The following is a 228,135-nucleotide window of genomic DNA, read 5'->3' on the forward strand; positions in this document are numbered from 1 at the left end:
CAAGCTGGCTGGCGATGCGATCGACCCGGGCCGGGTCGCCGCACAGTACCACCCGCTCGGCAATCTGGTCGGGGCGGCACTGGAGATGGGGTAACAGACTCATGGCTTACAGACCTTGTGGCTGGCGCTTGGCGGCAATCACCCAGAGGCGGGTGCCGTTGGCGGCGATAAACAGCAGGATCAGGTACTCCAGCGACATGGCGTAGACGCCCTGCGCCGCATAGACACCGATGCTGATGATGTTGATGACGACCCAGAGGATCCAGTTCTCCACGTATTTGCGGGTCATCAGGATCTGGGCGACCACCGAGAGCACCGTCATGCTGGCATCCCAGAACGGGAAGGCATCGGGTGAAGGCTCGGGGGTAGCAAGGTTGGCACCAAACAGGTTGAGCAGGGAGACCGAGGTGCGCGCCAGGGTGGCGAAGACCGGGTCGATATAGCGGGTCAGCAGAGCGATGGCCAGCACGCTCACGGCGGCGGTCACCATCAGTTTGGATTTGCTGAGCCAGCGGATCTGCAGGGTATCCCCCTGATCGTTGGCCGGGCGGGTCCAGGCGTACCAGCCGTAGACGTTGGCGCAGAAGAAGAACAGCTGCAGCATCAACAGTCCGTAGAGCTGGATCTGGAAGAAGATGATGGCAAACAGGCTGACGTTGATCAGGCCAAACAGGTAGTTGATGGTTTTCTCCTGACTGGCGAACCAGATACAGGCCAGCCCGAACAGGGTACCGATGGCTTCAATCCATGACATGGCATAGCCGCCACCCAGCGGTATGGTCACTAGCGTGTTATTGATGCTGAACAGCTCGAATATGCTCATTTTCTGATCCTTGGACATGAGGGTTAGTATGCGAGGGCGCCATTCTAAGGGGTGAGGGGGAGGAGGGGCAGGACTTTTGTCCGCCCCGTACTTGGCCCATATCAAAGAAATCGCCGCTGCTGCCCGGTTATTCCAGCAGTGATGGGTTATGGGGTCCCGATGGGCCGGACTTTATTGATATGTAGCAAGATGATAGCGCCATGGCTGTGGTCTGATAGAGTCCACTCTCCGGGAGGAGAATCACGTGATAAAAGGAGGTTGCATTGAATTCCGAGCTTGTCTGGGTGCTCTGTCTGCTGGCTGGCGCCATCTATCTCTTTATGACCAACAAGGTGCGCATGGACGTGGTCGCTCTGTTGATCATTATCCTCTTTGTGCTGAGCGGCACCCTCACCCTGCCGGAGGCGCTGGCGGGCTTTAGCGATCCCAACGTCATTCTGATTGCCGCCCTGTTTGTGGTGGGGGAGGGACTGGTGCGCACCGGCATCGCCTATCAGGTGGGGGATGCGCTGGTGAAGGTGGCGGGCAGCAGCGAGACCAAGCTGCTGGTGTTGCTGATGGTGGCGGTGGCAAGTCTGGGGGCTGTGATGAGCAGCACTGGGGTGGTGGCCATCTTTATCCCGGTGGTGCTGAGTGTGGCGAACCGGATGGGGATCCCGGCCGGTCGCCTGATGATGCCCCTCGGTTTTGCCGGGCTGATCAGCGGCATGATGACGCTGGTGGCCACGCCCCCCAACATGGTGGTCAACAGCGAGCTGATGCGCCACGGCATACATGGTTTCGGGTTCTTCGATTTCACCCCCATGGGCGTGCTGATCCTGGGGCTGGGCATCCTCTACATGCTGCTGGTGCGCGGCTCCTTGGTGGGCGAGGGAGAAGAGGGCAAGGGCAAGCCGACCGGGCGCCGCACCCTGCGCGATCTGATCCGAGACTATCGCCTTACCGGTCGGGCCCGTCGTCTGGCGCTGCGCCCGGACTCCCCGCTGATTGGTCACACCCTGGACGAGCTGCAACTGCGTGCCCGTTATGGTGCCCACGTCATCGGGGTGGAGCGCTGGCGCAAGTTTCGCCGGGTGATGGTGCCGGTGTCGGGGATCAGTGAATTTCAGGCCAAGGATGTGCTGCTGATCGACATGTCAGACCCCGAGGTGGATGTGCGGGCGTTTTGCACCGAGGCGCGGCTCGAACCCATGATCCTGCGCGGGGAGTACTTCTCCGATCAGGCGCGGGAGGTGGGGATGGCCGAGGTGTCGCTGATCCCTGAGTCCAAGCTGCTGGGTAAAAGCGTGCGTGAGGTGACCTTCCGCTCCAGCTATGGTCTGAGCGTGGTGGGGCTGCGCCGCGACGGTGAGGCACTGGCAGGCAAGCTGGTGGACGAGCCGCTGCAGATGGGGGATACACTGCTGGTGGTAGGAAACTGGAGCCACATCAGACAGTTGCAGACCCATAGCCGCGACTTTCTGCTGATGGGGTTGCCCGCAGAAGTGGACGAGATGGCCCCCGCCCGCAGCCAGGCGATCCATGCCCTCTTCTGTCTTGGAGTGATGATCCTGCTGATGGTGACCGATCCGGTGCCCAACGTGATTGCCGCGCTGATCGCCTGTCTGCTGATGGGCAAGTTTCGCTGCATCGATATGGAGAGTGCCTACAAGTCGATCCACTGGCCGACCCTGATCCTCATCGTCGGCATGCTCCCCTTTGCGCTGGCGCTGCAAAAAACCGGCGGGGTGGATCTGATCGTCGGTGGTCTGATCAATGCGGTAGGGGAGATGGGGCCGCGGGTCATGCTGGCCAGCCTGTTTGCCCTCTGCGCGGTGATCGGGCTCTTTATCTCCAACACCGCGACTGCTGTGCTGATGGCACCCATTGCGCTGGGCACGGCCCAGCAGATGGGGGTATCGCCCTATCCGTTTGCCATGACCATTGCCATCGCCGCCTCGGCTGCCTTTATGACGCCGGTCTCGTCACCGGTCAATACCCTGGTGCTGGGGCCGGGCAACTACAAGTTTGCCGATTTTATCCGTATCGGGGTGCCATTCACCCTGTTGGTGATGGCGGTCAGCGTGGTAGCGATCCCCTGGTTCTTCCCGTTCTGATCACCGGGATGATGAATGTGTGCACCAGCGGCCTGCGGGCCGCTTTTTTATGGCCGGGAGACAAGAGTGGCAAGGCGTGCTCGGAATCAGTGAAGAGTGATGTGGACGGGAATTAACGTGGAGCTGGGTTAATAGAGGAGCGAGAGAAAAACTGGGGAGAGGCAAATTTCAGATACAAAAAAACCAGCGTGAGCTGGTCTGTTTGGTACTGCTATTAATGGTGCGGAAGGAGAGACTCGAACTCTCACGCCTAGGGCGCCAGAACCTAAATCTGGTGCGTCTACCAATTTCGCCACTTCCGCAATATTAATGGTGGCTATGACGGGATTCGAACCTGTGACCCCCGCATTATGAGTGCGATGCTCTAACCAACTGAGCTACATAGCCGTTTGTTATCGACCACTGATGTGGAAGAGAACAGAAAAATGGCTGGGGTACTAGGATTCGAACCTAGGGATGGCGAGATCAAAACCCGCTGCCTTACCGCTTGGCGATACCCCAACAGAAATAATGGTGGCTATGACGGGATTCGAACCTGTGACCCCCGCATTATGAGTGCGATGCTCTAACCAACTGAGCTACATAGCCGTTTGTTATCGACCACTGATGTGGAAGAGAACAGAAAAATGGCTGGGGTACTAGGATTCGAACCTAGGGATGGCGAGATCAAAACCCGCTGCCTTACCGCTTGGCGATACCCCAACAGCGCTCCTCAACAGTCATGAGACTGGCAAAGAACTTTTAAAAATGGCTGGGGTACTAGGATTCGAACCTAGGGATGGCGAGATCAAAACCCGCTGCCTTACCGCTTGGCGATACCCCAACAGCGTTCCTCAACAGTCGCGAGACTGGCAAAGAACTTTTAAAAATGGCTGGGGTACTAGGATTCGAACCTAGGGATGGCGAGATCAAAACCCGCTGCCTTACCGCTTGGCGATACCCCAACAGAAATAATGGTGGCTATGACGGGATTCGAACCTGTGACCCCCGCATTATGAGTGCGATGCTCTAACCAACTGAGCTACATAGCCAACCTTGCTTCCGGTGAGTCGTTACCTCGTCACCGTGCGGGCCGAATTATGCGTATCTGGCTCTGGGGCGTCAACCCTTTTTTTGCCAGAAAAACGCAATTTGAGTGCGTTTGACCAGTTATTGGTCTCTGTTGCGCAAAAGCCCAACAATCTGCTTTTTTTTAAGACATTGCCATGATTGCCCGGGCAATGGCAGATAAAAAACAGGCCAGCAAATGCTGGCCTGTCATGGGATTAGACGTTGAACAGGAAGTTGGTCTTGAGTGAGTCTCCATGGATGTCATGAAGTCTCATCTTTTAATTCAATCTCTTTATTATCAATAAATTAAAGAGTTTTTGGTCTCACGACGTTTCAGGTGGAATCACTGGTAGCCAAGTAGTTTGTGTACGCAGTTGCGTACTCAAAATGCTATTGTGTACACAGCTTGAACAAAGGGGGCTAGGGTGGCGCTTAAGACAGATCGGGAAATCGCCAATTTGAAGGCGGAGGATGGCCAACGACAGGTGGTTGCTGTTGCTAGTGGGGCTGGTGGTGGGTTGTGTATCGAGGTTCGCAGTGGTGGGCGTTCTAAAACATGGCTTTACCGTTATCGTATCAATAATAAGGCCCGAAAATTCACATTGGGCTCTTACCCAGCAATGAGCTTGGCGGCTGCGCGAGTTGAGCACGGTAAGGCTGTTGCTTTGGTTAAGGCAGGAGAAGATCCTGCTGCTGTTGCCAAAGCATCCAAAGTGAAGCGGTCGGCTATGCCGACATTTGATGCGTTTTTTGAAGAGTGGTTGGAGTGGAAGCAAGTTGCCAGGCCTGCCCGAGCATCTACCGTTGAAGCCTATCGTCACACACACCGACTATATATAAGCAAAGCCATTGGTAGTCTGTTACTGAAAGATGTGACGCGAGCAGTGTTGTTTGCTCACTTATCTAAGGTTCGAGGGCGCAGCATACAGGCTGCGCGAAAGGCACTGACTATCTGTGCTCAGATGCTAGATCATGCTGTGAACCTAGAATTGCTCGAACTGAATCCAGCTCGAACCATTAAGCCATCAACAATTGGGGCTGAGGCGCCACCTCCTCGTCAACGTTGGCTTTGTCGTGAGGAAGTCGCTTCTTTTTGGCAAGGGCTATCAGAAGGAGGGTTCCATCCATCTCAGTCAAATTGTTTACGTTTGATTTTGTTAACTGGTGTTCGCCGTGGAGAAGCTACGGGCATGACCTGGGAGCAAGTTATTGGCAACAAATGGATCATTCCTGCCAGTAATACCAAGAATGGTAAAGAGCATACGGTCACGCTTCATAAGATGTCTCTAGAGATCCTTGCTCATCAACGAGCTATTAGCAGTGGCAGTCCTTGGGTTTTTGAGGCAATAAGAGAACACGAAGCTGGACAAGGTCATATTGATGGCAATGCCCTTCGTTGGGTGATAAATAAGGTAAGGTCTATTTCTATGGCCCAAAGTGAGCAATTCACCGTCCATGATTTACGGCGTAGCTTTGCTAGCTGTTGTGCAGAGTATTTGGATGCAAATGAAAGTGTGATTGAACTTGCTCTTAATCACAGCAAGCGAGATCGTCTCGTTGCAGGGCGGGAGCGCACTTTGCTTGATTTTCAACCAAAGAATAACTGTGCCCGATAATCATCGTCCCAGCCCGCTCTTTTCAACTTGTTTCGCTGGCTTGGCGCGCCACATTGACTCTGAGTGAGAATGTTCATCACGAATCGTCGAAACAGGGCCATATTCTCCACGGCATCCTCCATGGCTATCCGGGACGCATCCTCACCAAACACCACGTCCAGAATGTAGTGCTGACTGTTTTCTATCCGCCAATGCTGCCGGATATAGTGACCCAGCAGCTTATGTTTGTGAGACAGTGAACTGACATAGTAGGACGTATCCACCGTGCCTTTCCCGTTGATAGTCCGGTGCCGTTCAACGGCGATAATGCTGCGAATCGTCGGCCATTTTGCGGCCAGCTCAGGCGGTAACTTGGCCTTCAACTGAAACACATAGCGCGCTTCTTCCCGGCCATGGCCGCACTCTTTGTGCTCGACCACGACCTTCTCTTTTCCCGCATCGAACAGCGCCTGAAATTGGGACTGCACCGCCTGACGCAGCAAGGGCTGATTGTGTTTCACCTGCACCACCACATGGGCATTTTTCTCACTGATTTTCTCCAGTGTCTCGCGCTGGCAATGCAGTGCATCCAGGGTGACTACCGCCCCTTTCAAGTTGAGGACATCCAGCATCGCCTTGACGGTGCCGAGTTCGCCACGCTTGGAGGGGGTGACTTTTTGGCTAAGCACCAGCCCATTTTCGGTGTCATAAGCGGTGACGAGTTGCAGCGCCTGCTTGGCATCATTGCGATAGGCCCCGCGCAACACTTTGCCATCGAATGCGATGAGGGGCTTGCCGCTGTGGGTGCGGCGCTCATTGACCCAACCGAGTAAGGCTTCGAGCAAGGACTCGACGACGATGGTCCGTAGGATGCGAGCGATGGTATGACGACGCGGAATGCCATGAGTAAAGGGGCGATATAAGCGCAACCAATCGACTTTCGACTCGCCGAAGGTCTGGATATCACGCCAGCCCTCAGCTCCGGCCATGATGGCGCTGATGACGAGGAACATCACGTCCACCAAATCATGCTTGCGGTTGATATCTGAACGGGTTTCTTCAACGAGAGTGAGATGTTCAATGAGTGTCATGGCTTGAGCTCCTCTGGACTAGGGGAGCGATTAGATCACAGACGATCTGCCAGTTCAAAGTTTGTTAACAAAGTGCGATCCCGCCCTGCGTCTCGTTGCTACTTATCAAGCGGGTAAACGTGCGGAACAGGTAGCTCGGCTTTTTGAAAAATGGGGTGAGTATATTGAAAAGCTCACTACAACAGAAAATACAATTCCAGACAATGTTGTTACTATAAACTTCAGGAAATAGATACCAATGATAAATCACATCAATTATATTTGAGACTATTATGGTTCATGATTAATGTGAGAAAAGTTAGTTGCCAACACCGGAACTATGGCTAAATACGGCAAGGAAATGCCAAGTGATTTCCTTGTCGTATTGTTGTAGAAAGCTCAAGGTCTCGTTATCTTCTCATACTCAGCCCTGATCAGGGCCTCAACTATTGCATTTTTATTTTCATTTCTAGCTAAGCTAAGTTTATCAAGAATATCGCCAATGTCTTGGCTCATGTTTATACTGTATTGTTTCTTTTCTTTGTTTTTATCTCGGTATTTTCTCTGGCTCCATGTTTTTTTCATGGTGAGTGCAATAAGTTTTGAGCTATCCTCATTTAATGTGCGCGTCACATCAAAAAATGAAATAATATCATCTCGAACTCCAATTGAACCAGGAAGTACTAGTGGTATATATCTTGGTTTGATATTAAGTAAGTAGTCAAATACCCACGTTGTTTTTTGATGTTCATCCTTGCTTAGCCAGTTAGTTATTTCTTTATTTTTTAGAGTGTATGAAGCTGCCTGTTTTATGTGGTCTAGTATTTGTAATTTAGTGGCCTTGCTAACTCTCAATCTATTTATACAGCAAGCGATTAAGAATGTGCTTATTTTTTCGTTGGTAATATCATCCATTCTCGCCATTTTTTTGCTGTTGTTTGGCTGCATTGTGTGTAAAAAATCATATTTAAGATCGAAACCGAACATCCTATTAGAGGTGTTCTCTAATATTAAATGACTTAATGTTCGCCATATATAAAAAATCAATCTGGTATTTTTGTCATCTATCCAATGTAGGTCACCCTTGGAAATACAAACTTGGGTATATTCGTTATGAATTACTTTGATAAATCGGTCGAGGTTAAGTGTTGAATTGTCTCTAACATCATTATCAGACATGAATCTTTGGGCGTTAGGATCTAAGCTGGCTCTTAATAATTCGTTTTCAAGATTTTCAGCTGCAGGAATTATACATACTGAGTACAAATTTATTTCACATGTTCTATACCAAAGATAATCAACGAAGTATCTGTCGAATAACTGTGTTCTGACAACTTTTCCATCCGCCCAGACCGCCATGCTTTTACCCCAATAACTTAAAACTACATTGTAGTTTTTATTGCGTCTTTCATGAGTGGTTTTTGTTGATTTTCGTGATGCATTTCACGTGTTTTTTATGTCTAGCCTGGTGCAGGCTATGTCAACCAGTGTCTGTGGTATCTGGTTTTAAGCTATCTATGTATATGGTGGTTTGGTTCCTGATATTGTTTGGTGTGCTATGAATTACTGTGTGTCAGTAAAGTTATTTCTTCATGAATTTATCGCAAAGTTCAGTGGAGGCCGGGCTTTATTATTCAGTTGTGGGAGGTAGTGAATTTACTCTACGAATTAATGAGATTGAGATTAGATCGGCTAGATAGTGGTTTTCTTCGGATGGTAATTTTTCACATGAGGTCCTTCGTTATGAAGAAATAACGGAGAGAGAACATGAAGTTGATTAAGCTAAAAGAAGTCATCGAAATGACTACCTTATCCAAAGCGACAATTTATCGCTTGATGAGCAAGGGGGCATTTCCTAGAGCCGCTCCTTTAGGGGCTCGTGCAGTCGCTTGGAAGCAGAGTGACGTAATAGAATGGATTGATTCGAAGGTATCCGCTAGAGAGGAGGTATCGAGCTAAGTTCAGAGTAACTTCTTTGTCCTAATGCTCGGTATTATCGAGAACTTATAGAAAATAACTGCGATTTTCTCGGTGATTTAGTCGGCTACTTAGTTTGGTAATAGTATTACTATACACGCGAAGTGTATAACAAGGTAAATGCGGCGTAGAGGATATACACACCAAGGTGTATAACAAGGTAGAGGGGGTAGGAGATATATCGAGGGTGAGAGTGATACACCATCAGAGGTAACTGTTCACCCAGATGGCATTGACAGGAAAAAGTGAGACGATCATCCCTTGATCCACTGTTGCCCCTTGCCTGATCCCGCCAGCTTGGCACCATCACGTCATGAGCAAACCCATTACGCCACCACCCGGCCTGCCGCTGACCCTCGAGCAAGCCAACGAGCTGATTTACAAGCTGATGGCGCGCATCGCCGAGCTTGAAGACCGCCTCAACCAAAACAGCAATAACTCCTCCAAGCCCCCCTCCACTGATGGCTCGGGGACCCCGCCTGCGCGCAAGCGCCCCGCTTCCGGCAAGGCTCGTGGTGCCCAGCCTGGCCACAAGGGGCAGCGGCGTGAACGTCATCCTGAGGACGACCGACTGACGGCAATACCACACTATCCTGCCCGGCAGTGCGCCTGCTGTGGTGAGCAGGTGGTGTCCCATGACAAGCCCTACCGGGTTCATCAGGTGTTTGACCTGCCCGAGGTCAGCTATGTGGTGACAGAGCATCAGCTGTATCGGGGCACCTGCCGTGGGTGCGTCACCACCAGTGAAGCAGCCCTGCCCGATACGGTGAGCCACAGCCAGATGGGGGCTAATCTGCTGAGCTATATCGCTTTGCAGAGTGGTCAGTTCCACCAGAGCATCAGCAAGATACAGCAGCAGCTCAAGCAGCACTTCGGTTTGAGCTTTAGCCGAGGCGCCATCAGTGAAGCGCAAGGCCGGGTCAGCGCCATGCTCACCCCGACCCACCAAGCCATCAAACAGCAAGTGCAGTCTGCCGCCATCATCCATGCCGATGAAACCCGGCACCAGCGGGGCGGTGAGCGACGCTGGATGTGGCTGGCCCTGAGCAAGGTCGCGGTCTGCTTCATGACGGCGTTTGGCCGCGGTCAGGAGGCAGCGAAGCGGTTGCTGGGCAGTGAGCTTGATGGGGTGCTGGTGACCGACCAGTATGCGGGATACCGCTTCATCGACAGCGCCCAGCGCCAACTGTGCTGGGCGCATGTGCTGCGCAACGTGGCGGCGATTGCCGAGAGTAGCGACGCCGTCAACCAGCCTATCGGAGCCCGGCTGGTACTGCTGGCTGACACGGTGTTCAGAACCCGGCATGGCTATGAACAAGGCTGCTTAAGCCGGGAGCAGTACCAGCGAAGGTTGCAGCGATGTCGGCAAAGCTGGCGAAGGCAGCTGGAGCGGGGCAGTGTACTGTGTTCCAAGCGCTACCGTGGGCGCTGCCAGTTACTGCTCAAGGACGATGAGATGCTATGGCGTTTTATGGAAAACGACGAGATAGCGCTGACCAACAATGAAGCGGAGCGGGCGCTGCGTGGCTATGTGCTGTGGCGCAAGGGAAGCTATGGCGTCTGGTCGCATCGAGGCGAGCAGTTCAGGCAGCGTATCCTATCGTTGGTGGAGACGGCCAAGCGATTGGGCCGCTGCCCGCAGGAGTGGCTGAGGGCAGTTGTCAGGTCCTGCATCGAGAAAACCGACTACCCGTTCCCGGAGGAGTTGGTGCTGTCAACACCGTCCCGGTGAACGGTTACCATCAGAGTGTATCACAGGGTATGTGAACGAGAATATGTGATATATACACTTCGTGTATACCAATCAGATGCACATCAGGCTTGTACATCAGAGACAAGCCATTAGCCGTATACATCTGCATAGCGAAGCATATGTAAAACACAGGGTGCTAAATGTTGGTTGATATATAAACCTAGTGGTTTGATAAGAGAGCAAGGTATCAGTTGTCCGTAAAGTTTTACGTAGCAATCCTCATTAATTACGATAAGTGAAGTCACCTGAGTATCTAACCCCAAGGCATGGATATTCCATGCGAACAATAGGTCTGTATATGAAGTCAATTGTTGGGTATCATTTAATAGCCGACGAGCTAGAAAACTTGCGAATTGATGCAGAAGCCAAGTATGGCGAAATATCACATGAACAATTGGAAACGTCATTAGGTGTGATCATGAACTTCTTGCATCGCTACCCACGAGTGTTTGCAGTGCGCGTTGATCTACGCTTTCCCCAGATACCAGTTATGGATGATCCGGACATGCCGACAAGCTTTCCACCGGAGGTAGAGGAGGAAAGGGTGATTAAGCGCTTTATAGCTTCACTAAAAAGCCAAATACAGGCGGCACGTCACCGTAAGGGGAAGACCGGTAAACCATTCTTCTTGGGTTATATCTGGGTGAAGGAGCAAGTAGCAAGCCAACATCCTCATTACCACGTGGTGCTACTGTTTAACCGAGATGACTACGGTCATCTTGGTGATTACTCTAATTTTGATGCGGATAACATGGCTACACGCATCCGTAAAGCTTGGTGTAGTGCATTGAGGCTCGCATACCCTGATTATGCGTCTTTGGTGCATTTCCCTGATGATGCAGAGTATCGATTTGATCGCCGAGATGCTGACCTACACAATGAGAAATTTTATAAATTCTTGGAGAGGACTGCGTATTTATTTAAATTACGTTCGAAAGTACGAGGTGAGCGTAATTTCGGGCGTAGTCAACTGATAAGGTAATGTTTACACTTAATTCATGGGCTCTAAATAACTGATCCTAATAGTGCTACACCTTCGCTGTGCCATAGCCATTCCCGGCGAAAGGAGACACGGTATCCATGAAGTGTTTCACTCGGGCCAGCAGGCTGGCCATTCCTCTACATTGATGATTGCGCGTGATGGTTTCATGTAACTTGTGCCACAGCCGTTCTATGTGATTAACCCAAGGGCTGTAAACTGGCTGGAACACCAAGCAGAACTTGGGGTTCTTCTTCAACCATCGCTCGGTCTGCTTGCTTTTGTGGGTGATGCATCCGATCGGTTGAGTTGATATGATGAACTCTTTTGAGACCGACAGCTTCATGGCATCCATCCCCGTTCACTGTCCTCGTTGCAACTCTGACCACGTATATCGCCATGGTAAGACCCCTGCTGGCCATGTTCGCTATCGTTGCCCCGTCTGTCCGCACGTGTTTCAGCTCACCTACACCTATGAAGCCCGAAGCCTGGCGTCAAAGACAAGATTGTTGATATGGCGTTCAACGGCTCAGGTGTTCGTGATACTGCTCGCGTCCTCAAGATTGGCATCAACACCGTCATACGCACCCTAAAAAACTCACCCCAAGGCAAGTAACCTCCGAAAAGGGGGGGCTCGATGACGTGGCGCTTATCTGTGAACTTGATGAGCAATGGGCCTATGTTGGCAACAAACTGCATCGACATTGGCTTTGGTATGCCTTTGATACCAAGAGAAAACGAGTCGTGGCATATACCTTTGGCCCACGCAACGATGAGACATGCCGTCGGTTGCTGAGCCTGCTTTCTCCGTTCCAGATAGGCTTTATCACCAGTGATGACTGGGGAAGCTATGCCAGAGAGGTGCCGAGCGAGATGCATCTGACCGGGAAGATATTCACCCAGCGTATCGAGCGTAACAACCTGACGCTCAGAACGCGCATCAAGCGATTGGCTCGCAAGACCATCTGCTTCTCTCGTTCCGTTGAGCTCCACGAGAAAGTGATTGGTGCCTTTATAGAAAGACACCATTTCAACTGATTGGAGTCATTACCGTGAGCTGATCACCACGATCCTCTTCAAGTCTGCATCATGGGCAAGTCGCTTCACCCCATTACCAACTGGCCTCAATACAACAAGTCTCTGATTAGCCGTGGCTCTCTCACCTTCTGGGTTGATGCAGGCGCCATGGATAACTGGTTTCACCAAAACCAACACGGGCGACGGGGCCGCAACCAGCTCTACACCGACCAGACCATCTGCACCTTCCTGATGCTCAAGGGGATTTTCAACCTCACTCTGCGGGCCACTCAGGGACTACTCGACACCCTGTTCGAGTTGATGAATGTGCCGTTGTGCGCACCGGACTATAGCTAATGGGATGGTCGCCCCTCCCCAAAACGGCATCTGAGTGCCCAAGTGGCGAATGTATGTAGTTGGTTAGCCAGAGCTGTTCGCTGCTCAACTATGAGCTGGCGAGCACTACGTAACGCCTTGATATCTTGTTGTTCTGTAGTTTTAACTGATACGAATTGGATCCCTGGTCGGAAAGCGCCATGAAAAAGGGACTGCCGGAGCAGTCCCTGAGGTAGGTTCATAGAGATAACATATATCTGAGATTTGGTTCAATTGTATTATCCACATGTTAATCAAAGCTGCTTACTGAGAGCGTTGTTTAACTAAACTAAGTCCAATGCTCATCGCTTAGCAATACGGCTATACCATGACCAGTTTGGAAATAGTTGACCACTACAATATTGAGGTGTCAGCGAAGATATCAGAGTAGGCCGGCTCCGGCTGAGGGCTTACAGATATAGATGCTCGGGGCCAGACCGCTTACTTGGGGATAACGAATATTAACCTGTTCGCACAATGCTGCTGTCAGTGACTGTGGAACCAATGCAACCACACAACCACCAAACCCGCCACCTGTCATCCTCACACCACCACGACTGCCGATGATATCTTTGATTATGTCGACCAGGGCATCAATGGCGGGCACTGTGATGGCAAAATCATCACGCATCGAGGCATGAGAGGCTGCCATTAATTCGGCCATCATGACCATGTCTTCATTGGCAAGCGCATCGGCCGCTGCCAGCGTTCGTTCATTCTCGGAGATGACGTGGCGTGCACGGCTCGCGACGACAGGAGCCAGTTCGTTGGCTCGCTCCGTGAACTGGGTCATAGTCAGGTCGCGCAGTGCCTTGACCCCAAAATGCCGTGCGGCCTCTTCACACTGTGCTCTGCGGGTATTGTATTCGCTATCCACCAGGCCCCGGCGTACGTTCGAGTTGATTATGACCACATCAATGTCGGCCGGCATGCTTACAGGACGGGTTTTCAGGCTACGGCAATCGATCAGCAGGGCGATCCTGCTGACCCAGGGCGGAGATGAACTGATCCATGATGCCGCAGTTGCAACCGACGAACCTGTTTTCCGCCAGTTGTCCGTTCAGGGCGATATCTGCCTGGCTGATGTCGAGGTGATTCATCTCTTTGAAGATCTGTCCTACCGCCACTTCCAGAGAGGCGGAAGAGCTCAGACCGGCTCCCTGCGGTACATTGCCACTGAGCACCAGGTCAGCCCCGGTCAGTTGACAGCCTCGCAATAGCAAATATTTGACGACACCTCGCACATAGTTGGCCCACAGGTATTCCGGGCGCGGCTCTATGGGGTGGCGCAAGTCAAATTCATCCAGCTGGTTGTCATAGTCGGCAGCGATCACCCTGATCAGGCTGTCTTGGCGGGGGGCCGCACTGATCACTGTCTGATAGTCAATGGCGCAGGGGAGCACGAAGCCGTCGTTGTAGTCCGTGTGTTCCCCGATGAGGTTGACACGCCCTGGAGCCTGAATGGCGAGGGTAGGGGGATAACCGTACTGGGTGTAAAAGGTGCGTTCAGTCACGCTGCGTGGCGATTCAATACTCATATCTCAACCTCAAACCTGTTCACGAAAATGGATATCACTGACGGAACGCAGGCGTTCGGCCGCCTGTTCTGCCGTCAGGTCACGCTGTGTTTCCGCCAGCATTTCATAGCCCACCATAAATTTGCGTACGCTCGCAGAGCGCAGCAGGGGCGGGTAGAAGTGGGCATGCAACTGCCAGTGGTCATTCTCCTCGCCATTGAAAGGCGCACCATGCCATCCCATCGAATAGGGGAAGGAGCACTGAAACAGGTTGTCATAGCGGCTGGTCAGCTTCTTGAGCGCAAGCGCGAGGTCTTCACGCTGTTGTGTTGTCAGGGCCGGTAGACGTGTTACCGCAAACTTGGGAAGCAACAGGGTTTCGAAGGGCCAGGCCGCCCAATAGGGCACCACTGCCAGCCAGTGCTCCGTTTCCACTACGGTACGGCGGCCGTCAGCCTGTTCGCGCTCCACATAATCGAGCAACATGGCACGACCATTTTTTGCAAAATACTCCCGTTGGGCATCATCTTCCCGCGCGGCTTCGTTGGGCAAGAAGTCGTTGGCCCAGATCTGCCCGTGTGGGTGGGGATTGGAGCAACCCATCATGGTTCCCTTGTTTTCGAATACCTGGATCCAGGGGTAGTCGCACCCCAGCTCTGCAGTTTGCTCGCACCAAGTGTTGACCACGGCGGTGAGGGAGGGGACGGACAACTCGGGTAAGGTCTTGCTGTGATCCGGTGAGAAGCAGATTACCCTGCTGGTGCCGCGCGCACTCTCTAGCTGGAAGAGGGGATCCTCGCTGGTTGGGGCCATCGGAGTATCAACAATCAGGGCTGCAAAGTCGTTGGTAAAGACGAAGGTCGACTGATAATCCGGATTTTTGTCACCAGTGACGCGAGTGTTGCTGGCGCAGAGGAAACAATCCGGATCGTGAGCTGATCGCTGGGTGCGATCGGGTTCATCCTGCTGCCCCTGCCAAGGGCGCTTAGCCCTGTGGGGAGAAACTAGAACCCACTGCTGGATCAATGGGTTGTAACGACGGTGGGGGTGATCGGTCGGTTCAAATTGCATAGGAAGGCCTGTCTCGTTCTGTACATTCATGGAAGGGGGTAACCGTTCGGATTTTGGGATTGCCAGCGCCAGGTATCGGCCGTCATCTCATCAAGCGTGCGATGAGCCTTCCACCCCAGCTCGTTGTAGGCTCGTGTTGGATCGGCCCAACACTGCGCTATGTCCCCGGCGCGGCGCGGCACGATCTCATAAGGCAGTTCGCGGCCACAGGCCTTGGAGAAGGCGGCATGAATGTCTAGGACGCTGTAGCCATGCCCAGAGCCCAGGTTGTAAACATGGACGCCAGCTTGCCCAAGAGTATGTTTCAAGGCTGCAACATGGCCATCGGCTAGATCCATGACATGAATGTAATCCCGCACGCCGGTACCATCCGGTGTCGGGTAGTCATCACCAAATATGGCGAGTTTGGCACGGCGGCCCACTGCCACCTGGGCAATATAAGGCATCAGGTTATTGGGAATGCCCTGGGGATCTTCGCCCATCAGGCCGCTGGGATGGGCTCCTACCGGATTGAAATAGCGCAACAGGGTTAATGACCAGTCGGGAGCTGATCGTGCAAAGTCCTTGATGAGACGCTCCACCATCAGCTTGCTCTGACCATAAGGGTTGGTGGCGCTAAAGGTTGGCGATTCCTCGGTGATGGGCATAGTCTCTGGTTCACCATAAACGGTGGCAGATGAGCTGAATAGCAAGGTCTTGACCCCGGCGCGTCGCATAGCCTGCAATAGCACCAAGGTGCCGCTGACATTGTTGTCATAGTACTCGAGAGGTTTTTGTACTGATTCACCTACAGCCTTGAGGCCAGCGAAGTGGATTACGGCATCTATTTGCTGGTCGGCAAAAACTCGATCAAGCAGGTCGGCATCTCGCACATCACCGTGATAGTGCAGAGGGCGTTGTCCGCTGAGAGTGTGGATACGTTCTAGGACACTTTCTCTGCTGTTAACCAAATTGTCCAACAAAATGGGGGTCATCCCGGCAGCGATAAGCTGCAAGCAGGTATGACTACCTATGTAACCAGTTCCACCCGTGACGAGTATCTTCAACATGAATCTCTCCTTGGCGCTCGTTTTGATTGGGTTTCATTAGTGTAACCGCTTACCCTTATTCTGCGCTTGTGAAAGTATGCCGGGAAGATTCACCTCCATTTTATGTGATTTTTGTCACGTTTTTATTCGCAATACGCATGATGCTGGAGAGCGGTGTATGTAAGATGATTACACGGCGAGGCGCTCGTATTGATAGAATGATCCCGCTTTTGGTATGAAAGCCGTGTCAGGCATTGGAAATGTCGGTAGTATCCTTACCATGTAAAGCACAGGTTTTTATTTATCCCGTTCACCGGAAAAACTAATTCATGGCAACTATCAAAGATGTGGCACTCCTGTCAGGCGTATCCGTCGCCACAGTCTCACGTGTCATCAATAAGTCGCCAAAGGCAAGTCAGGCATCACGCGATGCCGTCTTCAAGGCGATGCATGAACTCAACTACCACCCCAACGCGAACGCGAGAGCATTGGCCCATCAGAACAATGAAACTTTGGGATTGATTGTTGCTGATGTGTCTGACCCGTTCTTTGGCACCATGGTTAAAGTTGTTGAGCAAGTGGCACAGGCCACGGGGAATTTTCTGCTTATCGGAAATGGTTACCACGACGCAGCCAAAGAGAAGCATGTAATAGAGCAGTTGATAGGGCATCGCTGCTCTGGCTTGGTGGTTCATGCCAAAATGCTGCCAGATGAAGAGCTGATCCAGATGATGAGCTATGTTCCAGGCATGGTACTAATCAACCGTATTGTTCCAGGATTCGAGTCCCGTTGTGTTGCGCTAGATGATCGCTATGGTTCCTGGCTTGCGACTCGGCATTTGATTCAGGAAGGCCATAAGAAGATAGGATTTTTATGCTCAAATCATCAGATATCAGACTCTCAGGACCGTCTGCAGGGTTATCTGGATGCTCTGCAAGAGCACAATATTCCGGTTGATGAACGCCTGATCTCCCGCGGTAGTCCTGATGAATTGGGGGGGGAGGCTGCGATGACCGAGTTGCTGGGTCGGGGACCGCAGATGACAGCCGTCGTTTGCTATAACGATTCGATGGCGGCGGGGGCCTTGTCAGTGCTTAGCGATAACGGGATTGATGTTCCTCAAGACCTCTCTTTGGTGGGCTTTGATGATGTGCTGATATCTCGCTACTTGCGTCCGCGTCTCACCACAGTTAAATACCCCGTGGTGGCTATGGCAACGCAAGCTGCTGAGTTGGCTGTGGCTCTGTCGCGTGGTGAGGCCATCAATTCAGCGACCAACTTGTTTAGCCCGACCTTGGTTCGGCGCCATTCAGTCAAAACCTTGTAAATCTGACTCCCGCCTCTCTAAGTGGTCAAGATCCAATGATCTGGCCACTGCTTCTTCTTGACGTTGCCTTTAATGCCCGTCTCGCTATCCGCTCTGTTAGCTAAGACCTCTGCCTAAGTCGTTGGCTTAGGGCCTCTTTCAGTCCGCAGTGTCTGCTTGACAGCCTTGGTTGTGCGAAAACACTTTATTAACAGTGTAATCGATAACACTCCAGTGGTGATTTATTTTTATTGATTATCAATACCTTACATTAAGTCTTGTGTTGATGTAATGTGTTTTCACCATTTCAATGATGCTTGTTTCATGAATGTGTGATGCATGTCATGACAAAAGTTCAATCGTCGCGCATATAATCCGTTCCGTCGGTGAGAGCGTTTTCTTGGATGCTGACGTTCATCGCCATACATATATAGATACAACGGAGGAAGGAACGCACATGAAGACCAAATATTTGACATCATCGATTGCACTCGCTGTTGCCATGATGGCTGCGAATGCTCACGCTGTTGATTTTACTGGTTATTTCCGTTCTGGGGTCGGTGTTTCCCAAGATGGTAAACAGCAGACAGCGAATAAGGATCTATTAGGTCGCCTGGGTAATGAAGATGATACCTATGGCGAAATTGGTCTTGGACAAGAGCTGTTTAAAAAAGATGGCGTCTCGTTCTATGTAGACAGTATGGTCAGCATGGAAAGTGATGGTTCTAATGACGGTGAAAGTACCAAAGATGATGATGCAAAATTTGGTCTTCGTCAGTTTAATGCTAAAGTTAAAGGCCTCATTGCTAGCGATCCAGATGCAATACTGTGGGTTGGTAAGCGTTATTATCAGCGTCATGATCTGCATATTATCGACACCAAGTATTGGAACGTGTCCGGTGCAGGCGCAGGCTTGGAAAATCTGAAAGCAGGGCCAGGAGCATTCTCTTTTGCCTGGATCCGTTCCGACGGCAATGATATTGATAATTCCATTACCAATAATGATCTGAATATCAACTTCCTTGATGTACGCTATGCAGGATTAAAGCCCTGGAGTGGTGCTTGGACTGAGTTTGGTGTTGATTACGCTATGCCCAACCCAACTGATGAGCAAAAATCTGCTGGCTCCAGTTATGATCCAAAGAATGGGGTAATGGTGACTGGTGAAATCAGCCAATATTTTGATGGCTCAGGCATCAATGAAAAGCTGGTACTGCAGTATGCCAATAAAGGTCTGGCTCAGAATATGATCTCGCAAGGTGGTGGTTGGTATGACGTATGGCATACAACCGACGATGCCACTGGCTACCGCGTCATTTTGACTGGTGATATTCCAGTTGGTGAGCGTTTCTCAATCAACCATGTTTTCACTTATGGCAAGGGTGAAAAACTCCAAGCTTGGCACGACAATACTGAACTCTTTAGTGCAGTAGCTCGTGGTTCATATGCTTGGACTGATATTACTAAGACCTTGGTTGAGCTTGGCACTTTCGAGCGCACCAAAACTTGGACCAGTGGTTCTGAAGACAAAGAAAGTGGTCAAAAATATACGTTGGCACAAGCTTGGTCTGCTGGCCCTAGTATGATGGCTCGTCCTGAAATCCGTGTTTATGCAAGTTATCTGACAGATGGTGAAGGTGATTCCTTCAATGGTAACACCGATGACCATGCGTGGAACTTTGGTGTCCAAGCTGAAGCGTGGTGGTAATATCTACTCGGGTTTGTTACATGCTGCCCCCTTTTGGGGGCAGTCTTGTTTGTGTCACCATTTGATAGGGAAATACGATGAAGTTGGCCAATTATCTCCTTGCCGCCGCGGTGGCAGTCGTGTTGTCGGGCTGTTCAAGCATGACGGTTCCCCTGCAGCCGCATGAAGCCGTGTTAAATTCCCCCGATGCAGCTAAACAGGCGCTGCTTTCAGCCCAGAGTTGCTGCGCTTCCCTGTCGGCGCTTAAATATCAGCCTCTGGCGGAAGGCGATACGCTGCTGACCATTGATGGCGCTTCCCAGGTTTATAAATTTCAGGAAGGGTTGAGTTACCTGGCTGCCTACCAGTTGCCCACCAATACCGGTGATATGGTGGTCAAGGTTGCAGCCCAAGTGGGCAAGAGTGTCTTGATGCCGCAGGTATTGATGCTCAACAGCAATTTTGAAGTGACCCGGGTATTGGGCAAATCTCTGTTTAGTTACAAACCGGCACACCTGCTCGATAATGACCGTATTGAGGGCACCATTTACGTAAGCCGTAATGCACTCAAGCCAGAGGCGTATATGGTCATCTATTCACCGGCCACCGAGCTCTCGGGTTCGACCACGATTTTGCACCCCGCTAAGGCGTTTGCCCGAGCGACCTCCACTCAGGAGCCGCCGGTCAATGATCCGGTTATCCCGCACTCCCCGTGGGGATTGGTCAAGATTGAGCTGGTGGATCGCGCCAAGCTGGAAGGGGTCGATAATGTGTTTAAATCAGAATACAGCGACAAACTGGCATTGAGCCAAGGTGTGCAACCCAGTGCCATGGCGCTTGGCGCCGGTGCTGGCGCTGTGGCGGCAACGGCGATAAAGAATCAGCCAGCCGTCGCGACTCCGACCATGTTGGGTGAAACGGAGAACTTCTATCTGACCCAGATTGAGATAGCGGTGCAGGCTGGTGATATCGACAAGGCGATGAAACTGGTGGATGAAGCTGAGCGGGCTGGCTCGACCAAGGCCAAGACCACCTTTGTCGAGGCGGTCAAGCGCAGTCAGAAATAAGACGAGCCACGTTTCTTAAATAACAACGCCTGCTTAAGCAGGCGTTGTTATTTAAGAAACATAATGCCAGCTAATTTTTACGGGTTGGCATTATTTGTCGGTATTATCTGTGCGGCAATATTTAATCTTTACTGACGGTGACGATCACCTTGGCCGGGTCACGACGATCAAGCGTAAATGTGTAACTTCCATCAGCAGCTGGTGTAAATTTCATATCGCCCCACTGGTAACCGGCTTTGACCACCACGGGCTTGCCTGACTCGACTTTGCTGGTGGGATCGACCTGGCCATAGGTCGTGTCACTTTTCCATTTTTCATCAGCAATCTTGAACTTGTAAGCGCCGTGACTGGCTTGCAGTTGCGTCTTTACGCTCAATAGGTCGATCGCCTGAACCGTCATCTTGGCGGCAGCTGACGCTTCCCAGTTGTTCATCTCGCCACGTAAAAACAGAGCACGGGTTTGCGCCGAGTCATCATCGGCAAATGCAGGTTGCAGGCAACTGAGCATAGCCGCGACAAGCAGAGTACGTTTGAGCATGTTAGTAGGTCCTCATGGTCATGGGATATCTCCCGTTTTGGTCAGGTATTTTGCAGAACAAAGCGCTGTACCAGAGATTGCTGCTGTGATGAGAGCTTTTGCAGTTGCCCGCCGGTATGAGCCACATTGCCCAGCACTTTTTGGTTTTCATTGGCAATAGAGCTGATATTGCTGATGTTTCTGGCTATTTCTGTACTGGTTTGGCGCTGCTGTAGGGCCGCTGTAGCGATTCGACTGCTCAGTTCGGCCACTGAGTGAAGACTGTCTGAAAGAGCGCCAAGCATCATTCGGGTTTGTTGACTGTCCTGGCTACATGCCTGCATTACTCCGTGGCAGCGGACAATGGTCTCGACCGCTCCGGTAACCCCTTGCTGCAGGGCCGCAATGTGCGACTGGATCTGGGTTGTTGACTCTGCGGTATGACGGGCTAGCTGGCGTACCTCGTCGGCAACAACCGCGAAGCCACGGCCGTGCTCGCCGGCTCTGGCGGCTTCTATTGCCGCATTGAGCGCGAGCAGGTTAGTTTGCTCTGTGACCCGCTCAATGATCTCAAGAATGCCACCGATATTGACACTCAAGTGATGCACTGACTCAATGGCGTGGCAGGAGTTGGTCAGGTCGTCAGCTAATCGACTCATTCGCTCTGCAGTGTGCTTACTCATCATGCTGGTCTGAGTGGCTTCTTTCGCCACCTGTGCCAGCGTCTGTTCGGCCATTTCAGCACTGGTTGCCACTTCTCGCGCCGAATAATCCATCTCCTCCATCGCGGCGCAGACACTGTTAGTTTCACTTCGCTGCTGCTCAAGCTGGCGGGTGGCGCTTTGTTGTGCGCTCAGGTTGAGCTCGGCCATTTCCCCGAGTGAACGGGCGGCATGTACCACTTGGCTGAGCATATTGCTCATCTCGTGTGCCAAAGAATTGATCCCTTCGCCTACTTGCCCCAGTTCGTCATGACGATCCAGCATGGCTCGCTGTGTCATGTCACCACGACTTAGTGAGAGCAGTGTTGTGAGCAGTTGTTGCATGGGTTTACGAATGGCGCGAATCAGATGCAGTAAAATAAGAGCGCTCAAACACAGTGAAACCAGTAGCCCAACCGAGAGCCCGATTTCCAGTTGCAACAGAATACCCTGGCTTTGTGAAACCCGCGCACTGAGCTGGGCGTCCACGATGTCATCAATGGCAGAGAGTTCTGCGAGCAGTGAGTCAACCATGCGGGTTGCTTGCTCGCTTTGATTGCGCAATTGTTCACTGCGCATAGAAAGTTCCAGGTGTTTTGCCAAGAGTGCTTGGGGGCCGGAGAGCAAGGCAAATACGCTATCTAGGGTGATCCCGGCACTTTGTTCAAGGTCAATATAGTCACCAAAGGCACTTTCCTGCGTGCGTAATTGCACTGAGAGTTGCTTGCGCAGTGCAGCCAGTTTCATCGCTGATGCGGTGAGTTGCTCAACCTTGCTGGCAATCAGCTGGGGATCACGTTGTTTGAGAGAGTCTGTCACACTACTTGTTTGTAGCTCCAACTCTTGTAACAGCTGATTTTTTGTAAGCACGGCAGGATGAGCCCCCAGTGGCGCAACCAATATATCCAGTTGTCCGCGTAATTTTCGAAAAGCACTATTGAGTCTGTTATCGCGGCTGAGCGTCTGCTGATGGGAGAGATTAGTGGCATAGTCAGTTGCAAGTTGCTTTATCAGTGCCCAGTACTGGCTCTGCTGCTCGTCCAGCGTCAAGACCTTCTCTTGTAAATCGGCATCACTGTTGGTCTGCTCTTTTAGACGCTGCGCGTCTTGCTGGTAGCTTTGTTGCCATTGCTGCATGAGGGCTATCGCTTTATCGATATCCTCCACAGAGGGCTGCAATAAGGCGACTCGCAGGCTCTTATCGAGAGAGAAAAGGTCACGCGTCACCGCGCGGCTCTGTACCAACGTCGGGGCAGTGTGTCCGGTAAGCTCATTGACTTGGGCTGCCAATCTCTGTCCGGTATAAAGCGAAAGCCCGACCGAGAGAATCAGCAATAAGATGATGGTAAGAAATCCCAGTGCGATGCGCTGAATAATGGAAAAATGTCGTTTTGATGTCTTCATTGTAATCAATTACACGGATTAAGAGTTATGACACTCGGTTGATTGATGACCGAAGACCTCTTCGGCGACTCGTTGCTGATGCGTCGCAACACGTCTATAGCGCGTCTTTTGATCGCCAGGAACTTCTTGTGTAACGTTTACACAATTAAGTGATTATTTTACACCGCCTAGTTCAGGACGAAATTACAACTCACCGGAGCTGAGAGATAGCTCTCATTTTCCTTTTAATAACAAATGAATAAAAAAAAGCCCCCGGCTCTGCTGGGGGCAAATCTGGCATGGCTTGTGATGAAATCAGTGGTTGATGCGTAATCCTTCTGCATCAAAAACGAGACAATGTTCGGGTGAGAAAAAGACATCCATCTTCTGGTAGGGGCTAAATGCGCTGTCGCCGGCAAGTAACAGTTTGAATCCATCGACGCCGCAGCACTGGCCAAACAGATAGGTACTGTTGCCCAGGCGTTCAACGACTTCACAGGTAAAAGTGAGGTGAATGCCTTGGCCGTTTGGCACAACATGCTCCGGACGCAGGCCCAGTGTCACTTCGCTGCCTTCTGCTACGTGAGAGGTGGCTATGGGCAAAGTCAGGATCTGTTGCTCACTGACTTGTACGGTCAGCTCATTTTCACTCCAAGCAAGCACTTTACCGGGCAGGAAGTTCATCTTGGGGGATCCGATAAAACCGGCGACAAACTTGTTGGTTGGTTTGTAGTAGAGTTCCATCGGAGAGCCCACCTGCTCTACCTTGCCGTAGTTCATGACCACGATCTTGTCTGCGAGGGTCATTGCTTCCACCTGATCGTGTGTAACGTAAATCATGGTGGTCTTGAGTTCCTGATGCAGCTTGGCGATATGTAGACGCATCTCCACACGGAGTTCTGCATCAAGGTTGGATAGTGGCTCGTCAAACAGGAACACCTTGGGGTTACGCACGATAGCTCGGCCGATGGCTACGCGCTGACGCTGCCCGCCGGAAAGTTGCTTGGGTTTACGGTCGAGCAAGTGGGAAAGTTGCAGTGTTTTGGCCACCATGCTGACCTGATGTGCGATCTCCTCTTTCACCACACCATTGACCCGCAGGCCATAGCCCATATTTTCGGCCACAGTCATGTGGGGGTACAGGGCATAGGATTGGAACACCATGGCCACCCCGCGATGAGCTGGGGCTACATCGTTGACCACCTGCTCATCAATCGCAATGTGGCCGTCCGAAATCTCTTCCAGACCGGCGATCATGCGCAGCAGAGTGGATTTACCACAACCGGAAGGACCGACAAAGACGGTGAACTCACCGTCTTCTACATCCAGATTCACATTATGTAGGGTCACATTGCTGCCAAAACGCTTGATCACATTGTTCAGTCTGATACTCGCCATGAGCTTTAACTCCTTGATAATAAATGCATTAGCTGCGAGTGCTGGGGCGGTCATACCCCTTCTGCGGCTTTTTTGCCCTGGGAGGGAGAAGGCGTTTCACACCGTTTCACTCTGTGGCTTTAGAGGGACTATATCAGGCTGGTGTAATCGGTTGCACAAAATGCTGTTTCTTTTGTGCATGAGATCACAGCCTTGATATGTGCTGCTGGCAGGCAGAGCAAGCACCGCTTACCGTAGAGGTATTCGGTGTAATCGTTACTTTTTTGCTGTTCCAGTGCACCCGAAGACCTGTGCCAAGCAAAAATCAAGTGATAGAGCGTATTGCTCCGGATCTGATGTATGGGATTAAACCATTTATTTTTCATTGCATTAGGTGGTGGTTAGGTTGTGTCGTAGAGGCCAGACCAGTCCGGCGTGAAATGTGGCTTTGCTTTGTTTTACACCCGAATTGGTAACAATCTTCAGAAGTTACACCGACTGGATGGAATCGTAACACTCACTTTACCTACGTGGTCTGACAAGACCTGCTTTTACCTGAGTTGGGGACAAGGAAATTATATGAAAATCAACAAATTGACTGCTGCAATGTTGTTGTCTTTGGGCGTTATGGGGTTGGGCCAGTTAGCCCGCGCCGCTGACGGTGAACTTCTGGTGTGGGAAGACATCAAGAAATCAAACGGCATTGAGGAGGCTGTCAAGGCGTTCGAAGCCAAGCACAACGTCAAGGTGAAGATCCTCGAAACCCCGTATGCCCAGCAGATCGAGAAGCTGCGCTTGGACGGTCCGGCCGGTATCGGTCCGGATGTACTGGTACTGCCCCATGATCAGGTTGGTACTGCCGTGGTGCAGGGGCTCATCAGCGAGATCAAGCCGGGGGCCGACTACCTTGCTGGTTTCACCAAACCTGCGGTGGATGCCCAGACTTATGAAGGCAAGCTCTATGGCCTACCCAAGGCGGTCGAGACCATTGTCATGGTCTACAACAAGGACTTGTTACCCAAGGCTCCTGAGAGCTTTGACGAGCTGATCAAGGCTTCCCAGACCCTGCGCGGGGAGGACAAATACGGTCTGCTCGCCAAGTTTGACGAGATTTATTACTCCTATGGTGTAGTTGCAGCCATGGGGGGTTATATCTTCGGCCAGAACCCCAACGGTTCGCCCAACGTCAAGGATGTGGGCCTAGCCAACCAGGGCTCGGTCGATGCAGTGAGTCTCCTCAAGCGTTTCTACAGCGAAGGCCTTTTCCCGGCCGGTATCGTGGGTGAGACCGGTGCTAACGCCATCGATTCCCTGTTCACCGAGAAGAAGGCCGCGGCCGTCATCACTGGACCCTGGTCGTTCCAGCCCTACAAGGATGCGGGAGTGAACTACGGTGTTGCCCCGCTGCCGACATTGCCCAATGGCGAGCATATGCGCTCTTTCCTCGGCGTGAAAGGGTACAGCATCTCTACCTATTCCAAGCAGAAAGAGTTGGCACAGCAGTTCATCGAGTTCATCAACCAGCCTGAGTACGCCAAAGTCCGCTTCGAGAAGACCGGCGAGATCCCGCCCCTCAAGGCGCTGATTGACGATCCGCTCATCAAGAATGACGAGAAATCCCGTGCCGTGGCCATTCAGGCCGGTTTCGCTACTCCGATGCCGAGCGTGCCCGAGATGCAAGAGGTGTGGACCCCTGCCAACAGTGCACTGCAGCTTGGCGTGACTGGCAAGCAGGATGTGAAGGCGGCACTGGAAGGTGCAGTCAAGAACATCAACATGCAGATCGAAGTCAATCACTCGCAGCAATAACACAAGTTGGGCACAGGCCCAATTCGGGCCGGGCGGCGTTCGTGGCCGCCCGGGCTCTCAATGGAAAGGAGGTACATTGTGGTTGTCGATTCCGGATCGCTTACCCAGATCGGTACAAGAACCCATCATGCCAAGGTGGCCGCCCTGCTCTCGCTGATCCCGGGACTCGGTCAGTGGTATAACCGGCAATGGGTCAAGGGCACCCTGTTTTTCATCGTCATGGCCTGTTTCTTCGGCGTATTCCATGATTTTCTATCTCAAGGGTTCTGGGGGCTGTTTACCCTCGGTACCGAGTTGCCCCGGGACAATTCCGTCTTCCTCTTGGCCAAGGGGGTTATCAGCGTACTAGTGGCCATCTTTGGTTGCGCCATCTATTTCTGGAGCGTCCGTGATGCTTATGTTAACGGCGATCGCCGGGATCGTGGCGTAGCGCTGACCAGTGTGCGTAAGCAATACCAATTGTTGCTGAGCGAAGGTTTCCCCTACCTGATGATCACCCCGGGCTTTATATTGTTGGTATTCGTGGTGGTGTTCCCCATCATCTTTGGTTTCTCCATCGCCTTCACCAACTACGATCTCTACCACACTCCGCCTGCCAAGCTGGTGGACTGGGTGGGGATGAAGAACTTCATCAACATCTTCAAGCTCGATCTGTGGCGTTCGACCCTGCTCGATGTGCTGCAGTGGACCGTGATTTGGACGCTGATCGCCACCACGCTGCAATGCACGGTCGGGGTACTGCTGGCTATCCTAGTCAATCAGAAGGATCTGCGCTTCAAGCCGCTCATTCGCACTATCCTGATCCTGCCGTGGGCAGTGCCCGGTTTTGTCACCATTCTGGTCTTTGCCGGCATGTTCAATGAGACATTTGGTGTGATCAACAATGGCATCCTGGCTGCGCTTGGCATTGAGCCCAAGGCATGGATGACAGATCCCTTCTGGACAAAGACGGCCCTAATCCTGATGCAAACCTGGCTTGGTTTCCCGTTCGTCTTTGCCATGACCACCGGGGTACTGCAGGCGATCCCGGATGATCTCTATGAGGCCGCCACTATCGACGGCGCCAGCGCATGGCACAAACTGACTACCATCACACTGCCTCTGGTGTTGTACTCGATCGCCCCGATTCTGATCACTCAGTACACCTTCAACTTCAACAATTTCAACATCATCTACCTGTTTAACAATGGTGGCCCTGCTGTGGCAGGCTCAAACGCGGGTGGGACCGACATCCTGGTCTCCTGGATCTATAAGCTGACCATGTCATCGTCCCAGTATGCGATTGCGGCGAGCATCACCATCCTGCTCTCTATCTTCGTGGTCGGCATCGCCCTGTGGCAGTTCCGTGCGACCAATTCGTTCAAACAAGACGACATGGTGTAAGGAGACCCTGCCATGAGTGTCAAACACAGTCTGAAAAAGCGTAATGCCATTCGCCTGACCCTGAGCTACCTGCTTCTAGCCATGGTCGCGGTTATCATCATCTATCCCCTGATCTGGACGGTTGGAGCCTCTCTCAATCCGGGCAGCAGCCTGCTCAATACGTCGATCATCCCGGAAAACTTCTCCTTTATTCATTATCAGGAGCTGTTTGACGGTCGCATCGACTATGCAGCCTGGTACTGGAACTCGATGAAGATCAGTTTCCTGACCATGGCGTTTACCCTCATCAGTGTCAGCTTTACTGCCTATGCCTTCTCACGCTTTCGTTTCCGTGGGCGGCAAAATGGCCTGATGTTGTTCCTGTTGTTGCAGATGGTGCCCCAGTTCTCGGCCCTCATCGCCATCTTCGTGCTGGCCCAGATGCTGGGTCTGGTCAACAGCCACCTGGCGCTGGTGCTGGTCTATGTGGGCGGCATGATCCCGATGAACACCTATCTGATGAAGGGTTACCTCGATGCCATCCCCAAGGATCTCGACGAGTCGGCGCGCATGGACGGGGCGGGCAACTTCCGCATCTTCATCGAGATCATCATGCCGCTCTCCAAGCCCATCATTGCGGTGGTTGCACTGTTCTCCTTCACCGGCCCGCTTGGCGACTTCATCCTGGCCAGCACCATATTGCGCACCCCGGATCAGTTCACCCTGCCCATTGGTCTCTACAACCTGGTCGCCCAGAAGATGGGGGCCAGCTACACCACCTATGCAGCGGGAGCTGTGCTCATCGCGGTGCCGGTGGCCATCTTGTACCTCTCCTTGCAGAAGTACTTCGTTTCCGGTCTTACCGCAGGTGGGACCAAAGGTTAATCCGTTAAACAGGACGTTCGACATGAAAATCAAGAAGACGCTGGTGATGGCGGCGCTGCTCGCCACCGGCATGTTGGGTATGCAGGCCCACGTCGTGGCTGCCGAAAGTGTGGTGGTGCAACCAGTAGCGGTACCGCAGGAGTTCATCAAGGGGGCCGATGTCTCCATGCTGGCCGAAGTGGAGAAATTTGGTGGCAAGTTCTTCGATGCCAGCGGCAAGCAGCAGGATGCCATGGCCATCCTCAAGGAGAACGGCTTCAACTACATCCGCCTGCGCCTGTGGGTGGACCCCAAGGATGCCGACGGCAAGCCTTACGGCGGCGGCAACAACGATCTGGCCGCAACGATCGAACTGGCCAAGCGTGCCAAGGCGCACGGCATGAAGTTCCTGCTCGATTTCCACTACAGCGACTTCTGGACCGATCCGGGTCGCCAGAACAAGCCCAAGGCGTGGCGCACCATGTCGGTCGAGCAGTTGGCGGATGCGGTCTATGCCCACACCAAGGAGAGCATGGACGCCCTGGCCAAGGCCGGCGTGATGCCTGACATGGTGCAGGTTGGCAACGAGATCAACGGCGGCATGCTGTGGCCGGAGGGTAAGAGCTGGGGCCAGAACGGTGGCGAGTTTGATCGCCTGGCCACCCTGCTCAAGGCCGGTGTGCGTGCGGTGAAAGAGCACGGCAAGGATATCAAGGTGATGCTGCACCTGGCCGAAGGCACCAAGAACGACACCTTCGTCTGGTGGTTTGACGAGATAGCCAAGCGCGAGGTGCCCTTCGATATCATCGGGCTCTCCTTCTACACCTACTGGAATGGCCCCATCAGTGCCCTCAAGGCCAACATGGATGACATCAGCAAGCGCTATGGCAAGGATGTGATCGTGGTCGAGGCCGCCTACGGCTACACCACGGAGAACTGCGACAACGCCGAGAACAACTTTACTGCCAAGGAAGCGAGCGACGGTGGTTACCCGGCCAGCGTACAGGGGCAGGCCGACTTCCTGCGCGATCTGATCAAGAGCGTGGTGGCGGTACCGGACGGGCGTGGCAAGGGAGTTTTCTACTGGGAGCCTGCGTGGCTGCCAACCCCTGGTGCCACTTGGGCTACCAAGGCTGGGATGAAGTACAACAACGACGACTGGAAAGAGGGCAATGCCCGGGAGAACCAGGCGCTGTTTGACTGCTCCGGCCATGTGCTCCCCTCGATCAAGGTATTCAACTGACCCGGTTTCAACCGATAGGGCGACCGGCCATGGCCGGCGCCCCCTCGTTTTAGGAGATGTGTGATGTTCAAGTTTCCCCCGCTCAGTGAACGGGTGCCCGCCCTGCTGCATGGTGCTGATTACAACCCGGATCAGTGGCTGGATGATCCCCAGGTGTTCGAGCGCGATCTCGAGATGATGAAGCAAACCCGCTGCAACGTGATGTCGGTCGGCATCTTCAGTTGGTCTTCCCTGGAGCCACAAGAGGGGCGCTATGAATTCGGCTGGCTCGATACGGTGCTCGATCGCCTGCACGAAAGCGGTGTGTCAGTTTTCCTCGCCACACCAAGTGGTGCTCGTCCGGCTTGGCTTTCCCAGCGTTATCCCGAGGTGTTGCGGGTCAGCAAGGAACGTGTGAAGGCACTGCACGGTGGCCGTCACAATCACTGCATGAGTTCGCCTGTCTATCGTGACAAGGTGCGAGCTATCAACGGTGCCCTGGCCGAACGCTACGGCCATCATCCCGGTGTCATCGCCTGGCACATCTCCAACGAGTACGGTGGCGAGTGCCACTGCGAGCTTTGTCAGGAGCGCTTTCGTGACTGGCTCAAGGCTCGTTATGGCAGCATAGAAGCGCTCAATCACGCCTGGTGGAGCAGCTTCTGGAGCCATACCTACACCGACTGGTCACAGATCGAATCCCCGTCTCCCATCGGCGAGAGCTCGATCCACGGCCTCAACCTCGACTGGAAGCGTTTCAATACCGCCCAGGTGAGCGATTTCTGTGCCGAGGAGATCAAGCCCTTGAAGGCGGCCAACCCGAGCCTGCCGGCCACCACCAACTTCATGGAGTACTTCTACGACTATGACTACTGGCAGTTGGCCAAGGAGATCGATTTCATCTCCTGGGACAGCTACCCCCTCTGGCACAACAGTGGCGATGACTCGACCCTGGCGGCGTACACCGCCATGTATCACGACCTGATGCGCACTCTCAAGGGAGGCAAACCTTTCTTCCTGATGGAGTCGACCCCGAGCCTGACCAACTGGCAGCCCATCAGCAAGCTCAAGAAGCCTGGAATGCATATCCTATCCTCCTTGCAGGCGGTAGCCCACGGCTCCGACTCGGTGCAGTACTTCCAGTGGCGCAAGAGTCGTGGTTCGGTCGAGAAGTTCCACGGCGCCGTGGTCGATCACGTTGGTCACATCGATACCCGGGTGGGCCGCGAGGTACAGGCACTAGGCGAGATCCTGGCCAAGTTGCCAGAGGTCGCGGGCAGCCGCGTCGAGGCCAAAGTGGCCATCATTTTCGACTGGGAGAGCCGCTGGGCCATGGACAATGCTCAGGGGCCGCGCAATGCCGGCCTCTTCTACGAGAAGACGGTAGCCGAGCACTACCGCCCATTCTGGGAGGCAGGGGTGGCGGTGGATGTCATCAATGCCGACTGCGCGCTTGATGGCTATGACCTGGTTATCGCCCCCATGCTCTACATGGTGCGCGATGGCTTTGCCGAACGGGTTGACGCCTTTGTCAAACGAGGCGGGCAGTTCGTTACCACTTACTGGAGCGGCATCGTCAACGAGACCGATCTCTGTCACCTGGGGGGATTCCCAGGGCCGCTGCGCCCGGTCCTTGGGATCTGGGCAGAGGAGATAGACGGTCTCTATGACGAGGAACGTAACGCCGTCTCGGGTTTTGCCGGCAACGAAGCCGGACTCTGCGGCCCTTACGAAGTCACTCACCTTTGCGATCTCATCCACCTGGAAGGCGCGAGGGCCCTGGCCAGCTATGACGGTGACTTTTATGCCGGACATCCGGCGGTGACGGTCAACGAGCACGGGACAGGTCGCGCCTATTACGTCGCCTCGCGAAATGATCTGGCGTTCCAACGCGACTTCTTTGGCCATCTCATCGAGACCCTGGCTCTGCCGCGTGCCTTGCCAGCCTTGCCGGAGGGGGTCACCGCCCAGTGTCGCACCGACGGTGAGCAGGTGTTCGTATTCGTGCAAAACTTCGCCAACGCCGAGCGCCTGGTCACTCTGCCGGGTGGTCACAGTGACATGGTGAGCGGTGAGGCGCTGAGCGATTTACTGGTGCTGCCTCCATTCGGCTGCCGGGTGCTGCGTCGCGCCTGTTGATTGCGGGGCGGAGCCAGTGGCTTCGCCCTCTTTTTTACGTTTAGGAGACTCAAATGGTCAAGATGCAGGACTTCAAGCGGCTGTTCGCCGCGGCCCTCGGCCACAAGGAGGAGAAATCGGCCGAGGCACCGCTCTCCGGGCTGGACGAAGCGGCCATCACCGCGCTCATCGCTGCCTTTGGCGGGCGCGACAACATCGTGGGCTTTGACGCCTGCCTGACCCGGCTGCGGGTCAGGGTCAATGCCTTGCAGCCGGTCGACAGCGAGGCGCTGCAGCGTCTCGGCGCCATAGGCGTCATCATCATCGGCGACGAGGTGCAGGCTATCTTCGGCAAACGCTCGGACAACCTGCGTCGTGATCTCGGTCAGTGGTTCGAACTGCACGAGCCGGAGCAGCACTAGGATGCGCCCCCCGCTGAGCTGGCCACTGTTGGTCATGCTGGGAGCCATCAGTGCAGGGGCTGGTGCCGCTCCTCATAACCTGGCCATCCGAGGGGCGGATGTCTCCACCCTGGCCGAACTCGAGCGCCTGGGCGTTCACTATCAAGACGGAACGCGGCAGGGGGATTTGCTAACCCTGATGCGCAAGCGTGGCCTCAACCTGGTACGCCTGCGGCTGTGGGTCGATCCCCGTTCGGCCAAGGGGGAACCCTTTGGTGGTGGCAACAATGACTTGGAAAAGGTGATTGCACTGGCGCAGCGAAGCCGGTCCCTCAACCTGCCCTGGTTGCTCGATCTTCATTACAGCGACTTCTGGGCCGACCCTGGCAAGCAGCACACGCCACGGACCTGGCGAGGCAAGTCGGATGCAGAGTTGGCGGCAATGCTGCACGATTACAGCGCCGCCGTGATACAACGCCTGCGCGAGGCCGGGGTGCCACCGCAAATGGTGCAGGTCGGCAACGAACTCAATAACGGCATGCTGTGGCCGCAGGGGCAACTACACCGGCAAGAAGAAGAGGAGGGGTTCGATCGATTAGCCCAGTTGCTCAAGGCGGCCATCGCCGGGATCCGTGCTGGCAGCGAGGGGGGTATCACCCCACGACTGATGCTACATCTTGCTGAAGGAGGGGATGAGGCTCAGTGCCTACGCTGGTTCAAGGCGATGCAGGTACGCGATGTGCCGTTCGATCTGGTGGGTATCTCCTTCTACCCATATTGGCACGGATCTCTGGGCGACCTCTCGCGCACCATGAACAGCCTTGCCACCCAAATCAGGCGTCCGCTGCTGGTCGTTGAGACCGCCTATGGGCATGACACCGTCAACCAGGACGAGGTTCGTAACGCCTTCGGTGAGCAGGAGGCCGTACGCGGCGGGTTTGCTGCGACGCCCGAGGGGCAACTAGCGTTTCTCGATGCACTGCGTGCTGCTATTGCCGCAGTGCCGGATCAGCTCGGGCTCGGGTTTGTCTATTGGGAGCCGGGCTGGATCCGGGTCCCCGGCGACAGTTGGGCCAGTCGCGCTGGCATGGCGTTCCTCGGGATAGATGAGCCCCTCGGCAATGGCTGGGAGAACCAGGCCCTGTTTGATCGGGAGGGCAGAGGACTGCCGGCGTTGGCCGCCTTTGTCCTGACCCGCTGACTATTTCACATTGAAGAGATGACAACAGCACAATGAAGATTGACATGAAAAAGACCAAAATTGTCTGCACCATCGGTCCGAAGACCGAATCCAAAGAAATGCTGGCCAAAATGCTGGACGCCGGCATGAACGTCATGCGCCTGAACTTCTCCCACGGTGACTACGCCGAGCACGGCAGCCGCATCAGCAACCTGCGCGCTGTGATGGCCGAGACCGGCAAGCACGCAGCTATCCTGCTGGACACCAAGGGTCCGGAAATCCGTACCATGAAGCTGGAAGGCGGCAACGACGTCGCGCTGGTCGCTGGCCAGACTTTCACCTTCACCACCGACCAGACCGTGGTTGGCAACAAAGACAAAGTGGCCGTGACCTATGCAGGTTTCGCCAACGATCTGCGCGTCGGCAACCGCATCCTGGTTGATGACGGCCTGATCGGTCTGGACGTTATCGAAATCACCGAGCGCGAAGTTATCTGTAAAGTACTGAACAACGGTGACCTGGGCGAGAACAAAGGCGTTAACCTGCCGGGCGTCTCCATCAAGCTGCCGGCCCTGGCCGAGAAAGACAAGCGCGACCTGATCTTTGGTTGCGAGCAAGGCGTTGATTTCGTTGCTGCTTCTTTCATCCGTAAGAAAGAAGACGTTCTGGAAATCCGTGAGCACCTGAAAGCCCACGGTGGCGAGAACATCCAGATCATCTCCAAGATCGAAAACCAGGAAGGCCTGGACAACTTCGACGAGATCCTGGCTGTCTCCGACGGCATCATGGTTGCCCGTGGCGACATGGGTGTCGAGATCCCGGTAGAAGAAGTGATCTTCGCCCAGAAGATGATCATCGAGAAGTGCAACAAAGCCCGCAAAGTGGTCATCACCGCCACCCAGATGCTGGACTCCATGATCAAGAACCCGCGTCCGACCCGTGCCGAAGCTGGCGACGTGGCCAACGCCATCCTGGACGGTACCGACGCAGTGATGCTGTCCGGTGAGTCCGCCAAGGGCAAGTACCCGCTGGAAGCCGTGACCATCATGGCCACCATCTGCGAGCGTACCGATGCCGTGATGCCGTCCAACCTGTCTGCTGCCAACGACAGCAACAAGCTGCGCATCACCGAAGCCGTATGTAAAGGCGCCGTAGAGACCTCCGAGAAGCTGGACGCCCCGCTGATCGTGGTCGCTACCGAAGGCGGCAAGTCTGCCAAGGCCATTCGCAAGTACTTCCCGAAAGCCTGGATCCTGGCTATCACCACCAACAAGAAAACTGCTGCCCAGCTGGTTCTGACCAAGGGTGTAGTTGCTCACGTGGTTGACAGCATCGCCTCTACCGACGATTTCTATCGCATCGGTAAAGAAGCCGCGCTGGAAATCGGCATGGGTCTGAAAGGTGACGTGGTTGTGATGGTCTCCGGTGCTCTGGTACCGAGCGGCACCACTAACACCGCCTCCGCACACATACTCTGAGCTGAAATGGAGTCTTTTAAGTCCCAAGGTGGATTTAACATTCTTATCTAACTTCTAGCTACTCAGAACCTGCGACGCACCATATCGCGGGTTCTGTATTTCAAGGGGGGGGACGCATATGTTATAAGTATGCGCTATCCTACCGTCTTGATCTCACTGCAAAAAGCATGGTTTCCCACCTTTCCCTCTTCTGCGAGGCTCTTTCATTTTACCTATGCTCCTGAAGCGCTCATACATCACAGCCAGTAGTACTTCATCAAATTTGAGCAACTAGTTCAGCACATATGCAATAGCAGATGAAGTGTAGTGGAGAGAGCTGTTGCCATGCTGGTCAAAGAAGGGCGATTACGCTTTGTTGGGCCGCGTAAGAGCGGACGTTGGGAGGTACTGGATCCTGACGTGTAACCACCTAGCCTCGCAGCTAACCGACTCAGGGCTACCTCGCCACCGGCAGGTCCTCCCAGCGTGTGGTGTAACAGGGGCTCAGGTGCTCTTGTCGCATCATCCACTCAGGCGACCCCGTGCCCTGGCTGGCAAAGCCTACGCGCCCCAATCCCTTGGCTTTGATCTGGTCCATCACAGCCATCAGCGCATCTGATTGAGCGGAGGACGGGGCAAACAGGTCAGCCTGTTGCTGCCCCTTGGGGGTGAACTCACTCAGCATGACACCTCCCTTCTGATAGCGGTAACCGTCGCGCCAAATCTGCGGTAGCAACACGTTCACTTGCTGCAGCAGCAACCGGGTATCATCGCTAGGGCAGACCAGCCGGACGCCAGCCTGCTCACTGTAGTAAGGGGCTTGTTCATCAAAGGGGCTGGTTCGCACGAACAGGTGCACCCGCTGGCAACACATCCCCTCGGCCCGCAGCTTCTCGGCTGCGCGAGCCATAAAGCCTGACAACGCTTGGGCCATTTCTCCACGGCCAGTCACGCGCTCACCAAAGGAACGGCTCGAGAGGATCTGCAGCTTCGCAGCCGGTTCAACGGTCAGCTCTGCGCAAGGCAGGCCACGCAGCTCCTGTACGATCCGCTCGACCACCACGCCGTATTGGGCGCGTAACCCTTTGGCATCGCTAGCCACCAGGTCAGCCACGGTGTTGATGCCTTGTGCCACCAACTTGGCCCCCAAGCGCCGTCCTATGCCCCACACCTCGTCCACCGGGGTGATAGCCATCAGCCGGGCACGGCGCAGCTCGTCACGCAAGTCCACGACGCCGCCCGTGGCAGGCCACTTCTTGGCTGCATAGTTGGCCAGCTTGGCGAGGGTCTTGGTGGGGCCGATCCCAACCCCGACAGTTAGTCCGGTCCACTGCCACACTCGCTGCCGGATCTGTTGTCCATAGGCTGTCAGGTCCCCGGCAAACGACTCCGACAACGCCATGAACGCTTCATCGATGGAGTAGACCTCCAGCTCGGGGGCCATGGTCTCCAACGTGCTCATCACCCTGCCAGACATGTCTCCATAGAGCGCGTAGTTGGAGCTGAATGCCACACCGCCATGCGCCTCGAACCGCTCGCGGATCTTGAAGTAGGGCCCGGCCATCTTGATACCCATCGCCTTGGCTTCGGAGCTGCGCGACACCACGCATCCATCGTTGTTGGAGAGCACCACGATCGGGCGGCCACGCAGCTCAGGGCGAAACAGCCGCTCACAGCTGGCGTAGAAGTTGTTTACATCAACGAGCGCTATAGCCATCACGCTGCCTCAGATTGCCAATCACATGGGTGACCACTCCGAACAACTCCAGGGAGAGGCTCATACAAGGGTCGATAGGCGCGAACGCCGGATTGGCTGGCAACAGCCGCAACCTCGGCTTGAGCTGCAAGGTCTTTACCGTGAAGCCGCCATCGAGTAGTGCAATCACCACATCACCATGGCGCGGGGTGAGGCTCTTATCGACCACCAGCAAGTCACCGGGAAAGATGCCGACCCCGGTCATGCTCTCCCCCTCGGCACGCAGATAGAAGGTTGCTGCAGGGTGCGCCACGCAGTGGGTGTTGAGGTCTAACTTCCCTTCCAGATAGTCGCTGGCTGGGCTGGGAAAGCCGCAAGAGGCGCGGTGCAAGAACAGCGGGATGGTCACCTCGGCGGGTGATGGGTCTGGGGTTAACAGCTTCATGGTAATAACACCTGTATTTATATACAGACATTATAGCGCGCCACCTTTGAACCAGCGCAAGTCCCGCATGCCACTGATGGCGTACCATGGCGCCGACAAATAACAAAGAGGTCAGTATGAGTCACAATCCGTGTCTCAGCCTTGATTCCAGTTGGGTGGTTATGTGGATCCCCAGTCAGTTGGAGAGCCGGGGCGATTCATAAAGACACGCTATCTCAAGGTTTCTGATGAGACAGACCAAGTTGAAATCGCTAGAATATGCCAATTTATTTGTGTCATTAAGCAGAGAGCGATGCTCGGGCAACCAATCCATGTAACAAGCGTATCTTCGGCATACGAGCTGCAAGCGGAAGCCAACAAGGCCCTGTTGAGAATGAGTGTCCAATCTAGCGCCTTGGTGCTAGTCATCAACTCACCTACACAAATCATCAGGTCTGCTCGTGAAACAGAAGGGCTGACATATCTTGAGCTTTCAGAACAGTTATGTGAGCGGCTGTTACCGCTATCATGCAATGACCGGTCTCGCCATGTTTCAGACATCATTGCTCAAATGCTGAATGGCATAGCGTCTGATGTTGTATGGCTAGACAGGATCCAAGTTTTGTTTGAGCCAACGTTGGAACTAGACCCACTGCGTCAGCTCCAGGATTTAGCTCGCCTCAAACCTATCGTGGCCATCTGGCCTGGTCAGATTACAGAACGATTTCTAACCTTTTCCGTCCCCGGACGGGACGACTATCAATCTTACTCTGCGAATGATTTGGCCAACGTGCCCATCATTCACGTTACCGAGCAAAGGGGATAAAAATGAAAAAGTACGGGGAGCTCATTCAGTTTGAGCCCGTCACCACCATCATCAAACTCAAAGAGTCGGCAGAACAGTCAAAGGCTCAACAGTTGGTGGCCTCATATGTCATCTCGGACAAAATGTCGCAAAAGCTGGCGGACATCATCATTCCTCAGCTTCAGTTTGACGAATCCGTTGATAACAAATCTCTCTGGGTGGTCGGTAACTACGGTTCCGGTAAATCACATTTGATGTCGGTGATCTCGGCCGTCGCCGAGTTTCCAGAATTGGCCCAATTCATCACTAACGACAAGGTGCGTGTAGCCGCGAACAAGATTGCTGGCAAGTTCAAAGTCATCCGCTTTGAAGTCGGTGCTAGCAAAAAAGCCTTTGCCGATATTGTCACCGACAACTTGACATCAGGCCTGGCTGAGATGGGTATCGACTACCAATTCCCGGCCATGGAGGAAATCTCATCCAATCACAAACCCTACTTTGAAAAGATGATGGCGCTGTTTCACGAGCGCTATCCCGACCAAGGTTTGCTGCTGATCTGTGACGAAATCCTCGATTACCTGCGCTCTCGTAATCAGCAGCAGCTGCCGTTGGATATGGCCATGATGCGTGTGATGGGTGAAGTGATCGATGGTACCCGTTTCCGTTTCATCTGTGGTGTGCAAGAAGCTATCTTTGATAGCACGCAACTTGCATTCGCCACCCAAGAAGTCAAACGCATCCGTGACCGGGCCGAGCAGGTGCTGATTACCCGTGACGATATCAAATATGTCGTCGCCGAGCGTCTGCTCAAAAAAGATGCCCAGCAACTGCATTGGATCCGCGAGTACCTGCAGCAATTCACCCCCTGCTTTGACCGCATGAACGAACGCCTCGATGAGTTTGTGCGCATGTTCCCAGTGCACCCTGACTACATCAATACCTTCGAGCGCGTGCGGGGCGCGGGTATAGAGCAACGCCAGGTACTGCGTAGCCTGTCGCGGCAGATGCAAGCCTTGATGGAGCAGGTGGTGCCTACCGATAAGCCTGGCGTGTTTTCTTACGACACCTACTGGGATGAGCTTAGAGGCGACCCGAGCGCCAAAACCAACCCGGAGATCGGTCAGGTTATTGAGGTCGGTGAAACCCTGTTTACGCGTATCGACCAAGCCTATCCCACCGCTACGGAGATCGATTTTGCCAAGCGCTTGGTCGCCGGACTGGCCATCCATCGTTTGTCCGTCGGCGATGTTTATAACGAGATGGGGGCTACGGCTGCCGAGCTACGTGATTCTCTTTGCCTCTATCTACCCGGTATCGAACAGTTGCCAGGGGAAAAGAGCAAAAACCTGGAAACCCAGATCGTCGCGGTATTGACCAAGATCCGTAAAACCGTCAACGGCCAGTTCTTTTCCAAGAACAAGGCCAACGATCAATTCTTTTTGGATTTGAAAAAGACCGAAGATTTTGATGCCTATATCGAAAACAAGGTGCCCTTGCTGACCGATGACAGCCGTAATGGTGCTTATCGTGAAGCCATGCTGCAGATCCTGGAAGAAACTGATACCCAGCAGCCTAATATTCAGATGTGGCGGCACGAGCTCAAATGGTTGGATCGTAACGTCAACCGCCCCGGCTGGATGTTCCTCGGCTCTCCCAATGAGCGCGAGACAGCCAAACCTCCGCTCGACTATTACATGTACTTTATTCAGCCCTATAACCCGCCCAAGCTGAAAAAAGAGTTTATCCGTAGCGATGAAGTGCTGTTTGTTTTGCAAAACGCCGATGCCGAGTTTGATCGTTGCTTGAACTACTACGCAGCAGCCATCGACTTGCATGCTTCGGCTACCGGTAACGCTAAGAATGTCTACAAACTCAAGGCTGATGGTTATCTCAAAGAGATGCAGACCTGGCTCAAGAGCCACTTCAAAGAGGCTTACATTGCCCAATATAACGGGCAAAACAAGCCGATGATGGACTGGCTAAAAGGCACCTCGGTGCGCAACATCTCCGGACTTGGTGATAGCCAGATCGGCAGTCTCAAAGATATCTTCGAAGCCGTTGCCAGCCATATTTTGGCCAATCACTTTGAAGCGTTGGCACCCGAGTATCCCAGCTTTAGCCAATGGATCACCTACGATAACATCGAAAGCGCAGCCAAGGATGCGTTAAGTGTCGTCTCCGGTGGGGCAGCAACCAAGCGCGCCAATGCCGTGCTCGATGCGTTGGAATTATTGGATGGTGATAAAATCGCTCCGCTGCAATCGCGTTATGCCCAAGCCGTTTTGGCCGTCCTGCAAAGCAAGCAGCAAGGGCAAGTGGTCAATCAAGCCGAATTGCTGGAGGCCATCAACTCCCGCCTCTACTTTAAGCCCGATAGCTTCCGCCTGGAGCCTGAATGGCTGCTAGTGCTGATCGCCTGTTTGGTTTACAGCGGCGAGCTCGAGTTGGTGGTAGTCGGCCACACCCTGACCGCCAGCGATGTGGTCAAGTTCAAGTCCATTGCCTTTGATGTGCTCAGAGACTTTAAACATATCCAGGCGCCCAAGGATTTTAATATCACCGCATTAAAAGCTTTGCTCACCCTGCTGGAGATGAATGATGGCCTAGCCACTTCGATCCAGCAAGGCGATGAAGGCGTGGTGCGGGAAATGTTAAAGCGCACTGAGGCGCTGATTAACGAGCTGGTCAAGGGGCAGCAGAGCGTTAAGGATCGCTTGCCGCTGTGGGGGCAATCAGTACTGGAAGAGAGCGAGGAGCAGACGCTCTCCACCCAGCTGAGCGAGCTGAAGAACTTTTTGGAAACCATTGCGCGCTACGACAAACCGGGCAAGCTGAAAAATCTTAAGGTGACGGCGGCTGACATCGCCACATACCAACAGATGCTGCAGACATGGCACAACTTTGTGCAGCTCAAAACCGTAGTGGGCGATCTAGCCCCCTTCTGCGCCTATCTCAAAGAGGCGCAGCAGGTATTGCCCGAATCTCACGCTTGGCAAGAGCAAGTCAAGCAGGCGCGGGATGCCCTACGCCAAGGTTTGGCCAACCCCTCACTGCGCGGTGATGACAGCTTTAAGGCCGCGCAGCTCAGCACATTGTCGGCGCTGAAAACCGACTATGCCAAATACTATGTTGAGCTCTATATGCGAGCGCGACTCGACGGCAACGAAGAGAAGATCAAAGCCAAGCTGTTGAATGACCAACGCTTGGCTGAGCTGGAGATCTTAAGCGGTATCGCCTTGCTCCCGGCCACACAACTGGCTGAGTGGCGTAAGGAGGCGGCGCAATTGCAAGCCGCCAAGCCTATCGACCCAAAGCTGCTGGCGATGAATGCCAACCCCATGGAGTTTAATGCTCGCCAAGAGAGCGGCAAGGCGCCAGCCAGTGAACAATTAAAGAGTCTGGAACAGCGGCTTGACAGCCTGCAAAGCGATTGGCTCAGTAACCTGAGCAGCCTGCTTGATGACCCCTTTATTAATCTGGATCTGCTCAAAGCCGAACAGGCACAGTTAATTCGTGATTTTATTCAGCAAGGGCAGCTACCTGACCCACTGGATTCCGCCTTTGTTCAGGCGGTCAATCTGGTTCTCGCCGGGTTGGAGGAGGTGCGAGTCAGCGCAGCCGAACTCGTGCATGCACTCGGTCAAGGTTTGCCTCAGGGCCGTGACGAAATCGCTGAACGCTTTAACCGCCTGCTCAGCAAACTCTGTCAGGGCAAAGACATCGCGAAAGTTCGCATCATCATCGATTAATCAAGAGTCGCGGGTGCGGTATAAACTGCACCCGCTATAGGAAGCACCATGCAGCAAGACAGCTTATTTTCCAGTGATTGCCCACAACAAGATCAGACGGCAGGCCCGGTGACCTGCTTGGGCAAAACTTTTGCCAACGATCAGGCTCGCCGTGATTATTTTTTAGGTCTGTTAGCAGAAAAGTTGCAAGATCCTGAGTTTCGGAAGATTGAAGGCTTTCCGATAGGTAACGATGAGGACATTTTAAATTTAAGCGATCCCCCCTATTACACGGCTTGCCCTAATCCTTGGATTGGCGATTTGGTGGCGGAATGGGAAACACAAAAACCAAAATGCGATGAGGAATATCATCGTGAGCCATTTGCCGCAGATGTTAGCGAAGGTAAAAATGATCCAATATATAATGCACACACATACCACACTAAAGTTCCACCAAAAGCAATAGCTAAATATATTCTTCATTATACCAATCCAGGAGACATTGTTTTAGATGGTTTTTCTGGTACAGGTATGACAGGCGTGGCATCTAAATTATGCGGAGATGTTTCTTTTATTCGGGAATTAGGATTTAACGTCGATAATGAAGGTTATATCTCGCAAGCTAACAATGAAAAAATTTCAAAAATCGGATTAAGAAATCCGATTTTAAATGATTTATCCCCTATCGCAAGTTTCATAACGCACACCTACGGTAAATTATTCAATATTGAAGGTTTTTATACAGAGGCATTAAATGCAATTTCAATACTTGAGGAAAGTATTGGCTGGATGTATGAAATGGATTCCGAGAGGGTTTTGAATGGCGTTTGGTCTGATGTTTTCCATTGTCCACACTGTACATCTGAAATTATTTATTGGAGTTCAGCTGTGGTCAGCGGGAATATTGAAAAAACGTTCAAATGTCCATCTTGTAAAGGGGTTGTAGGAAAGGCAACATCAAAAAATGATGGTGCTGCCAAATTGGAACGAGCTTTTGAATATATCTTTGATAAATATACAGGGACCACTGTCAAAAAACCAAAACTAGTATTGGTAGAACAGACAGTCAAGTCCGGTACGAAATCACAAGAAATAAAAATAACACAGGAAATATATAATGCGTTAATTAAAAAAATAGATGATTTACCAAAGCTATCCTCCGTTCCAGTTTGTAAGTTTGAAAATGGCCGACAGACTAATAAATTAATTAATGGCAGCGGAATCAGTCATGTCCATTGGATGTATACGCCAAGAGCACTATATGTTTACGGGTCTTTATGGAAGCTGGAATTATCTAACCCTGACTACACATCATTATTTAGATTTTGCCTTACAGGCATAAATAACTATATTTCCCGCAAGCAAGGCTACTTCGGTGGTGGTGGTGGTGTCGCAGGAACTTTATTTACACCATCAATTCATTTAGAAAGAAATGTATTTGATGTATTAAGACGGAAATTGAAAGGAGTCTCGAGTCTAAGTCGGAATATGACTGGTAATAGCTGTGTTTCAACGCAGAGTGCAGGTAAGCTTGGTTATATTAAAACAGATAGTGTTGATTATATTTTTATCGATCCACCATTTGGCGAAAATTTCCAATATGCAGAACTTAACTCTTTTGCTGAAGCGTGGATAAAAGTAAAAACAAACACACCAAATGACTTCGTAATGAATTATGTACATCAAAAAGATCATCTATTTTACATGCACTCTATGAGATCTGCTTTTAAAGAATTTTTCAGAGTGTTAAAAACAGGTCATTGGATGACAGTTGAGTTTTCTAATACACAAGCTAATGTTTGGAATGCCATTCAATCTGGACTTCAAGAGGCGGGTTTTGTTGTCGCAAATGTTGCAGCACTAGATAAACAACAAGGTAGTTTTAATGCGGTAACAAATACGACCTCTGTAAAGCAAGATCTTGTTATATCTGCTTACAAACCTGATAAAAAAATTGAAGAGAAAATTGCTTTAAATTCGGGGGAGGTTAGTATGGTTTGGGATTTTATTCGTTCACATCTAAGCTTTTTACCCGCATCTAAAAATAGTGGGGATCAGCTTCAAAAAATCCCAGAACGAGACCATAGAATTTTGTTTGATCAATTGGTATCCTTTTATGTTAGAAAAGGATACCAATTACCTATTGATAGCAAAGAATTTCAACTTGGCTTATTGGAAAGATTTATTGAACGAGATGGTATGTATTTCCTGCCGGAGCAAGTTGCTGAGTACGATAAGAAAAAGCTGATATCTGGAGAGTTGATGCAAGCTTCGATTTTTGTCAAGGACGAAGCTTCTGCAATTGATTGGCTTCGCCAGCTTCTCAAAAACAAGCCACAGATATCTGCTGATATTAATCCTCAATATATGCAACAACTCAGTGGCTTTAGTAAGCATGAAGTTACCCTAGACCTGCGCGAACTGCTAAGCCAAAACTTTCTCTGTTATGACGGTCAGGATGAGGTACCAGATCAAATACATAGTTATCTATCCAGTAACTGGAAAGAGCTGCGTAACCTGGCGAAAAATGATTCTTCCTTGATAGCCAAAGCCAAAGATCGATGGTATGTCCCTGATCCCAATAAAGCGGGTGACTTGGAAAAGTTGCGAGAAAAATCGCTGCTTAAAGAGTTTGAAGAGTACAAGGCAGCCAAGAAGAAGCTCAAGGTGTTCCGCATTGAAGCAGTGCGCACAGGCTTTAAGACACTCTGGGAACAGCAGGAGTTTGCCGCTTTGATCGCCGTGGCCGAGAAGTTGCCCAGCAATGTGTTGGAAGAGGATCCGGTACTGCTGATGTATTACGACCAGGCCGTGACCCTGAGTCAGGTCGATACCGACGATGAGTGGTAAACCGTCATGTGGCAGGTAGGAGACTGGGCCTGGAGTCAGGCCCATCAACAATATGTCAAAGTGATCGAAACCGCTGGCCTTTGGGGCCAGCAGTTTTATCGCGTCTGGTTGCAGCAACAAGATGTGGTGCTCAAGGTACCGGCTGTCGATCTCACCCCTCGGCCCGCACAGCCAGTGGTGACGGCTGAGGCATTCTGCTATCTAGCCACTGCCGCGAAAATTGCCAACGCTCAGCAAGAAGACACACTGTTAGCCCCGATCGAATCAAATGTGATCCCGCTACCACATCAACTCAAGGCGCTCACCAAGGCGATGAGTAAAAAACAGGTGCGTTATCTGTTTGCCGATGAAGTTGGCCTGGGAAAAACCATCGAAGCTGGGCTGGTGATGCGCGAGTTGAAATTGCGCGGCTTGGCCAAGCGTATTCTGGTCTGTGCGCCGAAAGGGCTGGTTAGTCAGTGGGTCAGCGAAATGCAGACTCACTTTAACGAGTCATTTCAGCTGCTGCTGCCCAGTGAGCAAAAATCGCAACATGATCAGGAGAATATCTGGTCGCGCCATGATCAGGTGGTCTGCCCGGTTGACAGTATCAAGCCCATCGAAAGCCGCAAAGGCTGGACACTTAAACAGCTAAATGAATACAACAAGTTACGGTTTGATGATCTGTTGGCCGCAGGATGGGATCTGATCGTCATTGATGAGGCCCATCGGCTCGGCGGCAGTACCGATCAGGTCGCCCGCTACAAGTTGGGTCAGGGACTGGCCGAAGCCGCCCCCTACCTGTTGCTGCTTTCCGCCACTCCCCATCAAGGCAAAAGCGATGCCTTCCATCGCCTGATGGCGCTTCTGGATGCTGAGGCTTTCCCAGATGTCGGCTCTGTGACCCAAGAGCGGGTTCAACCCTTTGTAGTCCGCACTGAAAAGCGGATCGCCATTGATGGCGAAGGCAAACCGCTGTTTAACCCCCGACAAACCGAACTGGTTGCGGTGGCTTGGCAAGATCAGCATGCCTTGCAGCGTCATCTCTACGAAGAGGTCACCGAGTACATCAAGGAGGGTTACAACCAGGCGCAAGCCAAACAGCAAAATGCCATTGGCTTTTTAATGATCCTGATGCAGCGCTTAGTAAGCTCCAGCAGTGCGGCCATCGCCCGCACCCTTGCTCGCCGACTCAATGTGTTGGAAAACAAGCGGGTTGAAGAGGAGTTGCCCCTTGCCTTTGCCGATGAGTGGGCCGATCTGGATGGTCAAGCCCAGTTAGATGAGTTATTAGCACAATGCCAAGCCTCGCTGGAGAATGAGAAGAATGATGTTCGCCGCCTACTGACGTTAGCGGAGCAGTGCGTCAGTGCCGAAAATGATGCCAAAGCCGAAGCGCTGCTCGAGTGGTTATACCGACTCCAGCAAGAAGAGGGTAACCCACATCTGAAGATGTTGGTGTTTACCGAGTTTGTGCCAACCCAAGAGATGCTAGCCCAGTTTTTTATTGAACGGGGGATCAGTGTGGTCTGTCTCAACGGCTCCATGGATCTGGCAGAGCGCAAAAAAGTGCAAGCCGCCTTTGCTAGTGACATCCGCATTCTGATCTCCACCGATGCCGGTGGTGAAGGTTTGAACCTGCAGTTCTGCCATGTAATTGTGAACTACGATATGCCCTGGAACCCGATGCGCATGGAACAGCGTATTGGCCGCGTCGACCGTATCGGCCAACGGCATATCGTTCGAGCCCTGAATTTCGTGCTTGAAGATACTGTCGAGCACAGGGTTCGTGAAGTTCTCGAGACCAAGTTGCAGATCATCCTGGATGAGTTTGGTGTTGATAAGACCAGCGATGTATTGGACTCCTCCGCCGCCAATCATTTGTTCGATGAATTGTTTATCGCTTCTATCACGGATCCTGCGTTAATGGATCAGGAGCTAGCCAAAGCCTTGGCTACATTAAGAGACGGCGCAGTCGATAAGCGGCAGCAGGATGCGCTGTTTGGCGGTGATGATCCCTTATCTGCCGACGACTATCGCCAAGCCCTGAACCACCCGCTGCCTTATTGGATACAGAGCATGGTTACCAATTACTTGCGTTGGCAACGCAGCATGCAGCAATCCGCGGATTTCATTGAGGATCAGGAAGGTGGACATACCCTAATCTGGCCTGATGGCACAGCATGGAGTGGCGTCACCTTTATGGGTAAAGAGGCCCAGCAACGACCCGAGCTTACCCATCTCACATTGGAAAATCCCAAGATCAGAGGGCTATGTAGCCAATTGCCGGTCTGGAGTGAAGCACAACCGATCCCCTGTGTCAGGGTAAAGTCGTTACCAGCGGGAGCCAATGGTTACTGGGCATTGTGGAGTATCCGCCTGGTGGCAGGCCAAGAGCGTCGCTGCCAATACATGCCTGTCTATATAAAACCGAATGGTCAGTATTATGCTACAGCGTCACAGCGAGTCTGGGATGCGGTCTGTAGTAAAGAGTTCGACATCTTGCCTCATGAGTTGGCCGCCGCACCGGCTGAACATCAGTCAGTCTATGCCCTGCTACATCAGGCAGCGCAACAGGAAGGCAAAGCGATGTTCGAGAGCATGTTGGCAGCCACTCAGGCCGATTTAGATAACCATTATGAGAAAGGCGAATACTCGTTTAACGCACGAAAACGCGCGATAGAGCGCGTTGGATTACCAGAGGTTCGTCAATACCGTTTGCGTCAACTTAATAGTGAATATGCACAGTGGCGTCAGGACCTGGACAAAAAGCGCAACGCGATTCCGGACATGATGCTGCACGCCGTTTTTGAAATTAAAGGATAAATATGACTTGGCAGGATGATGTTATTCAAAAAGTAAACTTGGATGGTTCGTTTGTTTACATCGTTAACGATCCTGATGGACTGCTCTTTGAGCCTAAAATATCCTCTGCCTTGCAAAAAAAAGATGCAATTTTATTTGATGACAAGGATCCTCTCGCACTTCGACTAACGTATGAAGCATGGAGAAAACGGACGAAAAAAACTCCCTCTTAATCCGTCTGGGTCAAGAGGGAGAGCTATTTATCCCTTGTGACATTCAGGTCGAATCAAGTGAAATTAACTTTCACTTATCTGAGTTTTTTCAAGACATTGATTTATCGGCCATCAGATTGCTCCCGGCGTCGTTACTCCAGTCGGCAATGGATGCACTGAAATTATATACGCCTGGCAAACTAAATCTGCAGTCCAGCCTCGACTTCTTACTTCGTCATATTTATCGCATAGCCCCTGAGACGATCCAAACTAATACAGACCTTGTTAGGCTGTTAATCAGAAAACACTATGTTGGTATTGAGATGCCAACGCAGATTGAAGAGCGCCTCATTCGTCTACTCAGTCTTTCGCCGAAATTTAAATATTGGGACTTTAATGCATTAATTCCAAACAAGAGTGCATTTTTTGATTTCTTGCAGCAACAATGGGAAATGTATCTGCATAGTGAGTTACCTAATGCTATTGCAAGTACTGCGTGGCCAAGCGAGAAACTTGTAGTACCATTTGCAGATAGTGATATTCGTGTTTTTATCGACAACTTGTTTGCCGAGGGCATTATCAAACCGGTGAAAACAGACGGCCTGCCCGCAGGACATTGGGCCTGGTTTGGTATAGCCAAAGAGCCTGAGATAACCGAGCGAGAACGGATAAGCCTTTTATTGAAAAATGCCAAGGCTTACTTTGAAAAATGTGAATTAGAAAGTATTAATACTGAATTTTGGTTTGAACAATCCCACTCGCTTGGGATTATGAATGCATTGTTTTATGAAAACAAAAAACAACCTCCTGTTGCTGCTCTTTTCGAAGAAATAAAGAAATTAAACACCACTGCAGATTTTCTATTTCAAAAATGGCTACGTTTAAATTTTATAAAGTTACAAACTACTCCCACGGTTCGCTATCCTGCAATGTTGCATAAAGTCCCTGATTGGCTATCACGGCGCGTGGATAGTGGCAAAAAAATATGTTTATTGGTTTTAGATGGCATGGGAGCTCGACAGTGGCCATTATTGCGTAATCACTTGCAGTTGTGTGCCAATATATCTTTGGAAGAACATGCCTGTTTCTCTTGGGTTCCAACGATTACATCAATATCACGACAGGCCTTATTCTCTGGCAAGAAACCTTTTGCCTTTGCAGAGTCTTTACTGACTACCAGCAAAGAGGAGCAGCTATGGCTGGATTATTGGCAGGGTAAAGGTTTCGCCAAACGAGAAATAAATTATGCCAAAAAAATTGAGTCGTTATCAAATGACGCATGGCAAGAGTTGATAACTCCACCAAGCGTTAAAGTAGCCGGGTTCGTCATAAATTTTATTGATGAGCAAATGCACGGTATAAAAAATGGAATGTCTGCTTTGAATATGGTCGTAGATGGCTGGCTAACCGACTGGAATTTCAAAGAGAAAATTGCAGAATTATTAGACAAAGGCTTTGAAATTATCATTACTTCAGATCATGGCAGCCAGGAAGCGACGGGAATCGGATATATCAATGAGGGAGTGAAAGCTGATACCAGAGGCGAACGAGTACGGATCTACCACGATCCTGCATTACGTGACAGTACTGCTCAAGCCTGCCATGGATCTGTGATAGCATGGCCTGGTCCTGAACTAGGGCTTCCCAAAGCGACCTACCCACTACTCGCCAATGCTGATTGTGCTTTTAAAGGCAAAGGTGATGTCGTTGTGGGGCACGGGGGGATCAGTCTCCACGAGGTTATCGTTCCATTAATAATAGTTAATAGAAAACAATAAGTTATGGTTAAAACTCCCGGTTTCTGTCGCCATGTTGAAAAAGAGTGGCTTGAACAATCTCTTCGTTGGGTAGCAAACGGGGCTGAATATGCACAACTTAATGATAATCTTGATAACTTTTTAAGCGCGTATATTGTTTCCAAAGAAAACCGCCGTAAAGCGCGGAATTTGCTCACCTCGGTGTGGAGTCAGCCAGTAGACCATTACACAAAGAATTTTTTTGATAAAGGTATTGTATTACATAAAGAGGCTGAATCATTTTCCTTACCTATTCATTGGGGCATGTTAATTGCGAGAAAGCCGTTCTTTGCCGAAGTCGCTCGCTTTATCGGCCGACAATCAAGGCTGAATAATACTTTTACTTATGCCCAAGCGCTTCGGCGTATGAGTATGCTTTATGGTGAAACTGAAGCCACCAGCAGAGCATTAAGTGCCGTATTAAGAACCATAATGGAATTAGGCATATTAAAGCGAAATATGAGTCCGGCCTCTTACTCCATTGTTAGTCAACGAGTCAGCATAAATAGTCATCTAGCAAATTGGCTGCTTGATGCTTTGCTCATTTCATCAAGCAAAGAGAGTATTGCTCTTGATGATGCCTTGAATGATCAGGCTCTCTTTCCCTTCCATCTTGATATTAACCTATCCAATCTTGATATGTCGGCATTTGAATGTCTGCAACAAGGAAACTCAATTGTAATTTTTAAAAAGGAATATTGAGTTATGAAACCAGCTATTGGATTTAATCGGCATTTAGAGATGGACTGGCTAGTTCAAACCGCATCTTGGTCAGCAAATGGGGTTCACGGCCAAGCATTAAAAAATAAAATTGATGTATTACTTGCGCCCAGCTTTGATAGCAAAGTTGCCCAAGATAAGACTAGAAACCTGCTCTTTGGAATTTGGGATTCAGAATCAAATTCCGTACCCAAAGCATTTCATGCCGATGCTTGTAGACTGCTTATTGAATACAGTGAGGTAAATATTGCGATTCATTGGGGAATGATGCTGGTTAAGTATCCATTTTTTTATAATGTTACGGCACAAATTGGAAAAATGGCTAAGCATGAAGGCTTATTTATCTACAAGCAGCTGGAGCAGCGTATAACCGAAGTCTATGGCGATACATCAACTATTAAGCGTTGTATTCAATTTGTTGTTAGGACATTGATCAATTTGGAGTTATTGTCTAATCCCAAGCAAGGTGTATATCAGTTACGAAAGCCCATTTCAATCGCTCATGATGATGTAAAGTCTTGGTTGGCGGAAGTGTCTGTGAGAGCAGAAGGAAACTCAAGTAAAAGTCTTTCTGCTATTAGTAATGACCCGGCTTGGTTTCCTTTTTATATTAACTTCAATGAGAATCGCTTAACATCAAATTTTCGCCTAGATGTCCATCATCAGGCTAATGATGCGATTATTTTCATATAAGTGAAACGATTAATAGCAACATCTATTTAAAGTGGGCTATAAATTAACGCCGGATATTCCGGCGTTAATTTATAGCCAATGAGCGGGAAGCGTGATATCAAAAGACTTCGCTGCATAGCGTAGCATACTCAAAATTTCGCTGTGCCGGGCTTGATCAATAACATGCCCAGATTTGCGCTGCTCCAACATCGTCTGTAGCTCCGGCAAATTGAACATGCCAAGACGATGGAAGTTGCCCCAGGTAGGCTCGCCAAATAGGTTATAGACCACCACGGTGCTATCTCGTTCACTGGCTAGGCGTTTTTCACCAAGGAGTTTGGTCAGCGCTTCTTCGGCTTCATCTTTGTCATCGTAGGTGTTTAAGAGTTTCATCATCGGATTTTTTGGAGAAAATTAAAGTGCAGAGTCTAGCAAAAATGGTGATTGAACCACAGCGGGAGTGCTCAACCCAAGTACCCTCTCTCGGCTAGCGATACAATCCCCTCTGTGGCAACCACCAGATGATCCAGGAGCCGGATATCGACCAGCTCTAGCGCGGTCTGCAATCGGTGGGTTATTTCGATATCTGCCCGGCTGGGTTCTGGGTATCCCGACGGGTGGTTATGCACCAGCATCAGGGCAGCAGCATTAAGCGCCAACGCACGTTTCACTACTTCCCGTGGGTAGACGGAGGCACTGCTTAGCGTACCGCGAAACAGCTCCTCATATGCCAAGATCCGATGCTGGTTATCCAAGAACAGCATGGCAAATACTTCGTGCTCTCTGCTCTGCAACAGGGTTTGTAGTGCATGCTGTGCCAAGTGTTTGTCGGTAATAGCTTCTCCCTTGGCCAGTTTCTGACGGGCGATCTGGTTGGCGATAGTCAACAGCTCCTCTTCGTTAATCAACTCAGTGACGAGATAGGTGCCGGGGATCTCCCCGGCGATCAGTTTGTGATGCAGCATGATGGTACTCCATACGCCATCGCCCCACCGCGTCAGACGCAGCAGGGTTGGCGAGGTGGTTGGTTAATGGGTTACTGAATGGAATGTGAGCGCTGACTTGGCTGGAAGTGTTCAGGCCACCAGTGTGTGCTGGGTGTAGTCGTGTAGCGGAACGTGGTAACTGGTGGAGAGCAAGTTACCTACCCGTGTCAGCCAGCAGTGATCCGGGTGGTCGCACAGCCATTGCGCCAGTCTGTCACCCCGTTCGTTTTCATAGCGCAGGTAGAGGGCATAACCGTCTACCTGTGCGCCTCGGTCATGCACCACTTCAATTTGGCCATGGCACTCACGATAAGCCTCCAGCTCAATAGCAAGCACAGCACTAATCATCTTCTGCCTCCTGGTTGGGGATAGGGTCACTCGCCACGGCATAGCCGCGATGGATGCAGATGCGCTGCAGGTCAGCCAAGAAGCTGGCCAGCACGCGGGGTTGCTCGGTGAGTGGCACGGGGCCTGCTTGACTGCGCCAGAAACAGCGACGTTTGGGGTCAATGCAGATCTCATCCACCGTTTGGCTCATTGTGTGCCAGTCCTCGGCATTGCTGAGGGAGAGCAATTGCCACTGCGCCCCAGACCAGCGCACTTGCAGGGTGACTGTGCGGATGTGTGGACTATCCGGGGTCAGATGTAGCAACCAGCGCTGACCACTGCAGGTGGGGGTTAGCTTGGCGCTGGTCGCTACGTGTCCCAACCACTGACGTGAGTAGTGGGAGAGCGCTAATTCTTGGCTCATGGTGTCCTCCTAATCTCCTGTGACGGTGACGCTGAAGCATTCCAACCGGTAGTAGGCAATGAAGTTGCTTTGCCAGATGTTGAACAATTCCCGCGCTTCGGCCAGCCGCAGAGGCCCCCAGCCCAGCATGGTGTGTTCCCCATCGAGGAAGTTGAAATCGAGCTCCTTGCTGAGCTCGGCATCCGAGCCCAGCCCCTGATAACTGAAATCGGTGACGTAATCGAACAGCCAGCCATCGAGCCCACGGATCAGGCGGATCTCGACTGGGTGCACGCCGCCTTGCTCGGCACTGTAGCCGGGGTTACGAAAGTTGAAAGTCAGTTGGGTTAAGCGCTCAAGATTGAGCTCGGTTTTAGCAACTTCTTGGTTAAGCTGAACCAGCAATGCTTGTGCAACGGGCAGGGCAAAGCCGTCCCGGAAAAAGGGAATGGTCATGGTGTACTCCTTGTGGGGGTTAATCTTGGCCGAACAGCTCGCGCATTTTTCTGGCCACACGGGCACGGATCTGTTCATCAATAAAGGCGACAATGCTGGCGAGAGCTGCACTCAGTACCGCGATGTCATCGGCGAGTCCCATCGGCAACACATCCGGGATCGCATCAATGGGCGATATAAAGTAGGCCAGTGCACTGTAGATCAGCAGTTTGGCCCAAAGCGGCAGATCATCCTTCTGGCTGGTGTAGTAGAGCAACAGGCTGGTCTCGATAAAGGGCCGACCGGCACGTTTGGCAAAGGCCCAGAGTTTGTGCCAAAAGCCTGTGTGATCGAACGGCTCGCATTCAGGGGGAATGCAGGGGGGCATAGTGCGTCTCCTTCACGGGTGGGTGAATTGCAGAAATAAAAAGAGGAGGCAAATGCCTCCTCTTGGATGGGAATGAGTGTGACCTATTGGTCCCACATCAAGCAGTCAAACTCGGGGGTATTGGTAGCGGGCAGTACAGAGGCTACCTCTTGGGTCGGCAGTGCCAGCTGCTTGCCGTCAGCCGTCAAAATGCGGATCGACTTGGCCTTGCGCAGCTTGCCCCACATGTCGAAGAAGTTGTTCTCACCGACACGGGACTCGGTCTCATAGGGCGCATCGTATTGGCTGCCATCGACGATGATGGTGAAAGCCTGCCCAGCATAAGAGCCGTACTCCTTGCCCTGTACCGTGGCCGTCATGCTGACTTTGCGGGTGTCATTACAGGCGATATAGAGATGGTTCTGCTCGTTGACCACCGCCGTGTATTCGCTGGTACCCTGACCCCAGCCACTGCTCCAGCGCCCGGCCTCACCATAGGCCAGGGCGTTGCCGCACAGCAGCAGTGCTGTTGAGGTAATGAAGAGTTTGTTCATCCCTGTGACTCCTGAAGGCTCAAGGATTTAGATGAGCCATTAGAATGGTTATTTTTGGTAAAGCACGCTGAGGGAGTTATCCACCAAGTGCTTGACGATTTCATAGTCTGGATTGTAAGTGGCGAGATTATGTGCCGCGATGGTGACGGCTGATGCGATCCCGGCCAGACCGGTAATACCGCCAAAGATGCTGGCTCCTGCAGCGGCGATCCGGCCCTTGGTATAGACCCGACATTTCAACCCGGCAGGTTCGATGGTGTTTTCAAGTTTTGTGACAGCGGCGCTCATTCGCCCCGACAGCCCCACGACTTCGAAAGATTTTCGTGCACGGATCAGTGAGGCCAGCTTGTCAGTATCCAGGTCTTCATAAGTCAGTCTTTCCATGTTTTGTTTCCTTGGTTGTGTAGTGAAAGCGTCTTATGGAGCCCACCTGTTGCGAGTTGGTCACGATGATTTATTGGCCGAGGGCCTCACATCTCTGTCAAATCTGCAAAATTGCTGTTGAGTGGACTCATTGAATCGTTAGTTTATCTTTTGAGTCCTTATCGTCAATGGGTCCATGGTCAACCATGACGTTGACTGGAGGACCCATGACAGATATCAACCTTGAGCTGTTAGCCAAGAGAGTCGGCAAGGCGATTAGCCACAAGCGCACCCAAGCCGGATTCACGCAAGAGCTGGTGGCGGAACACCTCAGTATCGGGATGGAAGCCGTCTCACGAATGGAGCGGGGGATCGTGGTGCCAACCGTGGTGCGGCTGGCGGAGCTCGCTCAACTGTTTGGTTGTGAGCTGGCGGATTTTCTGCGTGAGACCAGTAACCGGCCCACCGAGCAGGGCATTGTGCTGAGCCAGCAACTGGCCCGGCTTGATGCTGCTGACCGGACCCTGTTGCTGGAAACGGTAGAACGGTTGGTGGAGCGGTTGGCGCGTCCCCGCTGAGCATCCACCATTCACTGGGGAGGGAGCGGGTTCCCTTTCCCCAATTTATTGGTGAGCGGGCTCCTTCTTGGTTGCGGCTTCGGTGGCGTTCTGGTTGCTTGGCTTTGAGGGGCGTTAAGGGAGGTAGTCGCCTCCGTACCAGCGTGACTATTCGCCGTCTCGTCGCTGCAGGCTTCGGGATAGAACTCCTCCAGCAGCATCGGCACCTCTTCATCGATATCCTCAAACTGGCCGTTACGCAGCAAATCACGAGCAGCCTGCTCCATCTGGTCGATGGCAAGGCCAGCCTCTTGGTCACGCTGGGCGGCCTCCTGTGCCTGTCTGACTGCCTCGGTCAGGTTGGTCTCTTCCCGCAAGGTCAAATCCACGTAGTAGACCGGTGTGCGGTAGGATTGCGCCGTGCTCTTGGCCCGCAACCGTAGGGTGAGCGGCAGATAGCGGGTATGGCCCCCGCTCAAAGCCTCCAGGTACTTCAGCCGAGCAGCCAGAGTGCGCACCGAGTTGTAGCCGGTGGTGCGGAAGATAAAGCTACCCAACTCATCCCCTTGCCCCTCCACAAACAGGTTCAGTCGTCCGTACAGCTTGCAACCCTGTTGGCCTGCAAAGGCGCAGCGCTCAGGTCCAGGGCAGCTGACCTCCTCCATGCCTTGTGCCCCCACACGTCTTGCCACCTCCCCATTCCCGACACAGAGCGGCCTGCCGGTTTGCCGGTCAAACGCGCTGTATTCCGCCCGTAGATTCAAGTCGCTATCGTTGAACAGCACCCGCACCGGAATGGCGCGGATCTTGGTTTGTTCCTGCCCTTGGCCACTCTTTTGCGATGAGTAGTGTTGATGCAGGGGATGGAGTAACCATCCCCCTTTTTGTTGTACCTGGGTGGTGAGGGTGAAGCTGTCGTCCTTCTCCGGTACCCATTTATCCTGTTTTTGCACCAGCTTGCCGATGCAGATCCGCCCGATCACGGGCGGGGTGATCGCCAGTCCTTTGATCATGGTGTTTGCCTCAAGGGTTGAATGGTGAAACGGCGCACGCCGGGCACCGGTTTGACGTAATGGGTGAGCAGGTCGGGATGATCCTGACCGAGCTTATCCAGATCCGGTGCTAGCCGGTCTTTACTGCGCTTCCAGGTGATCTTGCCGTCGGCAAACAACCCGGCTGTCGCTTCACCCAAAGTGGCTTGCAGCCGCTGCTTGAGTTGTGACTCTTGTTGCTCGACAGCTTCCTTTTGCTGACGTAAGCGCAGTAGCTCCCCAAACAGCTGGTTGAACTCGGGAGAATCCGAGAGATCCAGCGTCTGACCATCATCGCGGGGAAAGAGCCAACTCAGGGCATTGGCGGCATCGCGGGAGCCATCAGGCTCGGGCTGCTGGTCTTGTTGTACCATCTGCCAGAACTGCGCTTCCCGCTCGGTGAGATCCTGGATCTTCTCCTCATCGCGCTCGATGCGATAAATCCGAAAATCCTGGCCGCCGATCAGCACTGCCACTTCGGCCCAGGCATGGCCGGTGACGGCCAGTTGATGGAGTACCTGACACTGGTAAGCCACCGGCACCCCTTCCTCCCACTGGGGGGCGCTGTGATAGCTGGCGGTCTTGATCTCCAGAATGCCCGGCCCATCGGGATGGCCGACCACCTCCCGGTCGAGGTTGGCGAGCATGAAAGGATGCTCGGGGTGTTGCAGTACCGCATTGACCCGTCGCACCTTGTAGCCAGTGCGTTTGGCATAGACCTGCGCCAACACCGGCTCCAGCTCAATGCCCCACAGCACCGCTTCCTTGTGGGAGATATCTTCCGACTCCTTGCGACCGGTTTTTTCCAGCCACAGGCTGAGCGGGCATTTGTAGGGAGATAGCCCCACAGCCACGGCAGCATCGGAGGAGCCAATGCCGAGTTTGCGGATAGCAAGCCACTGCTCGCGGGTTAATTGGGTAGTGGAGGCCAGCCGCAGGGCTTGGCCATATTTGGCTTTTGCTTTCATGACGACTCCTTGTTGACGGCATAAATGGCTACGCCCGGATTGGCTTGCACCAGTCCGGGTGAGGTCGTTATGCGGTTTGAATGGGGAAACGGAATTACTGCAGCAGGGTGAGAGCTTGATTCAAGGCTTGGGATTTGAGTTGGGCGCCCTGACCAAACCAGGCGGAATCGAGCCGGTGATCCTGGCTGCGAGCACGGCGGTGGTGATCCACGTATTCGGTGACCGCATTGACCAGCCCCCAGGCGGTATTGCGGGAACTGGCAAGTTCTGAGCCCATGCCTGCGCCCTGATAGAGCTCATGCAGCCGTTGTACCGGCTTGGTGAGGATGATGTTCTCCTCATCCAGCGGTTGCGCCAACAGGTCGCTGAAAAAGCGCAGTGCCTCTTCGGGGGTGACTGGCCGCTGTGCCAGCGCCTTGGTCTGTGTCTTGAATTCATCCCAATGAGAGAGCCCGAGCCCAAGCGACTCTTTGACGGCAGCTGCATCGAACTGAGTAGAGTGGGGCACCTTGATGGCGCCGGTAGCGCCGCGCAGTGCCATCTGCAGGGTGTTGTTGCATACCACCCGCAGCGAGGTGAACTGCGCCGTGGTGCAGAGCGTGCCGTCGCAGCTAGTCGCCAGCAGCAGATAGGATTTTACCAAGTCATTGCCCTTGAGTTTTAGATCCTGACCGGTTTTGGCCAGTGCCCACAGCTTGCGGCCGCCTTTAAGCGAGCCTGCAGTCTCCAGCTCAAAGCCACCAGCTTGCACCAAGTCTTGATAGAAGTGCAGCACCTCGTGAGGCTGTACCACGTTGTAGCGGCTTGAGACCACCGACAGAGGGGTGAGGGTATCGGAGCGATAAAGTACCTTGCTGTCGCTGTAGGGGCGGATATGTAGTGCATCGGAGGCGACGTTAAACATTACGTCACTCTGCTCGATGGTCCAATCCATCCCGGCTGCCTTCAGCCAGATATCGAGAGATTGTTGCGGGGGCAAGACATTGCCAAGGCCATGCCAAGGGGTTTGGCCGGTGTAGGCCATGGTGTCGATCATGTGAGCCATATCTCCTCCAGGAATAGTGAAATGCAGACATTCAGCCTGCTAACTCATGGGGGTGATATAGGTTTGAAAGTTTATTGAATAGGATTCATTTCGATAGTGTTTCGTATTTGGTATGAAGTGCGTTCTTTTGGGTTCGGAGTATGGAAGAAATTGATAAGGCATTTGGAGGGGGAGCATAGGGATGGAGAAAGGCCCATCTGACAACAGATGGGCCTTTTTATGAGAGCAATGATTTAACCTAGCACTGCGCAGTGTGTACGCAAATGTGTACTCGGTTCATTTATTGCTGCGCCAATAATACACAAGCATTTGATTTGTAAGAAAAAAAATTAATTACACGTTGAATAGGAAGTTCATGATATCGCCATCTTTGACGATGTAATCTTTCCCTTCAGCGCGCATCTTGCCCGCTTCCTTGGCGCCTTGCTCACCCTTGTAGTTGATAAAGTCTTCAAAGGCGATGGTTTGGGCGCGAATAAAGCCTTTTTCAAAGTCAGTGTGGATCTTGCCAGCCGCTTGCGGGGCAGTGGCACCGACCGGAATAGTCCAGGCGCGTACCTCTTTCACACCGGCGGTGAAGTAGGTCTGCAGGTTGAGCAGCTGGTAGCCGGAGCGGATAACGCGGTTCAGGCCCGGCTCTTCGATGCCCAGGTCTGCCATGAACTCGGCGCGATCTTCATCGTCCAGTTCGGCGATGTCGGCTTCGATGGCGCAGCAGACCACGACCACGACCGCGTTCTCGGCGGCGGCGATTTCACGCACCTTGTCCAGATAGGGATTGTTCTCGAAGCCATCTTCCGCCACGTTGGCGATATACATGGTGGGTTTCAGGGTCAGGAAGTTGAGGTAGCTCACGGCGGCCAGCTCTTCTTTATCCAGCTTCATGCCGCGGATCATCTGGCCGTTTTCCAGCGCGACCTTGATCTTCTCCAGGGTTTCCACTTCCAGCTTGGCATCCTTGTCGCCGCCTTTGGCACGCTTGGACTGACGGTGAATGGCGCGCTCGCAGGCGTCCAGATCCGACAGGGCCAGCTCGGTGTTGATCACTTCGATATCGTCAGCCGGGGAGACCTTGCCCGCAACGTGAATGATGTTCTCGTCGTCGAAGCAGCGCACAACGTGGCCGATCGCTTCGGTTTCACGGATGTTGGCCAGGAATTGGTTACCCAGACCTTCACCCTTGGAGGCACCGGCAACCAGACCGGCGATGTCCACAAATTCCATGGTGGTCGGCACAACGCGCTGCGGATTGATGATGGCAGCCAGCTGATCGAGGCGGGGGTCCGGCATCGGCACCACACCTGTGTTCGGCTCGATGGTGCAGAACGGGAAGTTGGCGGCTTCGATACCGGCCTTGGTCAGCGCGTTGAACAGGGTGGATTTGCCTACATTGGGCAGGCCCACGATACCGCATTTAAAACCCATGGATTGTTACCTTACTTGATGGATGCTGTTGGGGGTCGCCCGCAGGCGGCCCATGTCATGCTTGTTCTGGTCGTTGCTCATGTACCGGCACAATGCCCGTACAGGGTCAAACCGACCTAACCCTTTTCTGCCTTGAAGCTGTGCAAGCGATTCATGGCCTTGGTCATATCTTGTTTGAACAGGATGTCGGTGGCGCGCAGAGACTCGTCCAGCGCGGCGTCGATCAGGTTCTGTTCACTGCTGGGAGCCTTGGTCAGGACGAAGCCAGCCACCTGCTCTTTGCTGCCGGGATGGCCGATCCCGAGACGCAGCCGGAAGAAGTTATTGTTGTTGCCCATCTTGGCGATGATGTCCTTGAGGCCGTTATGGCCACCGTGACCACCACCCTGCTTGAACTTGGCGATGCCCGGCGGCAGATCCAGTTCATCATGGGCCACCAGAATCGCTTCCGGCTCAATCTGATAAAAACGCGCCAGTGCGGCCACAGCCTTGCCAGAGAGGTTCATATAGGTGTTCGGGATGAGCAGCCGCACATCCTGCCCCTCGACCAGGATGCGGGCAGTATGGCCGAAGAACTTGGGTTCTTCACGCAGGCTGACATTGTGCCAGCGGGCCAGTTGCTCCACATACCAGGCGCCCGCATTGTGGCGGGTCTTGGCATATTCCGGGCCGGGGTTGCCCAGTCCGACGATCAGTTTGATTTCGCTTGTCACGCTTGATGTCTTCACTCGCAGCTGCCGTGGGCACACTACCCAGGGCAATAGGACGCAATATTCTAGCCGCCGAGTGGCGATCACTCAACCAATGCGCATGTTATGGCGGGATTTGAAGCATTATTGCGGCCAATGGGTGGCTAACTGTGGGCAAACGGGCCTCTTGCAAGAGGCCCGTTTCAGTTTACCGATGGATTGTGCCCGGTTGACTACCGTCGTTATTTGGTACGCAGCAGTGTGACGGTCTCTTCATCCAGTGCGGTCAGGGTGGGACGGGCATCGCGCACATACTCCACGAAAGACGCTGCATCGGTGCCGCAATCCACGCCGCTGGCTTTGCAATCGAGGGCCTGGCCCGGGGCATAGACGGCGCTCAGCAGTTCACCGTTTTGTGCCACCTTCAGCACCGGGAAGGCGGTCAGCTTGCCGTTGATGCTGGCGATGTCGACCCGTTCGCTCCGGTGGCGCTGGGCATTGGCCAGCGCCTGCCAGCCATCGTTGCCGTTGGCGCTGTAGGCGTTCATCACCACTCGATAGCGCTGACTATCCACCAGATCTTGCCACTCGCCGCTTGCGGTCTTGCGCTGCAATTGGGTCAGGGTGCCCGCTTTGCCTGCGTCGGTCTCCTGGAAGGTGTAACGCAGGTGGCCGCCATAGGGGAACTTGCCGGCATGGGCGCTGGCGGGCAGGGTGGCGGTGATGGTCTCGGTCAAAAGAGCGCGTACCTCGGCGCCAGTCAGGGTCAGCACCGAGAGCTGGTTCTTGAACGGCAGCAGGGTGAGGGCACTATCCCCCTCACGCCATTCGCCAGCAGGCAGGTCGGCGCGCACGCCCCCAACCGCCACCAGAGAAAAATCGACCGGGCCACCGGTCAGAGCTTGCACTGCTGGGGTATTGGCCCAGTAGAACTCCCCTTCGGCAACCAGCGGCGCTACATCTGAGCCGTGGCTGTCGCTGCAGTTGTCACCGGGACGACGGGCATTTTGCAGCTGCTCGGGGATGGTGCCGATCACCGGGCCGTAGGCTTGCTCCAGTGCCGGTTTGTAGTGGCTGTCGATGATGCCGCGCAGGCGCGGATCTTCATCCACGGTCACCAGATTGGGCTGGTTGTCGACAAACTGGCTTGCCTCTTTGCTACGGGCGTCGTCGAGCGCCTGCTTGCGCGCCGCATCGGCGAAGAAGTCGCGGCTGGCCAGCAGGCTGTTGTGGCCCTGGCAGTCGGTCACCTGACCCTGGCTGTCAAAGGTCACCTGTGCCAGACCGATGGCCTGGGCGTAGGAGCCCGCCTGCACCACGCAGGTTTTGCCGATGCCATCCGGATTGGTCACCAGCTTGGCGTAATCGCCGGTCTTGCCCCAGCCGATATTGCGAAAATCGCCGAGCAGGCTGTGGGAGTGGCCGCCGACGATGGCATCGAGGCCGTTTACCTTGGCCGCCAGTGCCAGATCCCGCTCGTTGCCGATGTGGGTCAGCGCCACGATCTGGTGGATCCCCTTGGCTTGCAGCATGTCGACCGTGGCCTGAGCCGAGGCGACCTCCTTGCCAAAGCGCAGCTTGCCGACGTTGGGGGCGATATTGCCCATGTCTTCCAGCACCAGACCGATGACAGCGACCAGTTGCTTGCCTTGCGGCAGGTTGTCGAGATCGGTGACCGGACTCTTCTGGTTGCCGTCAAAGGCATAGACCACGAAGGGCTTGAGGTTGTCAGCCTTGCTGAGGGCCGGATCGGCCTTGGTGTCGAGGTTTGCGGCCAGCACCGGGAAGTTGACCCCCTCGATGAAGCGGGCCAGCTTCTGGTTATCCAGATCGAACTCGTGGTTGCCCAGCGCCATGGCATCGAGGCCGAACTGGTTGAGCAACTCGGCGTTGGCCATCCCCTCGTTGAGTTTGAAGTAGCCGCTGCCTTGCCAGGCATCGCCGCCGTGCAGCAGCAGCAAGGGCTGGTTCTTGGCCAGCGCATCGGCCTGATAGGCTTTCGCCATGGTCAGCAGGCGTGGATAACCGCCGAAGCGGGTATAGAGGGTGTCCGTCTCCCCCTGCGGGGCAAAGATCTGCCCTTTGATCTCGGCATTGACCGGATCAAACTGGGAGTGGGTGTCGTTCATGTGCGCCAGGGTCAGCACAAAGGGCGGGTTCTCTTTGACGGGCTGACAGGCGAACAGGGCGGAGGTGAGGGTCGCGAGCAGGAGGGGACGCAAGCAATTCATGGGTAAATCCTTAAGCCTGCCGGGGGCAGGGTCGTACCAGATAGCAGAAAGTTGGAAAGAGAAGGTCCAGAAAGACGAAAACCGCCTGATGGCGGTTTTCGTTATTGCTGAATCTATCAATGCTCAAACATGGCAGAGATGGACTCTTCGTTGCTGATGCGACGAATGGCTTCGGCCAGTACAGTTGACAGAGTCAGCTGCTTGACCTTGCCTACCGCTTTCATCTCCGCAGTGAGCGGGATGGAGTCGGTGATGATCAGTTCATCGATCACGGAGTTCTTGATGTTCTCGACGGCGGAACCGGAGAAGACCGGGTGAGTGGCGTAAGCGAATACACGCTTGGCACCGCGCTCTTTCAGGGCCTCTGCGGCTTTGCACAGGGTGCCGCCGGTGTCGATCATGTCATCAACGATGATGCAGTCGCGGCCGGCAACGTCACCGATCAGGTGCATGACCTGGGAGACGTTCGGGCGGGGACGGCGCTTGTCGATGATGGCGATGTCGGTGTCATCCAGCAGCTTGGCGATGGCGCGGGCACGCACGACGCCACCGATGTCCGGGGAGACAACGACAGGAGACTCGAGGTTCTTGGACTTCATGTCTTCCAGCAGCACCGGGCTACCGAACACGTTGTCTACCGGAACGTCGAAGAAACCTTGAATTTGCTCGGCATGCAGGTCAACGGTCAGCACGCGATCCACACCGACGCTGGAGAGGAAGTCAGCGACAACCTTGGCGGTGATGGGTACACGGGCGGAGCGGACTCGGCGGTCCTGACGGGCATAACCAAAGTAGGGGATAACGGCAGTGATACGGCCAGCTGAAGCACGACGCAGAGCATCCACCATGACGATCAATTCCATCAAATTGTCGTTGGTCGGGGCACAGGTGGATTGAATGATGAAGATATCGCCACCACGTACATTCTCATTGATCTGTACGCTGATCTCGCCGTCGCTAAAGCGACCTACGGCAGCATTGCCGAGTTTGATAAACAGGCGATCTGCGATCTTCTGGGCTAGTTCCGGCGTTGCGTTACCAGCAAACAGCTTCATGTCAGGCACGGTTTGAAACCTCGGGGTTGCATCCAGTATGTGGGGGAGTCTGAAATCAGACCCTATCGTTTTGGGGCAAACGATTTATCAAGATAACGTACAAGGTGTCTGCTGCCCAATGAATGTGATGATACCGGTAACCCGAATCCGTGGCCGAGTGCAAAACCGGCCACGTTAATCATCATCAATACCGTTCGGTAAAATTGGCTGGGGTACTAGGATTCGAACCTAGGAATGGCGAGATCAAAACCCGCTGCCTTACCGCTTGGCGATACCCCAATCATTTGAACTGTTGCAATGTGGAGAAGAGAGGTGATATGTTCTCGCCCTTGGCGACAAACCCATCAAGTCCCTTCGGCACGCAGGCCAACACTTCCCGAGCAGTCACTTCGTCTTCAAATTGAGCAAAGACGCAGGCTCCTGTGCCCGTCATTCTTGACGGCGCGTATTCTAGCAACCAGCCGAGCGCATTGGCAACCTCGGGGTGGCGCTTTTTCACCAGTGATTCGCAATCGTTTTTCCACTCGCCTTCCAGCAGGTTGTCCAGCGACATTTTCGGCGTGGCTCTCGGCAGCTCCGGATCCTGGAATACGGCCGCGGTCGCCACATGGCAATCGGGCTTGAGCACCAGATACCAGGCATCGGGCAGTTCGACCGGTTGCAGCCGCTCACCCACTCCTTCGGCAAAGGCCGCCTTGCCACGGACAAACACCGGCACATCGGCCCCCAGCTGGACGCCAAGCGCTGCCAGTTCATCTTCACTCAAACCCGCTTGCCAGAGGTGGTTAAGCGCTACCAGCGTGGTCGCTGCATCGGACGAACCGCCGCCAATGCCGCCGCCCATGGGCAGCACCTTCTCCAGCCGGATATGGGCACCTTGCGGGCTCGGCAGGGTTGTTTGCAGCAGCCGTGCCGCCCGAATAATCAGATTCTGCTCATCCGGCACCCCGGGAATGGCCGGGCTCAGGGTGAGTGTGTCGCTATTCGGTATCACCTCGAACTCGAGCCAGTCGCTGTGGTTGAGGAAGATAAACAGGGTCTGCAGCTCGTGATAGCCATCGGGACGACGGCCATTGACGTGTAGAAACAGGTTGAGTTTGGCCGGTGCCGGCCAGCGTGTGGAAGCCATTAACGTGCAAGAGTCCATTGGTTGATCTGAAGCTTGAGGCGGCTGTTCTGGCCGGTCATGGTCAGCTGGTGCGGCAGGCGGTAGCCATCCTGATCCCGATAATCGCCATAGACGATCTGCCACTGGCCGTCGCGCACGCTGGCCAGACTGCTGTCGGGGTTGAGTTCAAACTCCGCCTGACCCGGCAGCCCCTTGATCCACTCTGGCAACCCAGCAACCGGAATATTCCAGCCGGTCAGTTGATAGATGAGTGCTTCGGCATCCTGGCTCTGGTGGCGATTGCCGTCGCTGTCGAGCAGGGTGATCTCCCCCTTGCTGCGGGAGAGCTCCAGAATGCTGGTGCCAATCAGGCTGGTGAGGTTGAGGCGATAATCCTCCCCATCTTGCTGCCAGTTGAGACGGGCGCTGCCCTTTTGCTGTGGCGTGATGATGGCCATCTTGCCGGATAGCTGCCAGTGGGTCAGCTGCTCGAGACGGGTCCGCTCCTGGTTCCAGTTCACCTGGTCACGCTGGGGCTGGGTGGTGGCACAACCGGCCAGCAACAGCAGGCAGGTGAGGGTAAAAATACGTAGCAGCAAGAGACGGCTCCAGAGAGAGGAATTTGCCACAGTATACGGGGCGGCCGTATTGCTTTTAAAGACTTACCCTTTCTCGTACAATTGGCAGCCTTTGCACCCAGCGTATGAAATGATCGTCGCCCACTCATGAGTTTGCTTGCCCTCGGAATCAACCACAACACCGCCAGTGTCGCCTTGCGGGAACGGGTCGCCTTTGGCCCGGACTGCATCGATCGCGCCTTGCGTGAGCTGGTGAGCCAACCCGGTGTCAGCGAGGCGGTGATCGTCTCTACCTGCAACCGGACCGAACTCTATTGCAATCTGGAGGAGCAGCGGCAGGAGCAAGTGCTTCGCTGGTTGCAGCAGTTCCACGGGCTGGACGCGGCCGAACTGGTCACCGCCATCTATCAGCATCACGATGAAGAGGCGGTGCGCCACCTGATGCGGGTGGCGTGCGGGCTCGACTCGCTGGTGTTGGGGGAGCCGCAGATCCTGGGGCAGATCAAGCAATCCTATGCCCACGCCCAGCAGGCGGAGTCGTTGAAGGGGGCGCTGGAGCGGTTGTTCCAGAAATCCTTCTCGGTGGCGAAAAGAGTGCGCACAGATACCGAGATTGGCGCCAGTGCCGTGTCGGTGGCCTTTGCCGCCGTCAGCCTGGGTCGGCGGATCTTCTCCGATCTCTCCCAGACCAAGGTATTGCTGGTCGGGGCGGGGGAGACCATCGAACTGGTGGCCCGTCATCTGCGCGAGCAGAACGTCACCAAGATGATGGTGGCCAACCGCACCCTGCAGCGCGCCCAGACTCTGGCAGCCGAATTCGGCGCCCAGGTGATGACGCTCGAAGAGATCCCCGACTATCTGCACGAGGCGGATATTGTCATCAGCTCGACCGCCAGCCCACTGCCCATCATCGGCAAGGGGATGGTGGAGCGCGCGCTGAAGGCCCGCCGCTTCAAACCCATGTTTCTGGTGGATATTGCCGTGCCGCGCGACATCGAAGCCGAAGTCGATGAGCTCTCCGATGCCTATCTCTACACGGTGGATGATTTGCAGGGGATCATCGAGCAGAACCTCGAAACCCGTAAACGGGCTGCCGCCCAGGCGGAAGTGATCGTGCAGGAGGAGCGCGACGAGTTTATGGGCTGGTATCGCGGCCAGAGCTCGGTCGACCTCATTCGCGATTACCGCCATCAGTCCCAGCAAGTGGCTGATGAAGAGTTGCAACGGGCCCTGCTGGCATTGGCGCAGGGCGAGAGTGCCGAACAGGCGCTCAAGGCGATGGCCCATCGCCTCACCAACAAATTGATCCACGCGCCGACCCAGGCGTTGCGCCAGGCTGCCTCCCAGGGGGATCAGAGCGAGCTCTCCCGCTTGCGGCAGGCGCTGGGGTTGTCACAAGAGCCATAATTTTCGGGCAACCTGCCGGTTGTCCCGTCCTCCATTGAGAATGCAAGAGTTATGAATCCGTCACTGATCAGAAAGCTGGAAGGCCTCATCGAGCGCCACGAAGAAGTACAGGCCATGCTCGGCGAGCCGGATGTGGTCTCGGATCAGGATCGCTACCGCGCCCTGACCCGCGAATATGCCCAGCTGGAAGATATCGTTCACGCCTTTCAGCGTTACCGTCAGGCTCAGGATGATCTGGAGACCACCCAGATGATGCTGGAGGAGGAGGATGCCGACCTGCGCGAGATGGCGCAGGAGGAGCTGCCGCTCGCCAAGGCCAATCTGGAGGCGCTGGAGCAGGAGCTGCAACTGATGTTGCTGCCCAAGGATCCCAAGGATGACAACAACTGCTATCTGGAGATCCGTGCCGGTGCCGGTGGCGACGAAGCGGCCATCTTTGCCGGTGACCTGTTCCGTATGTATTCACGGTTTGCCGAGCGTCAGGGCTGGCGCGTCTCCATCGTCAGCTGCAACGACGGTGAATACGGTGGCTACAAGGAGGTGATCGCCAAGATCGACGGCGAGCGCGTCTATGGCCGCCTCAAGTTTGAATCCGGTGGTCACCGGGTACAGCGGGTGCCGGAGACCGAATCTCAGGGCCGCGTGCACACCTCCGCCTGTACCGTCGCCGTGCTGCCGGAAGTGCCGGAAGCCGAGCAGATCGAGATCAACCCTTCCGACTTGAAGATCGACACCTTCCGCGCCTCCGGTGCCGGTGGTCAGCACGTCAACAAGACCGACTCGGCCATCCGCATCACCCACCTGCCGACCGGTCTGGTGGTGGAGTGTCAGGACGAGCGCTCCCAGCACAAGAACCGCGCCAAGGCGATGTCGGTGCTCTCCGCCCGCCTGCAAGCGGCCGAGGATGAGCGTCACCGCGCCGCCGAGCAGAGCACCCGCCGCAATCTGGTGGGCTCCGGCGATCGCTCCGAGCGCATCCGTACCTACAACTACCCGCAGGGCCGCCTCTCCGAGCACCGCATCAACCTGACCCTCTATCGCCTCTCCGAAATTTTGGAAGGGGATCTGGGCTGCGTTATCACTCCGCTGGTGCAGGAGTATCAGGCCGATCAGCTCGCCTCGCTGGCCGAGAACAACTGATGCAAATGGTGATCTGGCAAGCTCGCATTAAGTGTTCTGCCCATAAGGTGGAGTGGCACTGATGCAGATCCAGCAGGCCCGCGCCCATATCATGACTGTGTTGGCTGAGGGGGAGTCCCCCCGCGCCGATGCCGATGTACTGCTCTGTCATCTGCTCGGGTGTCGTCGCAGCTATCTGATGACCTGGCCCGAGCGTGAGCTGGATGCCGCCCAGCAGGCCACCCTGCAGGGGTGGCTGGCTCGTCGTCTCAACGGCGAACCCATCGCCCATCTGGTGGGCGAGCGGGAGTTCTGGTCGCTGCCCCTCAAGGTAAGTCCGGCGACCCTGATCCCGCGCCCCGATACCGAGGTGCTGGTCGAGCAGGCGTTGACCAAAATCCCGCAGGGGCCGTGCGCCGTGCTGGATCTGGGCACCGGCACCGGCGCCATCGCGCTGGCGCTCAAGTCCGAGCGGCCCGAAATCGATGTGTGGGCGGTGGATCGGATGGCGGATGCTGCGGCGCTGGCCCGCGAGAACAGCGCCGCGCTGGGATTGCCCATCGAGGTGCGCGACGGCAGCTGGTTCGAGCCCCTTGGCGAGCCGGATCGCGACAATACGCCATGTTTTGCGGTGATTGTCTCCAATCCCCCCTATATTGATGGCGCCGATCCCCATCTCGAGCAGGGTGACGTGCGCTTTGAACCCCGCTCGGCGCTGGTTGCCGATGACGCCGGGCTGGCCGATATCCGCCACATCGTGGCCCATGCTCCCGCTTATCTGCTGCTTGACGGCTGGTTGCTGCTGGAGCATGGCTGGGATCAAGGGGAGGCGGTGCGTCAGTTGCTGCGTGATGGCGGCTACCGCGAGGTAGCCACGGTGCGCGATTACGGGGATAACGACAGGGTGACGCTGGGCCTCTGCCCGCTGCGCTGACAGCCCCTTACTGTTACACGGCGGGTTGCCTGTGCGCCCCCATGCAAGGATTGAATATGGTTTTTGTGCTCAAACACCTGCACCTCACCCTGATTGCCGGGGCCGTGCTGATGTTTATGCTCCGCTTCTACTGGGTACAGACCGCTACTGACCGTGCCTACAGCGCGCCGGTGATGAAGGTCAGCGGCTGGCTCAACGGTCTGGTGGTGCTCTCCGGCGTATTGCTCTGCATGGTGCTGGATCTCAACCCGTTCAATAACGGAACGCCCTGGCTCAGCGAGAAGCTGATGGCCATTCTGGTGCTGGTATTTCTGGCGGCGATGGCGCTGCGGTTGGCCAAAAGCAATCTGGTGCGCTGGTGCTCCTTTCTGGGGGCGCTCGGCTGGATCTACTTTATTGCCAAGTTGGCAGTGCTCAAACAGACGAGTGTGTTCGGCTAAGGCATGAAGAGAATGTTACACATAGACGAATGGACCGATTTCGAAGCCCACGACATCACCGAGCTGGCGTTGTCAGTCAGTGACGAAATTTATGGCTCGGTCGAGGAGGGGATCCGCGAGTTGAACCTGCTGGACGAGTGGCTGGATGAGCAGATCGAAGAGGGCACCTGCGACGAGGTGCGCCAGCAGTTGCTGCAAGGCTTCTACCACAGCCTCGGTTTTCATGGCGACTGGCAGGATTATTTCTCTGCCAACAACTGCGATCTCAATCAGGTGCTGGTTCAGCGCAAAGGGATCCCGGTCAGCCTCGGCATTCTCATCATCCAGCTGGGGCGCAAGCTTGGGCTCGATGTGGAGGGGATCTGCTTCCCCGGCCACTTCCTGGTGAGCTTTGCCGGTGGCGAGGGGGAGGTCTATGTCGACCCCTTTACCGGCGACGAGCTGAGCCTGGCCCGCATCGAGCTGCTGCTGCGCGGTGCGTTGGGGGACTTGGCGACCCTGACCCCCGACTACCTGCAGCCCTCCGGCCAGTGGGAGATCATCGAACGGCTGCTCAACGTCAGCAAGGGGGCCCTGCTGCGGGAAGATCGTATGCCCGAGGCGCTGCGTTGCAGCGAGCTGTTGCTGCGGATGAAGCCCGGCGATCCGCTGGAGACGCGGGATCGCGGCTTTATCTACGAGCAGCTCGACTGCCCGCATCAGGCCGCCGACGATTTTGAATATTTTATTGAACAATGCCCGGACGATCCGGTGGCCGATGTGCTGAAAGTGCAGCTGGCCGCGCTGGATCTGAGCCCCAAGCCCCTCCATTAAGAGCGGCTTGAAACTGAAACAGAAGAATATCAAGGCCGCTGCGTCCGGTCGCAACGGATTAACTAGGGAAGGTGCGAATAAGTCACCAAGTACAAAAATACGCCTTTGTAAGCATTTGAATTAAATCGACTAAAATTTTCAGTTTTGTTGTGGAGGGTACTTGTTCTCACCCTCCCTAGGCTTCAGGCCCTTTTATTAAGGATGTCTTAGATGGAACAGAAGAATATCAAGATCAACCAGATCGACGTTGCCAACGACAAACCGTTCGTGCTGTTTGGCGGCATGAACGTGCTGGAATCCCGCGACATGGCGATGGCGGTGTGCGAGAAGTACGTGGAAGTGACCAGCAAGCTGGGCATCCCGTTTGTCTTCAAGGCGAGCTGGGACAAGGCCAACCGCTCCTCCATCCACTCCTACCGCGGTCCGGGTCTGGAAGAGGGGATGAAGATTTTCCAGGAGCTGAAAGCGACCTTCGGCATGCCGGTCATCTCCGATCTGCATGAACCCCATCAGGCCAAGCCGGTCGCCGAGGTGGTTGACGTTATCCAGCTGCCCGCGTTCCTGGCACGCCAGACCGATCTGGTGGAAGCCATGGCCCGCACCGGCAACGTTATCAACATCAAGAAGCCACAGTTCCTCAGCCCAAGTCAGATGAAGAACATCACCGACAAGTTCGAGGAGTGCGGCAACGATCAGCTGATCCTCTGCGAGCGCGGTGCCAATTTCGGCTACGACAACCTGGTGGTGGACATGCTGGGTCTGGGGGTGATGAAGAAGAGCACCGGTGGCTATCCGGTGATCTTTGACGTGACCCACTCCCTGCAGTGCCGTGATCCGCTGGGTGCCGCCTCCGGTGGCCGTCGCGAGCAGGTGACCGAGCTGGCGCGCGCCGGCATGGCGGTCGGTCTGGCCGGTCTCTTTATCGAATCCCACCCGGATCCGAAAATTGCCCGCTGCGATGGCCCGAGCGCCCTGCCGCTGGAGAAGCTGGAAGGCTTCCTCAAACAGATGAAGGCCATCGATGACCTGATCAAGGGCTTCGAACCCCTCGATACCTCGGCCTGATCCCGACGCTGTCATGCCTGATGAAAATGCCCCGCAATGCGGGGTATTTTTATATCTGCCATATTTAGTTGAAGACTCAAATTAATCTACGAGCAAACAATTGTCGGTTGCCGTGGTGTTAATGGTGTTAATTTTGTTGTGTGATTAATGTCTCTTAATTGTTTTTCATTACATGTAAAGTGGTCACCGTAGTAATGCAGAAACAGCATGGATCGGGTGAGGTACGCAGATATCTCGTCCGGCTATCTGCATGTTTATTGCTGCCATAACAATGTGCAATTAAATTAACAGGACGTTAATAATGCGAAAGAAACTATTTAGCAGCCTCTATTTTCAAGTATTGCTCGCGATTACCCTCGGGGTATTTCTGGGGCATGTCTATCCGGAACTGGGCGCCGATATGAAGCCCCTCGGTGATGGCTTCGTCAAATTGATCAAGATGATCATCGCCCCCGTTATTTTCTGTACCGTGGTTACCGGCATTGCCGGGATGGAGAGCATGAAGGCGGTCGGCAAGACCGGCGCCATTGCTCTGCTCTACTTCGAGGTGGTCAGCACCATCGCCTTGATCATCGGGCTGTGTGTGGTCAACCTGCTGCAACCGGGGGCCGGTATGAACGTCGATCCGGCTGCGCTGGATGCCAGCGCCATCTCCGCCTATGCGGAGCAGGCCAAGTCCCAGGGCATTATCGCCTTTTTGCTGGATATTATTCCGGGCAGTGTGATCGGTGCCTTTGCCAGCGGGAATATCTTGCAGGTGTTACTGTTTGCGGTGCTGTTCGGCTTCTCCCTGCATCATATCGGTGAAAAGGGACAACCCTTTTTGGCGTCATCGACAGTTTCTCCAAAGTCATATTTGGCATTATCAATATGATAATGAGACTGGCGCCGGTCGGTGCATTCGGGGCAATGGCATTTACCATCGGCAAATATGGAGTAGGTTCACTGGTACAGCTGGGCCAGCTTATTGCCTGCTTCTATCTCACCTGCCTCTTCTTTATCTTCATTGTGCTGGGCAGCATCGCTAAAGCCTCAGGCTTCAGCATCCTGCGTTTCATCTCCTACATTCGCGAGGAGCTGCTGATCGTGCTGGGGACCTCCTCTTCCGAGTCGGTACTGCCGCGGATGCTGGACAAGATGGAGAAGCTGGGTTGCCAGAAATCGGTGGTGGGGCTGGTCATTCCGACCGGGTACTCCTTTAACCTGGATGGCACCTCCATCTATCTGACCATGGCGGCGATTTTTATCGCCCAGGCTACCAATACGCCGCTGGATCTGTTCCAACAGATCACCCTGCTGGTGGTACTGCTGATCTCCTCGAAAGGGGCGGCGGGGGTGACTGGTAGTGGCTTTATCGTGCTGGCAGCGACCATTTCGGCGGTGGGCCATCTGCCACTGGCTGGTTTGGCGCTGATCCTGGGGATCGACCGCTTTATGTCCGAAGCGCGGGCGTTGACCAACCTGATCGGTAACGGGGTTGCCACCGTGGTGGTCGCCAAATACTGCAAGCAGCTGGACGAGAAGAAATTGGATGCAGTGCTCGGCGGCAAGGTCGGGCAACTGGAAGCGGACAGGGCGTAAGCGCTGTTTCCCCCGCACGGCCGCGTTGGCTGGTGCGGGGGCAATAAAAAAACGGCCGATTGGCCGTTTTTTTGTGCCGATACAGCGAGTATCAGCTCTTCACTGCAGGGCGCTGATTACAGGCTCTGGGTGAAAGTACGGGTAACCACGTCACGCTGCTGTTCCGGGGTCAGGGCGTTGAAACGCACTGCGTAGCCAGATACACGGATGGTCAGCTGCGGGTACTTCTCCGGGTTTTCGATAGCATCTTCCAGAGTTTCGCGACGCAGCACGTTGACGTTCAGGTGCTGGCCACCTTCAACAGCAGGCTCAGCCTGAACCGGCAGTTCGCGGTATTCGAACTGACCCAGGTCAGCCAGTTGCACTTCTTGATCGGCAGCGAAAGCATCGCCTTTGACGCAGATGCAGCGAGCTTGTTGCTTCTCTTCATCCAGCAGCCAGAAAGAGTTCAGCAGAGCGGTGTTGGCGGCCTGGGTGATTTGAATGCCTTTGATCATGGTATGACTCCTCAATGGGAACGCGAATCCAACTGTAAGGAAATTACCCTGATGTATTTAAGCTACCGTCGATGGCGATGACTTAAAGGGCCCTTGCCTTACACCTTTTCTTTGATGGGGTCATATATACCACGGTGGTAATATTACCAAAATTGATCTAGATCAAGAAAATCCGACAAAGCGCCATTTCAATGGGATTAAATTCTTGAGTTGAATCAAAAATAGGTCATTTTTCTGATTTTGTAAGATATCCAAATTATGCATCTTTTATCTCGCTAATCTAGTAATTTAACTACATGTTTTCGGCTTTTTTCTGAGGTTAATTGAGGGGTTGGCTACACTCAGCAAAAAAAGCGAGGAGAGTGCCGGGTGAATAATGGGTGGCGAAAGTGGGCATGGCTGGCCCTGTTCTGTTGCTGGGCAAGCAGTGTTGCGGTACGGGCCGAGACGGTGCGTATTGCCGTGGGCGAGTGGCCGCCCTATATCAGTGAGTCGTTGCCCAATCAGGGCTTTCTCTGTGAGGTGGTGCGCCAGGCCTTTGCCGAAGAGGGGCTCGATGTCAGCTTTCACTTCTATTCCTGGGCCGAGGCTTACCGACTGACTCTGGAGGGGCGCTATGTGGTCACCATGCCCTGGTTTCGCTCCCGTGAGCGGGAGCAGCTTTTCTATCTCTCCGCCTCGCTCGGCCATTTCACCACTCGCCTGATGACGCTGACCGGTACGCCCGCGGTCAATCTGGGTGAGCTGAAACACGAGCCGGTCGGGGTGACCCGTGGCTACTTCTATGGCGATGGTTTTGCCGCTCGCCAAGCCGGGCTCACCCTCGAGTGGTCAGATTCCGATGAGGAGAGCATGGGCAAGCTGCTCGACGGGCGGATCCACTATCTGGTGATGGATGAGCAGGTGGCACAGACTCTGTTCCAGCAGGCACTCGTTCGTCATCCCCAATCGCTGTCACTGACCGGTGCCGCCGACCCCATCTGGTCGCAACCGGGATACTTGCTGATGCGCAAGGCCGATCCCGAGGCGCGCCGTCTGATGCTGCTGTTCAATAGCGGGCTGCGCAAGCTGGAGCGCTCGGGGCGCCTCGCCAGGCTCTGGAAAGCGTGAGCCACGGTTGCGTCTTGCGGGCTGGCCCCCTATCCTGAGCCCTTCGCCGTATCAAGTGAGGAGGCCGGGGTGCTGACCTGGAGTGATGTGATTGGCTCTGAGAAAGAGCAGGACTATTTCAAGAGTACGCTGGCAACTGTCAGAGCCGAGCGGGAAGCGGGCAAGGTGATCTACCCGCCAGCTACCGATGTGTTCAATGCCTTCAAGCTGACCGAGCTGGATCAGGTCAAGGTGGTGATCCTGGGCCAGGACCCCTACCACGGCCCCAATCAGGCGCACGGTCTCTGCTTCTCCGTTCTGCCCGGCGTGCGTACGCCTCCCTCACTGGTCAACATCTATAAAGAGATGCAGCGTGACCTGCCAGGTTTCGTCACACCCAATCACGGCTTTCTCGAATCCTGGGCCAAACAGGGTGTCTTGCTGCTCAACACTGTGCTGACGGTGCAAGCCGGTCAGGCCCATTCCCACGCCCATCTGGGATGGGAGACCTTTACCGATCGGGTCATCGAGCAGATCAATGCTAGCTGTCAGGGCGTGGTGTTTCTGCTGTGGGGCGCCCACGCCCAGAAGAAGGGGCGTTTCATCGATCGCCAGCGCCACTATGTGCTGACCGCGCCGCACCCGAGCCCTCTCTCTGCCCACCGCGGTTTCATCGGTTGCGGTCACTTTAGCGAGACCAATCGCTTGCTGGAACAACAGGGCAAGAGTCCGATAGAGTGGAAATCTGTCTGCATCCCACTTGATTGAGTGCAAAGTTCGGGCGACAAATGACCGTATACTCAGGGACATAAGATTAATTCAGAGCCAAGGAGTGCCCATGTTATCCAGTCTGCACAAGGATCATCTCAACATCGCCCGACTTTTGGAGCTGCTCAAGCACAAGCTGGCAGCCATTCGTGCCGAAGAGCCCATCAGCTATTTTCTGGTGCGCGATGTCATCGACTACCTGCGGGAGGTCTCTGACAAGTACCACCATCCCAAGGAAGACCTCATCTATGACTACTACCTGAAATATCGGGTGGTGGAGGGTGAGGTCGCCAACCGCCTGCAGGAGGAGCACGTCAAGCTGCTGGAGGCCGGGGCCGATCTCAAGGAGATGGTGGAGATGATCCTGATGGATGCGGTGATCCCCCTCGATCAGTTTACCACCAAGCTGGAGCGCTTCGTGGAGCTGCAAGAGGCACACATGAACTATGAAGAGGGGGTGATCTTCCCCCATCTGCGTGACTCCCTGACCGAGGATGACTGGCGTCATCTGGAGCAAAACTGGCAGAACCGCGCCATTGGCGACCCCCTGTTCGGGGCTGAGGTGAGCCAGCACTTCCAGGCACTGGCCAAACGGCTCTCTTTGCCGCTCACGACCGGCTAAGACGAGCCCGTACCCGCCGCGTGGCGGGTATTGTGTAAGTGCAACTTGAGTTAAAACAGAAAGGCCTCCATCTGGAGGCCTTTTGCATTATGGATGTTGCCATTCATTGCGCAGCCCAAGGATATACAACTGCTGGCAGCAACTCTCTGCGGAGAAGTTACATATCGACTATCTGGCGTGACTGAGCAGGGTGGATGGACAGGTGTGCAGGTATTGGTGGGGCGTCAGGCCGAACTCCTGTTTGAAGCGGGCGGCAAAGCGGCTGGGGGAGTCATAACCGCAGGCGAGGGCGACCTCCAGCGGGGTTAGGCCCTGTTGCAACAGGTTGAGGGCGTGGCTCATGCGCACCTGAGCCAGCAGCTGGCGAAAGCTGCGACCTTCGGTGGCCAGCTTGCGCACCATGGAGGCGCGACTCATGGAGAAGTGGGGGGCCACCGCCTCCAGGGTGTGGTCGATGCCGGGTTCCACCGCCAGGTAGCGTGCCAACCGCTCTGCGAGGGTCATGGTGCTGGCGGGAAAAAGTAACCCGAGGGCGTTGGCGGCCCGCAGCTCGGCATAGAAGCCGCGCAGCAGTTCGGCCTGTGTCGCCTCGCTCAGGCCCCGTTCGGCCATGGTGCTGATGAGTTCAAAGCAGAAGGCGAGCCCGGGGGTGACCTTGACGGCGGGTTCCTCCAGATCGGCGTGGGAAGAGGATGACTCGGCCAGCCATTCTGGCGGCGGCGGGGTGAGCAGTGTGATGGCGTGGGAGCGAAACTTGCCCTGCTCCGGCTGATTGACGAAGGTGAGCTGGTGGCCTGCCGAGATCAGCAGCCAGCGCTCCCTGTCAAACGACAGACGTCGCTCGCGCCACCACAGTTGTTTGCTCCCCTGGGTGACCCAGATGAGGGTTGGGGCATAGATGAGCACCCGATGCAGGGGCTGCTGGCGGATCCCGAGATAGTGGCTCTGTTGCAGCAGGGGAGTGCTCATCCGGTTGGCTCCTAGGGGGTGACGAAGGTGGCGGTCAGGGTGGCCTTGCCGAGCGCCATGCTATTGAGCATGTAGCCTACCATAGCGGGCGGGGTATCAGCCTTTACCTCGAGATCATGGGGCAGGGCCCAGGCGGTGAACTGATAGCGGTGCATGCCGTGACCAGCAGGCGGGCAGGGGCCGCCGTAACCCTGGCTGCCAAAGTCGGTGCGGATCTCCAATCCCTGCTTGAGCTTGCCGGAGGCATTGCTGGCCAGTTCGCTCTGGGTGGCAGGCAGGTTAACCACCAGCCAGTGCCACCAACCGCTGCCGGTGGGGGCATCTGGGTCATAGGCGGTGATGGCAACACTCTTGGTGCCTGCCGGCAGATCCTGCCAACTCAGCTGGGGCGAGTGGTTGTCGCCGCTGCAGCCAAAGCCGTTGAAGCTGAACTGTTTGTCCATCAGCTGGCCTTCGTGAATGTCCGTGCTCTTCAGGGTCATGGCAAAGGCTGGCATGGCCGTCAGGCAGAGCAGTGGCAACAGGGCACTCTGTTTGAGCAATTTCATCGGGTGACTCCTTGTGTGGTAACGGGTTCACTTTAGCGAGAGCAGGGCAGAATAATATTGCAGAACGGCTCAATGTGAGGTCGATTGTTGAGTTAATTGAGCCTTTGGGTGGTTTTTATGGCGATAAGGTAAATAGCAGCCATAAAAAAAACCGGCATCAGGGATGCCGGTTTTTTGTTTGACGATAAGAGGTGCGGCTTAGCGCAGGATCATCTCGTCACGGCCCGGGCCGACGGAAACCATCGGAACCGGTACGCCGAGCAGCTCTTCGATACGCAGCACGTACTGCTGGGCCGCTTTGGGCAGCTCTTCGAAGGTGCGGCAGCCGGTGATGTCTTCGCTCCAGCTTTCCATCTGCTCGTAAACCGGCTTCAGGGCAGCGGTTTGCGGCCAAATCGGGTTCTCGGTGTGGGCACCTTCGTAAGCCACGCAGATCTTCAGATCCGGCAGACCGGTCAGGCAGTCCAGCTTGGTCAGTGCCACTTCGGTGGCGGCTTGCAGCTCGACACCGTTCTTGGTGGCGACGGCATCGAAGTAACCGACATCACGGGGACGGCCGGTGGTAGCGCCGAACTCGTTGGTGATCTTGCGGAACTCGTCCTGGTTCTCCATGGCGGTCAGCAGGGTGCCGGTACCGACAGAGGAGCTGAATGCCTTGGCCACAGCGATGACGCGCTCCGGGCGCAGACCCGGCAGACCGCCACCGATACCGGCGTAGGCGCCAGATACGTGGGAGGAGGTCACCCAGGGGTATTCGCCGTAGATCAGGTCACGGCCAGCGCCCAGCTGCGCTTCGAACAGCAGGGTCTTGCCTTCCGCCTGCAGCGCTTTGAGCGGCATGCTGACGTTGCACACTGCGTCGATCCAGGGTGCAGAGACTTCCAGCAGCCAGTCGGCCATCTCTTGGGCAGTCTGGGTGAATTCGAAGGAGGGGTAGATAGCCTTCATCTGCGGCAGTTTCCAGTCCAGCATGAACTGGATGCGCTCGACCAGCACGTCCGGCTGTTTCAGCCAGCCAACCAGGATCGCTTTCTTCATGACGCGATCGCCGTAGGCAGGAGCGATGCCCTGACGGGTGGAGCCATAGGCGCCGTCACCCAGACGCTGCTCTTCCAGGGTATCTTCCAGCGCGTGCAGCGGCAGGCACAGGGTCGCGCGGTCAGAGATGGCCAGCTTCGGAGTCACGCCGGAGGCTTTGACTTCCTCGAGCTCGACGGTCAGTTTCTCGGGGCTGATCACCATGCCCGGGCCGAGGACAACCAGGCAATCCGGGTTGAATACGCCACTCGGAACCTGGTGCAGCTTGAAGGTGCCAAGGTCGTTGACCACGGTGTGGCCAGCGTTGTTGCCGCCCTGGAAGCGAATGCTGGCGCCAGCTTGACCTGCCAGATAATCCACGATGCGGCCTTTGCCTTCATCACCCCAGTTAGCACCCACGACTACGATAGACGACATGACTCTTTCTCCTAAGACGTTAGGCGTCCATCCTAGGAGCCTGATGCGGATTAGAAAAATTAATTATCTTTATAATTCCGATAAGAGAACCATATAATTATGGCCAATTAAGCGGCAAACCGTCCGATTTTGCCTGGCAAGCCCCGCGCATCGCGGGTTGAGGGACTCTTATGCTGGATATTCACTGGCTGCAAACCTTTGTCACCCTGGCCCGATTGCAACATTTTGGTCAGACCGCCACCGAACTGCACATGACTCAGCCCAATGTCAGCCTGCATATCAAACGGCTGGAGCAGGCGACCCGGGTGCGACTGATCGAGCGCAGTCCGTTTCGCCTGACGCAGGCGGGGGAGCGGCTGCTGCAAAGCGCCGAGCGCACCATCGCCGAGTTGCAGCTCTGCCAGTCCGATCTCAATGCCCTCAACCAGCTGAGTCAGGGGACGCTGGCCATCGCCGCCAGTGACATCATCTCCCGCCTGCTGCTAATCCAGCCGTTCCAGCGCTTCAAGCGGGAGTTCCCCGGCATCGACCTCACCCTGTTCAACACCACTTCGGATCAGGCGGCCGAGCTGGTCAAGGCGGGCAAGGCGGATCTGGGCTTCGTGATGGCGCAAAAGCGCAGCGAGCCACTCTTCTATACCGAGCTGCAACAGGTGACCTGGTGCGCGCTGGGTCACGGCCTTGCCCGCTGGCAGGCACGGGCGGTGGCGGGGGAGAGCGACCCCCTCGACGAGCCGACCCTGATCCTGCTCGGTCACGACACCCGCACCCGGGCGCTGATCGACCCGTCCCTGCCGTTGCTGGCCTTGCCCCCCTGCCGCATCATGGAGGTGGGCAGCGTGGACGCCCAGCTCGATTGGGCCGAGGCGGGCTTTGGTGTCGCCATCGTGCCGGATTTCTCCCTGCATCCGCGCCTCAACCTCACCGCGCCGGTCACCAGCCTCGGCGACTTTCCCGGTACCAGTCTGGGCTACGTGGTGCGCCAGAATCAGGTGTTGTCGCGGGCCATCAAGCAGTTGCTGCACTGGGTGGAGGAGGAGATCCAGAAGCCCAACCCCTATCTGACTAGGGGGATGGAGCCTTAGCGGACGGCAAGGTGAGCAGGCCTATCGGGGTGACTAAGCCGCCATCAATTGTCACTATCGAACGCGCGTAAACAATCAGGGCAGCCGAGGCTGCCCTGATGCATTTGTGGGCGCTGACCATTCAGGGTTGCAGCGGTGTGGCTGCGCTGGTGGATGGGGAGGGAAGTGTATCGGTTTTATTCTGCGGTGGGGTTTCGCCACTCACCGCGCTATTAGCAGGCTGGATTGCCTGCTCTTGCGGCGCAGTGGCCGCAGAGGCGCTTTGCGGCAACTGAGTCGAAACGGCAGCTGATGGTGCTGGCGCAGTTGACGCTGCGGCCGAAGGGGCCACGCTCTCACCCTCGGTGGTTGGTGCAGTGAGCTCGGGGGCGACCTCAAGCGCCTCTTCGGGTAAGGGATTAACCTCTGTGGCTTCTGTCGTCACTGCGGCACTGCTGGTGGCGGTCGCGTCAGAGGGCGTAGTCGCCCCGCTGGTGGCACTCACCGGCTCTGTCGTGGGCGCCGCCTCCGAGGCCGATGGCGCTGGTGTTAACGGCTCCGGCATCAGCTGTTCTGCGGTTAACTGCTCGGGGGTCAGTGGCAAGGTGGCTGGCGGTTGATCCGACATCCCCGCATGGAGGGGCAGCTCGGTTTGCGCCTGCAACTGCTCGGGGGTCACCTTGCTCAGGGCCGGATGCAGCCGGCTGAACTGTTTGACCCGGGCCAGCAGGGTATCTCGCACGGTACGGACGATGGGGTCCGGCAGGCTGGCCAGCGCCACCAGTTCGGCGCTCATCCCGATATTGTTGATGGCGGTGGTCTGCCCCGGATAGAGGTTGGCGGCGATGCGGCTGCGCTGGTAGTAGGGGTGTTGTTTGAGCAGCGTGTCTATCTGCTCCCCTTCGATGGGGATGAGGCGCACCTTGCAGCGGCTGATCAGATCGCCGACCGCCAGACTGGGGTGACCGGCAACCACAAACGCGGCATCCAGCGAGCCATCGCAGAGTCCTTCCAGCGGTTCGCTGTCCGATTTGAGCTGATAGGCAGCAAACTGCCCGGGTTGCCATCCCATGGCTGCCATCAGGGCCTGGCTGGTGATCTGCTCACCGGCGCCCTTGTTGCCCGGATAGACCCGCTTCCCTTCGATATCTGCCAGGGTGGTGATGCCGCTATTGGGGGCGGCCAGCAGGGCCAACGACTCCTGATAGAGGCGAAACAGGCTGCGCAGCTCATTGTTGGCCCCCTGCCCGCTGAAGGGGCCGGTGCCGTGCAGGACGTGGTGCAACACATCGGACTGCACCAGTGCCAGCTGTACGTCCCCCTTGTCGAGTGCCTTGAGGTTGGCCATCGAGCCACGGGTGCTCTGCACGGTGCAGCTGTCCCCATGCAGGGCATGGCCGGCATTGAGCACTCGGCAGATGGCGCCACCGGTCGGGTAGTAGACCCCATTGAGCGGGCCCGTTCCGATAGTCAGCGCCTGGCTGCCAAAGGGGAGCAGCGCAGAGAGTGCACAGAGTGGGAGCAGAAGGTGATGCAAGATCCGTAGAGACATAATTGACCGTTGACTGAGTTGACCGCTGGCTGATGACACAGGGAAAAAGGGATGGGGCTTGCCCATCCCGTTGCTGGCTGATCAGGGCTTGTTGTGGTTGAGGATTGCCCGCTCAATCCGCGCCAGCGCGTCGGTCAGCCGTGCTCTGGTGCAGCCGAAGTTGAGCCGCACGAACTGACCGTCGCCAAACTGAGCGCCGGGGGAGAGACCAACCCCGGCCTGCTCGAAGAAGGCGATGGGATCGGCAAGGCCAAGGGCGCTCACATCGATCCAGGCCAGATACGTCGCCTGATGGTTGGCCAGCTTGACGCCGGGCCAGCGGGCAACCGCCTGCTGGATCAGGGCCAGATTGGCCGCCAGATAGTCGAGTTGCTCGGTCAGCCACTGTTCGCCACCCTCATAGGCCGCTTCGGCGGCGACAAAGCCCAGCAGGTTGACGTCGGCGCTGATGCCGCGCATCGCCTGTTGCAGCCTGAAGCGCAGACGGGCGTTGGGGATAATGGCGAAGGAGCAACAGAGACCGGCGATATTGAAGGTCTTGCTCGGGGCCATCATCACCGCGCAGCGCTCGGCCGCTTGCGCACTGATGGCGCCGTAGGGAATGTGGCGGGCGTTTTTATCCAGCAGCAGATCGCAGTGGATTTCATCGGAGCAGATCACCAGATTGTGGCGCGCGGCGATGGCATCGATGGCCAGCAGCTCGTCACGGGTGAAGATGGTGCCGCCCGGGTTGTGGGGGTTGCAGAGCAGCAGCAGATCTGCGGCGGGAGCCTGACGCTCCAGCTCTGCCAGATCCAGCACCCAGCGACCCGCCTCTTCAATCATCGGCACGGTAAGCAAGGGACGATCATTGAAGCCCGGTGCCTGCAGGAAGGGGTAGTAGACCGGCTTGGGAGTGATGATACCGCGGCCATGCTGGCTCCACGCCTTGCAGGCGAGGTTGAGCCCCGGCACCACGCCGGGCAGGAATACCAGCCATTCGGGCTCGATTGCCCAGCCATAGCGGGTCGCCATCCGTTCGATAATGAGTTCGATCAGGCGCGGCGAGGGGCGTGAATAGCCGAAAATGCCGTGGGCGACCCGTTTGGTTAACGCCTCAATCACGGACGGGGGGAGACAAAGTCGGTATCGGCAACCCACATGGGCAGCACATCCTGACCCTTGTACTTGTCCCATTTCAGGCTCATGGTGCCACTGCGGTCTACTTCCTGATCAAAATCAAACATGCGAACTCCTTGTGCTGGCAGGATGGGCTTTCACTCTACGGGGTCGCGGCCTCCCTCGCAAGGCGCACACCTGCTTATGCATCCTTGAGCCCGCTCTTGATAGTGACATAAGATAGGCGCCGAATTTTCATACGGCTGCCGCCCGTTAGCCCGTATCGTCCCTCCAACCAGTGGTAACCCTATGAGCTTGTCGATAGCGGCGGTCAAACGCCCGGATCCCGTCTCTCTTTCATTTCTTGCCGTGACCTTTATGACCGGCGTTGCGGTGGCATTGCAGGTGCCTACCTTAAGTCTGTTTCTGGCCGAAGAGGTGCAGGTGCGCCCCTTTCTGGTCGGGCTCTTCTATACCATCAATGCTGTGGTGGGCATTCTGGTCAGTCAGTGGCTGGGCCACCGCTCCGATAACAAGGGGGATCGCAAGCGACTGATCCTGCGCTGCTGTTTTGCCGGGGTGGCGCTCTCCTTGCTGTTTGCCTGGAACCGCAACTACTGGTTGCTGGCGAGTCTGGGGGTGATGCTGGCGGCGCTGGCGGCCACGGCCAGTCCCCAGCTGTTTGCGCTGGCGCGGGAGTACTCCGACAGCCGCAACCGGCGGGCTGACATGTTCAGCTCGGTGATGCGGGCCCAGTTTTCGCTGGCCTGGGTCATAGGCCCACCCATCGCCTTCGCGCTGGCCATCGGCTACGGTTTCGAGCTGATGTACCTGGCTTCGGCACTGGCCTATCTGCTCTGTGCCCTGGTGGTGTGGCGCTGGCTCCCCTCTCTCCCTTTGCCCAAGATGGCTGAAGAGAGCGAGCGGGTCAGCAGCTGGCGGGATCCGGCGGTGCGGGCACTCTTTATCGCCTCAACCCTGATGTGGACCTGCAACAGCATGTACCTCATCAATATGCCGCTCTACATCACCCGGGAGCTCGGGATGGATGAGAAGCTTGCCGGTATCCTGATGGGCACGGCAGCGGCGCTGGAGATCCCCTTCATGCTGCTGGCGGGTTATTACACTGCCCGTTTTGGCAAGCGCCCCATGATGTTGCTGGCGGTGCTGGCTGGCGCGGCCTTTTACACAGGTCTGGTGACCCTCACCGACCAATACGCCCTGATCGCCTTGCAGCTGTTCAACGCCATCTTCATCGGTATCGTGGCGGGGATCGGCATGTCCTACTTTCAGGATCTGATGCCGGGGCGAGCCGGGGTGGCGACTACCCTGTTTGCCAACAGCATCCGCACCGGCTCCATCATGGCTGGGGCCATCGCCGGTGTGGTGGCGGAGGTGTGGAGTTTCCACGGGGTCTTTATGGTGGCGCTGGGATTGGCGCTGGTGGCACTGGCCGCCAGCTGGCGGGTGCCCAACGTCTGACAGGGGGGCTGGCTGTTAATTTGTCGTGTTGGGGCTAGGCGTGCGGAAGCGGCGCTGATTCGCCCTGATATTCGTTGCGCAGGCAGCGCAGCAGCAGCTCGGTCGCAGGACCGAGAGATTCGGGGGATAGGGTCAGCAGATAGGTGTAGAGGTGGCGCTCGTTGCCGCTCTCCAGATTCAGCTGTATGAGTGAACCTTCCGCCAGCTCCCGCTCTACCAGATGGCGCGGCAGCCAGGCATAGCCGAGGCCGAGGCGCAGCATGGCGAGCACTTCGTGGTAGTGGGTCGCCTTCCAGCCGGTGTCATCTGCATCGTTCCAGTCCACCGAGCGGTGAATGGGGGGATGAAGGCTGATCTGGTTGTGGCTGGTCAATACGTCGCTGCGGATGGGCCTCTCCTCTTGCGCCAGCGGATGGCTGGCGGCGCAGAGGGGCAGCAGGCACACCTCGTCCAGTAGCAGACCGGTGCGATCGCCGGGCAGGTGCTCTGAGAGCATCAGATCCCCCGGTTGCAGGGCGTTGAAGTGGCAGTGAATGCGTTCGTGCAGGTTGACTCGGCAACCCCGGCTGCGGGGATAGAAGCTGGCCAGCGCACGATAGAGGCGATCCCTTGGTTGCAGCGCCGAGACATAGAGGTTGATCTGCGGCTCCCACTGCCGCTCCAGGTTGTTGGCCAGATTCTCAAGCTCCTCCACCTGCTGGCTCAGCTGACGGGCCCGCTTGAGGAAGATCTCGCCCGCCGGCGTCAGCACCGCTTTGCGGCCGCGCACCTCCAGCAAGGGCACTCCCAGACTCTGCTGCAACTTTGCAACCGCATGATTGAGGGAAGACTGGCTCTTGTTCAGCGCCTCGGCCGCCTGGGCGTAGCCGCCGCAGTCGACCACCGCCTGAAAGATCCGCCATTGCTCAAACGTGCTCTTGGGACGAAACATAGTTCAACCTGATTGGAGATAGGATGGTCAGTGGTTCGAACAGGGAGCCTGTGCCCCCTATTCAATTTAACCCCTGCCGCACAACACTCTGGGTATTTTATTGATTTATTTGGGCTGGGCCACGCAACTTGTTTATTTTGGCTGAGCCACAAAGGTCTGGCCGGTTTTGCCGCGGCTGTCCGACCCCATCAGGTAGAGGTAGAGCGGCATCAGGTCGGCCGGGGTCTTGAGGTTCATGGGATCTTCCGCCGGGAAGGCGCTGGCGCGCATCTTGGTACGGGTACCGCCCGGATTGAGGGTATTGACCCGCACACCGGTGTTCTCAAGCTCGTCGGCCAGCACTTCCATCATCCCCTCGATGGCAAATTTGGAGATGGCATAGGTGCCCCAGTAGGCGCGCCCCTTGCGCCCCACGCTGGAGGAGGTGTAGACGATGGATGCATCGCCCTGCGTCTTGGCAGTCTGGCGCAGCAGCGGCAGCAGCGCCTGGGTCAGCAGGAATTCCGATTTGACGTTGACCTGCATCACCTCGTCCCACTCCTTCTCCTGAATATGTTCAAACGGAGATAGGGTACCGAGCAGACCGGCGTTGAACAGCACGCCGTCGAGGCGGCCAAACTGCTGGGCGAAGGTTTCGGCCATGCCGCGGTAGTGGGCGGCGGTGGCCCCTTTCAGATCCACCGGCACGATGGCGGGCAGCGGATAACCGGCCGCTTCAATCTGGTCATACACGGCTTCGAGTTTGGCGCTGGTGCGGCCGAGCAGGATCACGGTGGCACCGTGGGCGGCGTAGGTGAGGGCGGCTTCACGGCCGATCCCGTCGCCGGCACCGGTGACCAGAATGACTTTATCCTTGAGCAGATCGCGGGGTGCCTGATAATCGAGCATGACAACTCCTGTTAACAAATTCCGGCCATAAGTGCATGGCAATCGGCGCCAAGTGTACTGATCCGCGCGCCTGTTTGACCAGCCAGCGGCAAGAAAAATGTGAAGAAAATAGAGAGGTTGTGATGCTCGGGTTGGTTTTTCCGGGCACTGGCTGCGATTTTTTGCGCGCCTCCATCAAACTCCCTAGAATGTGACGAAAACCGATCCATTCTGGAGTCCATCGTGACATTTCTGACCGAATATGGCCTGTTTTTGGCCAAGACAGTGACCTTCCTGCTGGCCATCGGCGCCATCATCCTGATGATCGTTAGCACTCGCCAGCCGAAAGCCCGCAAGGGGGAGCTGGTGGTGACCGATCTCTCGAGCGAGCTGGAGCAGGGGCAGTTTGCGCTCAAGAGCGCGCTTGCCAGCAAGGCCGAGCGCAAGGTGATGGAAAAGCAGCAGAAAGAGGAGCAGAAAAAGCGCGCCAAGGCGGGGGATGAGCGCAGTCGCCTGTTTGTGCTCGATTTTAACGGCAGCATGGATGCCAAAGAGGTGGCCTCCCTGCGCGAGGAGGTGAGCGCAGTGATTGGCGTCGCCCAGCCCGGCGACGAGGTGCTGCTGCGGCTCGAATCCGGTGGCGGCGTGGTGCATGGCTACGGCTTGGCCGCCTCCCAGCTGCAGCGGCTGCGCGATCGTGACATCAAGCTCACCGTGGCTATCGACAAGGTGGCGGCGAGCGGTGGCTACATGATGGCCTGCGTGGCAGACAAGATCCTGGCTGCCCCCTTTGCCATCGTCGGCTCCATCGGGGTGATCGCCCAGATGCCGAACTTCAACAAGTTGTTGAAAAAGCACGATATCGAATTCGAGATGCACACTGCCGGTCAGTACAAGCGCACCATCACCATGTTCGGCGAGAACGACGATCTGGGGCGCGAGAAGTTTCGCGAGGAGCTGGCGGCGATCCACGAGCGCTTCAAGGCCTTTGTGGCCGAACACCGCCCGCAACTCGATATCGATCAGGTCACGACCGGCGAGCACTGGCTGGCGAGTCAGGCCAAGGGGTTGGGGTTGGTAGATACCCTCTGCACCAGCGATGACTATCTGCTGGCGCAGGCCAGCCACCACAAGGTGATCGGCATCAGCTATCGCAAGCCAAAAAGCCTGACCCAGAAGCTGGGACAGCAGGGAGCTCAGGCGCTGGAAGCCGGACTGGGGCGTCTGTGGCAGCAGAGCCCCTGGCGCTAGCCCGAGGGAAATCCCGCGATAAAAAGGCCAGCCGATGCCCATCGGCTGGCCTTTTTGCATCCGGTTGCACCTTGTCGGTGAGCGAGGGTTGTTTCTATTGAGGCCCTCTGTTACAACTGAATGCTTTCCCCGTTTATGACAGGATCTTGTGGTAAGAGCTGCGGGGCATGGAGCATAGCGATGTCATGGAGCACCTTCAGGCAATTTACCCCGCTGGTCTGGATCGTCATTCTGGGTACCTTCATGGTGCGTACCAGCTACTACATGGTGTGGCCCTTCCTCTCCATTCTGCTCTATCGGGAGTATGACCTTTCGGCCACCTTCATCGGCCTGTTGCTGGGTGGCTCGATGGCCCTCTCTACCCTGGTCAGTTTTTACGGCGGCTGGCTCTCTGATCGCTTCGGGCGGCGCAGCATACTGCTGGCCGGTTGTCTGGTGGCGATGAGCTGTTTCGGCCTGCTCGGCTTCTCCCATGCGGTGTTCTGGCTTGGGGTCGGGGTGATGGGCAGCGGCCTCTCGTCGGGGCTCATCGATGCCCCCGGCAAGGCGTTGATGGCCGACAGTCTGGCCTCGGCCAAGGCGCGGGAGCTGGCACTGCACCTGCGCTATTTTCTGCTCAACCTGGGGGCGGCGTTGGGGCCGCTGCTGGGGGTGACCCTCGGGATCAACGCCCAGCAGGAGACCTTCCTGTTTCTGGTGGTGAGCTATTTGCTGCTGGCGCTGGCCTTTGGCTGGGGATTTCGCCGGGCTGGCAACACAGGCAAGCCGGGGACTGCCGGGCCCGGCTTACGGGATGCCATCAAGGTGTTGCTGGCGGATCGCGCCTTCCTGCTGCTGGTGATGGCCAATCTCCTGATGGTGCTGGTTTACTCCCAGTTTCACTCGCCGCTGGTGCAATACCTGACCCGAGCCGGTATGCCGCAGGTGGCCGAGCTGGTTGCTCTGCTGGTGGCGACCAACGCCCTGACCGTGGTGCTGCTGCAGTTTCCGCTGCTGCGGTTGTTGTCACGCTGGCCGGTGCGGGTGCGTCTTCATATCGGCATGGCGCTCTTTCTGGCTGCCCAATTGCTCTTCGCGCTGGGGGATCCGATGGTGCGCAGCCACTGGTTTGGCGCCGTGCTGCTGCTCAGCATCGGCGAGACCATCCTCTTCCCCCTGCTCAACGTGCTGATCGACCAGATGGCTCCCGCTCATCTCAAGGGGAGCTACTTTGGTGCCAGCGCACTGGCCGGGTTGGGAGGAGCCGCCGGCGCCCTGCTGGGAGGCTGGATCCTCGAGCAGTGGAGCGGGCAGTTGCTCTATGTGCTGATGGCGCTGCTTTGTGTGGCGATTTTTGCGCTCTATGAGTGGGGTGCCAGAGTACAGCGTCCCACTGCGGCCACGTCTGTGGTTGAGCGGAGCTGACCCGGTTAATGCGGGGATCTGTGATGCTGAATGTTCAGTGCGTGCTACCCGGCGTCTTCTCTTTGAGCGCCTTCTTGGCTGCGTACATCCTCTCGTCGGCGAGCCGGATCAGGTTTAGCCCGTCGTCGTAGTGCTCCGGCCCGGTCTGCACTATGCCGATACTGAGGGTGAGATCGCCCAGCTGCTCCTTGACGGTGTTGACCAATCGTTTGAGATAGATATCCCGCGCCTGACTCTCGTTGCAGTTGGGCAGGATCAGGCAGAACTCATCTCCGCCATAACGAAAGCAGCTGTCTTCGGCGCGAAAGACCTGACGGATGCAGTGGCCGACGATGCGCAGGATCTCGTCTCCGCGCTGGTGACCTTCGGTATCGTTGATTTGCTTGAAGTTGTCGATATCGAGATAGGCGATGGCCATGGGTTCGGCGCGGCGCTGACAGGTGCGCAGGCTCAGCAGCAACAGTTCGTTGAGGTGGCGAACGTTGAGCAATCCGGTCAGGGCATCGGTGCGGTTCAGCTCCTCCAGTTGCTTGGTACGCTCGCGAACTTTCTGCTCCAGACTCTTGGCATAGTTCTCCGACTTCTCTCTGGATGACTCTATTTCCGACACCAGACTGCGAATGTAGGTTTCGAAGACCAGAGTGATGTCGAACAGAAAGAGTTTGTCCAGGGCGGCCAGCATGACGAGGCGCTCCGGTTCATCGCGGATCTGCTCGAACATATCCTCGATCAGCAGGGCTTTGAGGGTGTTGATGGCGGCCAGATAGAGCTTGGGTTCGACCCCGATCCGCTTGTGAACCAACCCGATCCGCAGCCGGTTGTTGACGTACTCCAGATCGTAATGGCCGCTGAAGAGATCGAGCACATAGCGCCGTTGCGCGGTGCGCAACCGTATGAGGGTATCGGCATCCCCGATCAACAGGGCGATTTCGGTGATGGCCGTCTGCTGCTGGTAGAAGCGATCCACCAGGGCGTCGATCCGTGGTTCTATCTTGCTGCAATAACTTGCCAGCCGCGCCACATCCTGTTCATTGAGCAGCAATAACTCCTTGCGATGGGCAATTTCAAAGTCGGTGATCCTCATCTGCTCAAGCAGGGTCTGTTCGGTCGGATTCATCGTCGTCCTCGGTTTATTACTGGGCGTTACGCTGTCCGTGAGGTGGGACAAACAAGCAGGTGTGGCAATTGATAGTGTAGTCAGTGAGGCTGGGGCGCGCGCAATGCCCCCGCGTGGCGGGGGCTATGGAGGGTCAGGTGAAGGCTAAAGGGGCAAGAGATCCGGAGGGGGAGATCAGAAGGTCAGCACCTTGTCGGCAGCCAGGGTCCATTGGGCCAGCATCGGCAGGGTGCCGACCTCAATGCCCTCGATCAGCGGCAGGGCGGTGATGCCACGGGCATCGGTGCAGGTCTTGCACAGGCGAATGGTGACGCCCTGGGCCAGCAGGATCTCCAGCATCTGGCGCAGGTTGTATCCCTCGGCCGGTGCCTGACCGGCCAGCGCCGCGCTCACCGCATCGGACATCAGGAACAGCTTCAGGCTGGCACCACCCTGTTCGTTGAGGGCGATAGCGAGACGCAGGGCGTTGAACAGGGATTCGCTGCCATAGGGGGCACCGTTGGCAATGACCACAATTTGTTGATTCATAACAGACTCCCGAATGGAAAGAGCGCCATTGTAGAACCAACAGGGTGGCAATTGCGTGATGTTGCACAACTTCTGTCGCACCTTTTTCCCGCTTGCTTGACCCTGCTGCCGATCGAGGTTTTTATGGTCAGCTCGCAAACAAGACCGGATGAATCGAGATGTGGAAAGTATTGGGAGCCGGCTTGCTGCTGTTGGCGGGTCAGGCCTTTGGCAGTGAGGCGGTCGGTTGTAAGGCCCGTCTGCAGGCCGTCAACGACCAGCTGGTGTTTGCCAAAGCACACAACAATGCCGGGCAGATTGCCGGGCTGGAACAGGCCGCGCGCAATATCAAGGCCAACTGTACCGATGAAGGTCTGCTTAAGGAGCAGAAAGAGCGGGTTAACAAACTGCGTGGCGAGGTGGATGAGCGTCTGCTCGAGCTGCAGGAGGCGAGAGTCAGTGGCAAACCGGAGAAGATTGCCAAGCGGCAGGCCAGGCTGGAGGAGTCCCAGACCCGGATGCTGGAGGCCCAGCGGGAGCTGGACAAACTGATCCGGCTGGTCGGCAAGTGATGGCCAGCCGCTGCACGCAGGATCAAAAAAGGCCGATTGCTCGGCCTTTTTTCGTTTTATTGCCTGTGCATCCGCACAAACTTCTCCATCAGCTGATCTTCGGTTTCCACATGAGCTGGATCCCAGATGATGCAGTCGATAGGGCAGACACTGATGCAGGTCGGCTTCTCATAGTGACCGACGCACTCGGTGCAGCGACTGGGGTCGATCTCGTAGATCTCCTCACCCAGGCTGATAGCCTGGTTGGGGCACTCGGGATCGCACATGTCACAGTTGATGCACTTGTCGGTGATGAGCAGCGCCATCTCAGGCCGCCGTGTGCGGGTTGCGGGTATCCTGGCTGTCGCCCAGATTGCGCAGCAAAATGCCGTAGTTCACATCCAGATCTTTCGGGACTGGCACATAGACCACGTGACCGTTGCCCGGCGCGGTATCGATAAGCTCGCCCTTGCGGTTCTCCATCTGCTCCAAATTGAAACGGACGTTGCCCTGCGGGGTCATCAGCTCCAGGTTGTTGCCCACCAGGAACTTGTTCTTTACCTCGACCTCGACCATGTCACCTTTGCGACCGGTGATCTCGCCGACAAACTGCTGGGTGTCGGAGACAGAGTAGCCGTAGTCGTAGTTCTGGTATTCGCTGTGGTTGTGACGGCGCAGGAAGCCCTCGGTGTAGCCGCGGTGGGCCAGATTTTCGAGGGTGCCCATCAGGCTGCGGTCGAACGGACGACCTGCCACTGCATCGTCGATGGCCTTGCGGTAAACCTGAGCGGTACGGGCGCAGTAATAGAAAGACTTGGTGCGCCCTTCGATTTTCAGGGAGTGAACGCCCATCTTGGTCAGTCGCTCGACGTGCTCGACGGCGCGCAAGTCCTTGGAGTTCATGATGTAGGTGCCGTGTTCGTCCTCGAACGCGCTCATGTACTCGCCCGGGCGGTTGGACTCCTCCAGCAGCACAAGGGCATCAGTCGGCTTGCCAAGGCCCAGGGTGTTGTCCGGACGCACTGCGATGGGCTCCTGACGGTGGACGATCTGGCCCACGTCATCTTCTTTACCTTCGTGCACCTTGTACTCCCAGCGGCAAGAGTTGGTGCAGGTGCCCTGGTTGGGGTCACGCTTGTTGATGTAGCCGGAGAGCAGGCAGCGGCCGGAGTAGGCCATGCACAGCGCGCCGTGAACGAACACTTCCAGCTCCATCTCCGGCACCTGCATGCGGATCTCCTCGATCTCGTCGAGGGACAATTCGCGGGAGAGGATGGCGCGGGTCAGGCCCATCTGATGCCAGAACTTCACCGTGGCCCAGTTGACCGCGTTGGCCTGCACCGAGAGGTGAATGGGCATATCCGGGAAGGCTTCACGCATCATCATGATAAGGCCGGGGTCGGACATGATCAGCGCATCCGGCTTCATCTCCACCACTGGGCGCATATCGCGGATAAAGGTCTTGAGCTTGGAGTTGTGGGGCTGGATGTTGGCCACCACATAGAACTGCTTGCCCAGCGCATGGGCTTCGTTGATGCCCAGTTGCAGGTTTTCGTGATCGAATTCGTTGTTGCGCACCCGCAGGCTGTAGCGAGGCTGACCGGCATAGACGGCATCGGCGCCATAGGCGTAGGCGTAACGCATGTTCTTGAGGGAACCTGCGGGGGAGAGCAATTCTGGTTTAAACATGGCGGACTCTTTATATCTGATTGCAAATCAGGACGATGCCACCTGATGGCATCGTAGTGGTTGAGTTGCGGTGCAAGATGCCCTCCGAGAGGATGCTCAATGCAGCGCGACCCGATGACGGCATATCCGGGGTTATCTAAAGAAGATGCGCCGGATATTCGGGGTGCGAGATTGTACTCGCCCCCACGTCATCATGCAATTTGGCAGGACATTGTTGGCTGCGCGAGCCGACAGGATGCCGAAATGAAAACTCCGCTCAGGCCCAACGGGAGAGGGGGGAGGGCATGGCGTAGAGGTAACCCTGTTGATAGTCACAGCCGAGCTGATCGGCAATCTCGATATGGGTCTGGTTTTCCACCCCTTCGCACACCACCTTCATGCCGAGTCGCTGCAGGTACTCCACCAGTCCGGTCAGCATGCGCAAGGCATGGCTACTCTTGGTCGCTTGCAGCAGCAGGGAGCGATCCAGCTTGATGATCTCGTAGGGGAGCGTCATCACTCGCTGAAAATTGCACTCCTGGGTGCCAAAGTCATCGCAGGCGATATGGGCACCGTGGCTGCGCAGTACCTCGATCAGGGCCAGCTCCTTGCGCTCTAGCGGGGCGTACTCCACCACCTCGAACCAGATTGCGATATCCAACTTGCGGGCCTGCAAGAGAGTGAGTAACAGCAGGTTCTTATATGTAGGGCTCTCAAAAGCGGGGTTGAGGTTTATCGAGAGGGAGCAAGGAGCATGGCGTGCCAGCACGGGCAGATCACGCCAAATGGCTCTGAGCATAACGATATCCACATGCAGGGACTCTTCATCGCTGAGAGAGGGAAAGTCTATTCCCTGATAGCGCTGCTGGCGGGGTTCCCAGCGTCTGGCCAGCGCCTCAAAGCCGATGATCTGGCGATCCCGGGTAACGATTGGCTGATAAAATGGCACGGCAATGTCCGCTGTCGTCAGGGATGCCACGTCACCGACCGGAAACTCTTCTTTAAACGCAAACATGTCACTTCCCTGCTGACTGAGATGATTTCGGATAATAGGGGAGGATGTTGAAAGCTGGCTGTAGGAATTGTCTGATTGTTTGCAGGAAAAATACTTTGGCAGTATCAGATTATTCCGATTAAGTTCGGTGCATGGATTATCTAGACTGGCCTCAATGACGAATCGCTGAGCCAAATATGATCATCTGGCGATCTGCATATATGGAACTCGTATATTTTTCGGAGCCTTCAATGAATGAAGGCACCACTCTCTATCGTTTTTACAGTGTGATAATTATTCATGAATAAGATTTTTACCGTATTGCTGCTTATATTCAGCAGCAATGCCTTGGCATCGCCGGATATTAGCGTTGGCACCTTATATGACTATATGTCGGCAGAAAAAACTACGCTGCTCAAGCGGGTTAGAAATATTGGTGATGAGACGGCATTTGTAAAAATAACGCTGGCCGAAATTATATATGGTGCCGATGGCGTGCCGAAGGAGCGGGAGTTACCGGAGGAGGGCGTTCGTCAGCTGGTGACAAGTCCATCACGGTTGATTATTCCGGCAGGTGGTATGCAGGCTACCCGTTTTATCTATATGGGAGTGCGGGAGCGAGAACGTTATTTTCGGGTGCGTTTTGTGCCGGTCAAACCACAGGGTGATGAAATAACCGAATTGCCACCACAGCAACAAATTAGCGCCGGGGTCAGCATCATGACCGGTTTTGGCACCATTCTCTTTGTGGCCCCCAAAGAGACTCGTTATGACACCCGTATTGACCGTAAAAACGGTGTTCTCTATGTGGAGAACCGGGGCAATGCCACCGTTATTCTCGATTATCTGGAACTGTGTGACCAAAAAGAGAGCTCATGCAGTCAACCGGAGAAGCTGCATCTGCTGCCCGGCGTTAAAAAGCGGGTCAGTCAAGAGGCAACCCGGACGGTTCGTTTTGAACTGATCGAAGGGAAAAAATCGGTATTCAGGGAGTTCAAGCTCTGATCCCGATATATCACAAGAACGACAATCACACCTGAAGGAGTGGCTATGAAGATGTTATCGCTTTTTCCCGCCCTGTTGCTGGCGAGCGGATCGCTGATGGCGGCCGAGCGCATCGAGCATACGGTGACGGTAACGGCGCAGATCCCGACCGAACACTTTTATGTGCAACCCGTGGGTGACTGGATGAGTACCCCACAGAAACTGACCTTCAACCCCTTTAGCCAAAAGCTGGATCCCTTGGCCAAGCAGCTGGAGATGAAGAGCACCATTGGTCCCATCAAGGGTTATCTGGTTTATCCCGCCACCATGGCCAGCGGCAAGGAGAGTATCGGCTTGACGGTCAAGGTGGCAGGCGTTGCGCTGACCACTACATCCGCCGACTTGCTGAACCAAGCGGATGCCAATACTGGCAAACAGGTAGGGCTGGAGATTATTCCGGCCGCGGCGCCAACCGGTGGCTACAAACCCGGCAACTATCAGGGGATTGTCAGCATGATGTTTGAATCGGAGGCACCGTCTGCTCAAGGCAGCTGACATGAGTATGTGGGGGTCATCAGGCCCCCTTTAATTGATATTCCAGGCATTCAGGTTGCACTTCATGGTTCGTTCTCTTCTTCTCTTGCTCGGGTCGTTGCTCTTTGCCTCACTGGCGGCGGCAGACCCGGCACTGTTGCTGCAACAGGCGCGGCAGTTGCCAGAAGGGTTTGAAGCGCACTTTTTTGGTGTTCCCCTGATGGTGCGGGTGACCGTCGACGGTCGCCTGCTGGGGGATGGGGAAGTGCTGCTCGGGCGGGATAACTCGGTACAGCTGCTTTCACTGGTGGATGTGCAGGAGAGCGAGTTTGACGAGGGGGCGCGTGAACGCTGGCTGACCAGGTTGGGATCGCACCTGCCGCTCGGCGAGTGCGGCCGGACCTGTCCTGAAGGCATAGTGGGGTTGCAATACAGCCTGGAGGAGTCCCAGCTCTCGGTGCTGACCGATGAGGTAGAACAGGAGGCGCGGGGTCAGCGCTTTATGGCATTGCCTCAAGAGAGCAAGGGGTTGCTGGTCCAGAACCAGCTGAACCTGGTGCAGGGCACCCAGCGCAATGGACACTACAACCTGCAGCTGGAGGGCAGTTGGGGGCAGTGGACCCCCTTTATGGAGGGGGATGCCACTTGGCAGGAGGGGCAATCGAGTGAAGTGGGCCTGGCTCAGCTTTATGGCGAGCGACTCCATGAGGCCAATTTTTATCGCCTTGGTTTCTTCTTTCCCTCAGCGCAGGGGTTGGTACGTCAGCCGAACTACTACAGTGGCGCGACCCCCACCGTGCTCGGGATGATGTGGGGCAGTTCGGATCTGCTGCGCCGGGAGCGCGGTGTACCCAGTCTGGCGCCGATCCGGGTGGCACCGGCACGACCGGGCATGGTGGAGATCTATCGTGACGGCAACCTGATCCAGTCCCAGCCGGTCGTATCGGGTTTGCAGGCGCTCGATACCCGCTCGCTGCCCGGTGGTATCTACGAGGTAGAGCTGCGGCTGCTGGAGGATGGTCAGGAGACCCGACGTTGGCACGAGATGATCTACAAACCCTCCAACTGGCAGACGCCGGAGGAGCCGTGGCGCTTCAACCTCTTTGCCGGGCGTCAGACCCGCTGGCTGGTGCGGCAGGGAGATAGCGATCTGGAAGGCGCCAGTGGTGGTATTGCCGTTAACCATCTGCTGCTCCCTTCGCTGGTTGTGGGGGCGGGTAGCCAGTATGTGGACAAGCGTGCCCAGCACTCACTCTCGCTCGACTGGGAGGCGACCAGTCAGCTTCACGGCTTTGCCTCTCTCAACCAGAGTGTTGGCATGGGGTGGGGCTACGATCTGCAGGGGATCTACTGGCATGGCAACAGCAGTCTGGTGGCCAGCCATTCGCGCAATCTGCGCAAGCAGGTTGAAGCAACTGCGGTGTCCAGTCTGTCACTGCAGCAGTCGCTGGAAAAGTGGGGCTCCCTCAGTCTCTATGTTTCTCACCAGTCTGGTCGTGGCAATGGTGCTGATGTGGGGTGGCACTATAGCGATCGGTTGTGGGGGCGCTGGGTGACCTGGGGGGTGACCCTGTTCGATCGTCCCGGCAGCGAGAGCACGGCGCAGCAGCGGGATCGCGGTAGCACGCTGAGTCTCACTATCAACTTGGGGGGAGATGATCGCCAGTTGTCGCTGGGGCTGGGCAGCAATACTTCCCGCTCGGGCGGTGCCCAGCGCAGCGCCTATCTCAACTACCAGCAGGAGGTGGATTGGGGGCCGCTGCGTCAGGTCAGCGTGGGCAGCACCCATGACAGCTATGGTACCGGTCTATCCGGCTATGGTCGTTTCGCGTCGTCCTGGTTGGGTGGCGACCTGTTTGCCCAGCACTCCTCCTATAACGCAGAGGTGACCGGCGGCGTCAACCTGGAGAGTGTGCTGGCGCTGGGGCATGAAGGGGATCTGGCGCTCGGTTCCCGCGATATGGGCGGTATGGGCAATGAGGCGGCGATGATCCTCGATATTGCGGCCGATGATGAGGCAGCGCGGATCCGGGTCAGCGACGATCTGGGCAGCGTACAGACCCTTGGGCCCGGTCGTCATCTGGTCTCAGTGCCAGCCTTGCAAAGTGGCGCCTTGCAACTGGAGATGGCCGACCACGAGGGGATGCCACTCACCATCAAGCCCACCGTGCTCCCCTACCACCTTAATCGCGGCGGGGTGGGTTATGGCCAGGTGAATGCTGTGAGCACCGTTACTGTGATTGGTCGCCTGCTGGACGAGCAAAGCCAGCCGCTGCGTGGTGCCATGGTCAGTAACCCTATAGGGCGGGCATTTACCGAAAATGATGGCTTCTTTGCGCTGGAAGCGAGCCGACGACAGCCGCAATTTAGCGTGGAACACAATGGTACCCTCCATTGCAACAACTCATCAGGAGTGCAGAGTCGTACGGAGGCATCGGAGATTATTATGTTGGGAGAGTTAATATGTTCACCTGGTGTGACTGTAAAAAATGAAAACTATTAAAATATTAGTTCTACTGATGTTTAGTCACTCTTCTTTGGCTGATGTGATTGATATTACTGCAGACTATAAACCTGAGAGCTATGAAGTGAGTGGTGGGCGTTTTATCAACACCACTCCGTGCGATGTCGGTCAACCGATTTCTTATTGTGACCCACAGAATCCGCTAGAGTCATCGGTTATAGTAAAACTCCCAGTGTCGATAGCAAAAACAATAAATTCGGCGAAGGGTAAACAGAACTACCTAAGTTACTATCGACTTTCTGGTCCTAAAAAAGTGACGTTGACGAACAGCAACAATGGAGAACGCCATGAATTGGCATTTATTCCAACCAATATAGGTGCCAAGGTAATAAAAATGGAGTATCCAATTGTCAATAATAATAGATGGCCCATGCATACTATTGGTGGTGATTGCTATCAAAGCTTTAGTACTTGGGGGTGGTCAGGGTCTGTAGTAACTGGGCAACTTTTTTTATACTCTATTAATGATCTAGCTCAAAATGGTGCGTCTGAGTGCTATCACAATAGCCAACTTGGTGATGGAACATCATACTCTGTCGATTGGCTGAATTATGGCTTTCGTATAAAAGCACCTAATCCATTGACTATGTCAAATGGAAAGTATACCGGTAGTTTAAAAATAATGGTGGGTCGTAATAAGGATATTGACCTAGGTGATGCAACCTATTCTGGGGGAACAGAGCATGAACTTAAATTTACACTGACAGTCCGTCATCAATTGAAAGTTGATTTTCCCAAAGGAGATAGCGATGGCCATAGCCAAGTAACCTTATTGCCACCAGGTGGGTCAGGGCGGGAGCGCACTTTGCTTGATTTTCAACCAAAGAATAACTGTGCCCGATAATCATCGTCCCAGCCCGCTCTTTTCAACTTGTTTCGCTGGCTTGGCGCGCCACATTGACTCTGAGTGAGAATGTTCATCACGAATCGTCGAAACAGGGCCATATTCTCCACGGCATCCTCCATGGCTATCCGGGACGCATCCTCACCAAACACCACGTCCAGAATGTAGTGCTGACTGTTTTCTATCCGCCAATGCTGCCGGATATAGTGACCCAGCAGCTTATGTTTGTGAGACAGTGAACTGACATAGTAGGACGTATCCACCGTGCCTTTCCCGTTGATAGTCCGGTGCCGTTCAACGGCGATAATGCTGCGAATCGTCGGCCATTTTGCGGCCAGCTCAGGCGGTAACTTGGCCTTCAACTGAAACACATAGCGCGCTTCTTCCCGGCCATGGCCGCACTCTTTGTGCTCGACCACGACCTTCTCTTTTCCCGCATCGAACAGCGCCTGAAATTGGGACTGCACCGCCTGACGCAGCAAGGGCTGATTGTGTTTCACCTGCACCACCACATGGGCATTTTTCTCACTGATTTTCTCCAGTGTCTCGCGCTGGCAATGCAGTGCATCCAGGGTGACTACCGCCCCTTTCAAGTTGAGGACATCCAGCATCGCCTTGACGGTGCCGAGTTCGCCACGCTTGGAGGGGGTGACTTTTTGGCTAAGCACCAGCCCATTTTCGGTGTCATAAGCGGTGACGAGTTGCAGCGCCTGCTTGGCATCATTGCGATAGGCCCCGCGCAACACTTTGCCATCGAATGCGATGAGGGGCTTGCCGCTGTGGGTGCGGCGCTCATTGACCCAACCGAGTAAGGCTTCGAGCAAGGACTCGACGACGATGGTCCGTAGGATGCGAGCGATGGTATGACGACGCGGAATGCCATGAGTAAAGGGGCGATATAAGCGCAACCAATCGACTTTCGACTCGCCGAAGGTCTGGATATCACGCCAGCCCTCAGCTCCGGCCATGATGGCGCTGATGACGAGGAACATCACGTCCACCAAATCATGCTTGCGGTTGATATCTGAACGGGTTTCTTCAACGAGAGTGAGATGTTCAATGAGTGTCATGGCTTGAGCTCCTCTGGACTAGGGGAGCGATTAGATCACAGACGATCTGCCAGTTCAAAGTTTGTTAACAAAGTGCGATCCCGCCCTGCCAGGTGGGTGGAGTAATTGGATTCATAGTGGAAAGCGAGAGCCAAATTTCTTGCAGCAAGACCTTCCTTTTCGGATATGGTTTAGTGCCCCATTTACAGTCGCACTACGTTGCCAATATCAATGGTCTACTAGTGGTGAGTGCGCATTAAAAGATAGCAAGGGCCGAACAGTACCATTAAAAACATACTATGTGAACAGATTCAATGAAACGACTTTATTGACTACAAATAAATCCAAATTTGTACTTCCTGTACAGGGGATTCCTGTTATCAATGCAGCCAGAGCAATTCGATTTCAGATAGTGGGTGGGACGGTCGCCGAAATGATGAAATATCCTGGTTCCTCCTTTAAAGGCGATGTCACCTTGATATTTGATGCGGCTATCGATTAGCAGAGTCCGTTGCTTTTGGCATAGTCAAAGAGTGCGCTATCGCTGCTAATGCCCAGCCGAGTCATGGCACTCTTTTTCTGAGTGCTGATGGTTTTGACACTGCGATGAAGGTAGTTGGCAACTTGGGTGACCGACATGCCGCTGGCCAGCAGACGCACTACTTCACTCTCCTTGGGCGTAAGCAGGTTGTTGTTGCTTTGCCCGGAAATACCGGCACTGGCCAGCAGCATTTGTACTGCCGGGCCAATATAGCGATGGCCGAGCAATATCTGGCGAATGGCATCAGCCAATTCATTAATAACCGATTTCTTTAGTATCAGACCCTTTACTCCAACCTGAATAAGGGATTGCAAGATGGCACTATTCTGGATTTGGGTCAGCACAATAATGGGCAGATTGGGATAATCCCGGCGCAACTGCTGGATCATGACCATGCCATCACTACGGGTATCTCCGGGCATGCTGAAATCAGTGATCAACAGATCACAATCATGTTGCTGTAATAAATTCAGCAAGTCAGATACCTGATATGCCTCGGCGATCACTTCACAATGGGGGGTTATCTGGTCAATCAGGCTGCGGATCCCGGTCAGAATCAAGGGGTGGTCATCGGCAAGAATAATCTTGAAGGACATGGATGAGCCTCTTATAAAACGGTGAATAATATTCAGGCTATCAAAACTAACATTTCTATACTACCGTGCGCACCCCATTTTTTCAGGTGCATATATCTTTTGATAAATATATTTGAATTGTTATGCCTATATATTGTTCGCTTATGTCATTAATCAAACGATTTATAATTATTATCTCTGTTTTTTTCTTGACGCCTGCCGTATTGGCGAAATCTGGTCCCTCTGTCCCAACGATTGAAGTCGGAATATTGGCCGGAGGTTGGGGTCCTTTTCAGCAGTGGGATGACAAGGTTGCTGCCGGATTCAGCGTTGAATTGATGGAACAATTAGCCCAAAAGCTGGACTACCGGATTGCCTGGCAGATCTACCCAGACTGGGAAGCCATGTATGCCGATGCATGCCGTGGCAAACTTGATATTTTGCTCGATGCTTTTAACTCTGAGGTACGCCAGTGCATCACCTATAGCCTGCCTTACTACACCTCGCCGACTGTGGTGGTGGTGCGCCAGGACAGCGCCCTGTTTCGGGATGTGAGCCGGTTACAGTCCGCAAGCATTGCCATCGAAAAAGGTTTTCTGACCGAGAAGCTGGTCAAGCTGCACTATCCCAATGTTACGCCCCGGCTCTTTGTTGATACACGCCGTGCATTGCAGGCGGTTGAACAAGGTCGGGCAGATGCCTATATCGGCAATCTCCATGTGGCCAATCTGTTTATCGAGCGCCACCCGGCGTTGGCAGTGGTCGCCCAGTCCCCCTTGTTGATGGAAACCCTTCATCTGGGTGTGAGCAGCCAGAAGCGCAGCCTGGCCATCAGGCTGGATACCGCCATTCAGGCGCTGACGGTCGAGGCGCGCAGTGAACTGGAGAAACGCTGGCTGGGGGAGAGTCTGGAGCCTAATTTCATGGGGCACAGCAATTTTTTACTGCGTCCTGATGAGCGAGGCTGGCTCTCGACGTTGCCGCCACTCAAGCTGGGGTTGATCCCCGGCTGGGTGCCCTTCTCTTATCACGATGAGGATGGTAATTCGGTCGGCTTGATAGCGGATTATCTGAAGGTGTTGCAAGAGAAGCTGGGATTGGCATACAGCAGCGAGCTTGTACAGAGCTGGCCCGAATTGCAACAACTGCTGCTGCATCACGATGTGGATCTGGCAGTACTGCCCACACGGATCATCGAGCGGTTGGTGGGGTGGCATGCCAGCGAGCCCTTCGCATCATTCCCGTTGGTACTGGTGACGGCACGCGGTAGCCTCCCTATCGGGGATCTCTCCGATCTGGCCGGCAAACAGTTGCTGCTGACCGATGGCATGTTGATCCCGCAGCTCAGGGCACTGGTGCCCGACCTTAAACTGACCACGACCCGTGATGCCAGCGACGGGCTCGCCCGTGTTGCCGCGGGGCTGGGGGATGCCTATATCGGCAATCTGGTGGTGGTCTCCCGTCTTGTCACCGAGCAGTTTGATGACCGACTCCATATCGCCGCGCCAACCCCCTTCAAGGATGAGCTGGCTGTGGCGGTACGTGAGCCTTACAGCCCCTTGCTGCCCCTGGTCAACCGGGTGCTTGCCAGCATGAGCGACAAGGAGAAGCGCCAGATACGCAACAGCTGGTTGGCGCTCAATTACAGCGAAGGGATCCCCAGAGCGAAACTGGTGCGTACCCTGCTGCCCGCCGGGGTGGCGATTACGCTCTTTATTCTGGTGCTGTCGGTGGCTTACTGGCGGCTGCGTCAGGAGATAGTTCGTCGTCATCAGGTTGAGGCTGCACTTGCCAGAGCCAAGGCCAAGGCGGAGTCTGCCGCCACCCAGAAAGGGGAGTTTCTGGCCACCATGAGCCACGAGATTCGCACGCCCATGAATGGCATTGTCGGCATGGCGGAACAGCTCACCTTTACCGAGTTGACCCAGGATCAGCGCCAGATGGTGGAGGTTATCAACCGCGGTGCCCAGGGGTTGCATGCGCTGATCGACAACGTGCTCGACTTCGCCAAGCTGGAGGCGGGCAAGATGCAGCTCGAAGAGGCCCCTTTTCTCATCCGTGAATTGATCGACAGCGTGTTGACCATGACGGTGAGTGAGGTGCATCGCAAGGGGTTGCGCGTCTATCTCTGGGCGGATGCCGGTGTGGCGGCTCGTGTAAGTGGTGATGCGCTGCGTTTGCGCCAGATCCTTTTCAACTTTGTCAGCAATGCCATCAAATTTACCGAGCGGGGCTTTCTCGAAATCTCGGTGCAACTACTGGTACAGGAGGAGGGGCAACAGCAATTGCGCTTCGGCGTGCGCGACAGTGGCATCGGTATGAGTCCAGAGGCGCTTGGCCGGATCTTCAATGCCTTTGAACAGGCAGAGAGCTCCACCACCCGCAGTTATGGTGGTACCGGCTTGGGGCTGAGTATCTGCCAGACCCTGGCCACCTTGATGGGTGGCGAGATCCGGCTGGAGAGTGCACCTGGGCTAGGCACTTTCATCAGCCTGACGGTTACGTTGCCAGTGCTGGCACAGCGAGAGCCGGATCTCCGTCTCAATGGCGTGCAAGCCCACATCGATCTCCATAACGATAAGCTGTGCCACACCCTGTTGTTGCATCTTGATGCCTTGGGGGTAACACGAACGTTGGAGTCTGTTGATGCTCAGTTGCGTTTCACAGACCATGAGCTGGCAGGCAATGGGCTCATCCGGGTGCTGCCGTTGGCAACCCCCCTCGGCTATCGTTGTGATGAGGGGGGTTACATTCTCAACAGCAATCCCATGACCTGGCATGCGGTGCGAGAAGTTTGCTATCGCCAGCTTGGTTTGAGCGACGGGACGGCAACGAAAGCGATGCGAAAAAGCGCACCCATGCAGCCCTGTCGGGTATTGCTGGTGGAGGATAATCCCCTCAACCAGTCGCTGGTAATACGCCAGCTCAGGCAACTTGGGATGAACTGCGATGTGGCAGAGCATGGCCAGCAAGCCCTCGAGATGGTCGCGCAGCATCCCTATGAGCTGGTGCTCTGTGACTGTCAGATGCCGGTGATGGATGGTTATGAGTTCACCCGCAGGATACGGGCTGCAGAGAAAGGCGAGCGGCAGCTGATCATCGCCATGACGGCCAATGTGTTACCAGAACAGGCTGAAAACTGTTTTGCCGCGGGCATGGACGATCTGTTGGGCAAACCGGTGCTGCTGGATACTCTGCGCCAGATGTTGCAGAAGTGGCAGATCTTACCCGCGCCTACCTTGATTGATATTGCAGCCATGGAGGCATTTTTTGGTCATGGTGAGAAGTTGCGGCAGATGTTTCCGCTTTTTCGCCAGGAGCTTGAACAGTCGATGACACAGGCGCCACCTGATGACAATGCATTGGCCAATTGGGTGCATCGTCAGGCGGGGACCATCAGCATGATGATGGCGCCGGAATTGGCGGAACAGGCATGGCGATTGGAAGAAAAAATCCGTCAATTTGGATCGCCAGCTTGTACAGATGAGCTGACACGCTTTCGTGCCCAATTACAGCAAATCATCGATGAATTGACGTTATTGAGCGAGAAAGGGCACTCAGTTATCGAGGGAGAGCTGGAGTAAGGGGAACTGTTCACTCATAAAATTGCGGGGGCTGTGGCCATTGCCTGCGCTGGCCAGCCACTCCCAATCCAGTTTTGGCGAGCCCGCTTTGAAGCGTTGATAGGCAACGCCCTGATGAATGGTCAGAAAGAGGGTCGTGGGGAGTCCCAGCTTGTTGCTGTAGCGCACCATCAGATCACCCTGATAGTCGTTGCTGATTCTGACTTTGAGCGCCTGCAATGTCAGACCGGTGGCGTGACCATGCTCGTCCCAGACTTCAAACATGATGTGAACACTCTGATGTCGATGATGCCACGATGAGCAAGATGGGATGCAATTGCAACTGTCAGATCTGACAATGCCGAAAAAGTGTGAGGGGGATAGCAGAAAGCGAAAACCCGGCGCGAGGCCGGGTTTTCTTGAATGATGGTGGAGGGAGAAGGATTCGAACCTTCGAAGGCAGAGCCGTCAGATTTACAGTCTGATCCCTTTGGCCGCTCGGGAACCCCTCCACAGGGGCAAAGCAAATTGTATTCAGCCATTGCAATCGGGGAAATGGTGGAGGGAGAAGGATTCGAACCTTCGAAGGCAGAGCCGTCAGATTTACAGTCTGATCCCTTTGGCCGCTCGGGAACCCCTCCACGGGGTATTTCCTGATTGTCACTACTTTTGCACTTGAATGGTGGAGGGAGAAGGATTCGAACCTTCGAAGGCAGAGCCGTCAGATTTACAGTCTGATCCCTTTGGCCGCTCGGGAACCCCTCCCCAAGTGCGAGGCGCATACTATCAGATCCAGAGGCTTTGTGAACCCCTTGATGAGGCATCTGGCAGTAAAAAATGACTGTTCGTCGATTTTTTGATACATCCAGCTCAAAATTCAAGCTTATCAGCAAGTTGTACGCTGCTTTTCTGCACAAAACAGCATCCGTGCAATTTGGCGATCGCGCTAAAGAGAAGGCAGATAGCAGAAGACCGCCAGTGTCGGCGGTCTTGCCGGGCATCACATCTAGCGCTGGAACGGGTAGACCGAACCCAGTTTCAGGATCTGGGTCAGCTCGTCCAGTGCGCTGCGGGACTCCTGCACCAGTGCCGGATCCCGCAGGTCATCGAGGGTCAGGCGGTCGCGGTAGTGACGATCGACCCAGCCATCGAGGCGGGCAAACTGGCTGTCTTTGATAAGGCAGGCCGGATTGACCGCAGCGAGTTCCTGATCGTTCATGGCAACCCGCAGTCGCAGGCAGGCCGGGCCGCCACCATTACGCATGCTCTGTTTCACATCCATATAGTGGACCGCCTTGATCGGAGTCTCCTGCGTCAGCAGCTTGCCAAGATAGGCCGACACCGCCGGATTATCGCGGCACTCGGTGGGGGCGATAATGGCCATCTCGCCACTCGGCAGGGTGAGGATCTGGGTGTTGAACAGGTAGGATTTCACCGCATCCAGCACGGATACCTCGGCGGTTGGCACTTCGATAAAGTGCAAATTCCCCTCGCCAAACTTGCCGCTGATCTCGGTCAGTACCGCTTCGGTGTTGAGGAACGCTTGCTGGTGGAAGAAGAGCACGTTCTGGTTGCCCACCGCGATCACGTCGTTATGGAATACCCCCTGATCGATCACCTCCGGGTTTTGCTGAATAAACACCACGCTCTCCTCGCCAAGGCCATGCAGGCGGGCGATGGCCTGGCTTGCTTCCAGAGTCTGGCGGGCCGGGTAGCGCTTCGGCGCCGGGCGGGAGTAGTCAAAGGCGCTGCGGCCATAGACAAACAGCTCGACCCCCGCCTCGCCATAGGCGCGGCAGAGGCGGGTGTGGTTGGCCGCCCCCTCGTCGCCGAAGTGCTCATTCTCCGGCAGATGGAGGTGGTGGCTGAAGTGGCGATCGTTGTTGAACACGGCTCGCAGGATACGGCCCGTGACGTCGGGCTCCAGAGAGCGGTGAAACTTGTTGGTCAGGTTGGCGGGGGTGAAGTGAATGCGGCCATCCTGGGTATCGGCACTGGGGGAGACGGTGGCGGCGTTGGCAGTCCACATGCTGGAAGCCGAATAGCAGGCAGCCAGTACGGCGGGAGCCTGCTTGGCTGCCTGTTCCAGCACCCGGGCATCGTTGCCGGTGAAGCCTAGGCGGCGCAGGGTAGCGAGATCGGGACGCTCTTGCGGCGCCAGCACCCCCTGGGTCATGCCAAGCTCGGTCAGCGCCTTCATCTTGCGCAGCCCCTGTTTGGCGGCCTCTTTCGGATTGGAAGCCTCCTGGGCATTGCTCTGGGAGGCAACATTGCCGTAGGAGAGGCCGGCATAGTTATGAGTCGGGCCGACCAGACCGTCGAAATTGACCTCGAAGTGCTTCATTGAGTACATCCTTTCGATTTTTATGATGGGTAGCGGTTCCTTCCGCGCACAATGCGTCGGGGTTGGGCCATTATAAAGAGATTTTATGTTTTTGTAACAAGCCGGTAACCAGCAGACGTTTTTATGTCGTTTCAGATATAAAAAGAGGGGCGGTATGGCAGAAAATTGAAAAAGCGGTTGCGTCCGGCCTGCTGCCTTCGCATTAATAAATAAAGAAGCAATAAAAGAAGCCGTGTGGTTCGGGCTGGTCAGGCAAATTTGCTCACAAGATTGCTTTTTCGCGCCAAATCTCTTATACAGCCCCACAAAACCGCACACCAACCCCGTCGGGTGCAATGAGGATAATAGTTACAGCATGGGCAAATCACTGGTCATAGTGGAGTCTCCGGCCAAGGCCAAGACGATCAACAAATATCTGGGCAAGGACTACGTGGTGAAATCCAGCGTTGGTCATGTTCGCGATCTGCCCACCAGCGGCAGCGCCAGCACTGAGCCCAAGAAACCTGTCATTCGCGGCATCAAGTTGAGCGAATCCGAGAAGGCTGCCAAGGATCGCAAGGCCCTGTTTGCCCGGATGGGTATCAATCCGACCGCTGGCTGGCAGGCTAACTACCAGATTTTGCCCGGCAAGGAGAAGGTGGTCAGCGAGTTGCAAAGTCTGGCCGAGAAAGCCGACACCATCTATCTCGCAACCGACTTGGATAGAGAAGGAGAGGCGATCGCCTGGCACCTGCGCGAGATCATCGGTGGCGACGACAGCCGCTACAAGCGCGTGGTGTTCAACGAGATCACCAAGAGCGCCATCAAGGAGGCGTTTGCCCAGCCGTCCGAACTCAATATTGACCGCGTCAATGCCCAGCAGGCCCGTCGTTTCCTCGACCGCGTGGTGGGTTACATGGTTTCCCCGCTGCTGTGGAAAAAGCTGGCCCGCGGTCTCTCCGCCGGTCGGGTGCAATCCGTTGCGGTGCGTCTCATCGTCGATAAAGAGCGCGAAATCAAGGCGTTCGTACCGGTCGAGTTCTGGGATCTCAATGCCGACCTGCTGACCGCCGATAAGAGCGATCTGCGGATGGAAGTGGTCAGCCGCAACGGGGCCGACTTCAAGCCGGTGACCCAGGCCGAGACCTTTGCCGCCGTGGCGGCCCTGGAAGGGGTCGACTACAAGGTGGTGAACCGGGAAGACAAGCCGACCGGCTCCAAGCCGTCCGCGCCGTTTATCACCTCTACCCTGCAGCAGGCGGCCTCTACCCGGCTGAGCTTCGGGGTCAAGAAGACCATGATGATGGCCCAGCGTCTCTATGAAGCGGGTTACATCACCTATATGCGTACCGACTCCACCAACCTCAGCAAAGAGGCGGTTGAGGCGGTGCGTGAATATATCGGCGAGCAGTATGGCGCGGCCTATCTGCCAGCCGAGCCGAATCTGTATGGCGCCAAGGCCAATGCTCAGGAAGCGCACGAAGCGATCCGTCCCTCCAACGTACAGGTGACTGCCGAGATGCTGGAAGGGATGGAGCCGGATGCCATGCGTCTGTACGACCTCATCTGGCGTCAGTTCGTTGCCTGCCAGATGACCCCGGCTCAGTACGACTCCTCCACCCTGACTGTCAAGGCGGGTGAGTTCGAGCTCAAGGCCCGTGGCCGTACCCTGCGCTTCGCCGGTTGGACCAAGGCTCTGCCGCCGATGGGTCGCAAGGGTGAAGATAGTCAGCTGCCGGCGGTGACCGTTGGCGAGGTGCTGAAACTGGTCAAGCTGGATCCGCGCCAGCACTTCACCAAGCCGCCTGCCCGTTTCACTGAAGCTGCGCTGGTGCGCGAGCTGGAAAAACGCGGCATCGGCCGTCCGTCAACCTACGCCTCCATCATCTCCACCATCGTTGATCGCGGATATGTGCGGGTCGAGAGCCGCCGTTTCTTCGCCGAGAAGATGGGCGAGATTGTCACCGATCGTCTGGTGGAGAACTTCGTCGAGCTGATGAACTACGAGTTCACCGCCAAGATGGAAGACAAGCTCGATGGCATCGCCGAAGGGAGCCTGGAGTGGAAGAAGGTGCTGGACGCCTTCTACGCCGAGTTTACCCAGGAGCTGGAGAAGGCTGACAAGGCGCCCGAAGAGGGCGGCATGCGTGCCAACCAGATGGTGATGACCGACATCGACTGCCCGGATTGCGGCCGCAAGATGGGTATTCGTACCGCCACCACCGGCGTGTTCCTCGGCTGCTCCGGCTATGCCTTGCCGCCGAAAGAGCGCTGCAAGAAGACCATCAACCTGGTCTCTGCCGACGAGTTTGTCTCCGCCACTGACGGCGAAGAGGCGGAAACCGAAGCGCTGCGCGCCAAGCACCGCTGCGGTGTCTGTGGTACAGCGATGGATGCCTACATTATCGATGACAGCCGCAAGCTGCACGTCTGTGGTCGCAACCCGGATTGCGATGGCTACGAGATCGAGAAGGGCCAGTTCAAGCTCAAGGGCTACGAAGGGCCGAGCATCGAGTGCGACCGTTGCGGAGCCGAGATGCAGCTCAAGAACGGCCGTTTCGGCAAGTACATGGGCTGCACCAACGAGACCTGCAAGAACACCCGCAAGATCCTGAAAAACGGCGACATCGCGCCGCCGAAGGAGGATCCGGTGCCGCTGCCGGAGCTCAAGTGCACCCAGTCCGATGCTCACTTTGTACTGCGTGACGGTGCTGCCGGTCTGTTCCTGGCGGCCAGCAACTTCCCCAAATCCCGCGAGACCCGCGCGCCGCTGGTGGAAGAGCTCAAGCGCTTCAAGGATCGCATCTCCGCCAAGCACAAGTATCTGGCCGGTGCCCCGCTCACCGATCCGGACGGCAACCCCGCCATCGTGCGCTTCAGTCGCAAGACCAAGGAGCAGTACGTGATGAGCGAGGTGAACGGCAAGGCGACTGGTTGGACCGCTCACTACGACAACGGAACCTGGCAAGAGAGTTTGCCAAAGGCTAAAAAAGCCTGATGAAAAGAGGCCCCGACAAGGGGCCTCTTTGCTTATGGATAGCGGTATACTGAGACAGCTGCAAGGAGTGCAGCTGTCGTCAATCGCGAAGTAGACAAGGAGGTTGAGATGGAGATTAACGAGATCCGGCCGGGCATGAGCTGCATGACCCGTGAAGGGGCGGCCTATGTGCTGGAGGTTGACCGGCAGAGCCTGCTGGTGCTGCTGCAGCGTGCGGATGAGACCATACCGGTGCAGGTGCGCAGCGACGAGATCCTGGCGCCGCTGGAGTGATCCGGCTGTGCCCCCTCAAAACGGCAGTAGAAAAAGCAGCTCGGCCAGATCGGGCTGCCATTGCCACTCCTTCATTCTGACCCGCCCACCGATCACTGGCACCCCCTCTTGTTGCAATCGTCCCATCTGCTCGGCAAAGCCTGGCGATCCTTTCGGTAACGAGATGGTGCCCGCCGCGCCCAGCACCCGATGCCACGGCAGTACCTTGTCGGTTTCCCGCAGCACCTTGCCTACCAGTCTTGCCCGTCCGGGCAGCCCCGCCAGATCGGCCACCTGACCATAGCTGACCACCCGGCCTGCCGGGATCAAGGCGATGATCGCTTCGATACGGGCAGCTTTGTTCAATGGGGATGGACTTGATTCAATGCTCATAGACCCGATTCGTCAAAAACAACAGAAGCGCCATTGTGGCGCTTCTGTCATGAGGCTGGCAATGATTCAGCCGAAGGTCTGGCTAAGCCCCTTCAGTTGCTTGGCCCGTTCCAGCAGAGCCTGACTGGAGTGATCGACATCCAGCATCTTCTGACTGTTGGCGTGGGAGTACTCGGAGATCTGGTGGATGCTGCGGCTGATCTCCTCCACGACCGCTTGTTGCTGCTCTGCAGCGGTGGCGATCTGGGTGGAGTGTTCGGTGACCAGCTCTATCTCTGCCAGCACGGTATGGAGGCTGCTGGCGCCCTGGCGGGTCATCTCGGCACATGCGCGGGTCTGTTGCAGGTTCTCCTGCATCATCCCCTTCCAACGCCCCAGCGTGTGCTGGATCTGCTTGATGCTGCCCTGGATCTGCTCGGTCGCCTTGTGGGTGCGGGTCGATAGAGTACGCACCTCGTCTGCGACCACCGCAAAACCACGGCCCTGCTCCCCGGCGCGAGCGGCTTCGATGGCAGCGTTGAGGGCCAGCAGGTTAGTCTGCTCGGCGATGCCCTGGATCTCGCCCATGACACTGCCAATCCGTTCGGATTCACTGGCGAGCTCTACCGCCGAGTTGAACGCCAGCTCTGCCTGTTTGGCGAGCTGTTCGATCTGTTGCTCGGTCTGGTTCAACTGCTGGTTGGTTTGTTCACAACGATTGCGAGCTTCGTTGACCTGACCGTTGGAGTCTTGAATGTTGCGGGCGATCTCGTGAGCTGTGTTGGCCATTTGAGTCATAGCCGTAGCCATCTGCTGGGTCTGGGCATCTTGCTCGTTGATATCGAGACAGGCCTGATGAGAGGCCTGCTTCAGATTGATGGCCAAGGTTTGCAGAGGTGCCGTGGCATCGTTGATCCGCCCCAACACGGTTCGGATGCGAGCCTGCAGCATCTTGATATGAAAATCGGCAATGGCGCCGGGGTTGTCACCGGAGTAGACCAGCCGGGTCAGACTGTCATATTCGCGGCCCAGCTGCTGTAGATAGTGGGGCAGGGCAAAAAGCTCGCGCCAGTAGGCTCCGCCAAGAAGCAACAGGGGCAGCAGCATCAGCAGGACGGTCATGGCCCCTTGGCTGGCGAAGGTCCAGCCCATCATGCCGAGCAGCAGCAGGGTAATGGCCGGGGTGCGCACTCTGACAAGAGAGGGTAGGTTGCTGCTGTTGCCACGCTCGGCCTTGAGCAGAGCTTGGTAGGTCTGAGCAGCGATGCGCTTGAATTGGGGCTCGGGCTTGCAGCGTACCGACTGGTAGCCGCTGATCCTGTTGCCTTCATAGATGGGGGTCACATAGGCATCTACCCAGTAGTAACGACCATCCTTGCAGCGATTCTTGACGATGCCGCGCCAGGGTTTGCCCTCCTTGAGGCGGGCCCAGAGATCGGCGAAGGCGGCCTTGGGCATGTCGGGGTGGCGTACCAGATTGTGGTTGTGACCGACCAGCTCGTCGGCGCTATAGCCGGCGATGGTGCAAAAAGCCGGATTGGCATAAGTGATCACCCCGCGCAGGTCAGTGGTGGAGACCAGTTGTACGTCGGCAGGAAACTCCACTTCGCTATCCAGGGTATGGACATCTCTGCGGGCCATAGGAATACGCTCCGATGTTCTTGTTGATAATGTTGTCGTTGTTATTGTGGCAGATCTGGAGGTGGCCGCAGGCTCGCGCCAGCAGGAGGCAGACCAGCTTCATTGGGGGCTGGATTTTGCCAATAATGGCGGATGAATGGTAGGGGGAAGTTGATGTTTTGTTGGCTAATCGTAAAAAAGGCGGCCGATTGGCCGCCAAAGTAGAGACAACATTACCTCTGTGGCATCCGGTAGCGCACCTGCAACTGATCGAGGATCTGCAGCTGACCCGGCAGGCGGGCGGCGAAGTGCTCCCAGCCCTTGTGGGCGGGATCGCTCCAGGCCACCTCGGCCGTGGCCAGCATGCGCGGGAACAACATGTAGTCGAGACGATCACGGCTGGTGATCAATTCTGACCACAAGGGGCTCAGCACCCCGAGGATGTTATCGTTGGCATGGAAATCGGCTGGGGCAGGATCGCAAGCATAAACCTGCTCCAGATTGAGGGTCCCCGCCCAGTAGAGGCCGGGTTCATGAATATCGGCGCTCCAGGCCAGATCCAGATAGAGGAACTGGGCGGGCGCCATCACCACCGGATAACCGGCTGCGGCAGCGTCCAGCCCCGCCTGAAAGCTGGTCCAGGCACAGATGGCCGCTTTGCGGCTCACTTTGTCGCCATGCAGTATTTCCTCCCAGCCAATCATCTGTTTGCCTCTGGCGGCCAGATAGCGCTGGCAGTGGCGCAGCAGATGGCCCTGCAGCTCGCGGCAGTCGGCGTAGCCCTGTTCGGTCATCAGCTGCTGGCAGGCGGGGCTGTCGGTCCAGACCCCGGTCGGCACCTCGTCACCCCCCATGTGGATCTGCGGGCCGGGGAAGAGTTCGCACACCTCGTCCAGCACCGCCTCCAGAAAGCGGTAGGTGCCGGGCAGGGCGGGGTTGAGCACGTTGTCATCGAAATGCTGGACCGAGCGGTAGCGGGAGTGATCCGCCGTTTCGATCAGCAACTCGGGCAGCGCCTTGATGGCGGCGTGGCAGTGGCCCGGGATGTCGATCTCGGGAATGACGGTGATGCCGAGCTCAATGGCATAGCTCACCAGCTCCTTCACCTCGCTCTGGGTGTAGTAGCCGCCATAGGGTTCGGCACCGCCGCTGAGCTGGGGGTCGATCGCCAGATCGTGGCCGCGCCAGGCACCCACGTCGGTCAATGCCGGGAAGGCCTTGATCTCGAGTCGCCACCCCTCGTCATCGGTCAGGTGCCAGTGGAAGCGGTTGAACTTGTAGAGGCTCATCAGCTTGAGCAGGCGCTTGATGGTTGCCGGAGTGTGGAAGTGGCGGGCGCAGTCGAGAAAAATGCCGCGAAAGCCAAAGCGCGGGGCATCCTCCAGCGTGACGCAGGGCAGGCTCTCCCCATGTTGCAGATACCACTGGGCCAGCGTGACCAGCCCATAACGCCAGCCCGCTTCGTCGGCGGCGGCAATCACCACCTCCTGCGGCGTGATGGTGAGTTGATAGGCTTCGGGGGCCAGTTTGGCCTCGGTCAGCCGGATTTCAGCGTCGTGATCCTGCTCCAGCGCCAGCGACGTCAGCTCGTTGAAGTGGGCCAGCAATTTCGGTACATCGCGGGGAGCGCGACATGAGCCCGCTCGGCCAGCCGGAAGTTCCCCTCCAGCAGTACCAGATGGGCCGGTTGTGGCACTATGCCGGGCTGGGGCTCGACATCAGGCAGGTCGGAGCGGGTTACCGGCGGGTTCTCCAGTCCGAGATCCTGCGCCGCCAGCGTCACCGGCAGCAGCTGGGCACCCGTGGTCGCCTCCGGCAGGCTGAGAAAGAAGCCCTGCGGCATGTCGGAGAGCTTCTTGATGGGCGTCTGGCGGCAGCAAAAGCGCAGCTCGCAGCTGCCAGCGTTCGGGACAATCACCTTGTAGCTGCCGCTTTGGCGCTCCAGCTCCCCCCCTTGCAAGGAGTCGGGGTCGATATGGCGAGCCAGACAGAAGTGCAGTTTCCACTTGGTATCAGGCATGAGTGAGAGGGTGAAGGTGAACCAGACATCCTCGCCGTCACGTCGGGCGACCTGGGTGTGGATCAGGGGTGTAGACATGGAAAATCCTCTGATTGGGCAAACAGGATGGCGCCATCGAGCGCATCTGCCTGGGGGGGGATCAGGTTGAGCTGGCCGAGACGGGGAGCGAGGCGGGTGCCAATCCCCCCCAGCAGGGCGATCTGTCTGGCACCGAGCTGGGTCATTCCCTCCAGCAGGATCTGCAGTTGTTCGCAAGTTTCGTCCAGCAGCTGATTGGCGAGCTCGTCGCCATCGCTGGCTGCATCAAATACCCAGGGGGCAAAGTGGCCATAGTCCGCCGGAATGGCGCGGGCGGCCCAGCGTACCACCTCGGCCTGATCCCGCTTGAAGCGGTCCATCAGGCGGATTGCTAGGGTGCTGGGGGGCAGAATGCCGTCGTGGCAGAGCAGGGATTGCTGGATGGCGCGCAGCCCCAGCCAGGCGCCGCTACCTATGTCTGAAATGGGGAAGCCGCGGCCGGAGCAGGTGCGGATCTGCCCCTCCTGATAGACCAGCCCCACCGAGCCGGTACCGGCGATGAGGATGGCCCCCTCACGGCCGCCAAAGGCGCCAAGGCAGGCACCGCAGGCATCGGAGGTGAGCCTGACGCTGGCAAAGGGGAAGGGCATCTCGAGCAGGGCGTGATAGCAGTCGGCCAGCTCGGCGGAGGCGAGCGCCAGCCCGACCCCCATCTGTTGTTCGTACTCGATTCCGAGTCCGGCCGTAAGGCGGGCGCTGGCGATGGCGGCCAGTATATTGGCGTGAGCGTGAGGGATACCCAGCTCCAGATTGGATCCGGCGGCTCGCCCTTCACCGAGCAGCTTGCCTGCCCGATCCCGGATGCGGGCGCGGGTGTGGGTGCCACCGCCATCGACGCCGACCCAGAACTCAATCATGGCGACCTCCATTTCCCTGCGCACTCTGCCAAGTGATGGCCAGAGCAAACCAGGCAGCGTGGGGGATCCACTGCTCGCCCCAGCGCCAGTTCTGATCCAGCCTATCCTTGTACTCCTCCGGAATAAAAGCCACGTCGTTTTCGTCATCGAACCCGGCGGTGATGCCGTTGCAGATACCCCCCTGCGCATTGGGATACCCAGCGGTATAGGCGGGGTTGTTGATGCCGTGGCCCGCCAGCATGCAGGCGTTGAAGGGGTTTTGCCCGAGGATCCAGTCGAGTTGGCGCTGGCCGTAAGTGATGAGCGGCTGGCTCTGGCGGGGGAAGTGGCGGGCGCCAGCAAAGGCCATGGTCGCCAGCGATGCGAGGCGGGCGTTCTCCCCCTGCCACCAGTAACCGGATTCGTTGTGGTGGGGCATAAAGAAGCTGACGCGCGGCGCTTCATCCACCCCTTTCACATATTGGCGGGCGAGGGAGAAGGGGTTGCCTGCGCGGGCGCAGAGCGCCAGCTCGGCGGCCAGCGCCTGCTCCACCACGGTTTGTACCCGGGCCTGGTGCCCCTGATCCGGCTCTACGCCCAGATATTCCAGCAGCGCCAGAACCGGCAGACCCGCCTCGGCGGCGTGGTAGTAGGGGCGCGAGCCATCCTCGTTGGCCGACCAGTAGTGACCCAGCTCAGGATGAGGGCGCTGGCGGGCACAGAGCTTGCTGGCGCGGGCTCTCGCCTCATTCAGCCACTCGGCGCCGAAAGTGCGGGTCAGCTCCACCGCCGCGAGCAGAGCGCAGTAGTCGTCGATGATGTTCTCGACCCCGTTGTCCAGATAGGCAAGGTTGTGTTCGCACAGATGCAGGTAGCCGCGTTTGGCTGCCTCGGCGTAGCGGCTGGCATCGAAGTCGCCACTGACGCTCTCGCGGGCGGCGCGGGCCAGCGCGGCAATGGCCATGCCGCCCCCCTGGCGGAAACCCGCCTGCCAGTTGGCGGATTTGAGCCCCTGCTGGGTGGCATAGGCGCACAGCTCGCGCTGGGCGGGATCCTTGCTCCACTTGTCGAACAGGGTCATGAAGAAGAAGCCCGACTCATCCTGCATCCGGCAGAGGAAATCGGCGCCGTGCAGCGCCTCGTCATTGAGCCGCTTGCAGAGGTTCACCCCGTCGATATCGCGGCGCGGGGCCAAGAGTTCCCGGCACTTGAGCAGAGCCCACACCACCATGGGGGTCTGCTGGGGGTTGAGGTAGTTGGCGTAGGAGAGGTGGCTCAGGTACTTGCTCATGTCGCCGCTGGCATCGAACCAGCCGCCGTGCACATCTTTGTGCTGGTCGGAGCCAAACAGGCGGGCGCTGCGGTCGGCCCGATCAAAGGTGCCGCTGGCGCGCTGCCCCTTGAAGTAGTGAATGACATCGGAGAGGCAGCGGCTGGCCAGCAGATCCTGGCCGATGGCAAAACGGGTGGAGCGGACTATGCGTTGCTCTGTGGCGGCTGCGCCTATGGGGGCAATGATCGCCTCCAGCCGATAGTGGCCGGGCTCCTTGAAGGCGGAGAAGTCGGCACGCCAGTAAGCGCGGCCCTGCCAGCCGGGGACGCTGCCAGCTGGTTGCAGTGGGGTTTCAAACAGGATCTGGCCATCGTCGAGGCGTTGCAGCCTGACATAGCCGCCGAGATCAGGGGCGGGGGAGGTTTGCAACAGGGCGACCTTGTGTCCGTCGCACTCGTAGCCCACCTGATTGATCAAGAGTTCCATCAAGGTATTACTCCTGTGGTTCACCGCCGGGCGGTGAGGCACATCACGGGGCTGTGGCCGCCCCGTATCGAGGCATGGCCGGACAGGGTTGTCCGGCCGGTCTAAGGCTCACCCTCACTCGTAGAGGTAGCAGCGCACGAAGTGGTTGTCGGCAAGCTTGGTGATGGGGGGGAGCGCCTCCTTGCAGCGTGGCATTGCCTGATTGCAACGCCCGGCAAAGGGGCAACCGCAGGATTCCGGCGTCCAGAGCGGGATCTCCCCCTTGCGGCCTCCCTCCAGCTCGGCGTGGATGCTCTTCTCCGGGTCGGGCACCGCCGAGATAAGCAGCTGGGTGTAGGGGTGCTGTGGGTGGTGCAGGATTTCATCCACCTCGCCCCACTCCACCATGTGCCCCACATACATGACCGCCAGGTCTTCCGCCACGTAGCGGGCGGTGGCGATGTCGTGGGTGATGTAGAGCATGGAGACGCCGAGCTCATTCTTCATCTGCTCCATCAGGTTAAGGATACCGATGCGAATGGAGACGTCGAGCATGGAAGTAGGCTCGTCCGCCAGCACCACTTCCGCTTCCACCGCCAGATTGCGGGCGATGTTGACCCGCTGGCGCTGGCCGCCGGAGAGCTGGTGCGGATACTTGGCCGCCGTCGCCTTGGCGGGGGTGAGCCCCACCTTCTCCAGCAGGGCGTAGACCATGTCGGGCAGCTCTTTCTTGTCGATCACCTTGCTGTGCAGCAGCAGGGGGCGGGCGATGTGGTGATAGATGGTGTGGGTCGGGTTGAGCGAACCGAACGGATCTTGCCACACCATCTGCACGCTCTGGCGATAGTCCAGCAGGGCGGTGCCTTTGTTGAACTCCTCCAGATCGTGGCCGCGATAGAGGATGCGCCCGGCACTGAGCTTGTACATCTTGGCGATGATCTTGGCGATGGTGCTCTTGCCGGAGCCGGACTCCCCGACCACCGCCAGGGCGCGGCCCCGGTGCAGGTTGAAGGTGATGTCGGAGAGCGCCCGCATCTTGCCACTCTTGATGGCATTGGAGTTGATGGGGAAGTCCTTGTAGAGGTGCTGGACTTCGATGATGGGTGCATCGGTTTTGGCGATTTGCATGACAGACATCCTTAACAGCCAGCGGCCTTGTCCAGATAGATCACGGAATCTTGTTGCAGTCCCTGCTCCTCATAGAGGTGGCAGGCGGTCTGTTGCCCGGGGCGGATCTCGGCCAATTTGGTGTACTCCTGACGGCAGCGATCGTGCACCTTGCCGCAGCGGGCCTGAAAGCGGCAGCCGACCGGCACCTCCAGCAGGTTGAGCGGGGTGCCCGGGATCCCCTCCAGCACCTTCTTCGGCCCGTGCAGGGGCGGGAAGGAGTTGCCGAGCCCTCTGGTATAGGGATGCAGCGGCGCGGTCAGGATCGCCTTGGAGGGGGCGACCTCCACCAGTTCACCGGCATACATGATGCCGATGCGATCGCAGAACTCCACCATCAGGGAGAGGTCGTGGGTGATGAACAGAATGGAGAAGTTGAACTTCTCTTTCAGGGCATAGACCTTCTGCAGGATCTCCCGCTGTACCACCACATCGAGCGCCGTGGTTGGCTCATCCATGATGAGCAGCTCGGGGTTGAGCGCCATGGCGATGGCAATCACCAGCCGCTGGCGCATGCCGCCGGAGAACTGGTGCGGGTAATCCTTGAGCCGGCTCGGGTGGATATCGACTATGGTGAGCAGCTCCTGGGCGCGCTTGATCGCCTCGTAACGGGTCATGCCTGGGTTGTGGGCCAGCAGCACGTCGCAGAACTGTTCCTCCATCCGCAATACAGGGTTCAGGGCGTTCATGGCGGACTGGAACACCACCGACACCTGTTGCCAGCGGTAGGAGCGCAGCCGCTCGTCGTTGTAGTGGAGGATGTTCTCCCCCTTGAACAGGATCTCGCCACCGCTGATGTAGGCGGGCGGCTTGTGCAGTCGGGCCACCGAGAAGGCGACGGTGGATTTGCCGCAGCCAGACTCACCGGCGAGACCGAAGATCTCGCCCTGTCTGATATCGAAGCTCACCGAGTTGACGGCGCGCACGTCGCCATTTTCGGTGATGTAGTCGACGCAAAGATTGCGTACTGACAGCAGGGGATGCTTGTTCATGCTGTCTTCTCCTGTGCGGCAGAGAGTGGAGTTGCGACCGGGGTGGCAAGTTTCTTCCAGCGGCTCAACCCTTTGTGGGAGCGCAGCTGCGGGTTGGCAATCTCGTCTATGGCGAAGTTGAGCAGAGCCAGACCGGCACCCAGGGTGGCGATGGCAAAGCAGGGAGCCAGGATCTCCCACCAGGCGCCGACCAGAATGGCGCTGGAAGTCTGGGCGTTGTAGAGCATGATGCCCCAGCTCACCACGGTCGGGTCGCCAAGCCCCAGGAACTCCAGGGTCGCTTCGGTGACGATGGCGTAGATGATGGAGCCGATGAAGCTCACTCCGATGATGGAGATGAGGTTGGGCAGGATCTCCACCAGAATGATGCGCCAGGCCGGCTCGCCCAGCACTTCGGCGGCGATGACGAACTCCTTCTCGCGCAGCGCCAGGGTCTGGGCGCGGATGACCCGCGCACCATAGGCCCACGAGGTCAACCCTATTATCACGGCAATCACCGCCGGTGACGCCTCCCCGATAAAGCTCGCCAGCACCAGTAGCAAGGGGAGGTTGGGGATCACCAGCACCACGTTCATCAGGAAGGTGAGGCACTCGTCCACCAGACCGCCGAAGTAACCGGCGGTGATGCCGATGGCGACGGCCAGGGTGCAGACCAGCAGGCCTGCGCTGAAGCCCACCAGCAGCGAGATACGGGCGCCGTTGGTGAACTGGGCCCAGATATCGTGGCCCATGCGGGTTGAACCCATCACGAACTCGGCACTGGGCGGCTGGTGCGGGCGAGCCACCCGTTTGGTCGGCTCGTTGCTGGCCAGAATGGGGGCAAAGAGGGCCATCAGTACGAAGGCAACCACGATGGCGAGGCCACAGGCAGCCTTCTTGTTGCCCAGCAGGATCTTGAGAATGGTCGGCATACGCATCTTATTTGCCTCCTGTACGCAGACGGGGATCCAGGAAGACGTAGAGCACGTCGGCCAGGAAGTTGAAGCTGAGCATGGTGATGGTCATGATGAGCAGCTGCCCCTGAATGAGCGGGTAGTCGCGGGCCAGAATGCCCTGATAGAGGGTCAGGCCCAGGCCGGGATAGTTGAAGATCACTTCGGTGATGAGAGAGCCACCGATGACGAAACCGAGCGCCATGGAGAGGGCGGTGACGCTGGGCAGAATGGCGTTGCGGGCGCCGTAGTTGAAGATCACCCGGTTGCTGGAGAGCCCCTTGGCCTTGGCCATGGTGATGTAATCCTCGCCCAGCAGGTTGATCATGTTGTTGCGCATGGTGATGAGGAAGCCCCCCACCTGCACCACGGCCAGGGTCAGCACCGGCATGATGGCGTGAGTCATGATGCTCTTGATGTGCTCCCAGCCCCAGTCAGCCTTGATCTCCGGGCTGTAGGCGTAGCCGATGGGCAGCCACTCGAGGCTGACCCCGAACAGGAACAGGGCGAGCAGAGAGACCACCACCGGCGGAATGGCCTGCATCACCAGGGTGAGCGGGGAGAGAATGCTGTCCATCCGGCCGCCGCGATACCAGGCGGCGAAGATGCCGACGATGGAACCGATGGAGAAGCTCAGGATGGTGGAGGTGCCGACCAGAAACAGGGTCCAGCCGATGGCACGGCCCAGCACGTCAGAGACCTGCTGTGGGTAGAAGCGCACCGAGGTGCCGAGATCCCAGGTGAAGACACTCTTCACATAGGTGAGAAACTGGGTGCCGATGGGGCCGTCGACAAAGCCGAAGGTGGCTTTGAGGGCTTCCAGGGCGGCGGGTTCCATCATGGCGCCAGCGCGGGCAAACATCACGGACAGGATCCCCTGGCATGGCACGGGGTAACAGGAAGTTGATGGTGGCGGCTACCAGAAAGGCAACCAGATAGAAGGAAAAGCGTCTCAGTATGAATCCCATGATAGTACCTTTTACTGCAAGTCTGCCCCGCGTCGGGTATAGCTACCCCAACCCCGGCGGTGCCGGGCAAGAAGGGGATTAACGGGGAAGATGGCCCCCCGCAGGGGGCCGGGATTGTTTAGCTGTTTGGCTTGAGGGACAACACGTGCAGCAGACGCTCAGGGGTGTCCGGGTGGAGCTGAGGTTTGGCTACCGGGTTATCAGCACTGAACCAGCCGTTGAAGCGCTTGGTGCTGTACTCATACCAGGTCGGGTTGTTGAAGACCGGAATGATGGTCTGGTTGGCACCAACACGATCCTGGATGGCGAACATGATCTCCTTCTGCTTGGCCGCATCGGCGGTCTGGGTGAAGTCATCGATCAGCTTGTCGAGCTCGGGGTCCTTGTAACGGGGCGCGGCGAAGCGGTTGCCACGGTCACCCATGTTGCGGGAGTGGAACGCGGTCTCGAAGTACTTGTGCGGGTTGGCACCGGCAAAGTAACCCTGCAGGGCGACATCGAAGTCACCGGTGATCAGGTTCTCGGTCCAGACGGTTGCTTCTGGGGTGGCGGTCTTGGCGTTCAGGCCCAGTGCCTGCAGCCCTTCTACACCGATCTGTACTGTGTTGACCCAGTCGGTCCAGCCGTTCGGTACCAGTACCTTGAACTCGATCTTTTTGCAGCTCGGGGTGTCGAGGAACTTGTCGCCGTCACAATCCTTGTAGCCTGCCTCTTTCAGCAGGGCCTTGGCCCCTTCCAAGTCGAACTTGTTGTACTTGCCGTACTTCTTGTCCACTTCCGGGTTGTTCCAGGAGTCAAAGGCTTTGCCCAGACCTGACGGGTACTCGTTGACGGTAGGGTAGCCGTAGCCTGCGATATCCACCATGGACTGGCGGTCCATCGCCATGGAGAAGGCGCGGCGGAAGTTGATATCGTTGAAGGCTTCGTTATTGCCCGGGTTCTTGGTCTGGAAGTTGACGTTGAACGCCACGGTACCGGAGGCCGGGAACCAGTATTTGTTGTTCTTCGGATCGTTGCCGACGTAGAGGCGCTCGATATCCGGCACGAAGGAGCCGAACCAGTCGATGTCACCCTTCATGACAGCCGCCAGCACCTGGTCGTTGGTGGCCATCTGCGGCATGCGGATACAGTCGATGGCGAGGTTGGCGTTATCCCAGTAGTGCGGGTTGCGGCACTGGGTATAGAGCTGGGCGGAGAAGTTGTCCACTTCGGTGAAGGGGCCAGTACCAACCGGCTTGTCGTTGGTGAAGGCAACCGGATCTTTCACCGATTTCCACTGATGCTCCGGCACGATAGGTACCAGCACCAGATCGTTCACCACGTTAGTGTTGACCTCGGTCAGGTCGAATTTGACCTTATTGGGGGCGAGCTTCTCGACGCTCTTGATCTGGGTCCAGATTGAGCGCTCATCCAGCGCCTTGTTGGCCTTGACCAGATTGAAGGAGAAGATGATGTCATCGGCATCAAAGGCTTCGCCGTCAGACCATTTCACGCCGTCACGCAGATCGAAGGTGACGGATTTCAGGTCATCGCTGAACGCATAGTTGGTGGCCAGACGATAGACGGGTTTGCCCCCTTGCATATCGTTGAAGATCACCAGTGGTTCATAGATGAAGTGACGGGTGGTGTGCAGCAAGCCCGCTTGCAGGAAGGGGTTGAAGTTCTTGACCCAGGCGGTTTCCTGCTGTGCGACCATGGTCAGCACGGTTTTGTTTTCTGCGGCCATGGCGTTACCGGCGGCACCGGCAAGCATCATGGTTCCCAGCATTACAGCGGTAGAGATTTTGGATACTTTGGCAAGCATATGTTTTCCTTTCTTATTTTTTGGCATTCCCGAGGGTTCGCCTTGTTTTGTGTGAGCACCGGTTTCGCATGCTGATGAAATCGGCCCTCTGTGTTGGTCAGGTGTCTAACCTTTGTCGTTCTGTTTTCCAACGCCCTAAGCAAACCAGAATTAACAGGAAAACAACAACTATTGATTTCGTTGTTTTCGTAAAAATTGACGGTGTTACGTCAATCTCGTCAAAATGCTTTTTTATCTGTTTAGAATCATTGGTTTGCGTTATTTGCTCTCGCGTAGAAAGTGGATGTGAAAATGGCGTATATGACAAATTTGTGAATTGGATCTGCTCTCGGTTTCGGAGTTGTGCGGGGCTTTGTTTTGTGCAAAAAGAAACCAGATTGCCAATTGTGATCCGGCGCCCGTTTAGGGCGCCGTGTCACGGTTTGCGGTTGGCGAGTTGACGCAGGGTCTGGGCGCTGTGCTGCAACTGGTGGCGCTGGTGGTCATTGAGCGGGCAGTGGCCCAGCACATACTCGGTGGTGGCCACTACCGTCTTCCAGCGTGGCGACTTGGGCAGGGTGTCCAGACTCAGGTATTTGTCGAGGGTGCGGGTCTGCGGGCTGGATCTGTCCATATAGACCCGCCACAGCTTGCTCTTCTCTGCCAGCACGATTTTGCCCTTGCCGGTCCCCTGCTGCCAGGCATCCAGGGTGAGCTGCATGGTCTCTACCAGCGCCCGGCGCAGCGGCTCGTCATCCTGCTGGCGAATAAGGTCGTCGGCCAGTGAACGGAACTCGCCACCCAGGCGGCTCAGCTCGCCCAGCAGCTGTTCATCTTCGATGATGGCTTGCCGTGAGAGGTTCTTGAGGGCGTTCTCCAGCGCCATTACCCGGTTCTCATCCTGACGCAGCTCGGTACTCAGAGTGAGGGCGAAAGCGGCCTGTCCTCCGAGCGCGATGGGCAGGGCGCGGGCGTTGAGTACATCTTTTTGCCCGGCCACCAGAAACTCCAGATTGTGTTCCCGCTCGCTGGCAAGGTCGGGCCACTGCTGTTGCAGCGGGGTGGCGAGCCACTCATTGAGGGGCTGCCCCTCCATGGCTTCCGGCTCCTGTCCCAGCAGGCGCGCCAGTACCCGGGAGGCAAACAGCACTGTGCCCTGCTCGTCGATAAAGATCATGGGGTCGGCCCCTTCGCCGAGCAGGGCCAGCAGGCGCTGCTGATCCTGATGCAGCCGATCCTGCAGGGTGAGGCGATGTTCGATCTCCTGCTTCAATAGCCGGTTCTCTACCAGCGAGGCGCGTCCGGCCTTGGCCTCCAGCAGTGCCTTGACCCGGGCAAACAGCTCTTCCTTGCAGAAGGGTTTGACCAGATAGTCGTTGGCACCGGCCCCGAAGCCCTCCTCGATATCCTTGGGCTGGTTGAGGGCGGTGAGCAGCAGCACCGGCAGCATATCTTTCGGGTGCTGCTGGCGCAGGCGACGGCAGACGTCAAAACCGGAAAGGGTCGGCATCATCACATCGAGCAGGATGAGGTCCACCGGCTCCTCGGCCAGCTTGGCCAGCGCATCGTGGCCGTCACTGCTGGGCAGGATGCGGTAGCCGCAGGGTTGCAACAGATGGCGCAGGATGTGCAGGTTGATGGGCTCGTCATCCACCACCAGAATGAGTGGCGCATCCTCGGGGGAGGGGGCAGATCGTCGCTCTCCCAGTCCGGCAGGATCAGCGGTTGCTGGCGCACCAGCTGATGCTCGATCTGGCGGCTGTCGAGGGTCAGATTGGCCGCTTTGCCGGTGGCAAGAGGCAGGGTAAAGGCGAAGGTAGAGCCGACGCTCGGCTCGCTCTCGACGAACAGCTCGCCCCCCATCAGGTGCACCAGCTGGCGGGTGATGGAGAGGCCAAGGCCGGCCCCCTGCTTGCTTACCTCCGGGCTCATCTGCACCAGTGGCTCGAAGATATGTTCCAGATGATCGGGGGCGATGCCGATGCCGGTGTCGGTGACCTTGATGCGCAGAAAGTTGTTCTCGACGATGGCGCTGAGCACCACCTTGCCCTGCGGCGTGTACTTGATGGCGTTGCCCACCAGGTTGTAGAGCACCTGTTCGAGCCGCTGCTCATCGGCCAGCACCGGCGGCAGTTCGGCCGGGCTGATATCCACCAGAGTGAGGGGTTTGGCCTGCACCAGATGCTGGCAGAGGTCCAGCACCAGCCGGATAACCCCTTTTGATGAGACGGGTTGTGAGTGGATCTCCAGCTGGCCGTAGCGCATCTGGTGGTAGTCCAGCAGATCGTCCACCAGACGGGCCAGACCATCGGCGCTCTTGATGATGAGGCCGAGCTGCTTTTGCTGCCCTTCGGTCAAATCCTGCTGGCTTGCGAGCATCGACTCGGCCATCCCCTTGATGCCGTGAATGGGGGTACGCAGCTCGTGGGAGGTGTTGGCCAGCAGTTCATCCTTGAGCTTGTCTGCCTGCTGTAAGCTGAGGTTCTGCTTGTGGGTCAGCTTGACCTGCTGTTGCAGCTCCTGGGTCTGCTGTTCGATCAGTTCGATCTTGTCCTTCACCGAGCGCTGCATATGGCGAAACGCCTCGGCCAGCCGGTCGATATCATCGCCGGTGCGCTCGATGGCGATGGGGTGATCCAGCGCGCCGTCGGCCACCTGCTCGGCTGCTTCGGTCAGGGATCGCAGCGGCGCCGTGATGGAGTGGGAGAGCCAGCGGGAGAAGAGGATCAGCAGCAGTACCGAGCCCGCACCCAGCACAATCACCAGGGTTTCCAGTTGGCGGATCGGGGCATAGGCTTCCCGGGTGGAGATCTCGGCGATAAAGGCCCACTCGGTATCGAACACCTTCACCTGGGTGTAGGCGGCCAGCACCTCGTCATCCTGATAGGAGTGGAACAGCCCGACCCCCTGCTCGCCGGAGAGCGTCTTGGTGATGAGGGGCGTTTGCAGTGGACGGAAGTTGGGGCTGAAGCTGTTCTCTACGCTGAACTCCGGTGCCAGCCAGGCATCGGCGCGCATCCGCTTGTCAGGGCCGATCAGGATGGTCTCGCCGGTCTCGCCCAGCCCCTCCCGCTCCGCCATGATCTGGTTGAGCTTGTCCGGCAGCAGCTCGAAAATCACCACACCGCGCACATAGTCGTACTGCATCACGGGGGCCGCCATGTAGGCGACCACCTGCCCGGTCAGCTCGTTGCGGCCAAAATCGGTGAATTCGAAGATCTGCTGCGGCTTCTGGCCGCCATCAAGGCGGCGTTTGATCTTGGCAAAGGTCTGGCCCAAGCCACTGCCCTGATAAGGTCCGGAGAGCAGATTGGTGGCAAAGTTAGGGTGCTTGGTGACCGAATAGACCACATCACCGTTGAGGTCCACCAGAAAGATGTCGCTGTAGTTGGACTTGCGCACCATGTCGGCATAGCCGCGATGAAAGCGTTGGTGCACCCGGCCATACATCTCGTCGGCGAGGATAAGCGCCGTGATGGAGGGTTCGATCTCCACCTGACTGTCCGGTTTGCGCAGTTGATCCCAGGATCCGGGCAGATAGCGGGCCTGGGCACGGCTGCGGGCCTCCTGCGGCGTGGTACCCAGCTTCTCGAAGGCGCCGGTAAAGCCATAGAAACGGCCGATACTGTTGCCGGCAAAATCCTGCTGGGAGAAGTTGATGATCTGCTCTTTGAGGTTGTTGAAGTAATCCTCGAGCTGACTCTTCTTGATATTACGGACGGAGACCAGATGGTTGGAGGTCTGGGTGGTGAGATCCTTGCCGTGGCTGTATAGGAAGAAGAGGGTGATGACCAAAAAGGGCACCATGCCCAACATGAAAAAAGCCAGCATTAACTGCGGCCTGAGCCCACGAAGCGTGAAGATCCATTTCATCTTGTGATTTTCAATTGAGAATCCGGTTATTAAGCCGCTCAAGTCTCGAACGAAAGCGTAATCATTTCAACGACTTTATCCCAAATTCGCTTGGTGGGTCACAGCTGGCTGGAGAAAAATGCAGCAAGGCGTTTAAACACTGAGCAAACAGTCTGCATCAGGGCTTAAATTGCGAAAAAGGGGTTGTGCTGGCGCTCGTGGTACGTATAATGCGCCTCGTTGTCAGGCAACTGGCACGAAAGCAGTAACGCGGGAATAGCTCAGTTGGTAGAGCACGACCTTGCCAAGGTCGGGGTCGCGAGTTCGAGTCTCGTTTCCCGCTCCAATTTTCCATCACACCAACGATGGAACTCACTTTCAAGACAATCAGTCTTGTCAGCATGGCGCGTTAGCAAAGCGGTTATGCAGCGGATTGCAAATCCGTTTAGTCCGGTTCGACTCCGGAACGTGCCTCCATCTTTCCTCTGTTTATCTCAATCATCACTTTTCGAGTCTGAGCTTTGGTCAGTATCCTTGCTGTACCAGTAACTGTTCGCAGCCAGCCTGTTTCCACTCGCGCTCGAGATAGTGGCTCACATCCGCCATGTTTTGCCCCCGATATTGAAACTGCACCTCGGCACTGTGCTGGTTGAAATCCGCAATCCGTTGCTTCAGTGTGCCGCATTGCCACAGGCTGACGGTGGGCACGCCCCGTTCGGCCAGCACGATGGCATCTTCCCGATTCAGTTGCCACTCCTCCAGTTGTGCCCGTGTCAGGGCAACCATCAGCACCAGCAGTGCCACTTCCGGCAGTTTCATGCGTGTCTCCCTACTGCATGTTTTTCCCCTGATAACTGTGGCAAAGCGCACGATTTTCGCAAGTTTGTTAACTGTTGGTTAATGACGTAACCCGTTTTCAGTATTTCCCGTTTTTCACCATTTTTTTATAAAAAAATGCGTTGGTGATGTAGTAATCCTACATGGAGTGGGGTAATCTTTGCTCAGTGGTCTTACCAGTAAGGAGTTACATCATGTTTCATCCCTTTTCCCTGACTCAGATTATTCTTCGTCGCATTTATGTATTGCTGGTGGGCATTCTGGCTTTCCCCGTGATGCTGTTTCGCAGCGATCGTGCCCGCTTCTACAGCTATCTGCACCGGATCTGGAATAAAACCAGCACCAAACCGGTGTGGCTCAAAATGAGCGAGCGTGGCGAGCGGATCTTCTACTAAACCCCATTCGCACCATGTGCAAAAAGAGACAGCCAAAGCTGTCTCTTTTTTTATCTGTTTGCCGCAACTCCTGGCTCCCAATACCACTCAGATTGTTTATTTCTTGTTTCTTTAAAGTTGCATCCAGCCCTGCCTGTTGGCGGGGCTTTTTTATGTCTGACGCATCTCTTTTGATGGAAGCAGTGAAGAAGATTAACGGGGTTAAAGCACCATATGGCACTTTTCTCGTTCATTAATGGGTGGTCGTCGAGAAATTTTCAATGATGAAATAGCTGTTTAAAATCAATTGGTTGAGTGTTTTCCTTTGGGTTTTTTAACTCTTTTTGTGTTTTTTTTGAAAGGGAATATCCCGTTTGCCGGTTCTATTGCAGGTACCCGGTTGCGACAAATCGGGGATATCAGCAACATCCAACGACATCAAAAGGAACATGAACATGAATGTTAAAAAAAGCACTGCTATCGCCTCCGCCATGACCGGTCTGCTGGCGCTGGGCGCCCAATTTATCGCGGCGCCAGCCATGGCTGCCGATGAAAAGGAGAAGTGCTACGGCGTGGTCAAGGCCAGCAAAAATGACTGTGCGACCAAGAGCAGCTCCTGCGCCGGTACTGCCAAGGAAGATGCTCAGGGTGATGCCTTTGTGGTGATGCCCAAAGGGCTGTGCGAGAAGCTGGTCGGCGGCTCGCTGCAACCCAAGTAAGAGACATCGGGCAGGGGATGGCCAACGGGCCGCCCCCTGCATCTTCTCTGATTGGTGAAAGTGAGTCTTGCGATGAACCCTTTGATTGGTATCGGATTACGCTCTCCCCATTACGACGAGATCCGGCAAACCCTGCCGGCAGTCGGTTGGCTGGAGGTGCATAGTGAAAATTACTTCGAACGGCACAGCCAGGGTTTTCAGGTGCTAGCCGAACTGGCGCAACACTACCCCGTCAGTCTTCACGGCGTTGGCATGTCCCTCGGTTCTGCCGACCCGCTCGATCCGCACCATCTGCAGCAGTTGTCGACACTGGCCGCGGCGATCAAACCGGTACGGATCTCCGAACATCTCAGCTGGGGCAGCATTGGTGGGCGTTACTTCAACGAGCTGCTGCCGGTGCCCTATACCCGAGCCTCCCTGCGCAACATGAGCGACAAGATCCAGCAGGTACAACAGACCCTGGGTTGCCGCATGTTGATTGAAAATCCCTCCTCCTATCTGCAACTGCCCGGCGAGATGAGCGAGTGGGAATTTCTGGCCGAGCTGCAGCAGCGCAGCGAGTGCGGCATCCTGCTCGACCTCAACAATCTCTATGTCAGTGCCTTCAATCACGGTTTCTCTTGCGATGAGTATCTGGCAGCGATCGATCTCGCCACCGTCGGGGAGATCCATCTGGCCGGTTATACCGAGAAGCAGCTGCCGGAAGGCTCCCTCTATATCGATACCCACAGCGCCCCTGTGGTGGAGCCGGTCTGGGAACTCTATCGCCAGATCTGCCGCAAGCAGGCTATTCCTACCCTGATTGAGTGGGACCTCGAGATCCCGCCGCTGCCGGTCTTGCTGGCAGAGGCGACGCAGGCCGGCGCCATTCTGGATGAGGCGTGTGCCATGAGTGCACCACGGGAGGTGGCCCATGGCTGAACTGGCACAGCTGCAACAGCACTTTGCCGATGGTCTGCTGGGGGCGCCTGACGCCATTTCCCCTTACATCAGCTCCCGGCTCTTTTCTGCCGAGTCTGTGCTGCAGGTCTATCGCAACCACTTCATCCTGAGCCTTGGCGAGGTGCTGGCGAGCAGTTATCCCGCCGTCAAGGCCATGGTCGGGGATGACTTTTTTGCAGCGGCGGCCCGTGGCTTCGTATTGGCAGAGCCGCTCAGGGAAGGGAGCGTCATACACTATGGCGCCGGATTTGGCCAATGGTTGGCCCGCTTGCCGACTACAACCGGACTGCCCTGGCTGGAGGCGCTGGCGCAGTTCGAATGGCAGCTTGAGCGTGCCAGTCTGCTGCCGCTGGAATCACGCTGCTGGCCAGCCGAGCGTCTGGCCGCATTATCGCCGCAACAATGGGAGCAGCTGCGACTCTTGCCAGCTACGGATCTGCTGCTGGTTGCCAGCGATTATCCGGTGCTGGCCCTGTGGCAGATGGCGCTGCACTGTGGTGAAGCGGTGGAGGTGCTTGATGCCCCCGTCTGGTTGGCATTGAAGAAACAGCCGGATTGCCGGGTTGCCCCCTTGCCCCTGACGGCGGGTGAGTGGGCGCTGCTACAGGGTTGTCTCGCTGGTACGGCGCTGGTCGAGCTGCTGGCGGCCGACCCTGCGGCCAGTGCACATCTCACTCGCCTGATAACCCTTGGTCTGCTGGTGGATATGGAGGTCATGCCATGATGGCAAACAAATGGCTGGCGCTGGCCAGCTCGAGTGCTGATTTGCCGCGCTGGAGCAGCGCTGGTGTGCTGTTGCTGGCGCGGCTTTGGGTCGCGTCGGTTTTTATCACTTCAGGCTGGCTCAAGCTGACGGCGTGGGATTCCACTCTCTATCTGTTTGAATCCGAGTATCAGGTGCCCCTGCTGCCCTGGTTGTGGGCTGCTTATCTGGGTACGGCGATCGAGTTGTTGCTGCCGCTCTTCCTGCTGGCGGGGCTTTTTACTCGCCCGGCAGCCTTGCTGCTGTTTGGCTTCAATATCATGGCGGTGATCTCCTACCCGACCCTCTGGGCGGGTGGCTTTTACGATCACCAGTTGTGGGGCTGGATGCTGCTGACCCTGATCATCTGGGGCGGCGGTGTGCTGAGCCTGGATCACTGGCTGACACGTCGCAGCCATTGATTTATCAGTGATTTCCCCAATGACAAAGAGCGCCACAAGGCGCTCTTTGTCATAATGACGACCGGCGAAATTTCCCATGAGAGAAAAGGAGCAACCCATGATCATTCGTCAGGCAAGGGCCGCAGATATTCCCGCACTGGTGGCGTTGCGCATGGAGCTGTTTTGTGAGGTCGGTGAGCTGGTGACGCAGCAGGCAGACCCGGCCTTGTGGCAGGCCACCCTTGACTATTTCACCCGGGCGATGAGTGAAGAGAGTGCTTTATCCTGGCTGGCTGAGGCCGATACGCAGGAGGGCGGCAAACAGATCGTGGCGGCCGGGACGCTGGCATTGTTTGAACGGCCGCCCTATCCCGGCAATCTGGCGGGGGTGGAGGGGTATCTGCTCAATATGTATACGCGGCCACAATGGCGCCAGCAGGGGATCGCCACGGCGCTGCTCGATGCCATTACAGCCTTCGCCAGATCGCGTCAGCTGGGCAAGGTGTGGCTCCATGCCAGCGAGCAGGGGCGCCCTCTCTATGAGCGGATCGGCTTTGTCGCCAATCCGGCCTATCTGGAGTGGGACCTGACTACCTAATTGATGAGGCCCCGCTATCTATCTGGTTTCTCGTCTAAAATTGATGCAGAAAAAATGTGGTCACATCAATGTAACAGCGGAGCGGGGCAGATGTTTAACTTCAAACTCAAAGCGGAATTACAAGCGTGTCAAATGCAGTTGGCCCAGGCCCAGGCATTTATTGATGCAGTAAAAGTCGGTGTCGCTACCATCAGTTTCACACCAGGTGGCGAGATCCTCGAGGCGAACCCGCTGTTTCTGAGTGTGGTGGGCTATTGCGAGCAGGAGGTGATTGGTAAACACCACCGGATTTTTTGTGATGCCCACTACGTCCAGTCATCCTCCTATGCCCAGTTTTGGGAACAGTTGCGTCAGGGGCATTCCCACAGTGGCATCTACCAGCGCATTGATAAACATGGCAGGGAGTTGTGGCTGGAGGCGACCTACTTCCCGGTCAAGGTTGAGGGCAAGGTGGTCAGGGTCGTCAAGATAGCCTCCGATATCACCGAGAGTTATCAGCAGTTGAGTCGTCAGAAAGCGATCATCTCGGCACTCGATCGGGCGCTCGCCATTATCGAGTTCACCCCCAAGGGGGAGATTGTGACGGCCAATCAGAATTTCCTCTCCTGCGTCGGTTACTCCCTTTCTCAGCTCAAGGGGCAGCATCACAGGCTGTTTTGCGATGAGAGCTTCTATCGCGAGCAACCCCACTTCTGGGACGATCTGGCCCACGGCCAGCTCAAGTCGGGGTTGTTCAGTCGCCGTGACAGCCACGGCAACGAGATCTGGCTGGAGGCTACCTACAACCCCATCAAGGATGAGAGCGGCAAGGTGGTCAAGGTGATCAAGTTTGCCAGTGAGGTGACAGAGCGGATCAAGCGCGCCCAGGCCGTGAGTGAGGCGGCCAACATAGCCCAGACCATTTCGCAGGAGACCACCCGCTTTGCCGAAACCGGGTCTGAACTGCTGGCGGCATCGGTTGCCATCTCCAGCGCCATTTCCGAACAGGTGAGTCGCACTTCCGGCCTGATTGGCCAGCTCAATGAGCAGTCGAAAAGCATTGAAGCTATCGTCTCGACCATCAGCAGTATTGCCGAGCAGACCAATCTGCTGGCCCTGAACGCAGCCATCGAGGCCGCCCGGGCCGGCGATCAGGGACGCGGCTTTGCGGTGGTGGCCGACGAGGTACGTCAGCTGGCTGCGCGCACCTCCCTCTCGACCGGCGAGATCGCCAGCGTGGTTCAGAAAAACCGCGAACTGACGGCCCAGATCACCGGCAACATCAACGAAGTGGCCACCAGTGCCCAGCGTGGCAAGGAGCAGATAAGCGAAGTGAGCAGCGTCATGGTGCAGATCGAGCAGGGCGCCATCAATGTGACCGAGACAGTCTCCAATCTGGCCATCGGCTCCTGACGGTTATTGGTTGTTGAACAAGGCACCGATCGGATGACAATCCCATCGGTGCTTATTTATTGCTCACTTGGTACGCCAATCTGAACCCCTCCTGTATCGTCCCGCCATTGTGAATTGTCCTCTTCTGGCCCCTTGATTAGGCTTGCCGCCTCATTCATTTCAGAGCAGGAACAGAACAAGATGGCATTACAACAGAAGGGGCGGGCAATGGCCCTGCTGGTTATGGTCGCGAGCATGGGTCTGGGCGGCTGTATGGGGCAGATGGGGCTTTCCGGCATGGTCACCAAGGGCAACCTGAGTGTGGTGGATAACCGCTACGGTCGTGCCGGGGTCTTTATGCTGCTCTCCCCTGTCTATGGTCTGGCTGCGACCGCTGACCTGTTCGTTTTCAATACCATCGAGTTCTGGTCTGGCAAGAACCCGATCACCGGCAAATCTCCGGCTGTGGTGGACATGAAAGCCGATCCGGTGATCAAGGTGAACCAGCATCTGGATCCGGCCCTCAAGACGGTGCCGTTGGCCATGCTGCCACAAGGGGTGCGCGAGGTGGAGATCAGCTACCCGGACGAGCATACCGCCCAGATGGAAGTGCACTATCTGGATGGCCGTAGCAGCATGATGCGCGGTGAGAAGCGCGGCGAGCTGATGGATATCTATTTCGACGGCCGCTTTGTATCTACCCTGAGCCGGTCAGAGCTGGAGCAGATGAGCGCAAACGCCCGCGCCGCAGCCTGATTATTGCGGCCATGCCGACCGACAACGCCCCGCAACTGCGGGGCGTTTTGCATTGGGCCTAGTCGGGCTGCTTGCGATGGGGCGGGGTGAGGATCAGTCCCAGCAGGCGGCGCAAGTGGGTGAGCTGCTCGGTCAGCTGCACGTTGAGCCAGAGGTAACCATTGATGGCCGCCTCTGCGTTGGGCGGCAGCGATACCTGGGTCGCCACCTCGTGCAGGCGGGCGATGGCGGCATCGGCGCCGCGCCCGTCACCGGTTTGCATCATCAGGGCAAGCTGGTTGATCGCCTCCTCGGTGGCCAGATGGCAGGCGTGCAGTTCGCGGGTACTCTGCATCAGGAAGTGGCTCTCCCGATCGTTCCAGTAGGTGTTGGCCAGCATCTCAAGAGTGCAGAGGGTGTTGCGCATGGTGACCTGCACCGCATCAAACAGGGCGACGCTGTGGCGCGTCTCCTTGGCCGCAGGGGCCAGCAGGGCCCGCAGTTTGCCGGTCTGTGCCAACAGCTGGGAGAGATTGTGCTTGAGGCGCGGGCGCTCCAGCACATTGGGGGAGAGGTGAGTGTGATAGAGCCGCCCCGACTGCTGCAGGATCTGGTGCAGTTGCAGCCGCCAGTGGCTATAGGCCCGCTGGGGATAGATGCTGCAAAACAGCAGCGCCAGCAGGGAGCCCAGTATCACGTCGGCACTGCGCCACAGCGCCGTCTCGATATCCCCCGGCATGGCCCCCATGGTGACCCCCAGGGTGATGCCGATCAGCAGCCCCACATAGGGGCGCTTGCCGAGGGCCAGATAGCCGCAGAGAAACATGATGCAGCCGCACCAGATCAGGGTAAGCGGTAGCGAGTAGATCTCGAGATAGAGCGCCACGACCCCGCAACTGGCGCCGAAGATGGTGCCCACCACCCGCTGCAGGGCGCGCGACAGTACATTGCCCCAAAACGAGATGGGGCCCATCACCACCACCAAGGTTATCAGCGGCCAGGTGCTCTCCGGCAGTTTCAGCTCGCGGGTCAGCAGAAAGGTGAGCATAAAGGCGAGCGCAATGCGCAGGCCATGGACGATCCGGTAGCGGCCGTAGACCAGCAGTTCGAGTCGGGAGAGGGGGGCATCAAGACGCACAGTCTGCCTCCTGTCAGGTGGGTGACGGGGCGCCGTGCATCCGGCCGACGCCCCGTCGGGATTTAGGCCAGTCGTCCCTGCAGGGGGTGGATCCAGACCCGTTCGCCAACGGCGATCCCGGGTTGGTCCGGTACGATTTCAATCAGACAGTTGGCATCGGCCATGGAGCTGAGAATGCCGGAGCCCTGTGGCCCTGTGGTGCGCACCCGCAGCTGGCCGTTACGGTCCTGATGGAAGATGCCGCGCAGAAACTCGGTGCGCCCCGGGCGGCTCTTCATCTTCTCGTCCGCCAGCGCCGAGAGGCGCAGCGGCTGCCACCGCTTGCCTTGCAAGCGGGCGATGGCAGGCTCGACAAATTGCAGGAAGCAGACCATGGCGGCTACCGGATTGCCGGGTAGGCCGAAGAAGGGGGTCTGCCCCAGCTTGCCAAAGGCGAGCGGGCGGCCCGGTCGCATCTGGATGCGCCAGAAATCGATCTGGCCAAGCTCTGCCAGCACCAGCTTGATAAAGTCGGCGTTGCCCACCGAGACCCCGCCGGAGCTCAGCACCAGATCGGCGCTGGCGGCGGCCTGCTCAAGCTGCTGGCGCAGAATGGTCTTGTCATCGGGAATGATGCCAAGGTCCATCACCTCGCAACCGGCGGCGCGGATAAGGGCCATCAGGGTGAAGCGGTTGCTGTCGAAGATATGGCCGGGGGCGAGCTGCTCGCCCGGCGCCTGCACCTCGTCGCCGGTACTGAACAGCGCCACTTTCAGCGGGGTGCGCACCGTGAGACCGGCCTGACCGAGCGATGCCGCCAGCCCCAGCTGGGGGGCGCCCAGCCAGGTCCCGGCCGGGATGGCGACCGCGCCCTTGGCGAGATCTTCGCCGGCCAGGCGCACATTCTGCCCTGCGCGGATCGGTGCGGTGACCGTGACCCACTCACCTTCAATATGCGTCTCTTCCCGCATCACCACGGTATCCACCCCGGGGGGCAGCGGAGCGCCGGTCATGATCTGCACCGCCTGACCGGCCAGCACAGGCTCGTGGCGCTGCTGGCCCGCCAGCACTTCTCCCACCAGTTGCCAGCGACCGGCGGCGAGATCGTCGCTACGAAGGCCAACACCATCCATTGCCGAGTTGGCATGGGGGGGCACATTGATGGGGCTTATCAGATCGGCGGCCAGCACGGCGCCGTGGCATTGGGCCAGCGGTTTGTCGCTGCAGGCCGTGCTCGGGGTGAGGGCCGCCAGAATGGCATTGCGGGCCGCCTCGACCGAGAGAAAGCCCTTGCCCGCCTCCGGCTCCTTGCTCTGGCAGCCGTCAAGCCAACTGCAGACGAAGTCGGCGATAGCCGCCAGATCGTTGATATCGAGGCGGGGCAGGCTTGTCTGCTGTTGTTCGCCACTCTGTTGGGGCTGATCGCTGGCCAGCGCGATGATGTCGCTGTCTTCGGGGAAGAGCAGCGGCTTGCCAATCTCGGCGCGGTGCAGCTCGATTTTCGGGAAGTGTTCGTGCTTGAACCCCTCGACCAAGAGCAGATCGAGCTCTGTCTGATCGAAGCTGGCCAGCAGCTGGCGAAAGTCCGCTTCGGCCAGTTCCGTCTCAATGATACGAGCGTGGCGACAGCGGGAGGCCACCATCATCTGCTGGGCACCCGCCTTGCGCAGGCGATAGCTGTCTTTGCCCGGTTGGTCGATATCAAAGTCGTGGTGGGCGTGCTTGAGCACCCCGATGCGCAGGCCGCGATCCACCAGCAGGGGGATCAACTGCTCCAGCAAGGTGGTCTTGCCGGTGCCGCTCCAGGCGGCAAAGCCGAGCAGGGGAAGAGTGGGGGCCGGGGTCATGAGGTGACTCCTTGTTGGGGGGCGATAGCCGGGGCGAGCAGACGGGCCTCGTAGGCGGCCAGCTCGGCAGGGCTATTGAGATTGATAAAGGCATCCGGCTGATCGGCAAAGCTCACCACCGCCATATTGTGGCGGGCAAACCAGATATCGATTTTGCGCTCACCCTCTGCCAGCGCGGCGGTGAGGGAGGGGAGCAGGGATTTGTGCAGCAGAGCCACCACGGGTTGCAGCCAGTCGCCATCGTGGGCCACTACCAGCTCGGTATCCGGGGTCAGGGCGGCGCGAAAGCGGCTCATCAGATCCAGCGGCAGGGCGGGGCCATCGCAGGGGACAAACAGCACCCAGTCGTGACGGGCGGCGGCAAGGCCCGCCTGCATGCCCGCCAGCGGGCCGAGATAGTCGTTGTTGTCATCGCTGATGACCGGGGCCAGCGTCTGATAGCGGGTCTGACTGCGGTTGGCGTTGATCAGCACCTCATCCACCTGGGGGCGCAGGCGCGCCAACACATGGTCGATAAGGGGGCGTCCCGCCAGTGCTACCCATCCCTTGTCTTCGCCCCCCATCCGGGTGGCGCGGCCTCCTGCCAGGATCACTGCTGATACGGCAACGGGATCAGAGTGGCTGTCGCTTTTTGAAGTCATGTCGCTCGATGATTTTTAAAGGGGTCGTCTCTTGCAGCTGGCCACGGGCGAGGGTCCATTGCCGCTCGCACAGGTCGGTCAGGGCGTTGCTCTGGTGGCTGATGACGACCAAGCCGCTGCCATGTTCCAGCAGATCTTGCGCCAATGCGGCCATCAGGGCAACCGAATGTGTGTCCAGATTGGCGGTGGGCTCATCCATCAGCAGAAAGGCCGGTTGCAGTGCCCAGGCGCGTGCCATCGCCAGCCGTTGCCGTTCGCCACCGGACAAAATGCTGATGTGCTCCCGTGCCAGCCCCTCCAGCTCGACCCGGCGCAGCGCCTCGAACACCCGGATCTCGCTGCCGAGTTGTTTATCCAGCGCCCAGGCCACGTTGTCGTGCACCGTGCGATCGAACAGATAGGGTGTCTGGTGCAGATAGGTGACCCGGCCCGGCCCCAGATCCCGCTTGAGCAGCCGGTTGAGCCGCTGTTGCCAGCGCCCCGGCAGATTGGTGTGGCCGCGGGTGGGGGCCAGCAGCCCCGCTAGGATCTTGAGCAAGGTGGTCTTGCCCACCCCGTTGGCCCCGTGCAGCCAGATGGCATCCCCCGGTGCGATAGCGAGCCGGTCAATCTCGAACAGCTGGCGCTCGCCAAAGCGCATGGTGAGTTGCTGGGCGGTCAGGGCCATGGGGTACTCCTGTTGATACACAGTGGGGGCATGGTCAGTTCTTCAGATAGCTGTGGCCGCGACAGGCCGTCAGCAGCAGGTTGAGCAAGAGGGCGAGGGTGAGCAGCACGATGCCGAGGGCCACCCCCTGAGTGAAGGCCCCTTTCTGGGTCTCCAGCGCGATGGCGGTGGGGATATTGCGGGTGAAGTGCAGGATATTGCCCCCCACCATCATGGAGCAGCCCACCTCGGTGACGATGCGGCTAAAGGCGCCGATGATGGCGGCCAGCAGGCCAAAGCGGCACTCGTGCATCAGGCCGATCAGTGCCTTGGGCCAGGAGACCCCCAGGGTCAGGGCGGTCTCCCAGGCACGCCGGTCGCTCTGGACAAACGCCGCGTGAGCCATGGTGGAGATCACCGGAAAGGCGATCAGCATCTGCCCTACCACCATCGCCTGCTGGGTAAAGAGCAGCTTCCAGTCGCCAAAAGGGCCGGCCCGCGACAGCAGCATGTAGAGCAAGAGGCCAATCACCACGGTCGGCACCGATTGCAGGGTGTTGATGCAGGAGAGCCAGAGCCAGCGGCCGGGCAGCGGCAGATAGGCCAGGGCAAAGCCCAGCAGCAAGGCGGGCAGCAGCACCAGCAGTAGGGCGATGCAGGAGACGGAGAAGGAGACCCCCACCACCTGCCACAGTTCGGTGTCACCACTGAACAGCAGGGCGAGGGCCGCCAGCGTGGTATCGATCAAGGTCCGCATGACGCATCTCTCTCATCGTGCAGGGCGAGGGCCGTCCATACGGTCGTGTCGAGCAGGGTCGGCATCAGGCGCCTCCCTCAGCGAACCGGGGGAGGGCCATCAAGGTCATCGCAGGAGTCAGCGTTGCCATTATTTCCCGTTGGCATCCGCTACGAACAGCGCCTGACCGGCTACCTTGAAGTCGCCGATCAGCTTCTGGCCATGCTCGGAGACCAGCCAGTTCTTCAGGGTGCGTGCCCCTTCGGTGTTGAGATCCGGGTAGCGCTTGGGGTTGACCAGGATCACCTGATAGGGGTTGAACAGGCGCTTGTCACCCTCCAGCAGTACGGCGAGATCCAGCTTGCTCTGGTAGGCGAGCCAGGTGCCGCGGTCGGTCAGGGTGTAGGCACCCAGCTCCGAGGCCATGGTCAGGGTCGGCCCCATCCCCTGGCCGATGGACTTGTAACCGGCAAACTCGGGTTTGACGTCAGCGGCTTGCCACAGGGTCTTCTCTTTGATGTGGGTGCCGGACTCGTCACCGCGGGAGATAAAGGTCTGGCCCTGCTCCTTGATGGCTTGCAGCCCCTTGGCTGCGTCGTGCAGTTTGCCGAGACCCGCCGGATCTTTGACCGGGCCGACGATAACGAAGTCGTTGTACATCAGGTGTACCGGCTCGATGCCAAAGCCTGCGTCGACAAACTTCTTCTCGGCAGAGGGGGCGTGGGTCATCACCAGATCCGCATCGCCATTCTCGCCCATCTTCAGGCTCTGGCCGGTACCGGCCGCCATTACCTGCACCGGATAACCGGTCTCCTTGGTGAACTGGGGCAGCAGCCAGCCCAGCAGACCGGACTGCTCGGTGCTGGTGGTGGTGGCGAGGCGGATCGGCGCTTTTGTGGCATTAGTATCCGCTTCGGCGTGGGCCGCACCGGCGATCAGCAGGCTGGCGGCGAGGGAGAGGGCAAAACGTTTGAGGTTGGTTTTTATCGTCATCGTGATGCAACTTTTTTCAGGGTGGATGAGGAGAGGGCAAGAGTAAGCAAGCAGGGTGCCAAACTGTTCCTTTGCCGCTGCATTCACGGTTTGCCTTTTAAAAACAGAAGCTTATTAGAATCAATTTGGTGAGCTTGTTATCGCTTTTAATAATTGGTGTTGGTGCTTTTGATACGGTAAGGACAAAATGTCCCACTAAGGTTCTGGTTATCGGGACATTCACCGACCGTACGTGCATCCGAGGTACTTTTTTCCATGACACTCCCTCCCAGCCGCTGGTCTGCCCTCTCCCTGCTTATCGTTGACGATGAGCCCGGCATGCGCAGCTTTCTGGCCAAGGCGCTGGCCAAGCGTTTTGCCCAGATTGAGACTGCCGCCAGCGTGGAGGAGGCGGAAGCCCTGCGCTGCCGCCTTCACTTCGACCTTATCATCGCCGACATCCGGCTGCCGGGGCGCTCCGGCATCGAGTGGCACGAGGCCATAGACCCGGCCACCCGCCGCAGCGACATCATCTTCATGACCGGTTTTGGCGATATGGAGACCGCCCTCAAGGCGCTGCGCCTCGGCGCCAGCGACTTTATCCTCAAGCCCTTCAACCTCGATCAGATGGTGCAGGCGGTGGACAGAGTCATCGAGCGCCGCCAGATGGAGCGGGAGAACCTGCTGCTGCGCCGGGAGGTGAGCAAGCTCTTCCCGCCCACCCTGATCGGCGACAGTGCAAAGACCCGCGAGCTCAAGACGCTCATCGCCAGAGTGGCGCCCTCCAACGCCGCCGTGCTGGTGGAGGGGGAGTCCGGCACCGGCAAGGAGTTGGTGGCCCGCGCCCTGCATCAACTCTCCGGCCGGATGGGGGCCTTTGTGCCCCTCAACTGCGCTTCCATCGCCCCGGAGCTGCTGGAAAGCGAGCTATTTGGCCACGTACAGGGGGCCTTTACCGGCGCCCGCAAGGGGCGCGACGGCCTGTTTCGGGTCGCCCATCAGGGCACCCTGTTTCTCGACGAGATCGGCGAAATGCCGCTCGCCATGCAGGCCTCCCTGCTGCGGGCGCTGGAGCAAAAAGCGATCCGGCCGGTGGGGGCTGAGCGCGAATTGGCGGTGGATGTGCGCATCGTCGCCGCCACCAACCGCAACCTCAAGGCCGAGGTGGAGGCGGGCCGCTTTCGCGAAGATCTCTTCTATCGCCTCAACGTGGTGGCGCTGCCGGTAGCCCCGCTGCGGGAGCGGATCGACGATATCCCCGCGCTGGTGCACCACTTTACCCGCCAGCTCACAGCTGAGATGGGGATGGGCTCCTTGAGCTGGACCCACGAGGATGTGGTAGCGATGCAGGCCTACCCCTGGCCCGGCAACGTGCGGGAGCTGCGCAATCTTATCGAGCGCTGCCTGCTGCTGGGCAAGCCCCCGGCGGATTACTGGCAGAGCAGCAAGCCCGCCGAACCGGGCACGAGCGAGGAGGGTTATCCGCTGGCGTGGCCGCTGGCGGAGGTGGAGAAGGCTCACATCCTGCAGGTGGTGGCGAGCCATGATGGCAACAAGTCGGCCGCCTCCCGGGTGCTCGGGGTGGCGCGCAAGACGCTGGACCGCAAATTCAAGGAGTGGGCCATCGAATGAGGAAGGCTGACTGGATGGGGTGGCGATGAAGCTGACCCTGCTCTCCCGCTGCATGCGCGCCCTGTTGCCCCGTTGCGTCCGCACCAAGGTGCGCTGGCGCCTGCTGCTGCTTACTTCGGTGCCCATCATGCTCACCCTGGTGGGCATGATCGCGCTCACCCTCTACTGGACCCTCACCTACAGCTGGCAGAACCTGCTCACCACGGTGCGCAGCGATCTCGGGGTGGCCCACCACGCCATCACGGTGCAGCAGCAGCGCCAGACCGAGCATCTGGAGCATTTGCGCGATGCCTGGGCCTTTCAGCTGCGGCTGCGGGAATCGCCGGATCAGCTGCATGACTGGGTGATGCCGCTGGCGGCCAACTATGGTCTCGATTTTCTGCGCTTGCGCCGTGGCCCCGAGCTGGATCAGCTGACGGCGCAGGAGCGCGCCGCCCTCACGGCCGGGCGCAGCGTCAGCCACTTTGTGGTCTGGTCGCAGCAGGAGATGCTCGCCCTCTCCCCGCAACTGGCCAAGCGGGCTGTGCTGTGGCAGCGGGATGGCACCAGGGTGGTGGAGAATAGGGGGCTGATCAGCTTGTCACTGACCCCTGTGATGGGTCGCGACGGATCGCTCTGGGCGGTGCTGGAGGGGGGCGAGCTTGTCAACGGCAGCACCCGGCTGGTGGATGAGCTCAAGGGGCAGGTGTTTGCCAAAAACACCCTGCCGGATGGCAGTGTCGGCACCGTTACCCTGTTTCTCGACGATTTGCGGGTGAGCACCAACGTACCGGTCAGCAGTAGCCGTCAGGTGGGGCGGGCGGTGGGCACCCGGGTCTCGCCGCCGGTGCGCGAGCAAGTACTGGGGCGGGGGGAGATGTGGGTTGACCGCGCCTTCGTCCACGACGCCTGGTATGTCTCTGGCTACGAGCCGCTGCTGGGAGCCAGGGGCGAGCGGCTCGGCATGCTCTATGTTGGCTTTCTCGAGTGGCCCATCATCCGCACCTACCTCACCAATCTGGTGGAGCTGGGATCCGGCGTGGTGCTGCTGTTGCTGCTCTCCGGCCTGCTGGTCTATCGCGGCGCGCGGGATCTCTTCTCCCCCATCGAGCGGATGCACAAGGTGGTGCGGCAGGTGCAGGCCGGGGAGTCGGCCCGTATCGGCCCGCTGGCCCTCGACCCTGACCACGAGCTGGCCCAGCTCGGTCGCCAGTTTGACGCCATGCTGGACAGGCAGGAGGCGCACCAGCAGCAGATGGCTCGCAGCGCCGATGAGCTGGAGCAGAAGGTGGCCGAGCGTACCCAAAGCCTTGAGCTCAAGACCGCCGAGCTGGAAGATCATATCCATATGCTGACCGAGGCGCGCCAGCAGCTGCTCATCAGCGAGAAGCTGGCAGCCCTTGGCGAGCTCTCGGCCGGTGTGGCCCACGAGATCAATAACCCGCTGGCGGTGATCCTCGGCAATGTGGAGCTGATGAAGCTGGAGCTGGGGGAGGCGGCAGAGCCGGTCAGCGAGGAGCTGACGTTGGTGCTGGCCCAGATCGAGCGCATCCGCGCCATCACACGTAGCCTGCTGCAATATTCGCGCCCCGGCGACTACGAGACGGCGCCTGTGTGGCAGCACCTCAACCCCATCATCGAGGAGAGCCTGACCCTGGTGCGCTCCGCCCTGCGCCAGCAGCAGATTGAGCTGGTAGCCGATCTCAGGGCCCAGCAGCCCATCGAGGCGGATCGCCAGCAGCTGTTGCAGGTGCTGATCAACCTCTTGGTCAACGCCAGCCACGCGCTGGGGGAGCAGGGGGAGATCCGGGTCGAGAGCCGCGACTGGGTCGATGAACTGGGTCAGCTGCGCGGGGCCGAGGTGCGGGTGATCGACAACGGCAGCGGCATCGAGGCGGCCATTATCGACAAGATCTTCGACCCCTTCTTCACCACCCGCGCCACCGGCACCGGTCTGGGGCTGGCCCTGAGCCACCGCATCATCAGCCGCTGGGGTGGGGAGCTCTTGGTGGACTCCACCCCGGGGCAGGGGAGCTGCTTTACCGTGCGGCTGCGCAGCCACGCCCTGCTGCCAAGCGGCAGCGAGCCCGCGAAACTGGAAGGGTGGCGCATCGCCCTCAATGCCGAAGGGCGTGAGACAAGCGATTGATGCTGTTATAAAAAGGCCCGTGACAAAAACAGCCCGTCAACATGGTTGACGGGCTGTTTTGTCGGTGGGTGAGTGGTTATTTACTGCGGACTCCACACCAGCTTGCCGCTCTGGGTCAGGTCATAGCCGCCGAGGCGCGCCGCCAGCTCACGCCCCTCGGGGGATTGCAGCCAGCCGATCAGCTGTTGCAGCAGGGTGCGAAAGAAGACCCCCTGCGGCATCACCAGATCGAAGCACTCCTGCGACAAGGGCATAAAGCCGAGGCCAAACTCGGTGGCGGTGCTCTGGGCGCCGGGCCCGACATCCGCATCGCCGCGGCTGATGGCGGCGGCCAGCTCCCGCTCGCTGTTGACCTCGAGGGTGCGCTCCAGCCGGGTCAGCGACTCCCCTTGCGTTTGCAGCCACTCCTGCAGGGCACGCTGGCTGCCAGCCCCTTCTTGGCGCATGGCCCAGCGCCAGTCGAGCGCCTCTTTCGCCTCCTTGGGTTGCAGCCCCTGGCGCAGCACCAGCCCCTGCACCCGCCTAAATCCATGAACGATCACCCATTGCCGGTGGCCCTGATACTGCTGCACCAGCGCCGGGTGGCGCAGGTGGGCCTCCTCGGCCTGGCCCCAGTGGATGGCGCAGAGATCCACATGGCCGCGCGCCAGCATCGCCAGCCCCTGACGGGTGCCACACGGGGTGTAGCCCACCAGTGCCTGGGTGCCGAGCTGCTGCGCCAAGCGGCTGCTGGCGTAGTGGAGCAGCACGTCGTCCGAGCCCGCCAGCAGCAGCCGGTCGTTCATCACCCCCTCGTGGCAACTGCCGAGCAGCCAGCGATCGAGCAGGGAGCGGGGAAACAGCCACTTGCCGGTCGCCTTGGTGGCGGGGATGCGCGCCTCGTTGGCGAGCTGGTAGACCTTCTTCTCGTTGAGATCGAGGTATTCCGCCACCTGCTTCACGTTCATAAACTCGTTCATGACTTAATCCCGCATCCCGCGACCGGCTGAACCGGGCGCCAGCACCGGCGGCTTCTCGTCCAGCACCATATGGTCGTGGCCGCTGAATACCTCGAAATGGCGCCCCTTGGCGCGGGCAATCATGGTGATGCCGAGCTGGCGGGCGAGATCCAGCCCCATCTGGGTGACGCCGGAGCGCGACAGCAGCACCGGAATCCCCATCTGCGCCACCTTGATCACCATCTCCGAGGTGAGCCGCCCGGTGGTGTAGAAGATCTTGTCGTAGCCAGCCTCGCCGCGCATCCAGAGCTCGCCCGCCAGGGTATCCACCGCATTGTGGCGCCCCACATCCTCGACAAAGGAGAGGATTTCGCTACCGCGACAGATGGCGCAGCCATGCACGGCACCGGCCATCTTGTAGGTTTCGTTATGGGCCGACAGCGCCTTGAGCAGGGCGTAGAGGGTGCTCTGTTTAAGCTCGGGCGCCGCCAAGACCACCCCTTCGAGCTTCTTCATCACGCTGCCATACATGGTGCCCTGACCGCAGCCGGAGGTGACCGTCTTCTTCTCCAGTGATTTGTCGAGATCGGCGGCCTGCTGGCTGCTCACCACGGCGGCGGCCTCGCTATCCCAGTCGACGATCACCGACTCGATGGCCGAAATATCCTCGATAAAGCCCTGATTTTTAAGGTAACCCAGCACCAGCGCCTCGGGGCGGGCCCCCAGCGTCATCAGGGTGACGATCTCCTTCCAGTTGAGGTAGACCGTCAGTGGCCGCTCACAGGCGATTTGGCGGGTGTTCATTATGCCCTGTTCATCCATCACCTCGACGGCCATGGTGAGCTGGGCGGCAGCATTGCTTTTGATAAAGGTCGGTGTCATGGGCCCCTCGCGACCGGTTGCCGGGATCTAAGGGGAGGGATACAGCAAGTTTTGTTCCAGAAGTTTCATTCTAGAAGGTGCAATGCTAGTTTTGTTGGTATATCTATCAAATGATTGGTTGGCAAATATTAGCCTGAGTTTCTTGGTTCGTTTCAAGATGCTTCGCTCATAGGGTCGGCTTGACGTAGGGCGCCGTGATTTTATGAGTGTGTTAGGGCATCGATTGCGGCATAATCTGCTCACTTTTGGCCGCTATTTCTCGCAAGAGCGGTCAATTTTCGATTTATTACTTTTGGAATGAGCAGGTGTATGGCAACCAACCAACCAACCAACCAACCAACCAACCAACCAACCAACCAACCCCTAATCCAGTCTAAGTCATTTCGTCACGATATTAACGGCCTGCGGGCATGGGCGGTGGTCGCGGTGGTGCTCTATCACTTCGGCGTGCCTGGCTTTGCAGGTGGCTTTGTCGGGGTGGATGTGTTTTTTGTGATCTCCGGTTATTTAATGACTGGGATCATTATATCTGGCCTCGAGCGTGGCAATTTTTCCTTGTGGGGTTTTTATCTCGCACGGGCCAGACGAATTATTCCTGCGCTGTTGGTGCTTTGTGCCAGTTTGCTGATTCTGGGCTGGTTTTGGTTGCCCAATGTCGATTACAAAATGCTGGCTAGCCATGTTGGCACCGCGGTGGCATTTGTCTCTAACCTCAAGTTCTGGCGCGAAGCGGGCTATTTTGACGCAGCCTCCCATGAGAAGTGGTTGCTACATACCTGGTCGCTGTCGGTGGAGTGGCAATTTTATATTCTGCTGCCGCTTGGCTGTTTGCTGTTGTGGCACTGGTTTGGTAAGCGAGGCGTGAAGCTGGCACTGATTGCGGCAGGAGTGTTGTCATTAGTCTTGTCGGTCTATGCCAGTAACCGCTGGCCGGGGGCGGCTTTTTACCTGTTGCCCACCCGTGTTTGGGAAATGCTGGCCGGTGGTCTGGTCTGGTGGGCCACTCGCCAGCACTCCATGTCACGGCAGTGGGCTCGGTTGGCGGAAGGGATTGGCTTTGCGCTAATCATCTGGGCGATAGCCACCTTTGATCCGGCGATGCTGTGGCCAGGTTATCTAGCACTGGTGCCGGTGGTGGGTGCCATGTTGGTGTTGGCGGCCAATCGCCAGCGCTCCTGGTTAACGGCTAACCCGCTTGCCCGCCAGCTGGGCGCCAGCTCCTATTCGATTTATCTGTGGCACTGGCCGTTGGTGGTATTGCTGACTTATGCCGGTGAGCAGGCTAACCCCCAATGGATGGTGGCGGGTGTGTTGGGCTCGCTGCTATTGGGTGAACTGTCGCTGCGCTTGGTAGAAAATCCGATGCGTAAAGGTTTAAACAGATCTGGTCTCTGGATGCAAAGTGGCCAATTAGCTGTTGTTACCGGTGCTATTGGGTTGGCGGCGGTGTTGGTGTTTCTAGGCGTTAAATTGTCACATCCGGTGGTGAATCAGCGACTGGATGCAAGAGTTAATGTTATTTCCGACGAGTCGCTTAATGTAAAACCAAGAAAAGATGACTGTTTCGTTAGCTCGGGTGTTACGTCTCCTGCCTGTGTTTATGGGGGCGCGGAAGTTAAAGCAATTTTGATTGGTGATAGTCATGCTGATGCCGTATCAGGTGGGTTAGCCGCATCTGTGTTGAAAAAAACAGATGGAATTCTTGATTTAACATATGCAAGTTGCCCAACTATTTTTGGGTTGAATGTTGTGGATGATAATAACAAGACGCAGTGTAAAGAGTTCAATGATTGGGCAAAAGAAAAAATATCAGCATATAGAGAAGACATCCCATTGGTGATTGTAAATAGAACGTCAGTGTATGCTTTTGGGCAACACAACATCAAAGAAAAGATGAATATGCCATTATCATATTTTGATGTTTATAACATTGAAATAACAGATGGCTTTTTGAATGAATTTTCGGCGGGATTGATTAAAAGTGCTTGTGAATTAGCCAAGCAAAGGCCCGTATATATTACGCGCCCCATCCCTGAGATGATGGTTGATGTTCCAAAAGCCATGGCTCGTGCACTGATGTTTGGCAAACCCGATCCCCAAATATCGATTTCGCTCGAAGAGTACCATGCACGGCACAAAGTGGTGTGGGCGGCGCAAGACGCGGCGGTGGCCAGGTGTGGCGTCAAGATTCTCGATCCGCTGCCCTATTTGTGTCATGACGGCCGCTGCTGGGGCAGCAAAGATGGCCGACCCATCTATTACGATGACGACCATTTGAGCGAATACGGCAATAAACTACTAATTCCGATGTTTAAGCAGGTATTTGCTGCATCCGCATCGCAGTAGTGGAGTCGCTCGTCATAACAAGACTGCCACGATATCTCGTAGGTTGGTGCTGAACGAAGTGAAGCCCAACGTTTACCGCGCACATACTTATCAAGGCAATAATCGGATAATTCGGCGTTATTCGATGATTGCCATCTCCTTGAACAAGCATTGGCGGATTGATTTGATGCCGCATGTTGGGCTTCGCTGCGCTCTGCACCAACCTACGCCCGCGCCAACCTATGTCCCGCACGACGTCCCAACCCGCATCAAAGCCCCCATCAACCACCAAACCGGCCTTGGCCCCACTCTTGCTAAGTCTTATTCCATTGATGGCCGTGGCCGCCATAAGTCTCCTGCTGTGATCCGCCCCAAACGGGGTGAATCACGGGGGAGAGCGGCCCGGCAGAGACCTTCTGATGGGAGCAGTGACAGTGCAAGAGACAACCAATACCTTGCCCCCGCAGCGCTGGCTGCAACTGGAGTTAAAGGCCATCGACAGCCAGGTTGGCCGCTGGCAGAGCCGCCGTTTCGAGATTGCGGCGCTCTATCCCGCCGAACCCGAGGCTGCCGGTGCCTTGCCCCTTACCCTGTTTCGTGATGAGCGGGGGGATTATCGCTTCAATTTGAGCTCCGGCTCGCCCCGCCTCTTTGTCACCGGAAGCCGCGTGGACAGTGGCTTTGTGGCCGATGGCCTGACCCTGAGCCAGACCGTGGCTGCCGCCTATATGGATGGCGAGCGGCAGGTGCTCTCCTGCCCGCTGCCCGAAGCGCTGCAAGCCTGGGTGGAGGCCTTTATCGGCCGCCACGGCGAGCTGCTGGAGGCCCGTCGCAAGGGCAAGAAGGGCAAGGGGCGGGCGCAGGATCAGCTCGGTGTCGATACGGTAGATCAAGCCAGCTGTGGCGCCGTTAAAGCCACCTGCCCCGATGGCCGCGAGCGTGGCAGTGACGCCGGAACCTGTGCCGTAAACAAGGCCGGAAACAGCGCCCATGAGTGAGTTCCTCAAACGCTGGTCGTCTCGCAAGAGTGAGGCGCGCAAGCATCAGGTATTGCAGCCACGGGAAGAGGCCAGTCCCGAGGCGGTTGCCGCCCCCATCGAAGGCAGTGGCGAAGCTGAAACTCCAGATACCTCGCTGGATAGCCCCGTAGTCAGCACTGACAAGGGGAGCAGTGAATCCCTTGCCGTGGAGGGGGCCGAGAGTGGCGAGCCGCCGCTAACAACGGCTCAGCCGGGCAAGGCCAAACTCCCCGACAGGGAGGCGCTGCGGGCCATGTTTCGCAGCCACAAGCCGGATGGGCTTGACGACTACACCCAGGATTTTAGCCAGCCCGAATTGCTGCCTGCGGCCCTGACCGCAGGCCTGCGCAACTGGCTGGTGGATCAGGTAACCGCCCCGGAGAGCGAGATGGGCAATCCGGCCAGCGGATCTGCTGAACCGGTGACGCTTGTCAGCGAACCTGCCGCTGACGAGCTGGCTGATAACCATTCTCAAACCCACACCGACGATCGGGACATTTTGGTTTCCTGTGGTGGACAAAATGTCCCAACGAAAGGTGGGGAAATGGAACCCTCAGGATCCTGACTCCCTGTCAGTCACTTTTTTTCCGGGGGAGTTGGCTCGCCTCTTGCTCTCTCGGCTTACCAACAAGCGCCCATCCCATGAGGTGGCGCGCACAGGAGTGTATGTGAGCACTGAACAAACATTGCCAAATCTGGCCCCAAATCTAGCCTCCAATCTTGCCCATGGGGCGGGGGCGGCCGAGCATAACGCGCTCGCTCGCGCCTATGCCCTGCAGCATACGGTCAAGACCGACAACCTGATCCCGGCCACTGTCTCTTACCAGAGTCAGGGGCGCCTGCTGCTGGTCGGCCCGGAAGATCGCATTCGCCGCGCTGCCAGCCTGCTGCCTGCCGGGGTGAAGCCCACTCTGCTGGTGACCGAATCGGTCCACTATGCCGAGGCGGCAGATCTCGAAGCCATTTTCGATGCCACCGCATCCCTCGCGGCCCTGACCCTGCGCGAGCCGAGCCTGACAGGGTATCTTGGCCAATTTCAGCTCACCGGCCTCAATGGGCAGGGTGAGCGGGTAAATCTGGCGGCGCTCTGCTTTTCACAACAAGCGATGGTGGGCAGCGAACCGCGTTTTGATTTGGTGGCCGATCTGGGCCGCGCCCCGCTCTTTGCGCTGGAGCGTCCGCCGGTCGGCTATCTGCATCTTGCCGATGACCAAGGGCTGGCCGAACGGCTTGCCGAGCTCTGTGCGCTGACCGGTATTTTCGACAAGCCGCGCTATTTTCGCCTCGACCCCGAGGCCTGCGCCTTTACCGCCCGCGGCGTGCCCGGTTGCAGCCGCTGCCTCGATGTCTGTCCGACCGATGCCCTCAAGCCCATCAATGGCCGCATCCAGATCGATCCCCATCTCTGTCAGGGCTTTGGCAGCTGCGCCTCGGCCTGTCCGACCGGGGCGATTGCCTATCACCAGCCCGATGCCAACACCAGCGGCGACTACCTGCTGCGATTGCTCAAGCACTACCGGGAGGCGGGCGGCGACGCGCCCCAGCTGCTGATCGCCGGTGAAAACGAGCGAGAATGGGTGGAAGCCGAGCTCACCCGCCTGCCCGTCAACTGGCTGCCAGTCTGGGTGGAGGAGAGCGCAAGCTTAGGTATCGAAAGCTGGTTCGCCGCCCTCGCCTATGGCGCCAGTGCGGTGCGCATCGCGCTGAGCGACGATGCCCCCGCCAGCGTCCGTGCACTGGTTGAGCGGGAACTGGCGAGCGCCGCCGTGCTCTTGGCGGGCGCCGGTCTTGCTGCCGATTGCATCGCTCTGTTTGACGCAGATGCTGGTGAGCCTGTTTCCGGCCAGCCCACCGTTACCCTGCTGGAGAAGCCGCTCAAAGGGGACAAACGGGAGAAGCTGTTTGCCGCCTTCGATGCCCTCTGGCAGGCCAACGAAGGGAGCCGTGAACCGCTGGCGGTGCCCCACGGCGCCCCTTACGGCAGCGTGGAACTCAAAGAGTCTGACTGCACCCTCTGCATGGGCTGCGTGGCGGTCTGCCCGAGCCGCGCCCTGCATGCGGTGGGCCATGCGCCGGGCCTCAACTTTATCGAACAGGACTGCATCCAGTGCGGCATGTGCGAAAAGGCGTGCCCCGAGCAGGCCATCGTGCTCACGCCCCGCCTGCAGCCGTTGCCCGAAGCGCGCCGCGCCGTCCAGAGCCTGAAAGCCGAAGAAGCCGCCTGCTGCATTCGCTGCTCCAAGCCGTTCGCGCCCGCCTCGATGATCCGCCGCATCCAGCAAAAACTGGCCGGTCACTCCCACTTCCAGAACGAGGCCGCCCAGCGGCTGCTGATGTGTGAGGAGTGCCGGGTCAAGGATGTGTTTGCGGCGCTGGCGGCGGATCCCGTCTCCCAGCTCAAGGTATGAGGGGCCAGTGATGAGTGAACAACATAACGAAAAGTCTGGCGAACTGACCATGACCGAACTGGAACAAAGCAGCGCCGATCTCTACGCCCTGCTGGCAAGCCTCTGGCGCGCCGCTCCCCGTGGCGAACAGCTCGCCTGGCTGCAAGGGTTGCAGGCTATGCCGGGCCCCTTTGCCAGAGGGCTGGGGTTGGTGCAGCTGGCGGCCAGCAGCCACCACGAAAACGAGCTTGCCGAGGAGTATCAGGATCTCTTTATCGGGCTGGGGCGCGGGGAGATAGTGCCGTTTGCCTCCTGGTATCTCACCGGCTCTTTGATGGAGCTGCCGCTGGCGGTGCTGCGCGCAGATCTGCAGTCCCTCGGTTTTGAGCGCCAGAGCGGAGTGTGCGAGCCGGAAGATCACTTGGCCGCCCTCTGTGAGGTGATGGCGGTGTTGATTGCCGAGCAGCACCCGGATCGCAACCGCTTCTATGAGCGCCACCTTGCCCCCTGGGTACTCGCCTGCTGCCGCGATCAGCAACAGGCGAAAGGGGGTAGCTTCTACCGGGCGGTCGGGGCCCTTGCCGAAGATTTCTTCAAGCTGGAAAACGAATTGCGCCTGCCGTTTGGCGCCTGCGTGGTGCCGGGCTGAATGCCTCTATCCACTCACAACAAAACGAACAGACGAGATATCCCATTGGACGCGAAGCTGGCGCGCAGGCGCCGGACATTACAAAAACAGAGGTCACAAGAATGAGCGATGAACAGCTGAAAGACCCGTCCCGCCGCAATCTGATCAAGGGAGTTGGCGTGGTTGCCACCATAGGCGTATTGGCCGGTGCCACCGGTCGGGTGGTGGGCAAAGAGGTGCTGACCCACGACACCGAGCCTGACAAGGGCTATCGGGAGACCCCCCATGTTCACGACTTTTATCGCACCCTGCGCGGCACTGACTGAGCCGGATCAGTGAAGGAGAACTCATGAAACTGACAAAACGTGCCGAGCAGCCCCAGGCGGGTGAGCAGGGCAATCAGGCCATTCGCGGCCAGGGACTGACCCGCCGTGCCTTTATGGTCAACTCAAGTCTGGTGGCCGGTGGCGCCGTGGCGGCCGGTTGGCTGGCCCCAGCCATGATGCAGCGGGCCGAAGCCAAAACCGTGGCGGCCGAGGTGCCGGTCGAGGTGAAGCGCACCATCTGTTCCCACTGCTCGGTGGGCTGCGGCGTCTATGCCGAGGTGCAAAACGGCGTCTGGACCGGTCAGGAGCCAGCCTTCGATCACCCCTTCAACCTTGGCGGTCACTGCGCCAAGGGGGCGGCCCTGCGCGAGCACGGCCACGGTGAGCGTCGCCTCAAGTACCCGATGAAGCTGGTGGGCGGCAAGTGGCAGCGCATCAGCTGGGAGCAGGCCATCGAAGAGGTGGGCAACGAGGTGCTGCGCCTGCGCAAGGAGTCCGGCCCTGACAGCGTCTACTGGCTCGGCTCTGCCAAGCACTCCAACGAGCAGGCCTACCTGTTTCGCAAGATGGCGTCGCTTTGGGGCACCAACAACGTGGATCATCAGGCGCGGATCTGCCACTCCACCACGGTCGCCGGGGTCGCCAACACCTGGGGCTACGGCGCCATGACCAACAGCCTGAACGACATGCATAACAGCAAGTCGATCATGTTTATCGGCTCCAACCCGGCGGAGGCCCACCCGGTCGCCATGCAGCACATCCTGCTGGCGAAAGAGCGCAACGGCTGCAAGATCCTGGTGGTTGACCCGCGTCGTACCCGCACCGCCGCCAAGGCGGACATGTACCTCTCATTGCGCCCGGGCACCGACGTCGCCTTTATCTGGGGCATGCTCTGGCACATCTTCAAGAACGGCTGGGAAGATAAAGAGTTCATCCGCACCCGCGTCTATGGCATGGACGAGGTGCAAAAAGAGGTGGCGCGCTGGACTCCGGCCGAAGTGGAGCGGGTGACCGGCCTCAACGAACAGCAGGTCTATGGCGCCGCCAAGCTGCTGGCCGACAACCGCCCCGGCTGCGTGGTCTGGTGCATGGGCGGCACCCAGCACACCACAGGCAACAACAACACCCGCGCTTACTGCATCCTCGAACTGGCCCTTGGCAACGTGGGCAAGAGCGGGGCGGGCACCAACATCTTCCGTGGTCACGACAACGTGCAGGGCGCCACCGACTTTGGCGTCACCTCCGACTCCCTGCCCGGCTACTACGGGCTGGAAGAGGGCTCCTGGAAGCACTGGGCCCGGGTGTGGGATGTGGATTACGAGTGGATCAAGGCCCGCTTTGACAACAAGGCCTACAACGGCAAGCTGCCGATGAACAACAACGGCATTCCGGTCTCCCGCTGGGTGGACGGTGTGCTGGAGAATGCCGATCTCATCGAGCAGGGCTCCAATATCCGCGCCATGTTCTACTGGGGCCATGCGGTCAACTCCCAGACCCGCGGCCCGGAAATGAAGAAGGCGATGCAAAAGCTCGACATGATGGTGATTGTCGACCCGTATCCCACAGTCGCTGCCGTCATGAACGATCGTACCGACGGCGTCTACCTGCTGCCGGCCACCACCCAGTTCGAGACCTATGGTTCCGTTACCGCCACCAACCGCTCCATGCAGTGGCGCGATAAGGTGATTGAGCCTCTGTTCGAATCCAAGGTCGATCACGAGATCATGTATCTGCTGAGCAAGAAGCTCGGCTTTGCCGACCAGCTGTTCAAACACATCAAGGTGGAGAACAACCAGCCGCTCTTGGAAGACATCACCCGCGAATACAACCGCGGCATGTGGAGCGTGGGCTACACCGGCCAGAGCCCGGAGCGGCTCAAGGCGCACCAGCAGAACTGGCACACCTTCCACAAGACCAACCTCAAGGCCGAGGGCGGCCCGGTCAGCGGCGAAGTGTACGGTCTGCCCTGGCCCTGTTGGGGCACCCCGGAGATGAAGCACCCGGGCAGCCACATCCTCTACGACACCAGCATTCCGGTCTCGGAAGGGGGTGGCGGTTTCCGTGCCCGTTTCGGCATCGAGTATCAGGGCGTCTCGCTGCTCGCCGAAGACTCCTGGCCGAAGGGGAGCGAGGTGGAAGATGGCTATCCCGAGATCACTGCCGACCTGTTGAAGCAGCTCGGCTGGTGGGATGAGCTGACCGAGGCCGAGAAGAAGGAGGCCGAGGGCAAGAACTGGAAAACCGACCTCTCCGGCGGTATCCAGCGTGTCGCCATCAAGCACGGCTTCGTTCCCTATGGTAACGCCAAGGCGCGCTGCGTAGTGTGGACCTTCCCGGATCAGGTGCCCAAGCACCGCGAGCCGCTCTACACCCCGCGCCGGGATCTCTTGGCAGACTACGCCACCTGGCCCGATGCCAAGAGCCTGTGGCGCCTGCCGACCCAGTACGCCTCGGTGCAGGAGAAGGATGTCAGCAAGGAGTTCCCGATCATCCTCACCTCGGGCCGTCTGGTGGAGTACGAGGGGGGCGGCGACGAGACCCGCTCCAACCCTTGGCTGGCTGAATTGCAGCAGGAGATGTTCGTCGAGATGAACCCGGCAGATGCCAACGACGTCGGCGTGCGCGACGGTCAGGATGTGTGGGTCGAGGGGCCGGAAGGGGGCAGGGTCAAGGTGAAGGCGCTGGTGACCCCGCGGGTCAAGCCGGGGCTTGCCTTTATGCCGTTCCACTTCGGCGGCCACTTTGAGGGCAAGGATCTGCGATCCAAATATCCGGAAGGGTCTGACCCCTATGTGCTGGGGGAGTCGGTCAACATAGTCACCACCTATGGTTATGACCCGGTCACCCAGATGCAGGAGACCAAGGTCACCCTGTGCCGTTTTCGCAAAGTAGGAGCCTGATCCCATGGCCAGAATGAAATTCATGTGTGACACCAAGCGCTGCATCGAGTGCAACGGCTGTGTGACGGCGTGCAAGAACGAGAACGACGATGCCCTCGAGTGGGGCATCCAGCGCCGCCGGGTGGTAACCCTCAACGACGGCCTGCCAGGTGAAACCTCCATCTCGGTCGCCTGCATGCATTGCACCGACGCCCCCTGCATGGCGGTCTGCCCGGCCGACTGCTTCTATCACACCGACGACGGCATCGTGCTGCACAACAAGGATCTCTGCATCGGTTGCGGCTACTGCCTGTTTGCCTGCCCGTTCGGGGCGCCCCAGTTCCCGAAGACCGCCGCCTTTGGCGATCGGGGCAAGATGGACAAGTGCACCTTCTGTGCCGGCGGCCCGGAAGAGGATCACAGCGAGGCGGAGCGCCAGAAGTACGGTGCCAACCGCATCGCCGAGGGCAAGCTGCCCATGTGTGCCGAGCTCTGCTCCACCAAAGCACTGCTGGCAGGGGATGCGCAGGTGATCTCCGACATCTTCCGCGAGCGGGTTGCCTATCGCGGCGCCCCTCATGCAGCTTGGGGGGCTGACGAACAGGCGCTCTATCGCGACGCCAGCAAACCTCACGATGGCAGAGGCAAGGGGCTCAAGCTTGGCAAGCAGGAGGATGGCCAATGAGACACTGGCTGACAGCGCTGCTGACGGCCTTGCTGCTGTTCAGCGCGCCCGGCTTCGCTGATGCGCAGAAAGAGGCGGTCGGCTTTGCCGGCGCCGATTATTGGCGGGCGGTGAAGGATGGGCAGGAGGGGGTGACCACCTCCCGCTCGCCGGAGCACGGAGTGCTTATCTCGGTGCCGGGCCAGCTCTGGTTCGAGGTGAAGACCAAGTGGGTGTCGCCGCTCGGCGCCATCGCCATTTTCGGGTCGCTCGCCATGTGTGGCCTGATGTATCTGGTGGTGGGGCAGACCAAGCTCTCCAAACCGCGCACCGGGCGCAAGCTCAAGCGCTGGAGCAGGCTGGATCGGGCGTTGCACTGGACCACGGCGGCCATGTTCCTGACCCTCTCCGGGTCGGGGCTGGCCATCATCTACGGCAAGTACTTCATCAAGCCGGTGGTGAGCCTCGGGGTGTGGGAGAACTGGATCTGGTTTGCCAAGGTGTTCCACAACTACGTGGGGCCGCTCTTCTTCCTCTGCCTGATGGGGGTGCTCATCAAGTGGTTCCGCCACAACATCGTCAACATGGTGGATGTGCAGTGGTTCATGAAGTTTGGCGGCATGCTCGGCAAGCACAAGGGAAGTCACCCCTCGGCGGGCTTCTCCAACGGCGGCGAGAAGGCGATCTTCTGGCTACTGATCTGGTTTGGCGGCATCGTGGTGGCGACCGGGCTGTTCCTCGACTTCCCCATCTTCGGCCAGCTGCGCCGCCAGATGGAGTGGGCCAGCTTTATCCATATCGTAGGCGCCTTGATCCTTATCTGCGGTTTTATCTTCCATATTTACATGGGCCTGTTCCAGCTGGAAGGGGCGCTGGAGGGGATGGTGACCGGCGAGGTGGACGAGACCTGGGCCAAGGAGCACCACGACCTCTGGTATGAAGAGGTGAAGCACACCCTCGATGAGCCCAAGGCGGGCAAATCAAGCTGATGGTCGACAAAGAGTAAAGAGAAGGGGCGCTGCGGCGCCCCTTTTGATAGCGGGTCGATGGTGATGGCAAATTGATTGAGCGATGCCGCAAACGGCGATGGTTTTTTGGGTCACCTTGAGCAACAGTAACAGGGGTTCCATTCACACAAGGGATGACAAATGATGAGAAAAGCATGGCTGGCAGCGGTATGTGCATCTGCGCTCTTCGGTGGTATTGCGGGCATGGCGCAGGCGGCTGACGGGATCAAGACCCAGCAGGTGCAGTTCAAGAAGGGGGAGTCAGGGGCAACCATCAACGGCACCATTCAGGGTAGCCAGACCCTCGATTACAAGCTGACGGCCAACAAGGGCCAGAGCATGGTGGTGATCCTGACCGGCAAGCCCTACTTCAATATTCTGCCGCCGGGCAGCAAGGGGGAGGCGATCTTTGTTGGCTCTCGTGACGGGAACAACTTTGAGGCAACCCTGCCTGCCAAGGGCACTTATACCATTCGGGTCTACCAGATGGGGGCGGCCGAGAGCAGCAAGGCCAAGACGCCGTTCAAGCTGGAGGTGGGCATCAGCGGCTAATGCCAGCAGCTGACAAGCATCACAGAGGTGGCGGCCACAAAGGGCCGCCACCGTTGTTTTATCCTCTCTGTTTTTGCCTCGCCAAGGTCAATATTCACCCCGGGCCAGTCGCTCGAAGTAGCGCTGATAACGTCCGCTGGCGATGGCCTGCTGCAACTGCTGATTGAACTGATCCCGCAGTTTGGCTGAATCCGGCATCTTGCGTGGGAACATCACGAAGCTGTCGTTGCGCAGAAAAGGGGTCTGACTGTGGGTGATGAGTGCCGCGCTGGCGGGGTCGAGCTGGTTCTGCAACTCGGCCAGACCGACTCGCAGCTCTTGTGGATAGAGGTCGATCCGCCCGCGCAGCAGCTTGCCGAAATTCTGCTTCACGTCGGTGACTTTCTGTTGGGTTACCTTGCCATCGGCCACCATCTTGTCCAGCTCGGGCCCGTAGCTATAGGCGATATCGCCCCCCAACCGCATGCCGATGATCTGCTCAAGGCGCTCGGCCTGCAGCCGCCGTGATTTGAGGGAGAAGAAGACAAACTGCTCCTGCAGCACCGCTTCGCTGAACAGAAAATCCTGCTCCCGCTCCGGTTTGTGCATCCAGACGGCGGTGGCGTCGTAGAGCTGGCTGTTGGCCGCCAGCGAATAGACCCGACCCCAGGGGGCGAAGTGGAACTTCACCTCATAGCCCGCCTCCTTGAACAGATCGCTGATGAGGTGGGCCACTGGCCCGTGCTGTTTTGACTGCTCGGAGACAAAAGGGGGCCATTCACCCACGATGATGTTGAGCACCCGACCCGGTGCGGCGAGAGCTGACTGGCAGGTCAGAAATAGCCACAGAGCAAGCAGCGAGATCAGGCGCATGGCAGAAAGAAGGGGACGCAGGCTGGCAGAGGCGAGGGCATCAGGTCACTCCCGGCTGTGATGCGGTGAAAGGGGCTGGGTTGCCCGCAATGCTAACATGAGTCTCATTCCTTGCCGTGGATATTTGTCTCGCCGGGGTCGCCGGGCGCCTATTTTGGCCGCAGGGTATGCCCAAGCTCACAAAACCGATCGAGTAAACGTCATATGATTGATTTCATTATGAGTCTTGCTCTCCTGCCGAACGGCAATTTCACGTAAATCAAAGAGAATGACTATGGCTACCGGACAATATCTGCTGTGGAAAGATGCACAGGGACAGGATTTTCGCCCCGTTGCACTGACCGGCACTGATCTGCTTAACAATCGATACCTCAACAAGGGCACAGCCTTTACCGAACAGGAGCGGGCCGATTTTGATCTCGATGGTTTGCTGCCGCCTCAGGTGCAAACTTTTGAAGCCCAGCTCGAGCGAGTGTATGAGGGGTTCAAGAGCGCTTGCAGCGATATCGAGAAGTACCAGAACCTGCGTGCTCTGCAGGATCGCAACGAAACCCTGTTTTATGCCCTGTTGTCACGCCATGTGGAGGAGATGACTCCCTATATCTATACCCCGACCGTGGGCAAGGCGTGTCAGGAGTTCAGCCACCGCTTCCAGAAGCCGCGTGGCCTCTACATCACCCCGGACAACGTGGATGACATGGGCAGTCAGGCCCGTCACTTCGATGCCAAATCGATCCGCATCATAGTCGTCACCGACAGCCAGGGCATTCTGGGGATCGGCGACCAGGGTGTTGGCGGCATGGGGATCCCTATCGGCAAGCTGGCGCTCTATACCCTAGGGGCCGGTATTCACCCCGCCTGCTGCATGCCCATCGCGCTGGATGTGGGCACCGACAATCAGAAACTGCTCGATGACCCCATGTATCTGGGCCGCCCCCACAAGCGTATTCGCGGCAAGGAGTACGAAGAGTTCATCGACAAGTTCGTGCAGGGGGTCAAGCGCCACTTCCCCAACGCCGTGCTGCAGTGGGAAGACTTCAGCAAATCCAACGCCTTCAACAATCTGGCCCGCTACCAGCAGTCACTGCCGTCATTCAACGATGATATTCAGGGCACCGGTGCCGTGGTGCTGGCCGGTATCATAGGCGCGGTCAAGGTCAAGGGGGAGACCCTGGGTCAGCAGAACTATCTGGTCTATGGCGCTGGCGCCGGCGGGGTTGGTGTCGCAGATCAGATCTGCGCGGGGATGATCCGCGAGGGGATGGATCCGCAGGCGGCCCGCGATCGAATCTACATTCTGGATACCCAGGGGCTGGTGTGCGACAACCGGGACGGGCTCGACGAGTACAAGCGTCGCTACGCCAAACCGGGGTTGCTGCTGGCGGGCTGGGATACCGAGGTGCCCGGCAAGGCCAATCTAGCCGATGTGCTGCGTCATGTGCCCATTACCGTGCTGCTGGGTACCAGCGGCTCGGGCGGGGCCTTCCAGGAAGAGCACATCCAGCTGATGCTGCAGCATTGCGAGCGCCCCATGGTGTTCCCGCTCTCCAACCCGACCGCCAACTGTGAAGCGCTGCCGGAGGATATCTACCGCTGGAGCAAGGGCAAGGCGATCGTGGCGACCGGCAGTCCGTTCAAGGATGTGAGCTACGAGGGGCAGGAGTTCAGGGTCGGGCAGGGCAATAATGTCTTTATCTTCCCCGGTGTAGGTCTGGCGGCCATCGTCAGCCAGCTCCGCGAGATCACGCCCGATGTCTTCACTACCGCCGCCTTTGCGCTGGCCGAGTGCGTGAGCGAGGTGGACCTGGCGAAAGGGGCCGTTTATCCCCGCATTCGCGAGCTGCGCAGCATCTCGGTGCATGTGGCGACTGCTGTGCTCAAGGATATCGTGCGTCGGGATCCCTCCCACCCGCTGATCGGTCAGGATCTGCAGCAGCATATCCTCAACCACATGTGGGAGCCGGTTTACCTGCCCTATCGTCGGGTATAACCGCGTATTCACCGCTCGGATAACGGGTCGGTAAAGATGACAAGGGGGTAGCGCTGCTACCCCCTTTCGTTTACCCCGTGGCATTCACTAAGTTCGCAATGGCCGCCAGCGCCCTTGCTGATTGCGACAGGCGGTATCCTGCCACTGCTGGCTCGCCTTGCCGATATAGAGTTGCTCGCGATAGTCGCGACACCACTTCCCGCTGGTATGGCGGAAGGTGCGTAGCGGGGTGACGCTACCCGAGTGACGGTTAGCCGGATTGAACCAGGTGAGGCTCTGCCCTTTGGTACGGGTTTCCAGCGCCTTGGCGAGTGCCTGATTGGCCAGTTGAACATCTGCCTTATCCATCTGATGGTAAAGCGGCGGGGTGTCGACCGTGGCGCAGCCAGCGAGGCCGAGCAGGAGGAGTGTTATCAGATAACGCATCATGGTTGCCCCTGTTGGCGAAAACCGTTGTTGATCAGCGCCCGCTCCTGCTCATCGGTAAGCACTTGCTGGCGATCATCGACCGTGCCATCACCTCTTAGTTTGTTGCCGTTGGCATCGACAGCATCCACACCGTTGTCATCGATGGTGCCATCGCCTCTGAGTTTGTTGCCATTGGCATCAACGGCATCCACACCGTTGTCATCGACCGTGCCATCACCTCTTAGTTTGTTGCCGTTGGCATCGACCGCATCCACGCCGTTGTCATCGACTGTGCCATCGCCTCTGAGCTTGTTGCCATTGGCATCGACGGCATCCACACCGTTGTCATCAACGCCATTGCCAAACCCGCGGCCACCCCCATGGCGTTCTCCCCCTGCATGTTTTTCTCCACCAGCATGCCGTTCACCTCCACCATGCTGCTCTCCGCCGGCATGCTCGCCTTGGCCGCCACTGTCATCGCTGCCCCCATCGCTGTCGCTGTCGCTGCCACCGCCGCTGTCGCTGCCACCGCCGCTGTTGCTGCCTCCACCACTGCTGCCCCCACTGCCACCATCGCCATCTTTGTTGTGAACGATCAGCTCATTGGCGATGTAGCTGTGGCTGCCATCGAGCAGCAGATTGAAGAGTGCGGTAGTGGGAGACGCCTCGATCCAGCAAAGTGACTCAACCAGCAGTAATTCCGGCTGGGATTGCAGGGCCAGATTGCCCGTCACCATGACAGGTGCCGGGCGACACATTATCTGCATGCCGGTAAATAGCGGCAGCACCGCCAGTTGCGGGTTTTCGGTTCGTGTCATGGCCGGTGAGATGGCTGCCCAGCCCCGAGTGGTCAGCAGAGGGTGCTCTGCGGTAAAGAACGGGGGCAGATCATTGATCCCGTAGAGTCTGCGCTTGCCTAGTATGACCCGTTCGATCGCCAGGATCCGGTTACTGCCGCCGTGCTGATCCAGCACCCGTTCACCGACCCGCAGCGTCTCTATAGGGCGGGTGGAGCCATCGGCCATCGTGATGCGAGTGCCGGCGATAAAGCAGGACTTGGCATAGGCCTGATTCATTTGCCACTCATTGTGGGCGAAATCATAACTGAACGGGTTCGCAAACAGGGCGAGAGCGATGGCCGAGCCGATCAGCAATCTGCGCTGGCTGGCCTTGAATGGGGGCTGTGACATGGGGACTCCTTGTCCATCTTGATTCACAGGATCCATTATAGAGCGCCCCTTGGTGGCGGCATTTTTGACCATGAACACAATAAACATGATGGAAAAACGATTGGCGTTCGTCACAATAATGCGTAAAATCGCATACTCGATGCTTGTAGCAACGAATCCCGCCTAAAAAGCCAGTTTCATGCCCTTCCCAAGCAGTAAAAGGTAACAAGTGACGCATTTGTGTTCATTTTGTGCCTTGAAAAAGTCTTGTGATGACTGAAAAGTGATAAATATCCCCATCAGTTATCAAAAAATTAAGGACATCCATGTTTTCCTTAGTCAAGCAAAGTGTCGCCGGGCTGCAAATCCTGTTTGTCGCCTTCGGTGCCATGGTTCTGGTGCCCCTGCTCACCGGACTGAACCCCTCCATGGCCCTGCTTGGCGCCGGTGTGGGCACCCTGTTGTTCCAGCTCTGCACCCGCCGCCAGGTCCCGATTTTCCTCGGTTCCAGCTTTGCCTTCATCGCCCCCATCATCTACGCCACCCAGACCTGGGGATTGCCATCCACCATGTTTGGCCTGTTTGCCGCCGGTTTCATGTATTTCATTCTGGCTGCGCTGATCCGGGCAAAAGGGATGGGGTTTGTGCACAAATTGCTGCCCCCGGTGGTGATTGGCCCGGTGATCATGGTCATCGGTCTTTCTGTGGCGCAGGTTGCCTGCAACATGGCGATGGGCCGTGCCGGTAGTGAGCAGGTAGTACCTGCGGGGACTGCGTTGACGCTGGCCGGTATCTCGCTGGCGGTCACCCTGATTGCAGCTGTGTTTTGCAAGGGGTGGATCAAGCTGATCCCAATCCTGTGCGGCGTGATTGCCGGTTATGTCTCGGCGGTCTTCATGGGCCAGGTGAGTTTCGATGGCATGGTGAACGCCCCCTGGCTGGCGCTGCCCCACTTCGAAACCCCAGAGATCAACTGGGCTGCTGCGTTGTTCATGTTGCCGGTAGCCATCGCCCCCTGTATCGAGCATATCGGTGGCGTGTTGGCGATTGGTGGCGTGACTGGCAAGGATTACACCAAGGATCCGGGTTTGCACCGTACGCTGGCCGGTGACGGCATTGGCGTCTGCTTCGCCGGTTTCATCGGTGGCCCACCCGTGACCACCTACGCCGAAGTGACCGGTGCCGTGATGATCACTCGCAACTTCAATCCGGTCACCATGACCTGGGCTGCGGTGTTTGCCATCATTCTGGCCTTCTTTGGCAAGTTCAATGCGCTGCTCACCTCTATCCCCATGCCGGTGATGGGCGGTATCATGCTGCTGCTGTTCGGATCCATCGCTGCCATCGGTCTCAAGACGTTGGTGGAATCCAAGGTGGATCTGGGGCTGTCACGCAATATCGCCATCGTCGCTGTGACTCTGACCGTCGGTGTCGGTGCGCTGGAGATGAAGATTGGCGACTTCGCGCTGGCCGGTGTTGGCCTGGCCTCTGTTGCCGCCATCCTGCTCAACCTGATCCTGCCTGCGCACTCCGAAGAAGGTGTGATGGACGCGGCCAAGGACTGAGTTCCACCAGGTGTTCATCGTTGATTTGGAGAAGGCCACCTCGCGGTGGCCTTCTCATTTTCGGGTATCTCGCGCCACTTTTTGGCTCGGCGGAGCTCATCTGGAATCTAATCTGGAAGCAGATGAGGGGGTTAGCATTCTCATTTGACGTATCTCTTTTCGTGACCTTAGCTAAAGGACAGGTTTGGCTCTGAGGTCTCCTCGAGCAGTATGGGAAAATGGATGTTGGCGTTTTATATCATTTCTCTCCCAGACCCCTGTCATAAAACGATGCGCTTCTTCTTTGCCACGGCGCTGTTGTATGGCGGAGGCTTATCCGCCCCACTCCGTACTCCCCTCATGCTGCCCTGGCATGTTTCCACCTCGATTTGTTGTGAGCCTCCCTCGCCGGTTGCGTTTCGTTACGCACAGGCAAAATCCGGATCTGTTTGCTGCTGCACATGGGTGGGTGGCGAGCCGTGAAAGCCGGCATGACCCCAGCGGGTCAGACGTGCACCGCCATCGGTAACGGCGGATGTTCAGGGATGAATGGCAAGCAAAGCGAGGTTGCAATGAACTATCAACTGCTGTGGAAAAGTGCAATTTTTTCAGTCTCTTCCATGATGGCGATAAGCGCTGTTCAGGCTGCGCCACTGAACGTGATGACCGAGGATTACCCGCCATTCAACATGCAGGGAGAGGGGGGCAAGATTGTCGGGCTGTCGACCGAGGTGGTCGAAGAGCTGTTCAAGCGTGCTGGGGTCGAATACAAACTGACCCTGATGCCCTGGAAACGGGCGTATGAAGATACCCTCGGCACCCCCAATACCGCCCTCTACTCCACGACCCGCACTCCGGAGCGGGAAGCACTGTTCAAGTGGGTAGGGCCGCTGGTCAATAACAACTGGGTGTTTTTCTCCAGTTCGACCGCCAATATTACGGTCAAGTCGCTGGAAGATGCCAAGCAGTATTCGGTGGGGGGCTATAACGGTGATGCGGCCGCCGAATATCTCAAAGCCCAGGGATTTGCCAAGTTGCAGCTGGCTGCCAACGATACCGCCAACGTGAAGAAACTGGAGGCAGGCCGCATTGATCTCTGGGCAACCGGCCAGTATCTGGCCCCCTATCTGGCCAGCAAGGAGAAGGTGGCCTCACCCAAGCCGGTATTCGTGTTCAAGGAAACCCAGATGAGCTTGGCGTTTAACAAGGATACGCCCGATGAGCTCATCACCAAGCTTAACGAGATCCTCGCTGCCATGAAGGCGGATGGCACCATCGACAAGATCAATGCCAAGTACCAGTAACAGTACCAATAGCAAGTGCCGCTCAATGGCACTGCGCCGGCTGCCGTAAAACCGGGAGGAAACCATGGATTGGAAAAGTCTGACGTTCAGGATTGCCGTGTTGACCTCCCTGTCGGTGAGCCTGCTACTGGTGTTGTTTGGCGCTTACAACTACAACGCGGTCAGGGCGGAGAGCTACAGCAAACAGAGTGCGCTGGTCGAACAGGCCATCGGCCGGCTGCAGCTCTCCCTGCCCGGCCCGCTGTGGAATTATGAATCGGCCTTCATCGAGGCATCGCTCAAGTCCGAGCTGGCGGCCGATATCCTGAGTGCTTTGCTGGTGGTCAACAAGGACAAGCTGGTAGCCGGGTTTGCCCGTGACTCGGCGGGGGACATTGCCCCCGTGACAGCCATGCCTGCCGATGTGTCTGCCTACGGGGGGTATGATCTGGTCTATGACGACAGCGGCCAGAAAAACACCGTGGCCCGATTGCTGGTGCAAACCAGTGATGCTGCCATTCAGGCCCAACTGCGGCAGCAGTTGATCACCACCGTCTGGCAGATCCTTGTGCTCGATCTCTGCATCATCGCGCTGCTGATGGTGCTGATTCATCGCAATGTGCTCAGGCCGCTTCACCAGATGAATCAGGCTGTGTTCGATCTGGCCAAAGGAGAGGGGGATCTGACCCGGCGTCTGAAGATCAGCCGTCAGGATGAGATGGGCGCGTTGGCCACCAACATCAACCACTTTATTGCCAAGTTGCAGGAGATGGTGGCGGAGATCAACGAGCTCTCTGCCGGTGTGTTGCAAACCGCTGAACTCTGTGACTCCCTCTCGGCAGATACCCGGGTAGGCAGTGACGCCCAGCAATCCGAGCTGGATCAGGTCGCTACCGCCATTACCGAAATGAGTCAGGCAGTGCAAGAAGTTGCTGGTAACGCGGTGAAAACCTCTGGCGCTACCGATGAGGCCAACCTCTATGTGGAGCAGGGTTACAATCTGGCGGGCCATGCCAATGAGGCCATCCATCAACTGGTGGGGGAGGTGGAGCGAGTCGCCACCCTGATGCGCACCCTTTCGACCGAAAGCAGCAGCATTGGCACCATCATCGAGGTGATCAACGGCATTGCCGAGCAGACCAATTTGCTTGCCCTCAACGCGGCCATCGAGGCGGCGCGGGCGGGTGATCAGGGGCGCGGTTTTGCGGTGGTGGCGGATGAGGTACGCACCTTGTCGGGCCGTACTCGCCAGTCGACGGAGGAGATCAGTGCCAGTATCAAGCGGTTGCAGCAAGCGACCCAGAATGTCGGGGCCGGCATGCAACAGAGTCAGGAGAAGGCATCCCGCGCCGGCATCGAGGCGGCAGATGTGCAGATATCGGTGGAGAAGATTAAAAATCAGGTCAGCCTGATCCGCGAGATGAACATGTATATCGCCCAGGCATCGGAAGAACAACACTCGGTGGCAGAGGCGGTCAGCCATAGCGTCAACCGGATTGCGACGCTCAACAGCGAGAGTGCAGCCAGAGTGGCAAAGGTTGCCGAGGCCAGCAGTGATCTGCGGCAGCTATCGGCCCAGCTTGATACCCTGCTCAAGCAGTTTCGGGTCTAGTCAGTTAACTTCGCCCCGTTGGATCATCCTGCGGGGCAGGCCGGTTCCCATTAATTTGAGGCGTGGCGAGATGTCGTGAGGGGCAAGGTGCCTTGTCCACCAGCGTTTTTCGCCATGCCCATGTCACTGTTCAGCTGAGATTGGCGTGACTGTGATACGCGAAACTCGCAGCATCATGCTCTGCCCGATACGCAGTCCGACAGCGCTGGACGCATATTTTCATTTTCCCCGCTCATGCCTGCTAGCATCTATTGTGCCGCTGATCCCGACCCTTTAGAATTTCGTTTAATTACAGCAAGTCCTGAGCCGCCATCTGGCTTTATCAGGTGTGGAATCCCATCTTCTTCATGATGAATGCAAATAACAGGTGGTTGGTATGACGGGGGGTGCGCCAGGCAATAACATATCAGCCTATCACTTCGGTGATTATGTCTTTGATGTCAAAAGGCGAGAGCTGATCTTCTGTACCGACAAGGACAACTTGCAAAGCGCCCGGGTGGTGCGCTTGTCATCGGCAGAGAGCCTCATTTTCAGCTATCTGCTCGATCACCATGACGAGGTGTGCGACAAGGATCTGTTGCTCGAAATCGGCTGGTTGGGTCGCCCCATCAGCCCCAACTCACTGAACGTGGCCATCGCCAATATTCGTCGCCACTTCGCCTCATCCCCCCAGACGCTGGATATCAGAAGTACCCCGAAAAAAGGGTACTCCCTGCATCTTAACTGCAAGATGAAGAGCTATTACGGTAAGGCACTGCCAACAGAGAGTGAGCCCTTGCCCGAGCCGATGAGCGAGCCCACGCCTGCAGCGGCTGCGCAGCCACCGTCGACATCACCAAGCTCCGACCACGAGGTCATCGAAGAGCCTGCTGCTCCCCGTTCTTTTGTGAGCGCGCCAAACTTGCCTTTCTCAGCGGTATCGGGCGGCCAATGCTGGCAAGGGGCCTGATGTACGTCAATCTGCTACTGGCTGTGCTGATGGCGTTTGTCGCCAGCTATCTCCATTTCGAGTGGCTCCATGTGCACTGCACCGACTCGCCGACCGGCGTTGTTTGCCAGATGGAGGCACGGAGCGATGTGCCACCAGTCAAACCGGCATCGCTGGTGCTGGTCTCCGGCCACCAGGTTCGCGTGCTTTCCTATAAAGAGCTCGAAAAAACGCTGTAAGGGATCTCTGATGAAACGAACGCTGAAAAATACCTTGCTGCTGTTGCCACTGCTTGTCGTGCTGCTGTTTGTGGTCGGGATGTTTATCAACAGCCTGGGCTGCCATTACGATCTGAAAATGTCGGCCAATGGAGTCAACTATCACGGGGTGTGCCGCTGGGGCAAAATTACCGTGATCGAAGAGGAGGAGGCGACCAGGGAGAAGTGGCGAGTGACCGGTTTTCAACTTACCTTCTTCAACCAGCTTGTTTACCTCATCGACAGTCGTACCCAACTGCACGAATCGGGTAACGATGACTCCTATCTCAATGAGTACAACCTGATCCAGTCGCAATATGCGCTGGTCAACTATGCCTGGGTGCCGCTGACTGAAAACAAGGTGGCGATCTTCCAGCGCGATCCAGTGCACGAGGTCGTGATTGCCCAGCGAGATGGCTGGTTCGATCTCTACCGCTGGTTCTTCCCCCCGGCACCGCTGGTGCCTGTTCAGCCGCAAAGCGCAGGTGCCGGGCGTCCCGCTAGCTTCTAAGCAACTTGCACCAGGAGCCGGTGACCTCGCAGTGGCCTGTCTCATCACTGTTTTGCCAGCCCAGCCGATGGTAGAAGGCCACTGCCGCCGTGTTGCGGGTCGCAACCTTGAGCGAGCCGTGCGGCGAATCAGCGAGGCCCCGCTCCAGCAGGGCGCGCCCTATCCCCTGACCGTGCCAGTCGCTTGACACATAGAGGTGATGGACGAAGTGATCGGGCTGCCAGATGGCGATAAAGCCGCAGATATTGCCCCCCTGTTCGGCGACCCACACCTGTTCACCTTTGGTCTGCACCTCGAAATCCTCGAGTTGGAAACGGGCGGGATCAACCCAGTGAAAGGTGTGGCGGCGGCTCTTTAAAAATAGCCGGGCCAGTTGGGGAATGTCGTGTTCTTCCATGAGCCGGATCATGATGCCCTCCCGGATCAAGCCAATGTTCATTGAGGCAGCTGCACAGCGGCAGGTTAATCGATGCAAATGACAAGGGTGTGATTAAGCACTGTCCATTGTATTTGCCATGGGGCTATACTGCCGGAGTCCCTTGTATGGATGGCTTGAGGATCGCTGATTTATGGACAATAAACTGATTGAAGGCAACATTTTTGTTCCGGCGCACATAGACGATGTCTGGCACGCCTGGACTACCGAAAGCGGTCTGCGCAGTTTTCTGGCTCCCGAATGTTTGATGGTGGCCGAACCGAATGGTCCTTTCGAGATCTACTTCAGGCCCGATGCCCCGCTGGGTGAACGTGGCAGCGAAGGGTGCCGGGTCATGGCCGTCATGCCCTATGACCTGCTCAGTTTCAGCTGGAATTTCCCGCCCAGCCTACCCCATATCCGCCAGCAAAAGACCCAGGTTTGCCTGCGATTTGTGCCGGAAGGGCAGGGCACTCGCCTCTACTTCCTCCAGAGCGGTTGGGCCAATGATCCGGATTGGGATCAGGGTTATGCCTATTTTCGGGAAGAGTGGCTGGAGACCAGCCTACCACGGTTGCAGTACCGTTTTACCCACGGTCCCATAGACTGGAACAATCCCCCCGACAAGGCGCAGCTGAAGGCGCTGGCCCAGTAATCCCGGATATCAGACATAAAAAAAACCGGCCAAAAGGCCGGTTGAAACAGTTCAGGCTTGTCAGGTGACAAACGTATCCAGCGGATGAGAGTCGCTTTCCACTCCTTGTGAAGCACAACACTCTTGGTTACGTGCGGCTACTTTATGCCATTCACACTGAATCGAGGCTGAACCATGGATGATCCCGCCTCATTCCCCTCTTCAATCAGATTGTGATCCCCATCGACTGGCGCAAGTAAGCGCCCGCACCGAGCAGCCCCGGCCCTTCATGGGTGATCAGGAACACCGGGATCTCCTTGAGGTAGGACTTGAAGCGCCCCTTGTCTTCAAAGGCGACCCGGAAACCGGAACCGGTAAAGAACTCCTGGAAGCGCGGCACTATGCCGCCTGCGATATAGACGCCGCCAAAGGTGCCCATATTGAGGGCCAGATTGCCGGCAAAGCGGCCCATCAGCACGCAGAACAGGCTCAAGGTGCGACGGCAATCGAGGCACTCACCCGCCAGTGCGCGCTCGGTAATGTCTTTGGGGGCGAACGGTTCCGGCTCACGACCATCGGATTTCACCAGCCCGCGATAGAGATTGACCAGACCCGGGCCGGAGAGGAAACGCTCTGCCGAGACATGGCCCAATTCGCCACGCATCACCTGCAGCACCGCATCTTCCTCTTCGGTGTTGGCTGCAAAATCCACATGACCACCTTCACCCGGCAGGCTCAGCCACTGCTCACCCGCCTTGACCAGATGGGCGACCCCAAGGCCGGTGCCTGCACCATAGATGGCGATGGGCTTGCCCGCTACCGGCGCGGCGCCGCCAAGCTGGATGCGATCCGATTCAGTCAATACCGGCACTGCCATCGAGACGGCGGTAAAGTCGTTGATCACTTGCAGGCGTGCCAGCCCGAGATTGCCCTGCATCTCGCTGATGGAGAACTCCCAGCTGTGGTTGGTCATGGCAACCCAGTCACCGTTGATGGGGCAGGCGATGGCGATGCAGGCTTCAGCCACCTGTACCTTGTGTTCCTCCAGATAGAGGCGTACCACGGCTTCAAGGCTGGGATGGGCCAGACCTGAGTAGGTCTTTGCCTGAGAGATAGTACCGGTGGCCAGCTCACACAGGGCCAGACGCGCATTGGTGCCGCCGACATCGCCGACCAGCGCATGGGTATGCTGCATAACAACTCCTTCGTTACAGGATGGGGACGACTCTGGTGTCCCGAGATTATTGTTGGATTATGACGGTCCATTCTATCCGAGCTCAGGCTTGCTCACCTGCCGGATCGATACAAACGTGCGCCTGCTCACAGTGTTGTTGCTTTGCAACATTTGTAAGCGCTTTCATGGCAAGGTGACGTTTTGTAACGAAAAGTACGAAATAATTAGAGATGAGTCATACTTTGTATGGCAGGCGTTAGTTGCCATAACCGCTTGTCTTGTATAGTCCTTAGCTTGAATGGAAACTTGCTTAGCCGTAGATTGAGTGCAAAGACACTGAAGCTAAATTACAAAAACGCCTGGTGGTGATGATGAATACCCTTGATAAAATTACGAACAACTTGGAAAGTTTCAGTAAATCAGAACGCAAGGTTGCCGAGGTGATCCTGGCGTCTCCCCAGACCGCCATCCACTCCAGCATCGCCGCTCTGGCCAAGATGGCCGACGTCAGTGAACCGACCGTCAACCGCTTTTGCCGCCGTCTCGATACCAAGGGCTTTCCTGATTTCAAACTCCATCTGGCCCAGAGCCTGGCCAATGGCACCCCTTACGTAAATCGTCATGTGGAAGCGGAAGATGGGCCTGATACCTACACCGCCAAGATCTTCGAATCCACCATGGCCTGTCTGGATGCCGCCAAAAACAGCCTGGATATCTCTGCCATCAACCGCTGCGTCGATATCCTGACCCAGTCCAAGAAGATCAGCTTCTTCGGCCTTGGCGCCTCCTCCGCCGTTGCCCGCGATGCCCAGAACAAATTCTTTCGCTTCAACATTCCGGTAGTGAGCTTTGACGATATCGTCATGATGCGCATGAGCTGCATCAACAGCAGCGAAGGGGATGTGGTGGTGCTCATCTCCCACACCGGCCGCACCAAGGCACTGGTCGAGATCGCCGCGCTGGCCCGCGAGAACGACGCCACCGTGATCGGCATGACCGCCAAGGACTCCCCGCTGGCCCGCGAGTGCAATCTGGTGCTCTCCATGGATGTGCCGGAAGATACCGATGTCTATATGCCGATGGCATCCCGCATCGCCCAGCTGGCGCTGGTGGATGTGCTGGCGACCGGTTTTACCCTGCGCCGGGGGATGAAATTTCGCGAAAATCTGAAGAAAGTAAAAGAGGGATTGCGCGAATCCCGCTTCGAAACCCCGCACTCTTCCTGAACCGTCGGGGGCTCAGGCCCCCGACTGTCTATGCCACCCGCCTTGGTGTAGTATTGTAATTTAATAACAAAAACCACCCAGATGGTTTGTAAACGGGTGCATCGAGCCATGGGCTTGATGGGGCAGAATCTCAAGTCATATCAACTTCATATTGGAGTCTTTCATGCCTAGACGTACAAAGATTGTAACCACACTCGGTCCGGCTACCGACCGCGAAGGGATCCTCGAAGGGATCATCCGCGCCGGGGCCGACATGGTGCGGATGAACTTCTCTCACGGCACTGCTGAAGACCATATCCTGCGCGCCAATCAGGTGCGTGACATTGCTGCCAAGCTCGGTCGTCACGTCGCCATCATGGGTGATCTGCAAGGCCCGAAAATCCGTGTTTCCACTTTCAAGGATGGCAAAATCTATCTGGCCATCGGTGACAAGTTCATTCTCGACGCGGCACTCGGCAAGGGGGAAGGGTGCCAGGAGCAGGTCGGTATCGACTACAAGAGCCTGCCAGACGATGTGGTGCAGGGCGACATCCTGCTGCTGGACGATGGCCGTGTGCAGTTGAAGGTCGAGCAGGTTGAAGGCACCCGCATTCACACCACGGTGACCGTGGCCGGGCCGCTCTCCAACAACAAGGGCATCAACAAGAAAGGGGGCGGTCTCTCCGCTCCGGCCCTGACCGAGAAAGACAAGGAAGACATCAAGACCGCTGCCCGTATGAACGTGGACTATCTGGCTGTCTCCTTCCCGCGCTGTGGCGATGATCTGCGCTACGCCCGCGAGCTGGCCCGCGAAGCCGGTTCCAATGCCAAGATCGTGGCCAAGGTTGAGCGCGCCGAAACCGTCGCCACCGATGAGGCGATGGAAGACATCATCCTCGGTTCCGATGCTGTGATGGTCGCCCGTGGCGATCTGGGTGTCGAGATCGGTGACCCCGAGCTGGTTGGCGTACAGAAGAAGCTGATCCGCCACTCCCGTCGTCTGAACCGTGTGGTGATCACCGCGACCCAGATGATGGAGTCGATGATCAATGCGCCGCTGCCGACTCGTGCAGAGGTCATGGACGTGGCCAACGCCGTGCTGGATGGTACCGATGCGGTGATGCTCTCTGCCGAGACTGCTGCCGGTCAGTTCCCCATCGAGACCGTTACCTCCATGGCGAGCGTCTGTGTCGGTGCCGAGAAGCATCCGAGCCTGAACGTCTCCAACCACCGCATGAGCTACACCTTCACTTCCGTTGAAGAAGCTGTAGCCATGTCCACCATGTATGCAGCCAACCACCTGGAAGGGGTGAAGGCGATCGTGGCACTGACCGAGTCCGGCACCACGCCGCTGCTGATGTCCCGTATCAGCTCCGGTCTGCCGATCTTCGCCATGTCTCCCCACAACAAGACCCTGGCCTGGACCAATCTCTACCGTGGCGTCACTCCGGTGATGTTTGACGGTGACGAGACCAAACCGGTCTACGAAGTGTGCCGCGACGCGTTGGCCGTGCTCAAGGATAAGGGGCTGTTGCAGAGCGGTGACATGGTGCTGCTGACTCACGGTGACAAGATGGAAACCGTGGGCAGTACCAACACCTGCAAGGTGATGATGGTCGAATAAGCCCGTCCGGTTTTGCTGTGCTTAACAAGGCTGCTCCTCTTTGATGAGCAGCCTTTTTGTTAACTGCTGTCGGGCTGTGGCGGTATAAACAGGACTCAATGATTGCTTAACCGGATTCCCCTTCCGATAATGCGGGAGTGATTTTCAGCGGGTAGCCTGTTGTAGGTGATCGCCCCAGGTAACCCAGACACTCGACAATACGGGAGTGAAAAAATGAACAAGCGTAACTGGTTGCTGGCCCTGTCACTGAGTCTGGCCTTCTCACCCTGTTATGCCGACTGGGCCAAGCTCAAGGCCGCAGCGTCCGAGCTGGGAGCGGCAGTGAGCGAGACCAGCAAGGAGGTGTGGCAGGATGTCAGCGATTTCTCCAAAAAGAGCTGGGCTTCCATCTCGGCCTGGGGAGAGGATGCCTTCAATACCGCCGGGGTCTGGACCGACAAGAGCATTGCGACCGGCAAGGAGTGGCTGAAGGCGGCCGACAAGGAGCTCAACGAGATGCTCAACCCCAAGACGGCGAAAGAGGCGAGGATCGCGCTCAATACCATGGCCGACACTGCGCTGATCCGGTTGTTCAACGAGCAGCCATCAGCCAAGTTGTTGTTTGACAAGGCTTATGGTTATGCGGTGTTCGATTCGCGCAAGTTCTCCCTGATGCTGCATACCAATCAGGGGGCCGGGGTGGCAGTCAATCGCAAAACCGGCAAGCACACCTATATGAAGATGTTTGGTGCGGGTCTGGCGGCTGGGATTGGTGGCAAGTTCTATCAGCAGGTGATCCTGTTTGAAGACAAGGCCAGATTCGATGCCTTCGTGACCCAGGGGTGGGAAGCTACCTCCGAAGTGGGTGTGGTGGCCGGCAAGGAGAGCGCCGAGCTGACCGCCAAATACAACGGCGGCATGGCCATCTACCAGATTGGCGAGAAGGGTTTGCTGCTCGATGCCAATATCTCCGGCTCCAAATACTGGATTGACAAGGACTTGACTGAAACGAGCCGCTAATTCCGCCGTTATCGGTTGCTCACTGCACACCATATGCTTGTCGTGATCTCGCCAACAGGCCCGCAATGCGGGCCTGTTTGTTCTCGCGGTGTCAGTGGGCTGAATAGACCTGCTTGCCCTTGAACATGGTCCAGAGCACCTTGGTCTCCTTGAGCTCTTCGCTTGCTACCTGTTCCAGATTGCGATCCAGCAAGATCAGGTCAGCACTCTTGCCCGCGCTGATGGAGCCAATCTCTTTCTCCCGTCCAATTACCTTGGCGGCGTTGAGGGTATAGGCCTGCAAGATGGCCTGACGGCTGATCTGCTCGCTGGCGGGGGGCAGCAAGCCAAGCTCCCCTTGACGAGTGATCGCGGTATACATGGCGAGGAAAGGGTTGGGGCTGGAGACCGGCCAGTCACTGGCACCGGCAATAATGGCGCCGCTTTGCAGCAAGCTGCCTGCCGGATAGAGGCGGGCTAGCAGTGCCGGGGGCACTTTTCCATCAAGCAGCAGGGTGGTCGCCACGTTTTTCCCGGCCCACAACAGTTGCATCGATGCGGCCACATTGAGCGGTTTGAAGCGGGCAATGCTGGCCGGGCTCACCACCTCCAGATGGGTGATGCTGTGCAGCAGGCGGTGATCCCGATTGTGGGCCCGGGCATAGGCGATGGCATCGAGGGATTCACGGACGGCCCGATCGCCGATGGCATGAAAGTGAGCGATAAGTTGATGGGCATCCGCGGTGCGGATCAGCTCGTTGAAACGCTGTTTGTCCAGATCGTCCTTGCCGCTGTAACCGGGACGGTTGAGGTAGGGCTCGCTCAACTTGGCGGTCTGGGATGGATACTCGATGACACCATCTTGCAGGATCTTGATCCCCACCAGTTTAACGTCCGGGGCATCTTGAAACTGCTGTTGCAGCGCCGATACGTCATCAATGATGGCGGGTGATGCGTGGAGCCCCACCAGTGCCAGTGCGGATACATGTCCGGTCAGCTTGCCTTCCCGGGAGAGCATGCTGTACGCCGGCAGCAGGCCGGTATCGCGGCGATCCGGCTCGGCGTTGAAGATGGGCGCAAGGGGGCGAATGTTGCTGATAGGGTCCATCCAGGCGGTAATGCCCACCTGATTGAGTTGTTGGCGGTCATGATGGCACTGGCAATCGTCTCGTCGCTGACGGGGGGCAGCGCCTTGAGGATGGCATCCCAGCCGCCTTCCGAGGCAAAGCCATTGAGCATGCCGGATGGGGTGAGGCCAAAATTGCCTTTCAGCGGAGCATAACGACCGGCAAGGGTGTCGGCATCAATGCCAGCCTTGCGCAGCATGGCCTGATTTGCCCAACCGGTGTGGGCATCCGAACCGGCAAGCACTACTGGGATCTGCCGGTATTGCGGGTCATTGAACACCTGATCGAGCAGGGGAAGCTGATGCCAGTAGTCGAGGGAGACATTGCTGTATAGCTCTACATCGCCCAGTGTCAGGCGGGGATCATCCTTGCTGCGGGTCAGAAATTGCTGCACCTGCTCAACCTCATTCATGGCATCGGGAAAGTTAACCGTCATCCCCTGAAAACCGGCAAATGCCGCATGAACATGGCTGTCGATGAGGCCTGGCATCAGGTACTTTCCTTTCAGATCAAGACGCTTGGCATGGCTGCCAAGGCGGGCGCTGACCTCCTGATAGCTGCCGACTGCCACTATCTTTTTACCTTCAATGCCGACCGCTTCCGGGTGAGGGTTCGCCGGATCACCACTGTAGATGGTGCCGCCAAAGATCAGCGTCTGGCTCTGTGACTGGGCATTGGCGGCAGCGGGAAGCGTTACCAGCAGGCTGGCTAGAAACAGCGTTTTGATATTCATGGGCATGACTCCGTCGCTTCGGTGTCCGAAGGCACCGAAGTGGGTAAAGGAAATGAGGTATCGGCTTATCGGTTGATCAGCGGGATACAGATATCAAACACGTAATGATCCCGGTCGGAGTCCGTGCCTGCGTGGTATTGCTCATAACACGGACGATCGTCGCAGTTCAGCCCTTGACCCACTACCCAGCGAAACGCCGTCTCCCAGCAGGCAACCAGTTGATCGCCGCGAGCGATAAAGTGACATACCGCATAGGGGCCCGCTGCGATGGTCTGGGTGGTTAACTGGCGCCCTGCGGGGATCTCTGGCCCCAGTTCGATGCAGACGTCAGTACGGCAACGGGTCTCATCGGTGATATCGGGGATATCCCAATAGAGACTCAGGGTACCCGCCGGTGTCATCGCCTCGTCCGAGGCGAACAGCGCGAGCAAATCCCGATGAGCTTGCTTGCAGGTCTCTTTGCCATAGGGGCCCAGGCGGCGCATGTACGCCACGCGCCGGGCGGGCATCTGCCTGACGCTAGCCCCCTGCAACAGACCCGGGTGTTCGGTGACCGGGTGCATGACCAGGCCATCATAGGTGTCAAAGGTAAGGGGATCGTTTCCAATCTTGCTTTTCCAGTTTCCCCCCAGCTGCTGGCGGTATTCCGAGGGGCTCATGGCGAAGTGCAGGCGAAAGGCCTTGGCGAAATTCTGCGAGCTGGAGAACCCGGCGGCCAGTGCGAGGGTGGTGATGTCGCTCTGGGGGGAGGCGAGCAAGCGACGGGCAGCGCGCTCCATACGCAGGCGCCGGGTAAATCCGGCAATGGTCTCGCCGACCATCGTCTTGAAAATACGGTGGAAGTGGAAGGTGGAGATGGCCGCCGCTGCTGCGACCTCATCCAGGCCCGGATTGTCATCCAGATGGTGGCTGATGTAGTCCATCGCCTTGAACACGGGTTTGCGATAATCCAGAGCGGACTCCTTGCCAGCCAGCAAAAGTAGGCGTCAGAGTCGGATTTAATCAGAGCCACCTGCCGTTGTCGAACTCGTCCAGCTTGGTCTGGCCACTCATCCGTGTCGCACTTTTAACGCATTGGCACTCTAATTGCTTGTTGCATGCCAGCGTCAATGATTTGTCTGGGGATGGAAAATGGAAATTAGTGCAAGCAGCCTGATGCAAGAGATGCAGGCGCTCAAGATCGAAGCAGGCGCAACGCCGCTGGCACAACCCGGTCGTCAGGTAACCTCCGACTTTGGTCAGCTGCTGCAACAGGCGCTTGGCAACGTCAACGAACTGCAAGGCGCCGCCAATGACCTGCGTACCCGTTTCGATATGGGCGACAAGTCGGTGGATCTGGCCGAGGTGATGATCGCGGGCCAAAAATCCTCCATCGCCTTTGAAGCCACGGTACAGGTGCGCAACAAGATGGTCGATGCCTACAAAACCATCATGAACATGCCGGTATAAGCGACGCCAATAAACCATGACGACTGAACATCATGAACATGTCAGCAATAAGGACATAAATCGTGGCTACTGACCAAAACGGCGATCTGCTGATAAACGATGAGGGCACCGCCGCCCTCGATGAAAATGAGCAGAAGAGTTCGGCGCTGGGCTTCCTGTCCAATACCGATGTGCTGCGGCAAATCACCCTGATCCTGGGGCTTGCCATCTGTCTGGCCATTGCGGTGTTTATCCTGCTGTGGGGCAAGGAGCCGGACATGCGTCCCCTCGGCACCTACACCACCCAGGAGCTGGTGAAGACTCTCGATTTCCTCGATCAGCAGAAGATCCCCTACGAGGTGGATGGCAAGAGCGTGCTGGTCAACGCCGAAAGCTACCCCACTATCCAGCTGGCCCTGACCCGTGCCGGTCTTGCCAATGCCACCGATAGCAACATCGGTGGTGAAGATATCCTGCTGAAAGATTCCAGTTTCGGCGTCAGCCAGCGGATGGAGAGCGAACGTCTGAAGCTGAGCCGCGAGCGCCAACTGGCGAGCGCCATCGAGCAGTTCCAGAATGTGGCCAAGGCCCAGGTGCTGCTGGCTATCCCGAAAGACAACGTGTTTGCCCGCAACGAACGCAAACCCAGTGCCACCGTGGTGCTCAACCTGAAAGGGGCGGCGCTGGGGCAGGGGGAGGTGGACTCCATCGTCGATATGGTGGCCTCTGCGGTACACGGCCTTGAGCCAACCCGTGTCACCGTCACCGACCAGAATGGGCGCCTGCTCAACTCCGGCTCGCAAGACCCGATCTCGGCCCAGACTCGCAAAGAGTTTGCCATGCAGCAGAAGCAGGAGCTGGAGTACAAACAAAAAATTGACGCCATCCTGATCCCGGTGCTGGGGGCCGACAACTATACGGCGGAAGTGGATCTCTCCCTCGACTTCTCCCAGCAGGAGCAGACCCGCAAGACTTACAACCCGGACCTGCCTGCTGTGCGCTCCGAAATGACCATGGAAGAGAACAGCGCCAGCGGCAGCAATGGTGGTGTGCCTGGTGCCCTCTCCAACCAGCCCCCTGCCGCCTCCAATATTCCCGAGGAGGCGACCGGTGGTGATGGTGCCAGCGCTGCCGCTTCGGGCCGTTCCCGCAAAGAGGCAACCCGCAACTTCGAGCTGGATACCACCGTCAGCCATACCCGTCGCCAGATGGGTGGCATTCGCCGCATGACTGTTTCGGTTGCAGTGGATTACAAAGCGGTGCCCGGTGCCGACGGGGCCGTGACTCGTGAGGCGCGCACCCAGGCAGAACTCGATACATTGCGCCGTTTGCTGAGCGGTGGCCTTGGCTTTGATGTGACCCGCGGTGATACCCTTGAGGTGGTCGCGATTCCGTTCAATCGCCCAGAGCTGGATACCGTGGCCGAAGTGCCGCTCTACGATCAGCCCTGGTTCTGGCGTGCGGTGCGGATTGCCGCCTCGGTACTGGTGATCATCGTCTTGATCGTCACCGTGGTTCGCCCCATGCTCAAGCGACTGCTCTACCCGGATGCCAAACCGGAAGGGGAAGTGGATTTCGACAACCACACCGTACTGGGTGGCGACGACGAGTTGAGTCTGCTGTCAGCACAAGTCGAGAACGATCAGGTATTTGGTGTACGCGATGGCCAGCTGAAACTGCCGGATCTGCACCGTGACGAAGACTTGCTCAAGGCGGTACGTGCGCTGGTGGCGAACGAGCCGGATCTGGCCGCTCAGGTCATTAAAGAATGGGTAACGAACAAAGATGCCTGAAGAAAAGAAGAGTCAAGTCACCGGCAATGACATCACTGACAGTCAGCGCCAGATCCTCGACCAGATGTCGGGGATGGAGATGGCTGCGGTGCTGATGCTGAGCCTCAATGAAGAGGATGCCGCCCAGATCTTCCGTCATCTCGAGCCCAAGCAGGTGCAGCGGCTCGGTATGTCGATGGCCTCCATGTCCGACTTCAGTCACGATCGGGTGGCGGCGGTGCACCGTCAATTCATCGACGATATCCAGAAGTACACCAACATCGGTATCGGCAGTGAAGACTTCGTGCGCAAGGCGTTGGTGGCGGCTCTTGGCGAGGACAAGGCGAGCAACCTGGTGGACCAGATCATTCTCGGTTCCGGCGCCCGTGGTCTCGATTCGCTCAAGTGGATGGATGCCCGTCAGGTGGCCAGCATCATCCAGAACGAACACCCCCAGATCCAGACCATCGTGCTCTCCTATCTGGAGCCGGAGCAATCCGCCGAGATCCTGAGCCAGTTCCCGGAGCAGGTGCGCCTCGATCTGGTGATGCGTATCGCCAACCTCGAAGAGGTACAACCGGCGGCGCTGCAAGAGTTGAACGACATCATGGAGAAACAGTTCGCCGGTGCGGCCGGTGCCCAGGCAGCCAAGATGGGCGGCCTGAAGGCTGCCGCCAACATCATGAACTATCTGGATACCAATATCGAAGGCCAGTTGATGGACTCCATCCGCGAGTCGGACGAAGAGATGAGCCAGCAGATCCAGGATTTGATGTTCGTGTTCGAAAACCTCATCGATGTGGACGATCGCGGCATCCAGACCATGCTGCGGGAAGTACCGGGGGATCTGCTGCAACGCGCCCTCAAGGGCTCCGACGATCAGATGCGCGAGAAGATCTTCAAGAACATGTCCAAACGGGCGGCCGAAATGCTGGCGGACGATCTGGAGGCCATGGGGCCGATCCGGGTCTCCGAAGTGGAAGCGGCCCAGAAAGAGATCCTCTCCATCGCCCGTCGTCTGGCGGATGCTGGCGAAATCATGCTGGGCGCCGGTGGCGGCGAGGAGTTCCTCTAAGCCATGGCCCATAAACAGAACCGCGATGCCAAGCCCGCATCAGGCAGTGGTGAGGAGCCGCGCAAAGCATGAACAACAAACTGCGTGGGTATGTGCGCCCCGAGGGTGATGATGCCCGGGTTGAGACCTGGGGCTGGCCCGAGATGGAGGTCGAGGTAGAGGCGGGAGCGCCTACCAATGCTCTTGGCCTGGCCCCTGACTGGTATCAGCAGGAAGAGGAGGTGGTGGAGCCGGAGCCCGAACAGGAGCCGACCCCCAGCATCACCGCCGAAGAGCTTGAAGCGATCCGTCAGGCCGCCTGGGAAGAGGGGATGGCCGAGGGGCGCGAGTCCGGTTATGCCAAGGGAATGGAAGAGGGCAAGCTGGAAGGATTGCAACAGGGCCACTCTGCCGGTCTCGAACAGGGGCGCGAGGAGGGGCTGGCCATGGGCCGCGAGCTGGTGGAGCAGGAGATCGCCCACTGGCAGGGGCTCGCCACCCGCCTTGCCAATCCGCTTAACGAGCTGGATCAGGCGGTGGAGCAGCAGCTGGTCTCGCTGGTGATGCAACTGGCCCGCGCGCTCATTCGTCACGAAGCGGAGACCTCCCCCCGCATTTTGCTGGAGGCGCTTAAAGAGGGGCTGGCCTTGCTGCCTGCCGCCGAACAGGGGGTGACTCTGATGTTGCATCCCGACGATATAGCGCGAATCGAACAGGCATTTGGCGCCGACGAGTGCGCCAAGCGCCACTGGCGATTGCAGAGCGATCCCACCCTTTCCCCCGGCGATCTGCAACTGGCTACCGAGCTCTCCAGCATCGATTTGACCCTCTCCGGGCGCATCGATCAGTTGCTGCGCAACTTCTTGCGGGACAATGCGTCGCAGAAACCGGCTTCGCAGGACTCACGCCCATAACCGATGCCGGACGTTGCCGTCCGGCTGCACTTTTTAGCTCTCAGGAGGCCAGATGAGCGGCTCGCTACTGAACCGGTTGCAAGGGTACAAGGTACGCGACAGCACCCCCAAACCGCCGGTTGCCGGTAAATTGACCCGGGTGGTGGGGCTGACCCTCGAAGCCATCGGCTGCCGCGCCGCCATTGGTGCTCTCTGTCGCATCGATACCCTTGATGGGACGCTGGAGGCTGAAGTGGTCGGTTTTTCTGGCGATCGCCTCTATCTGATGCCGAGCGAGCAGCTCAAGGGGGTGATCCCCGGTGCCCGGGTGGTGCCCATCACCGAAGAGCACGGCATTCCGGTTGGGATGAACCTGCTTGGTCGGGTCATCGACGGCATTGGTCAGCCACTCGATGGCCTCGGCCCCATTCTATCCTCCCAGACCGTGCAGTTTGCCCAGCACCGCATCAACCCGCTCTCTCGCCGCCCGATCCATCAGCCGATGGACGTGGGGGTACGCGCCATCAACGCCGTGCTGACGGTTGGTCAGGGCCAGCGGATGGGGTTGTTTGCCGGTTCCGGTGTCGGTAAATCGGTGCTGCTGGGCATGATGACCCGCGGCTCGGTGGCGGATGTGGTAGTGGTCGGCCTCATCGGTGAACGGGGCCGGGAAGTTAAAGAGTTTATCGAAGACATTCTGGGAGAGGAGGGCCGTGCCCGCTCCGTGGTGGTAGCTGCTCCCGCCGATGCCTCGCCGCTGATGCGGCTCAAGGGGTGTGAAACGGCGCTGGCCATCGCCGAGTATTTTCGCGATCAGGGGCTCAACGTGCTGCTCTTGATGGACTCTCTTACCCGTTATGCCCAGGCCCAGCGCGAGATTGCGCTGGCCGTGGGCGAGCCGCCGGCTACCAAGGGTTATCCGCCCTCGGTGTTTGCCAAATTGCCGGCGCTGGTTGAGCGGGCCGGTAACGGCAGCGATGGGCAGGGATCCATCACAGCTTTTTTCACCGTACTGACCGAGGGGGACGATCTGCAGGATCCCATCGCCGACGCTGCACGGGCGATCCTCGATGGCCACATCGTGCTGTCACGCGAGCTGGCTGATGCGGGCCACTATCCCGCCATCGACATCGAGAAGTCCATCAGCCGGGTTATGCCCATGGTGACCTCGCCGGAACATATGGATCTGGCGCGCACCCTCAAGCAGTTCTACTCCCTCTATCAGCAGAACCGGGATCTCATCACCATCGGCGCCTATAGTCAGGGTTCCGATCCGCGCATTGACCGCGCCATCATTCAAAAACCCTATCTGGATCAGTTCTTGCAGCAGGGGATGCGTGAGGTCATTCACTACGATGATGGCCTGCAAGCCTTGCAGATGGTGGCGATGCCATTGATGCGCTGATGATGGTCGGTAACAGAGAGGTCGACGATGAGTAAAGGGTTGGTATTGTTGGCCGATCGGCTGGTGGAGGCGGAGCAGCAGTGTGCGCTGGCGCTGGTGAAGGCGCAGCAGGATCTCAAGCTGTTCATGGATCAGCAAAATGCCCTCAACCAGTACCGCCAGATCTATCACCAGCAGTGGACCGATCGCGGCCTGCAGGGGATTTCGCCCCAGCAAAATACCCAGTATCACGCCTTTATCAACAAGCTCGAACAGGCAGCGACCCAGCAGTACGAAGGGGTGTTGCAGGTGCGTCAGGCGCTGGAACAGCGCCGTGAAGAGTGGCTGGCGGCCCAGCAGCGGCGCAAGGCGGTGGAGCTGTTGCTGGAGAAGCAGGCGAGCCGCGAGCAGCAGAAAGCCCAGCGTCAGGAGCAGAAGATGCTGGATGAGTACGCCATGTTGCGACGTTTTCATCAATCTGGCCTGTAACTTGCTTTGATATGGACATTGTCGGCGGCCATCTCTTTGGGGGCCACCAGAATTCAGGGATCCCATCATGATGCAGACACTGTTGACACAAACGCCTTCGGCTGCGGCCAACGGGTTGGACAAAGCGCCTCTGAGCGGTTCCGTCGAGAGCAAAAGTATCGATGGGGGAACCGGCAGCGACAGCAAGGGTGATTTCGCCACCCTGATTGCCAAGGCCGGGAACAGCGAACAGGGCGCTGCCGAGGCTACTCAGGGCGGTAACCATGTCCGATCAGCCAAATCTTTGGCGACCGAAAGTACCTCTCCCAAAGAGGAGACCGGCAAGGAGCAGGCTTCTGACGCCGACAACAAGGTGGAGGAGGTCCCTGCCACCGACTTTCTGCTGCGCCTGCAAGACTCCCTCAAGCTCGATACTTCGCTAGTGACTCCCCAGCTGGCGGTGGCGGCCCAACAGAGCGCCACTGCGGTAGACGGCAATCCGTTGCCGCAAGAGGGTGAGCAGGAGGGGATTGCACTTGATGAAGGCGAGCAGACTCCTGCCGCTGCCAGAATTGCCAGCCAGCTTGCCGGTCAGACCGGGGCGCAGTCGCCGCTGGCGACGACCGCCAATTCGACTCTTGATACCACCGTATCGTCTTCAGCGGCGCGAGTGGTGGCGAAGGGCGATGCCTCTGCTGCCGTTCTCTCCTCTGAAGGTGAAGATGCCGCCACTACTGCGGATGAGCAGACCGGGGAGAAAGCCTCTGCCAAGGGCGAAACCCTCGGAGCAGATGGCAAGCACACCAAGCCCCTCACGGGGGCAGAGCGGATGGCCCAGCTGGCCAAGGTGCTGCCGGTCGATGAGTCAGCCAGTACCGCCAAACCCGCGGAGTCACTTGCTGCAAAAGAGGCTGGCGACAGCAAATCCGATCTCGCCGTCAGCAATGCTTTGACTAACAAGGGGCAGGCGACGCAAGCCGCGACTCAGGGGGCTGCGCTCAAGGCCTTCAGCGAGGGGCTCAAGCAGCCTGAGGTGGGCGCTGCAACCACTTCAGCAACTGCGGATGGAAGTGGGGTGGCTGGCAAGGGGACAGAAAAAAATGGTGCCGCCGAAGGCAGCCAGCAACCAGCCACCGCCGCCAATCAAGGTTCGGCGCCCGTGAGGACGGCGCAGAGTGCCTCAGAAAGTGCCGCAGCCCAGAGCAGCGTAACGACAAATGCGACGGCTCAGACCGATAGTGCTGCCGCCCCCGTGATGGTGGCGCCGCAGCAGGTGTTGGCACAGGCTGAATCTCAGGGGCCGCAAGCACCGCTGTCGACCATTTCAGCCGGCATCAAGCAGATGGAAGTGACCGGCACCGACGAGGTGCGCAAAGCGGTTTCGCTTGAGGTAAAACCGAAGGCCGGTGAGGCGGAGAAGAGCCTGGTTGCGACGACATCTAGCAGTGAGAGCAGCCAGAGCCAGACCGTTCAGCATGGCCAGAACAGCCAGACTCAGCCACAGGTAGCCGATAGCCGGGCTCCCGCCGCTGAGACGACGCTGCGCCGTGAGCCGCAGAATTTACCCCATTTGAAACTGGCCAGTCAGGAAGCGCCTGCCGAATTGCACCAGAAGGTCAATGTGATGCTGGCCGAAAAACTGCAACAGGCGGAAATTCAGCTCGACCCCCTCGGCCTTGGCAAGATGAAGATCCAGATCCAGATGGGGTCCGACAGCCAGGCCAACGTCCATTTTGTGGTACAACATGGCCAGACCCGCGAGATGCTGGAGCAGGCGATGCCCCGGCTGCGTGACATGCTGGCAGGGCAGGGGATCCAGCTTGGTCAGACGCAGGTGCAGCAGCAGTCGCAACAACAGCAGCAACAGGGCCAGCCCACCTTTAACGGGCAGGGGCAGCAAGGTCAGACTAGTGGTCAGCCGCGGTCCGGTAACGGGCTGGTTGAAGGGGAACTCACCACTTCCAACCCCAGTTTGCTGGTGGAATCGACAAACGGTTCCGGAATTGATTTCTATGCTTGATGCAATCCCGAGTAAGTTTATGATATCGAACAAGTTTGAGACTAGGGTGGACAAGGGATGGCTGACGATAACGAGTTGACGCTAAAAGACCCGGCTGCGGGCAAGAAAAAGAAGCTGATCATTATCATTGCCCTGGCGGTTATTTTGCTGGGCGGAGGTGGTGTTGGCGCCTTCCTGATGCTCTCCGGCTCCGATAAACCGCCTGCTGAAGCGGCGGAAGGTGCCGAGGCCACACCCAAGGAGGAAGCGCCTAAACCTTCCCTCTATGTCGGTATGCCGCGCCCCTTTGTCTTCAACGTCGCAGGTGCCCAGCGAGATCGACTGGTGCAGATCAAGATCCAGCTGATGGTGCGCGGTACCGCCGACGAGACGCTGGCCAAACAGAATATCCCCCTGATTGAAGGCACTTTGCTGCGGGTATTCAGCGCAGCCAGTGCCGAACAGCTGATGACCTTCGAAGGCAAGGAGAAGCTGCGCAAGGATTCACTGGAAGAGTGCCGTCGGGTGCTCAAGGACTTGGTCTCTTCCCCCGTTATCGAACAAGTGCTGTTTACCGGCTTTGTAATGCAGTAGGTGAAGCGTGAGCGATCTGTTAAGTCAGGACGAAATTGATGCCCTCTTGCACGGTGTCGATGATGTCGAAGAGGAAGAGATAGGCGGCGCTGGAGACCCCGGCGTAGCCCAGTTTGACTTCTCCTCCCAAGACCGCATCGTCCGTGGTCGCATGCCGACGCTGGAGCTGGTGAATGAACGTTTCGCCCGCCATATGCGGATCAGCCTGTTCAACATGATGCGTCGTACCGCCGAGGTCTCCATCAACGGCGTGCAGATGCTCAAGTTTGGCGAGTATGTTCATACCCTGTTTGTGCCGACCAGTCTCAACATGGTGCGCTTCCGCCCGCTCAAGGGGACGGCACTCATCACCATGGAGGCCCGACTGGTCTTCATCCTGGTAGAGAACTTCTTCGGTGGTGATGGCCGTTATCACGCCAAGATTGAAGGGCGCGAATTTACCCCGACCGAACGGCGCATTATCCAGATGCTGCTCAAACTGGTGTTCGAGGATTACAAGGATGCCTGGGCGCCAGTGATGGATGTGGGTTTCGAATATCTCGACTCTGAAGTGAACCCGGCAATGGCCAACATCGTCAGCCCGACCGAAGTGATCGTGGTCAGCTCGTTCCACATCGAGCTCGATGGTGGCGGCGGCGACTTCCACGTGGCGATGCCTTATTCCATGCTGGAACCGATCCGCGAGCTGCTGGATGCCGGTGTGCAGAGTGACAAGGGGGATACCGACGTACGTTGGAGCAAGGCGCTGCGTGACGAGATCATGGACGTCAAGGTGGAGCTGCGGGCCAAGCTGCTGGAGACCGAACTCACCCTGCGTGAACTGATGGAGCTGCGACCCGGCGATATCATTCCGGTCGATATGCCGGAAAATCTGCTGGTTTTTGTGGAAGACTTGCCCACTTTCCACGCCAAGATGGGCCGCACCAAGGATAATGTGGCGCTCAAGATCACCGACAAGCTCAAACGTCCGGAAGGGGTCAAGACGGAGATGCATCTGGTGACCCGGGGCGGGGTACGAATTGATGGCGAGGCCGAGCTGGAAGAGCTCGAGCGCAGTATCGAAGATCAACAGCGATAATTGACGGTTTATTACGGTAAACGGTCACGAAGTAGCATAAGGAAACAAGATGAGCGGAACTGAGGAAGAGGATCTGATGGCTGATGCCTGGGCTGCGGCTCTGGAGGAGCAGGTGACGGCGGAAGCCAAGCCAGCCCCGCTGGAAGAGTTGAAAGATGATGCCCCCATCAGTGCCGAGGAGCGTCGCAAGCTCGACACTATTCTCGATATTCCGGTCACTATCGCCATGGAGGTGGGCCGCAGCCAGATCAGCATTCGCAACCTGTTGCAGCTGAACCAGGGCTCGGTGGTGGAGCTGGATCGGGTTGCTGGCGAGCCGCTGGACGTATTGGTCAACGGCACCCTGATCGCTCACGGCGAGGTGGTGGTGGTGAACGACAAGTTCGGTATCCGCCTGACTGACGTCATCAGCCAGATTGAACGGATCAAGAAGCTCAAATGATGCGCCTCCTGTTGTTATTGCTGCCTGTTCCGGCCTTTGCCGAGACAGCGGCATCTGCCAACGTGCCTAGTCTGAGCTCCTGGTTGCTCTCCAGTCTGATGGTGATCGGCCTCATTCTGGTGCTGGGCTTTCTGCTCAAGAAGAGCAAGCTGGCGACCACCATGGGGGGCGGCCAGATGCGGGTCATCGCCTCGTTGCCGGTGGGTTACAAAGAGAAGCTGCTGGTGGTCAAGGTGGGCGAACAGCAACTGCTGGTCGGCGTAACACCGCAGCAGGTCAACTTTCTCTACCGGCTGGAGGAGCCGCTGGATGAAAACCAGCCGCAGGCGTTTTCCCAGCAGCTTGGCAAATTGATGGGCAAGCATGAAAAAAGCTAACGGCTTATGGCTGAAAACGGGGCTGCTGGTCAGCCTGCTGATACCACTGTTTTGCTCCTGGCCTGCACTGGCACAGGACGCCATGTCGGCGGTGACCGTCAAGACCATGGGGGATGGCTCTCAGGAGTACAGCCTGACCCTGCAAGTGCTGGCGCTGATGACCGCGCTCTCCTTCTTGCCGGCCATGGTGATCATGATGACCTCGTTTACCCGCATCATTGTGGTGTTGGGTATCTTGCGCCAGGCGATCGGTCTGCAACAGAGTCCTTCCAACCAGGTGTTGATCGGCATAGCCCTGTTCATGTCGTTTTTCATCATGTCGCCGGTGCTGGATCGCATCAATGATGAGGCGCTGCAGCCCTATCTGGCCGAAACCATTCAGGCAAAAGAGGCGCTGGAGCGGGCCGAGTTGCCCATCCACCAGTTCATGTTGGCCCAGACCCGGATCAAGGATCTCAACACCTTTATGGAGATCGCCAACGTGCAGGTGGAGAAACCGGCCGATGTGCCGCTACGGGTGCTGATCCCGGCGTTTGTCACCAGCGAGCTGAAAACCGCCTTCCAGATTGGTTTTATGCTGTTCTTGCCATTTCTGGTCATCGATCTGGTGGTCGCCAGTATTCTGATGGCGATGGGGATGATGATGCTCTCGCCGATGATTGTCTCGCTGCCTTTCAAGCTGATGCTGTTTGTGATGGTGGATGGCTGGAACCTCATTCTGGGGTCGCTGGCCAACAGTTTCGGACTGGGTGCCGGTTAGCCGGTCGAGCGCAAGGAGCCCGAACATGAGTCCTGAAACCTTTGTCGACGTCTTTCGCGAGGCGCTCTGGCTGGTCAATATCATGGTCAGCGCCGTGATCCTGCCCAGTCTCGCAATCGGGCTGGTGGTAGCCATTTTTCAGGCGGCCACCTCCATCAACGAACAGACCCTGAGCTTTCTGCCCCGTCTTATCGTGACCCTGCTAGCCTTGGGAATTGGTGCTCACTGGGGAATGCAGAGTCTGATGGACTTCTTCATACTGATGGTCAATCAAATCCCCGAGGTGGTGGGATGACCTACACAACCGCTCTGATCATGGAGTGGTTGTCTTCCATCCTCTGGCCGCTGGCGCGGGTGAGCAGCCTGCTGATGGTGATGGCGGTATTCGGCAGCCGCCTCGCTCCTGCGCGGGTACGGATGGGGCTGGCTTTGGCCATCACCTTTCTGATTGCCCCGCTGCTTCCGAAAATGCCACCCATTGAACTCTTCTCGGCCGGCAGCTTTCTGGTATTGGGCCAGCAGTTGCTGATCGGAATTGCCCTCGGCCTGATGACCCAGTTTCTGATGGAGAGCTTCGTGATGGCCGGTCAGGTCATTGCCATGCAGACCAGTCTGGGTTTTGCCACCCTGGTGGACCCGATGAATGGCCAGTCGGCCCCCGTGGTGGGGCAGTTTTATCTGATGCTGGCGACCCTGGTGTTTCTGGCGCTCGATGGTCATCTGGTGATGCTGCGGCTGGTCATTCTTAGTTTCGAGACACTGCCTGTCTCCGAGCACGGCCTTTCGGTTTCGTCTATGAAAACCCTGAGTGCGTTTCTGGGGGTGATGTATCAGGCTGCTTTGGTGATGTCGCTCTCAGCCATCGTCGCCTTGCTCTTAATCAACTTCGCCTTTGGTGTCATGACCCGGGCGGCGCCGCAACTCAACATTTTCAGTATCGGTTTTGCGGTCAGCATGATGTCGGGTCTGCTCATCCTCTGGCTCACTATCGGTGGGTTCCTCGGTCACTTCGACATCATGTGGGAGCGGGTGCAGGAGGTCAGCTGCGAGTTGATCAACACCCAGTGCTTCGGGGGCGCTCATGGCTGATACCGACCAGGAACGTACCGAACAACCCACGGGCAAACGACTGCAACAGGCCCGTGAAAAAGGGCAGATTGCACGTTCAAAAGAGTTGGGAACCGCCAGCGTTTTGCTCTCGGCGGTATTTGGTCTGCTGATGCTCAAGGGCTCGCTGGCGACCGCCATGATCAAGGTAGTCACCATGGGCTTTACCCTGGACAGGGAGCAGGCTTTCGATCCCAATGCCATGATCGCCATGGTGCCGGCGCTGCTGGGGGAACTGGTGCTTCCGCTGGGACTCTTGTTTGCGCTGGTGGCGATTGCCGCTTTTATTGGCAACACCCTGATGGGGGGGATGAACTTCTCCACCGAAGCCATGATGCCCAAGATGAGCAAGCTGAGTCCACTCAGCGGCCTCAAGCGCATGTTCGGGGTGCAGTCGCTGATCGAGCTGGTCAAATCCATCGCCAAGGTGGTGTTCATCACCCTGTTTGCCTGGTGGATGCTATCCAGTCAGTTTAATCATCTGCTCAACCTATCCATGGAGGGTTTCCCCGGCGGTATTATCGATGCGCTGGAGTTGTTTCTCTGGATGTTGATCATCCTCTGCTGCGCCCTGCTCCCCATCGTGGCCATCGATGTGCCGTTCCAGCAGTGGAACCACATGCGTCAGCTCAAGATGACCAAACAGGAGGTCAAGGACGAGTTCAAGGACAGCGAAGGCAAGCCCGAGGTAAAGGGCAAGATCCGTCAGTTGCAGATGCAGATGGCGATGCGCCGGATGATGGGGGATGTACCCAAGGCCGATGTGGTGATCACCAACCCGACCCACTACTCGGTAGCGCTCAAGTATGATGCGGGAAAACCCGGTGCCGCGCCCAAGGTCGTGGCCAAGGGCACCGATGAAATTGCAATGAAGATCAGGGAGATCGCCAGAGAGTACGAGATCCCCATCATGCCGTCACCGGCTTTGACCCGGGCTATTTACCACTCAACTGAGCTGGGCCACGAGATCCCGGAAGGGCTGTTTGCGGCGGTTGCCCAGGTGCTCGCCTATGTCTTCCAGCTCAAGAAATTCCGCCGCGGTCAGGGACGCCGTCCCCAGCCGCTGGCTAAAGTTCTCCCCATTCCGACCGAATATCTCAAATGACAAAGTTCTGACGTAGTCAAAATAAATCCATTGCATTTCAATGTCTTGTATTATTGGCTTGATGTTTGCTTTAATCTGGCACCAGCAGGTTGAAATTGAGAAGCGCGATGGAATTCAAGGCAGTATTGGGCCAGTTCAAAGAGTACCGGGGAGTATTGGGCAAAGGCCTTGGCACCCCTCTGCTGGTATTGGCCGCGCTCGGCATGGTGGTGTTACCCATCCCGCCGCTGATGCTGGATGTGCTCTTCTCCTTTAACATTGCCCTCTCCATCGTGGTGCTGCTGGTATCCGTCTATACTCGCCGCCCCCTCGAATTTGCTGCCTTCCCGACCGTACTGCTGCTCGCTACCTTGCTGCGGTTGGCGTTGAACGTCGCCTCGACCCGGGTGGTGTTGCTGGAAGGTCATAATGGCAGTGCGGCGGCCGGCCATGTGATCGAGGCGTTCGGTAACGTGGTGATCGGCGGCAACTATGCGGTCGGCATCATCGTTTTCACCATCCTGATGATCATCAACTTTGTGGTAATTACCAAGGGTGCCGGGCGGATCGCGGAAGTAAGTGCCCGTTTTACCCTTGATGCGATGCCGGGCAAACAGATGGCCATCGATGCCGATTTGAACGCCGGTCTCATCAATCAGGAAGAGGCGAAGAAGCGTCGTCAGGATGTAACCCAGGAAGCTGACTTCTACGGCTCCATGGATGGTGCCTCCAAGTTTGTCAAAGGGGATGCCATTGCGGGCATCATGATCCTCTTTATCAACATCATCGGCGGCTTCATCATCGGGATGATGCAGCACCAGCTGACCTTCAGCGAATCGGCCGAGATCTATACCCTGTTGGCCATCGGTGACGGTCTGGTGGCGCAGATCCCCTCCCTGCTGCTCTCCATCGCTGCCGCCATCATAGTGACCCGTCAGAATACCGATCAGGACATGGGTACCGCAGTACTAGGCCAGCTGTTTGACAATCCCAAAGCCCTGATCATCTCGGCCGGGATTCTGCTGATGATGGGGCTGGTGCCGGGGATGCCGCATTTCGCCTTCCTGAGTCTGGGGGCTCTTGCCGCCGCTGGCGCCTGGTGGTTGCTGCGCCGCGAGAAACTGGCGGCCGCCAAAGCAGCCAAGGGCGAGCTGCTGCCTGCCACTGCCGAACAACCTCATGAGCAGAAAGAGCTGAGCTGGGATGATGTGATGCCGGTGGACATCATCGGGCTTGAAGTGGGTTATCAGCTGATCCCGCTGGTGGATCGCAATCAGGGTGGCGAACTGCTCAACCGGATCAAAGGGGTGCGCAAGAAACTCTCGCAAGAGCTGGGCTTTCTGGTCCCGGCCGTCCACATTCGCGACAACCTGGATCTGGCGCCAAACCAATACCGCATCACCTTGATGGGGGTCAGTACCGGCGAGGCCAATGTCTACCATGATAAGGAGATGGCCATCAATCCGGGGCAGGTGTTCGGCCAGATCCAGGGGATAGCCACCCGGGATCCCGCCTTCGGACTGGAAGCGGTCTGGGTTGCCAAGGAGATGGTCTCTCAGGCACAGACACTGGGGTATACGGTGGTGGATACCGCGACCGTGGTGGCTACCCATCTGAGCCAGATCCTGACCAACCATGCGGCTTTGCTGCTGGGTCATGACGAGGTACAACAGCTGCTCGACATGATTGGCAAACATCAGAGCAAGCTGGTCGAAGGGCTGGTGCCGGAAGTGATCAGCATGGGTAACCTTGTGAAGGTATTGCAGAATTTGCTCAATGAAGGCGTGCCAATCCGCGATATGCGCACTATCCTGCAGACCCTGGTTGAATACGCACCGCGCAGTCCGGATCCGGAAGTGCTCACGGCCGCTTGCCGGATTGCCCTGCGTCGCCTGATTGTGCAGGAGATTGCAGGCCCCGATCCCGAGCTGCCGGTGATTACCTTGGCGCCGGAATTGGAACGTATATTGCATCAATCCCTGCAGGCTGGTGGCGGTGATGGTGCCGGTATTGAACCGGGTCTGGCAGAGCGGATGCAGCGTTCACTGGTGGAAGCCACTCAACGACAAGAATTGGAAGGCCAACCGGCCGTGCTTCTGACATCGGGGATCTTGCGCAATACCCTGGCGAAATTTGTCAAGAATGCCATTCCTGGATTGCGCGTTCTGTCTTATCAGGAAGTGCCCGACGACAAGCAGATCCGCATCGTCAGTGCGGTAGGGCAGAACTAGTTAGCGGAGACGACGGGTGAAGATTAAGCGGTTTTTTGCCAAGGATATGCGAACGGCTCTGGCCGAGGTCAAGGAGACTCTCGGGCCGGATGCCGTCATCATGTCCAACAAGAAGGTCACCGGAGGGGTAGAGATAGTCGCCGCAGTCGATTATCAATCCCAGGTCCCGGGGCCCAAAGATGCGCCGGTTCGTCGTCAGCTGAACGATGAGAGCGTCAATATTTCGTCTGCTGCACGGCAGATGATCCGCCCCGAGCCGTCGCCGGCGAAGGAGCAGAACGAACATTATGCCGATACCCTGGCCGCCTTGCTGGCGCGCCAGCAGAAGCTCAAGCCGGGCAATGGGGCGACACTGGGTAATACCCAATCGGCCGGTCTGGCCGCTGCCAATGCTGCGCCCAGAACATTGGCCGAGCAGGGGCAGTGGGGCGCCGCTCCGGAACCTGCCAAGCCCAAAGCTCGGGTTGCGTCCGGCCAGCGCCCCCCTCAACCTGCCCAGCGGGATCAGGAGATGGAGGGGATGCGCAAGGAGATGGCCAGCATCCGTAAATTGCTGGAGCACCAGATCTCCGGGCTGATGTGGCAAGAGGTGGAGCGCCGCGAACCGATGCGGGCCCTGCTGATCAAGGAGCTCAAGAAGCTCGGCTTTGACGATGCGTTTGCCGATCAACTTGCGGGACTGATCCCCGAAGATATGTCCATCCATCAGGCGATGGCCCAGTTGGCCGAGGTGCTGACGGCCCAGCTCAAGATCAGTGAGGACGAGATCATGCGTCAGGGCGGCGCGGTGGCGCTGCTTGGTCCGACCGGGGTGGGCAAAACCACTACCATCGCCAAGCTGGCTGCCCGTTTCGCCATGAAGTATGGCGCCGAACAGGTGGCGCTGATCACCACCGACAACTACCGGATTGGTGCCCATGAACAGCTGCAGACCTATGGCCGCATCATGGGTTGCCCGGTACGGCAGGTGCGTGATGCCGAAGAGCTGGCCAATGCCCTTTATCAGTTCCGCCACCGTCGGCTGGTACTTATCGATACGGCCGGGGTGGGCCAACGGGATATCCGGCTGACCGAGCAGCTCGATACCCTGGTCAAGAATGCCAAGGTGCGGATCCGCAGTTATCTGGTGATGTCGGCAACTTCCCAGCGTCGGGTGATGCAGGAGGCGGTTGACCATTTCCGGCGTATTCCATTAAGCGGCTGCATACTTACCAAATTGGATGAAAGTCTGAATCTGGGCGAAGTGATTAACGTGTGTATCCAGAATTCATTACCCATCAGCTATATCACTGATGGACAAAGGGTTCCGGAAGATATTCAGGTTGCCAATGCGGCGCAGCTCGTCGGAGCTGCCATGGGCTCGCTGGAGCGAGAAACAGAGGAGCCCTATTTCTGGGGCGCAGGCTTTGGCGAGGCCGAAGATTCGGAGTTTTATGAGTAACATGTATATGGATCAGGCGAGTGGTCTGCGCAAAATGCGTCAAAACAATCGAGTAAAAGTAATCGCCGTTTCCGGTGGTAAAGGTGGCGTGGGCAAGACCAACGTGACCCTGAACGTGGCCGGAGCCATGGCCGCCCAAGGCAAGCGGGTGATGGTGCTGGATGCCGACTTGGGTCTGGCCAACGTCGACGTCATGCTGGGGCTGCGGGTTCATCGTAACCTCTCTCACGTGCTGGCCGGTGAATGCACCATCGACGACATCATCGTCGAAGGCCCTTACGGCATGATGATCGTGCCTGCGACCTCGGGCACCCAGTCCATGGTCGAGCTTTCTCCGGTGCAGCATGCCGAGCTTATCCGTGCCTTCAGCGAAATGAAGACCCAGGTCGACATCCTGCTGGTGGATACGGCTGCGGGGATCTCCGACATGGTGCTGAGCTTCACCCGTGCCGCTCAAGACATCATGGTGGTGGTCTGTGATGAGCCGACCTCCATCACCGATGCCTACGCCCTCATCAAGATCCTATCCAAGGATCACGGCGTGTTTCGTTTCAAGGTGGTGGCCAATATGGTGCGCAGTCTGCGCGAAGGGCAGGAGCTCTTTGCCAAACTGACCCGGGTCACGGATCGTTTCCTCGACACCTCGCTGGAACTGGTCGCCTGTGTACCCTATGACACCAATCTGCGTGCCGCCGTGCGCAAGCAGAAGCTGATTGTCGAGGCGTTTCCCAAGTCGCCGGCCGCACTGGCGTTCCGGGCCCTTGCCAACAAGGCGGCGAGCTGGCCGGTGCCCAACCAGCCGGGCGGCCATCTGGAGTTTTTCCTGGAAAATTTGTTGCAGAAACCGGCCACAACACAGGAAGGTTCCCGTGAATAAAGCCCAAGCGTACTTGCGTCATCAGGATTCCTACGTGCTGGTGGAGCGTCATGCTCCCCTGGTCAAGCGAATTGCCCAGCATTTGTTGGCTCGCCTGCCCAGCAGTGTCTTGCTGGATGACCTGATCCAGGCAGGTATGATTGGGCTGCTTGAAGCCTCCCGCAACTTTGACGGTAGCAAGGGGGCCAGCTTCGAGACGTATGCCGGGATCCGGATCCGCGGCGCCATGCTGGATGAGATTCGGCGTGGTGACTGGGTGCCCCGTTCAGTGCATCGCAACAGCAGGGCTATTGCAGAAGCGATCGAGAGTGTCGAGCAGACTCACGGGCGTGACGCGCGAGATACCGAGGTTGCTGCCGAGATGGGGGTATCCATCGCTGATTACCATGCGATGCTGCAAGATGTCTCCTGCGGCAAAATTATCGGCATCGAAGATTTGGGAGTCAGCGAGGATGTGATCGGCAACCCCGATGACGCCCCTTCAGGCTCGGGATTCGATGAATTGGCTGCCGAGCGATTTCAGATTCAATTATCCGAGCAAATTGGTCGTCTACCAGAGAGAGAAGCTTTGGTTCTCTCTCTTTACTACGATGAAGAGCTGAATTTGCGTGAAATTGGCGAGGTTTTGAATGTCAGCGAGTCGCGTGTGAGCCAGATCCACAGTCAGGCAATGCACAGATTGCGTGCTCGTTTGAGAGATTGGCATCTATAAGTGTTTGTACTGGCTACACTGAGATGAAACTCTAAGGCATAATCCGCACGACACAACCCGTTTTTAGCATCATGTAAGTGAGCCACTCTGGTGGCTATTTAGGAGGGAATTTTGGACAAGAACATGAAAATCCTCATTGTTGACGATTTTTCAACGATGCGCCGGATTATCAAGAACTTGCTGCGCGACTTGGGATTCAACAATACCCATGAGGCGGATGACGGCAATACAGCGCTGCCGATGCTGAAAAATGGTGACTTTCAGTTTGTAGTTACCGACTGGAACATGCCAGGCATGCAAGGTATTGACCTGCTTAAAGCCATCCGTGTCGATGAGAAGCTCAAGCATCTGCCGGTACTGATGGTAACCGCTGAAGCCAAACGTGAGCAGATCATTGAAGCCGCCCAAGCTGGCGTCAACGGTTACATCGTCAAGCCCTTCACCGCAGCAACGCTCAAAGAAAAACTCGACAAAATTTTCGAACGAATTGGCTAAGGAGCTGCAGGGATGATGGCCAAAACGAGAGCAATGATTTCGCTCGACCAGGCAAGGATGCTTGTTGCTCATCTGGAGCAAGGCGAATTTGAGCTGGCCGATGAACTGCTTGCCGAAGTATGTGCCCCCAACGCAGCCGATCTGTTTGAAAAAGTAGGTCAGCTGACCCGACAACTGCATGATTCACTTCAAGAATTTCGCCTCGATCCCCGTATTCCGGATTTGGCTACTCATGATATTCCCGATGCTCGGGAACGCTTGAGCTACGTTATCGATATGACCGACAAAGCGGCCAATCGCACAATGGATGCGGTGGAAGCCAGTTTGCCGATAGCGGATCGCCTGAATGACAATATCCAGCTGGTGATGCCGAACTGGAATGCCCTCATGTCTCGTGACATGAGCGTGGGACAGTTCAAATCCTTATGTCACCAACTTGATGATTTTATTAAGGCTTCAGAGTCTGATGCCGATAAATTACGGCAACTGCTGACAGAAATCCTGATGGCACAAGATTTTCAGGATTTGACAGGTCAGATGATCCGCAAGGTCATCAAGCTTGTTCAGGAAGTTGAAACAAAATTAATAGAAATGCTGACCATGTTTGGTGAGGCTTCTGCTGAGCATTCAACTCGTAGTATTCCTGTCAACGGGATTGAAGCAGAGGGCCCTATCATGAACCCCGAGGCTCGTGCCGATGTGGTCAATGGTCAGGATGATGTGGACGATCTGCTGTCTAGCTTGGGATTCTAATGGAGTGACGCATGGCCTTCGAAGTTGATGAAGACATACTGCAAGACTTTCTGGTCGAAGCATCCGAAATATTGGAACAGTTGTCTGAACAACTGGTCGACTTGGAAAAGCGGCCCGATGACAAGAACCTGTTGAATGCCATCTTTCGCGGTTTCCATACCGTGAAAGGGGGGGCTGGTTTTCTGTCGCTCGGTGAACTGGTTGATGTATGCCACGGTGCGGAAAACGTGTTCGATATCTTGCGTAATGGCAAGCGAACCGTTACTGCGGAGCTGATGGATGTAATCCTGCAAGCGCTGGATGCCATCAATGTCATGTTCGCCCAGGTTCAAAATCGCGAAGCACCCAGCCCTGCGTCAGATGATTTGCTTCATGACCTCCACGAGTTGTGCAAGCCGGAAGGGGAAGAGCAACTGCGCACTGCTACCAGTGCGGCTGCGGCTGTAGAATCTGAACCTGCAGCACCGGTAGTTGTTGAAGAAGTTGCTCCAGAAGTTGTTGAACCCGCAGCCATCAGCAGCGAGCCTGCTCCTGTCAATGGCGGCGGCTCGATCGATGAAATTTCTGCAGACGAGTTTGAACGTCTGCTGGACGAGCTCCACGGCGTGGGTGGGGCACCGACCAAGACGGTTGCAGCAGCGCCTATCGCTGGTGGCTCTGGCGATATCACCGATGATGAGTTTGAGGCCTTGTTGGACCAGTTGCATGGTCAGGGACAGCACATGGGGGCGCCAGAGGTGAATCCTCTGAAATCGGTGCAAAAAGAGGTGGACGAGCTTATCGATGATGATGAGTTTGAGCGTCTGCTTGATGAATTGCATGGTCGTGGTCAAGGGCCTCAGAGTACTATGGCACCTGCCGCACCTGCCGCACCTGCCGCACCTGCCGCACCTGCCGCACCTGCCGCACCTGCCGCACCTGCCGCACCTGCCGCACCTGCCGCACCTGCCGCGGTGACTCCGCCCAAACCGGCCACTCCTGTAGCCAAACCAGCACCGGCTGCCCCCGCAAAACCCGCTGAAGCAGCCAAGGCACCAGCGCCTGCCGCCAAGGCTGCGCCTGCGCCAGCAGAAAACAGTGCCGTGCAAAGCGATACGACGGTGCGGGTGGATACCAAGACTCTCGATGTCATCATGAACATGGTAGGCGAGTTGGTACTGGTTCGTAATCGGCTGGTGAGCCTGGGTATTGCCAGCAATGATGAAGAGATGTCAAAGGCGGTTGCCAATCTGGATGTGGTAACGGCTGACCTGCAAGGTGCGGTGATGAAAACCCGCATGCAGCCAATCAAGAAGGTATTTGGTCGTTTCCCGCGCGTGGTGCGTGATCTGGCCAGAACCCTCAAGAAAGAGATTGAGCTGGTGATGGTGGGGGAAGAGACAGATCTGGATAAAAACCTGGTAGAGGCGCTCGCCGATCCTCTGGTTCACCTTGTTCGCAACTCATGCGATCACGGGGTCGAAATGCCGGATGTGCGAGAGAAAGCGGGCAAACCGCGTCAAGGGACAATAACCCTTAGTGCCTCCCAGCAAGGTGACCATATTCTGCTTTGCATCGAGGATGATGGGGCAGGGATGGATCCTGAGAAACTCAAGTCCATCGCAATCAGTCGCGGTGTTCTGGATGCAGATACTGCCGCTCGCATGAGCGACAACGATGCCTATAACCTGATCTTTGCTCCGGGCTTTTCAACCAAGGCCGAGATCTCCGATATCTCTGGCCGTGGTGTCGGAATGGATGTGGTTAAAACCAGCATTGTCAGCCTCAATGGATCGGTGCATATCGATTCCACCTGGGGGAAAGGTACCCGTCTCGAAATCAAGGTTCCGTTGACGCTGGCCATTCTGCCAACTCTGATGGTGGAAGTGGGTGAGCAGACTTTCGCACTTCCCCTTGGTTGTGTGAATGAGATTTTCCATCTGGATCTGAAAAAGGCCAACATGGTTGATGGCCAGCTCACCATCATTGTGCGCGAGAAGGCGATACCGCTCTTCTATCTGCACAAGTGGTTGATTCGTGGCGCCAACAAGCGTTCACGTCAGGATACCGGACATGTGGTGATTGTGCAGATTGGCACTCAGCAAATCGGGTTTGTGGTAGACAGCCTGATTGGTCAGGAAGAGGTGGTGATCAAGCCACTCGATAATCTGCTGCAAGGCACCCCTGGCATGGCCGGTGCGACGATTACCAGTGATGGCGGAATCGCTCTTATTTTGGATGTGCCGAGTCTGCTCAAAGCATATGCGCGTAGACATTAATAGCTCAGGCCCAAGGAGTTAGAAAAACAACAATGGCAGTCAAGGTATTAGTTGTCGACGATTCGAGCTTCTTTCGCCGTCGGGTGAGCGAGATCATCAATCAGGATCCCATGCTGACGGTGATTGATACGGCCCAGAATGGACGTGAGGCGGTGGACAAGGCGCTGTCACTGCGCCCTGATGTGATCACCATGGACATCGAGATGCCCGTGATGGATGGCATCAGTGCGGTGCGGGAGATCATGGCCAAGTGCCCAACCCCCATTCTGATGTTCTCCTCCCTGACCCATGAAGGGGCCAAGGCTACGCTGGATGCGCTGGATGCTGGTGCCCTAGACTTCTTGCCCAAGAAGTTTGAGGACATTGCCAGAGACAAAGATGAAGCGGTCAGACTGTTGCAACAGCGGGTAAAGGAGATTTCCCGCAAGCGCTTCCTGATGACATCAGCTGCTCGCCCCAAAGCACCTGAACCGGTTGCTCGTGCTCCGCTGGGTAGCCCTGCGCCCAGATCTTCAGATCGTCAGCCTGATCTGCAACGCACTGTGCCAAGTGCCTCATTCAAGCGCAGTGGCAAGAGTTATCAGTTGGTGGCGATCGGGACTTCTACCGGCGGACCTGTTGCTTTGCAAAATGTGCTGACCAAGTTGCCGGGGGATTTTCCCCATCCAATCCTGCTTATCCAGCATATGCCAGCCACGTTTACTGCCGCATTTGCTGCCCGTCTCAACGGGTTATGTCAGATTGGCGTCAAGGAAGCGGAAGATGGCGATGTGCTTAAACCCGGGCATGCCTATCTTGCTCCCGGTGGTAAGCAGATGCTGTTGGAAGGTCGTGGGGTAGGGGCTCGCATTCGCATCGTGGATGGCAACGACAAGGTCAATTACAAGCCTTGTGTGGACATCACCTTTGCCTCTGCGGCCAAAACCTATGCCGACAAGGTACTGGCGATTGTGCTGACCGGTATGGGCGCAGATGGCCGTGATGGCGCCAGACTGCTGAAAGAGCAGGGATCAACCATCTGGGCTCAGGATGAGGCTTCCTGCGTGGTATATGGTATGCCGCAAGCGGTAGCCAAAGCGGGGATTGCCAGCGAATCACTCCCTCTGGACAAGGTGGCCCAGCGTATTCTGGTTGAGTTGGGGCGCTAATCATGGGCTTGCTCGGTCTGCTCCTGGCATTGGGGGCTATTGCCATTGCCCAACTGTGGCATGGCGGCTCCCTGTTGACGTTGGTGGACGGCCCCGCTTTTTTGATCGTGCTGGGTGGTACCGTTGGTGCCGTCACGTTGCAGACTCCAGCCAAGTACATCCTGCTGGCGTTGCGCCAGCTGTTATGGATTTTTACCCCTCCCCGCCAGGATCTCGCGACGCAGGCCGAACGGTTGCAGTCATGGGCCGTCTTTGCGCGCCAGCAAGGGCTGCTGGCTCTTGAAAATCAGGCTGAGCAGGAGGAAGACAACTTTACCCGTCAAGGGCTTGGCATGATTGTCGATGGGGTATCCACGGAGGATATTCGCATGTTGCTCGAAGCCGATATCGATATCGAGCAGGAGCGTAATGAACATGCCGCCAGGGTATTTGAAGCTATGGGGGGGTACAGTCCGACCATCGGGATCATCGGTGCCGTGCTGGGCCTGATCCAGGCCATGTTTCATCTCGAAGACCCGTCAGCGCTGGGGGTGGGTATCGCAGTGGCATTTGTGGCAACCATCTATGGAGTGGGGTTTGCCAACCTCATCTACCTGCCTATCGCCAACCGGCTACGCGCATTTCACTATCACTATGCACTCTTTCAGGAGATGACCCTGGAAGGGCTGCTGGCTATCGCCCATGGTGAAAACGGCTTGCAGGTTGAACGCCGGCTCAGGGCCTATTTGAAAGGAGAGTAGCCATGCGCAAGCGCTATCGGTTGCACTTGCAGGGTCGCGAGCATCTTGACCGCTGGCTGGTCTCCTATGCCGATTATATGACGCTGATCTTTGCCTTGTTCGTGGTGCTTTACTCTGTTGCGCTGGTGAACAAGGACAAGTATCGCGCGGTGATTGATGGTATGAGCCAGGCGTTCAGTGTCATGCAGTCTGGCGGCAATGGCTTGCTTGAAGGGCAGGGTAATTCCCTGCTGGATAACCCGGTATCTGCCTCTCCATCGTTGCTGGAAAGCCCAGCATCCCCCTCTCCTTCACTTGCTCCTATTTCTGGTGTGCCAGTGCTGCAAGATGGCGCGACACTTGCAAAACTCGATATGCAGTTGCAACAGAGCATGGGCTCGCTGGTGGATGCCGGTATCGTCAAACTGACGCAAGATGAGAACTGGCTGACGGTTGAACTCAGTTCCGGCTTGTTGTTTGGCAGCGGCAGTGCCTTTTTGGGACCAAACGCTGCACCGGTCATTAATACTCTTTCAAGTATTCTCAAACCGGTCGATAACTATGTAAGGGTTCGGGGTTATACCGATAACCAACAGATAAATAATGAAATTTATCGTTCTAACTGGGCGCTTTCTGCTGCTCGGGCCGAAGCGGTACTCAATGGTTTGATTGCAGATGGGATCGCCCCCCAGCGTCTGGCGTTCGAGGCATATGGCGAGTTTTCCCCTTTTGCTGACAACGGCAGCGAGCAGGGCAGACTGCAGAATCGCAAGGTTGTGGTCGCTATCTCCAAATTTGCCTGGGTGCCGCCGGCACCTGTGGTTGCAACACCGACGGTAGTTGCTGAACCGGTTCCTGCTGTACAGCAGGCGGTGGATGCAGGAGAGATAAAGGTGATCACCTTGCCCGGTGGTGGCATACGCATAACAACAAGGCAGGATTGATACAGTGATTGTTTGGACGGTTGCCAACCAGAAAGGTGGTGTGGGTAAAACCACCACAGTGGTCTCGCTTGCGGGGATCCTGGCCCAGCGTGGCCAGCGGGTGCTGTTGATTGATACCGACCCCCATGCTTCGCTGACTGCATATCTTGATTTTGATTCAGATCGCCTGGATGGAACCCTCTATGAGTTGTTTCAAGCTGTCAAACCGACAGCCGAGCTTGTCAATAAACTGACGCTCAAGACCAAGTTCGAGAATATCAATTTACTACCCGCATCTATTACCCTTGCGACCCTTGATCGGGTGATGGGCAATCGTGAGGGGATGGGACTGGTACTGAAGCGGGCACTGCTGCGCATTCAGGATCAATATGATTACGTGCTGATCGATTGCCCGCCAGTGCTGGGGGTGATGATGGTCAACGCGTTGGCTGCCTGCGATCGCATTCTGGTGCCTGTCCAGACCGAATTTCTGGCCCTCAAGGGGTTGGAGCGGATGATGAAAACATTCGAGATCATGCAGCGTTCCAAGCGTGACAAGTTCCGTTATACCGTGATCCCGACCATGTTCGACAAGCGCACCCGTGCCTCTCTGATGACCTTGAAGTCGATCAAGGATCAATATGGGGATTCGGTGTGGAATGCGGTAATCCCTATTGATACCAAGTTTCGGGATGCCAGCTTGCTGCATATCCCCCCGTCTATCTATTCTCCCGGGAGTCGTGGAACCTATGCATATGAAACGCTGCTCAATCATCTTGATGCCCTTGAGCGGCAACGGGTTCATGAGGTGACGGCATGAGAGATACCATTCAAGTTCGGGCGATGGATGACTATTTCCACTCCCTGCTGCTCGATGAGCCGCTGGTGCTGGATGAGGTGGAAGAGGTTCAATCTGCCCCTGTTTTACAGTTGCAACGTCAGCCCCAAAGCGTCCCCGAGGTAGTCGCCGCACCTTACCTTGAAAGCGATCCACGGCTTGCCCAGCTCGGTGAGCTATTGGCTCAGGTGGGACAAGTCCAGTTTGAGAATGACGCCTTCACCCAGGAAGCAACTCTCACCGCACCGCTGGAGATTGTGGCAGAGGAGTCACTGCTGCCGGTGGAGCCTGAGTGGCCTGCGGAGGTGCTGCTCCCCGAGGTTGCGGAACCCCATACTACTATCCTGACCGAGACGGCGCTGGAGGTTGCTCCGGTAGAGGCCAGTGAACCTGTTACCTGGGAAAATATCGATACCGGTAAAGAGTTTCAGGCCCTTTTCTTTGAAGTCGCGGGCGTGACGTTTGCGGTGCCGTTGACCGAGCTGGGTGGTATTCATCAGCTGGGCGAGATCACCTCCCTGTTTGGCCAACCGGGTTGGTACAAGGGGATCATGACCTCCCGCGAGCAGAAGATGAATGTGGTCGATACTGCCCAGTGGGTCATGCCGGGTCAGCATCTCGAGATGGATGATTACAAGTATCTGATTATGCTTGGTGAATCGCCGTGGGGATTAGCCTGCCATCATCTCAAAGGGACTGAATTGTTACACCGTGACCAGGTGAAATGGCGCCATCAGGAGGGCAAGCGCCCCTGGTTGGCGGGCATGGTTAAAGAAAAAATGTGTGCCCTGTTACACGTCCGCGAACTGCTCCTGTTGCTGGAGCGTGGGGTTAACATAGAAGGTCGCTGATAACTTCTGCAATCGAGCTGTTTTATTGCTAGTTTTAGCAGTAGACGTTTTCATAAAAGGAATAAAAACATGACAGAAAAGCGCAATATTGCACAGAATCTGGCCGAAGATGAAGTGCTGCAATGGGTAACCTTCCAACTGGAAAACGAAACCTACGGCATCAATGTGATGCAGGTTCAGGAGGTGTTGCGCTACACCGAAATTGCACCGGTGCCGGGTGCGCCTGAGTACGTACTGGGGATCATCAACCTGCGTGGCAATGTGGTGACTGTCATCGATACCCGTTCCCGTTTCGGTCTGCCTTCTGGTGATGTGAGTGAAAACTCCCGGATTGTGATCATTGAGGCCGAGAAGCAGGTGATCGGCATCATGGTCGACAGCGTGGCTGAAGTGGTTTATCTGCGCTCTTCCGAGATCGATGCGGCACCTGCGGTCGGTACTGAAGAGAGCGCCAAGTTTATTCAGGGGGTGAGCAACCGCGATGGGCAACTGCTGATCCTGGTTGACTTGAACAAGCTGCTCTCCGATGAAGAGTGGGAAGATATCGGTTCCCTCTGATAAGTAAGGTGATGTTTTGATAATCGAGATGGTTGCCTTGGGGGTGTCCCTGATTGCCTTGGCGTTTGCCTCTTATATTTGGTTCAAGAGCAAGCGCAGCAAGCAGGAGTCCGAGGCCAGTGTGGCAACCCTGCAGGGTCAGTTGGAAAGCTTGCGCAAGCAGATGATGGAACTCCATACCGGCGCTATTGGCATGGGGCAGCGTCTGCAGTCGGTGGAAGGGGCGATGCAGCAGGTCAATGAACGCCAGCAAGAACTGACCATGCAGGATCCCGAACGCAGGCTCTACAGCCGAGCGGCCAAGATGGTCGAACTGGGCGCCGATCTTGATGAAGTCATGAGTGAGTGCGAGTTGCCAAAGGCAGAGGCAGAGCTCTTGATATCGTTGCGAAAAGGTCGCTCTTGATGATTCAGGAAGGCAATTGCCTTCCTGAATTTTATGGCGTGCAGCCGCTTGTCTCCCAGCTGCGTTGAGCAGGCGGTTTCTACCGTATTTTCTTTGTGATCCCGGTCGCCAGTCAGTTCAATTGTTGCATCTTTGAAAAGACGTATTCCAATACTGTGTTAAGATGCAGACCGCTTCATTTTCTCTGAAAAAATCCCCATGCTGCTTCAAGTTAACAATCTGAGCTGCGTGCGTGAAGATCGCACTCTGTTTGAACACCTCTCTTTCTCTGTTGCGCCCGGCGATCTGGTGCAAATTGAAGGGCCCAACGGGGTTGGCAAGACAAGCCTGTTGCGGTTGTTGACCGGGCTGTCGCAGCCGTTTGCCGGTGAGGTGTGCTGGAATGGGGAGAATATTCGTCACTGTCGTGATGAGTATCATGCCAATCTGCTCTATCTCGGCCATCAGCCCGGTGTCAAAGCGGCGCTGACCCCTTTTGAAAACCTGAAATTCTACCAGCAGTTACATCACCCGCAGCAAACAGAAACTGACTTGTGGCAGATATTGGCCCGGGTTGGGCTGGCCGGATTTGAAGAGAACCCGACCGGGCAACTCTCTGCCGGTCAGCAACGCCGGGTGGCCCTGGCCAGACTCTGGCTGTCACAGAAACCGGCACTCTGGATCCTCGATGAGCCCTTTACCGCCATCGACAAGCAAGGGGTCAAGGTGCTCGAGCAGCTCTTTCTGGAACACGCCGAGCGGGGCGGCATGGTGATCCTCACCACCCATCAGGATCTGACCCTGATGCAGGGACGGCTGAAGACTATCTCGTTGACCCCCTTCGCCTCGACATTGCAGGAGTAACGCCATGTTGCGCGCTGTTATGCACCTTATTCACCGTGAACTGCTGATGGCTCTGCGCCAGCGTTCCGATATTCTCAATCCGCTCTGGTTTTTCCTCATCGTCATCACCCTGTTTCCGTTAGGCATTGGCCCGGAGCCCAAACTGCTGGCCCGTATTGCCCCGGGGATTATCTGGGTGGCGGCGCTATTGGCGGCCATGTTGTCGTTGGAGCGGCTGTTTCGCGACGACTTTGTCGATGGCGCGCTGGAGCAGATGATGCTGATGCCGCACCCGCTGGGCTTGCTGGCGCTGGCGAAAGTGGTCGCTCACTGGCTGCTGACCGGCTTGCCGCTGCTACTGATCTCTCCTTTGCTGGCGATTTTGCTGTCGCTGGATATGAACACCTATCTGGCTGTCGTCGCGACGCTGGCACTGGGCACTCCTGTATTGAGTCTGCTCGGCGCGGTCGGGGTTGCGTTGACGGTGGGATTGCGCAAAGGCGGGGTGCTGCTCAGTCTGCTGATCCTGCCGCTCTATATTCCGGTACTGATTTTTGCCACCTCAGCCATCGATGCTGCGGGGATGAGCTTGCCCTATGGCGGGCAGCTTGCCATTCTGGCCGCCATGCTGGTGGGGGCTCTGACACTGACACCGCTGGCTGTGTCGGCGGCGTTGCGGGTCAGCCTCAACTGATGGCCGTGAGCTGAACCGGATTTGGCTCCGAACGGAGTCTTTTTGCAAAAAATAATGTTGCGATGGATCAAGGAGAGTGCCGCTTATTGCTTTCGGGGTATTTGATGCTGCCCTGCGGTCGGTATGGTAGGCCTCGCCAAACGATTAATAACAAAAAGGTTTTGTGAGCTATGTGGAAATGGTTGCACCCTTATGCCAAACCGGAGCGTGCCTATCAGCTGGCAGGCACGCTGTTGCCCTGGTTTGCGGTGATTAGTCTGCTCTCGTTTGTGATCGGTACTGTCTGGGGCCTCGCGTTTGCGCCAGCGGATTACCAGCAGGGAGATTCGTTCCGGATCATCTATATCCACGTGCCTTCCGCCATTCTCTCCATGGGGGCCTACTCCACCATGGCGGTGGCCGCCTTTATCGGCCTGGTGTGGCAGCTGCGGATGGCGGACATGACGGTTGCAGCCATTGCGCCGGTCGGCGCCGTATTTACCTTTATTGCCCTCTTTACCGGTGCCGCCTGGGGCAAGCCCATGTGGGGTACCTGGTGGGTGTGGGATGCACGGCTCACCTCTGAGCTGATCCTGCTGTTTCTCTACCTCGGCGTGATTGCTCTCTACAACGCCTTCAGCGACAAGGTGGTCGCTGGCCGTGCCGCCGGCATTCTGGCGCTGGTCGGGGTGATCAACCTGCCCATCATTCACTACTCGGTGGAGTGGTGGAACACTCTGCATCAGGGGGCCACCATCACCAAATTTGACAAACCCTCCATTTCACCCGAGATGCTCTGGCCGCTGCTGATCATGATTCTGGCGTTTGCCGCGTTTCTCGGGGCCCTGACCCTGATGCGTTTTCGCAATGAACTCCTGATGCGGGAGTGGCATCGCCCCTGGGTCAAAGAGATTGCAGAGCAGGAGAAGTAAGCATGCACTTTGCCTCTTTCAGTGATTTTATGGCGATGGGCGGTTACGCCTTCTATGTCTGGCTCTCTTTTGGCCTGACGTTGGTGTGTCTGGCCGGCATCATCATTTCTACCCGCATGAAAACCCGCAGCCTGCTCGGTGAGTTGCGCAGCAAGCAGGCGCGTGAGGCCCGTCGCAAGGCGGCCCAGCAGATGGAGAACACCCTATGAACCCGAGACGCAAAAAACGCCTCACCATCATTCTCGCCATCACCCTGGGTCTGGCGACCGTCAGCGGGCTGGTGCTCTACGCCCTCAGTCAGAATATCGACCTCTTCTACACCCCGAGCGAGCTGGTGGAGGGGAAGGGACCGGACAAGATCAAGCCGGAAGAGGGGCAGCGCCTGCGCATCGGTGGATTGGTCGTGCCGGGGTCGGTACAGCGGGATCCCCAGAGCCTCAAGGTTGCCTTCAAGCTGGTGGATAATGGCGGTCATTTGGTGACGGTCGAGTTTGACGGCATCCTGCCGGATCTCTTCCGTGAAGGGCAGGGGATTGTTGCCCAGGGCACCCTCAAGGATGCCACGACCGTAGAGGCGTTCGAGGTGCTTGCCAAGCACGATGAGAACTACATGCCGCCGGAAGTGGCCGATGCCACCAACGGCATGCACTTCAAGCCGGAGTATACCGAGGCGCAGTTGAAGGGAGCCAAGCAGTGATCCCTGTGGTGTTTGCCTTTTCCGCTTTGCCTGCCGTGCGTGGTGCGGCTGTTGTCACCGTTCAATTGAAAGGAATGCCTTCATGATCCCGGAATTAGGTCAGTTTGCGCTGATCCTGGCCTTTGCCACTGCCCTGCTGCTGGGGAGCTACCCACTACTGGGCGCCAGTTGGGGGCGTCTTGGCATGATGTCGGCGGCCCGTCCGCTCGCTTATGCCCAGTTCTTGCTGCTGCTGCTGTCGTTTCTCTGCCTGACCTGGGCCTTTATCGATAACGACTTCACCGTGCAGTATGTGGCCACTAACTCCAATAGCCTGCTGCCGCTCGCTTATCGCATCTCGGCGGTGTGGGGGGCCCACGAAGGTTCCCTGCTGCTGTGGGTACTGACCCTGGGTGGCTGGACTGCGGCGGTGGCCATGTTCAGCCGCCGTCTGCCGCTTGATGCTGTCGCGCGGGTACTCGGTGTGCTGGGGCTGATCTCGGTCGGCTTCACTGCCTTCGTGCTGTTCACCTCCGATCCCTTCACCCGCACCTTGCCCTATTTCCCGGTAGATGGTCGTGACCTCAATCCGCTGCTGCAGGATCCGGGTCTTATCTTCCATCCGCCGATGCTCTACATGGGTTATGTGGGCTTCTCGGTGGCGTTTGCCTTCGCCATTGCCTCGCTGATGACCGGCCGTCTCGATGCGACCTGGGCCCGCTGGTCGCGCCCCTGGACCATGGCGGCCTGGGTATTCCTGACCCTTGGCATCGTGCTCGGCTCCTGGTGGGCCTACTACGAGCTCGGTTGGGGCGGCTGGTGGTTCTGGGATCCGGTAGAAAACGCCTCCTTCATGCCCTGGCTGGCGGGTACCGCTCTGCTGCACTCGCTGGCGGTGAGCGAGAAGCGCGCCACCTTCAAGGCGTGGACCGTGCTGCTGGCCCTCTCTGCCTTCTCGCTGAGCCTGCTGGGTACCTTCTTGGTACGCTCCGGCGTGTTGGTGTCGGTGCATGCGTTTGCCTCCGATCCGACCCGCGGCCTGTTTATTCTCGGCTTCCTGCTGGCGGTGATCGGTTCATCCTTGCTGCTGTTTGCCTTTAAAGGCTCGCAGGTGAAGAGCCACGGCAAACACGAGCTGTGGAGCCGCGAGACCCTGCTGCTTTGCAACAACATCATGCTGGTGGCGGGTCTGCTGACCGTGCTGCTCGGTACCTTGCTGCCGCTGGTGCACAAGGAGCTGGGGCTGGGGAGCATCTCTATCGGTACCCCCTTCTTCAACCACATCTACAGCTGGCTGATCATCCCGTTTGCCCTGCTGCTGGGGGTTGGCCCGCTGTTTCGCTGGCGTCGTCAGGAGCTGGGGGAACTCAAAAGCAAGGTGGTCGTGGCACTGGTACTGAGTCTGGCCGCAGCCTTGCTGTTGCCGCTGCTCTTTGCCGAAACCTTCAAGCCGTGGGCGGCGGTAGGGATTGGTCTGGGTGCCTGGATCATCGTCACCAGCGTGCAGGAGACCTGGGCGCGAGCGACCCATAAGCACAGCTTTGCAGTCGGTGTGCGCAAGCTTGGCAACAGCCACTGGGCCATGATCCTCGGCCATGTGGGGCTGGCAGTCAGCATCATAGGTATCGCCTGCACCCAGAATTACAGCATCGAGAAGGATCTGCGAATGCAGGCGGGTGATCGGGTGCACTTTGCCGATTACGAATTCGTCTTTGCCGGGATCAAGGAGAAGAACGGCCCCAACTACGATGGCTTCAAGGGCGTGCTGGAAGTGCACAAGAATGGCAAGCAGGTCGCCCTGCTCAAGCCCGAGAAGCGGATGTACAAGGTGAGCCGGATGCCGATGACCGAAGCTGCCATCGATGCCGGCATCACCCGCGATCTCTATGCGGCGCTGGGGGAACAGCTCGACAACGGGGCTTGGGCGGTGCGGATCTACTACAAGCCGTTCGTGCGCTGGATCTGGTTCGGCGGCGTCTTTATGGCCATTGGTGGCGTGCTGGCGATGCTCGACAAGCGTTACCGTTTCGGCCGTCGTGAGGAGGAGGCCAAGGCATGAACAAAAAGACCTGGTTGTTTTTAATCCCCTTTATCGTCTTTTTGCTGGGGGCTGTGTTCCTGTTCAAAGGGCTCTACTCCGATCCCACCAAGCTTGAGTCCGTGATGGTGGGCAAAGAGGTGCCGGTGTTCACCCTGCAGGACATTTACGATCTGAAAAAGCAGCACGATCGCAGTATCCTGACCGGTCGCCCCATGTTGCTCAACGTCTGGGCCACTTGGTGCCCGACCTGCTATGGCGAGCACACCTACCTCAAACAGCTGGCAGGGCAGGGCATTCCCATCATCGGCATGAACTACAAGGATGAGCGCGACAAGGCGATCAAATGGTTGGCTGAGCTGGGCAACCCCTATCAAGTCAACCTCTATGATCCGGACGGCATGCTGGGGCTGGATCTCGGGGTATACGGCGCGCCGGAGACCTTCTTTATCGACAGCAAGGGGATCATCCGGTATCGCCACGTGGGGGATATCAACCCCGAGAACTGGGCGTCGACCCTCAAACCCATCTTTGATGCCATGAAGTGAGGGGAGTCTTGATGAGAGTATTGATTGCTTCCCTGCTGCTGTTGCTGGGATGGGTGGTGCAAGCGCCGGCCATGGCCGCTATCGATGTCTACACCTTCGACAACGACAATCAGGAGCAGGTCTTTCGCGAACTGACCAAGGAGCTGCGTTGCCCCAAGTGCCAGAACCAGGATATCGCCGACTCCAATGCGGGGCTGGCCAAGGACTTGCGCGACAAGACCTACCAGATGGTGCGCGAGGGCAAGGATAAAGAGGAGATCGTGGATTACATGGTGGCCCGTTACGGCAACTTTATCCTCTATAACCCGCCCCTGATGGCCTCCACCCTGATCCTCTGGCTCGGCCCTCTGCTGGTGATCCTGATCGGTGGCGCCGTGGTCGTGATGCGCAGCCGCCGGCCCCCTGCGGTGAAAAAACAACTGGATAACGCCCTGAGCGAGGAGGAGCAGCGCCGACTGGCCGAGCTGCTCAAAGAGGAAGAGAAACAATGACCGCTTTTTGGATAGTTATTGCGGGCTTGCTGGTGCTGGTGAGTCTGGCGCTCGTCGTGCCGCTGTGGCGTGGTGAAGGCAAACAGAGCATCAGTCGCTCGGCGCTCAACAAACAGCTCTATCGCCAGCGGCTGCTGGAGATTGGCGAAGAGCGCGAGCAGGGTGTCCTGGCTGAGGAGTCCGACTCGCTGGTCGAGCTGCAACGAAGCCTCCTGGATGATATCCCCGATGTGGAGCAGACTGCCCGCAGTGGCAAGAGTCTGATCTGGATCCCGGGTGTACTGGTGCTGTTGGTGGTGAGTCTGGGGCTCTACTACAAGTTGGGCTCCTGGCAAGAGGTGAGTCGCTGGCAAGATGCCAGCAGCCGTCTTGGCGAGCTGAGCAACCGCATTCTGGTGGAACGCGATGCCCAGGTGACCGAGCAGGATCTGCTGGATTTCACGCTGGCACTGCGTACCCGCCTCAAGGATGAACCGAACGACTACCGCGGCTGGCTGCTGCTGGGACGTTTGGCGCTGGATGGCAATGATCCTGAAATGGCCAGCGAGGCGCTGGAGCGGGCCTACACGCTGGCTCCCCAGAAATCGCTGGTGGCGGTGCCCTACGCGCAGGCGCTAATGATGACGGGGGATGAGGCGCAAGCGGATGCCCTGTTGCAAGCGGCTATCGCGCAGGATCCGGACAATATCGAAGCACGCTCTGTCTATGCCTTTATGGCGCTGCAAAAAGAGGACTTCCAGACCGCGCTGTCTCGCTGGCAGGCGATGTTGCCACTGATGGAGAAAGGTACCCCCCGTTACGTGATGGTCGAGCGCTCCATGGAGTACGCCCGCGCGCAGCTCAAGCAGCGCGGCATCGAGGTGACGAATTCAGGCGCAGCCAAAGCGGGCGCAGTTGAGGGACAACCGCTGGCGGTGAAGGAGGGGGAATTCCCCATCCACGTCACGTTGGCGGCGGGCATTCAGATGCCGGAAGATGCCCATCTCTTCGTCTTTGCCGTGGTGCCCAACGGGCCGCCCATGCCCATCGCCGTGAAGCGTATCGCAGGGCCAACCTTGCCTGTTACCCTGTCACTCGGGGATGGCGATGCCATGATGGAAGGCAGCAAACTGGCGGCCTATCCGGAGCTGCAGTTCAAGGCGCGTCTCTCGCGCGGTGGCAATGTGATGAACAAGGAAGGAGCCTTCGAAGGGGTATCCGTGCCGGTCAAGACGGCCGAGATCCCTGCTGCTCCGATTGACATCCGTATCGATCACGCCCTCTAATATGCCTTTGGATAACCCGGCTCCTGGATAGGAGCCGGGTTATCTATACTTCTGATAAATCAAAATAAAACGTCAGGACAATCATATGTATCTTCGTTCAGGGGCCATACTGGCAGCCCTCTTGCTGGCTGGCTGTGCCGGTGGTCCACCCAAGCCTGGCCCAGAGAGTCTGGATCTCAATCCCGGCATGAATAATCCGGGTGCCACCAGTACGGCGGCCGATCCGCGCGATCCCTTCCAGGGGGCCAACCGGGCCATGTGGGCGGTCAACTATGATGTGCTGGAGCCCTATGTGGCACGTCCTGTGGTACATGCCTATGCCCGCTACATTCCGGTTGGGGTGAAGGATGGCATTGCCAACTTTGTTGCCAACTTTGATGAGCCAAGCAGCATGGTGAACCATCTGATCACCGGTGATTTGAAGGGGGCGGGCACCAACCTGGGGCGCTTTACCCTCAACACCACGGTCGGTCTGCTGGGTATCTTCGATGTGGCCAAACATGCCGGCCTCGAGCGTAACAAGCTGGAAATGGACACAGTGCTGGGCAGGGCCGATATCGGTAATGGTGCCTACATCATGGTGCCTGTCTACGGCCCGACTACCACCCGGGAGCTGGTTGGTGACACCATTGATACCATCTATTTCCCCTATGCCTTGCTGACAATCCCGCTGAGGGTTACCCATTGGGTGCTAGATGGCTTGGGTAATCGCGCCAAGCTGATCGATCAGGAGCGGATCATCGACAACTCCCTCGATCCTTATGCGCTGACCAAGGACTTCTACCTGCAATATAACCAGGGCAAGGTGACGGGCAAGCAGACCGAGCTGAAAGCGTCTCAGCAAGAGCAGGCCGACGATGCCAATCTGGATGAATATATGGACGAGTTGGACCAGTAAACGGGTCATCTCGATATGTAAAAGGCGCCTGCGGGCGCCTTATTCATTTTCGCAGCCATATCGAGATAAAAAAACGCCCCGCAGTGCGGGGCGTTTTGGCAAGCGAGGCTGATTAGGCAGCCAGATTCTTGGCCACGAATTCCCAGTTAACCAGAGCCCAGAAGGTTTCCATGTACTTCGGACGCAGGTTGCGGAAGTCGATGTAGTAGGCGTGCTCCCACAGGTCAACGGTCAGCAGCGGGGTGGTACCGGCTTCAGTCAGCGGGCAGCCAGCGTTGGAGGTGTTGACGATAGCCAGAGAGCCGTCAGCTTTCTTCACCAGCCAAGTCCAGCTGGAACCGAAGTTGCCGATGGCAGATTTGGTGAAGGCATCTTTGAACTCGGCGAAGGAGCCGAATGCCTTGTTGATGGCCTCAGCCAGGGCGCCAGTCGGCTCGCCACCGCCATTCGGGGAGAGGCAGTGCCAGTAGAAGGTGTGGTTCCAGATCTGGGCGGCGTTGTTAAAGATGCCGCCGTTGGAGGTCTTGATGATCTCTTCCAGAGACTTGCCTTCAAACTCGGTACCCGGCACCAGATTGTTCAGGTTGACCACGTAGGTGTTGTGGTGCTTGCCGTGGTGATATTCCAGAGTTTCCTGGGAGATGTGCGGTTCCAGAGCGTTGATTGCATAGGGCAGAGCGGGAAGTTCGAATGCCATTTTCTACTCTCCATTGGCTGGACCGTGCGAAGGCGACGGTTGCAAGACATTGCGTACTCTTTTCTATATGTGAAAAGAGTTGTTTTTAAAATAATGGGGCTGGGTAGCCCAAAGCCAAGGGATTGTAGCAGTATCAAAGATGGCCTAACAACTCTTGATTGGCGCCATGATCGCGATCAATCCAGTGTGGGTTCTTTGCACAATTCGAGCCGGGTCACCCCTTTGTCAGTTTGTGCTCGGGCAAGATTGCAGTAGAATGGCCGCCGAAATCGCTCTAGTGAGGCACCTATGGAAACTATTGAAAAGATTAAGCAGCAGCTGGCTGACAACCCCATCATCATCTACATGAAGGGCTCCCCCAAGCTACCCAGCTGTGGCTTCTCTGCCCAGGCCTCCCAGGCTCTGATGTCCTGCGGCGAGCCGTTTGCCTACGTTGATATCCTGCAAAATCCGGATATACGCGCCGAATTGCCAAAATTCGCCAACTGGCCGACCTTCCCCCAACTGTGGGTTGAAGGTGAGCTGATCGGTGGCTGTGACATCATGATCGAGATGTTCCAGGCTGGCGAGTTGCAGGCTCTGATCAAAGAGACTGCTGCCAAGTACAAGAAAGATGATGCTGCAGCCGAGTAATCGGTTTTGTGTTGTCGAGAGGGAGCCTTATAGGCTCCCTTTTTTATTGTCCCGGTTCTGGCAGGCAAGCAACTGATTGCCGGTTGCAAAAAGCAACGAAATTGCCCTTAAAAATCTAATCTTTACGGCTTTGTTTTGGAGTTGTTAATTATATTCTTTGCCAATATCTGATTACTTTTTTTAATCCATTTGGATTCAAGTGTTGCTGCCATCACATTTTTTGATAATTTCACCGTAACGCAGTCTCTTTGTAGATTTTTTTGTGTTTATGCTCACATTAATTGCAAGTGATAGAACCTAGTATCGCTTCGCCCTGTGAAATAAAACCCTACAAATTAATAAATAAAAAGAGATTTGCGATGAAGATGTATAGCAATCTGCCCATTGGTCTTCATGATATTACTGAAGCCAAAAAAAGACTGACCAATCATATATACAAGACCGCGCAACTACCCTCTAACTACATCAGCGAACGTTGCCATGGCGAGGTTTACCTCAAGCTTGAAAACATGCAACGTACAGGCTCTTTTAAAATTCGTGGCGCCTTCAACAAGCTCAGTTCATTAAGTCTGGAAGACCGACAAAAAGGTGTTGTCGCCTGCTCGGCGGGCAATCATGCCCAAGGTGTATCACTCTCCAGTGCTATGCTGGGAATTGATGCCAAGGTGGTCATGCCTTGCTGTGCCCCCAAATCAAAAATTGCTGCAACCAGTGACTATTCAGCCAAAGTGATCCTCCATGGAAATAGCTTCAATGACACCATTGCCAAAGTCAGCGAAATCGTGGAGATGGAAGGCCGCGTATTTATCCCCCCCTTCGACGATGCAAAAGTAATTGCCGGCCAGGGCACCATTGGCCTGGAAATTATCGAAGATTTGTATGATGTCGATAACATCATAGTGCCGATCGGTGGCGGTGGTTTGATTGCTGGTGTTGCCATGGCTATCAAATCTATTAATCCGACCATCAAGGTGATTGGTGTGCAATCCGAGAATGTGCACGGTATGGCGGCCTCTTTCTATGCCGGTACCATGACCAATCACAGAACCAGCAGCACGCTGGCCGATGGCTGTGATGTGGCAAGACCCGGTTCACTGACCTTCGAAATCGTCAAACAATTGGTGGATGATATTGTACTGGTCACCGAGGATGATATTCGTCATAGCATGGTTGACCTTATTCAGCGCAACAAGGTGATTACCGAAGGGGCGGGAGCTCTGGCCTCGGCAGCGCTGCTCAGTGGCAAGCTGAAACATTATGTCGAAGGTAAAAAGACCGTCAGCATTATTTCGGGTGGCAATATTGATCTGACCCGGATCGCCGAAATTATCGAACAGAACAATATTCGTCAATTTAGCCTGTAAGGAATGCAGTCATGATATTAGACAGTGTTGTCACCGGCAGTAAAGAGAATACGCGTGCATGGCGTAAATCGGATACCACATGGGGATTAGGTCTGTTCGGTACTGCTATCGGGGCGGGAGTCTTGTTCTTTCCAATCCGGGCCGGATATGGTGGCCTGATCCCAATATTAATCATGCTGGTGCTGGCTTACCCCATTGCATTTTATTGCCACAGAGCGTTGGCCAGATTATGTCTTTCTGGCAGTAATCCATCGGCAAATATTACCGAGACCGTTGAGGAGCATTTTGGCAAGATGGGTGGAGTAGTAATTACCTTCCTCTATTTCTTTGCCATCTGCCCACTGCTGTGGATATATGGAGTGACGATCACCAATACCTTTATGGCATTTTGGGAGCATCAACTACAGTTGGTTCCGCTTAATCGAGGTGTGGTTGCACTGGCATTGTTGATGTTGATGGCATTCGTGATCTACTTCGGTAAAGATCTGATGGTCAAGGTGATGAGCTATCTGGTCTTTCCCTTTATTGCCAGTCTGATCGTTATATCTCTCTCCCTTGTCCCGTACTGGAACAGTGCCGTCTTTGATCAGGTCAATCTGAGCGAGATATCGATGTTTGGTCACGATGGTATTCTGGTTACCGTCTGGCTGGGGATCTCCATCATGGTCTTCTCCTTCAACTTCTCGCCGATTGTCTCCTCTTTCATCGTCTCCAAACGGGAAGAGTATGAGCAGGAGTTCGGTCGTGATTTTACCGAGAAGCGCTGCTCGAAGATTATCTCCGGTGCCAGCATGCTGATGGTGGCCGTGGTGATGTTCTTTGCCTTCAGCTGCCTCTTTACCCTGTCACCGCAAAATATGGCGGAAGCCAAAGCCCAGAACATTCCGGTGCTCTCCTATCTGGCCAACCACTTCTCCTCAATGACGGGCAGCAAGTCTGCGTTTGCCACCACTTTGGAGTATGCGGCGTCCATCATTGCGCTGGTTGCCATCTTCAAATCCTTCTTTGGCCACTATCTGGGGACGCTGGAAGGGTTGAACGGCCTTATCCTCCGCTTTGGCTACCAGGGCGACAAGAGCAAGGTTTCCAGTAAAAAACTCAACATGGTCAGTATGTTGTTCATCATGGGTTCGACCTGGCTGGTCGCTTATGTGAACCCCAACATCCTCGACCTGATTGAGGCAATGGGGGCGCCAATCATCGCATCCCTGCTCTGTCTGCTGCCGATGTATGCGGTGAGCAAGACACCGGCACTTGCAAAATATAAAGGTCAGGCCAGCAACCTGTTTGTCACTATCATCGGTGTGCTGACCATCCTGAATATAGTTTCCAAGCTGTTCTGAAAACCTTTTCTGCAAGTCATCAACCATTCAGGCCCCCCTGGCGGGGTCTGGATGGTGCAGTCAGACATGAGCAATAACCGGTTCTTCGTTGGCCACAATTATGTGGGCCCTGGGTAAGGCTTGCCGTTTTTTGACTTTCTGTTTATGGCGAAATGCCCTGACTGCAGTGACTTGACACTATTAATCTCGAGGCGATGTAATGAAGTTTGATTCGTTGGTTCTGGTTATCAATTGCGGCTCCTCATCGGTCAAATTCTCGGTACTGGAGAGTCAATCCTGTGAGGTGGTGATATCCGGTATGGCGGATGGTATTGAGACGGCCCATCCCCAATTGCAAGTGGGTAAAGAGCCCGCTATGTCATTACCTGAAAATAACCACACCTGTGCATTGGCTGCCATCGCGGCGGAATTGAAAAAACGGGATCTGCTGGATGCCATTGCACTGGTGGGTCATCGAATTGCTCATGGTGGTAGTGAATTTAGCGAAGCGGCCATCATTGATGAACATGTATTGGCCAAAATAAAGCAGGTGTCACCCTTGGCTCCCCTGCACAATCACGCCAATTTATGCGGTGTGATGGCGGCTCGTCAGCTATTTCCCACACAACCCCAAATTGCGGTATTTGATACCGGTTTTCACCAGACCCTGAAGCCGGAAGCCTATATCTATGGGCTGCCTTACCAATATTTGCAGGATTACGGCGTGCGCCGCTATGGCTTCCACGGTACCTCCCATCGCTATGTGGCCGAGCAGGCTTGCGTATTTATGGGGCTGGATGAGCAGCATGCCGGTCTGGTCATCGCCCATCTGGGCAATGGCGCCTCTATTTGTGCGGTACAGGATGGCAAGAGCGTCGATACCTCGATGGGGATGACGCCGCTGGAGGGGTTGATCATGGGCAGCCGCAGCGGCGATATCGATTTTGGCGCGCTGGCCTATATCGCCAGCAAGACAGGACAATCCATCGAGGATATCGAGCGGGTATTGAACAAGCAGTCCGGCCTGCTGGGTATTTCGGGGCTCTCCTCCGATATGCGGGTATTGGAAGCTGCCTATCACGAAGGACATCCCGGGGCAAAATTGGCCATTCACGCTTTTGTCCATCGTATTGCCCGCCATATCGGCGGCCATGCCACCTCATTGCGCCGACTGGATGCCGTTATTTTCACCGGCGGGATCGGCGAGAACTCGGCCTTTATCAGAAAGCTGGTATGCGAACGACTTCAGGTATTTGGCGTAGCGATCAGCGAGCCGTTTAACCAGCGTCCCAATAGCGAGGGCTGCCGGGTGATTTCGGCGGCAGAGTCCATGGTACTGGCGACGGTTATTCCCACCAATGAAGAGAAAATGATCGCGCTGGATGCCATTCGTCTGGGGCAGCAGGTTCGTCAGGCCGAGTGCGTCTGACATCTTCCACTGTAGTGTCATGAGTAGTGAATGAGGTTTATTTGATGAAAGTTGATATGCAATTGGATCAGGATAAATTCCGTCAGGCATGGCAAGGGTTTGCCGGTGAAAACTGGAAGCACGAGATCAACGTCCGTGATTTTATCCAGCAGAACTACACCCCCTATGAAGGTGACGAACAGTTTTTAGCAGATGCGACCGAAGCGACCACCACTTTGTGGAATAAGGTGATGGAGGGGATCTGCATTGAGAATGCCACCCACGCACCGGTCGATTTTGATACCAATATTGCCACGACCATTACTGCCCACGGGCCGGGTTATATCGAGCAAGGGCTGGAAAAGATTGTTGGCCTGCAAACCGACAAGCCCCTTAAAAGAGCACTGCACCCATTTGGCGGTGTAAATATGATCCGCAGCTCTTTTGAAGCATATGGCCGGGAGATGGATCCCGAATTTGAATATACCTTCAGCGAATTGCGCAAAACCCATAACCAGGGCGTGTTCGACGTCTACTCTCCCGAGATGTTGCGCTGCCGAAAATCGGGGATTTTGACCGGTTTGCCGGATGGTTACGGCCGTGGTCGCATTATCGGAGATTATCGTCGGGTCGCGCTCTATGGCATAGATTATCTAATCCGTGAGCGGGAACTGCAGTTTGCCGATCTGCAACCGGCCCTCGAGCGTGGCGAGAATCTGGAGCAGGTGATCCGTCAGCGCGAGGAGCTGGCAGAGCACAAGCGGGCACTGGTGCAGATCAAGCAGATGGCGGCCAGCTACGGCTTTGACATCTCCGGGCCAGCACGCACGGCGCAGCAGGCAGTGCAGTGGCTCTACTTTGCCTATCTGGCGGCGGTGAAGTCGCAAAATGGCGGGGCCATGTCCCTCGGTCGTACCGCTACCTTCCTCGACATCTATATCGAGCGGGATCTTAAGGCGGGGCTTATCAGCGAGCAGGATGCCCAGGAGCTGGTTGATCACTTCATCATGAAGATCCGCATGGTACGTTTCCTGCGTACCCCCGAGTTTGACTCCCTCTTCTCCGGCGACCCCATTTGGGCGACCGAGGTGATTGGTGGCATGGGGCTGGATGGTCGCACCTTGGTGACCAAGAACTCCTTCCGCTACCTCCACACCCTCAAGACCATGGGGCCGGCGCCTGAGCCCAACCTCACGATCCTCTGGGCGGAAGGATTGCCGCGGGCCTTCAAAACCTATGCCGCCCGTATCTCCATCGATACGTCATCCCTGCAGTATGAAAACGATGACCTGATGCGCAACGACTTCGAGAGCGATGACTACGCCATTGCTTGCTGCGTGAGCCCTATGGTGATCGGCAAGCAGATGCAGTTCTTTGGGGCCCGTGCCAATCTGGCCAAGACCCTGCTTTATTGCATCAACGGCGGGGTGGACGAGAAGCTTAAGATCCAGGTTGGCCCGAAAGTGGCGCCCATCATGGACGAGGTGCTGGATTACGAGACCGTCATGGCCAGCCTCGACAGCTTTATGGATTGGCTGGCGGTGCAGTACATCAGCGCGTTGAACCTGATCCACTACATGCACGACAAGTACAGCTATGAGGCCTCGCTGATGGCGCTGCACGATCGCGACGTCTATCGCACCATGGCCTGCGGCATTGCCGGTCTGTCGGTGGCGGTCGATTCGCTGGCGGCCATCAAGTACGCCAGGGTCAAGCCGGTGCGCGATGCCGACGGGCTGGCGGTCGATTTCGTGATTGAGGGGGAGTATCCCCAGTACGGCAACAATGACGAGCGGGCCGACTCTATCGCCTGCGATCTGGTCGAGCGCTTCATGAAGAAGATCCAGGCGCTGCCGACCTACCGCAATGCGGTGCCAACTCAGTCGATCCTGACCATCACCTCCAACGTGGTCTATGGCCAGAAGACCGGCAACACCCCGGATGGCCGTCGCGCCGGTGCGCCGTTTGCGCCGGGGGCCAACCCGATGCACGGCCGGGATCGCAAGGGGGCGGTCGCCTCGCTGGCCTCGGTGGCCAAGCTGCCGTTCAAATATGCCAAGGACGGGATCTCCTACACCTTCTCCATCGTGCCGGGGGCGCTCGGCAAGGAGCCGGCCAATCGCGAGAGCAATCTGGTGGGGCTGATGGATGGCTACTTCCATCATGAGGGGGATTTGGAAGGGGGTCAGCACCTCAACGTCAATGTGATGAATCGCGAGATGCTGCTGGATGCCATCGACAATCCGGACAAGTACCCCAGCCTGACCATCCGGGTCTCCGGTTATGCGGTGCGCTTCAACGCCCTGACCCGCGAGCAGCAGCAGGACGTCATCTCCAGAACCTTCACCAACATGATGTAACTCTCATGCCCGGGGTGAGCAGGCTTGCTCCGGGCCTACTTTTTGTTTGTCAGCACGAGGAAGTAACAGATGCGACAGGTTATCACTACCAAGGCGGCGCCGGGCGCCATCGGCCCCTATGTGCAGGCCACCCGGATTGGCAACATCCTATACACCTCCGGTCAGATCCCGCTGGACCCGGTGAGCGGCGACGTTGCGGAGGGGATCGAAGCGCAGACCCTGCGCTCCCTGCAAAACGTACAGGCGATTGTCGAGGCGGCAGGCGGCGAGGTGCGCAACATCTTCAAGACCACTGTGTTTGTCTCGGATCTGAACGACTTTGCTGCGGTGAATCAGGTCTACAACGACTTCTTCACCGAGCACGATGCCATGTATCCGGCTCGCTCCTGCGTAGAAGTGGCTCGGTTACCGAAGGATGTGAAGATCGAGATAGAGGCGATTGCTGCGCTGTAACCCCATCGGGAGTGGGTCTGCAAGCCAAAACAGAGCGGCTGCCAATGGCAGCCGCTTTTTCTATCTGGTCATCGGGCAGATCAGGCGATCCGTTCGATACGAGCCATGTAGAAACCGTCGAAGCCGGTCTCTGACGGGCTCACGGTGTGATCGTCACGCAGACAGAAGTTTTCGTTGGCGGCGAGGAACTTGTCCACCTGCTGACGGTTTTCCTCGGGCAGGATGGAGCAGGTTGCATAGACCAGCAGGCCGCCGACTTTCACCATCTGGCTGTAACGCTGCAGGATCTCTTCTTGCAGCGCGACCAGCACCGGCAGACGCTCGGCGGTATCACGCCACTTGGCATCCGGATTGCGCTTGAGGACGCCCAGACCGGAGCAGGGCACGTCCAGCAGTACGCGGTCGGCGCTCTCTTTGAGGCGCTTGACGGTCTTGCTGCTGGTGATGACCCGGGTCTCCACGTTGTGGGCACCGGCGCGACGGGCGCGTTGCTTGAGGTTCTCCAGCTTCCACTCTTCCACATCCATTGCCAGCAGACGGCCTTTGCCTTGCATCATGGCGGCGATATGCAGGGTCTTGCCACCGGCACCGGCGCAGGCGTCGATAACGCGCATGCCCGGGGTGACTTCCAGCGCAGCTGCAACCAGCTGGGAGCCTGCATCCTGCTGTTCGAAGCAACCATCGGCAAAGGCCTTGGTACGGAACAGGGCGGCGTCAGAGGTGACCTGCAGGGCAGTCTCCACACCTTCAACCGGAATGGTGGTGACCTGCTCTTTGGCCAGCATGGCCTGCAGCTCATCACGGGTGCACTTGAGGGTGTTGACCCGCAGGTAACGCTTGGGCATCCAGGCCAGGGCAGCACGCTCGGCAGGCCAGGCTTCACCCAGCTGCTCGCTTCCCAGTTTCTCCAACCAGCTCGGGCAACCATCCATCAATACCGGGTTCTTCTTCGCCTCGGTCAGACGGCGGCGGAATGCTTCTTCATTGAAGCGATCCAGGGTCGGGTGGTTGGGCTGGGCAATTTTGTGGAATGCGTGCCAGCTGTGAAGCAGCGGCCAGACATTCTTTTCGGCCTGACGCACCTGAATACCGGTGAGGAAACAATAGAGGCTGAGACGGCGCAGCAGGTCGCCGGTGACCAGGGCAATCCTTGCCTGTTCTTGCGGTTTGAGTTCGATGCCGGAGAACTGACGGGCATAAGCGCGGTCGAGGGTAAGACCCTGACCGAGCACATCGTCAACAATGGCAACGACCAGATCCCCGAAACGGGGCAACAGTGGGGATTTGAGCATGAGATTAACCTTGGCCAGATAAAGATGAACCATCCGGGTAGTTGTGGATGATTCTAAAACAGATAAACCGGCGCAATGATAGGTGTAAGGGTCATGCGGTGCAAGGTAGATATATAAAGTGTGGTCGAGTGTGATTCCCTTTTTGACTGTGACTACGTCTGAAAATTGGCAAGAGCAACTGCCGAAGTGTTATCTGTTCTGCGGTGGAGTGCTCGGCTGTGTTATGGCTTGTCACTGGCAGATGAGCGGAGCACAATGCCTGCGTCACTCTCTTGATGGTCGTGGAACCATTATTTATTTGAAGGAAAATCAAGATGATGGATGTTGCTGATCTGCGCCGTGAATACTCCCGTGGCGGGCTGCACCGGGCCGATCTGCCGGCCGAGCCGCTGGCGCTGTTCGAGAAGTGGTTGGCGCAGGCTTGTGAGGCCAAACTGACCGATCCCACCGCTATGGTGGTAGCGACGGTGGATGCCGATGGTCAGCCCTGGCAGCGCACTGTGCTGCTCAAGCACTACGACGCCCAGGGGATGGTCTTTTACACCAACATGGGTAGCCGCAAGGCGCAGCAGCTGGAAGGCAACCCCCGTATCAGCCTGCTCTTCCCCTGGCACACGCTGGACAGACAGGTTCATGTGACCGGCCGAGTGGAGAAGATGAGCACTTTCGAGGTGATGAAGTATTTCCACAGCCGTCCCAAGGATAGCCAGATCGCTGCCTGGGTCTCCAAGCAGTCGACCCGCATCTCGGCCCGCGGCGTGCTGGAGGCCAAGTTCCTTGAGCTCAAGCAGAAGTTTGCCAATGGCGAAGTGCCGCTGCCGAGCTTCTGGGGCGGATTCAGAGTGGTGATCGAGACGGTGGAGTTCTGGCAGGGGGGCGAGCACCGGCTGCACGACCGCTTCTACTACACCCGCGACGGGGATGGCTGGCATATCGAGCGTCTGGCTCCCTGAGCGCGCTATTTGAATCTGTTTTCACAAGGAGTGTGTATGCGTCTGTATGGTGATCTGCGTTCCGGCAACTGTTACAAGGTGTGGCTGCTGGCCCGCTGGCTGGAGCTGCCCCTTGAGTGGGTAGAGGTGGATATTCAGGCGGGGGATACCCGTACCCCCGCATTTCTGGCCATGAACCCCAACGGCAAGATCCCGTTGCTGGAGATTGGCCAGGGCGATACGCTGGCGGAATCCAATGCCATCCTCTTCTATCTGGCGCACGGCAGCGCCTTGTGGCCAACCGATCCGCGCCAGCAGGCAGAGGTGCTCAAATGGATGTTCTTTGAGCAGTACAGCCATGAGCCCTACATCGCGGTGGCCCGCTTTATCGTTCACTATCTCGGCCGACCCGAGTCCCAGGAGGCGCGGCTCGACGGTCTGAAAGCCGGTGGCGAGAAGGCGCTGGCGGTAATGGAGCAGCAGCTGAAACAGAGCCCCTACTTGTGCGGTGATGCGGCTACCATCGCCGATATCGCCCTTTATGCCTACACCCATGTGGCAGAGGAGGGGATCTTCTCCCTGCAGGGGTGGCCAGCTATCCGCAGCTGGATCGCCCGTATCGAAGCCCACCCCCGTCACCTGACGCTGCCAGCGGCCTGTCAGGCCAGCTGATGGAACTGCTGATCGAGGCGACTCTGTGGCAGCCGCAGTGGGCTGCGCTGTTGCAGGTCTGGCAGCAGCACGGCCATCGCTGGCAGTTGCTGCTGGGCAAAGAGGCGGCGGCCGCCCTCGATCAAACCGTTACTCCCTGGGCGAGCAGCCCTCCTGATGGGGTGCTCTGCCCGGGGGCCCTGCTGGCCGCCTGGCTCGATGGGGATCTGCTGGCGGATTTTCATGCTGATCCCAGCCGCCAGATCCTGATCACTGCCTCCACCTCTCTGCTGACCCTCGCCAAGGAGCAGGGGCTACTGACCCTGGGTCCGGTGGGGGCCGATCTGCCTCTCACCCCCGAGGCCGATTTGGGCGCCGTGCTCAATCGCCTGCTGGCGCGCCGCGTGATGATACCGACGTTGGCCGAGGGTTCGCACGCCGCTGGCGTGGTGCTGCGGCCACTGCAGGCGGTCGATGATCGCGAGATCGCGCGCTACTGTAGCGACGAGGCGCTGGCCCGCTACACCCTCAATATTCCTCACCCCTATCCGCCGGAGGGGGCCCGCGACTGGCTGGCGCTCGGCTGGCGCAAGGCGGCGCTTGGGCTTGGCTGGAGCTGGGCCATCACCTTGCCAGAGGAGCAAGGGGCGGCGCTGGTCGGGGTGATCTCCCTGCACTGGAATGGCGAGCTCGCCTGGTGGGTCGGCGTGCCCTGGCAGAATCGCGGTCTGGCGACCCGGGCTGCACGCTTGGTCAAGGGGTTTGCCTTTGACCAGCTGCAACTGCCTGCGCTGACGGCTCGCCATATGCCAGACAATTTAGCCTCCGGCCGGGTGATGGCAAAACTGGGGATGCACTATCGCGGGCGGCGCCATATCAGCGGTCGTCAGCCGTGCGAGGTGAGCTACTGGCGATTGGATCGTTCCCTCTCCTTGCCTGCCCCCTTGCTCGACGAGATGGCCCATTGGCTGGCGGATGAGCGGATTGCCGTGGTGATCCTGCGCGATCCTGCGGTGTCGGCAGTGCCTTTGCCAGGTAGCGAGATATCGGTCGCGCTCTTTACGGATGAGCCGGATGCCAGTGAGGTGGTGCCCTATCAGCGCCGCCAGCTGCACGATGGCAGGGTAATGACGCTTCATGGTTATCCGCTCGCGCAGCTGGAGCAGGCGGATCCGGATCAGCTTCATCATCTGGGGGGCGTGTTGCTCAAGGATCGGGATGAGCAGGGGCTGGCATGGCTGCTGCAACTGGCAGCCCTCTATCGACAGGGGCCTGCGCTGCTGACGGGCGGGGAGCGTGTGGCGCAACTCGCATGGATTGCGCAGTTGATGAATACCGGAGCCGATGGCGGAGGGGAGGGGCCACTGCTGGCTCGCTACCAGCAATTGCGGCTGCTGGTGGAGCTGCCGGAGCTGGTCGATGAGCTGGATGGTTGTTGGCATCAAACGCCCGAACTGACTTTTGAGCGGTTGGCGCGGGAGGCTCCCACCCTCTGGCTGGCCTACCGCGAGGCGATGAACAGGGCCACCCCGGCTACGCTAACCGCCTTGCAGCAGCAGTTTGCCGCTCGTTTTCCTGAGTGCACCCTCCCATTTTTGGACAAAGGTACTCAGAATGACCAGCCGTTGTGTGGAATAATGCCTGCTCTGCTGTACGAGGAGTAATACCAGATGTTGAGAACCGAGCGCCCCGGTGACATGCTGCCGGTTTATGAGCTGCTGAGTGCCGCCTTCGGTCGTTCCGATGAGGCCGAACTGGTCAACCGCCTGCGCGAATGTGGCGCTGCCGTGGTGACCATGGTCGAAGAGGAAGAGTACGAGTTCATGGGGCACCTGATGCTAAGCCCGATCACCATTAACGGCATGGAAGGGCCCTGGCTCGGTCTGGCGCCGGTCGCGGTTCATCCCGACTGGCAAGGTCAGGGGATTGGCTCTGATCTCATCCGTGAAGGGCTTGATACGGCGCTCGAAATGGACTGGAAAGGGGTGGTAGTACTCGGGGATCCGGCCTATTACAGCCGTTTCGGTTTCCGCCCGGCCAGCGAGTTTGGCCTGCACTGCATCTATGAGGTGCCTGCCGACTGCTTTATGGCGATGGAGCTGCAGGAGCGCGGTTTTGCGGGTGTGCAGGGTGAGGTGCTCTATCACCCGCTGTTTGATGAACTTCCCGACGAGCTGCCGGATGCGCAGGCAGAAGAGTCCCATTTATAACGAGACGTCGCAGCGACAAGCCATAACGAAAAAGCCCTCATCGAGGGCTTTTTCATCTTGTATTGGGCCCTGCCGGGCTTATTCGAGCAAATAGGCTCAGGCAATGATATCGAGCTGGGTGCCCTTGCGTTTATCTTCACCCAACATGTCCCCCATCTGCTGGGCGAGCGGGCTCTGCTGGAACTGCATATAGTCGCTCAGATTCTGCTGGCGCTGGTAGCGATTGGCCGCCTGATAGAGTTCAGCAGTGCTCGGGCCCGACTTGCTATCGCTCTCCTGACCGCTGGCCTCCAGGTAGCGCTCCACCACGGCTTTATTTTGCTGGTTAGCCGTATAAGAGACCGCCAGGGTTCTGCGAGCCGTTGCTTTCTCTTCGCTCTGTGCCTGCAATTCATCCTTCTTGGTCAGTGCTTCGTTACGGGCCTGATTGACCTGCTCGGGTGTGACAGCCGGAGAGGAGGGATATTTGCCGTAATCAGGCAGCGGCATGGGCCGGGAGGTGATTTGCATGGTGGTGCTTCTCTTGTGAACAGGGATGGACGCATGATACCCATCCATTTTAGTTCAATAAATCACCACCTGTCGGTTCATCAAGAGTGGGTTCAGCTTCGCGCATCGATTGTTAATTGAACCGCCTCTGAGTGACAAAAAAGGCGCCATAAGGCGCCTTTTTATCCTTCGGTTACCGCCGGATCAGTTGAAGAACCAGTAACCACGGTTGACCAGACGGGTCAGCAGTTGCAGGAAACCGGCCTGATCGGCCAGCTCCACCATGTCGGCCTGAGTGATGATGTCCTTGTCACACAGCAGGGAAATGGCTGCCGCATCTTCGCTCTGCAGAGTCCAGGCTTCGCCATCGATATAGCACTGCTGGCTTTCGCCGCTGAACCAGACGCTGCGCAGGCCCGGCACCTTGATGGCAGGCTCGCCCTGGGTCAGCAGGTCGGCTACCTCCTCGGCGCTGTAGTCCGGCTCGACCGGATTGACATCCAGATCGTGCTTGGCTTCGGAGATCATGGTGCCGAACCACTCCTTGAACAGGGTCTCGTCATCGAGGGCCTGTTGCATCAGCTCGCGCAGACGGTGCAGCTCGTGGGGCTGGATCTCGCCGTGGCGGGCACGGGGCTTGAGGTCGGCATCGCCGTAACGCTCGGTACGCACCTCGTTGTCGATCAGGTGATCGGCAAAGGAGGAGATAAGCGCCTTGGCATCCGGCGCGCGGAAGCCCACCGAGAAGTTCATGGAGGGCTCGATGGCGTAGCCTTCGTGGGGGAATCCGGGCGGAATGTAGAGGATGTCGCCCGGCTCCATGATGACGTCGATGATGGCCTCGAACGGCTCGCAGTGCAGCAGGGCGGCATGGGCGGCAAACTCGTTGAGCGGCTTGGCATCGCCAACCCGCCAGTGACGCTTGCCGATACCCTGGGTGATGAACACGTCGTAGTTGTCGATGTGGGGGCCGACACCCGCGTGAGGGGTGGAGAAGCTCACCATCACATCGTCAAAGCGCCAGCCCGGAATGAACTGGAACGGCACCGCCAGCTCGTTCACCTCGGGGGCCCAGTGGTTGCAAGCCTGTACCAGAATGGTCCAGTTCTCTTCGCCCAGATGGTCATAGGATTCGAAGGGGCCGTGGGCAGCATCCCACTTGCCGTCGAAACGGGTGACGAGGCGGGACTCTACCACCTCTTCCATGGCCAAACCCGCCAGCTCATCCGGGCTGATGGGATCCTGAAAGTCCTTGAAGCCGCCCTTGATAAGGAGCGGGCGCTTCTGCCAGTAGTGCTCGAGGAAGTGAGCGATATCCAGATTGAGTTCGTACATAGATCTTCTCGTCAAAGGGTTCGACAAAGGTCAGGAGAGGTCTTGCCAGAGGCGGCTGTCGGCCTCGGGCAAGCCCTCTTGCAAACCGTGTATAGGGTGCCACATAAAATAACCGGGGCCCTGTTGCAGATCATGCACAGGGCCCCGGTGATCTCATTTATCCGCTTATTTCAGCAGATCAACCAGACGCTGGGCGTCACCGATGTAGTTGGCCGGGGTCAGCTTCTTCAGCTCAACCTTGACCGCTTCCGGCAGCTCCAGGGTGTCGATAAAGGTGCGCATCCCTTCGGCATCGACACGGCGGCCACGGGTCAGCTCCTTGAGCTTCTCGTAGGGCTTCTCGATACCGTAGCGGCGCATGACGGTCTGGATCGGCTCGGCCAGCACTTCCCAGTTGGCGTCCAGATCGGCGGCCATGGCGGCGTCGTTGGCTTCCAGCTTGGAGATACCCTTGAGGGTGGACTGGTAGGCGATAAGGGAATAGCCGATGGCAACGCCCAGATTGCGCAGCACGGTCGAGTCGGTGAGATCACGCTGCCAGCGGGAGATGGGCAGTTTGCTCGCCAGATGCTGGAACACGGCGTTGGCCAGACCCAGATTGCCTTCGGAGTTCTCGAAGTCGATGGGGTTGACCTTGTGCGGCATGGTGGAGGAGCCGATTTCGCCGGCGATGGTGCGCTGCTTGAAGTGGCCCAGGGAGATGTAGCCCCACACATCGCGGTCGAAGTCGATCAGGATGGTGTTGAAGCGGGCCATGGCGTCGAACAGCTCGGCAATGTAGTCGTGCGGTTCGATCTGGGTGGTGTAGGGGTTCCAGGAAAGGCCCAAGGAGGTAACGAACTCCTCGGAGAACTGGTGCCAGTCCACTTCCGGATAGGCGCTGATGTGGGCGTTGTAGTTGCCGACCGCACCGTTGATCTTGCCGAGGATCTCCACCGCCATGATCTGCTTGTACTGGCGCTCCAGACGGTAGGCGACGTTGGCCATCTCCTTGCCCATGGTGCTCGGGGTCGCCGGCTGGCCGTGGGTGCGGGAGAGCAGCGGCATATCGCGGTACTCGTGGGCCAGACGCTTGATCTCGCCGATCAGCTTCTCGCAATAAGGCTTGATGACCTCTTCGCGGGCGGTTTTCAGCATCAGACCGTGGGAGTTGTTGTTGATGTCTTCCGAGGTGCAGGCGAAGTGGATGAACTCGCTGACAGCCGCCAGCTCCGGGTTCACTTCGACCTTCTCTTTGAGGAAGTACTCCACCGCTTTCACATCATGGTTGGTGGTGCGCTCGATCTGTTTGATGCGGGCGGCGTCGCTCTCGTTGAAGTTGCTGACGATGCCATCGAGCAGGGCGTTGGCGGCCGAGCTCAGGGCAGGGACTTCCGGGATCCCGGCGTGGCTGGCCAGTTTCTGCAACCAGCGAACCTCGACTTCAACGCGAAAACGCAGCAGGCCGAATTCGGAGAAGATAGGGCGCAGGGCATCGGCCTTGTCGCCATAACGACCGTCAATCGGGGAAACAGCAGTCAGCGCGGACAGCTCCATGGGGTGAACTCCTGATGATTGGTGTGGGGGATCCGTATTCACTTGCGCGCCGGTCGGGGTGTATCAAGGCTGATGTGCGGCTGTTCACCTTGTCCTCCCTCTGCCTGCGCGCAAGCCAATGATTAGTAACGCTTGGCCAGTTCCACCATCTTCTTGCGAGCGAAGATGATCTGGGTGCGGCTGCCACCGAGCTGGCGCCACAGCACCACGGCGCGGATGCCTGCCAGCAGCAGGGCGCGTACCTTGTGCTGCACCAGCGGCTGCTGCAGGAACAGCGGGGTGCCGGCCACCTGAATGCGCGGCCCGATGGGGCTGATAAGGTCGCTGTAGATGCTCGCCATGTTGGCCAGGATCTGCTCGTCGAGCAGATCGAAATGCTGTTGCTGGCGACCGATCTGGCTGATCCGCTCACCCAGCATGTTGAGAATGTCCTTGCGCTTGGCCAGCTTGCGCTCCAGCGCAATCAGGCTCACCACGTAGCGGGTCAGCTCGGCATTCTTCTGGCTGCCATCGGCTCCCAGCTGCTCGACCAGCGCGCGGTAGCCGTCGCGAATGGCCAGATGGGTGTTGTTGAACACCTCGAGCGGGTGGCTCGGATTGGTCACCAGAATGCTGGAGAGGCTCTCGCGCAGGGCGGCCTCGTCACAGCTGCCGTCGCGGGCCACCTTCTGGACCAGCGCGGCCGCCTGGCAGATGCCGGCAAAGGCCATGGTTCTGTCTTGGAATTTATCGCTCACGTATGCTGCCTTTTGCTATTGGCTCAAACCGGATGGCTGAAACGCTGTTCGATGATGCCGCCGCCCAGACACACTTCCCCGTCGTAGAAGACGGCGGATTGGCCCGGGGTCACCGCAGCCTGCTTCTCGTCGAAGATGACCCGGATGGTCTCGTCGTCGATGGGCTGGATCAGGCAGGGGATATCCTGCTGGCGGTAGCGGGTCTTGACGGTGCAGCGACGCGGCTCGCGAATGGGGGTGCGATCCACCCAGTGCAGCTGGCTGGCAATCAAACCATCGGAGTA

Annotated in this window: 198 protein-coding genes, 14 tRNA genes and 13 pseudogenes (2 of these 225 running past the window's edge); 131 read left to right on the forward strand and 94 right to left on the reverse strand. The window is 57.1% G+C overall.

Annotated elements, in window-relative coordinates; translation table 11 throughout:
- Nucleotides 1-103, reverse strand: partial view of a nucleoside phosphorylase gene (locus tag ACTG19_RS18475; RefSeq protein WP_439989397.1) — the 5' portion only. Its footprint begins 623 nt before the window's first position; 103 of the gene's 726 nt are visible here — the first part of the coding sequence; it begins with the start codon at nt 101-103; its stop codon lies beyond the left edge, outside the window.
- 3 nt (nt 104-106) lie between these two features.
- Complete coding sequence (pnuC, locus tag ACTG19_RS18480; RefSeq protein ID WP_042656944.1) at nt 107-823, reverse strand: nicotinamide riboside transporter PnuC; 717 nt, start codon at nt 821-823, stop codon at nt 107-109.
- Between the two features lie 263 nt (nt 824-1,086).
- Here pnuC and ACTG19_RS18485 point away from each other — a divergent pair, with 263 nt between their 5' ends.
- Nucleotides 1,087-2,919, forward strand: a complete 1,833-nt coding sequence (locus ACTG19_RS18485) for an SLC13 family permease (protein WP_270905256.1) — start codon at nt 1,087-1,089, stop codon at nt 2,917-2,919.
- Nucleotides 2,920-3,137: 218 nt separating this feature from the next.
- Here the strand turns inward: ACTG19_RS18485 and ACTG19_RS18490 are convergent.
- The 8 genes from ACTG19_RS18490 to ACTG19_RS18525 all read right to left on the reverse strand — a co-directional run bounded on the left by ACTG19_RS18490 (nt 3,138) and on the right by ACTG19_RS18525 (nt 3,950).
- Nucleotides 3,138-3,221, reverse strand: a tRNA-Leu gene (locus ACTG19_RS18490).
- An 8-nt stretch (nt 3,222-3,229) separates the two neighbouring features.
- A tRNA-Met gene (locus tag ACTG19_RS18495) sits at nt 3,230-3,306 on the reverse strand.
- Nucleotides 3,307-3,345: 39 nt separating this feature from the next.
- Nucleotides 3,346-3,420: transfer RNA gene (locus ACTG19_RS18500), tRNA-Gln, on the reverse strand.
- Nucleotides 3,421-3,430: 10 nt separating this feature from the next.
- A tRNA-Met gene (locus tag ACTG19_RS18505) sits at nt 3,431-3,507 on the reverse strand.
- Nucleotides 3,508-3,546: 39 nt separating this feature from the next.
- A tRNA-Gln gene (locus tag ACTG19_RS18510) sits at nt 3,547-3,621 on the reverse strand.
- Between the two features lie 46 nt (nt 3,622-3,667).
- Nucleotides 3,668-3,742: transfer RNA gene (locus ACTG19_RS18515), tRNA-Gln, on the reverse strand.
- A 46-nt stretch (nt 3,743-3,788) separates the two neighbouring features.
- Nucleotides 3,789-3,863, reverse strand: a tRNA-Gln gene (locus ACTG19_RS18520).
- A gap of 10 nt (nt 3,864-3,873) precedes the next feature.
- A tRNA-Met gene (locus tag ACTG19_RS18525) sits at nt 3,874-3,950 on the reverse strand.
- A gap of 444 nt (nt 3,951-4,394) precedes the next feature.
- Between ACTG19_RS18525 and ACTG19_RS18530 the strand changes: the two genes are divergently transcribed.
- The gene (locus ACTG19_RS18530; protein ID WP_439989398.1) at nt 4,395-5,585 is read left to right on the forward strand and encodes a tyrosine-type recombinase/integrase; all 1,191 of its coding nucleotides are present in this window, start codon (nt 4,395-4,397) and stop codon (nt 5,583-5,585) included.
- Here the strand turns inward: ACTG19_RS18530 and ACTG19_RS18535 are convergent.
- Together ACTG19_RS18535 and ACTG19_RS18540 are read right to left on the reverse strand one after the other, a co-directional pair.
- On the reverse strand, nt 5,558-6,655 hold the full coding sequence (locus ACTG19_RS18535) for an ISAs1 family transposase (protein ID WP_439988606.1): 1,098 nt from the start codon (nt 6,653-6,655) through the stop codon (nt 5,558-5,560). The two genes, ACTG19_RS18530 and ACTG19_RS18535, sit on opposite strands and share 28 nt — an antisense overlap.
- Nucleotides 6,656-7,033: 378 nt before the next feature.
- A complete protein-coding gene (locus tag ACTG19_RS18540) occupies nt 7,034-7,993 on the reverse strand; it encodes a hypothetical protein (protein WP_257688158.1) in 960 nt (319 codons plus the stop codon).
- A 408-nt stretch (nt 7,994-8,401) separates the two neighbouring features.
- Here ACTG19_RS18540 and ACTG19_RS18545 point away from each other — a divergent pair, with 408 nt between their 5' ends.
- The 3 genes from ACTG19_RS18545 (at nt 8,402) to ACTG19_RS18555 (ending at nt 11,346) form a co-directional block, all read left to right on the forward strand.
- Complete coding sequence (locus tag ACTG19_RS18545) at nt 8,402-8,593, forward strand: helix-turn-helix transcriptional regulator (protein WP_257688017.1); 192 nt, start codon at nt 8,402-8,404, stop codon at nt 8,591-8,593.
- 331 nt (nt 8,594-8,924) lie between these two features.
- Nucleotides 8,925-10,343, forward strand: a complete 1,419-nt coding sequence (locus ACTG19_RS18550) for an IS66-like element ISAs21 family transposase (RefSeq protein ID WP_004576012.1) — start codon at nt 8,925-8,927, stop codon at nt 10,341-10,343.
- 298 nt (nt 10,344-10,641) lie between these two features.
- On the forward strand, nt 10,642-11,346 hold the full coding sequence (locus ACTG19_RS18555) for an inovirus Gp2 family protein (protein ID WP_439989399.1): 705 nt from the start codon (nt 10,642-10,644) through the stop codon (nt 11,344-11,346).
- Between the two features lie 46 nt (nt 11,347-11,392).
- Here ACTG19_RS18555 and ACTG19_RS18560 read toward each other — a convergent pair.
- Nucleotides 11,393-11,635: pseudogene (locus ACTG19_RS18560) on the reverse strand (transposase); the annotation flags it as partial.
- 52 nt (nt 11,636-11,687) lie between these two features.
- On the opposite strand from ACTG19_RS18560, the pseudogene ACTG19_RS18565 reads away from it, so the two are divergent.
- Both ACTG19_RS18565 and ACTG19_RS18570 read left to right on the forward strand, forming a co-directional pair.
- Nucleotides 11,688-12,381 (forward strand): annotated as a pseudogene (locus tag ACTG19_RS18565) (IS1 family transposase).
- 51 nt (nt 12,382-12,432) lie between these two features.
- A pseudogene (locus ACTG19_RS18570) lies at nt 12,433-12,714 on the forward strand (IS5/IS1182 family transposase); the annotation flags it as partial.
- Between the two features lie 59 nt (nt 12,715-12,773).
- Here the strand turns inward: ACTG19_RS18570 and ACTG19_RS18575 are convergent.
- The 4 genes and pseudogenes from ACTG19_RS18575 to galE all read right to left on the reverse strand — a co-directional run.
- Nucleotides 12,774-12,887: pseudogene (locus ACTG19_RS18575) on the reverse strand (IS110-like element ISSod21 family transposase); the annotation flags it as partial.
- A gap of 230 nt (nt 12,888-13,117) precedes the next feature.
- Nucleotides 13,118-14,273 (reverse strand): annotated as a pseudogene (galK, locus tag ACTG19_RS18580) (galactokinase).
- 9 nt (nt 14,274-14,282) lie between these two features.
- The gene (gene galT, locus ACTG19_RS18585) at nt 14,283-15,323 is read right to left on the reverse strand and encodes a galactose-1-phosphate uridylyltransferase (protein WP_042080899.1); all 1,041 of its coding nucleotides are present in this window, start codon (nt 15,321-15,323) and stop codon (nt 14,283-14,285) included.
- Nucleotides 15,324-15,349: 26 nt separating this feature from the next.
- The gene (gene galE / locus ACTG19_RS18590) at nt 15,350-16,369 is read right to left on the reverse strand and encodes a UDP-glucose 4-epimerase GalE (protein ID WP_204524411.1); all 1,020 of its coding nucleotides are present in this window, start codon (nt 16,367-16,369) and stop codon (nt 15,350-15,352) included.
- A gap of 311 nt (nt 16,370-16,680) precedes the next feature.
- Between galE and galR the strand changes: the two genes are divergently transcribed.
- The 3 genes from galR to ACTG19_RS18605 all read left to right on the forward strand — a co-directional run bounded on the left by galR (nt 16,681) and on the right by ACTG19_RS18605 (nt 20,412).
- Nucleotides 16,681-17,679: an HTH-type transcriptional regulator GalR gene (gene galR / locus ACTG19_RS18595; protein WP_042080901.1), complete on the forward strand. Its 999-nt coding sequence runs from the start codon at nt 16,681-16,683 to the stop codon at nt 17,677-17,679.
- Between the two features lie 436 nt (nt 17,680-18,115).
- Nucleotides 18,116-19,366: a maltoporin gene (locus tag ACTG19_RS18600; RefSeq protein WP_042080902.1), complete on the forward strand. Its 1,251-nt coding sequence runs from the start codon at nt 18,116-18,118 to the stop codon at nt 19,364-19,366.
- 77 nt (nt 19,367-19,443) lie between these two features.
- The gene (locus ACTG19_RS18605) at nt 19,444-20,412 is read left to right on the forward strand and encodes a MalM family protein (RefSeq protein ID WP_042080903.1); all 969 of its coding nucleotides are present in this window, start codon (nt 19,444-19,446) and stop codon (nt 20,410-20,412) included.
- A 121-nt stretch (nt 20,413-20,533) separates the two neighbouring features.
- On the opposite strand, the gene ACTG19_RS18610 is transcribed toward ACTG19_RS18605, so the two are convergent.
- The 3 genes from ACTG19_RS18610 to ACTG19_RS18620 all read right to left on the reverse strand — a co-directional run bounded on the left by ACTG19_RS18610 (nt 20,534) and on the right by ACTG19_RS18620 (nt 24,411).
- Nucleotides 20,534-20,950 (reverse strand): hypothetical protein, encoded by a 417-nt coding sequence (locus ACTG19_RS18610; protein WP_042080904.1) that lies wholly within the window; start codon nt 20,948-20,950, stop codon nt 20,534-20,536.
- A 41-nt stretch (nt 20,951-20,991) separates the two neighbouring features.
- Nucleotides 20,992-23,034 (reverse strand): methyl-accepting chemotaxis protein, encoded by a 2,043-nt coding sequence (locus ACTG19_RS18615; RefSeq protein WP_042080905.1) that lies wholly within the window; start codon nt 23,032-23,034, stop codon nt 20,992-20,994.
- Between the two features lie 294 nt (nt 23,035-23,328).
- Nucleotides 23,329-24,411, reverse strand: coding sequence for an ABC transporter ATP-binding protein (locus ACTG19_RS18620; RefSeq protein WP_042080906.1), 1,083 nt, complete (start codon nt 24,409-24,411; stop codon nt 23,329-23,331).
- A 558-nt stretch (nt 24,412-24,969) separates the two neighbouring features.
- On the opposite strand from ACTG19_RS18620, the gene ACTG19_RS18625 reads away from it, so the two are divergent.
- The 8 genes from ACTG19_RS18625 to pykF all read left to right on the forward strand — a co-directional run bounded on the left by ACTG19_RS18625 (nt 24,970) and on the right by pykF (nt 34,824).
- The gene (locus ACTG19_RS18625; protein ID WP_042080907.1) at nt 24,970-26,199 is read left to right on the forward strand and encodes an extracellular solute-binding protein; all 1,230 of its coding nucleotides are present in this window, start codon (nt 24,970-24,972) and stop codon (nt 26,197-26,199) included.
- 78 nt (nt 26,200-26,277) lie between these two features.
- Nucleotides 26,278-27,582, forward strand: coding sequence for a carbohydrate ABC transporter permease (locus ACTG19_RS18630; RefSeq protein WP_042080908.1), 1,305 nt, complete (start codon nt 26,278-26,280; stop codon nt 27,580-27,582).
- Nucleotides 27,583-27,594: 12 nt separating this feature from the next.
- Nucleotides 27,595-28,446 (forward strand): sugar ABC transporter permease, encoded by an 852-nt coding sequence (locus ACTG19_RS18635; protein WP_042080909.1) that lies wholly within the window; start codon nt 27,595-27,597, stop codon nt 28,444-28,446.
- 22 nt (nt 28,447-28,468) lie between these two features.
- Nucleotides 28,469-29,668 carry a glycoside hydrolase family 53 protein gene (locus ACTG19_RS18640; protein ID WP_047434901.1) on the forward strand — a complete coding sequence of 400 codons (1,200 nt, stop codon included), beginning with the start codon at nt 28,469-28,471 and terminating at the stop codon, nt 29,666-29,668.
- 63 nt (nt 29,669-29,731) lie between these two features.
- Nucleotides 29,732-31,786 (forward strand): beta-galactosidase, encoded by a 2,055-nt coding sequence (locus tag ACTG19_RS18645; protein WP_042080910.1) that lies wholly within the window; start codon nt 29,732-29,734, stop codon nt 31,784-31,786.
- Nucleotides 31,787-31,839: 53 nt separating this feature from the next.
- Nucleotides 31,840-32,187: a glucose PTS transporter subunit EIIB gene (locus ACTG19_RS18650; RefSeq protein ID WP_042080911.1), complete on the forward strand. Its 348-nt coding sequence runs from the start codon at nt 31,840-31,842 to the stop codon at nt 32,185-32,187.
- Nucleotide 32,188: 1 nt separating this feature from the next.
- Nucleotides 32,189-33,367 (forward strand): glycoside hydrolase family 53 protein, encoded by a 1,179-nt coding sequence (locus tag ACTG19_RS18655; protein ID WP_042080912.1) that lies wholly within the window; start codon nt 32,189-32,191, stop codon nt 33,365-33,367.
- 44 nt (nt 33,368-33,411) lie between these two features.
- Nucleotides 33,412-34,824 carry a pyruvate kinase PykF gene (gene pykF / locus ACTG19_RS18660; RefSeq protein ID WP_339581704.1) on the forward strand — a complete coding sequence of 471 codons (1,413 nt, stop codon included), beginning with the start codon at nt 33,412-33,414 and terminating at the stop codon, nt 34,822-34,824.
- A gap of 436 nt (nt 34,825-35,260) precedes the next feature.
- On the opposite strand, the gene umuC is transcribed toward pykF, so the two are convergent.
- The gene (umuC, locus tag ACTG19_RS18665) at nt 35,261-36,520 is read right to left on the reverse strand and encodes a translesion error-prone DNA polymerase V subunit UmuC (RefSeq protein WP_160881878.1); all 1,260 of its coding nucleotides are present in this window, start codon (nt 36,518-36,520) and stop codon (nt 35,261-35,263) included.
- Nucleotides 36,501-36,944, reverse strand: a complete 444-nt coding sequence (gene umuD / locus ACTG19_RS18670; RefSeq protein WP_025327594.1) for a translesion error-prone DNA polymerase V autoproteolytic subunit — start codon at nt 36,942-36,944, stop codon at nt 36,501-36,503. The genes umuC and umuD overlap by 20 nt, the downstream gene beginning before the upstream one ends.
- A gap of 163 nt (nt 36,945-37,107) precedes the next feature.
- On the opposite strand from umuD, the gene brxF reads away from it, so the two are divergent.
- From brxF to ACTG19_RS18710, 8 genes are read left to right on the forward strand one after another with little or no spacing between them, the layout of a single operon-like run.
- Nucleotides 37,108-37,749, forward strand: a complete 642-nt coding sequence (gene brxF, locus ACTG19_RS18675; RefSeq protein ID WP_156852402.1) for a BREX-3 system P-loop-containing protein BrxF — start codon at nt 37,108-37,110, stop codon at nt 37,747-37,749.
- Nucleotides 37,750-37,751: 2 nt separating this feature from the next.
- Entirely contained in the window at nt 37,752-41,477 is a 3,726-nt protein-coding gene (locus tag ACTG19_RS18680) for a DUF6079 family protein (protein ID WP_439975015.1), read from the forward strand.
- Nucleotides 41,478-41,525: 48 nt separating this feature from the next.
- Nucleotides 41,526-44,306 (forward strand): DNA methyltransferase, encoded by a 2,781-nt coding sequence (locus ACTG19_RS18685; RefSeq protein ID WP_439989400.1) that lies wholly within the window; start codon nt 41,526-41,528, stop codon nt 44,304-44,306.
- Nucleotides 44,307-44,312: 6 nt separating this feature from the next.
- A complete protein-coding gene (locus tag ACTG19_RS18690) occupies nt 44,313-47,111 on the forward strand; it encodes a DEAD/DEAH box helicase (protein ID WP_438417121.1) in 2,799 nt (932 codons plus the stop codon).
- Between the two features lie 2 nt (nt 47,112-47,113).
- Nucleotides 47,114-47,323, forward strand: a complete 210-nt coding sequence (locus tag ACTG19_RS18695) for a hypothetical protein (protein ID WP_439989401.1) — start codon at nt 47,114-47,116, stop codon at nt 47,321-47,323.
- Nucleotides 47,290-49,080, forward strand: coding sequence for a BREX-3 system phosphatase PglZ (pglZ, locus tag ACTG19_RS18700; RefSeq protein WP_439989402.1), 1,791 nt, complete (start codon nt 47,290-47,292; stop codon nt 49,078-49,080). The genes ACTG19_RS18695 and pglZ overlap by 34 nt, the downstream gene beginning before the upstream one ends.
- 3 nt (nt 49,081-49,083) lie before the next feature.
- Nucleotides 49,084-49,800 (forward strand): hypothetical protein, encoded by a 717-nt coding sequence (locus ACTG19_RS18705; RefSeq protein ID WP_139730806.1) that lies wholly within the window; start codon nt 49,084-49,086, stop codon nt 49,798-49,800.
- A gap of 3 nt (nt 49,801-49,803) precedes the next feature.
- On the forward strand, nt 49,804-50,511 hold the full coding sequence (locus ACTG19_RS18710; protein WP_335815395.1) for a hypothetical protein: 708 nt from the start codon (nt 49,804-49,806) through the stop codon (nt 50,509-50,511).
- A gap of 69 nt (nt 50,512-50,580) precedes the next feature.
- Here ACTG19_RS18710 and ACTG19_RS18715 read toward each other — a convergent pair whose 3' ends face one another.
- The 8 genes from ACTG19_RS18715 to ACTG19_RS18750 all read right to left on the reverse strand — a co-directional run bounded on the left by ACTG19_RS18715 (nt 50,581) and on the right by ACTG19_RS18750 (nt 53,946).
- Nucleotides 50,581-50,886 carry a hypothetical protein gene (locus ACTG19_RS18715; RefSeq protein WP_339581709.1) on the reverse strand — a complete coding sequence of 102 codons (306 nt, stop codon included), beginning with the start codon at nt 50,884-50,886 and terminating at the stop codon, nt 50,581-50,583.
- A gap of 68 nt (nt 50,887-50,954) precedes the next feature.
- Nucleotides 50,955-51,455: a RadC family protein gene (gene radC, locus ACTG19_RS18720; protein ID WP_156852395.1), complete on the reverse strand. Its 501-nt coding sequence runs from the start codon at nt 51,453-51,455 to the stop codon at nt 50,955-50,957.
- A gap of 111 nt (nt 51,456-51,566) precedes the next feature.
- On the reverse strand, nt 51,567-51,824 hold the full coding sequence (locus tag ACTG19_RS18725; RefSeq protein WP_439989403.1) for a hypothetical protein: 258 nt from the start codon (nt 51,822-51,824) through the stop codon (nt 51,567-51,569).
- Nucleotides 51,817-52,227: a hypothetical protein gene (locus ACTG19_RS18730; protein WP_160882160.1), complete on the reverse strand. Its 411-nt coding sequence runs from the start codon at nt 52,225-52,227 to the stop codon at nt 51,817-51,819. Before ACTG19_RS18730 ends, ACTG19_RS18725 begins: the two co-directional genes overlap by 8 nt.
- A 9-nt stretch (nt 52,228-52,236) precedes the next feature.
- Complete coding sequence (locus ACTG19_RS18735) at nt 52,237-52,662, reverse strand: DUF2787 domain-containing protein (protein WP_339581711.1); 426 nt, start codon at nt 52,660-52,662, stop codon at nt 52,237-52,239.
- 19 nt (nt 52,663-52,681) lie between these two features.
- Nucleotides 52,682-53,029 carry a YkvA family protein gene (locus tag ACTG19_RS18740; protein WP_270659854.1) on the reverse strand — a complete coding sequence of 116 codons (348 nt, stop codon included), beginning with the start codon at nt 53,027-53,029 and terminating at the stop codon, nt 52,682-52,684.
- A gap of 83 nt (nt 53,030-53,112) precedes the next feature.
- Nucleotides 53,113-53,562, reverse strand: coding sequence for a hypothetical protein (locus tag ACTG19_RS18745; RefSeq protein ID WP_215805210.1), 450 nt, complete (start codon nt 53,560-53,562; stop codon nt 53,113-53,115).
- A gap of 48 nt (nt 53,563-53,610) precedes the next feature.
- Nucleotides 53,611-53,946, reverse strand: a complete 336-nt coding sequence (locus ACTG19_RS18750; RefSeq protein ID WP_010634549.1) for a hypothetical protein — start codon at nt 53,944-53,946, stop codon at nt 53,611-53,613.
- Between the two features lie 206 nt (nt 53,947-54,152).
- Here ACTG19_RS18750 and ACTG19_RS18755 point away from each other — a divergent pair, with 206 nt between their 5' ends.
- A complete protein-coding gene (locus ACTG19_RS18755; RefSeq protein WP_339581712.1) occupies nt 54,153-54,503 on the forward strand; it encodes a helix-turn-helix domain-containing protein in 351 nt (116 codons plus the stop codon).
- An 11-nt stretch (nt 54,504-54,514) separates the two neighbouring features.
- Here the strand turns inward: ACTG19_RS18755 and ACTG19_RS18760 are convergent, their stop codons facing one another.
- From ACTG19_RS18760 to lolB, 10 genes and pseudogenes are all read right to left on the reverse strand, one after another.
- A complete protein-coding gene (locus ACTG19_RS18760; protein WP_270659848.1) occupies nt 54,515-55,495 on the reverse strand; it encodes a recombination directionality factor in 981 nt (326 codons plus the stop codon).
- Entirely contained in the window at nt 55,492-56,481 is a 990-nt protein-coding gene (locus ACTG19_RS18765; RefSeq protein ID WP_339581713.1) for a YqaJ viral recombinase family nuclease, read from the reverse strand. The genes ACTG19_RS18760 and ACTG19_RS18765 overlap by 4 nt, the downstream gene beginning before the upstream one ends.
- A 94-nt stretch (nt 56,482-56,575) precedes the next feature.
- Complete coding sequence (locus ACTG19_RS18770; RefSeq protein ID WP_439989404.1) at nt 56,576-57,526, reverse strand: DUF932 domain-containing protein; 951 nt, start codon at nt 57,524-57,526, stop codon at nt 56,576-56,578.
- Between the two features lie 333 nt (nt 57,527-57,859).
- Nucleotides 57,860-58,951, reverse strand: a complete 1,092-nt coding sequence (gene ychF, locus ACTG19_RS18775) for a redox-regulated ATPase YchF (RefSeq protein ID WP_139440410.1) — start codon at nt 58,949-58,951, stop codon at nt 57,860-57,862.
- A gap of 116 nt (nt 58,952-59,067) precedes the next feature.
- Nucleotides 59,068-59,664, reverse strand: coding sequence for an aminoacyl-tRNA hydrolase (gene pth / locus ACTG19_RS18780; RefSeq protein ID WP_058059203.1), 597 nt, complete (start codon nt 59,662-59,664; stop codon nt 59,068-59,070).
- 218 nt (nt 59,665-59,882) lie between these two features.
- A complete protein-coding gene (locus ACTG19_RS18785; RefSeq protein WP_113739725.1) occupies nt 59,883-61,871 on the reverse strand; it encodes a bifunctional metallophosphatase/5'-nucleotidase in 1,989 nt (662 codons plus the stop codon).
- 116 nt (nt 61,872-61,987) lie between these two features.
- Nucleotides 61,988-62,935: a ribose-phosphate pyrophosphokinase gene (locus ACTG19_RS18790; protein ID WP_005343846.1), complete on the reverse strand. Its 948-nt coding sequence runs from the start codon at nt 62,933-62,935 to the stop codon at nt 61,988-61,990.
- A gap of 195 nt (nt 62,936-63,130) precedes the next feature.
- Nucleotides 63,131-63,205 (reverse strand) — tRNA-Gln (locus ACTG19_RS18795).
- Nucleotides 63,185-64,055: pseudogene (gene ispE, locus ACTG19_RS18800) on the reverse strand (4-(cytidine 5'-diphospho)-2-C-methyl-D-erythritol kinase). Before ispE ends, ACTG19_RS18795 begins: the two are co-directional and overlap by 21 nt.
- The gene (gene lolB, locus ACTG19_RS18805) at nt 64,055-64,633 is read right to left on the reverse strand and encodes a lipoprotein insertase outer membrane protein LolB (RefSeq protein WP_005353907.1); all 579 of its coding nucleotides are present in this window, start codon (nt 64,631-64,633) and stop codon (nt 64,055-64,057) included. Before lolB ends, ispE begins: the two are co-directional and overlap by 1 nt.
- A 126-nt stretch (nt 64,634-64,759) precedes the next feature.
- On the opposite strand from lolB, the gene hemA reads away from it, so the two are divergent.
- From hemA to ACTG19_RS18840, 7 genes and pseudogenes are all read left to right on the forward strand, one after another.
- Nucleotides 64,760-66,019 (forward strand): glutamyl-tRNA reductase, encoded by a 1,260-nt coding sequence (hemA, locus tag ACTG19_RS18810; protein ID WP_113739726.1) that lies wholly within the window; start codon nt 64,760-64,762, stop codon nt 66,017-66,019.
- 51 nt (nt 66,020-66,070) lie between these two features.
- Nucleotides 66,071-67,159 carry a peptide chain release factor 1 gene (gene prfA / locus ACTG19_RS18815; RefSeq protein ID WP_439989405.1) on the forward strand — a complete coding sequence of 363 codons (1,089 nt, stop codon included), beginning with the start codon at nt 66,071-66,073 and terminating at the stop codon, nt 67,157-67,159.
- Between the two features lie 61 nt (nt 67,160-67,220).
- Nucleotides 67,221-68,072 (forward strand): peptide chain release factor N(5)-glutamine methyltransferase, encoded by an 852-nt coding sequence (gene prmC / locus ACTG19_RS18820; protein ID WP_429221209.1) that lies wholly within the window; start codon nt 67,221-67,223, stop codon nt 68,070-68,072.
- A gap of 56 nt (nt 68,073-68,128) precedes the next feature.
- On the forward strand, nt 68,129-68,512 hold the full coding sequence (locus ACTG19_RS18825) for a SirB2 family protein (protein WP_429221208.1): 384 nt from the start codon (nt 68,129-68,131) through the stop codon (nt 68,510-68,512).
- A gap of 12 nt (nt 68,513-68,524) precedes the next feature.
- Nucleotides 68,525-69,325, forward strand: coding sequence for a SirB1 family protein (locus ACTG19_RS18830; protein ID WP_429221207.1), 801 nt, complete (start codon nt 68,525-68,527; stop codon nt 69,323-69,325).
- A 210-nt stretch (nt 69,326-69,535) separates the two neighbouring features.
- On the forward strand, nt 69,536-70,390 hold the full coding sequence (gene kdsA, locus ACTG19_RS18835; RefSeq protein ID WP_005334937.1) for a 3-deoxy-8-phosphooctulonate synthase: 855 nt from the start codon (nt 69,536-69,538) through the stop codon (nt 70,388-70,390).
- Between the two features lie 301 nt (nt 70,391-70,691).
- Nucleotides 70,692-71,971 (forward strand): annotated as a pseudogene (locus tag ACTG19_RS18840) (dicarboxylate/amino acid:cation symporter).
- Between the two features lie 116 nt (nt 71,972-72,087).
- On the opposite strand, the gene grcA reads toward ACTG19_RS18840, so the two are convergent.
- Complete coding sequence (gene grcA / locus ACTG19_RS18845; RefSeq protein WP_005334936.1) at nt 72,088-72,468, reverse strand: autonomous glycyl radical cofactor GrcA; 381 nt, start codon at nt 72,466-72,468, stop codon at nt 72,088-72,090.
- A 369-nt stretch (nt 72,469-72,837) separates the two neighbouring features.
- On the opposite strand from grcA, the gene ACTG19_RS18850 reads away from it, so the two are divergent.
- The 3 genes from ACTG19_RS18850 (at nt 72,838) to ACTG19_RS18860 (ending at nt 74,947) form a co-directional block, all read left to right on the forward strand.
- On the forward strand, nt 72,838-73,578 hold the full coding sequence (locus tag ACTG19_RS18850) for a substrate-binding periplasmic protein (protein WP_236360757.1): 741 nt from the start codon (nt 72,838-72,840) through the stop codon (nt 73,576-73,578).
- A gap of 69 nt (nt 73,579-73,647) precedes the next feature.
- On the forward strand, nt 73,648-74,325 hold the full coding sequence (gene ung / locus ACTG19_RS18855) for a uracil-DNA glycosylase (protein WP_005353881.1): 678 nt from the start codon (nt 73,648-73,650) through the stop codon (nt 74,323-74,325).
- Nucleotides 74,326-74,395: 70 nt separating this feature from the next.
- The gene (locus ACTG19_RS18860; RefSeq protein WP_005353878.1) at nt 74,396-74,947 is read left to right on the forward strand and encodes a hemerythrin domain-containing protein; all 552 of its coding nucleotides are present in this window, start codon (nt 74,396-74,398) and stop codon (nt 74,945-74,947) included.
- A 168-nt stretch (nt 74,948-75,115) separates the two neighbouring features.
- Here the strand turns inward: ACTG19_RS18860 and ACTG19_RS18865 are convergent, their stop codons facing one another.
- The 3 genes from ACTG19_RS18865 to ACTG19_RS18875 form a co-directional block, all read right to left on the reverse strand.
- On the reverse strand, nt 75,116-75,916 hold the full coding sequence (locus tag ACTG19_RS18865; RefSeq protein WP_113739731.1) for a helix-turn-helix transcriptional regulator: 801 nt from the start codon (nt 75,914-75,916) through the stop codon (nt 75,116-75,118).
- Nucleotides 75,917-75,927: 11 nt separating this feature from the next.
- A complete protein-coding gene (locus tag ACTG19_RS18870) occupies nt 75,928-76,464 on the reverse strand; it encodes a YbhB/YbcL family Raf kinase inhibitor-like protein (protein ID WP_005353872.1) in 537 nt (178 codons plus the stop codon).
- A gap of 198 nt (nt 76,465-76,662) precedes the next feature.
- Nucleotides 76,663-77,919, reverse strand: a complete 1,257-nt coding sequence (locus tag ACTG19_RS18875) for an adenylosuccinate synthetase (protein ID WP_005362191.1) — start codon at nt 77,917-77,919, stop codon at nt 76,663-76,665.
- 170 nt (nt 77,920-78,089) lie between these two features.
- Between ACTG19_RS18875 and ACTG19_RS18880 the strand changes: the two genes are divergently transcribed.
- Nucleotides 78,090-79,004: a LysR family transcriptional regulator gene (locus ACTG19_RS18880; RefSeq protein ID WP_019445686.1), complete on the forward strand. Its 915-nt coding sequence runs from the start codon at nt 78,090-78,092 to the stop codon at nt 79,002-79,004.
- Between the two features lie 121 nt (nt 79,005-79,125).
- On the opposite strand, the gene ACTG19_RS18885 is transcribed toward ACTG19_RS18880, so the two are convergent.
- Together ACTG19_RS18885 and ACTG19_RS18890 are read right to left on the reverse strand one after the other, a co-directional pair.
- A complete protein-coding gene (locus ACTG19_RS18885) occupies nt 79,126-80,535 on the reverse strand; it encodes a TAXI family TRAP transporter solute-binding subunit (RefSeq protein WP_439989406.1) in 1,410 nt (469 codons plus the stop codon).
- An 81-nt stretch (nt 80,536-80,616) separates the two neighbouring features.
- Nucleotides 80,617-81,761 (reverse strand): annotated as a pseudogene (locus tag ACTG19_RS18890) (MalY/PatB family protein).
- 181 nt (nt 81,762-81,942) lie between these two features.
- Between ACTG19_RS18890 and ACTG19_RS18895 the strand changes: the two are divergent.
- Nucleotides 81,943-83,115, forward strand: a complete 1,173-nt coding sequence (locus ACTG19_RS18895) for an MFS transporter (protein ID WP_005362183.1) — start codon at nt 81,943-81,945, stop codon at nt 83,113-83,115.
- Nucleotides 83,116-83,149: 34 nt separating this feature from the next.
- Here the strand turns inward: ACTG19_RS18895 and ACTG19_RS18900 are convergent, their stop codons facing one another.
- Both ACTG19_RS18900 and ACTG19_RS18905 read right to left on the reverse strand, forming a co-directional pair.
- The gene (locus tag ACTG19_RS18900; RefSeq protein ID WP_439989407.1) at nt 83,150-84,046 is read right to left on the reverse strand and encodes a LysR family transcriptional regulator; all 897 of its coding nucleotides are present in this window, start codon (nt 84,044-84,046) and stop codon (nt 83,150-83,152) included.
- A 132-nt stretch (nt 84,047-84,178) separates the two neighbouring features.
- The gene (locus ACTG19_RS18905; protein WP_040069067.1) at nt 84,179-84,934 is read right to left on the reverse strand and encodes a YciK family oxidoreductase; all 756 of its coding nucleotides are present in this window, start codon (nt 84,932-84,934) and stop codon (nt 84,179-84,181) included.
- A 222-nt stretch (nt 84,935-85,156) separates the two neighbouring features.
- Between ACTG19_RS18905 and sohB the strand changes: the two genes are divergently transcribed.
- Nucleotides 85,157-86,164, forward strand: a complete 1,008-nt coding sequence (gene sohB, locus ACTG19_RS18910) for a protease SohB (RefSeq protein WP_005347779.1) — start codon at nt 85,157-85,159, stop codon at nt 86,162-86,164.
- Between the two features lie 180 nt (nt 86,165-86,344).
- On the forward strand, nt 86,345-87,568 hold the full coding sequence (locus ACTG19_RS18915; protein ID WP_439989408.1) for an MFS transporter: 1,224 nt from the start codon (nt 86,345-86,347) through the stop codon (nt 87,566-87,568).
- A 34-nt stretch (nt 87,569-87,602) separates the two neighbouring features.
- Here the strand turns inward: ACTG19_RS18915 and ACTG19_RS18920 are convergent, their stop codons facing one another.
- Both ACTG19_RS18920 and ACTG19_RS18925 read right to left on the reverse strand, forming a co-directional pair.
- Nucleotides 87,603-88,685 (reverse strand): diguanylate cyclase domain-containing protein, encoded by a 1,083-nt coding sequence (locus ACTG19_RS18920; protein WP_019445681.1) that lies wholly within the window; start codon nt 88,683-88,685, stop codon nt 87,603-87,605.
- Between the two features lie 174 nt (nt 88,686-88,859).
- Complete coding sequence (locus ACTG19_RS18925; RefSeq protein WP_005334901.1) at nt 88,860-89,213, reverse strand: DsrE/DsrF/TusD sulfur relay family protein; 354 nt, start codon at nt 89,211-89,213, stop codon at nt 88,860-88,862.
- Nucleotides 89,214-89,371: 158 nt separating this feature from the next.
- Here ACTG19_RS18925 and ACTG19_RS18930 point away from each other — a divergent pair, with 158 nt between their 5' ends.
- A complete protein-coding gene (locus ACTG19_RS18930) occupies nt 89,372-89,764 on the forward strand; it encodes a DUF1090 domain-containing protein (RefSeq protein WP_005334898.1) in 393 nt (130 codons plus the stop codon).
- A gap of 56 nt (nt 89,765-89,820) precedes the next feature.
- Here the strand turns inward: ACTG19_RS18930 and ACTG19_RS18935 are convergent, their stop codons facing one another.
- From ACTG19_RS18935 to ACTG19_RS18945, 3 genes are all read right to left on the reverse strand, one after another.
- On the reverse strand, nt 89,821-90,069 hold the full coding sequence (locus ACTG19_RS18935; RefSeq protein WP_005334896.1) for a YfhL family 4Fe-4S dicluster ferredoxin: 249 nt from the start codon (nt 90,067-90,069) through the stop codon (nt 89,821-89,823).
- A 1-nt stretch (nt 90,070) separates the two neighbouring features.
- A complete protein-coding gene (gene trhP / locus ACTG19_RS18940) occupies nt 90,071-91,432 on the reverse strand; it encodes a prephenate-dependent tRNA uridine(34) hydroxylase TrhP (RefSeq protein ID WP_005334895.1) in 1,362 nt (453 codons plus the stop codon).
- A 256-nt stretch (nt 91,433-91,688) separates the two neighbouring features.
- On the reverse strand, nt 91,689-92,426 hold the full coding sequence (locus ACTG19_RS18945) for an EAL domain-containing protein (RefSeq protein WP_236353879.1): 738 nt from the start codon (nt 92,424-92,426) through the stop codon (nt 91,689-91,691).
- 279 nt (nt 92,427-92,705) lie between these two features.
- Here ACTG19_RS18945 and ACTG19_RS18950 point away from each other — a divergent pair, with 279 nt between their 5' ends.
- The 4 genes from ACTG19_RS18950 (at nt 92,706) to ACTG19_RS18965 (ending at nt 97,291) form a co-directional block, all read left to right on the forward strand.
- The gene (locus ACTG19_RS18950; protein WP_236353882.1) at nt 92,706-93,410 is read left to right on the forward strand and encodes a hypothetical protein; all 705 of its coding nucleotides are present in this window, start codon (nt 92,706-92,708) and stop codon (nt 93,408-93,410) included.
- Nucleotides 93,411-93,455: 45 nt separating this feature from the next.
- Nucleotides 93,456-93,944, forward strand: a complete 489-nt coding sequence (locus ACTG19_RS18955) for a CS1 type fimbrial major subunit (RefSeq protein WP_236353884.1) — start codon at nt 93,456-93,458, stop codon at nt 93,942-93,944.
- 64 nt (nt 93,945-94,008) lie between these two features.
- A complete protein-coding gene (locus ACTG19_RS18960; protein ID WP_439989409.1) occupies nt 94,009-96,426 on the forward strand; it encodes a TcfC E-set like domain-containing protein in 2,418 nt (805 codons plus the stop codon).
- On the forward strand, nt 96,413-97,291 hold the full coding sequence (locus ACTG19_RS18965) for a hypothetical protein (RefSeq protein WP_439989410.1): 879 nt from the start codon (nt 96,413-96,415) through the stop codon (nt 97,289-97,291). The genes ACTG19_RS18960 and ACTG19_RS18965 overlap by 14 nt, the downstream gene beginning before the upstream one ends.
- Here ACTG19_RS18965 and ACTG19_RS18970 read toward each other — a convergent pair.
- Together ACTG19_RS18970 and ACTG19_RS18975 are read right to left on the reverse strand one after the other, a co-directional pair.
- The gene (locus ACTG19_RS18970) at nt 97,264-98,361 is read right to left on the reverse strand and encodes an ISAs1 family transposase (protein WP_439988606.1); all 1,098 of its coding nucleotides are present in this window, start codon (nt 98,359-98,361) and stop codon (nt 97,264-97,266) included. The genes ACTG19_RS18965 and ACTG19_RS18970 overlap by 28 nt on opposite strands.
- Before the next feature lie 477 nt (nt 98,362-98,838).
- The gene (locus tag ACTG19_RS18975) at nt 98,839-99,477 is read right to left on the reverse strand and encodes a response regulator (protein ID WP_113739742.1); all 639 of its coding nucleotides are present in this window, start codon (nt 99,475-99,477) and stop codon (nt 98,839-98,841) included.
- A gap of 122 nt (nt 99,478-99,599) precedes the next feature.
- Between ACTG19_RS18975 and ACTG19_RS18980 the strand changes: the two genes are divergently transcribed.
- Entirely contained in the window at nt 99,600-103,040 is a 3,441-nt protein-coding gene (locus ACTG19_RS18980) for an ATP-binding protein (RefSeq protein ID WP_439989411.1), read from the forward strand.
- Here the strand turns inward: ACTG19_RS18980 and ACTG19_RS18985 are convergent.
- The 5 genes from ACTG19_RS18985 to astB form a co-directional block, all read right to left on the reverse strand.
- On the reverse strand, nt 103,014-103,304 hold the full coding sequence (locus ACTG19_RS18985) for a hypothetical protein (protein ID WP_005353834.1): 291 nt from the start codon (nt 103,302-103,304) through the stop codon (nt 103,014-103,016). The two genes, ACTG19_RS18980 and ACTG19_RS18985, sit on opposite strands and share 27 nt — an antisense overlap.
- Before the next feature lie 142 nt (nt 103,305-103,446).
- Nucleotides 103,447-103,531 (reverse strand) — tRNA-Tyr (locus ACTG19_RS18990).
- Nucleotides 103,532-103,575: 44 nt separating this feature from the next.
- Nucleotides 103,576-103,660, reverse strand: a tRNA-Tyr gene (locus ACTG19_RS18995).
- 39 nt (nt 103,661-103,699) lie between these two features.
- Nucleotides 103,700-103,784 (reverse strand) — tRNA-Tyr (locus ACTG19_RS19000).
- Between the two features lie 241 nt (nt 103,785-104,025).
- On the reverse strand, nt 104,026-105,363 hold the full coding sequence (gene astB, locus ACTG19_RS19005; RefSeq protein ID WP_439989412.1) for an N-succinylarginine dihydrolase: 1,338 nt from the start codon (nt 105,361-105,363) through the stop codon (nt 104,026-104,028).
- Nucleotides 105,364-105,718: 355 nt separating this feature from the next.
- Here astB and topA point away from each other — a divergent pair, with 355 nt between their 5' ends.
- Both topA and ACTG19_RS19015 read left to right on the forward strand, forming a co-directional pair.
- Complete coding sequence (topA, locus tag ACTG19_RS19010) at nt 105,719-108,340, forward strand: type I DNA topoisomerase (protein WP_005362158.1); 2,622 nt, start codon at nt 105,719-105,721, stop codon at nt 108,338-108,340.
- A 108-nt stretch (nt 108,341-108,448) separates the two neighbouring features.
- Entirely contained in the window at nt 108,449-108,613 is a 165-nt protein-coding gene (locus ACTG19_RS19015; RefSeq protein WP_005334891.1) for a hypothetical protein, read from the forward strand.
- A 15-nt stretch (nt 108,614-108,628) separates the two neighbouring features.
- Here the strand turns inward: ACTG19_RS19015 and ACTG19_RS19020 are convergent, their stop codons facing one another.
- From ACTG19_RS19020 to ACTG19_RS19070, 11 genes and pseudogenes are all read right to left on the reverse strand, one after another.
- Nucleotides 108,629-108,985, reverse strand: coding sequence for an MGMT family protein (locus ACTG19_RS19020; protein ID WP_113740425.1), 357 nt, complete (start codon nt 108,983-108,985; stop codon nt 108,629-108,631).
- Nucleotides 108,986-109,051: 66 nt separating this feature from the next.
- Nucleotides 109,052-110,605 carry a methyl-accepting chemotaxis protein gene (locus ACTG19_RS19025; protein ID WP_113740426.1) on the reverse strand — a complete coding sequence of 518 codons (1,554 nt, stop codon included), beginning with the start codon at nt 110,603-110,605 and terminating at the stop codon, nt 109,052-109,054.
- Between the two features lie 212 nt (nt 110,606-110,817).
- Nucleotides 110,818-112,682 (reverse strand): annotated as a pseudogene (locus tag ACTG19_RS19030) (beta-N-acetylhexosaminidase).
- Nucleotides 112,667-113,539 (reverse strand): BadF/BadG/BcrA/BcrD ATPase family protein, encoded by an 873-nt coding sequence (locus ACTG19_RS19035; protein ID WP_439989413.1) that lies wholly within the window; start codon nt 113,537-113,539, stop codon nt 112,667-112,669. Before ACTG19_RS19035 ends, ACTG19_RS19030 begins: the two are co-directional and overlap by 16 nt.
- Entirely contained in the window at nt 113,532-115,277 is a 1,746-nt protein-coding gene (locus ACTG19_RS19040; RefSeq protein ID WP_113740429.1) for a glycoside hydrolase family 9 protein, read from the reverse strand. The genes ACTG19_RS19035 and ACTG19_RS19040 overlap by 8 nt, the downstream gene beginning before the upstream one ends.
- Before the next feature lie 114 nt (nt 115,278-115,391).
- On the reverse strand, nt 115,392-116,384 hold the full coding sequence (locus ACTG19_RS19045; protein WP_005353824.1) for an ABC transporter ATP-binding protein: 993 nt from the start codon (nt 116,382-116,384) through the stop codon (nt 115,392-115,394).
- Between the two features lie 11 nt (nt 116,385-116,395).
- Entirely contained in the window at nt 116,396-117,415 is a 1,020-nt protein-coding gene (locus ACTG19_RS19050; protein ID WP_019446723.1) for an ABC transporter ATP-binding protein, read from the reverse strand.
- Complete coding sequence (locus ACTG19_RS19055; RefSeq protein ID WP_005353820.1) at nt 117,412-118,332, reverse strand: ABC transporter permease; 921 nt, start codon at nt 118,330-118,332, stop codon at nt 117,412-117,414. Before ACTG19_RS19055 ends, ACTG19_RS19050 begins: the two co-directional genes overlap by 4 nt.
- Nucleotide 118,333: 1 nt before the next feature.
- Nucleotides 118,334-119,315: pseudogene (locus ACTG19_RS19060) on the reverse strand (ABC transporter permease).
- Between the two features lie 118 nt (nt 119,316-119,433).
- Nucleotides 119,434-121,119, reverse strand: coding sequence for an ABC transporter substrate-binding protein (locus ACTG19_RS19065; RefSeq protein WP_005353816.1), 1,686 nt, complete (start codon nt 121,117-121,119; stop codon nt 119,434-119,436).
- A 415-nt stretch (nt 121,120-121,534) separates the two neighbouring features.
- Nucleotides 121,535-124,971: pseudogene (locus ACTG19_RS19070) on the reverse strand (ATP-binding protein).
- A 249-nt stretch (nt 124,972-125,220) separates the two neighbouring features.
- Here ACTG19_RS19070 and ACTG19_RS19075 point away from each other — a divergent pair.
- Both ACTG19_RS19075 and ACTG19_RS19080 read left to right on the forward strand, forming a co-directional pair.
- A tRNA-Gly gene (locus ACTG19_RS19075) sits at nt 125,221-125,296 on the forward strand.
- 57 nt (nt 125,297-125,353) lie between these two features.
- Nucleotides 125,354-125,427 (forward strand) — tRNA-Cys (locus ACTG19_RS19080).
- Nucleotides 125,428-125,475: 48 nt separating this feature from the next.
- Here the strand turns inward: ACTG19_RS19080 and ACTG19_RS19085 are convergent.
- Nucleotides 125,476-125,769: a hypothetical protein gene (locus ACTG19_RS19085; RefSeq protein ID WP_111900519.1), complete on the reverse strand. Its 294-nt coding sequence runs from the start codon at nt 125,767-125,769 to the stop codon at nt 125,476-125,478.
- 212 nt (nt 125,770-125,981) lie between these two features.
- Here ACTG19_RS19085 and ACTG19_RS19090 point away from each other — a divergent pair, with 212 nt between their 5' ends.
- The 8 genes from ACTG19_RS19090 to ACTG19_RS19125 all read left to right on the forward strand — a co-directional run bounded on the left by ACTG19_RS19090 (nt 125,982) and on the right by ACTG19_RS19125 (nt 131,690).
- On the forward strand, nt 125,982-126,182 hold the full coding sequence (locus tag ACTG19_RS19090; RefSeq protein ID WP_005334863.1) for a YbfA family protein: 201 nt from the start codon (nt 125,982-125,984) through the stop codon (nt 126,180-126,182).
- 434 nt (nt 126,183-126,616) lie between these two features.
- Nucleotides 126,617-126,880 carry a BufA1 family periplasmic bufferin-type metallophore gene (locus ACTG19_RS19095; protein ID WP_005334862.1) on the forward strand — a complete coding sequence of 88 codons (264 nt, stop codon included), beginning with the start codon at nt 126,617-126,619 and terminating at the stop codon, nt 126,878-126,880.
- 72 nt (nt 126,881-126,952) lie between these two features.
- On the forward strand, nt 126,953-127,801 hold the full coding sequence (bufB, locus tag ACTG19_RS19100) for an MNIO family bufferin maturase (RefSeq protein ID WP_139408015.1): 849 nt from the start codon (nt 126,953-126,955) through the stop codon (nt 127,799-127,801).
- Nucleotides 127,794-128,546 carry an HvfC/BufC family peptide modification chaperone gene (locus ACTG19_RS19105; protein WP_439989415.1) on the forward strand — a complete coding sequence of 251 codons (753 nt, stop codon included), beginning with the start codon at nt 127,794-127,796 and terminating at the stop codon, nt 128,544-128,546. The genes bufB and ACTG19_RS19105 overlap by 8 nt, the downstream gene beginning before the upstream one ends.
- Nucleotides 128,543-128,986 carry a DoxX family protein gene (locus tag ACTG19_RS19110; protein ID WP_201989950.1) on the forward strand — a complete coding sequence of 148 codons (444 nt, stop codon included), beginning with the start codon at nt 128,543-128,545 and terminating at the stop codon, nt 128,984-128,986. The genes ACTG19_RS19105 and ACTG19_RS19110 overlap by 4 nt, the downstream gene beginning before the upstream one ends.
- A gap of 97 nt (nt 128,987-129,083) precedes the next feature.
- On the forward strand, nt 129,084-129,563 hold the full coding sequence (locus ACTG19_RS19115) for a GNAT family N-acetyltransferase (RefSeq protein ID WP_439989417.1): 480 nt from the start codon (nt 129,084-129,086) through the stop codon (nt 129,561-129,563).
- Nucleotides 129,564-129,653: 90 nt separating this feature from the next.
- Entirely contained in the window at nt 129,654-130,955 is a 1,302-nt protein-coding gene (locus ACTG19_RS19120; RefSeq protein WP_439989420.1) for a methyl-accepting chemotaxis protein, read from the forward strand.
- 180 nt (nt 130,956-131,135) lie between these two features.
- Nucleotides 131,136-131,690 carry a DUF3332 domain-containing protein gene (locus tag ACTG19_RS19125; RefSeq protein ID WP_439989421.1) on the forward strand — a complete coding sequence of 185 codons (555 nt, stop codon included), beginning with the start codon at nt 131,136-131,138 and terminating at the stop codon, nt 131,688-131,690.
- Between the two features lie 58 nt (nt 131,691-131,748).
- Here ACTG19_RS19125 and ACTG19_RS19130 read toward each other — a convergent pair whose 3' ends face one another.
- From ACTG19_RS19130 to ACTG19_RS19155, 6 genes are all read right to left on the reverse strand, one after another.
- Nucleotides 131,749-132,807, reverse strand: a complete 1,059-nt coding sequence (locus ACTG19_RS19130) for an FUSC family protein (RefSeq protein WP_439989422.1) — start codon at nt 132,805-132,807, stop codon at nt 131,749-131,751.
- Between the two features lie 62 nt (nt 132,808-132,869).
- Nucleotides 132,870-134,633 carry a bifunctional molybdopterin-guanine dinucleotide biosynthesis adaptor protein MobB/molybdopterin molybdotransferase MoeA gene (locus ACTG19_RS19135; protein WP_421286307.1) on the reverse strand — a complete coding sequence of 588 codons (1,764 nt, stop codon included), beginning with the start codon at nt 134,631-134,633 and terminating at the stop codon, nt 132,870-132,872.
- Complete coding sequence (gene mobA / locus ACTG19_RS19140) at nt 134,630-135,274, reverse strand: molybdenum cofactor guanylyltransferase MobA (RefSeq protein ID WP_019446236.1); 645 nt, start codon at nt 135,272-135,274, stop codon at nt 134,630-134,632. Before mobA ends, ACTG19_RS19135 begins: the two co-directional genes overlap by 4 nt.
- Nucleotides 135,246-135,941, reverse strand: coding sequence for an energy-coupling factor ABC transporter ATP-binding protein (locus tag ACTG19_RS19145; RefSeq protein WP_158112131.1), 696 nt, complete (start codon nt 135,939-135,941; stop codon nt 135,246-135,248). The genes mobA and ACTG19_RS19145 overlap by 29 nt, the downstream gene beginning before the upstream one ends.
- A gap of 34 nt (nt 135,942-135,975) precedes the next feature.
- Complete coding sequence (locus ACTG19_RS19150; protein WP_439989424.1) at nt 135,976-136,677, reverse strand: ABC transporter permease; 702 nt, start codon at nt 136,675-136,677, stop codon at nt 135,976-135,978.
- Nucleotides 136,678-136,806: 129 nt separating this feature from the next.
- Nucleotides 136,807-137,649, reverse strand: a complete 843-nt coding sequence (locus ACTG19_RS19155) for a substrate-binding domain-containing protein (protein ID WP_439989425.1) — start codon at nt 137,647-137,649, stop codon at nt 136,807-136,809.
- A 255-nt stretch (nt 137,650-137,904) separates the two neighbouring features.
- On the opposite strand from ACTG19_RS19155, the gene ACTG19_RS19160 reads away from it, so the two are divergent.
- Together ACTG19_RS19160 and ACTG19_RS19165 are read left to right on the forward strand one after the other, a co-directional pair.
- Nucleotides 137,905-139,260: a sigma-54-dependent transcriptional regulator gene (locus ACTG19_RS19160; protein ID WP_064339669.1), complete on the forward strand. Its 1,356-nt coding sequence runs from the start codon at nt 137,905-137,907 to the stop codon at nt 139,258-139,260.
- Nucleotides 139,261-139,285: 25 nt separating this feature from the next.
- A complete protein-coding gene (locus tag ACTG19_RS19165) occupies nt 139,286-141,388 on the forward strand; it encodes a sensor histidine kinase (protein ID WP_439989426.1) in 2,103 nt (700 codons plus the stop codon).
- A gap of 80 nt (nt 141,389-141,468) precedes the next feature.
- Here ACTG19_RS19165 and ACTG19_RS19170 read toward each other — a convergent pair whose 3' ends face one another.
- Nucleotides 141,469-142,335 carry a helix-turn-helix transcriptional regulator gene (locus tag ACTG19_RS19170; protein WP_013723539.1) on the reverse strand — a complete coding sequence of 289 codons (867 nt, stop codon included), beginning with the start codon at nt 142,333-142,335 and terminating at the stop codon, nt 141,469-141,471.
- Between the two features lie 15 nt (nt 142,336-142,350).
- Nucleotides 142,351-143,208, reverse strand: a complete 858-nt coding sequence (locus ACTG19_RS19175; RefSeq protein ID WP_439989427.1) for a formate dehydrogenase accessory sulfurtransferase FdhD — start codon at nt 143,206-143,208, stop codon at nt 142,351-142,353.
- A gap of 309 nt (nt 143,209-143,517) precedes the next feature.
- Between ACTG19_RS19175 and ACTG19_RS19180 the strand changes: the two genes are divergently transcribed.
- The 10 genes from ACTG19_RS19180 to ACTG19_RS19225 all read left to right on the forward strand — a co-directional run bounded on the left by ACTG19_RS19180 (nt 143,518) and on the right by ACTG19_RS19225 (nt 154,995).
- Nucleotides 143,518-145,554, forward strand: coding sequence for an SGNH hydrolase domain-containing protein (locus ACTG19_RS19180; protein ID WP_439989428.1), 2,037 nt, complete (start codon nt 143,518-143,520; stop codon nt 145,552-145,554).
- A 398-nt stretch (nt 145,555-145,952) separates the two neighbouring features.
- The gene (locus ACTG19_RS19185) at nt 145,953-146,531 is read left to right on the forward strand and encodes a DUF3305 domain-containing protein (protein ID WP_439989429.1); all 579 of its coding nucleotides are present in this window, start codon (nt 145,953-145,955) and stop codon (nt 146,529-146,531) included.
- Nucleotides 146,524-147,117 carry a DUF3306 domain-containing protein gene (locus ACTG19_RS19190; protein WP_439989430.1) on the forward strand — a complete coding sequence of 198 codons (594 nt, stop codon included), beginning with the start codon at nt 146,524-146,526 and terminating at the stop codon, nt 147,115-147,117. The genes ACTG19_RS19185 and ACTG19_RS19190 overlap by 8 nt, the downstream gene beginning before the upstream one ends.
- Nucleotides 147,118-147,220: 103 nt before the next feature.
- Nucleotides 147,221-148,960: a 4Fe-4S dicluster domain-containing protein gene (locus tag ACTG19_RS19195; RefSeq protein WP_439989431.1), complete on the forward strand. Its 1,740-nt coding sequence runs from the start codon at nt 147,221-147,223 to the stop codon at nt 148,958-148,960.
- Nucleotides 148,961-148,970: 10 nt separating this feature from the next.
- On the forward strand, nt 148,971-149,588 hold the full coding sequence (locus ACTG19_RS19200) for a TorD/DmsD family molecular chaperone (protein ID WP_439989432.1): 618 nt from the start codon (nt 148,971-148,973) through the stop codon (nt 149,586-149,588).
- Between the two features lie 101 nt (nt 149,589-149,689).
- A complete protein-coding gene (locus ACTG19_RS19205) occupies nt 149,690-149,893 on the forward strand; it encodes a transcriptional initiation protein Tat (RefSeq protein WP_005303194.1) in 204 nt (67 codons plus the stop codon).
- A 23-nt stretch (nt 149,894-149,916) separates the two neighbouring features.
- Complete coding sequence (locus ACTG19_RS19210) at nt 149,917-152,793, forward strand: formate dehydrogenase subunit alpha (protein WP_439989433.1); 2,877 nt, start codon at nt 149,917-149,919, stop codon at nt 152,791-152,793.
- Between the two features lie 4 nt (nt 152,794-152,797).
- Entirely contained in the window at nt 152,798-153,457 is a 660-nt protein-coding gene (gene fdh3B, locus ACTG19_RS19215; RefSeq protein ID WP_005353752.1) for a formate dehydrogenase FDH3 subunit beta, read from the forward strand.
- Nucleotides 153,454-154,425 carry a formate dehydrogenase subunit gamma gene (locus ACTG19_RS19220; protein WP_005353740.1) on the forward strand — a complete coding sequence of 324 codons (972 nt, stop codon included), beginning with the start codon at nt 153,454-153,456 and terminating at the stop codon, nt 154,423-154,425. The genes fdh3B and ACTG19_RS19220 overlap by 4 nt, the downstream gene beginning before the upstream one ends.
- 159 nt (nt 154,426-154,584) lie before the next feature.
- Nucleotides 154,585-154,995, forward strand: a complete 411-nt coding sequence (locus ACTG19_RS19225) for a DNA breaking-rejoining protein (RefSeq protein ID WP_234923066.1) — start codon at nt 154,585-154,587, stop codon at nt 154,993-154,995.
- Nucleotides 154,996-155,082: 87 nt separating this feature from the next.
- Here ACTG19_RS19225 and ACTG19_RS19230 read toward each other — a convergent pair whose 3' ends face one another.
- Nucleotides 155,083-155,847, reverse strand: a complete 765-nt coding sequence (locus ACTG19_RS19230) for a substrate-binding periplasmic protein (protein WP_113740446.1) — start codon at nt 155,845-155,847, stop codon at nt 155,083-155,085.
- Nucleotides 155,848-156,121: 274 nt separating this feature from the next.
- Here ACTG19_RS19230 and ACTG19_RS19235 point away from each other — a divergent pair, with 274 nt between their 5' ends.
- Nucleotides 156,122-157,837: an NAD-dependent malic enzyme gene (locus ACTG19_RS19235; RefSeq protein WP_005334789.1), complete on the forward strand. Its 1,716-nt coding sequence runs from the start codon at nt 156,122-156,124 to the stop codon at nt 157,835-157,837.
- An 87-nt stretch (nt 157,838-157,924) separates the two neighbouring features.
- Here the strand turns inward: ACTG19_RS19235 and ACTG19_RS19240 are convergent, their stop codons facing one another.
- Both ACTG19_RS19240 and ACTG19_RS19245 read right to left on the reverse strand, forming a co-directional pair.
- A complete protein-coding gene (locus tag ACTG19_RS19240) occupies nt 157,925-158,266 on the reverse strand; it encodes an RT0821/Lpp0805 family surface protein (RefSeq protein WP_174218742.1) in 342 nt (113 codons plus the stop codon).
- Nucleotides 158,263-159,435, reverse strand: coding sequence for a hypothetical protein (locus tag ACTG19_RS19245; protein WP_113740447.1), 1,173 nt, complete (start codon nt 159,433-159,435; stop codon nt 158,263-158,265). The genes ACTG19_RS19240 and ACTG19_RS19245 overlap by 4 nt, the downstream gene beginning before the upstream one ends.
- Nucleotides 159,436-159,740: 305 nt before the next feature.
- Between ACTG19_RS19245 and ACTG19_RS19250 the strand changes: the two genes are divergently transcribed.
- From ACTG19_RS19250 to ACTG19_RS19275, 6 genes are all read left to right on the forward strand, one after another.
- Nucleotides 159,741-160,979: a uracil-xanthine permease family protein gene (locus ACTG19_RS19250; protein WP_005334784.1), complete on the forward strand. Its 1,239-nt coding sequence runs from the start codon at nt 159,741-159,743 to the stop codon at nt 160,977-160,979.
- 551 nt (nt 160,980-161,530) lie between these two features.
- The gene (locus tag ACTG19_RS19255; protein WP_005334783.1) at nt 161,531-162,262 is read left to right on the forward strand and encodes a substrate-binding periplasmic protein; all 732 of its coding nucleotides are present in this window, start codon (nt 161,531-161,533) and stop codon (nt 162,260-162,262) included.
- A gap of 64 nt (nt 162,263-162,326) precedes the next feature.
- Nucleotides 162,327-163,853 carry a methyl-accepting chemotaxis protein gene (locus ACTG19_RS19260; protein WP_103422401.1) on the forward strand — a complete coding sequence of 509 codons (1,527 nt, stop codon included), beginning with the start codon at nt 162,327-162,329 and terminating at the stop codon, nt 163,851-163,853.
- 376 nt (nt 163,854-164,229) lie between these two features.
- On the forward strand, nt 164,230-164,802 hold the full coding sequence (locus tag ACTG19_RS19265) for a winged helix-turn-helix domain-containing protein (protein WP_439989434.1): 573 nt from the start codon (nt 164,230-164,232) through the stop codon (nt 164,800-164,802).
- Nucleotides 164,802-165,020 carry a hypothetical protein gene (locus tag ACTG19_RS19270; RefSeq protein ID WP_439989435.1) on the forward strand — a complete coding sequence of 73 codons (219 nt, stop codon included), beginning with the start codon at nt 164,802-164,804 and terminating at the stop codon, nt 165,018-165,020. Before ACTG19_RS19265 ends, ACTG19_RS19270 begins: the two co-directional genes overlap by 1 nt.
- Before the next feature lie 10 nt (nt 165,021-165,030).
- Entirely contained in the window at nt 165,031-165,549 is a 519-nt protein-coding gene (locus ACTG19_RS19275) for a hypothetical protein (protein ID WP_005353702.1), read from the forward strand.
- Here the strand turns inward: ACTG19_RS19275 and ACTG19_RS19280 are convergent.
- The gene (locus ACTG19_RS19280; protein WP_113740449.1) at nt 165,539-165,958 is read right to left on the reverse strand and encodes a GNAT family N-acetyltransferase; all 420 of its coding nucleotides are present in this window, start codon (nt 165,956-165,958) and stop codon (nt 165,539-165,541) included. The two genes, ACTG19_RS19275 and ACTG19_RS19280, sit on opposite strands and share 11 nt — an antisense overlap.
- A gap of 160 nt (nt 165,959-166,118) precedes the next feature.
- Here ACTG19_RS19280 and ACTG19_RS19285 point away from each other — a divergent pair, with 160 nt between their 5' ends.
- Nucleotides 166,119-166,619, forward strand: a complete 501-nt coding sequence (locus ACTG19_RS19285) for an SRPBCC family protein (protein ID WP_005334766.1) — start codon at nt 166,119-166,121, stop codon at nt 166,617-166,619.
- 205 nt (nt 166,620-166,824) lie between these two features.
- Here ACTG19_RS19285 and glk read toward each other — a convergent pair.
- Nucleotides 166,825-167,796: pseudogene (glk, locus tag ACTG19_RS19290) on the reverse strand (glucokinase); the annotation flags it as partial.
- A gap of 347 nt (nt 167,797-168,143) precedes the next feature.
- Between glk and ACTG19_RS19295 the strand changes: the two are divergent.
- The 3 genes from ACTG19_RS19295 to befA all read left to right on the forward strand — a co-directional run bounded on the left by ACTG19_RS19295 (nt 168,144) and on the right by befA (nt 171,600).
- Complete coding sequence (locus tag ACTG19_RS19295) at nt 168,144-168,998, forward strand: MurR/RpiR family transcriptional regulator (protein WP_005334759.1); 855 nt, start codon at nt 168,144-168,146, stop codon at nt 168,996-168,998.
- Nucleotides 168,999-169,161: 163 nt separating this feature from the next.
- The gene (gene pyk / locus ACTG19_RS19300) at nt 169,162-170,601 is read left to right on the forward strand and encodes a pyruvate kinase (protein ID WP_005353698.1); all 1,440 of its coding nucleotides are present in this window, start codon (nt 169,162-169,164) and stop codon (nt 170,599-170,601) included.
- Nucleotides 170,602-170,814: 213 nt separating this feature from the next.
- On the forward strand, nt 170,815-171,600 hold the full coding sequence (befA, locus tag ACTG19_RS19305) for a beta cell expansion factor BefA (protein WP_113740451.1): 786 nt from the start codon (nt 170,815-170,817) through the stop codon (nt 171,598-171,600).
- A gap of 91 nt (nt 171,601-171,691) precedes the next feature.
- On the opposite strand, the pseudogene ACTG19_RS19310 reads toward befA, so the two are convergent.
- Both ACTG19_RS19310 and ACTG19_RS19315 read right to left on the reverse strand, forming a co-directional pair.
- Nucleotides 171,692-173,439 (reverse strand): annotated as a pseudogene (locus ACTG19_RS19310) (amidohydrolase).
- Between the two features lie 65 nt (nt 173,440-173,504).
- On the reverse strand, nt 173,505-174,416 hold the full coding sequence (locus tag ACTG19_RS19315; RefSeq protein WP_174218743.1) for an AraC family transcriptional regulator: 912 nt from the start codon (nt 174,414-174,416) through the stop codon (nt 173,505-173,507).
- Between the two features lie 154 nt (nt 174,417-174,570).
- On the opposite strand from ACTG19_RS19315, the gene fliE reads away from it, so the two are divergent.
- The 39 genes from fliE to ACTG19_RS19510 all read left to right on the forward strand — a co-directional run bounded on the left by fliE (nt 174,571) and on the right by ACTG19_RS19510 (nt 210,432).
- Nucleotides 174,571-174,888 carry a flagellar hook-basal body complex protein FliE gene (gene fliE / locus ACTG19_RS19320; protein ID WP_005362062.1) on the forward strand — a complete coding sequence of 106 codons (318 nt, stop codon included), beginning with the start codon at nt 174,571-174,573 and terminating at the stop codon, nt 174,886-174,888.
- 62 nt (nt 174,889-174,950) lie between these two features.
- Complete coding sequence (gene fliF / locus ACTG19_RS19325; RefSeq protein ID WP_005334750.1) at nt 174,951-176,660, forward strand: flagellar basal-body MS-ring/collar protein FliF; 1,710 nt, start codon at nt 174,951-174,953, stop codon at nt 176,658-176,660.
- Complete coding sequence (gene fliG, locus ACTG19_RS19330; protein WP_005334749.1) at nt 176,653-177,714, forward strand: flagellar motor switch protein FliG; 1,062 nt, start codon at nt 176,653-176,655, stop codon at nt 177,712-177,714. Before fliF ends, fliG begins: the two co-directional genes overlap by 8 nt.
- A 68-nt stretch (nt 177,715-177,782) precedes the next feature.
- Nucleotides 177,783-178,607 carry a flagellar assembly protein FliH gene (gene fliH / locus ACTG19_RS19335; RefSeq protein ID WP_236322050.1) on the forward strand — a complete coding sequence of 275 codons (825 nt, stop codon included), beginning with the start codon at nt 177,783-177,785 and terminating at the stop codon, nt 178,605-178,607.
- A 52-nt stretch (nt 178,608-178,659) separates the two neighbouring features.
- Nucleotides 178,660-179,991: a flagellar protein export ATPase FliI gene (gene fliI / locus ACTG19_RS19340; protein WP_439989436.1), complete on the forward strand. Its 1,332-nt coding sequence runs from the start codon at nt 178,660-178,662 to the stop codon at nt 179,989-179,991.
- A 27-nt stretch (nt 179,992-180,018) separates the two neighbouring features.
- A complete protein-coding gene (fliJ, locus tag ACTG19_RS19345) occupies nt 180,019-180,459 on the forward strand; it encodes a flagellar export protein FliJ (RefSeq protein ID WP_005334746.1) in 441 nt (146 codons plus the stop codon).
- 67 nt (nt 180,460-180,526) lie between these two features.
- On the forward strand, nt 180,527-182,458 hold the full coding sequence (locus ACTG19_RS19350) for a flagellar hook-length control protein FliK (RefSeq protein WP_439989437.1): 1,932 nt from the start codon (nt 180,527-180,529) through the stop codon (nt 182,456-182,458).
- A 57-nt stretch (nt 182,459-182,515) separates the two neighbouring features.
- Entirely contained in the window at nt 182,516-183,031 is a 516-nt protein-coding gene (fliL, locus tag ACTG19_RS19355; protein WP_040065335.1) for a flagellar basal body-associated protein FliL, read from the forward strand.
- A 7-nt stretch (nt 183,032-183,038) separates the two neighbouring features.
- Complete coding sequence (gene fliM, locus ACTG19_RS19360) at nt 183,039-184,109, forward strand: flagellar motor switch protein FliM (protein ID WP_005334736.1); 1,071 nt, start codon at nt 183,039-183,041, stop codon at nt 184,107-184,109.
- Nucleotides 184,110-184,158: 49 nt separating this feature from the next.
- Nucleotides 184,159-184,551 (forward strand): flagellar motor switch protein FliN, encoded by a 393-nt coding sequence (fliN, locus tag ACTG19_RS19365; RefSeq protein ID WP_005298791.1) that lies wholly within the window; start codon nt 184,159-184,161, stop codon nt 184,549-184,551.
- Nucleotides 184,548-184,928, forward strand: a complete 381-nt coding sequence (gene fliO, locus ACTG19_RS19370) for a flagellar biosynthetic protein FliO (RefSeq protein ID WP_075114864.1) — start codon at nt 184,548-184,550, stop codon at nt 184,926-184,928. The genes fliN and fliO overlap by 4 nt, the downstream gene beginning before the upstream one ends.
- Nucleotides 184,915-185,688: a flagellar type III secretion system pore protein FliP gene (gene fliP, locus ACTG19_RS19375; protein WP_005334729.1), complete on the forward strand. Its 774-nt coding sequence runs from the start codon at nt 184,915-184,917 to the stop codon at nt 185,686-185,688. Before fliO ends, fliP begins: the two co-directional genes overlap by 14 nt.
- A 25-nt stretch (nt 185,689-185,713) precedes the next feature.
- Nucleotides 185,714-185,983: a flagellar biosynthesis protein FliQ gene (fliQ, locus tag ACTG19_RS19380; RefSeq protein WP_005334727.1), complete on the forward strand. Its 270-nt coding sequence runs from the start codon at nt 185,714-185,716 to the stop codon at nt 185,981-185,983.
- Nucleotides 185,980-186,777 carry a flagellar biosynthetic protein FliR gene (fliR, locus tag ACTG19_RS19385; RefSeq protein ID WP_005353677.1) on the forward strand — a complete coding sequence of 266 codons (798 nt, stop codon included), beginning with the start codon at nt 185,980-185,982 and terminating at the stop codon, nt 186,775-186,777. Before fliQ ends, fliR begins: the two co-directional genes overlap by 4 nt.
- On the forward strand, nt 186,770-187,900 hold the full coding sequence (flhB, locus tag ACTG19_RS19390; RefSeq protein ID WP_439989438.1) for a flagellar biosynthesis protein FlhB: 1,131 nt from the start codon (nt 186,770-186,772) through the stop codon (nt 187,898-187,900). The genes fliR and flhB overlap by 8 nt, the downstream gene beginning before the upstream one ends.
- Nucleotides 187,901-188,007: 107 nt before the next feature.
- Nucleotides 188,008-190,110, forward strand: coding sequence for a flagellar biosynthesis protein FlhA (gene flhA, locus ACTG19_RS19395; protein ID WP_005353675.1), 2,103 nt, complete (start codon nt 188,008-188,010; stop codon nt 190,108-190,110).
- Nucleotides 190,111-190,126: 16 nt separating this feature from the next.
- Nucleotides 190,127-191,551 carry a flagellar biosynthesis protein FlhF gene (gene flhF, locus ACTG19_RS19400; RefSeq protein WP_064339694.1) on the forward strand — a complete coding sequence of 475 codons (1,425 nt, stop codon included), beginning with the start codon at nt 190,127-190,129 and terminating at the stop codon, nt 191,549-191,551.
- Between the two features lies 1 nt (nt 191,552).
- Complete coding sequence (locus ACTG19_RS19405; protein WP_013723550.1) at nt 191,553-192,428, forward strand: MinD/ParA family protein; 876 nt, start codon at nt 191,553-191,555, stop codon at nt 192,426-192,428.
- The gene (locus ACTG19_RS19410; RefSeq protein ID WP_047439647.1) at nt 192,421-193,140 is read left to right on the forward strand and encodes an RNA polymerase sigma factor FliA; all 720 of its coding nucleotides are present in this window, start codon (nt 192,421-192,423) and stop codon (nt 193,138-193,140) included. Before ACTG19_RS19405 ends, ACTG19_RS19410 begins: the two co-directional genes overlap by 8 nt.
- Before the next feature lie 123 nt (nt 193,141-193,263).
- Nucleotides 193,264-193,635 (forward strand): chemotaxis response regulator CheY, encoded by a 372-nt coding sequence (gene cheY / locus ACTG19_RS19415; protein ID WP_005334709.1) that lies wholly within the window; start codon nt 193,264-193,266, stop codon nt 193,633-193,635.
- A 12-nt stretch (nt 193,636-193,647) separates the two neighbouring features.
- Nucleotides 193,648-194,388 carry a protein phosphatase CheZ gene (locus tag ACTG19_RS19420; RefSeq protein WP_005353668.1) on the forward strand — a complete coding sequence of 247 codons (741 nt, stop codon included), beginning with the start codon at nt 193,648-193,650 and terminating at the stop codon, nt 194,386-194,388.
- Nucleotides 194,389-194,399: 11 nt separating this feature from the next.
- Nucleotides 194,400-196,646, forward strand: coding sequence for a chemotaxis protein CheA (locus ACTG19_RS19425; protein WP_439989439.1), 2,247 nt, complete (start codon nt 194,400-194,402; stop codon nt 196,644-196,646).
- A 32-nt stretch (nt 196,647-196,678) separates the two neighbouring features.
- Nucleotides 196,679-197,794: a protein-glutamate methylesterase/protein-glutamine glutaminase gene (locus ACTG19_RS19430; RefSeq protein ID WP_129503544.1), complete on the forward strand. Its 1,116-nt coding sequence runs from the start codon at nt 196,679-196,681 to the stop codon at nt 197,792-197,794.
- Nucleotides 197,795-197,796: 2 nt separating this feature from the next.
- Nucleotides 197,797-198,534, forward strand: coding sequence for a flagellar motor protein (locus ACTG19_RS19435; RefSeq protein ID WP_439989440.1), 738 nt, complete (start codon nt 197,797-197,799; stop codon nt 198,532-198,534).
- A gap of 2 nt (nt 198,535-198,536) precedes the next feature.
- Nucleotides 198,537-199,457, forward strand: coding sequence for a flagellar motor protein MotB (locus tag ACTG19_RS19440; RefSeq protein ID WP_005334698.1), 921 nt, complete (start codon nt 198,537-198,539; stop codon nt 199,455-199,457).
- A 4-nt stretch (nt 199,458-199,461) separates the two neighbouring features.
- The gene (locus ACTG19_RS19445) at nt 199,462-200,256 is read left to right on the forward strand and encodes a ParA family protein (RefSeq protein WP_005334696.1); all 795 of its coding nucleotides are present in this window, start codon (nt 199,462-199,464) and stop codon (nt 200,254-200,256) included.
- Nucleotides 200,253-201,125, forward strand: coding sequence for a chemotaxis protein CheW (locus ACTG19_RS19450; RefSeq protein WP_113740465.1), 873 nt, complete (start codon nt 200,253-200,255; stop codon nt 201,123-201,125). Before ACTG19_RS19445 ends, ACTG19_RS19450 begins: the two co-directional genes overlap by 4 nt.
- A 69-nt stretch (nt 201,126-201,194) precedes the next feature.
- The gene (locus ACTG19_RS19455) at nt 201,195-201,683 is read left to right on the forward strand and encodes a chemotaxis protein CheW (RefSeq protein ID WP_005298836.1); all 489 of its coding nucleotides are present in this window, start codon (nt 201,195-201,197) and stop codon (nt 201,681-201,683) included.
- 28 nt (nt 201,684-201,711) lie between these two features.
- On the forward strand, nt 201,712-202,089 hold the full coding sequence (locus ACTG19_RS19460; RefSeq protein ID WP_005353661.1) for a DUF2802 domain-containing protein: 378 nt from the start codon (nt 201,712-201,714) through the stop codon (nt 202,087-202,089).
- 198 nt (nt 202,090-202,287) lie between these two features.
- On the forward strand, nt 202,288-202,932 hold the full coding sequence (gene ccmA / locus ACTG19_RS19465; RefSeq protein WP_113740466.1) for a cytochrome c biogenesis heme-transporting ATPase CcmA: 645 nt from the start codon (nt 202,288-202,290) through the stop codon (nt 202,930-202,932).
- Nucleotides 202,933-202,936: 4 nt separating this feature from the next.
- Nucleotides 202,937-203,605, forward strand: coding sequence for a heme exporter protein CcmB (gene ccmB, locus ACTG19_RS19470; protein WP_103251228.1), 669 nt, complete (start codon nt 202,937-202,939; stop codon nt 203,603-203,605).
- Nucleotides 203,606-203,775: 170 nt separating this feature from the next.
- Complete coding sequence (locus tag ACTG19_RS19475) at nt 203,776-204,516, forward strand: heme ABC transporter permease (RefSeq protein WP_005334687.1); 741 nt, start codon at nt 203,776-203,778, stop codon at nt 204,514-204,516.
- 2 nt (nt 204,517-204,518) lie between these two features.
- A complete protein-coding gene (ccmD, locus tag ACTG19_RS19480) occupies nt 204,519-204,725 on the forward strand; it encodes a heme exporter protein CcmD (protein ID WP_330125056.1) in 207 nt (68 codons plus the stop codon).
- Nucleotides 204,722-205,213 carry a cytochrome c maturation protein CcmE gene (gene ccmE / locus ACTG19_RS19485; protein WP_103251229.1) on the forward strand — a complete coding sequence of 164 codons (492 nt, stop codon included), beginning with the start codon at nt 204,722-204,724 and terminating at the stop codon, nt 205,211-205,213. Before ccmD ends, ccmE begins: the two co-directional genes overlap by 4 nt.
- 82 nt (nt 205,214-205,295) lie before the next feature.
- On the forward strand, nt 205,296-207,251 hold the full coding sequence (locus tag ACTG19_RS19490) for a heme lyase CcmF/NrfE family subunit (RefSeq protein WP_113740467.1): 1,956 nt from the start codon (nt 205,296-205,298) through the stop codon (nt 207,249-207,251).
- On the forward strand, nt 207,248-207,778 hold the full coding sequence (locus tag ACTG19_RS19495) for a DsbE family thiol:disulfide interchange protein (protein WP_064335794.1): 531 nt from the start codon (nt 207,248-207,250) through the stop codon (nt 207,776-207,778). Before ACTG19_RS19490 ends, ACTG19_RS19495 begins: the two co-directional genes overlap by 4 nt.
- 11 nt (nt 207,779-207,789) lie before the next feature.
- Nucleotides 207,790-208,269, forward strand: a complete 480-nt coding sequence (locus tag ACTG19_RS19500; RefSeq protein ID WP_043820944.1) for a cytochrome c-type biogenesis protein — start codon at nt 207,790-207,792, stop codon at nt 208,267-208,269.
- Nucleotides 208,266-209,534, forward strand: a complete 1,269-nt coding sequence (ccmI, locus tag ACTG19_RS19505) for a c-type cytochrome biogenesis protein CcmI (RefSeq protein ID WP_064335795.1) — start codon at nt 208,266-208,268, stop codon at nt 209,532-209,534. Before ACTG19_RS19500 ends, ccmI begins: the two co-directional genes overlap by 4 nt.
- Nucleotides 209,535-209,619: 85 nt before the next feature.
- Nucleotides 209,620-210,432, forward strand: a complete 813-nt coding sequence (locus ACTG19_RS19510) for an MlaA family lipoprotein (protein ID WP_021229893.1) — start codon at nt 209,620-209,622, stop codon at nt 210,430-210,432.
- 112 nt (nt 210,433-210,544) lie between these two features.
- Here the strand turns inward: ACTG19_RS19510 and sodB are convergent, their stop codons facing one another.
- The gene (gene sodB, locus ACTG19_RS19515) at nt 210,545-211,129 is read right to left on the reverse strand and encodes a superoxide dismutase [Fe] (protein WP_019444736.1); all 585 of its coding nucleotides are present in this window, start codon (nt 211,127-211,129) and stop codon (nt 210,545-210,547) included.
- Between the two features lie 288 nt (nt 211,130-211,417).
- Between sodB and ACTG19_RS19520 the strand changes: the two genes are divergently transcribed.
- From ACTG19_RS19520 to ACTG19_RS19545, 6 genes are all read left to right on the forward strand, one after another.
- Entirely contained in the window at nt 211,418-211,762 is a 345-nt protein-coding gene (locus ACTG19_RS19520) for a Grx4 family monothiol glutaredoxin (RefSeq protein ID WP_005353650.1), read from the forward strand.
- A 359-nt stretch (nt 211,763-212,121) separates the two neighbouring features.
- Complete coding sequence (gene tdcB / locus ACTG19_RS19525) at nt 212,122-213,126, forward strand: bifunctional threonine ammonia-lyase/L-serine ammonia-lyase TdcB (RefSeq protein WP_005334660.1); 1,005 nt, start codon at nt 212,122-212,124, stop codon at nt 213,124-213,126.
- Nucleotides 213,127-213,137: 11 nt separating this feature from the next.
- A complete protein-coding gene (gene tdcC, locus ACTG19_RS19530) occupies nt 213,138-214,469 on the forward strand; it encodes a threonine/serine transporter TdcC (protein ID WP_019444738.1) in 1,332 nt (443 codons plus the stop codon).
- Between the two features lie 199 nt (nt 214,470-214,668).
- Nucleotides 214,669-215,877: a propionate kinase gene (tdcD, locus tag ACTG19_RS19535; RefSeq protein WP_439989441.1), complete on the forward strand. Its 1,209-nt coding sequence runs from the start codon at nt 214,669-214,671 to the stop codon at nt 215,875-215,877.
- Nucleotides 215,878-215,921: 44 nt separating this feature from the next.
- A complete protein-coding gene (gene pflB / locus ACTG19_RS19540; protein WP_439989442.1) occupies nt 215,922-218,216 on the forward strand; it encodes a formate C-acetyltransferase in 2,295 nt (764 codons plus the stop codon).
- Nucleotides 218,217-218,285: 69 nt separating this feature from the next.
- Nucleotides 218,286-218,669, forward strand: a complete 384-nt coding sequence (locus ACTG19_RS19545; protein ID WP_076494278.1) for a RidA family protein — start codon at nt 218,286-218,288, stop codon at nt 218,667-218,669.
- 80 nt (nt 218,670-218,749) lie between these two features.
- Here ACTG19_RS19545 and ACTG19_RS19550 read toward each other — a convergent pair whose 3' ends face one another.
- Nucleotides 218,750-219,961 (reverse strand): RsmB/NOP family class I SAM-dependent RNA methyltransferase, encoded by a 1,212-nt coding sequence (locus tag ACTG19_RS19550; protein WP_439989443.1) that lies wholly within the window; start codon nt 219,959-219,961, stop codon nt 218,750-218,752.
- A 314-nt stretch (nt 219,962-220,275) separates the two neighbouring features.
- On the opposite strand from ACTG19_RS19550, the gene pdxH reads away from it, so the two are divergent.
- Genes pdxH through ACTG19_RS19570 form a run of 4 tightly spaced genes read left to right on the forward strand, consistent with a single transcriptional unit; the run spans nt 220,276 to nt 223,754 of the window.
- On the forward strand, nt 220,276-220,914 hold the full coding sequence (pdxH, locus tag ACTG19_RS19555) for a pyridoxamine 5'-phosphate oxidase (protein ID WP_005353629.1): 639 nt from the start codon (nt 220,276-220,278) through the stop codon (nt 220,912-220,914).
- Nucleotides 220,915-220,950: 36 nt separating this feature from the next.
- Complete coding sequence (locus tag ACTG19_RS19560) at nt 220,951-221,565, forward strand: glutathione S-transferase family protein (RefSeq protein ID WP_113740760.1); 615 nt, start codon at nt 220,951-220,953, stop codon at nt 221,563-221,565.
- Nucleotides 221,565-223,208, forward strand: a complete 1,644-nt coding sequence (locus tag ACTG19_RS19565) for a GNAT family N-acetyltransferase (protein WP_113740759.1) — start codon at nt 221,565-221,567, stop codon at nt 223,206-223,208. The genes ACTG19_RS19560 and ACTG19_RS19565 overlap by 1 nt, the downstream gene beginning before the upstream one ends.
- Before the next feature lie 6 nt (nt 223,209-223,214).
- Nucleotides 223,215-223,754: a GNAT family N-acetyltransferase gene (locus tag ACTG19_RS19570; RefSeq protein ID WP_005353625.1), complete on the forward strand. Its 540-nt coding sequence runs from the start codon at nt 223,215-223,217 to the stop codon at nt 223,752-223,754.
- Nucleotides 223,755-223,850: 96 nt separating this feature from the next.
- Here the strand turns inward: ACTG19_RS19570 and ACTG19_RS19575 are convergent, their stop codons facing one another.
- The 5 genes from ACTG19_RS19575 to mnmA form a co-directional block, all read right to left on the reverse strand.
- Nucleotides 223,851-224,264, reverse strand: a complete 414-nt coding sequence (locus tag ACTG19_RS19575; RefSeq protein ID WP_113740758.1) for a hypothetical protein — start codon at nt 224,262-224,264, stop codon at nt 223,851-223,853.
- Between the two features lie 183 nt (nt 224,265-224,447).
- A complete protein-coding gene (locus ACTG19_RS19580; RefSeq protein ID WP_042031527.1) occupies nt 224,448-225,578 on the reverse strand; it encodes a ribosomal protein uL16 3-hydroxylase in 1,131 nt (376 codons plus the stop codon).
- A 165-nt stretch (nt 225,579-225,743) separates the two neighbouring features.
- Complete coding sequence (gene purB / locus ACTG19_RS19585; RefSeq protein ID WP_113740757.1) at nt 225,744-227,114, reverse strand: adenylosuccinate lyase; 1,371 nt, start codon at nt 227,112-227,114, stop codon at nt 225,744-225,746.
- A gap of 122 nt (nt 227,115-227,236) precedes the next feature.
- The gene (hflD, locus tag ACTG19_RS19590) at nt 227,237-227,851 is read right to left on the reverse strand and encodes a high frequency lysogenization protein HflD (protein ID WP_041208876.1); all 615 of its coding nucleotides are present in this window, start codon (nt 227,849-227,851) and stop codon (nt 227,237-227,239) included.
- A 23-nt stretch (nt 227,852-227,874) separates the two neighbouring features.
- Nucleotides 227,875-228,135, reverse strand: the final stretch of a protein-coding gene (gene mnmA / locus ACTG19_RS19595) for a tRNA 2-thiouridine(34) synthase MnmA (RefSeq protein WP_005353619.1). Its footprint extends 846 nt past the window's final position; 261 of the gene's 1,107 nt are visible here — the last part of the coding sequence; the start codon falls outside the window, past its right edge — the gene reads right to left on this strand; the stop codon is at nt 227,875-227,877.

This window comes from Aeromonas sp. 3P (genome assembly GCF_051919745.1).
In the GTDB taxonomy this organism is placed as follows: Bacteria; Pseudomonadota; Gammaproteobacteria; order Enterobacterales; family Aeromonadaceae; genus Aeromonas; species Aeromonas veronii.

What these genes read in the sequence shown, in the direction of transcription:
- ACTG19_RS18870 (WP_005353872.1), bottom strand. Translation starts at nt 76,464, where the DNA reads ATGAAATTGCTCAAACAGAGTGCCCTGTTGCCACTGCTCTGCCTGACG.
- ACTG19_RS18885 (WP_439989406.1), bottom strand. Translation starts at nt 80,535, where the DNA reads ATGTCTCTACGGATCTTGCATCACCTTCTGCTCCCACTCTGTGCACTC.
- ACTG19_RS19015 (WP_005334891.1), top strand. Translation starts at nt 108,449, where the DNA reads ATGGAGATTAACGAGATCCGGCCGGGCATGAGCTGCATGACCCGTGAA.
- ACTG19_RS19265 (WP_439989434.1), top strand. Translation starts at nt 164,230, where the DNA reads ATGACGGGGGGTGCGCCAGGCAATAACATATCAGCCTATCACTTCGGT.
- ACTG19_RS18740 (WP_270659854.1), bottom strand. Translation starts at nt 53,029, where the DNA reads ATGCCCCCCTGCATTCCCCCTGAATGCGAGCCGTTCGATCACACAGGC.
- ACTG19_RS19210 (WP_439989433.1), top strand. Translation starts at nt 149,917, where the DNA reads ATGAAACTGACAAAACGTGCCGAGCAGCCCCAGGCGGGTGAGCAGGGC.
- ACTG19_RS18830 (WP_429221207.1), top strand. Translation starts at nt 68,525, where the DNA reads ATGTTACACATAGACGAATGGACCGATTTCGAAGCCCACGACATCACC.
- galT (WP_042080899.1), bottom strand. Translation starts at nt 15,323, where the DNA reads ATGCAATTTGAACCGACCGATCACCCCCACCGTCGTTACAACCCATTG.
- ychF (WP_139440410.1), bottom strand. Translation starts at nt 58,951, where the DNA reads ATGGGTTTTAAATGCGGTATCGTGGGCCTGCCCAATGTAGGCAAATCC.
- ACTG19_RS18920 (WP_019445681.1), bottom strand. Translation starts at nt 88,685, where the DNA reads ATGAATCCGACCGAACAGACCCTGCTTGAGCAGATGAGGATCACCGAC.
- ACTG19_RS18980 (WP_439989411.1), top strand. Translation starts at nt 99,600, where the DNA reads ATGCCTATATATTGTTCGCTTATGTCATTAATCAAACGATTTATAATT.
- ACTG19_RS18745 (WP_215805210.1), bottom strand. Translation starts at nt 53,562, where the DNA reads ATGAACAAACTCTTCATTACCTCAACAGCACTGCTGCTGTGCGGCAAC.
- ACTG19_RS18755 (WP_339581712.1), top strand. Translation starts at nt 54,153, where the DNA reads ATGACAGATATCAACCTTGAGCTGTTAGCCAAGAGAGTCGGCAAGGCG.
- pdxH (WP_005353629.1), top strand. Translation starts at nt 220,276, where the DNA reads ATGATGGATGTTGCTGATCTGCGCCGTGAATACTCCCGTGGCGGGCTG.
- ACTG19_RS18750 (WP_010634549.1), bottom strand. Translation starts at nt 53,946, where the DNA reads ATGGAAAGACTGACTTATGAAGACCTGGATACTGACAAGCTGGCCTCA.
- ACTG19_RS19440 (WP_005334698.1), top strand. Translation starts at nt 198,537, where the DNA reads ATGCGCAAGCGCTATCGGTTGCACTTGCAGGGTCGCGAGCATCTTGAC.
- fliN (WP_005298791.1), top strand. Translation starts at nt 184,159, where the DNA reads ATGAGCGGAACTGAGGAAGAGGATCTGATGGCTGATGCCTGGGCTGCG.
- ACTG19_RS19275 (WP_005353702.1), top strand. Translation starts at nt 165,031, where the DNA reads ATGAAACGAACGCTGAAAAATACCTTGCTGCTGTTGCCACTGCTTGTC.
- ACTG19_RS18635 (WP_042080909.1), top strand. Translation starts at nt 27,595, where the DNA reads ATGAGTGTCAAACACAGTCTGAAAAAGCGTAATGCCATTCGCCTGACC.
- ACTG19_RS19475 (WP_005334687.1), top strand. Translation starts at nt 203,776, where the DNA reads ATGTGGAAATGGTTGCACCCTTATGCCAAACCGGAGCGTGCCTATCAG.
- radC (WP_156852395.1), bottom strand. Translation starts at nt 51,455, where the DNA reads ATGCTGCATCACAAACTGATCGCCGGGGAGATCCCCGGCACCTATCTC.
- pyk (WP_005353698.1), top strand. Translation starts at nt 169,162, where the DNA reads ATGCCTAGACGTACAAAGATTGTAACCACACTCGGTCCGGCTACCGAC.
- fliQ (WP_005334727.1), top strand. Translation starts at nt 185,714, where the DNA reads ATGAGTCCTGAAACCTTTGTCGACGTCTTTCGCGAGGCGCTCTGGCTG.
- ACTG19_RS19490 (WP_113740467.1), top strand. Translation starts at nt 205,296, where the DNA reads ATGATCCCGGAATTAGGTCAGTTTGCGCTGATCCTGGCCTTTGCCACT.
- ACTG19_RS19105 (WP_439989415.1), top strand. Translation starts at nt 127,794, where the DNA reads ATGGCTGAACTGGCACAGCTGCAACAGCACTTTGCCGATGGTCTGCTG.
- prfA (WP_439989405.1), top strand. Translation starts at nt 66,071, where the DNA reads ATGAATCCGTCACTGATCAGAAAGCTGGAAGGCCTCATCGAGCGCCAC.
- ACTG19_RS18875 (WP_005362191.1), bottom strand. Translation starts at nt 77,919, where the DNA reads ATGTCGTCTATCGTAGTCGTGGGTGCTAACTGGGGTGATGAAGGCAAA.
- ACTG19_RS18685 (WP_439989400.1), top strand. Translation starts at nt 41,526, where the DNA reads ATGCAGCAAGACAGCTTATTTTCCAGTGATTGCCCACAACAAGATCAG.
- astB (WP_439989412.1), bottom strand. Translation starts at nt 105,363, where the DNA reads ATGAAGCACTTCGAGGTCAATTTCGACGGTCTGGTCGGCCCGACTCAT.
- ACTG19_RS19155 (WP_439989425.1), bottom strand. Translation starts at nt 137,649, where the DNA reads ATGACGATAAAAACCAACCTCAAACGTTTTGCCCTCTCCCTCGCCGCC.
- ACTG19_RS18955 (WP_236353884.1), top strand. Translation starts at nt 93,456, where the DNA reads ATGAAGATGTTATCGCTTTTTCCCGCCCTGTTGCTGGCGAGCGGATCG.
- ACTG19_RS19055 (WP_005353820.1), bottom strand. Translation starts at nt 118,332, where the DNA reads ATGCGTATGCCGACCATTCTCAAGATCCTGCTGGGCAACAAGAAGGCT.
- ACTG19_RS18735 (WP_339581711.1), bottom strand. Translation starts at nt 52,662, where the DNA reads ATGACCATTCCCTTTTTCCGGGACGGCTTTGCCCTGCCCGTTGCACAA.
- ACTG19_RS18960 (WP_439989409.1), top strand. Translation starts at nt 94,009, where the DNA reads ATGGTTCGTTCTCTTCTTCTCTTGCTCGGGTCGTTGCTCTTTGCCTCA.
- ACTG19_RS18760 (WP_270659848.1), bottom strand. Translation starts at nt 55,495, where the DNA reads ATGATCAAAGGACTGGCGATCACCCCGCCCGTGATCGGGCGGATCTGC.
- ACTG19_RS19150 (WP_439989424.1), bottom strand. Translation starts at nt 136,677, where the DNA reads ATGCGGACCTTGATCGATACCACGCTGGCGGCCCTCGCCCTGCTGTTC.
- ACTG19_RS18915 (WP_439989408.1), top strand. Translation starts at nt 86,345, where the DNA reads ATGTCATGGAGCACCTTCAGGCAATTTACCCCGCTGGTCTGGATCGTC.
- ACTG19_RS18645 (WP_042080910.1), top strand. Translation starts at nt 29,732, where the DNA reads ATGTTCAAGTTTCCCCCGCTCAGTGAACGGGTGCCCGCCCTGCTGCAT.
- ACTG19_RS18535 (WP_439988606.1), bottom strand. Translation starts at nt 6,655, where the DNA reads ATGACACTCATTGAACATCTCACTCTCGTTGAAGAAACCCGTTCAGAT.
- ACTG19_RS18825 (WP_429221208.1), top strand. Translation starts at nt 68,129, where the DNA reads ATGGTTTTTGTGCTCAAACACCTGCACCTCACCCTGATTGCCGGGGCC.
- ACTG19_RS18970 (WP_439988606.1), bottom strand. Translation starts at nt 98,361, where the DNA reads ATGACACTCATTGAACATCTCACTCTCGTTGAAGAAACCCGTTCAGAT.
- ACTG19_RS19115 (WP_439989417.1), top strand. Translation starts at nt 129,084, where the DNA reads ATGATCATTCGTCAGGCAAGGGCCGCAGATATTCCCGCACTGGTGGCG.
- pflB (WP_439989442.1), top strand. Translation starts at nt 215,922, where the DNA reads ATGAAAGTTGATATGCAATTGGATCAGGATAAATTCCGTCAGGCATGG.
- ACTG19_RS19420 (WP_005353668.1), top strand. Translation starts at nt 193,648, where the DNA reads ATGATGGCCAAAACGAGAGCAATGATTTCGCTCGACCAGGCAAGGATG.
- ACTG19_RS18900 (WP_439989407.1), bottom strand. Translation starts at nt 84,046, where the DNA reads ATGTTTCGTCCCAAGAGCACGTTTGAGCAATGGCGGATCTTTCAGGCG.
- fliP (WP_005334729.1), top strand. Translation starts at nt 184,915, where the DNA reads ATGAAAAAAGCTAACGGCTTATGGCTGAAAACGGGGCTGCTGGTCAGC.
- ACTG19_RS19430 (WP_129503544.1), top strand. Translation starts at nt 196,679, where the DNA reads ATGGCAGTCAAGGTATTAGTTGTCGACGATTCGAGCTTCTTTCGCCGT.
- ACTG19_RS19050 (WP_019446723.1), bottom strand. Translation starts at nt 117,415, where the DNA reads ATGAACAAGCATCCCCTGCTGTCAGTACGCAATCTTTGCGTCGACTAC.
- ACTG19_RS19245 (WP_113740447.1), bottom strand. Translation starts at nt 159,435, where the DNA reads ATGTCACAGCCCCCATTCAAGGCCAGCCAGCGCAGATTGCTGATCGGC.
- ACTG19_RS19040 (WP_113740429.1), bottom strand. Translation starts at nt 115,277, where the DNA reads ATGGAACTCTTGATCAATCAGGTGGGCTACGAGTGCGACGGACACAAG.
- ACTG19_RS19450 (WP_113740465.1), top strand. Translation starts at nt 200,253, where the DNA reads ATGAGAGATACCATTCAAGTTCGGGCGATGGATGACTATTTCCACTCC.
- umuD (WP_025327594.1), bottom strand. Translation starts at nt 36,944, where the DNA reads ATGAAGCTGTTAACCCCAGACCCATCACCCGCCGAGGTGACCATCCCG.
- ACTG19_RS19495 (WP_064335794.1), top strand. Translation starts at nt 207,248, where the DNA reads ATGAACAAAAAGACCTGGTTGTTTTTAATCCCCTTTATCGTCTTTTTG.
- trhP (WP_005334895.1), bottom strand. Translation starts at nt 91,432, where the DNA reads ATGTTTAAACCAGAATTGCTCTCCCCCGCAGGTTCCCTCAAGAACATG.
- fliJ (WP_005334746.1), top strand. Translation starts at nt 180,019, where the DNA reads ATGAGTAAAGGGTTGGTATTGTTGGCCGATCGGCTGGTGGAGGCGGAG.
- ACTG19_RS19250 (WP_005334784.1), top strand. Translation starts at nt 159,741, where the DNA reads ATGTTTTCCTTAGTCAAGCAAAGTGTCGCCGGGCTGCAAATCCTGTTT.
- ACTG19_RS19510 (WP_021229893.1), top strand. Translation starts at nt 209,620, where the DNA reads ATGTATCTTCGTTCAGGGGCCATACTGGCAGCCCTCTTGCTGGCTGGC.
- ACTG19_RS19095 (WP_005334862.1), top strand. Translation starts at nt 126,617, where the DNA reads ATGAATGTTAAAAAAAGCACTGCTATCGCCTCCGCCATGACCGGTCTG.
- fdh3B (WP_005353752.1), top strand. Translation starts at nt 152,798, where the DNA reads ATGGCCAGAATGAAATTCATGTGTGACACCAAGCGCTGCATCGAGTGC.
- galR (WP_042080901.1), top strand. Translation starts at nt 16,681, where the DNA reads ATGGCAACTATCAAAGATGTGGCACTCCTGTCAGGCGTATCCGTCGCC.
- ACTG19_RS19255 (WP_005334783.1), top strand. Translation starts at nt 161,531, where the DNA reads ATGAACTATCAACTGCTGTGGAAAAGTGCAATTTTTTCAGTCTCTTCC.
- ACTG19_RS18895 (WP_005362183.1), top strand. Translation starts at nt 81,943, where the DNA reads ATGAGCTTGTCGATAGCGGCGGTCAAACGCCCGGATCCCGTCTCTCTT.
- ACTG19_RS19045 (WP_005353824.1), bottom strand. Translation starts at nt 116,384, where the DNA reads ATGCAAATCGCCAAAACCGATGCACCCATCATCGAAGTCCAGCACCTC.
- fliI (WP_439989436.1), top strand. Translation starts at nt 178,660, where the DNA reads ATGAGCGGCTCGCTACTGAACCGGTTGCAAGGGTACAAGGTACGCGAC.
- ACTG19_RS18620 (WP_042080906.1), bottom strand. Translation starts at nt 24,411, where the DNA reads ATGGCGAGTATCAGACTGAACAATGTGATCAAGCGTTTTGGCAGCAAT.
- ACTG19_RS18605 (WP_042080903.1), top strand. Translation starts at nt 19,444, where the DNA reads ATGAAGTTGGCCAATTATCTCCTTGCCGCCGCGGTGGCAGTCGTGTTG.
- ACTG19_RS19160 (WP_064339669.1), top strand. Translation starts at nt 137,905, where the DNA reads ATGACACTCCCTCCCAGCCGCTGGTCTGCCCTCTCCCTGCTTATCGTT.
- ACTG19_RS18555 (WP_439989399.1), top strand. Translation starts at nt 10,642, where the DNA reads ATGCGAACAATAGGTCTGTATATGAAGTCAATTGTTGGGTATCATTTA.
- ACTG19_RS19110 (WP_201989950.1), top strand. Translation starts at nt 128,543, where the DNA reads ATGATGGCAAACAAATGGCTGGCGCTGGCCAGCTCGAGTGCTGATTTG.
- ACTG19_RS18710 (WP_335815395.1), top strand. Translation starts at nt 49,804, where the DNA reads ATGAAACCAGCTATTGGATTTAATCGGCATTTAGAGATGGACTGGCTA.
- ACTG19_RS18600 (WP_042080902.1), top strand. Translation starts at nt 18,116, where the DNA reads ATGAAGACCAAATATTTGACATCATCGATTGCACTCGCTGTTGCCATG.
- ACTG19_RS19220 (WP_005353740.1), top strand. Translation starts at nt 153,454, where the DNA reads ATGAGACACTGGCTGACAGCGCTGCTGACGGCCTTGCTGCTGTTCAGC.
- ACTG19_RS19350 (WP_439989437.1), top strand. Translation starts at nt 180,527, where the DNA reads ATGATGCAGACACTGTTGACACAAACGCCTTCGGCTGCGGCCAACGGG.
- fliL (WP_040065335.1), top strand. Translation starts at nt 182,516, where the DNA reads ATGGCTGACGATAACGAGTTGACGCTAAAAGACCCGGCTGCGGGCAAG.
- ccmA (WP_113740466.1), top strand. Translation starts at nt 202,288, where the DNA reads ATGCTGCTTCAAGTTAACAATCTGAGCTGCGTGCGTGAAGATCGCACT.
- ACTG19_RS18925 (WP_005334901.1), bottom strand. Translation starts at nt 89,213, where the DNA reads ATGAATCAACAAATTGTGGTCATTGCCAACGGTGCCCCCTATGGCAGC.
- ACTG19_RS19285 (WP_005334766.1), top strand. Translation starts at nt 166,119, where the DNA reads ATGGACAATAAACTGATTGAAGGCAACATTTTTGTTCCGGCGCACATA.
- ACTG19_RS19575 (WP_113740758.1), bottom strand. Translation starts at nt 224,264, where the DNA reads ATGCAAATCACCTCCCGGCCCATGCCGCTGCCTGATTACGGCAAATAT.
- pglZ (WP_439989402.1), top strand. Translation starts at nt 47,290, where the DNA reads ATGGAGAAAACGGACGAAAAAAACTCCCTCTTAATCCGTCTGGGTCAA.
- ACTG19_RS19190 (WP_439989430.1), top strand. Translation starts at nt 146,524, where the DNA reads ATGAGTGAGTTCCTCAAACGCTGGTCGTCTCGCAAGAGTGAGGCGCGC.
- ACTG19_RS19200 (WP_439989432.1), top strand. Translation starts at nt 148,971, where the DNA reads ATGAGTGAACAACATAACGAAAAGTCTGGCGAACTGACCATGACCGAA.
- ACTG19_RS19260 (WP_103422401.1), top strand. Translation starts at nt 162,327, where the DNA reads ATGGATTGGAAAAGTCTGACGTTCAGGATTGCCGTGTTGACCTCCCTG.
- tdcD (WP_439989441.1), top strand. Translation starts at nt 214,669, where the DNA reads ATGAAGTTTGATTCGTTGGTTCTGGTTATCAATTGCGGCTCCTCATCG.
- ACTG19_RS19455 (WP_005298836.1), top strand. Translation starts at nt 201,195, where the DNA reads ATGACAGAAAAGCGCAATATTGCACAGAATCTGGCCGAAGATGAAGTG.
- ACTG19_RS19435 (WP_439989440.1), top strand. Translation starts at nt 197,797, where the DNA reads ATGGGCTTGCTCGGTCTGCTCCTGGCATTGGGGGCTATTGCCATTGCC.
- ACTG19_RS18860 (WP_005353878.1), top strand. Translation starts at nt 74,396, where the DNA reads ATGTTATCCAGTCTGCACAAGGATCATCTCAACATCGCCCGACTTTTG.
- ACTG19_RS19280 (WP_113740449.1), bottom strand. Translation starts at nt 165,958, where the DNA reads ATGATCCGGCTCATGGAAGAACACGACATTCCCCAACTGGCCCGGCTA.
- kdsA (WP_005334937.1), top strand. Translation starts at nt 69,536, where the DNA reads ATGGAACAGAAGAATATCAAGATCAACCAGATCGACGTTGCCAACGAC.
- ACTG19_RS18765 (WP_339581713.1), bottom strand. Translation starts at nt 56,481, where the DNA reads ATGAAAGCAAAAGCCAAATATGGCCAAGCCCTGCGGCTGGCCTCCACT.
- flhB (WP_439989438.1), top strand. Translation starts at nt 186,770, where the DNA reads ATGGCTGATACCGACCAGGAACGTACCGAACAACCCACGGGCAAACGA.
- fliO (WP_075114864.1), top strand. Translation starts at nt 184,548, where the DNA reads ATGATGCGCCTCCTGTTGTTATTGCTGCCTGTTCCGGCCTTTGCCGAG.
- ACTG19_RS18695 (WP_439989401.1), top strand. Translation starts at nt 47,114, where the DNA reads ATGACTTGGCAGGATGATGTTATTCAAAAAGTAAACTTGGATGGTTCG.
- flhA (WP_005353675.1), top strand. Translation starts at nt 188,008, where the DNA reads ATGGAATTCAAGGCAGTATTGGGCCAGTTCAAAGAGTACCGGGGAGTA.
- ACTG19_RS18785 (WP_113739725.1), bottom strand. Translation starts at nt 61,871, where the DNA reads ATGAATTGCTTGCGTCCCCTCCTGCTCGCGACCCTCACCTCCGCCCTG.
- pnuC (WP_042656944.1), bottom strand. Translation starts at nt 823, where the DNA reads ATGAGCATATTCGAGCTGTTCAGCATCAATAACACGCTAGTGACCATA.
- ACTG19_RS19085 (WP_111900519.1), bottom strand. Translation starts at nt 125,769, where the DNA reads ATGAAACTGCCGGAAGTGGCACTGCTGGTGCTGATGGTTGCCCTGACA.
- pykF (WP_339581704.1), top strand. Translation starts at nt 33,412, where the DNA reads ATGAAAAAGACCAAAATTGTCTGCACCATCGGTCCGAAGACCGAATCC.
- sodB (WP_019444736.1), bottom strand. Translation starts at nt 211,129, where the DNA reads ATGGCATTCGAACTTCCCGCTCTGCCCTATGCAATCAACGCTCTGGAA.
- ACTG19_RS18650 (WP_042080911.1), top strand. Translation starts at nt 31,840, where the DNA reads ATGGTCAAGATGCAGGACTTCAAGCGGCTGTTCGCCGCGGCCCTCGGC.
- ACTG19_RS19025 (WP_113740426.1), bottom strand. Translation starts at nt 110,605, where the DNA reads ATGGCCCGCAGAGATGTCCATACCCTGGATAGCGAAGTGGAGTTTCCT.
- ACTG19_RS18880 (WP_019445686.1), top strand. Translation starts at nt 78,090, where the DNA reads ATGCTGGATATTCACTGGCTGCAAACCTTTGTCACCCTGGCCCGATTG.
- ACTG19_RS18610 (WP_042080904.1), bottom strand. Translation starts at nt 20,950, where the DNA reads ATGCTCAAACGTACTCTGCTTGTCGCGGCTATGCTCAGTTGCCTGCAA.
- ACTG19_RS18715 (WP_339581709.1), bottom strand. Translation starts at nt 50,886, where the DNA reads ATGATGAAACTCTTAAACACCTACGATGACAAAGATGAAGCCGAAGAA.
- ACTG19_RS18975 (WP_113739742.1), bottom strand. Translation starts at nt 99,477, where the DNA reads ATGTCCTTCAAGATTATTCTTGCCGATGACCACCCCTTGATTCTGACC.
- ACTG19_RS19125 (WP_439989421.1), top strand. Translation starts at nt 131,136, where the DNA reads ATGGCATTACAACAGAAGGGGCGGGCAATGGCCCTGCTGGTTATGGTC.
- ccmI (WP_064335795.1), top strand. Translation starts at nt 208,266, where the DNA reads ATGACCGCTTTTTGGATAGTTATTGCGGGCTTGCTGGTGCTGGTGAGT.
- ACTG19_RS19230 (WP_113740446.1), bottom strand. Translation starts at nt 155,847, where the DNA reads ATGCGCCTGATCTCGCTGCTTGCTCTGTGGCTATTTCTGACCTGCCAG.
- tdcB (WP_005334660.1), top strand. Translation starts at nt 212,122, where the DNA reads ATGAAGATGTATAGCAATCTGCCCATTGGTCTTCATGATATTACTGAA.
- ACTG19_RS19135 (WP_421286307.1), bottom strand. Translation starts at nt 134,633, where the DNA reads ATGACCCCGGCCCCCACTCTTCCCCTGCTCGGCTTTGCCGCCTGGAGC.
- tdcC (WP_019444738.1), top strand. Translation starts at nt 213,138, where the DNA reads ATGATATTAGACAGTGTTGTCACCGGCAGTAAAGAGAATACGCGTGCA.
- ACTG19_RS18965 (WP_439989410.1), top strand. Translation starts at nt 96,413, where the DNA reads ATGAAAACTATTAAAATATTAGTTCTACTGATGTTTAGTCACTCTTCT.
- purB (WP_113740757.1), bottom strand. Translation starts at nt 227,114, where the DNA reads ATGGAGCTGTCCGCGCTGACTGCTGTTTCCCCGATTGACGGTCGTTAT.
- ACTG19_RS18770 (WP_439989404.1), bottom strand. Translation starts at nt 57,526, where the DNA reads ATGGCTCACATGATCGACACCATGGCCTACACCGGCCAAACCCCTTGG.
- ACTG19_RS19120 (WP_439989420.1), top strand. Translation starts at nt 129,654, where the DNA reads ATGTTTAACTTCAAACTCAAAGCGGAATTACAAGCGTGTCAAATGCAG.
- ACTG19_RS19565 (WP_113740759.1), top strand. Translation starts at nt 221,565, where the DNA reads ATGGAACTGCTGATCGAGGCGACTCTGTGGCAGCCGCAGTGGGCTGCG.
- ACTG19_RS18615 (WP_042080905.1), bottom strand. Translation starts at nt 23,034, where the DNA reads ATGAAGACATCAAAACGACATTTTTCCATTATTCAGCGCATCGCACTG.
- ACTG19_RS19550 (WP_439989443.1), bottom strand. Translation starts at nt 219,961, where the DNA reads ATGCTCAAATCCCCACTGTTGCCCCGTTTCGGGGATCTGGTCGTTGCC.
- topA (WP_005362158.1), top strand. Translation starts at nt 105,719, where the DNA reads ATGGGCAAATCACTGGTCATAGTGGAGTCTCCGGCCAAGGCCAAGACG.
- ACTG19_RS19460 (WP_005353661.1), top strand. Translation starts at nt 201,712, where the DNA reads ATGGTTGCCTTGGGGGTGTCCCTGATTGCCTTGGCGTTTGCCTCTTAT.
- ACTG19_RS19225 (WP_234923066.1), top strand. Translation starts at nt 154,585, where the DNA reads ATGATGAGAAAAGCATGGCTGGCAGCGGTATGTGCATCTGCGCTCTTC.
- ACTG19_RS18945 (WP_236353879.1), bottom strand. Translation starts at nt 92,426, where the DNA reads ATGTTTGCGTTTAAAGAAGAGTTTCCGGTCGGTGACGTGGCATCCCTG.
- ACTG19_RS19090 (WP_005334863.1), top strand. Translation starts at nt 125,982, where the DNA reads ATGTTTCATCCCTTTTCCCTGACTCAGATTATTCTTCGTCGCATTTAT.
- ACTG19_RS19035 (WP_439989413.1), bottom strand. Translation starts at nt 113,539, where the DNA reads ATGATTGAGTTCTGGGTCGGCGTCGATGGCGGTGGCACCCACACCCGC.
- ACTG19_RS19185 (WP_439989429.1), top strand. Translation starts at nt 145,953, where the DNA reads ATGGGAGCAGTGACAGTGCAAGAGACAACCAATACCTTGCCCCCGCAG.
- ACTG19_RS18680 (WP_439975015.1), top strand. Translation starts at nt 37,752, where the DNA reads ATGAAAAAGTACGGGGAGCTCATTCAGTTTGAGCCCGTCACCACCATC.
- ACTG19_RS19295 (WP_005334759.1), top strand. Translation starts at nt 168,144, where the DNA reads ATGAATACCCTTGATAAAATTACGAACAACTTGGAAAGTTTCAGTAAA.
- ACTG19_RS18540 (WP_257688158.1), bottom strand. Translation starts at nt 7,993, where the DNA reads ATGGCGGTCTGGGCGGATGGAAAAGTTGTCAGAACACAGTTATTCGAC.
- ACTG19_RS18690 (WP_438417121.1), top strand. Translation starts at nt 44,313, where the DNA reads ATGTGGCAGGTAGGAGACTGGGCCTGGAGTCAGGCCCATCAACAATAT.
- fliE (WP_005362062.1), top strand. Translation starts at nt 174,571, where the DNA reads ATGGAAATTAGTGCAAGCAGCCTGATGCAAGAGATGCAGGCGCTCAAG.
- ACTG19_RS19020 (WP_113740425.1), bottom strand. Translation starts at nt 108,985, where the DNA reads ATGAGCATTGAATCAAGTCCATCCCCATTGAACAAAGCTGCCCGTATC.
- ACTG19_RS19205 (WP_005303194.1), top strand. Translation starts at nt 149,690, where the DNA reads ATGAGCGATGAACAGCTGAAAGACCCGTCCCGCCGCAATCTGATCAAG.
- ccmD (WP_330125056.1), top strand. Translation starts at nt 204,519, where the DNA reads ATGCACTTTGCCTCTTTCAGTGATTTTATGGCGATGGGCGGTTACGCC.
- ACTG19_RS18930 (WP_005334898.1), top strand. Translation starts at nt 89,372, where the DNA reads ATGTGGAAAGTATTGGGAGCCGGCTTGCTGCTGTTGGCGGGTCAGGCC.
- ACTG19_RS19570 (WP_005353625.1), top strand. Translation starts at nt 223,215, where the DNA reads ATGTTGAGAACCGAGCGCCCCGGTGACATGCTGCCGGTTTATGAGCTG.
- ACTG19_RS19500 (WP_043820944.1), top strand. Translation starts at nt 207,790, where the DNA reads ATGAGAGTATTGATTGCTTCCCTGCTGCTGTTGCTGGGATGGGTGGTG.
- ACTG19_RS19560 (WP_113740760.1), top strand. Translation starts at nt 220,951, where the DNA reads ATGCGTCTGTATGGTGATCTGCGTTCCGGCAACTGTTACAAGGTGTGG.
- ACTG19_RS18935 (WP_005334896.1), bottom strand. Translation starts at nt 90,069, where the DNA reads ATGGCGCTGCTCATCACCGACAAGTGCATCAACTGTGACATGTGCGAT.
- ACTG19_RS18725 (WP_439989403.1), bottom strand. Translation starts at nt 51,824, where the DNA reads ATGATTAGTGCTGTGCTTGCTATTGAGCTGGAGGCTTATCGTGAGTGC.
- mobA (WP_019446236.1), bottom strand. Translation starts at nt 135,274, where the DNA reads ATGACTTCAAAAAGCGACAGCCACTCTGATCCCGTTGCCGTATCAGCA.
- hemA (WP_113739726.1), top strand. Translation starts at nt 64,760, where the DNA reads ATGAGTTTGCTTGCCCTCGGAATCAACCACAACACCGCCAGTGTCGCC.
- ACTG19_RS18550 (WP_004576012.1), top strand. Translation starts at nt 8,925, where the DNA reads ATGAGCAAACCCATTACGCCACCACCCGGCCTGCCGCTGACCCTCGAG.
- ACTG19_RS18950 (WP_236353882.1), top strand. Translation starts at nt 92,706, where the DNA reads ATGAATAAGATTTTTACCGTATTGCTGCTTATATTCAGCAGCAATGCC.
- ACTG19_RS19180 (WP_439989428.1), top strand. Translation starts at nt 143,518, where the DNA reads ATGGCAACCAACCAACCAACCAACCAACCAACCAACCAACCAACCAAC.
- ACTG19_RS18625 (WP_042080907.1), top strand. Translation starts at nt 24,970, where the DNA reads ATGAAAATCAACAAATTGACTGCTGCAATGTTGTTGTCTTTGGGCGTT.
- fliR (WP_005353677.1), top strand. Translation starts at nt 185,980, where the DNA reads ATGACCTACACAACCGCTCTGATCATGGAGTGGTTGTCTTCCATCCTC.
- ACTG19_RS19240 (WP_174218742.1), bottom strand. Translation starts at nt 158,266, where the DNA reads ATGATGCGTTATCTGATAACACTCCTCCTGCTCGGCCTCGCTGGCTGC.
- ACTG19_RS18705 (WP_139730806.1), top strand. Translation starts at nt 49,084, where the DNA reads ATGGTTAAAACTCCCGGTTTCTGTCGCCATGTTGAAAAAGAGTGGCTT.
- ACTG19_RS18985 (WP_005353834.1), bottom strand. Translation starts at nt 103,304, where the DNA reads ATGTTTGAAGTCTGGGACGAGCATGGTCACGCCACCGGTCTGACATTG.
- ACTG19_RS18545 (WP_257688017.1), top strand. Translation starts at nt 8,402, where the DNA reads ATGAAGTTGATTAAGCTAAAAGAAGTCATCGAAATGACTACCTTATCC.
- ACTG19_RS19235 (WP_005334789.1), top strand. Translation starts at nt 156,122, where the DNA reads ATGGCTACCGGACAATATCTGCTGTGGAAAGATGCACAGGGACAGGAT.
- grcA (WP_005334936.1), bottom strand. Translation starts at nt 72,468, where the DNA reads ATGATCAAAGGCATTCAAATCACCCAGGCCGCCAACACCGCTCTGCTG.
- ACTG19_RS19145 (WP_158112131.1), bottom strand. Translation starts at nt 135,941, where the DNA reads ATGGCCCTGACCGCCCAGCAACTCACCATGCGCTTTGGCGAGCGCCAG.
- ACTG19_RS18865 (WP_113739731.1), bottom strand. Translation starts at nt 75,916, where the DNA reads ATGAGCACTCCCCTGCTGCAACAGAGCCACTATCTCGGGATCCGCCAG.
- ccmB (WP_103251228.1), top strand. Translation starts at nt 202,937, where the DNA reads ATGTTGCGCGCTGTTATGCACCTTATTCACCGTGAACTGCTGATGGCT.
- ACTG19_RS19580 (WP_042031527.1), bottom strand. Translation starts at nt 225,578, where the DNA reads ATGTACGAACTCAATCTGGATATCGCTCACTTCCTCGAGCACTACTGG.
- ACTG19_RS19175 (WP_439989427.1), bottom strand. Translation starts at nt 143,208, where the DNA reads ATGACACCGACCTTTATCAAAAGCAATGCTGCCGCCCAGCTCACCATG.
- ACTG19_RS19170 (WP_013723539.1), bottom strand. Translation starts at nt 142,335, where the DNA reads ATGAACGTGAAGCAGGTGGCGGAATACCTCGATCTCAACGAGAAGAAG.
- fliG (WP_005334749.1), top strand. Translation starts at nt 176,653, where the DNA reads ATGCCTGAAGAAAAGAAGAGTCAAGTCACCGGCAATGACATCACTGAC.
- bufB (WP_139408015.1), top strand. Translation starts at nt 126,953, where the DNA reads ATGAACCCTTTGATTGGTATCGGATTACGCTCTCCCCATTACGACGAG.
- ACTG19_RS19165 (WP_439989426.1), top strand. Translation starts at nt 139,286, where the DNA reads ATGAAGCTGACCCTGCTCTCCCGCTGCATGCGCGCCCTGTTGCCCCGT.
- ACTG19_RS19520 (WP_005353650.1), top strand. Translation starts at nt 211,418, where the DNA reads ATGGAAACTATTGAAAAGATTAAGCAGCAGCTGGCTGACAACCCCATC.
- ACTG19_RS18730 (WP_160882160.1), bottom strand. Translation starts at nt 52,227, where the DNA reads ATGAGCCAAGAATTAGCGCTCTCCCACTACTCACGTCAGTGGTTGGGA.
- prmC (WP_429221209.1), top strand. Translation starts at nt 67,221, where the DNA reads ATGCAGATCCAGCAGGCCCGCGCCCATATCATGACTGTGTTGGCTGAG.
- ACTG19_RS19405 (WP_013723550.1), top strand. Translation starts at nt 191,553, where the DNA reads ATGTATATGGATCAGGCGAGTGGTCTGCGCAAAATGCGTCAAAACAAT.
- cheY (WP_005334709.1), top strand. Translation starts at nt 193,264, where the DNA reads ATGAAAATCCTCATTGTTGACGATTTTTCAACGATGCGCCGGATTATC.
- fliH (WP_236322050.1), top strand. Translation starts at nt 177,783, where the DNA reads ATGAACAACAAACTGCGTGGGTATGTGCGCCCCGAGGGTGATGATGCC.
- ACTG19_RS18655 (WP_042080912.1), top strand. Translation starts at nt 32,189, where the DNA reads ATGCGCCCCCCGCTGAGCTGGCCACTGTTGGTCATGCTGGGAGCCATC.
- ACTG19_RS18640 (WP_047434901.1), top strand. Translation starts at nt 28,469, where the DNA reads ATGAAAATCAAGAAGACGCTGGTGATGGCGGCGCTGCTCGCCACCGGC.
- ACTG19_RS19545 (WP_076494278.1), top strand. Translation starts at nt 218,286, where the DNA reads ATGCGACAGGTTATCACTACCAAGGCGGCGCCGGGCGCCATCGGCCCC.
- befA (WP_113740451.1), top strand. Translation starts at nt 170,815, where the DNA reads ATGAACAAGCGTAACTGGTTGCTGGCCCTGTCACTGAGTCTGGCCTTC.
- ACTG19_RS19270 (WP_439989435.1), top strand. Translation starts at nt 164,802, where the DNA reads ATGTACGTCAATCTGCTACTGGCTGTGCTGATGGCGTTTGTCGCCAGC.
- umuC (WP_160881878.1), bottom strand. Translation starts at nt 36,520, where the DNA reads ATGGCTATAGCGCTCGTTGATGTAAACAACTTCTACGCCAGCTGTGAG.
- ACTG19_RS19065 (WP_005353816.1), bottom strand. Translation starts at nt 121,119, where the DNA reads ATGCTTGCCAAAGTATCCAAAATCTCTACCGCTGTAATGCTGGGAACC.
- ACTG19_RS19425 (WP_439989439.1), top strand. Translation starts at nt 194,400, where the DNA reads ATGGCCTTCGAAGTTGATGAAGACATACTGCAAGACTTTCTGGTCGAA.
- ccmE (WP_103251229.1), top strand. Translation starts at nt 204,722, where the DNA reads ATGAACCCGAGACGCAAAAAACGCCTCACCATCATTCTCGCCATCACC.
- ACTG19_RS18905 (WP_040069067.1), bottom strand. Translation starts at nt 84,934, where the DNA reads ATGCTCGATTATCAGGCACCCCGCGATCTGCTCAAGGATAAAGTCATT.